General features: G+C 67.5%; 208 protein-coding genes, 1 tRNA gene and 1 pseudogene (2 of these 210 only partly in view). 94 read left to right on the top strand and 116 right to left on the bottom strand.

The genetic code is table 11. The annotated features are described in order from the left end of the window. A protein-coding gene (locus T8K17_RS10610) for a MaoC family dehydratase (RefSeq protein WP_322334479.1) crosses the window boundary here: on the top strand, positions 1-113 show its 3' portion. It extends 340 nt beyond the left edge of the window; only the last 113 of its 453 coding nucleotides appear in the window; its start codon lies off the left edge, out of view; the stop codon is at positions 111-113. Between the two features lie 147 nt (positions 114-260). Here the strand turns inward: T8K17_RS10610 and T8K17_RS10605 are convergent, their stop codons facing one another. The 3 genes from T8K17_RS10605 to acdA all read right to left on the bottom strand — a co-directional run bounded on the left by T8K17_RS10605 (position 261) and on the right by acdA (position 3,995). Then, positions 261-986: a class I SAM-dependent methyltransferase gene (locus T8K17_RS10605; protein WP_322334478.1), complete on the bottom strand. Its 726-nt coding sequence runs from the start codon at positions 984-986 to the stop codon at positions 261-263. A gap of 108 nt (positions 987-1,094) precedes the next feature. Next, positions 1,095-2,720 carry a thiamine pyrophosphate-binding protein gene (locus T8K17_RS10600; RefSeq protein WP_322334477.1) on the bottom strand — a complete coding sequence of 542 codons (1,626 nt, stop codon included), beginning with the start codon at positions 2,718-2,720 and terminating at the stop codon, positions 1,095-1,097. Positions 2,721-2,744: 24 nt separating this feature from the next. After that, a complete protein-coding gene (gene acdA, locus T8K17_RS10595) occupies positions 2,745-3,995 on the bottom strand; it encodes a 3-sulfinopropanoyl-CoA desulfinase (protein WP_322334476.1) in 1,251 nt (416 codons plus the stop codon). A 102-nt stretch (positions 3,996-4,097) separates the two neighbouring features. Here acdA and T8K17_RS10590 point away from each other — a divergent pair, with 102 nt between their 5' ends. Beyond that, positions 4,098-4,961: a LysR family transcriptional regulator gene (locus T8K17_RS10590; RefSeq protein ID WP_322334475.1), complete on the top strand. Its 864-nt coding sequence runs from the start codon at positions 4,098-4,100 to the stop codon at positions 4,959-4,961. A 117-nt stretch (positions 4,962-5,078) separates the two neighbouring features. On the opposite strand, the gene T8K17_RS10585 is transcribed toward T8K17_RS10590, so the two are convergent. Next, complete coding sequence (locus T8K17_RS10585) at positions 5,079-6,752, bottom strand: formate--tetrahydrofolate ligase (protein ID WP_416153178.1); 1,674 nt, start codon at positions 6,750-6,752, stop codon at positions 5,079-5,081. 167 nt (positions 6,753-6,919) lie between these two features. Here T8K17_RS10585 and T8K17_RS10580 point away from each other — a divergent pair, with 167 nt between their 5' ends. Continuing rightward, a complete protein-coding gene (locus tag T8K17_RS10580; RefSeq protein ID WP_322334474.1) occupies positions 6,920-7,648 on the top strand; it encodes a VIT1/CCC1 transporter family protein in 729 nt (242 codons plus the stop codon). On the opposite strand, the gene T8K17_RS10575 is transcribed toward T8K17_RS10580, so the two are convergent. Continuing rightward, complete coding sequence (locus tag T8K17_RS10575; protein WP_322334473.1) at positions 7,645-8,292, bottom strand: ferredoxin; 648 nt, start codon at positions 8,290-8,292, stop codon at positions 7,645-7,647. The genes T8K17_RS10580 and T8K17_RS10575 overlap by 4 nt on opposite strands. Positions 8,293-8,576: 284 nt before the next feature. On the opposite strand from T8K17_RS10575, the gene T8K17_RS10570 reads away from it, so the two are divergent. Both T8K17_RS10570 and T8K17_RS10565 read left to right on the top strand, forming a co-directional pair. Further along, positions 8,577-9,605: a GlxA family transcriptional regulator gene (locus T8K17_RS10570; protein ID WP_322334472.1), complete on the top strand. Its 1,029-nt coding sequence runs from the start codon at positions 8,577-8,579 to the stop codon at positions 9,603-9,605. Positions 9,606-9,741: 136 nt separating this feature from the next. Continuing rightward, on the top strand, positions 9,742-11,004 hold the full coding sequence (locus T8K17_RS10565) for an Hsp70 family protein (protein ID WP_322334471.1): 1,263 nt from the start codon (positions 9,742-9,744) through the stop codon (positions 11,002-11,004). Between the two features lie 144 nt (positions 11,005-11,148). Here T8K17_RS10565 and T8K17_RS10560 read toward each other — a convergent pair whose 3' ends face one another. Continuing rightward, complete coding sequence (locus T8K17_RS10560; protein WP_322334470.1) at positions 11,149-11,892, bottom strand: DUF1045 domain-containing protein; 744 nt, start codon at positions 11,890-11,892, stop codon at positions 11,149-11,151. Positions 11,893-11,982: 90 nt separating this feature from the next. On the opposite strand from T8K17_RS10560, the gene T8K17_RS10555 reads away from it, so the two are divergent. After that, positions 11,983-13,161, top strand: coding sequence for an alpha-D-ribose 1-methylphosphonate 5-triphosphate diphosphatase (locus T8K17_RS10555; protein WP_416153198.1), 1,179 nt, complete (start codon positions 11,983-11,985; stop codon positions 13,159-13,161). Positions 13,162-13,344: 183 nt separating this feature from the next. Here the strand turns inward: T8K17_RS10555 and T8K17_RS10550 are convergent, their stop codons facing one another. Continuing rightward, a complete protein-coding gene (locus T8K17_RS10550) occupies positions 13,345-15,222 on the bottom strand; it encodes a monovalent cation:proton antiporter-2 (CPA2) family protein (RefSeq protein ID WP_322334468.1) in 1,878 nt (625 codons plus the stop codon). Positions 15,223-15,402: 180 nt separating this feature from the next. Here T8K17_RS10550 and T8K17_RS10545 point away from each other — a divergent pair, with 180 nt between their 5' ends. Next, positions 15,403-16,572, top strand: a complete 1,170-nt coding sequence (locus T8K17_RS10545; protein ID WP_322334467.1) for an iron-containing alcohol dehydrogenase — start codon at positions 15,403-15,405, stop codon at positions 16,570-16,572. Positions 16,573-16,609: 37 nt separating this feature from the next. Here the strand turns inward: T8K17_RS10545 and T8K17_RS10540 are convergent, their stop codons facing one another. Next, positions 16,610-17,095 (bottom strand): thioesterase family protein, encoded by a 486-nt coding sequence (locus T8K17_RS10540; RefSeq protein WP_322334466.1) that lies wholly within the window; start codon positions 17,093-17,095, stop codon positions 16,610-16,612. A gap of 48 nt (positions 17,096-17,143) precedes the next feature. Here T8K17_RS10540 and T8K17_RS10535 point away from each other — a divergent pair, with 48 nt between their 5' ends. From T8K17_RS10535 to T8K17_RS10520, 4 genes are all read left to right on the top strand, one after another. After that, on the top strand, positions 17,144-18,076 hold the full coding sequence (locus tag T8K17_RS10535; RefSeq protein ID WP_322334465.1) for a hypothetical protein: 933 nt from the start codon (positions 17,144-17,146) through the stop codon (positions 18,074-18,076). 158 nt (positions 18,077-18,234) lie between these two features. After that, positions 18,235-19,983: a tetratricopeptide repeat protein gene (locus T8K17_RS10530; RefSeq protein WP_322334464.1), complete on the top strand. Its 1,749-nt coding sequence runs from the start codon at positions 18,235-18,237 to the stop codon at positions 19,981-19,983. A 245-nt stretch (positions 19,984-20,228) separates the two neighbouring features. Then, positions 20,229-20,996: a VacJ family lipoprotein gene (locus T8K17_RS10525; RefSeq protein WP_322334463.1), complete on the top strand. Its 768-nt coding sequence runs from the start codon at positions 20,229-20,231 to the stop codon at positions 20,994-20,996. A gap of 146 nt (positions 20,997-21,142) precedes the next feature. Continuing rightward, a complete protein-coding gene (locus T8K17_RS10520) occupies positions 21,143-21,703 on the top strand; it encodes an ABC transporter substrate-binding protein (RefSeq protein WP_322334462.1) in 561 nt (186 codons plus the stop codon). A 241-nt stretch (positions 21,704-21,944) separates the two neighbouring features. Here T8K17_RS10520 and ettA read toward each other — a convergent pair whose 3' ends face one another. After that, positions 21,945-23,627 (bottom strand): energy-dependent translational throttle protein EttA, encoded by a 1,683-nt coding sequence (ettA, locus tag T8K17_RS10515; RefSeq protein WP_322334461.1) that lies wholly within the window; start codon positions 23,625-23,627, stop codon positions 21,945-21,947. A 268-nt stretch (positions 23,628-23,895) separates the two neighbouring features. Here ettA and T8K17_RS10510 point away from each other — a divergent pair, with 268 nt between their 5' ends. The 4 genes from T8K17_RS10510 (at position 23,896) to T8K17_RS10495 (ending at position 28,085) form a co-directional block, all read left to right on the top strand. After that, complete coding sequence (locus T8K17_RS10510) at positions 23,896-25,464, top strand: ABC transporter substrate-binding protein (RefSeq protein ID WP_322334460.1); 1,569 nt, start codon at positions 23,896-23,898, stop codon at positions 25,462-25,464. Between the two features lie 197 nt (positions 25,465-25,661). Further along, entirely contained in the window at positions 25,662-26,048 is a 387-nt protein-coding gene (locus T8K17_RS10505; protein WP_322334459.1) for a hypothetical protein, read from the top strand. Between the two features lie 129 nt (positions 26,049-26,177). Beyond that, positions 26,178-27,392 carry a DUF3419 family protein gene (locus tag T8K17_RS10500; RefSeq protein WP_322334458.1) on the top strand — a complete coding sequence of 405 codons (1,215 nt, stop codon included), beginning with the start codon at positions 26,178-26,180 and terminating at the stop codon, positions 27,390-27,392. Positions 27,393-27,395: 3 nt separating this feature from the next. After that, positions 27,396-28,085, top strand: a complete 690-nt coding sequence (locus T8K17_RS10495) for a class I SAM-dependent methyltransferase (RefSeq protein ID WP_322334457.1) — start codon at positions 27,396-27,398, stop codon at positions 28,083-28,085. Positions 28,086-28,088: 3 nt separating this feature from the next. Here T8K17_RS10495 and T8K17_RS10490 read toward each other — a convergent pair whose 3' ends face one another. Continuing rightward, the gene (locus tag T8K17_RS10490; protein ID WP_322334456.1) at positions 28,089-29,285 is read right to left on the bottom strand and encodes an MFS transporter; all 1,197 of its coding nucleotides are present in this window, start codon (positions 29,283-29,285) and stop codon (positions 28,089-28,091) included. 542 nt (positions 29,286-29,827) lie between these two features. Between T8K17_RS10490 and T8K17_RS10485 the strand changes: the two genes are divergently transcribed. After that, complete coding sequence (locus T8K17_RS10485; protein ID WP_322334455.1) at positions 29,828-30,802, top strand: class I SAM-dependent DNA methyltransferase; 975 nt, start codon at positions 29,828-29,830, stop codon at positions 30,800-30,802. 98 nt (positions 30,803-30,900) lie between these two features. After that, a complete protein-coding gene (locus T8K17_RS10480; protein ID WP_322334454.1) occupies positions 30,901-31,257 on the top strand; it encodes a DMT family protein in 357 nt (118 codons plus the stop codon). Between the two features lie 37 nt (positions 31,258-31,294). Here the strand turns inward: T8K17_RS10480 and T8K17_RS10475 are convergent, their stop codons facing one another. The 14 genes from T8K17_RS10475 to T8K17_RS10410 all read right to left on the bottom strand — a co-directional run bounded on the left by T8K17_RS10475 (position 31,295) and on the right by T8K17_RS10410 (position 43,092). Next, positions 31,295-32,191, bottom strand: coding sequence for a CoA ester lyase (locus tag T8K17_RS10475; protein ID WP_322334453.1), 897 nt, complete (start codon positions 32,189-32,191; stop codon positions 31,295-31,297). Further along, the gene (locus T8K17_RS10470) at positions 32,191-33,399 is read right to left on the bottom strand and encodes a CoA transferase (protein ID WP_322334452.1); all 1,209 of its coding nucleotides are present in this window, start codon (positions 33,397-33,399) and stop codon (positions 32,191-32,193) included. The genes T8K17_RS10475 and T8K17_RS10470 overlap by 1 nt, the downstream gene beginning before the upstream one ends. A gap of 88 nt (positions 33,400-33,487) precedes the next feature. After that, positions 33,488-34,582 (bottom strand): mandelate racemase/muconate lactonizing enzyme family protein, encoded by a 1,095-nt coding sequence (locus T8K17_RS10465; protein WP_322334451.1) that lies wholly within the window; start codon positions 34,580-34,582, stop codon positions 33,488-33,490. An 11-nt stretch (positions 34,583-34,593) separates the two neighbouring features. Beyond that, entirely contained in the window at positions 34,594-35,313 is a 720-nt protein-coding gene (locus tag T8K17_RS10460; protein ID WP_322334450.1) for an SDR family oxidoreductase, read from the bottom strand. Then, positions 35,310-35,849, bottom strand: a complete 540-nt coding sequence (locus T8K17_RS10455) for a hypothetical protein (RefSeq protein ID WP_322334449.1) — start codon at positions 35,847-35,849, stop codon at positions 35,310-35,312. The genes T8K17_RS10460 and T8K17_RS10455 overlap by 4 nt, the downstream gene beginning before the upstream one ends. Positions 35,850-35,912: 63 nt before the next feature. Continuing rightward, positions 35,913-36,581 (bottom strand): dienelactone hydrolase family protein, encoded by a 669-nt coding sequence (locus tag T8K17_RS10450; RefSeq protein WP_322334448.1) that lies wholly within the window; start codon positions 36,579-36,581, stop codon positions 35,913-35,915. Between the two features lie 24 nt (positions 36,582-36,605). After that, entirely contained in the window at positions 36,606-37,709 is a 1,104-nt protein-coding gene (gene ychF / locus T8K17_RS10445; protein ID WP_322334447.1) for a redox-regulated ATPase YchF, read from the bottom strand. A 4-nt stretch (positions 37,710-37,713) separates the two neighbouring features. Continuing rightward, on the bottom strand, positions 37,714-38,364 hold the full coding sequence (pth, locus tag T8K17_RS10440; protein ID WP_322334446.1) for an aminoacyl-tRNA hydrolase: 651 nt from the start codon (positions 38,362-38,364) through the stop codon (positions 37,714-37,716). 122 nt (positions 38,365-38,486) lie between these two features. After that, positions 38,487-39,164: a 50S ribosomal protein L25/general stress protein Ctc gene (locus T8K17_RS10435; RefSeq protein WP_322334445.1), complete on the bottom strand. Its 678-nt coding sequence runs from the start codon at positions 39,162-39,164 to the stop codon at positions 38,487-38,489. Between the two features lie 116 nt (positions 39,165-39,280). After that, positions 39,281-40,228 (bottom strand): ribose-phosphate pyrophosphokinase, encoded by a 948-nt coding sequence (locus T8K17_RS10430; protein WP_322334444.1) that lies wholly within the window; start codon positions 40,226-40,228, stop codon positions 39,281-39,283. 102 nt (positions 40,229-40,330) lie between these two features. After that, on the bottom strand, positions 40,331-40,957 hold the full coding sequence (locus T8K17_RS10425; RefSeq protein ID WP_322334443.1) for a hypothetical protein: 627 nt from the start codon (positions 40,955-40,957) through the stop codon (positions 40,331-40,333). 84 nt (positions 40,958-41,041) lie between these two features. Then, complete coding sequence (gene proC / locus T8K17_RS10420; RefSeq protein ID WP_322334442.1) at positions 41,042-41,860, bottom strand: pyrroline-5-carboxylate reductase; 819 nt, start codon at positions 41,858-41,860, stop codon at positions 41,042-41,044. 42 nt (positions 41,861-41,902) lie between these two features. Then, entirely contained in the window at positions 41,903-42,406 is a 504-nt protein-coding gene (locus T8K17_RS10415) for a YbjN domain-containing protein (RefSeq protein WP_322334441.1), read from the bottom strand. Positions 42,407-42,717: 311 nt separating this feature from the next. Further along, positions 42,718-43,092 carry an accessory factor UbiK family protein gene (locus tag T8K17_RS10410; protein WP_322334440.1) on the bottom strand — a complete coding sequence of 125 codons (375 nt, stop codon included), beginning with the start codon at positions 43,090-43,092 and terminating at the stop codon, positions 42,718-42,720. 301 nt (positions 43,093-43,393) lie between these two features. On the opposite strand from T8K17_RS10410, the gene rfaD reads away from it, so the two are divergent. The 3 genes from rfaD (at position 43,394) to T8K17_RS10395 (ending at position 46,468) form a co-directional block, all read left to right on the top strand. Further along, the gene (gene rfaD, locus T8K17_RS10405; protein ID WP_322334439.1) at positions 43,394-44,377 is read left to right on the top strand and encodes an ADP-glyceromanno-heptose 6-epimerase; all 984 of its coding nucleotides are present in this window, start codon (positions 43,394-43,396) and stop codon (positions 44,375-44,377) included. An 18-nt stretch (positions 44,378-44,395) separates the two neighbouring features. Next, positions 44,396-45,220, top strand: coding sequence for a metallophosphoesterase (locus tag T8K17_RS10400; protein ID WP_322334438.1), 825 nt, complete (start codon positions 44,396-44,398; stop codon positions 45,218-45,220). A 111-nt stretch (positions 45,221-45,331) separates the two neighbouring features. Continuing rightward, positions 45,332-46,468 (top strand): zinc-dependent alcohol dehydrogenase family protein, encoded by a 1,137-nt coding sequence (locus T8K17_RS10395; RefSeq protein ID WP_322334437.1) that lies wholly within the window; start codon positions 45,332-45,334, stop codon positions 46,466-46,468. 58 nt (positions 46,469-46,526) lie between these two features. Here T8K17_RS10395 and T8K17_RS10390 read toward each other — a convergent pair whose 3' ends face one another. The 8 genes from T8K17_RS10390 to T8K17_RS10355 all read right to left on the bottom strand — a co-directional run bounded on the left by T8K17_RS10390 (position 46,527) and on the right by T8K17_RS10355 (position 56,719). Next, complete coding sequence (locus T8K17_RS10390; RefSeq protein WP_322334436.1) at positions 46,527-47,081, bottom strand: PAS domain-containing protein; 555 nt, start codon at positions 47,079-47,081, stop codon at positions 46,527-46,529. Between the two features lie 289 nt (positions 47,082-47,370). Beyond that, positions 47,371-49,449 (bottom strand): TonB-dependent receptor family protein, encoded by a 2,079-nt coding sequence (locus tag T8K17_RS10385; protein WP_322334435.1) that lies wholly within the window; start codon positions 49,447-49,449, stop codon positions 47,371-47,373. A 123-nt stretch (positions 49,450-49,572) separates the two neighbouring features. Then, positions 49,573-49,953 carry a hypothetical protein gene (locus T8K17_RS10380; RefSeq protein WP_322334434.1) on the bottom strand — a complete coding sequence of 127 codons (381 nt, stop codon included), beginning with the start codon at positions 49,951-49,953 and terminating at the stop codon, positions 49,573-49,575. 132 nt (positions 49,954-50,085) lie between these two features. Beyond that, positions 50,086-51,207, bottom strand: a complete 1,122-nt coding sequence (locus tag T8K17_RS10375; protein WP_322334433.1) for an FAD-dependent monooxygenase — start codon at positions 51,205-51,207, stop codon at positions 50,086-50,088. A gap of 380 nt (positions 51,208-51,587) precedes the next feature. Further along, positions 51,588-52,478, bottom strand: a complete 891-nt coding sequence (locus tag T8K17_RS10370; protein ID WP_322334432.1) for a LysR family transcriptional regulator — start codon at positions 52,476-52,478, stop codon at positions 51,588-51,590. A 73-nt stretch (positions 52,479-52,551) separates the two neighbouring features. Next, positions 52,552-53,523, bottom strand: a complete 972-nt coding sequence (gene trxB, locus T8K17_RS10365; protein WP_322334431.1) for a thioredoxin-disulfide reductase — start codon at positions 53,521-53,523, stop codon at positions 52,552-52,554. Positions 53,524-53,677: 154 nt separating this feature from the next. After that, entirely contained in the window at positions 53,678-55,600 is a 1,923-nt protein-coding gene (locus T8K17_RS10360) for a hypothetical protein (RefSeq protein WP_322334430.1), read from the bottom strand. A 138-nt stretch (positions 55,601-55,738) separates the two neighbouring features. Then, on the bottom strand, positions 55,739-56,719 hold the full coding sequence (locus tag T8K17_RS10355) for a mitochondrial fission ELM1 family protein (RefSeq protein WP_322334429.1): 981 nt from the start codon (positions 56,717-56,719) through the stop codon (positions 55,739-55,741). A 129-nt stretch (positions 56,720-56,848) separates the two neighbouring features. Between T8K17_RS10355 and T8K17_RS10350 the strand changes: the two genes are divergently transcribed. Next, positions 56,849-57,358 carry an Lrp/AsnC family transcriptional regulator gene (locus T8K17_RS10350; protein ID WP_322334428.1) on the top strand — a complete coding sequence of 170 codons (510 nt, stop codon included), beginning with the start codon at positions 56,849-56,851 and terminating at the stop codon, positions 57,356-57,358. An 89-nt stretch (positions 57,359-57,447) separates the two neighbouring features. Here the strand turns inward: T8K17_RS10350 and T8K17_RS10345 are convergent, their stop codons facing one another. The 4 genes from T8K17_RS10345 to carA form a co-directional block, all read right to left on the bottom strand. Further along, the gene (locus T8K17_RS10345; RefSeq protein ID WP_322330493.1) at positions 57,448-58,392 is read right to left on the bottom strand and encodes an IS110 family transposase; all 945 of its coding nucleotides are present in this window, start codon (positions 58,390-58,392) and stop codon (positions 57,448-57,450) included. A 638-nt stretch (positions 58,393-59,030) separates the two neighbouring features. Further along, positions 59,031-59,504, bottom strand: coding sequence for a transcription elongation factor GreA (gene greA / locus T8K17_RS10340; RefSeq protein WP_322334427.1), 474 nt, complete (start codon positions 59,502-59,504; stop codon positions 59,031-59,033). Between the two features lie 105 nt (positions 59,505-59,609). Continuing rightward, positions 59,610-62,867 (bottom strand): carbamoyl-phosphate synthase large subunit, encoded by a 3,258-nt coding sequence (gene carB / locus T8K17_RS10335; protein WP_322334426.1) that lies wholly within the window; start codon positions 62,865-62,867, stop codon positions 59,610-59,612. Further along, positions 62,867-64,033, bottom strand: coding sequence for a glutamine-hydrolyzing carbamoyl-phosphate synthase small subunit (carA, locus tag T8K17_RS10330; protein WP_322334425.1), 1,167 nt, complete (start codon positions 64,031-64,033; stop codon positions 62,867-62,869). The genes carB and carA overlap by 1 nt, the downstream gene beginning before the upstream one ends. A 360-nt stretch (positions 64,034-64,393) precedes the next feature. Here carA and T8K17_RS10325 point away from each other — a divergent pair, with 360 nt between their 5' ends. Beyond that, positions 64,394-64,849, top strand: a complete 456-nt coding sequence (locus tag T8K17_RS10325) for a GatB/YqeY domain-containing protein (RefSeq protein WP_322334424.1) — start codon at positions 64,394-64,396, stop codon at positions 64,847-64,849. A 242-nt stretch (positions 64,850-65,091) separates the two neighbouring features. Further along, a complete protein-coding gene (locus T8K17_RS10320) occupies positions 65,092-66,036 on the top strand; it encodes an IS110 family transposase (protein WP_322333043.1) in 945 nt (314 codons plus the stop codon). A 395-nt stretch (positions 66,037-66,431) separates the two neighbouring features. On the opposite strand, the gene T8K17_RS10315 is transcribed toward T8K17_RS10320, so the two are convergent. The 5 genes from T8K17_RS10315 to T8K17_RS10295 all read right to left on the bottom strand — a co-directional run bounded on the left by T8K17_RS10315 (position 66,432) and on the right by T8K17_RS10295 (position 71,431). Further along, positions 66,432-66,983 (bottom strand): cytidine deaminase, encoded by a 552-nt coding sequence (locus tag T8K17_RS10315; RefSeq protein ID WP_322334423.1) that lies wholly within the window; start codon positions 66,981-66,983, stop codon positions 66,432-66,434. A gap of 2 nt (positions 66,984-66,985) precedes the next feature. Next, the gene (hisI, locus tag T8K17_RS10310; RefSeq protein ID WP_322334422.1) at positions 66,986-67,429 is read right to left on the bottom strand and encodes a phosphoribosyl-AMP cyclohydrolase; all 444 of its coding nucleotides are present in this window, start codon (positions 67,427-67,429) and stop codon (positions 66,986-66,988) included. After that, positions 67,426-68,583: a M20 family metallopeptidase gene (locus tag T8K17_RS10305; RefSeq protein ID WP_322334421.1), complete on the bottom strand. Its 1,158-nt coding sequence runs from the start codon at positions 68,581-68,583 to the stop codon at positions 67,426-67,428. Before T8K17_RS10305 ends, hisI begins: the two co-directional genes overlap by 4 nt. A 147-nt stretch (positions 68,584-68,730) precedes the next feature. Further along, positions 68,731-69,213 (bottom strand): peroxiredoxin, encoded by a 483-nt coding sequence (locus T8K17_RS10300; RefSeq protein ID WP_322334420.1) that lies wholly within the window; start codon positions 69,211-69,213, stop codon positions 68,731-68,733. Between the two features lie 61 nt (positions 69,214-69,274). Next, entirely contained in the window at positions 69,275-71,431 is a 2,157-nt protein-coding gene (locus tag T8K17_RS10295; RefSeq protein ID WP_322334419.1) for a protein-disulfide reductase DsbD family protein, read from the bottom strand. Between the two features lie 116 nt (positions 71,432-71,547). On the opposite strand from T8K17_RS10295, the gene T8K17_RS10290 reads away from it, so the two are divergent. Next, complete coding sequence (locus T8K17_RS10290) at positions 71,548-72,156, top strand: YqgE/AlgH family protein (protein ID WP_322334418.1); 609 nt, start codon at positions 71,548-71,550, stop codon at positions 72,154-72,156. Positions 72,157-72,181: 25 nt separating this feature from the next. Here the strand turns inward: T8K17_RS10290 and T8K17_RS10285 are convergent, their stop codons facing one another. Together T8K17_RS10285 and T8K17_RS10280 are read right to left on the bottom strand one after the other, a co-directional pair. Next, positions 72,182-72,670: an SRPBCC domain-containing protein gene (locus T8K17_RS10285; protein ID WP_322334417.1), complete on the bottom strand. Its 489-nt coding sequence runs from the start codon at positions 72,668-72,670 to the stop codon at positions 72,182-72,184. Continuing rightward, the gene (locus tag T8K17_RS10280; protein WP_322334416.1) at positions 72,667-72,981 is read right to left on the bottom strand and encodes a metalloregulator ArsR/SmtB family transcription factor; all 315 of its coding nucleotides are present in this window, start codon (positions 72,979-72,981) and stop codon (positions 72,667-72,669) included. Before T8K17_RS10280 ends, T8K17_RS10285 begins: the two co-directional genes overlap by 4 nt. Positions 72,982-73,075: 94 nt before the next feature. Here T8K17_RS10280 and T8K17_RS10275 point away from each other — a divergent pair, with 94 nt between their 5' ends. Both T8K17_RS10275 and T8K17_RS10270 read left to right on the top strand, forming a co-directional pair. Continuing rightward, complete coding sequence (locus T8K17_RS10275) at positions 73,076-73,687, top strand: glutathione S-transferase family protein (RefSeq protein WP_322334415.1); 612 nt, start codon at positions 73,076-73,078, stop codon at positions 73,685-73,687. A 3-nt stretch (positions 73,688-73,690) separates the two neighbouring features. Then, positions 73,691-74,035 (top strand): TfoX/Sxy family protein, encoded by a 345-nt coding sequence (locus T8K17_RS10270; protein ID WP_322334414.1) that lies wholly within the window; start codon positions 73,691-73,693, stop codon positions 74,033-74,035. Here the strand turns inward: T8K17_RS10270 and T8K17_RS10265 are convergent. Beyond that, a complete protein-coding gene (locus tag T8K17_RS10265) occupies positions 74,032-74,835 on the bottom strand; it encodes a class II aldolase/adducin family protein (protein WP_322334413.1) in 804 nt (267 codons plus the stop codon). The two genes, T8K17_RS10270 and T8K17_RS10265, sit on opposite strands and share 4 nt — an antisense overlap. 39 nt (positions 74,836-74,874) lie before the next feature. Further along, positions 74,875-75,798 (bottom strand): LysR family transcriptional regulator, encoded by a 924-nt coding sequence (locus T8K17_RS10260; protein ID WP_322334412.1) that lies wholly within the window; start codon positions 75,796-75,798, stop codon positions 74,875-74,877. 147 nt (positions 75,799-75,945) lie between these two features. On the opposite strand from T8K17_RS10260, the gene T8K17_RS10255 reads away from it, so the two are divergent. The 3 genes from T8K17_RS10255 to T8K17_RS10245 all read left to right on the top strand — a co-directional run bounded on the left by T8K17_RS10255 (position 75,946) and on the right by T8K17_RS10245 (position 78,010). Further along, positions 75,946-76,377 (top strand): DoxX family protein, encoded by a 432-nt coding sequence (locus tag T8K17_RS10255; protein WP_322334411.1) that lies wholly within the window; start codon positions 75,946-75,948, stop codon positions 76,375-76,377. Between the two features lie 76 nt (positions 76,378-76,453). Further along, positions 76,454-77,236 carry a class III extradiol ring-cleavage dioxygenase gene (locus T8K17_RS10250; protein WP_322334410.1) on the top strand — a complete coding sequence of 261 codons (783 nt, stop codon included), beginning with the start codon at positions 76,454-76,456 and terminating at the stop codon, positions 77,234-77,236. Between the two features lie 18 nt (positions 77,237-77,254). Then, the gene (locus tag T8K17_RS10245) at positions 77,255-78,010 is read left to right on the top strand and encodes an SDR family NAD(P)-dependent oxidoreductase (RefSeq protein ID WP_322334409.1); all 756 of its coding nucleotides are present in this window, start codon (positions 77,255-77,257) and stop codon (positions 78,008-78,010) included. A gap of 3 nt (positions 78,011-78,013) precedes the next feature. Here T8K17_RS10245 and upp read toward each other — a convergent pair whose 3' ends face one another. The 3 genes from upp to T8K17_RS10230 form a co-directional block, all read right to left on the bottom strand. Then, positions 78,014-78,667: a uracil phosphoribosyltransferase gene (gene upp / locus T8K17_RS10240; protein ID WP_322334408.1), complete on the bottom strand. Its 654-nt coding sequence runs from the start codon at positions 78,665-78,667 to the stop codon at positions 78,014-78,016. Positions 78,668-78,821: 154 nt separating this feature from the next. Then, complete coding sequence (gene rpmB / locus T8K17_RS10235) at positions 78,822-79,115, bottom strand: 50S ribosomal protein L28 (protein ID WP_322334407.1); 294 nt, start codon at positions 79,113-79,115, stop codon at positions 78,822-78,824. Between the two features lie 162 nt (positions 79,116-79,277). After that, a complete protein-coding gene (locus tag T8K17_RS10230) occupies positions 79,278-79,790 on the bottom strand; it encodes an Lrp/AsnC family transcriptional regulator (protein ID WP_322334406.1) in 513 nt (170 codons plus the stop codon). Between the two features lie 363 nt (positions 79,791-80,153). Between T8K17_RS10230 and T8K17_RS10225 the strand changes: the two genes are divergently transcribed. Next, positions 80,154-80,513, top strand: coding sequence for a ribbon-helix-helix domain-containing protein (locus T8K17_RS10225; RefSeq protein ID WP_322334405.1), 360 nt, complete (start codon positions 80,154-80,156; stop codon positions 80,511-80,513). Between the two features lie 44 nt (positions 80,514-80,557). On the opposite strand, the gene T8K17_RS10220 is transcribed toward T8K17_RS10225, so the two are convergent. The 3 genes from T8K17_RS10220 to T8K17_RS10210 form a co-directional block, all read right to left on the bottom strand. Then, positions 80,558-81,433: a TIGR01459 family HAD-type hydrolase gene (locus tag T8K17_RS10220; RefSeq protein ID WP_322334404.1), complete on the bottom strand. Its 876-nt coding sequence runs from the start codon at positions 81,431-81,433 to the stop codon at positions 80,558-80,560. Positions 81,434-81,458: 25 nt separating this feature from the next. Continuing rightward, a complete protein-coding gene (locus T8K17_RS10215; protein WP_322334403.1) occupies positions 81,459-82,553 on the bottom strand; it encodes an EAL domain-containing protein in 1,095 nt (364 codons plus the stop codon). A 138-nt stretch (positions 82,554-82,691) separates the two neighbouring features. Then, a complete protein-coding gene (locus T8K17_RS10210) occupies positions 82,692-83,765 on the bottom strand; it encodes a quinone-dependent dihydroorotate dehydrogenase (RefSeq protein ID WP_322334402.1) in 1,074 nt (357 codons plus the stop codon). A 140-nt stretch (positions 83,766-83,905) separates the two neighbouring features. Here T8K17_RS10210 and T8K17_RS10205 point away from each other — a divergent pair, with 140 nt between their 5' ends. Genes T8K17_RS10205 through T8K17_RS10195 form a run of 3 tightly spaced genes read left to right on the top strand, consistent with a single transcriptional unit; the run spans position 83,906 to position 85,801 of the window. Then, the gene (locus tag T8K17_RS10205) at positions 83,906-84,763 is read left to right on the top strand and encodes a branched-chain amino acid aminotransferase (protein ID WP_322334401.1); all 858 of its coding nucleotides are present in this window, start codon (positions 83,906-83,908) and stop codon (positions 84,761-84,763) included. 52 nt (positions 84,764-84,815) lie between these two features. Beyond that, complete coding sequence (locus tag T8K17_RS10200) at positions 84,816-85,496, top strand: DUF1028 domain-containing protein (protein ID WP_322334400.1); 681 nt, start codon at positions 84,816-84,818, stop codon at positions 85,494-85,496. After that, positions 85,493-85,801, top strand: a complete 309-nt coding sequence (locus tag T8K17_RS10195) for a hypothetical protein (protein WP_322334399.1) — start codon at positions 85,493-85,495, stop codon at positions 85,799-85,801. The genes T8K17_RS10200 and T8K17_RS10195 overlap by 4 nt, the downstream gene beginning before the upstream one ends. 387 nt (positions 85,802-86,188) lie before the next feature. Here the strand turns inward: T8K17_RS10195 and T8K17_RS10190 are convergent, their stop codons facing one another. From T8K17_RS10190 to T8K17_RS10175, 4 genes are all read right to left on the bottom strand, one after another. Next, positions 86,189-87,784: a lysine--tRNA ligase gene (locus T8K17_RS10190; protein WP_322334398.1), complete on the bottom strand. Its 1,596-nt coding sequence runs from the start codon at positions 87,782-87,784 to the stop codon at positions 86,189-86,191. Positions 87,785-87,902: 118 nt separating this feature from the next. After that, a complete protein-coding gene (locus T8K17_RS10185) occupies positions 87,903-88,325 on the bottom strand; it encodes a MarR family transcriptional regulator (RefSeq protein ID WP_322334397.1) in 423 nt (140 codons plus the stop codon). A gap of 7 nt (positions 88,326-88,332) precedes the next feature. Then, positions 88,333-90,117, bottom strand: coding sequence for an aspartate--tRNA ligase (aspS, locus tag T8K17_RS10180; protein WP_322334396.1), 1,785 nt, complete (start codon positions 90,115-90,117; stop codon positions 88,333-88,335). A 143-nt stretch (positions 90,118-90,260) separates the two neighbouring features. After that, positions 90,261-91,694, bottom strand: a complete 1,434-nt coding sequence (locus T8K17_RS10175) for a hypothetical protein (protein ID WP_322334395.1) — start codon at positions 91,692-91,694, stop codon at positions 90,261-90,263. A gap of 558 nt (positions 91,695-92,252) precedes the next feature. On the opposite strand from T8K17_RS10175, the gene T8K17_RS10170 reads away from it, so the two are divergent. From T8K17_RS10170 to pcaG, 6 genes are all read left to right on the top strand, one after another. Then, the gene (locus tag T8K17_RS10170; RefSeq protein WP_322334394.1) at positions 92,253-93,350 is read left to right on the top strand and encodes a TRAP transporter substrate-binding protein; all 1,098 of its coding nucleotides are present in this window, start codon (positions 92,253-92,255) and stop codon (positions 93,348-93,350) included. Positions 93,351-93,467: 117 nt separating this feature from the next. Then, positions 93,468-94,496, top strand: a complete 1,029-nt coding sequence (locus tag T8K17_RS10165) for a TRAP transporter small permease subunit (protein ID WP_322334393.1) — start codon at positions 93,468-93,470, stop codon at positions 94,494-94,496. Positions 94,497-94,574: 78 nt separating this feature from the next. Further along, positions 94,575-97,247 (top strand): TRAP transporter large permease subunit, encoded by a 2,673-nt coding sequence (locus T8K17_RS10160; RefSeq protein WP_322334392.1) that lies wholly within the window; start codon positions 94,575-94,577, stop codon positions 97,245-97,247. A 167-nt stretch (positions 97,248-97,414) separates the two neighbouring features. Further along, positions 97,415-98,215 (top strand): 3-oxoadipate enol-lactonase, encoded by an 801-nt coding sequence (gene pcaD, locus T8K17_RS10155; protein ID WP_322334391.1) that lies wholly within the window; start codon positions 97,415-97,417, stop codon positions 98,213-98,215. Further along, a complete protein-coding gene (gene pcaH / locus T8K17_RS10150) occupies positions 98,208-98,921 on the top strand; it encodes a protocatechuate 3,4-dioxygenase subunit beta (protein WP_322334390.1) in 714 nt (237 codons plus the stop codon). The genes pcaD and pcaH overlap by 8 nt, the downstream gene beginning before the upstream one ends. Beyond that, positions 98,918-99,499 carry a protocatechuate 3,4-dioxygenase subunit alpha gene (gene pcaG / locus T8K17_RS10145; protein WP_322334389.1) on the top strand — a complete coding sequence of 194 codons (582 nt, stop codon included), beginning with the start codon at positions 98,918-98,920 and terminating at the stop codon, positions 99,497-99,499. The genes pcaH and pcaG overlap by 4 nt, the downstream gene beginning before the upstream one ends. Before the next feature lie 169 nt (positions 99,500-99,668). On the opposite strand, the gene T8K17_RS10140 is transcribed toward pcaG, so the two are convergent. Both T8K17_RS10140 and T8K17_RS10135 read right to left on the bottom strand, forming a co-directional pair. Next, positions 99,669-99,878 (bottom strand): cold-shock protein, encoded by a 210-nt coding sequence (locus T8K17_RS10140; protein WP_322334388.1) that lies wholly within the window; start codon positions 99,876-99,878, stop codon positions 99,669-99,671. A 48-nt stretch (positions 99,879-99,926) separates the two neighbouring features. Then, positions 99,927-101,468, bottom strand: a complete 1,542-nt coding sequence (locus T8K17_RS10135; RefSeq protein WP_322334387.1) for a DEAD/DEAH box helicase — start codon at positions 101,466-101,468, stop codon at positions 99,927-99,929. Between the two features lie 368 nt (positions 101,469-101,836). Here T8K17_RS10135 and T8K17_RS10130 point away from each other — a divergent pair, with 368 nt between their 5' ends. The 5 genes from T8K17_RS10130 to T8K17_RS10110 all read left to right on the top strand — a co-directional run bounded on the left by T8K17_RS10130 (position 101,837) and on the right by T8K17_RS10110 (position 107,791). Beyond that, positions 101,837-102,013, top strand: a complete 177-nt coding sequence (locus tag T8K17_RS10130) for a hypothetical protein (protein WP_322334386.1) — start codon at positions 101,837-101,839, stop codon at positions 102,011-102,013. Further along, positions 102,010-102,993, top strand: coding sequence for a glucokinase (gene glk / locus T8K17_RS10125; protein WP_322334385.1), 984 nt, complete (start codon positions 102,010-102,012; stop codon positions 102,991-102,993). Before T8K17_RS10130 ends, glk begins: the two co-directional genes overlap by 4 nt. A 62-nt stretch (positions 102,994-103,055) precedes the next feature. Beyond that, complete coding sequence (locus tag T8K17_RS10120; protein WP_322334384.1) at positions 103,056-105,476, top strand: FAD-dependent oxidoreductase; 2,421 nt, start codon at positions 103,056-103,058, stop codon at positions 105,474-105,476. A 352-nt stretch (positions 105,477-105,828) separates the two neighbouring features. After that, positions 105,829-107,133, top strand: coding sequence for an FAD-binding oxidoreductase (locus T8K17_RS10115; RefSeq protein ID WP_322334383.1), 1,305 nt, complete (start codon positions 105,829-105,831; stop codon positions 107,131-107,133). 10 nt (positions 107,134-107,143) lie between these two features. Next, positions 107,144-107,791 (top strand): TetR/AcrR family transcriptional regulator, encoded by a 648-nt coding sequence (locus T8K17_RS10110; RefSeq protein WP_322334382.1) that lies wholly within the window; start codon positions 107,144-107,146, stop codon positions 107,789-107,791. Here T8K17_RS10110 and T8K17_RS10105 read toward each other — a convergent pair. From T8K17_RS10105 to T8K17_RS10085, 5 genes are all read right to left on the bottom strand, one after another. Then, positions 107,788-108,324 carry a hypothetical protein gene (locus T8K17_RS10105; RefSeq protein WP_322334381.1) on the bottom strand — a complete coding sequence of 179 codons (537 nt, stop codon included), beginning with the start codon at positions 108,322-108,324 and terminating at the stop codon, positions 107,788-107,790. The two genes, T8K17_RS10110 and T8K17_RS10105, sit on opposite strands and share 4 nt — an antisense overlap. Before the next feature lie 367 nt (positions 108,325-108,691). Continuing rightward, entirely contained in the window at positions 108,692-109,072 is a 381-nt protein-coding gene (locus T8K17_RS10100) for a nuclear transport factor 2 family protein (RefSeq protein ID WP_322334380.1), read from the bottom strand. A 33-nt stretch (positions 109,073-109,105) separates the two neighbouring features. Beyond that, positions 109,106-110,026 (bottom strand): homoserine O-acetyltransferase/O-succinyltransferase family protein, encoded by a 921-nt coding sequence (locus tag T8K17_RS10095; RefSeq protein ID WP_322334379.1) that lies wholly within the window; start codon positions 110,024-110,026, stop codon positions 109,106-109,108. Between the two features lie 56 nt (positions 110,027-110,082). Then, positions 110,083-111,315 (bottom strand): PLP-dependent aminotransferase family protein, encoded by a 1,233-nt coding sequence (locus T8K17_RS10090; protein WP_322334378.1) that lies wholly within the window; start codon positions 111,313-111,315, stop codon positions 110,083-110,085. Between the two features lie 57 nt (positions 111,316-111,372). Next, the gene (locus T8K17_RS10085) at positions 111,373-112,161 is read right to left on the bottom strand and encodes a short-chain dehydrogenase/reductase (protein ID WP_322334377.1); all 789 of its coding nucleotides are present in this window, start codon (positions 112,159-112,161) and stop codon (positions 111,373-111,375) included. 207 nt (positions 112,162-112,368) lie between these two features. Here T8K17_RS10085 and blaOXA point away from each other — a divergent pair, with 207 nt between their 5' ends. After that, positions 112,369-113,196, top strand: coding sequence for a class D beta-lactamase (blaOXA, locus tag T8K17_RS10080; RefSeq protein WP_322334376.1), 828 nt, complete (start codon positions 112,369-112,371; stop codon positions 113,194-113,196). Positions 113,197-113,401: 205 nt separating this feature from the next. Here blaOXA and T8K17_RS10075 read toward each other — a convergent pair whose 3' ends face one another. Both T8K17_RS10075 and T8K17_RS10070 read right to left on the bottom strand, forming a co-directional pair. Then, entirely contained in the window at positions 113,402-113,905 is a 504-nt protein-coding gene (locus tag T8K17_RS10075; RefSeq protein ID WP_322334375.1) for a hypothetical protein, read from the bottom strand. A 106-nt stretch (positions 113,906-114,011) separates the two neighbouring features. Beyond that, positions 114,012-114,659 (bottom strand): hypothetical protein, encoded by a 648-nt coding sequence (locus T8K17_RS10070; protein WP_322334374.1) that lies wholly within the window; start codon positions 114,657-114,659, stop codon positions 114,012-114,014. A gap of 89 nt (positions 114,660-114,748) precedes the next feature. On the opposite strand from T8K17_RS10070, the gene T8K17_RS10065 reads away from it, so the two are divergent. Further along, on the top strand, positions 114,749-116,122 hold the full coding sequence (locus tag T8K17_RS10065; RefSeq protein ID WP_322334373.1) for a glutamine synthetase: 1,374 nt from the start codon (positions 114,749-114,751) through the stop codon (positions 116,120-116,122). Positions 116,123-116,432: 310 nt separating this feature from the next. Here the strand turns inward: T8K17_RS10065 and T8K17_RS10060 are convergent, their stop codons facing one another. From T8K17_RS10060 to T8K17_RS10050, 3 genes are all read right to left on the bottom strand, one after another. Next, positions 116,433-117,545: a serine hydrolase gene (locus T8K17_RS10060; RefSeq protein WP_322334372.1), complete on the bottom strand. Its 1,113-nt coding sequence runs from the start codon at positions 117,543-117,545 to the stop codon at positions 116,433-116,435. A 184-nt stretch (positions 117,546-117,729) separates the two neighbouring features. Next, positions 117,730-118,914, bottom strand: coding sequence for a pyridoxal-phosphate-dependent aminotransferase family protein (locus T8K17_RS10055; RefSeq protein WP_322334371.1), 1,185 nt, complete (start codon positions 118,912-118,914; stop codon positions 117,730-117,732). Positions 118,915-118,929: 15 nt separating this feature from the next. Beyond that, on the bottom strand, positions 118,930-119,223 hold the full coding sequence (locus T8K17_RS10050) for a DUF1330 domain-containing protein (RefSeq protein WP_322334370.1): 294 nt from the start codon (positions 119,221-119,223) through the stop codon (positions 118,930-118,932). 158 nt (positions 119,224-119,381) lie between these two features. Between T8K17_RS10050 and T8K17_RS10045 the strand changes: the two genes are divergently transcribed. After that, the gene (locus T8K17_RS10045; protein WP_322334369.1) at positions 119,382-119,735 is read left to right on the top strand and encodes a hypothetical protein; all 354 of its coding nucleotides are present in this window, start codon (positions 119,382-119,384) and stop codon (positions 119,733-119,735) included. Between the two features lie 147 nt (positions 119,736-119,882). Here T8K17_RS10045 and T8K17_RS10040 read toward each other — a convergent pair whose 3' ends face one another. Beyond that, positions 119,883-120,626, bottom strand: coding sequence for a dienelactone hydrolase family protein (locus T8K17_RS10040; protein ID WP_322334368.1), 744 nt, complete (start codon positions 120,624-120,626; stop codon positions 119,883-119,885). Positions 120,627-120,920: 294 nt separating this feature from the next. On the opposite strand from T8K17_RS10040, the gene T8K17_RS10035 reads away from it, so the two are divergent. Continuing rightward, entirely contained in the window at positions 120,921-121,949 is a 1,029-nt protein-coding gene (locus T8K17_RS10035; RefSeq protein ID WP_322334367.1) for a class I SAM-dependent methyltransferase, read from the top strand. Positions 121,950-122,110: 161 nt separating this feature from the next. Here the strand turns inward: T8K17_RS10035 and pyk are convergent, their stop codons facing one another. Beyond that, the gene (pyk, locus tag T8K17_RS10030; protein WP_322334366.1) at positions 122,111-123,526 is read right to left on the bottom strand and encodes a pyruvate kinase; all 1,416 of its coding nucleotides are present in this window, start codon (positions 123,524-123,526) and stop codon (positions 122,111-122,113) included. A 142-nt stretch (positions 123,527-123,668) separates the two neighbouring features. On the opposite strand from pyk, the gene T8K17_RS10025 reads away from it, so the two are divergent. Continuing rightward, a complete protein-coding gene (locus tag T8K17_RS10025) occupies positions 123,669-124,670 on the top strand; it encodes a DMT family transporter (RefSeq protein WP_322334365.1) in 1,002 nt (333 codons plus the stop codon). Positions 124,671-124,701: 31 nt separating this feature from the next. Here the strand turns inward: T8K17_RS10025 and T8K17_RS10020 are convergent, their stop codons facing one another. Continuing rightward, positions 124,702-125,118 carry a response regulator gene (locus T8K17_RS10020; protein WP_322334364.1) on the bottom strand — a complete coding sequence of 139 codons (417 nt, stop codon included), beginning with the start codon at positions 125,116-125,118 and terminating at the stop codon, positions 124,702-124,704. 3 nt (positions 125,119-125,121) lie between these two features. Further along, a complete protein-coding gene (locus T8K17_RS10015) occupies positions 125,122-127,752 on the bottom strand; it encodes an ATP-binding protein (RefSeq protein WP_322334363.1) in 2,631 nt (876 codons plus the stop codon). Between the two features lie 262 nt (positions 127,753-128,014). Here T8K17_RS10015 and T8K17_RS10010 point away from each other — a divergent pair, with 262 nt between their 5' ends. Next, on the top strand, positions 128,015-129,202 hold the full coding sequence (locus T8K17_RS10010; protein WP_322334362.1) for a thiolase family protein: 1,188 nt from the start codon (positions 128,015-128,017) through the stop codon (positions 129,200-129,202). Positions 129,203-129,324: 122 nt separating this feature from the next. Continuing rightward, positions 129,325-129,813 carry a PAS domain-containing protein gene (locus T8K17_RS10005; RefSeq protein ID WP_322334361.1) on the top strand — a complete coding sequence of 163 codons (489 nt, stop codon included), beginning with the start codon at positions 129,325-129,327 and terminating at the stop codon, positions 129,811-129,813. Between the two features lie 135 nt (positions 129,814-129,948). On the opposite strand, the gene T8K17_RS10000 is transcribed toward T8K17_RS10005, so the two are convergent. The 6 genes from T8K17_RS10000 to amrS all read right to left on the bottom strand — a co-directional run bounded on the left by T8K17_RS10000 (position 129,949) and on the right by amrS (position 135,015). Next, positions 129,949-131,253, bottom strand: coding sequence for a glycerate kinase (locus T8K17_RS10000; protein WP_322334360.1), 1,305 nt, complete (start codon positions 131,251-131,253; stop codon positions 129,949-129,951). Beyond that, positions 131,253-131,978 carry a ribonuclease activity regulator RraA gene (locus T8K17_RS09995; RefSeq protein ID WP_322334359.1) on the bottom strand — a complete coding sequence of 242 codons (726 nt, stop codon included), beginning with the start codon at positions 131,976-131,978 and terminating at the stop codon, positions 131,253-131,255. The genes T8K17_RS10000 and T8K17_RS09995 overlap by 1 nt, the downstream gene beginning before the upstream one ends. A gap of 63 nt (positions 131,979-132,041) precedes the next feature. Further along, entirely contained in the window at positions 132,042-132,359 is a 318-nt protein-coding gene (locus T8K17_RS09990; RefSeq protein WP_322334358.1) for a virulence factor, read from the bottom strand. Between the two features lie 7 nt (positions 132,360-132,366). Further along, positions 132,367-133,008: a DUF1638 domain-containing protein gene (locus T8K17_RS09985; protein ID WP_322334357.1), complete on the bottom strand. Its 642-nt coding sequence runs from the start codon at positions 133,006-133,008 to the stop codon at positions 132,367-132,369. A gap of 32 nt (positions 133,009-133,040) precedes the next feature. Further along, positions 133,041-133,757, bottom strand: coding sequence for a B12-binding domain-containing protein (locus tag T8K17_RS09980; RefSeq protein WP_322334356.1), 717 nt, complete (start codon positions 133,755-133,757; stop codon positions 133,041-133,043). 133 nt (positions 133,758-133,890) lie between these two features. After that, positions 133,891-135,015, bottom strand: a complete 1,125-nt coding sequence (gene amrS, locus T8K17_RS09975; RefSeq protein ID WP_322334355.1) for an AmmeMemoRadiSam system radical SAM enzyme — start codon at positions 135,013-135,015, stop codon at positions 133,891-133,893. A gap of 104 nt (positions 135,016-135,119) precedes the next feature. On the opposite strand from amrS, the gene amrB reads away from it, so the two are divergent. After that, positions 135,120-136,532 carry an AmmeMemoRadiSam system protein B gene (gene amrB, locus T8K17_RS09970; protein WP_416153177.1) on the top strand — a complete coding sequence of 471 codons (1,413 nt, stop codon included), beginning with the start codon at positions 135,120-135,122 and terminating at the stop codon, positions 136,530-136,532. Between the two features lie 18 nt (positions 136,533-136,550). Then, positions 136,551-137,123 carry a hypothetical protein gene (locus T8K17_RS09965; RefSeq protein ID WP_322334353.1) on the top strand — a complete coding sequence of 191 codons (573 nt, stop codon included), beginning with the start codon at positions 136,551-136,553 and terminating at the stop codon, positions 137,121-137,123. A gap of 33 nt (positions 137,124-137,156) precedes the next feature. On the opposite strand, the gene T8K17_RS09960 is transcribed toward T8K17_RS09965, so the two are convergent. Beyond that, the gene (locus T8K17_RS09960) at positions 137,157-138,728 is read right to left on the bottom strand and encodes a gamma-glutamyltransferase (RefSeq protein WP_322334352.1); all 1,572 of its coding nucleotides are present in this window, start codon (positions 138,726-138,728) and stop codon (positions 137,157-137,159) included. Between the two features lie 234 nt (positions 138,729-138,962). Between T8K17_RS09960 and T8K17_RS09955 the strand changes: the two genes are divergently transcribed. Next, positions 138,963-139,565: a hypothetical protein gene (locus tag T8K17_RS09955; RefSeq protein WP_322334351.1), complete on the top strand. Its 603-nt coding sequence runs from the start codon at positions 138,963-138,965 to the stop codon at positions 139,563-139,565. Positions 139,566-139,727: 162 nt separating this feature from the next. On the opposite strand, the gene T8K17_RS09950 is transcribed toward T8K17_RS09955, so the two are convergent. Continuing rightward, positions 139,728-141,041: an NAD(P)/FAD-dependent oxidoreductase gene (locus T8K17_RS09950; RefSeq protein ID WP_322334350.1), complete on the bottom strand. Its 1,314-nt coding sequence runs from the start codon at positions 141,039-141,041 to the stop codon at positions 139,728-139,730. 167 nt (positions 141,042-141,208) lie between these two features. On the opposite strand from T8K17_RS09950, the gene T8K17_RS09945 reads away from it, so the two are divergent. Beyond that, on the top strand, positions 141,209-142,843 hold the full coding sequence (locus T8K17_RS09945) for an iron ABC transporter permease (protein ID WP_322334349.1): 1,635 nt from the start codon (positions 141,209-141,211) through the stop codon (positions 142,841-142,843). Between the two features lie 176 nt (positions 142,844-143,019). Here T8K17_RS09945 and lepA read toward each other — a convergent pair whose 3' ends face one another. Beyond that, on the bottom strand, positions 143,020-144,822 hold the full coding sequence (lepA, locus tag T8K17_RS09940) for a translation elongation factor 4 (RefSeq protein ID WP_322334348.1): 1,803 nt from the start codon (positions 144,820-144,822) through the stop codon (positions 143,020-143,022). Positions 144,823-145,002: 180 nt separating this feature from the next. Between lepA and T8K17_RS09935 the strand changes: the two genes are divergently transcribed. Together T8K17_RS09935 and T8K17_RS09930 are read left to right on the top strand one after the other, a co-directional pair. Beyond that, positions 145,003-145,824: a phytanoyl-CoA dioxygenase family protein gene (locus tag T8K17_RS09935; protein WP_322334347.1), complete on the top strand. Its 822-nt coding sequence runs from the start codon at positions 145,003-145,005 to the stop codon at positions 145,822-145,824. A gap of 13 nt (positions 145,825-145,837) precedes the next feature. Further along, positions 145,838-146,611: an aldolase gene (locus T8K17_RS09930; protein ID WP_322334346.1), complete on the top strand. Its 774-nt coding sequence runs from the start codon at positions 145,838-145,840 to the stop codon at positions 146,609-146,611. Positions 146,612-146,634: 23 nt separating this feature from the next. Here the strand turns inward: T8K17_RS09930 and T8K17_RS09925 are convergent, their stop codons facing one another. The 8 genes from T8K17_RS09925 to T8K17_RS09890 form a co-directional block, all read right to left on the bottom strand. Next, complete coding sequence (locus tag T8K17_RS09925) at positions 146,635-147,186, bottom strand: methyl-accepting chemotaxis protein (protein ID WP_322334345.1); 552 nt, start codon at positions 147,184-147,186, stop codon at positions 146,635-146,637. A 54-nt stretch (positions 147,187-147,240) separates the two neighbouring features. Next, on the bottom strand, positions 147,241-148,113 hold the full coding sequence (gene istB / locus T8K17_RS09920) for an IS21-like element helper ATPase IstB (RefSeq protein ID WP_028793182.1): 873 nt from the start codon (positions 148,111-148,113) through the stop codon (positions 147,241-147,243). Then, positions 148,110-149,378: an IS21 family transposase gene (gene istA, locus T8K17_RS09915; protein ID WP_028793183.1), complete on the bottom strand. Its 1,269-nt coding sequence runs from the start codon at positions 149,376-149,378 to the stop codon at positions 148,110-148,112. The genes istB and istA overlap by 4 nt, the downstream gene beginning before the upstream one ends. Before the next feature lie 137 nt (positions 149,379-149,515). Further along, on the bottom strand, positions 149,516-150,328 hold the full coding sequence (locus tag T8K17_RS09910; protein ID WP_322334344.1) for a protoglobin domain-containing protein: 813 nt from the start codon (positions 150,326-150,328) through the stop codon (positions 149,516-149,518). A gap of 340 nt (positions 150,329-150,668) precedes the next feature. Beyond that, positions 150,669-151,649 (bottom strand): VOC family protein, encoded by a 981-nt coding sequence (locus T8K17_RS09905; protein WP_322334343.1) that lies wholly within the window; start codon positions 151,647-151,649, stop codon positions 150,669-150,671. After that, positions 151,646-152,281 (bottom strand): TetR/AcrR family transcriptional regulator, encoded by a 636-nt coding sequence (locus T8K17_RS09900; protein ID WP_322334342.1) that lies wholly within the window; start codon positions 152,279-152,281, stop codon positions 151,646-151,648. The genes T8K17_RS09905 and T8K17_RS09900 overlap by 4 nt, the downstream gene beginning before the upstream one ends. Before the next feature lie 142 nt (positions 152,282-152,423). After that, the gene (locus T8K17_RS09895) at positions 152,424-154,490 is read right to left on the bottom strand and encodes a catalase (protein WP_322334341.1); all 2,067 of its coding nucleotides are present in this window, start codon (positions 154,488-154,490) and stop codon (positions 152,424-152,426) included. A 198-nt stretch (positions 154,491-154,688) separates the two neighbouring features. Continuing rightward, the gene (locus T8K17_RS09890) at positions 154,689-155,687 is read right to left on the bottom strand and encodes a GNAT family N-acetyltransferase (RefSeq protein ID WP_322334340.1); all 999 of its coding nucleotides are present in this window, start codon (positions 155,685-155,687) and stop codon (positions 154,689-154,691) included. Between the two features lie 41 nt (positions 155,688-155,728). On the opposite strand from T8K17_RS09890, the gene T8K17_RS09885 reads away from it, so the two are divergent. Both T8K17_RS09885 and T8K17_RS09880 read left to right on the top strand, forming a co-directional pair. Next, positions 155,729-155,935: a hypothetical protein gene (locus T8K17_RS09885; RefSeq protein ID WP_322334339.1), complete on the top strand. Its 207-nt coding sequence runs from the start codon at positions 155,729-155,731 to the stop codon at positions 155,933-155,935. 37 nt (positions 155,936-155,972) lie between these two features. Further along, positions 155,973-156,125 carry a hypothetical protein gene (locus T8K17_RS09880; protein WP_322334338.1) on the top strand — a complete coding sequence of 51 codons (153 nt, stop codon included), beginning with the start codon at positions 155,973-155,975 and terminating at the stop codon, positions 156,123-156,125. Positions 156,126-156,132: 7 nt separating this feature from the next. Here the strand turns inward: T8K17_RS09880 and ltnD are convergent, their stop codons facing one another. Together ltnD and T8K17_RS09870 are read right to left on the bottom strand one after the other, a co-directional pair. Continuing rightward, complete coding sequence (gene ltnD, locus T8K17_RS09875; protein ID WP_322334337.1) at positions 156,133-157,044, bottom strand: L-threonate dehydrogenase; 912 nt, start codon at positions 157,042-157,044, stop codon at positions 156,133-156,135. A gap of 64 nt (positions 157,045-157,108) precedes the next feature. After that, entirely contained in the window at positions 157,109-157,951 is an 843-nt protein-coding gene (locus T8K17_RS09870) for a sulfite exporter TauE/SafE family protein (protein WP_322334336.1), read from the bottom strand. A gap of 184 nt (positions 157,952-158,135) precedes the next feature. Between T8K17_RS09870 and T8K17_RS09865 the strand changes: the two genes are divergently transcribed. Next, the gene (locus tag T8K17_RS09865; RefSeq protein ID WP_322334335.1) at positions 158,136-158,594 is read left to right on the top strand and encodes a DUF302 domain-containing protein; all 459 of its coding nucleotides are present in this window, start codon (positions 158,136-158,138) and stop codon (positions 158,592-158,594) included. A 221-nt stretch (positions 158,595-158,815) separates the two neighbouring features. After that, positions 158,816-161,104, top strand: coding sequence for an ATP-binding protein (locus T8K17_RS09860; protein WP_322334334.1), 2,289 nt, complete (start codon positions 158,816-158,818; stop codon positions 161,102-161,104). Here the strand turns inward: T8K17_RS09860 and T8K17_RS09855 are convergent. The 8 genes from T8K17_RS09855 to T8K17_RS09820 all read right to left on the bottom strand — a co-directional run bounded on the left by T8K17_RS09855 (position 161,088) and on the right by T8K17_RS09820 (position 168,384). Next, a complete protein-coding gene (locus tag T8K17_RS09855; RefSeq protein WP_322334333.1) occupies positions 161,088-161,906 on the bottom strand; it encodes a sulfotransferase in 819 nt (272 codons plus the stop codon). The two genes, T8K17_RS09860 and T8K17_RS09855, sit on opposite strands and share 17 nt — an antisense overlap. Positions 161,907-161,995: 89 nt before the next feature. After that, positions 161,996-162,289 (bottom strand): DUF1330 domain-containing protein, encoded by a 294-nt coding sequence (locus T8K17_RS09850; RefSeq protein ID WP_322334332.1) that lies wholly within the window; start codon positions 162,287-162,289, stop codon positions 161,996-161,998. Between the two features lie 77 nt (positions 162,290-162,366). Next, on the bottom strand, positions 162,367-163,599 hold the full coding sequence (locus T8K17_RS09845; protein WP_322334331.1) for an MFS transporter: 1,233 nt from the start codon (positions 163,597-163,599) through the stop codon (positions 162,367-162,369). Further along, entirely contained in the window at positions 163,596-164,879 is a 1,284-nt protein-coding gene (locus T8K17_RS09840; protein WP_322334330.1) for an adenylate/guanylate cyclase domain-containing protein, read from the bottom strand. Before T8K17_RS09840 ends, T8K17_RS09845 begins: the two co-directional genes overlap by 4 nt. 7 nt (positions 164,880-164,886) lie before the next feature. Beyond that, positions 164,887-165,930, bottom strand: a complete 1,044-nt coding sequence (locus T8K17_RS09835) for an aromatic ring-hydroxylating dioxygenase subunit alpha (protein WP_322334329.1) — start codon at positions 165,928-165,930, stop codon at positions 164,887-164,889. 60 nt (positions 165,931-165,990) lie between these two features. Beyond that, positions 165,991-166,353 carry a TraR/DksA C4-type zinc finger protein gene (locus T8K17_RS09830; RefSeq protein ID WP_322334328.1) on the bottom strand — a complete coding sequence of 121 codons (363 nt, stop codon included), beginning with the start codon at positions 166,351-166,353 and terminating at the stop codon, positions 165,991-165,993. 63 nt (positions 166,354-166,416) lie between these two features. Then, complete coding sequence (gene fliG, locus T8K17_RS09825) at positions 166,417-167,433, bottom strand: flagellar motor switch protein FliG (protein ID WP_322334327.1); 1,017 nt, start codon at positions 167,431-167,433, stop codon at positions 166,417-166,419. A gap of 126 nt (positions 167,434-167,559) precedes the next feature. Beyond that, positions 167,560-168,384: a DUF547 domain-containing protein gene (locus tag T8K17_RS09820; protein ID WP_322334326.1), complete on the bottom strand. Its 825-nt coding sequence runs from the start codon at positions 168,382-168,384 to the stop codon at positions 167,560-167,562. A 71-nt stretch (positions 168,385-168,455) separates the two neighbouring features. Here T8K17_RS09820 and T8K17_RS09815 point away from each other — a divergent pair, with 71 nt between their 5' ends. From T8K17_RS09815 to T8K17_RS09800, 4 genes are all read left to right on the top strand, one after another. Then, positions 168,456-169,403, top strand: coding sequence for an AEC family transporter (locus T8K17_RS09815; RefSeq protein WP_322334325.1), 948 nt, complete (start codon positions 168,456-168,458; stop codon positions 169,401-169,403). Positions 169,404-169,405: 2 nt separating this feature from the next. Next, complete coding sequence (locus T8K17_RS09810; protein WP_322334324.1) at positions 169,406-170,083, top strand: DUF1524 domain-containing protein; 678 nt, start codon at positions 169,406-169,408, stop codon at positions 170,081-170,083. Positions 170,084-170,134: 51 nt separating this feature from the next. Beyond that, the gene (locus T8K17_RS09805; protein WP_322334323.1) at positions 170,135-170,788 is read left to right on the top strand and encodes a glutathione S-transferase family protein; all 654 of its coding nucleotides are present in this window, start codon (positions 170,135-170,137) and stop codon (positions 170,786-170,788) included. A gap of 89 nt (positions 170,789-170,877) precedes the next feature. After that, positions 170,878-172,092, top strand: coding sequence for a MalY/PatB family protein (locus T8K17_RS09800; RefSeq protein WP_322334322.1), 1,215 nt, complete (start codon positions 170,878-170,880; stop codon positions 172,090-172,092). Between the two features lie 71 nt (positions 172,093-172,163). On the opposite strand, the gene T8K17_RS09795 is transcribed toward T8K17_RS09800, so the two are convergent. Further along, complete coding sequence (locus tag T8K17_RS09795) at positions 172,164-172,595, bottom strand: CBS domain-containing protein (RefSeq protein ID WP_322334321.1); 432 nt, start codon at positions 172,593-172,595, stop codon at positions 172,164-172,166. A 230-nt stretch (positions 172,596-172,825) separates the two neighbouring features. Here T8K17_RS09795 and T8K17_RS09790 point away from each other — a divergent pair. The 7 genes from T8K17_RS09790 to T8K17_RS09760 all read left to right on the top strand — a co-directional run bounded on the left by T8K17_RS09790 (position 172,826) and on the right by T8K17_RS09760 (position 184,019). After that, positions 172,826-172,902 (top strand) — tRNA-Arg (locus tag T8K17_RS09790). Between the two features lie 191 nt (positions 172,903-173,093). Next, on the top strand, positions 173,094-173,801 hold the full coding sequence (locus T8K17_RS09785; RefSeq protein WP_322334320.1) for a GntR family transcriptional regulator: 708 nt from the start codon (positions 173,094-173,096) through the stop codon (positions 173,799-173,801). Positions 173,802-173,849: 48 nt separating this feature from the next. Beyond that, entirely contained in the window at positions 173,850-174,650 is an 801-nt protein-coding gene (locus tag T8K17_RS09780; protein ID WP_322334319.1) for a phytanoyl-CoA dioxygenase family protein, read from the top strand. A 6-nt stretch (positions 174,651-174,656) separates the two neighbouring features. Beyond that, complete coding sequence (locus T8K17_RS09775) at positions 174,657-175,979, top strand: NAD(P)H-dependent oxidoreductase (RefSeq protein ID WP_322334318.1); 1,323 nt, start codon at positions 174,657-174,659, stop codon at positions 175,977-175,979. 97 nt (positions 175,980-176,076) lie between these two features. Next, positions 176,077-177,015: an AEC family transporter gene (locus T8K17_RS09770; RefSeq protein WP_322334317.1), complete on the top strand. Its 939-nt coding sequence runs from the start codon at positions 176,077-176,079 to the stop codon at positions 177,013-177,015. Between the two features lie 133 nt (positions 177,016-177,148). Beyond that, positions 177,149-177,862, top strand: coding sequence for a phage tail protein (locus tag T8K17_RS09765; RefSeq protein ID WP_322334316.1), 714 nt, complete (start codon positions 177,149-177,151; stop codon positions 177,860-177,862). Positions 177,863-178,280: 418 nt separating this feature from the next. Further along, positions 178,281-184,019 carry a DUF4347 domain-containing protein gene (locus tag T8K17_RS09760; RefSeq protein ID WP_322334315.1) on the top strand — a complete coding sequence of 1,913 codons (5,739 nt, stop codon included), beginning with the start codon at positions 178,281-178,283 and terminating at the stop codon, positions 184,017-184,019. Between the two features lie 41 nt (positions 184,020-184,060). On the opposite strand, the gene T8K17_RS09755 is transcribed toward T8K17_RS09760, so the two are convergent. Then, entirely contained in the window at positions 184,061-184,930 is an 870-nt protein-coding gene (locus T8K17_RS09755; protein WP_322334314.1) for a DUF1206 domain-containing protein, read from the bottom strand. Positions 184,931-185,217: 287 nt separating this feature from the next. Between T8K17_RS09755 and T8K17_RS09750 the strand changes: the two genes are divergently transcribed. Beyond that, the gene (locus tag T8K17_RS09750; RefSeq protein ID WP_322334313.1) at positions 185,218-185,844 is read left to right on the top strand and encodes a PAS domain-containing protein; all 627 of its coding nucleotides are present in this window, start codon (positions 185,218-185,220) and stop codon (positions 185,842-185,844) included. 119 nt (positions 185,845-185,963) lie between these two features. Further along, positions 185,964-186,575: a PAS domain-containing protein gene (locus T8K17_RS09745; RefSeq protein WP_322334312.1), complete on the top strand. Its 612-nt coding sequence runs from the start codon at positions 185,964-185,966 to the stop codon at positions 186,573-186,575. Between the two features lie 36 nt (positions 186,576-186,611). Here T8K17_RS09745 and T8K17_RS09740 read toward each other — a convergent pair whose 3' ends face one another. Further along, on the bottom strand, positions 186,612-187,802 hold the full coding sequence (locus T8K17_RS09740) for a class I SAM-dependent rRNA methyltransferase (protein WP_322334311.1): 1,191 nt from the start codon (positions 187,800-187,802) through the stop codon (positions 186,612-186,614). Positions 187,803-187,895: 93 nt separating this feature from the next. Between T8K17_RS09740 and T8K17_RS09735 the strand changes: the two genes are divergently transcribed. The 4 genes and pseudogenes from T8K17_RS09735 to T8K17_RS09720 all read left to right on the top strand — a co-directional run bounded on the left by T8K17_RS09735 (position 187,896) and on the right by T8K17_RS09720 (position 191,917). Beyond that, positions 187,896-188,549, top strand: coding sequence for a hypothetical protein (locus tag T8K17_RS09735; protein ID WP_322334310.1), 654 nt, complete (start codon positions 187,896-187,898; stop codon positions 188,547-188,549). Between the two features lie 199 nt (positions 188,550-188,748). Next, positions 188,749-189,951 (top strand): annotated as a pseudogene (locus T8K17_RS09730) (Re/Si-specific NAD(P)(+) transhydrogenase subunit alpha); the annotation flags it as partial. Between the two features lie 105 nt (positions 189,952-190,056). Further along, a complete protein-coding gene (locus T8K17_RS09725) occupies positions 190,057-190,506 on the top strand; it encodes an NAD(P) transhydrogenase subunit alpha (RefSeq protein WP_322334308.1) in 450 nt (149 codons plus the stop codon). Between the two features lie 16 nt (positions 190,507-190,522). Beyond that, complete coding sequence (locus T8K17_RS09720; protein WP_322334307.1) at positions 190,523-191,917, top strand: NAD(P)(+) transhydrogenase (Re/Si-specific) subunit beta; 1,395 nt, start codon at positions 190,523-190,525, stop codon at positions 191,915-191,917. Between the two features lie 198 nt (positions 191,918-192,115). Here the strand turns inward: T8K17_RS09720 and T8K17_RS09715 are convergent, their stop codons facing one another. Next, a complete protein-coding gene (locus T8K17_RS09715) occupies positions 192,116-193,540 on the bottom strand; it encodes an amidase (RefSeq protein ID WP_322334306.1) in 1,425 nt (474 codons plus the stop codon). Positions 193,541-193,600: 60 nt separating this feature from the next. On the opposite strand from T8K17_RS09715, the gene T8K17_RS09710 reads away from it, so the two are divergent. Further along, positions 193,601-193,792, top strand: coding sequence for a hypothetical protein (locus T8K17_RS09710; protein ID WP_322334305.1), 192 nt, complete (start codon positions 193,601-193,603; stop codon positions 193,790-193,792). A gap of 154 nt (positions 193,793-193,946) precedes the next feature. After that, a complete protein-coding gene (locus tag T8K17_RS09705) occupies positions 193,947-194,672 on the top strand; it encodes a Crp/Fnr family transcriptional regulator (protein WP_322334304.1) in 726 nt (241 codons plus the stop codon). Here T8K17_RS09705 and T8K17_RS09700 read toward each other — a convergent pair. Next, positions 194,664-195,197, bottom strand: coding sequence for a hemerythrin domain-containing protein (locus tag T8K17_RS09700; protein WP_322334303.1), 534 nt, complete (start codon positions 195,195-195,197; stop codon positions 194,664-194,666). The two genes, T8K17_RS09705 and T8K17_RS09700, sit on opposite strands and share 9 nt — an antisense overlap. 340 nt (positions 195,198-195,537) lie before the next feature. On the opposite strand from T8K17_RS09700, the gene ccoN reads away from it, so the two are divergent. Genes ccoN through ccoS form a run of 8 tightly spaced genes read left to right on the top strand, consistent with a single transcriptional unit; the run spans position 195,538 to position 203,303 of the window. Beyond that, positions 195,538-196,947 (top strand): cytochrome-c oxidase, cbb3-type subunit I, encoded by a 1,410-nt coding sequence (gene ccoN, locus T8K17_RS09695; protein ID WP_322334945.1) that lies wholly within the window; start codon positions 195,538-195,540, stop codon positions 196,945-196,947. Positions 196,948-196,959: 12 nt separating this feature from the next. After that, positions 196,960-197,691 carry a cytochrome-c oxidase, cbb3-type subunit II gene (gene ccoO / locus T8K17_RS09690; protein ID WP_322334302.1) on the top strand — a complete coding sequence of 244 codons (732 nt, stop codon included), beginning with the start codon at positions 196,960-196,962 and terminating at the stop codon, positions 197,689-197,691. Between the two features lie 11 nt (positions 197,692-197,702). Further along, entirely contained in the window at positions 197,703-197,852 is a 150-nt protein-coding gene (locus T8K17_RS09685; protein WP_322334301.1) for a cbb3-type cytochrome c oxidase subunit 3, read from the top strand. A gap of 3 nt (positions 197,853-197,855) precedes the next feature. Further along, positions 197,856-198,725, top strand: coding sequence for a cytochrome-c oxidase, cbb3-type subunit III (gene ccoP, locus T8K17_RS09680; RefSeq protein ID WP_322334300.1), 870 nt, complete (start codon positions 197,856-197,858; stop codon positions 198,723-198,725). Between the two features lie 46 nt (positions 198,726-198,771). Next, positions 198,772-200,346 (top strand): cytochrome c oxidase accessory protein CcoG, encoded by a 1,575-nt coding sequence (gene ccoG, locus T8K17_RS09675; RefSeq protein ID WP_322334299.1) that lies wholly within the window; start codon positions 198,772-198,774, stop codon positions 200,344-200,346. Beyond that, complete coding sequence (locus T8K17_RS09670) at positions 200,343-200,840, top strand: FixH family protein (protein WP_322334298.1); 498 nt, start codon at positions 200,343-200,345, stop codon at positions 200,838-200,840. Before ccoG ends, T8K17_RS09670 begins: the two co-directional genes overlap by 4 nt. A gap of 1 nt (position 200,841) precedes the next feature. Further along, a complete protein-coding gene (locus T8K17_RS09665; protein WP_322334297.1) occupies positions 200,842-203,133 on the top strand; it encodes a heavy metal translocating P-type ATPase in 2,292 nt (763 codons plus the stop codon). After that, positions 203,130-203,303, top strand: a complete 174-nt coding sequence (gene ccoS, locus T8K17_RS09660; protein ID WP_322334296.1) for a cbb3-type cytochrome oxidase assembly protein CcoS — start codon at positions 203,130-203,132, stop codon at positions 203,301-203,303. Before T8K17_RS09665 ends, ccoS begins: the two co-directional genes overlap by 4 nt. A 6-nt stretch (positions 203,304-203,309) precedes the next feature. Here ccoS and T8K17_RS09655 read toward each other — a convergent pair whose 3' ends face one another. Both T8K17_RS09655 and T8K17_RS09650 read right to left on the bottom strand, forming a co-directional pair. Beyond that, positions 203,310-203,789 (bottom strand): GFA family protein, encoded by a 480-nt coding sequence (locus T8K17_RS09655; RefSeq protein WP_322334295.1) that lies wholly within the window; start codon positions 203,787-203,789, stop codon positions 203,310-203,312. Between the two features lie 2 nt (positions 203,790-203,791). Then, the gene (locus T8K17_RS09650; RefSeq protein WP_322334294.1) at positions 203,792-205,129 is read right to left on the bottom strand and encodes a dihydroorotase; all 1,338 of its coding nucleotides are present in this window, start codon (positions 205,127-205,129) and stop codon (positions 203,792-203,794) included. Between the two features lie 185 nt (positions 205,130-205,314). Between T8K17_RS09650 and T8K17_RS09645 the strand changes: the two genes are divergently transcribed. Together T8K17_RS09645 and T8K17_RS09640 are read left to right on the top strand one after the other, a co-directional pair. Beyond that, positions 205,315-206,436, top strand: coding sequence for a DUF898 family protein (locus T8K17_RS09645; protein WP_322334293.1), 1,122 nt, complete (start codon positions 205,315-205,317; stop codon positions 206,434-206,436). A 1-nt stretch (position 206,437) separates the two neighbouring features. Next, a complete protein-coding gene (locus tag T8K17_RS09640) occupies positions 206,438-207,541 on the top strand; it encodes a M48 family metallopeptidase (protein ID WP_322334292.1) in 1,104 nt (367 codons plus the stop codon). Positions 207,542-207,548: 7 nt separating this feature from the next. On the opposite strand, the gene T8K17_RS09635 is transcribed toward T8K17_RS09640, so the two are convergent. After that, positions 207,549-208,091 carry a tetratricopeptide repeat protein gene (locus T8K17_RS09635; RefSeq protein WP_322334291.1) on the bottom strand — a complete coding sequence of 181 codons (543 nt, stop codon included), beginning with the start codon at positions 208,089-208,091 and terminating at the stop codon, positions 207,549-207,551. Positions 208,092-208,342: 251 nt separating this feature from the next. On the opposite strand from T8K17_RS09635, the gene T8K17_RS09630 reads away from it, so the two are divergent. Further along, positions 208,343-210,868, top strand: coding sequence for a methyl-accepting chemotaxis protein (locus tag T8K17_RS09630; RefSeq protein ID WP_322334290.1), 2,526 nt, complete (start codon positions 208,343-208,345; stop codon positions 210,866-210,868). A gap of 288 nt (positions 210,869-211,156) precedes the next feature. Here the strand turns inward: T8K17_RS09630 and T8K17_RS09625 are convergent, their stop codons facing one another. The 3 genes from T8K17_RS09625 to T8K17_RS09615 form a co-directional block, all read right to left on the bottom strand. After that, positions 211,157-212,350 carry a cystathionine gamma-synthase gene (locus T8K17_RS09625; RefSeq protein WP_322334289.1) on the bottom strand — a complete coding sequence of 398 codons (1,194 nt, stop codon included), beginning with the start codon at positions 212,348-212,350 and terminating at the stop codon, positions 211,157-211,159. 15 nt (positions 212,351-212,365) lie between these two features. Further along, positions 212,366-213,736 (bottom strand): cystathionine beta-synthase, encoded by a 1,371-nt coding sequence (locus T8K17_RS09620; protein ID WP_322334288.1) that lies wholly within the window; start codon positions 213,734-213,736, stop codon positions 212,366-212,368. 277 nt (positions 213,737-214,013) lie between these two features. Next, positions 214,014-215,150, bottom strand: coding sequence for a hypothetical protein (locus T8K17_RS09615; RefSeq protein ID WP_322334287.1), 1,137 nt, complete (start codon positions 215,148-215,150; stop codon positions 214,014-214,016). 152 nt (positions 215,151-215,302) lie between these two features. Between T8K17_RS09615 and T8K17_RS09610 the strand changes: the two genes are divergently transcribed. Further along, positions 215,303-216,586 carry a M20 family metallopeptidase gene (locus T8K17_RS09610; RefSeq protein ID WP_322334286.1) on the top strand — a complete coding sequence of 428 codons (1,284 nt, stop codon included), beginning with the start codon at positions 215,303-215,305 and terminating at the stop codon, positions 216,584-216,586. Between the two features lie 281 nt (positions 216,587-216,867). Here the strand turns inward: T8K17_RS09610 and T8K17_RS09605 are convergent, their stop codons facing one another. Continuing rightward, positions 216,868-218,430: an acetolactate synthase large subunit gene (locus T8K17_RS09605; protein WP_322334285.1), complete on the bottom strand. Its 1,563-nt coding sequence runs from the start codon at positions 218,428-218,430 to the stop codon at positions 216,868-216,870. Between the two features lie 405 nt (positions 218,431-218,835). Between T8K17_RS09605 and T8K17_RS09600 the strand changes: the two genes are divergently transcribed. Then, positions 218,836-219,030, top strand: coding sequence for a hypothetical protein (locus tag T8K17_RS09600; RefSeq protein WP_322334284.1), 195 nt, complete (start codon positions 218,836-218,838; stop codon positions 219,028-219,030). Positions 219,031-219,069: 39 nt separating this feature from the next. Here the strand turns inward: T8K17_RS09600 and T8K17_RS09595 are convergent, their stop codons facing one another. Further along, the gene (locus T8K17_RS09595) at positions 219,070-220,134 is read right to left on the bottom strand and encodes a putative zinc-binding peptidase (protein ID WP_322334283.1); all 1,065 of its coding nucleotides are present in this window, start codon (positions 220,132-220,134) and stop codon (positions 219,070-219,072) included. Between the two features lie 111 nt (positions 220,135-220,245). On the opposite strand from T8K17_RS09595, the gene T8K17_RS09590 reads away from it, so the two are divergent. Continuing rightward, positions 220,246-221,310 (top strand): P1 family peptidase, encoded by a 1,065-nt coding sequence (locus T8K17_RS09590; protein ID WP_322334282.1) that lies wholly within the window; start codon positions 220,246-220,248, stop codon positions 221,308-221,310. 115 nt (positions 221,311-221,425) lie between these two features. Here T8K17_RS09590 and T8K17_RS09585 read toward each other — a convergent pair whose 3' ends face one another. The 5 genes from T8K17_RS09585 to T8K17_RS09565 all read right to left on the bottom strand — a co-directional run. Next, positions 221,426-222,643, bottom strand: coding sequence for a CoA transferase (locus T8K17_RS09585; protein ID WP_322334281.1), 1,218 nt, complete (start codon positions 222,641-222,643; stop codon positions 221,426-221,428). A gap of 97 nt (positions 222,644-222,740) precedes the next feature. Further along, on the bottom strand, positions 222,741-224,417 hold the full coding sequence (locus tag T8K17_RS09580) for a glycosyltransferase family 39 protein (protein ID WP_322334280.1): 1,677 nt from the start codon (positions 224,415-224,417) through the stop codon (positions 222,741-222,743). Beyond that, positions 224,417-225,184 carry a glycosyltransferase family 2 protein gene (locus T8K17_RS09575; RefSeq protein WP_322334279.1) on the bottom strand — a complete coding sequence of 256 codons (768 nt, stop codon included), beginning with the start codon at positions 225,182-225,184 and terminating at the stop codon, positions 224,417-224,419. The genes T8K17_RS09580 and T8K17_RS09575 overlap by 1 nt, the downstream gene beginning before the upstream one ends. Positions 225,185-225,261: 77 nt before the next feature. Beyond that, a complete protein-coding gene (locus T8K17_RS09570) occupies positions 225,262-226,293 on the bottom strand; it encodes a glycosyltransferase (protein WP_322334278.1) in 1,032 nt (343 codons plus the stop codon). A 34-nt stretch (positions 226,294-226,327) separates the two neighbouring features. After that, a protein-coding gene (locus tag T8K17_RS09565; RefSeq protein ID WP_322334277.1) for a YbfB/YjiJ family MFS transporter crosses the window boundary here: on the bottom strand, positions 226,328-226,415 show its end. It continues 1,094 nt past the right edge of the window; the window shows 88 of its 1,182 coding nt (coding positions 1,095-1,182); its start codon lies beyond the right edge, outside the window; the stop codon is at positions 226,328-226,330.

The raw sequence follows: 226,415 nt of genomic DNA, 5'->3' as shown, positions 1-226,415 counted from the left end.
CCTCACGCCCGTTCGGTCGGGTGCGTCTAGCCTATACGACGAAGAACCAGAACGACGAGGTGGTGATGACCTGCGAGATGCATCACCTGGTGGCCAAGCGGCCGGACCAATAACGCCCCTCCATCGTCATCCCGGACAAGACCGGACTAGCTCCGGGCTTGGACCGGGACCCAGCTTTCCCCCACCGGGGTCCCGGCCGAGCTCCGGGCCCCACCCGGAGTTCGCCGGGATGACAAGGTGGAGGATGTTGAAACCGCACCTTACCCCCGCACCCCACTCATGATCACGTGGCCGGCCTTCATCCAGTGCAGGTCCACGCCGTCGAACCCGGCCGCCCGCAGCCAGTCCAGCAGGTCCGTCACGCTCGACGGCTTGTCCAGCGGGTCGGGGCCCGGCAGGCGGTAGTAGTTCCAGTCCTCCGCCACGAACCGTTCGTAGCCCTCCAGCGTGCCGTCGATGTCCAGCGCGCGGCGCCGGGTCTCTTCGTCCCACGCATCCGCCGCCACGGCCCGGCCGACCGCCGTTGCCGGCTCCACCAGGTCGGCCATGACGAAGACCCCGCCCGGCCTCAGCGCGGCATGGATGTCGGCGAAGAGCCGCTGCTTCTGCAGACCGTCCAGGTGATGGATCGCCAGCGACGACACAACCGCATGCAGCGGCTCCGGCGGCCTGCGCCAGCCGGTCTCGGCGATGTCGATGAGCGCGGTGTCCAGCCGTGCCGCATGACCGCCAGCCGCCGCACGCGTCGCCTTCAGCATGCTGGGCGAGCCGTCTAGGGCCAGAACCCGCAGATCCGCTAACCGCTCCAGCATCGCCGCCGTCAAGCCGCCCGCCCCGCAGCAGATCTCCATCGCCAAGGCGGCACCCTCGGGCTGCGGAATGAGCGACAGGATCGTCTCCACCTGCAACTCACGCTCGGGCACGGCGTAATGGGCGAGGTCGCGGAAGGCGGCGCTGGTATCTTCGGTCCAGAGGGGCTCTGCCAAGGCGATCTCCATTGCTAGGGGGCGAGGGGTTCAGCCTCTCGCCTGCAATCGCCATCGACAAGCGCCGCCTGGCGCCATTGCCGTAGCGCCAAACAGTCCGCCGGACGGTCAGATCCGGCCGTCGTAGCTCTTGCGGTCGATCCGGCAGGCGCAGACGGTGAAGGTGTCGGCGCTCAGTCCGTCGCTCACAGCCTTCTCCAGGCTCTCGCGATCCTCGCAGACCACGCCTCGGCCGCCGAGCGCCTTGGCGATGGCGGCGAAGTCGGTCTCCGGGAAATCCACCCCGGCATTGGCGTAGGTCATCGAGCGCTGTTTCAGCTCGATCAGCGCCAGGGACGCGTCCACGAATACCACGACCACCACCGGGATCTTGGCGTCGCGCAGGGTGACCAGCTCGCCCAGGATCATCTCCAGCCCGGCATCGCCGGTGAAGGCCACGACACCGCGCTCGGGGGCCGCCATCTTGGCGCCGATGGCCAGCGGCAGGGCGCAGCCCATGGTGCAGAGCCCCGTAGACTGCAGCACCGCATGGGGCACGAAGCTCTCCCAGACCTGGCTCGCCAGGATGCGGTGAGCGCCGCTGTCCACGGTGATGACGCCGTCGCGCGGCAAGGCCTTGCGCACCGTGGTCACGATCGCCGCCGGTCCCCAGGCCTCGTTCTGGCCATAGGCGCCGGCCAGCACCTGACGCGCCGCCGCCGGCTCGCCGCCGGGCCAGCGGGTGGTCCTGGCTTCAACGCCCTCGCCGATCACCGACAGGGTCTTGCCCACATGGCCGACGAAGGCGAGGGAGGCCTGATGCATATAGGCGGTGTTCGGGGCGGCGGTGATGTCGATCACCCGCTGTTCGGCCGGATCCCAGACGTCGCGCCAGCCGACCCGCATCTCGATCGGGTCGTAGCCCGCCAGCAGGATCAGGTCGGCCTCCTTCAGCAGAGGCAGAATCTGCTTGTCCGCCACCGGAGAGAGCCCAGCGCCGCCCAGCGACAGTGGGCTGTCGTCCGGCACCACGCCCTTGGCCTTGTAGGTCGCGACCGTGGGGATGGCGAAGCGCTCGGCGAAGGCGCGGACCTCCTCGGCGCAATCCTGGGTCACCACATCGAGGCCGACCACCAGGATCGGCTTCTCCGCTTCGGCCAGCCATGTCCGTGCGGTGTCGAGATCGGGGCCTGGCGCGGGCACGGCGGCCATGTCCGGCACCCGGCGGGTCGGGCGGGCCGGCACCGGAACCTCGGCGGCGGCCACCGAGATCGGCAGGTCGAGATGCACCGGGCCGGGGCGCTGATCCAGGGCGATGGACACCGCCTTGTCGGCCAGGGCGTCGACCGCGCCGGCGCTGACACGGAAGCTCGCCTTTACGATCGGGCGGAACACCTGCTGGTGGTCGAAGACCTGGTGGTTGTAGGTCACCGCCTCGTCCTCGTCGACACAGCCGGTGATGACGATCAGCGGCACCCGGTCCTGCTCGGCATTGGCGGCGACGTTGACGGCGTTGGCGGCCCCCGGCCCGACGGTGCAGACCAAAATCCCGGGCGCGCCGGTCATGTGATAGACGCCCTCGGCCATGAAACCGGCGGCATTCTCGTGCTTGGCGAGGCGGAACTCGATCCCGGCCTTCTCCAGCGCATCGACGATCGTCAGCACCTCGCCGCCCGGAATGCCGAAGGCAAGCCGGCATCCGGCCTCGTAGAGACGCCGCGCGAGCAGGTCGGCGGCACGCACCGTCTCGGTCATGGAATCCTCGCTTATGCTGGGCGCTTACTCGGCGGCCTGGGTGGTGCCCGAAGAGCGGGGGAGCTTACCGGCAGCCTCCAGCGCGGCAAAGCCGTCGCGGGTCTGCGGCAGCTTGCGCTCCAGCAGGCGCGAGGCGACGACCGTGCGCAGGATCTGCGCGGTGCCGCCGCCGATGGTGAACATCCGGGCGTCGCGCTGGATGCGCTCCATCGGGTAGTTCCGGGAATAGCCGCGCGCGCCGAACACCTGCAGGGCGTCGGTCGTCACCTTGATCGCCATTTCGGAGGCGAAGATCTTCGACTGTGCCGCCGCCAGGCTGTCCGGGAACGGGCTGCCCTTCGTGCCCTCGGTCGCCGCCGCCCGCCAGATCAGGGCGCGGCCCGCCTCGATCTGCACGCTCATGTCGGCCAGCATCCATTGCAGGCCCTGGAATTCGGCGATCGGACGGCCGAACTGCTCGCGCTCCTTGGAGAAGGCGAGCGCGCGGCGATACGCACCCTCGGCGAGGCCGAGCGCCACCGTTCCCGCCCCGACGCGCTGGGCGTTGTAGGCGTTCATCAGGTCGGCGAAACCGCGCTTCAGCCCGCTCGGCGGCATGACCAGCCGGTCGGCGGAGAGCTCCAGATCCTGGAAGAGCACTTCGGTCTCGGGAATGCCGCGCAGGCCCATGGTCGGCTCGCGGGTGCCGATGACCAGCCCCTTATCCTCGTCGCGAAAGGCGATGAAGCCGCCGATGCCGAGCTCCTCGCCGCTCTCGTCGAACACCCGGGCGAAGATCAGGTGCAGCTTCGACACGCCGCCGCCGGTGATCCAGTGCTTCTTGCCGTTCAGGACGTAAGTGTCGCCCTTCCTGTCGGCGCGGGTCGTCATCTGGGTGGCGGCGGAGCCGGCATCCGGCTCGGTGATGCAGATCGCCAGCTTGTCGCCGGAGAGCACATGCTCGGCGGCGATCTTGCGCTGCCACTCGCTGCCGTATTGCAGCAGGGCCGAGATCGCGCCCATGTTGCCTTCCACCACGATGCGGCCGGTCACGCCGCACTGGGCCGCCATCTCCTCGATGACCAGCACCACGTCGAGGAAGCTGTGGCCCTTGCCGCCCAGCTCCTTCGGCACGGTCATGCCCATGAAGCCCGCCTCGGTCAGCGCCTTCACGTTGTCCCAGGGATATTGCTCGCTGCGGTCGACCTCGGCGGCGCGCGGCGCGATCACGGTCTCGGCCAGATCGCGGGCCTTGGCGCGCAATTCTTCCTGCGCGGCGGTCAGGGCAAAGCTCATCATTTCCTCCCTCACGAAAGCGTGAGCCATCCTCGCGCCGCGCCCGACTTCAAACAAGCGAATAATCTTGATCATCATCTTCAGTTTTTCTTACTTTATGCCATGAACATCCGCCATCTCGAGACCCTGCTCGCCATCGCCGACAGCGGCAGTTTCGCGGCCGCCGCCGAGCGGGTCGGCGTAACCCAGTCGGCCGTGTCCATGCAGATGAAGACCTTGGAGGAGGAGTTGGGGGCCGCCCTGTTCGACCGGGCCCGGCGCCCGCCGGTGCTGAACGATACCGCCGACGGTTTGCTGCCCCGGGTGCGCGAGTTGGTGCGGCTGTCGGAGGATATCCGGGCGGTGGCGGCGGGCACGAGTGCCAGGGGCCGGCTGCGACTGGGGATCATCCCGACATCGGCGACCGGGCTGGTGCCGGCGGCTCTGGCCCGGCTGGCGGTGCGCGCGCCGGAGCTGCGGATCCGGGTAGAGTCCGGCCTGTCCGCCGACCTGCTGCGCCGGGTGGCTCAGGGGGCGCTGGACGCCGCCGTGGTCACCGAGACGCCGCGGCTGGAGCGCGGGCTGGTGCTGAACCCGATCCACGAGGAGCCGCTGGTGGTCGCCGCGCCGATCGGTGCCGCCGGCCGCAGCGACCGTGACCTGCTGCGCACCCTGCCCTTCGTGCGGTTCAATCGGCGCACGGGCGTGGGTCGGGTGATCGACACCGCCCTGCGCCAGCGCCGGATCGTGGTGTCGGAGGCAATGGAGCTGGACTCGATCGAGGCGATCCTGGCGATGGTCTCCCGCGGCCTCGGCGTGGCGGTGGCGCCGGCGGAGTCGGTCACCGAAGAGCTGCGGGCGACGGTGCGCACGGTGCCGTTCGGCAACCCAGCCGTGGTGCGCCGGGTGGCGCTGGTGGAACGCGAACGCGGCGACGTGAAGGCGGCAACGGCCCTGCTGCTGGAGGAGCTGCGGGCGGGGCCTTAACCTCACCCCCTCCCCGACATTCTGATGCCAATCAGGACCTGCGGTGCATCGGCGCCAATACCATGGTCCTGACGTGCGTCAGGACGACGGGGATGGGACGCCGGCGCCGACGCCCGGTCAGAACAGTCCCTCGATCTGCCCCGCCGCGTTCAGGGTGATCTTGTTCGCCGCCGGCACCCGAGGGAGGCCCGGCATGGTCATGATCTCGCCGCAGACCGCGACCACGAACTCCGCCCCGTTGGACAGCCGTACCTCGCGCACCGGCAGGGTGTGGCCGGTCGGCGCCCCCTTGGCGTTCGGGTCGGTGGAGAAGCTGTACTGGGTCTTGGCGATGCAGACCGGATAGGAGCCGCCGCCGTTCTTCTCGATATCGGCGATGGCGGTGGCCGCCTTGCCCTCGAAGACCACGTCGTCGGCCCGGTAGATCTCCTTGGCGATGGTGCGGATCTTATCCTTCAGGCTCAGCTCGTCGGCATAGAGCGGCTTGAACGCCGCCGTGCCGCCTTCCACCAGGCCGACCACGTGATGGGCCAGCGCCTCGGTGCCGGCGGAGCCGTCGGCCCAGTGGGTGCACTCGATGGCCTCCACGCCCAGGCTCGCCAGCTCCTTGCGCACCGCCTCGATCTCGGCGTCGGTATCGGTGATGAAGCGGTTCAGGGCGACCGCCACCGGCACGCCGAACTTCTGGGTGTTCTCCACGTGGCGGGCGATGTTGGACACGCCCTTGCGCACCGCCTCGATGTTCTCGTGGCCGAGATCCTCCTTGGCCACCCCGCCATGCATCTTCAGCGCGCGCACGGTGCCGACCACGACGGCGGCGGCCGGCGACAGCCCGGCCTTGCGGCACTTGATGTCGAAGAACTTCTCCGCCCCCAGATCGGCGCCGAACCCGGCCTCGGTCACCACATAGTCGGCGAGCTTGAGGGCGGTCTGGGTCGCCATCACCGAGTTGCAGCCATGGGCGATGTTGGCGAACGGGCCGCCATGGATGAAGGCCGGGTTGTTCTCCAGGGTCTGCACCAGGTTCGGCGACAGGGCGTCCTTCAGCAGCACGGTCATCGCGCCGTCCGCCTCAAGCTGGCGGGCGAAGATCTGCTCGCGCTCGCGGGTCTGGCCGACCACGATCTGGCCGAGCCGGCGCTTCAGGTCGTCCAGCGAGGTCGACAGGCAGAGGATCGCCATGATCTCCGATGCGACGACGATGTCGAACCCGTCCTCGCGCGGGAAGCCGTTGGCCACCCCGCCGAGCGAGTTGACGATCGAGCGCAGCGCCCGGTCGTTCATGTCCACCGCCCGGCGCCAGCCGATGCGCCGCGGGTCGAGCCCGACCGCGTTGCCCCAGTAGACATGGTTGTCGATCAGCGCCGCCAGCAGGTTGTTGGCCGCCGCGATGGCGTGGAAGTCGCCGGTGAAGTGGAGGTTGATGTCCTCCATCGGCACCACCTGGGCATAGCCGCCGCCGGCCGCCCCGCCCTTGACCCCGAAGCAGGGGCCGAGCGACGGCTCGCGCAGGCACATGGCGGCCTTCTTGCCGATCCGGTTCAGCGCGTCGCCGAGGCCGACCGTGGTGGTGGTCTTGCCTTCACCGGCCGCGGTCGGGTTGATGCCGGTGACCAGGATCAGCTTGCCGTCGGGATTGGAGGCCAGGCTCTCGATATAGCCGAGATCGATCTTCGCCTTGGTATGGCCGTAGGGCATGAGGTGCTCGGGCGCGATGCCGAGCTTTGCGCCGATCTCCATGATCGGCTGCATCTTGGCCTCGCGGGCGATCTCGATATCGGACTTCACCATGGCCGGCCCCTCCCTTCGGGCGTTCCCCATCGGGCTTGTCGATGGGTCGATTGACGCTACGGGCCGGAGACTAGCGGCAACCTGGGCGGATGTGGTTGCCGAATTGCGACACTCACGGGCTTAGGGACGCCGTGTCGCAGAACACGCAACGCGCTACACTCCCGCCCATGCCGCTTGAACATGCCCATGACCCCGCCTCCATCCGCGCCCGCATCGCCGGGCGGCCGGAGGCGATGTATCTGCGGGACTGGATCTATGGCGGCATCGACGGGGCCGTCACCACCTTCGCCATCGTCGCCGGGGTGGCGGGGGCCGAACTCTCGGTGGGCGTGATCCTGATCCTCGGATTCGCCAACCTGATCGCCGACGGGTTCTCCATGGCCGCCGCCAACTATTCCGGCACCAAGGCGGAGAAGGACGACGCCGCCCGGGTGCTCGCCATGGAACACCGGCACATCGCCGCCGAGCCGGACGGCGAGCGCGAGGAGATCCGGCAGATCTTCGCCGCCAAGGGGTTCGAGGGGCGCGCGCTGGAGCGGGCCGTCGACACCATCACCGCCGACGAGGACCGCTGGGCCCAGACCATGCTGGTGGAGGAGCACCACCTCGCCCCGGTCGCCCGCTCGCCCTGGACCGCCGCCATCGTCACCTTCTCCGCCTTCGTGGTCTGCGGGCTGGTGCCGCTGATCCCCTACATGGCCGGCGGCGGGCTGATCGTGTCGACGGCGGTGACGGCCGCCGTATTCTTCGCCATCGGCTCGGTCAAGGCGCGGTGGTCGCTGGCGCCCTGGTGGCGGTCGGGGCTGGAAACGCTGGCCATCGGGCTGGCCGCCGCCGGGCTCGCCTATGCGGTCGGGCATCTTCTGCGCGGGCTGGTCGGGGATGTCGGCCTCTAAGGGAGGAACGCCGCCATGTGGAACGCCTGCTGCGCGTTGCCATAGGCATGGTCCCGGCCGACCGGACAGGCATGACGGGCGAGGCAGCCGCCGTCCCGGCACTCCCCTCCGTAAGGTCCGCCGGCATGGGTGCGACAGGCGGCGACGTCGTAGCGGGTGCCGTCGAACGCCCCGACCGGGCAGGAGGACAGGCACGGACGCTCGGCGCAGCTGTCGCAGGGACTGGCCGCTTCAGCACGATCAGGCAGCTCCATCTGCTCACCGAACAGCAGCGCCGCGCGATAGGCATGCCACAGCCCGTAAAGCGGATGGATCAGCAGCCCCAGCGGCGTCGGACGCACCGCCTCGGCCCGCATGGCCCAGCGCTGGAACGGTCGATAGGGCGGGCCGTCATTCGGCATCGCCACCCGCGCGCCCAGCCGTGCCGCGACCGGCTCCAGCGACCGCCGAACCCAGGCATCCATCGGATCGGGCTCGTCCCGCCGCCCCGCCGAGAAGGCCGGCCACAGGTCCGGGCCCGCATTGCCAACCATCAACACCATCGAAACACCGTCCAACCCGTCCTCCGGCACAACCCGGAACCCGCCGCGCGGGATCAGGCCCAGCGGGGACAGCTCACGGGTAAGGTCGGCATAGGCGGTCATGATCGCTCCTGAACTCCGTCCCAATCGTCAGCGTTCTTGCCCGGACTCGACAGGCAACCCGCCGCTGTCGGCAATCCGTCACGGTCGCCCCCAGGCCCATTGCACGATCCGGCTTGCCGCCTTCCCTGGTAAGTGTATACGCAATTAACCCTTTTTCGGGAGCTGAGACGATTTTGTGAATGCGTGTCATCGGGGAATCGCAGTAGTCTGCGCGCGACACCTGATGCTCACGCACCCGGGCCGTCAAAGCGTCCAATGAGGCTAGCTGGGAGTGCGGTCTCGCGATGTTTGATGATCCAAACGAAATTCCGACGCGCATCGGGTTTCTGCTTGTCCATAATTTCTCGATGATGGCCTTCGCCTCGGCGGTGGAGCCTTTGCGCTCCGCCAACCGCATGGCGAACGAGACCCTGTATGAGTGGCGGGTCTACAGCGTCGACGGCAGCCCGGTCTCGGCCAGCAACGGCATCGAGGTGGTGCCGGACGGGCCGATGTCGCAGCTCGACCGCGAGAAGATCGTCGCCGTGGTCGCCGGCATCGACGTGCAGAAGTTCGAGGACGAGCGGGTGCTGGGCTTCCTGCGCCGCGCCTCGCGCCAGGGCCGGGCCGTCGGCGCGCTGTGCACCGGCAGCCACGTGCTCGCCAAGGCCGGGCTGCTGGACGACCGGCGCTGCACCATCCATTGGGAGAACCTGGGCGGCTTCACCGAGGAATTCCCGGAGATCGAGGTCTCCTCCGACCTGTACGAGATCGACCGCGACCGCTTCACCTGTTCCGGCGGCACCGCCTCGCTGGACATGATGCTGCACCTTATCGGGCGGCAGCACGGTCAGACCCTGGCCAATCAGGTGTCGGAGCAGTTCATCCACGACCGCATCCGCGAGCCGCACGACCATCAGCGCATGGAACTGCGCGCCCGAATCGGCGTCAGCCACCCCAAGCTGATCTCCGTCATCACCGAGATGGAAGCCAACCTGGAAGAGCCGCTAACCCAGACCGACCTGGCCGAGCGGGCTGGCCTGTCGACCCGGCAGTTGGAGCGGCTGTTCCGCAAGTACCTGAACGCCACGCCGACCCGCTACTACCTCACCCTGCGGCTGCAGCGGGCCCGGCAGCTGCTGACCCAGACGTCCATGTCGATCCTGTCGGTCGCCCTGGCCTGCGGCTTCGTCTCGGCCAGCCACTTCTCCAAGTGCTACCGCGAATGCTTCGGCCGAACGCCGCGGGCGGAGCGGGCGATCGGCGGCGTCACCGGCAGCGCACGCATCCAGCTCGTGACCGACGAAACGCCGCTGATGGTGGGACAGGCGTGAGCCGCGACGCTTCCAAGTGACAGCGCGGCGGCAAATCGCTTAGGGTCCGCCTCCATTTTTGGGAACACCACACGGGCCCCTGCCGGCGCAGGGGCCCTTTTATGCGTTGGCGCGGCATCGGGCGGGAGACGGTTTCATGGGGACGCACGCACTGGCGGCGGGACTGGATTTCGGCACCTCGAATTCGGCCATCGGCTTCGTACGCGACGGGGAGCCGGTGCTGCACCGCTTCGAGGACGGCCGCACGGTCGTGCCGAGCGCCCTGTTCTACAGCGAGGACGACCGGGAGCTGCTGTTCGGAACCCAGGCGGAAGCCTGCTTCCTCGCCGAGGATGACGGCCGCTACCTGCGGGCGCTGAAGAGCATCCTGGGGACCAGCCTGACGGAGGAGCGCACGATCCTCGGCGGCCGCCCCTGGCCGTTCCGCGAACTGCTCAAGCGCTTCGTGTCGTTCCTGAAGGACGACCTGGAGACGCGGGAGGGCGTCGCCCTGTCGACCTTGGTCGCCGGCCGGCCGGTCCGGTTCAACGACGACCCCGCGCGCGACGCCGAGGCCGAGGCCTATCTGCACGGCATCTTCCAGGAGGCCGGGTTCGGCCAGGTTCGCTTCGTCTACGAACCGGTGGCCGCGATGATCGACGCCGGCGACCTGATGGAGGATCCGTGGCTGGTCATGGTCGCCGATATCGGCGGCGGCACCTCCGACTTCTCGGTCGCCCGCTGGCATCCCGACGGTTCGGGCAAGGGGGCCGACCGGTTCGAGATCCTGGCGAATTTCGGCGTGCGGATCGGCGGCACGGATCTCGACCGGCGGATCTCGCTGGACACGGCGATGCCGCTGCTCGGCCTCGGCTCGCAGACCCGCAGCCTGACGTCGAAGGAGATCCTGCCGGTGCCGGCGTCGTATTTCGGCGACCTCGCCACCTGGCACAAGATCCACCTGTTCTACTCCGCCAAGAACCGCAGCGAGATCGTCGACATCCAGCGCCTGGCCCTGGAACCGGAGAAAATCGACCGGCTGCTGCATGTGATGGACCACCGCCTCGGCCACCGCCTGGCGGCCCGGGTGGAGGAGCTGAAGATCCGTCTGGGCTCCGGCGGGGAGGCGGCGCTGATTCTGCCGGACCTGGAAGATGTCTCCGCCCCCAGAGTCGACGCGGCCCGTCTGCGTCACGCCATCCGGCACGAGTTGGACAGCCTGCGCCACGCGGTGACGCACACGCTTGAACTGGCCGGCGTGGATGCGCGGGATGTGGATCACATGGTGCTGACCGGCGGCACGACCCTGCTGCCGGTGGTGCGCGAGACCCTCGCCGCCGGCCTGCCCGGGGCGACGCTGGTGTCGTCGGACCCGTTCTGCGGGGTGGTCAACGGGCTGGCCAAGGCGGCGGCCGCCTGATGCCCACCCCCGTCATCCCGGCGAGCGCCGGGCTTGACCCGGTGGTCGGCCGGGACCGAGTTGCAGACAGCAGACGCTGGGTCCCGGCCCACCCCCGGATTAAATCCGGGGCTTTCCGGGATGACGATGAGGGGTGAGTTGGAGCTACCCCCCGAACCCGAACCGCTCGACCTGGATGAAATCCGAGCCCTTGCGGCTCTGCTTGAACAGCGCGAGGGCGTCCACCCGGAACGGCTCGGCGGTCACCGCCTCGGCGCGCGGGGCGAGTGCCGCGACCATCGCGTCGCGCTCCGGCCCATCGGCCAAGCGGGCCGACAGGGTCATGTGGAAGCGGAACTCGCCCATGACATAGGGATAGCCCCACTGCTGCAGCAGGGTCTCCTGCTGGGCCGACAGGCCCGACTCGCGGCGGCGGGCCAGTTCCGCCTCGCTCGGCAGCGCGCGGAACGGGTCGAGGTCGCGCACCGCATCGGCGGCCAGCGCGCTCATCCGGTGATCCGGCGGGGACATCATCAGCGCCAGGAAACCGCCGAGCGAGCGCAGCCCGAGCCGCACCTCGAACGGCTCCCGCCCCTTGGCGAACGCCGCGAAGGCGTCCAGCAACCCGGCCTCGCTGCGCCCCTCGCGCAGATAGAACGGCGGCTTGATCGTGGCGTGGAAGCCGTAGCCCCGCGCGCTCTCGGTCAGCTCGGCCAGCCGCTCGGCGCTCAGCCCGGGCACCGTGGGCTGCTGCCGCACCTCGCCGGTCGCGCAATCGCGCCCCAGCCAGTCCGCCCCGAACTCCGCCAGCGGCGAGCCCGGTTCCGGCGCCACGTACAGCGCGTAGCGCGGCAAGTCCGGGTCCGGTTCGGCGGCGGCGCCGTCGGGAAAGCTGGGAAAATCGACCATTGTGACACTCCGATGAAATTCGCTCGGGGATATGGCGTGAACCGGCTGGAAACGGCTATCTAGAAGCACCTACCTTTCGGCGTGCCGGTTATGGCATGCGCGCCCAAACAGGAGAAGTCGGGGATGAAACGAGGGATCGCGAGCCGGCGTGTGCTTCTGGCCGATGGAACGGTCGCGGATACCGTCGTCACCGTTGAGGACGGGGTGATCTCCGCCATCGGCGCCGAAAGCTCCGGCGAGGTCTGGGACGCGGGCGACGCCTGGGTGCTGCCCGGCGTGATCGACCTGCACGGCGACGCCTTCGAGCGCCAGATCATGCCGCGGCCAGGCGTGCACTTCCCCATGGACCTGGCCCTGCAGGACACCGACGCCCAGTTGCTCGCGAACGGCATCTCCACCGCCTATCACGGCGTCACCTATTCCTGGGAGCCGGGGTTGCGCGGACGGGAGTCGACCCTGAAGGTCAAGGCAGCCATCGAGGCGGCCAAGCCGCGTCTCGGCTGCGACACCCGCTTCCACCTGCGCCACGAGACCCACAACCTGGAGGCCGAGGCCGAAGTGCTCGGCTGGCTCGCCGACGGCACCGTGGACCTGCTGGCCTTCAACGACCACAGCCATGTGAGCCTGCGCGAGATCGAGCAGAACGGGAAGTCGACCGCCACCTATACCGGCCGCACCGGACTCAGCCACGACCAGTTCATGGACCTGATCCGCTCGGTCTGCCGACGCCAGCCGGACGTGCCCGCCTCCATCGAACGGCTGGCCAAGGCCGCCATCGAGCATGGCGTGGCGATGGCCAGCCATGACGACGACGATCCCGACCTGCGGAGCTGGTTCAACGGTCTGGGCTGCCGCATCGCCGAGTTCCCGATGAACACGCCGACGGCGGAGAAGGCGGTGGCGCTGGGCGATCCGGTGATCTGCGGCGCGCCGAACATCATCCGCGGCGGCAGCCACATGGGTACCCGCGGCGTGCGGGCGGCGACCGAGGTCAAGGAAGGCCGCTGCACCATCCTTGTGTCGGACTACTACTACCCGGCCCTGGTGCAGGCGCCGTTCCGGCTTGTGCAGGACGGCGACTGCGATTTCGCCACCGCCTGGGGACTGGTCTCAACCAACCCGGCCAAGGCGGCGGGGCTGGTCGACCGGGGCACGGTGGAAGCCGGCAAGCGGGCCGATCTGGTGGTGCTGGATCAACGCGACGGGACGCCGGCGAAGGTGCTGGCCACGGTGGTCTCCGGCCGGGACGCGTATCGCACGGCAGCGTAGTCGACTTCTCCGAAGATAATCGTCATCCCGGACGCGCCCGTCCCGGATTTAATCCGGGATTGATCCGGGAGCGGGCCGGGACCCCGCAGTAAGAGCCTCGGTCCCGGCCTCACCCCGGGGCAAGCCCGGGGATGATCCGGGATGACGAAAGAATGGAAGCAGAGCTAACTGCGCCTTGTGCCGTCACTCCGCCGCCGTCTGGCGGGGCCGCTCAGTCGGCCGGGACTCGCCGGCGGCCTTGGCCGCTTCCTCTTCCTCCTGCTCGGCCACTTCCTGGTCGTGCTCGAACAGGCTGGCGAGATGGGCGGCGGCTTCCTTCTGGGTGCGGATCATCTCCGCCTCGTCGCGGTGGATGGCGTATTGCTCGCGCAGGAGCTGTTCGTCGTATTCCTTGAAGCGCTTCACCATCTGGTCGGCCTTGCGCCCCGGCACGCCGAGTTCGCGGAACACCCGGCCCGCCATGTCGAGGCTGCTGTCGAAATACTCGCGCACCACCTGATCGACGCCGAGTTCCATCAGCCGGTAGACGTGGAACCGGTCATGAGCCCGGGCGAAGAGCTTAAGGTTGGGGAAATGCATCCCGGCCACCCGGGCGACCGCATCGGCGCGTTCGGGATCGTCCACCGCGATGACCAGCAGCTTGGCCCGGCCGGCCCCCGCCGCTTCCAGAATCTGCAGGCGCGAGGCATCGCCGAAATAGGCGTCGTTGCCGAAGCGCCGGGCAATGGCGATGCGGTCGTGGTCGCTGTCCAGGGCCACGAACTTGATCCGGCGCATGTTCAACATGCGCCCGATCATCTGCCCGAACCGTCCGAACCCGGCGATGATCACCTGGGCGTCGTTGTCCTCCAGCTCCTCGGTGGTCGCGGGCGCGGCGACCCGTCGCGAGAACCGGGTGCGGACCTGGTCGGCGAGTTGCACCGCGAAGGGCGTCATCGCCATAGAGATCGCCACCACCAGGATCAGGAAGTCCGCCGTCGACCGGTCGACCGCCCCCACGTTGATCGCCTCGCCGAACAGCACGAAGGCGAACTCGCCGCCCTGGGGCAGCACGGCGGCCAAGGCCAGCGCCGCCTCCCATTTCATCCGCACCGCCCGGGCTATCAGGAAGATCGCCAGCCCCTTCAGCGCCACCAGACCCAATGCCGCGCCGAACGTCTTGAACGGGGCGTTGAAGAAATGGTCGAGGTCGATCGACATGCCGACGGCGATGAAGAACAGGCCGAGCAGCAGGCCCTTGAACGGCTCGATATCCGCTTCCAGCCGGTGCCGGTACTCGCTGTCCGCCAGCAGCACGCCGGCCAGGAAGGCGCCGAGCGCCATGGACAGGCCGATCTGCTCCATCGCCAGCGCCATGCCCAGCACCACCAGCAGGGCGGCGGCGGTGAACAGCTCCTGCACCCCGGTGTTCGACACCACCCGAAGCAGCGGCCGCAGGACCTTGCGGCCGATCACGATGATCAGTGCGACGGTGACGATGGAATAGGCGATGGAGAGATAATCGGTATCCCGCAGCACGGCTTCGGTCGCCCCGTCCTTCACCAGGCTCGGCGCCTGCGCGATCCACGGTAGCACCGCCAGGAGCGGGATCACCGCCAGATCCTGGAACAGCAGGATCGAGAAGGCGGCACGGCCCTGCTGGGTGCGCAGCTCGCCCCGATCGGCAAGGGTCTGCACCGCGAAGGCGGTCGAGGACAGGGCCAGCACCAGCCCGACCACGATGGCCGTCTGCACCCCGTAGCCGAGGGCATAGGACGCGACGCCGATCAGGGCGGCGCTGATCGCCACCTGGGCGGTGCCGAGGCCGAAGATCGGCCGCCGCAGGGCCCAGAGACGGGCCGGCATCAGCTCCAGCCCGATGATGAACAGCAGCAGCACCACCCCGAATTCGGCGAAGTGCAGAATCGCATCGACGTCGTCGATCAGACCGAGAACCGAGGGGCCGATGGCGATGCCGGCGCCCAGATATCCCAGCAGCGCGCCCAGACCGGCCTTGCGGAACACGGGCACGGCGATCACCGCCGCCGTCAGAAAGACCACCGTGTCCTGGATGCCAGCCATGCGCGTTCCCGTTCAATCGTCGATGTCAGGCGAAATTGTTGCCCTGCGGGATCATCTTAACATGGTTGGCGGCAGACACTGTGGGAGACCTCTCACCGGCGCTTGCGGCATTTTCCATGCCTCGCGTATCGTGCGCGCCACACCGAACCAAATCATCAAATCGAAAACGGGGGATGCGTCATGAGCGCCACGATCTTTGGGCCGAGAATCATGCTGATCGGCGGCGGCTCGATCGGCCGGGTCGGCGAGGTGCTGCAGAAATTGCGGGTCAGCCGACCGCTGATCGTCACCGACCCGTACATGGTGTCCTCCGGCATGATCGCCCAGCTTACGGATCCCCTGTCGAAGGCCGGCATCGCCTATGACGTGTTCTCCGACACCGTGCCGGATCCGACCACCACGGTGGTCTCGGCCGGCACCGACCGCCTGCGCTCCGGCGGGTTCGACGGGCTGATCGGCTTCGGCGGCGGCTCTCCGATGGACACCGCCAAGGCGATGAACATCCTGGCCGCCCATGGCGGGCAGATGCGCGACTACAAGGTACCGAACGGCGTCGATACCGCCGCCGTCCCTCTCCTCTGCATCCCGACCACCGCCGGCACCGGCTCGGAGGTCACCCGCGGCACGGTCATCACCGATGTGGAGACCGACGAGAAGATGCTGGTCATGTGCCTGGCCGGCCAGGCGGACGCGGCCATCGTCGACTACGAGCTGACCATGAAGAAGCCGTTCCGCCTGACCGCGGATACCGGCATCGACAGCTTCACCCACGCGCTGGAGGCCTTCGTCAGCCAGAAGCGGAACCCCTATTCCGACAGCATGGCCATCGCCGCGATGCAGCGGATCGGTGCCAACCTGAAGACCGCCTGCTTCGAGCCGGACAACCGCGAGGCGCGCGAGCAGATGATGCTGGGCGCGACCCAGGCCGGCCTCGCCTTCTCCAACGCCTCGGTCGCCCTGGTGCATGGGATGAGCCGGCCGATCGGCGCGCATTTCCACGTGCCGCACGGCCTGTCCAACGCCATGCTGCTGCCGGCGGTGACCAAGTTCTCGCTGACTTCGGCCCTGGACCGTTACGCCCAGGCCGGCCGTCTGATCGGCGCCGCCGACGCCAAGGACAGCGACGAGACTGCCGCCAACAAGCTGCTCGACTGGCTGTACCAGACCAACGAGGAGCTGCAGGTCCCGACCCCGCCGGCCTACGGCATCGAGGAAGCCAAGTGGACCGGGCTGATGGAGACCATGGCCTCCCAGTGCATCGCGTCCGGCTCCCACGCCAACAATCCGCGCATCCCGGAGCACGGCGAGATCGTCGAGCTGTACAAGCAGGTCTGGGCCGCCAACCGCTGAGCGGCTGGAGGGAGGGCGGCTGCCGCCCTCCCCGCGATCAGCTCTTGCGGCGGATCCCTATCTTGCGGCCGATGCCGTCGAGATCGCCCGCCGCCAGATGCTGGGCGTACAGGGCCTCGACCTTGGCCTGGGACTCCGCCGGCATCGGCGCCGAGCGTTTGGTCGTCAGGTCCATATGCATGCACATCAGCTCGTTGGTCGCCGCCAGGAAACCTTCCTCGGCGTGGTACATGTGATGGATCAGATGGAAGCGCTTGGCGTCGTGATCGACGATCCGCGAGCGGAAGGCCAGGGGCGCGCCCTCGACCACCTCGCGGTCATAGGTGACATGCGCCTCCAGAACGAATATCGACGCGTCCTTGGCCCGACGGTAGGCTTCGCCTATCCCCAGGTAAACGCAGACCTCTTCGGTCGCGATGTCGAACGCGACGAGATAGTACCCGACGTTCATGTGGCCATTGTAGTCGATCCAATCCGGGCGCACTTTGGCCGCCCCCGAGTCGAACCATCCCGCGTCATTCATGCCTTGCTCCAATAGTCTCGTTTTGAACCTTCGTGCGTGCGGCCGATCATGACGGCCCTTTCCTGGATGGGCAAACATGCCACGGCGCTGCTCGCCGCCGGCGTGTTCGTCGGCCTCGCCCTGCCGGATCTCGCCGCCCTGGCGCGACCGCTGCTGGTGCCGAGCATCCTGGTCATGCTGGTCTTCTCGCTGCTGCGCCTGAAGCCCGCCGCCATCCTGGCGGCCGCCAAGTCGCCCGGCCTGGTCCTGCCGGTGGTCGGCTTCGTGCTGTTGGTCTCGCCGGCGATCGGCCAGGCCGGGGTGACGCTGTTCGGTGTGGAGGAAATGTTCGGCCCCGGCATCGCGGTCGCCGTCGTGATCTGGACCGCCTCCCCGCCTCTCGTGTCGGTGACGGCAATCGCGGCGATCCTGCGCCTGGACGGAGCGCTGACGCTGATCGTGATGACGCTCGGCGGCCTGCTGATGCCGCTGACCATGCCGCCCCTGATCCTGCTGCTGATCGGCCTCGACCTGGATATCGGCGTGGCGGAGCTGATGCTGCGGCTGGCGGGCCTGGTCGCGCTGGCGGGCGTGCTCGCCGCCGGCATCCGAGCGGTGGCCGGGCCGAGCCGGATCGAGCGCTATTCCGACACGCTGGACGGCGCCTTCGTGCTGGTCATGCTGATCTTCGCGGTGGCGGTCATGGACGGCGTGACCGAGGCGGCGATCGCCGATCCGGTCAAGCTCGCCGGCATGATCGCCCTGGTCTTCGCCGTGAGCCTGATCCTGCAGGCCATCGGCTTCCTACTGTTCCTGCCCGCCGGCCGCGCGACGGCGACGACGGTGGCGCTGATTTCGGGCAACCGGAACATGGCCTTCGTGTTGGGTGCCGCACCGGCCGCATTCCATCCCGACGCCTTCCTGTACCTGGCCATCCTGCAGTTTCCGATCTATCTGCTGCCGGCCCTGCTGCGGCCGGTCTACCGACGCCTGGCGAGCTGAACCAATCGCATCCTCCCCGGCCGGTTGCGGTTGGAGGGGGACCGAGAATCGGCGATACTATCCGGTAGCGGGAAGGATCGGTCTCGACCGTTGTCCTGCACCGCCGGCTCCCCGACACCCGGCCGAGACTCAACGCTCAAACAAAGGGATACCGAACGGTGAGAGCCATCAACAGCGCCCGCAGACGCGGGAACCTGGGAGCTCTCCGTCGCCGTCTGCTGCTGTTCGTGCTGTCGGTGCTGGCCGCGGGGGCGAGCTACGTCTTCACCGCGGACAGCCAGATCAACTTCCAGCACATGGCGGCGGCCACCGTCATGCTGATCGGCCTGTTCGTGATCGCCATCGACTGGTGGATCGGGCGGGACATCCGACGCGCCGGCGGCGTTCAGGCCATGCGCTCCGGCGGGGTCCTGTCGACCGGACCCGGCGCCACCGCCGGAAGGCTCTGGGCCCAGGGCGAAGGCTTTCGGATCAGCGGCCTGACCGACGACGCCCGCAAGAACTTCTCCGAGGCCGGGAACCTGTTCCGGGAGGTCAAGGATCGTGCGGGCGAACTCCTGGTCACGCTCAGCCAGGCCGACCTCGCGCTGGAGCTGGGCGAATACGACGTCGCGGAAAGCCAGTACCGCGCCGCCGAGAACAGCGCGAAGGACAGCAAGGACATCCGCAGCGAAGGCCGGGCGCTGGTCGGCCTGGCGACACTGAACCTGCAGCGCCGCAGCTACGAGGCGGCACGCCAGCAGTTCGAGGACGCCCGGCGGGCCTTCTCCGCCGACATCGACCGGTTCGGCGAGGCCGGCGCGCTGATCGGTCTCGGCGAGGCCTGCCTGCGGCTGTCGAAGAACGAGGAAGGCGGCAGCCATCTCGACCAGGCCCGCTTCCTGTTCAGCCAGGTGGGCGACCGGATCGGCGAGGCCCATGCGCTCTACGCCCGCGGCGAGGTGTTCCGCCTCGACCGCAATCAGCCGGAGGCGCAGAACCGCTTCGAACGCGCGCTGTCGCTCTACCGGCGCACCGGCGACTATGTGGGCGAAGGCATGGTGCGGCTATGCCTGTCGGACGGCTATCGCAAGATGCAGCGGGGCAACGATGCCCGCGAGACCGCCCTGGAGGCCTGTGCCCGCTTCAAGCAGGCGGGACAGCGGGTCGGCAACAGCGAACTGATCGCCGGCCGGGGCGATACCCGCCGGGCCCGCATCCGATTCGAATGGGCCCGCAGCAACGGCACCTCCGCCCGCAACCTGTTCGTGGAAACCGGGGAACGGGACCACGAGAGCCGGGTGATGATCGGCATGGGCGAGCTGGAGCGCATGGCCGGGAACCTGGAAGACGCCCGCAACCTGTTCGACCGGGTCATCGCGCAATCCAAGACCTCGAACGATTTGCTGATCCTGGCCGACGCCCAGAAGGGTCGCGGCCATGTGGACATCGCCCGCGACCAGAAGCGCTCCGCCCGAGAGGTGCTGAAGGAAGCCTATGGGCATTATCAGAATGCCGGCGGCGCCCGCGATGCCGCCCAGGCGCTGATGGATCTCGGCCAGCTCGACATGCTGATGGAGAACTACGACCGCGCCCGAGTCGACTACGCCCAGGTGCGCGGGATGTACCACAAGCTCGGCGACCCGCACGGCGAAGGCACCGCGGTGCGGGCCATCGGCGACCTGGAAGCGGCCCAGGGCCGTCTGCAGCAGGCCCAGGACGCCTATGCGGAGGCCCGTATCCTTTTCCAGAGCGTCGGCGACCGGTTGTCCGAAGCGGATGCCGCCCTGCAGATCGGACTGCTTGCCGTCAACCGCGACAACGCCACCGCCGCGGCACTTCTGGTGCAGGCCGGTCGACTTTATCGAGCGGTGGGTGCAGTGGAATGGCAACGGAAAGCCCACGGCCTTGCCCGCCGCGTGAGGTAAACCACAATTGCCTGCGGAAATAGCGACATTTCTGCAACACCACCGCCCAAGCCACAGCGTCGGCTTGCCTCAGACTGGCCAACGAATTCACCTTGTGATACTCGGATTGAACGTTGCTGGATGCTGTCGGCGTCGAAATCGACGGTAACGGCATTGGTTCGTTTGCAGTTTAAATGAAGCGCGGTTTGCGCCGCGCGGTTGGAAAGGGCCAGGCCTCGATGCGTCGGGTAACGTTTGGAACCTCATTGGCGCTGTTTTTGCTCGCCGGTTGCGCTTCGCAGGGCGACGTCGAGAACGGGGCTGTCTACGACCCGATCGAGCCGGCGAACCGTCTCGTCTTTGCGGTGAACGACGCGGTCGATACCGTCGTCCTTCAGCCGACCGCCTTCGTCTACAAGGAGGTCGTCCCGGCTCCGATCCGCGAGGTCGTGCGCAACTTCCTCGACTGGCTGAGCTCGCCGATCTACATCGCGAACAGCGCCCTGCAGGGCGACCTGGAAGGGCTGGAGCACAACGCCGCCCGTTTCGTGGCCAATTCCCCGATGTTCGGCCTGGTCGACAACGCCACGGGCCTCGGCCTGGAGCGCCGTCCAGAAGATTTCGGCCAGACGCTCGCCGTCTGGGGTGCGGAGGACGGCCCCTATCTGGTGCTGCCGCTGCTCGGCCCGTCGAACCTGCGCGACACCGGCGGCATGGTCGCCGACTATTTCATGGACCCGATCAACTATATCGGCGACGAGGACACGGTCTTCCGTCTGCAGATCGCCCGCCGCGTGGTCGGCGCTGTCGACTTCCGGGCGCAGAACTACCAGCAGATCAACGATCTGAAGGCCACCTCGGTGGATTATTACGCCCGCGTCCGCACGATCTACAAGCAGCGTCGCGAAGCGTTGATCCGCAACAACACGCCCCCGCCGATGGCGGCGACCGGGAGTTCGTCTTCCGGCGAGTTCGAGCAGTTCCAGCCGTCCAACGCGCCGATCGAGCAGAGCGGCAGCCGGGCCAAGGACTGACGGTAACGGGCGACCCGTCCTTCTCGCGACGCGCCTCAGACCTTTGCAGCACTGATGCCGTAACGGTAACTCGATTGACACGCGAGGATCTGTAAATGGGCAGTATTCTTAGGGCTTTTGTCCTTATTCTTCTTATCGCCGGCCCGGTGACCCAGGCACGCGCGGCGTCGGACGCGGGCGCTTTCGTCGGCGAATTCGCCGAGAAGGCGATCGCGCTGGTGTCCGAGTCCAACCTGAGCACGGCCGAGCGCCGTGACGAGTTCGGCGATCTCGTGCGGACCTATTTCGACATGCCGGGCATCGGCCGCTTCCTTCTGGGCCGCTACTGGCGGACCGCGACGGAGGCCGAGCAGGAGGCCTACCTGAAGGCCTTCACCGACAACATGGTCTACACCTACTCGCGCCGGTTCGACGAATACGGCGGCCAGAAGCTGGTGATTGACGGCACCCGCGAGGACGGCCGGTTCGACATCGTCTCCAGCCGGATCGTCTCGCCGAGCAGCAGCGAAGAGTTCCGTCTGGAATGGCGGGTGATCGAGGACGGCAGCAGCTTCAAGATCGTCGACATCGTCATCGAGGGCGTGAGCATGAGCGTGACCCAGCGCCAGGAATACGCCTCGGTGATCCAGAACAACGGCGGCAAGGTCCAGGCGCTGATTGACGCGCTGACCCGCCAGATGGCCGGGGTGAGATCCTCCGGCGGCTGACGCTTTCACCCTGCCCCCACCACGAAAGAGCCGGTCCAGGCGCAAGCCCGGATCGGCTCTTTGCTTTTGACGGCCCTCTCCATCTACCTGAATGCCCCCCGCCCACCTGCACTCCGCCGATTCAGTCCGGGGAGTGAGGTAAGGAGGGTCGGGTAGCATCACCCGCCCCGGAACCCGCCCCAAACGGAAACGGGCGGCCCCGAAGGCCCGCCCGCTCGCGATACGATAGGTCCGATGCCGATCAGGCGCGCACCACCGGCTTGTAGCGGATGCGGTGCGGCTGCAGGGAATCCTCGCCCAGCCGGCGCTTCTTGTCGGCCTCGTAGGCCTCGAAGTTGCCCTCGAACCACTCCACATGGCTGTCGCCCTCGAAGGCGAGGATGTGGGTGGCCACTCGGTCCAGGAACCAGCGATCGTGGCTGATCACCACCGCGCAGCCGGCGAATTCCAGCAGGCCCTCTTCCAGCGCGCGCAGGGTATCGACGTCCAGGTCGTTGGTCGGTTCGTCAAGCATCAGCACGTTGGCACCGGATTTCAGCATCTTGGCGAGGTGCACGCGGTTGCGCTCACCGCCGGAGAGCTGGCCGACCTTCTTCTGCTGGTCGCCGCCGCGGAAGTTGAACTGGCCGCAATAGGCGCGGCTCTGGATCTTGCGCCGGCCGAGATCGATCTCGTCGAGGCCGTCGGAGATCTCCTCCCAGACCGTCTTGTTCGGATCCAGGCTGTCGCGGCTCTGATCGACATAGCCGAGCTTCACCGTGTCGCCGATGCGGATCACGCCGTCATCCGGCGTCTCCTGCTCGGTGATCATCCGGAACAGGGTGGTCTTGCCGGCGCCGTTCGGACCGATCACGCCGACGATGCCGCCCGGGGGCAGCTTGAAGGTCAGGTTCTCGATCAGCAGCCGGTCGCCGAACGCCTTGTCCAGCCCCTCGGCCTCGATCACCACGTCGCCCAGGCGCGGTCCCGCCGGGATGACGATCTGCGCGGTGTCGGGTGCCTTCTCCTTGCTCTGAGCCAGCAGCTCCTCATAGGCCTGCACGCGCGCCTTGGACTTCGCCTGGCGGGCCTTCGCCCCCTGCTGGATCCACTCCAGCTCGTTGCTGAGGGTGCGCATCCGGGCCTCTTCCTGACGGCCCTCCTGCTCCAGGCGCTTCTGCTTCTGCTTCAGCCAGCCGGAATAGTTGCCCTCGTAGGGAATGCCCCGGCCGCGGTCGAGCTCCAGGATCCAGCCCGCCACCTCGTCCAGGAAGTAGCGATCGTGAGTCACGGTGACGACGGTGCCGGCATAGTCGGCAAGCATGCGCTGCAGCCAGGCGACGGACTCGGCGTCCAGGTGGTTGGTCGGCTCGTCGAGCAGCAGAATGTCCGGTTGCGACAGCAGCAGCCGGGCCAGGGCCACGCGGCGGCGCTCACCGCCCGACAGCTTGGTCACGTCGGCGTCGCCCGGCGGGCAGCGCAGCGCGTCCATGGCGATGTTGACCTTGCGCTCCAGATCCCAGGCGTCGGCCGCGTCGATCTGCTCCTGCAGCTCGGCCTGCTCGGCCAGCAGGGCATTCATCTCGTCGTCGGTCATCTCCTCGGCGAAACGGGCGCTGACCTCGTTGAAGCGGTCGACCAGATCCTTGATCGGGCCGAGGCCGCGCATGACGTTGCCTTGGACGTCCGTGTCGGTGTCGAGCTGCGGCTCCTGCGGCAGGTAGCCGACCTTGACGCCGTCGGCGGCCCAGGCCTCGCCATTATACTCGGTGTCCACGCCGGCCATGATCTTCAGCAGGGTCGACTTACCGGCGCCGTTGACGCCGAGCACGCCGATCTTGGCGCCGGGCAGGAAGGACAGACGGATGTCCTTCAGTACCTCGCGCCCTCCCGGATAGACCTTGGAGAGTCCGTTCATGACGTAGATGTACTGGTAGGAGGCCATGCGGCACGATCCTTTGACGGGGCAAGTGTGTGAACCGGGCCGTTTCTAGCCCATCGCCCTGGGGCGCGGCAATGCGGCTGTGTGACGTCGGTTCCCGGACCCACTCAACACCCGCCGATCCCTATCCTGATACTCGACTATGCTGACATCTGCTTGAACAGCTGACATTCTCTCCATACGGTAACTTTGGCGGCGCAGATCGCCCATTGAGCAGGGGACGCAGGAGATAACCACTATGCAATCTAAATCCCGATTTTCCCGATACCTTATGGCCGGTCTCGGGGCCGGCCTGATCATGCTCGGCGCCTCCTTCGCCGAAGCCAAGACGTTCAAATGGGCGTTCCAGGGCGATGCCCAGTCCCTCGACCCCTATTCGCTGAACGAGACCTTCACCCTCGGTCTGCTGGGCAACATCTACGAGGGTCTCATTCGCCGCTCGCCGTCGCTGGAGATCGAGCCGGCGCTGGCCGAGCGCTGGGAGATCCTGGAGCCGACCAAGTGGCGCTTCCACCTGCGCAAGGGTGTGAAGTTTCATAACGGCAACGACTTCACCGCCGACGACGTGCTGTTCTCCGCCGAGCGGGTCCGCAAGGACGGTTCGGACCTGAAGACCCGCCTCGCCGGCGTAGCCGAGGTGATCAAGGTCGACGACTACACGGTCGACTTCGTCACCGAGACGCCGAACCCGATCCTCCATTACGAATGGGCCACCTGGGCCATCATGGACAAGGAGTGGGCCGAGGCGAACGGGGCCGAGGCGCCGACCGACGTCACCGGCGGCAAGGAGAACTTCTCCACCCGGAACGCCAACGGCACCGGGCCGTTCAAGGTCCAGTCTCGCGAGACCGACGTGAAGACGGTTCTGGTCGAGAACGAGAACTGGTGGGACAAGGCCAACAAGACCCACAACCTCACCGAGATCATCTTCACCCCGATCGGCTCCGACTCCACCCGCGTGGCCGCGCTGCTCTCGGGCGAGATCGACATGATGTATCCGGTCCCGGTTCAGGACATGGAGCGCATCGACGGCGATCCGAACGCCGAGGTTCTCGCCGGTCCGGAGCTGCGCACGATCTTCCTGGGCATGGACCAGGAGCGCGACGAGCTCCTGTATTCCAACATCAAGGGCAAGAACCCGTTCAAGGACGTCCGCGTCCGTGAGGCGTTCTACCGCGCGATCGACGTCGAACTGATCCAGAAGAAGGTCATGCGCGGCCTCTCGGCCCCGACGGCCCTGATGATCTCGCCGTTCCTGTTCACCCATTCGGACGAGTTCACCCGACTGGAAACCGACACGGCCATGGCCAAGAAGCTGATGGCCGACGCCGGCTATGCGGACGGTTTCGAGGTCACCATGGACTGCCCGAACAACCGCTACGTCAACGACGAGGCGATCTGTCAGGCGGTCGTGGCGATGCTCGCCCGGATCAACGTCAAGGTGAACCTGCTGGCCCAGCCGAAGGCCCAGTACTTCGCCAAGATCCTGGCGCCGAAGCGGGACACCAGCTTCTATCTGCTGGGCTGGACGCCCGGCTCCTTCGACAGCTGGAACGTGATGTACAACATCATTGCCACGCCGGACGACAGCGGCCGCGGCAAGTTCAACATCGGCGGCTACTCCAACGCGGAATTCGATAGGCTGACCGACGAGGTCCTGTCGGAGACCGATGCGGAGAAGCGCGATGCGATGATCCGCGACGCCTTCACGATCCTGCACAACGAGCGGGGCTACATCCCGCTGCACCAGCAGGGGCTGGCCTGGGGCAAGCGCTCCAACGTCACGCTCGAGCAGCGTGCCGACAACCAGTTCGACATGCGCCACGTGAAGATCGACTGACCGCGGCGGCGTCCGCGCCGCCGTCCGACCGCCTTCCGCACCGACGTCTCTCCCGGGACGTCGGTGCTTTTCTTTTCGGCTTCCTCTGGTCCTGCCGGCCCGCCTTTCGAGAGATTTTCCCCTCTGCGTTATGGGGACGTTAACGTTTGGACCCGTAAACCTTTAATCAAATACCTGCCCCAGACGCGAGCCGCGCCATGCCCGCCGAATTCCGCTTCATCGTCTTCACGCCCCACGAGGCCGCCCAGGCCCTGGTGAAATTCTGCCAGAAGAGCGGCCGGCGTCTCCCGATGGGCACCGTGGTGCGGGCGGAACCCGTGGGCGGCGTGGCCGGCGAACAGCCACCCACCGGGCTGCTGCGTCTGCTCCCCGACAGCGGGGAGGAGGTGAAGGTCAAGTTCGAGCCCCAGGAGGTCGTCAGCGCGCTGCTGTTGTTCGCGCTGGACCGCAAGATCCCGATGCCGCGGGACAGCGAGAAGGTGCTGGAGTCGATCCGCAATCGATTCGCGCTCAGAATAGGGTACTATCCCCTGGAAGACGGTGCCGCCGGGAAGACCGCAATCGCGAAAGCGACCGGCAAATAGCCTGAAAACGGCGGTCTTCCGTAGTGCCATGGCGACGGCCATGAAGATTTGATGAAATCGCCAATCGATCGGACGCCACCGCCGCGTGTCTCGGCTAGTGTGTGCCGTCGATCCCTGGAGACGCGAGAAATGAAGAAGAACCCGCTGCTGTCGGACGCCGTGACCCCTCACCGCCGCTTCACCAAGCGCGGGATCCTGGACCGTGCCTTCATCGTCATGTTCCACGGCCTGGTCTACCCGCAGATCTGGGAAGATCCGGAGGTCGATCTCAAGGCCCTGCGCCTGACCCCGGAGAGCCGGATCCTCACCATCGCCTCGGGCGGCTGCAACGTCCTCAACTACCTGACCGAGAACCCGGAAAACGTCACCGCGGTCGACCTCAACCCGCACCACATCGCGCTCTGCCATCTCAAGGTCGCCGCGCTCAAGCACCTGCCGAGCTACGAGTCCTTCTTCCGCCTGTTCGGCCATGCCGACGAGAAGGGCAACGTCCGCGCCTTCCACAAGCACCTGCGCGACCATCTCGACCCCGAGACCCATGCCTACTGGATGCGCCGCGGCCTGACCGGCCGGCGGATCAACCTGTTCGCCCGCAACATCTACAAGCACGGGGTGCTCGGCCGCTTCATCGGCCTGCTGCATCTGGTCGCCCGGCTGAGCGGCAAGAACCCCAAGCGGCTGCTGACGGCCCGCAATCTGGAAGAGCAGCGCTGGCTGTTCGAGACCCTGATCGAGCCGATCTTCGAGACGGCGGTGATGAAGGCGATCTGCCGTCTGCCGGTGAGCTATTTCGGTCTCGGCATCCCGCCGGCACAGTTCCAGGAGCTGTCGGCCTCCTCGGGCGGCAACATGGCGGGCCTCATGCGCTCCCGGCTGGAGCGGCTGGCCTGCGACTTCCCGTTCGCCGACAACTACTTCGCCTGGCAGGCCTTCGGCCGCGGCTACGACAAGATCGACCGCATCGCCGTGCCCCGCTACCTGCAGGAGCGGTATTACCAGGAACTGCAGACCAAGCTGGACCGGGTGGCGTTCAAGCAGACCTCGGTGACCTCTTACCTGCAGACACAGGCCGACCAGTCGCTGGACCGCTATGTCCTGCTGGACGCCCAGGACTGGATGACCACCGAGCAGCTCACCGAACTGTGGGGCGAGATCCTGCGTACCGCCAAGCCGGGCACGCGGGTGATCTTCCGCACCGCCGGCGAGGACAGCATCCTGCCCGGCCGCATCCCCAACGAGATGCTCGACCGCTTCCAGTACCACGAGGCCGAGAGCAAGCTGCACACCGCCGCCGACCGCTCGTCCATCTATGGCGGCTTCCACCTATACACCCTCAAGGACTGAGCCATGGCGGACGGTGTCCGCGGCCAGGATGACGCGGGCAGCGATACCAGTGTCGTCCATCGCAAGATGGACGACATGTATCGGCTGCAACGGCACATCTACGACCTGAGCCGCGCCTATTACCTGCTGGGCCGCGACCAGCTCATCGCCGAGCTGGATCTGCAGCCGGGCGAGACGGTGTGCGAAATCGGCTGCGGCACCGGCCGCAATCTGGTGCTCATGGCCCGGCGCTACCCCCAGGCCCACCTGATGGGCCTGGACGCCTCCACGGAGATGCTGCGCTCCGCCCAGGCCAAGGTCGACCGCGCGGGCCTGACGGACCGCCTGCCGCTGGTGCACGGCTTCGCCGAGCAGTTCGACCCGGCCTCCGCCTTCGGCCTGTCCGAGCCGCTGGACCGGATCGTGTTCTCCTATTCCCTGTCGATGATCCCGCCCTGGCGGGAATCGATCGAGCATGCCGTCGCCTCGCTGAAGCCCGGCGGCCGCGTGCATATCGTCGATTTCGGCGACCAGGCCGGCCTGCCCGGCTGGTTCCGCGGCATGCTGTTCGGGTGGCTCGACCTGTTCGGCGTGCATGTGCGCCCGGAGCTGATCGGCTACCTGCGCGAGCTGAAGGCCTCCGGCCGGGCCGAGGTCGAGATCCGCCCGATCTTCCGCGGCTACGCCTTCCGCGCGGACCTGCGCCGGCCCTGATCCTCAGCCGTCGCTCCGCCTCTCCAGCACCATGGCCGCCAGCGTCGCCAACAATGCGGCGACGGACACTGCCAGCATCAGGACGAGCAGCAGCAGCGGCGACGGCCGGTCGGCCAGGAGCGCGCCGGTGCCCGAGGTCAGCAGCGCGCCGACAGCGAGGTTGGTGGCGCCGGTGATCCCGGCAGCAGAGCCCGCCAGGCGGGGGACGACCGACATTGCCCCGGCATTGCTGGTCGGCGTGGTCAGTCCGTTGCCGACGCCGACGAGGATCGTGCTCCCGAAATAAAGGACGGGCACGACGAGGCCGCTCTCCAGCACGGCGATCCCCGCCAGCAGCCCGCCGCAGGCCACGATCCGCCCCAGCAGCATCACCCGCGTCGACGCCCAGCTGCGCGACAGCCGACCGGCAAGAAAACTGCCGGTCATGAACCCGCCCGTGATACTGCCGACATAGAGTCCCAGTTCGGCCGTGGTGACGCCGAAGACCGAGGTGGCGATCAACGGAGAGCCCGAGATGAAGATGTAGAACGCGCCGCCGGAGAAGGTCGTGCACAGCGCATAGCTCCAGAACAGCGGGCGTCGAAACAGGGAGGCGGCACCCGGTATCACGGCCCCTGCCATCTCTTCCCGCCCACGAACGGTCTCGCCCAGGTCGGTCCACACAAGACACAGCAGCGCCGCGCCGACGGTGCCGTAGAGCACGAAGATCGCCCGCCATCCGAGGGCCGCGTCCAACAGGCTGCCGACCATCGGGGCCAGCATCGGCGCCAGCGCCATCGACATGGCGATGCGGCTGACCAGCCGGGGCACGTCCGGCCCGTCATGGGTGTCGCGGACGATCGCAAGCGACAGCACATAGCCGGAGATCACGGCGGCCTGGATCATTCGCGCGCCGAGGAACATCCACACATCCTGGGCCGCGGCGCCGATCGCGGACGCGACGGTGAACACCGCCAGGGCGGTCAGCAACACCGGCCGCCGGCCGATCCGGTCGGACAGCGGGCCGACGCCGAGCTGAACCAGGGCCGTCACCGCCAGATAGCCGCCTAGCGCCAGGCTGACCACACCGTAATCGGAGTTGAGGTCGCGGGCGATGTTGGCCAGCGACGGGACGATCAGGTTGAGCGTCATCGTCGAGGTGGCGGCCAGCAGCACGAGAGTGGTGAAGTGGGGCGGCGAACTGGCTCGAAAGGGGATCATAGGAGGCCTCGAAACAGAAAACCCCCGAACGAAGTTCGGGGGCGCATGGCAGGCGGCTCAGGGTTCCGCTAAGGGTCCATGCGCCTCATGCCTACGATGGTAACGGTGGTTCGGGTCATCGATATCTCCTGGCAACAACGTTAGCCGGGAGGGCGCCAGGCGGCAAGCGCCGGCGGCCCTGATCCATCCCCCGCGGTCGGGCGGCCTCATGCAGGTCGCCATCCCTCCCCCACTCGACTTCCTGGACGGCCTGCAGGGCCGATCCAGGACCCTGGGACAGGCGACCGGTCACGGTCCTGGATCGATCCTGCGGATCGTCCAGGAAGTCGGAGATGGGGTTAAGTGTGTGAGCCGGCTCCATGAGCCAACCCCATGCGCCAGCCCCATACCCGGGACCCATGCGCCGGACGCGGAGCGGTATGGCGGTGAAGCCTCTTCCGGCGGGCCGCGGGTCGGAGTAAACGATCCCTCATCTTAGGCTTTTCGGAGGGTCGGGCAGCCCCGGCGCGCTGAGCGCGCTCCAAGGTTCCGTCGCTCATACCATGACATCCAGAGATCCCCGGGCCGACCGCCGCGTCGGCTATGCGTGCGCACTGATCGACCAGGGCGACCTCGTCGGCGCGTTGTCCCTGCTCGACCAGACGCTGGAACTCGCGCCGGACTGGGGCGACCTCCTGGTTCTCACCGGCGAGACCCAGGCCAAGCTCGGCCTGCGCGACGAGGCCGTGGCCAGCTTCCGACGCTATCTCGACCTGCACGACGAGGACCGGCACGGCGCCATGCTGCATCTCGCCCTGCTCGGCGCCGCCCCGCCGCCGGACGCGACCCAGACACCCTATGTCAAAGCGCTGTTCGACGACTTTTCCGACCGGTTCGACCGCTCGCTGCTGCAGGACCTGGAGTATCAGGGGCCCGCGCTGATCGCCGAGCTCGTCGGCACCGGCGGGCCGGACGGGCTGGGCTCGGTACTCGATCTCGGCTGCGGCACTGGCCTGATCGGCGAACGGCTGCGCCGCCACTGCGCCTGGCTCGACGGGGTCGACCTGTCGGACGGCATGCTGGAGAAGGCCAGGGCCAAGAAGATCTACGACGGTCTGCACCAGGGCGATATCGCCGCCTTCCTGTCCACGCCGCCGCGGCTGTACGACCTGATCGTCGCCGGCGACGTGCTGAACTACGTGGGTGCCCTCGACCGGGTCCTGAGCGGAATCGGCCAGGCGCTGCGGCCCGGCGGCCGGGCGGTGTTCACGGTGGAAGCGCTCGATCCGACCGGCGGGGCGGAGAGCGAGGTGATGCGCCTGCTGCCGACCCTGCGCTACGGCCATTCCGCCGACTACGTGCGCGCGGCCTCGGCCGACGCCCGGCTGACGGTGCTCGACCAGCGCACCGAGGTCCTGCGGCGCGAGGCGGGCAAGCCGCTGGCGGGCTATGTCTTCACCGTGCAGCGGCCGGCCGACGGCGCGATCCTGGCGGCCGGGTCGGGCGAGCTGGAGCCGGAACCCCGGATCCGGTCCTGACGGCCCGGGGATCCGCGTCGAAATCGATCGGCGGCGTGGAGTAGACTGCGGGGTCCCATTCGGCCGAAGGCGGCCGCCACGATCCCCGGAGAGCCCGCGTGACCCCGACCATGAGCTATCTGCTGCCGCCGCTGATGCTGGCGGCGTCCAACGTGTTCATGACCTTCGCCTGGTACGGCCACCTGAAGTTCAAGGCGACGCCGCTGATCGTGGTGATCCTGGTGAGCTGGGGCATCGCGCTGGCGGAATACTGCCTAGCGGTGCCGGCCAACCGGATCGGCCACGGCGTCTACAGCGCCGCCCAGCTCAAGACGATCCAGGAAGTGATCACCATCGCGGTCTTCGTGGCCTTCTCGTTCCTGTACCTGAAGGAGAGCATCGCCCCGAGCCAGCTCTTCGGCCTGGGCATGATCGCGGTCGGGGCGGCGCTGGTGTTCTTCAAGCCCTGGGGGTGAAGGGGTAGAGGAAAAGCTCCCCCTTACCCCCTACCCCCTACCGCTTCAGCCGCGAGGCCACCGCCATGACCCGCTCGGCGCGGTCGACGATCGGCTTGTCGATCATCTTGCCCTTATAGGCCACCGCCCCCTTGCCCTGGGCCAGCGCGTCCTTGAACGCGGCGAGCAGGCCTTCGGCATGGGCGATCTCCTCGTCGCTCGGGGTGAAGGCGGCGTTCAGCACCGGAATCTGCGCCGGGTGGATGCCCATCCCGCCTTCCGAGCCGTTGCGCCGCCCCTGCTCCGCGCCGCGGCGGAAGGCGTCGAGATCGGAGAACTCGGCAATCGAGCCGGGATAGCCGAGCGGGATGATCCCCGCCTCCCGCGCCGCCAGCCGCACCAGCGCGTCATAGGGATCGAGCACGGCGGGGTCCGGTTCCGGGAGACCCAGGTCGGCGGCCATGTCCTCGCCGCCCAGGGTGATCGCCGCCACCCGTGGGCTGGCCTTGGCAATGGCCCTTGCCTCGTGCACGCCCTTGGCGGTCTCCACCAGCACGGCGTAACGCACATGGCCGGCCGGCAGGCCGCGCTCGGCTTCCAGCTCGCCCACCACCTCGTCGATGGCGCGGATGTGGTCGGCGCTGTCCACCTTGGGCAGGCAGAGCGCGTCCAGGCCCGGGATCACCGCGGCCTCCAGATCGGCGATGGCGAGGCGCCAGGGCCGGTTGATGCGGACCATGACCTCCACGGTGCCGGCCTTCGCCACGGTCGCGATGGAGCCCGGCAGGGCGGCCCGCGCCTCCTCCTTGCGGTCCGGCGGGATCGAGTCCTCGACGTCGAGGATCACCACGTCAGCGCCGCGCTCGCCTGCCTTGGCCACGAACCGCTCGGCATTGGCCGGGACGTAAAGCAGCGAGCGCCACAGGGGCGCGGGACGGGAGGTATCGAGGGTCATCAGATCAGTCCTTTCGCCCGCAGGGCGTCGGTGTCATGGCCCAGGGCCGGCCAGATCTCCTCGTTGTGCTCGCCCAGCTCGGGGGCGGGCATGCGGAGCTGGGCCGGGCTGCCGGACATGCGCGGGATCACGTTGTGCATCGCCATGCGGCCGATATCGGCGTCGGGCATGGAGACGATGGCCTCGCGATCCAGCGGATAGGGATGCACGGCAAGCTCGCTCACATCGGGTACCGCGCCGACGGTGACGCCCGCCTCCTCGAAGATCGCCAGGTTCTCTTCCTGGGTCCGCTCGGCCATGAAGGCGGCGACGATCGGATCGAGCTCGTGACGGTTGGCGACCCGGTCGGTGTTGGTGCGGAACTTCGGATTGTCCACGAGGTCGCCGCGACCGATGGTGCGCAGCAGCCGGTGCGCCATCGCCTGCATGGACGCGCTGAGCGCCACGTACTTGCCGTCCTTGCACTGGTAGACGTTGCGCGGGGCCGACTGGTTGGACAGGGAGCCGGTGCGCTCCGGCACCGTCTGGGTGAGATCGTAATTGGCGACGATCGGCCCCAGCACCGAGTGGATCGGCTCGAACAGCGACAGGTCGATCACCTGCCCCGGCCCGTTCTTCACCTCGATCTCGCGGATCGCCACCATGGCGGAGAACGCGCCGTAGAGGCCGGCGATCATGTCGGCCAGCGCCAGCGGCGGCAGCACCGGCGGCCGGTCGGCGAAACCGTTCATGGCGGCGAACCCGCTCATCGCCTCCACAAGGCTGCCGAAGCCCGGGCGGTGCGACCACATCCCGTCCTGGCCCCAGCCGGAGATCCGGATGATGATCAGGTTCGGATTGCGCTTCAGCAGCACGTCCGGCCCGATCCCCATCTTCTCCAGCGTGCCCGGCTTGAAGTTCTCCACCAGAACCCGCGCCGAGGCGACCAGGTCCAGCATCAGGTCGATGGCCCCTTCCTGGCGGAAGTTCAGGGTGACGCTCTTCTTGTTGCGGCAGATCACCTTCCAGTGGGTCGTGACCCCTTCCGTGTTCCAGGCGCGCAGGTCGTCGCCGCCGTCCGGCTTCTCGATCTTGATGACCTCGGCCCCGTGATCGGCCAGCAGATGGGTCACCGCGTTGCCGGCGACCAGACGCGACATGTCCAGGACACGCACGCCATGCAGGGCGCCGGGAATGTCTCCGACCCACTCTTTTTCGACGCCACTCATGCGTCCGTTTCCTCCAGATTCCGGATAATCGTGCCGACGGCGACCCCGCCGGCTCAACTCATGTTGATTGGATGCATGTTGTCGAACTCTAGCCCCGGCGGTCTAGTGCATACCGTTCCACCGCGTCCGGATCGAACCGGAAGCCCATGCCGGGAACGTCGGGGATCAGCAGGTCGCCGTCCACCATCTCGATCTGCTCGGCGAACAGCGGGCGGAACCAGGGCATGTGTTCGGCATAGGTGAGGTTGGACACCGCACCGCAGAGCTGCAGGCAGTGCTCGGTGAACAGGTGCGGGCTGACCGGCACATCGTAGGCGGCGGCCATGTTGGCGACCCGCATCCACTCGGTGATGCCGCCGACCCGCTCCAGATCCGGCATCAGTACGTCGGCCGACTTGCGCTCCAGCATGTCGCGGAAGCCGTAGCGGCCGTACTCGGTCTCGCCGCTGGCGATCGGCGTGTCGATCTCCGCGGCCACCCGGGCGGAGCCCTCCAGGTCGTAGGCCTGCACCGGCTCCTCGAACCAGACGAGGTTGAACGCCTCCAGCCGCCGGCCAAGGCGGATCGCGTGCGGGACCGTGAGGCCCTGGTTCGCGTCGGCCATCAGCTCGACCTTCGGGCCGATCGCCTCGCGCACGGCGGCGACCCGCTCGATATCCTCGCCGATATCCGGCTTGCCGATGCGCATCTTCATCGCCTTGAAGCCCTGGCCGAGGAAGTCGCGGGCCTGAGCCTGCAGCTCCTCGACGGTCATGGAGGCCCACAGGCCGCCCGAGGCGTAGGCCCGCACCCGGTCGCGCCGTCGGCCCAGGAGGCGGGAGACGGAGGCGCCCAGGGACTGCCCCAGGATATCCCAGCAGGCCCAGTCGATGGCCGCGATGCCGAACAGCGACACGCCCTTATGGCCGAGGAAGTTGATCTCGCCCCACATCTCGTCGAACCGGGCGGCGGTGTCGCGCGGGTCCCGGCCTATCATCCGCTCGCCCAGCATCCGGGTGATGGCGTCCAGCACCGGCAGGCGGTGAGCGCCGATGGCCCAGAGGTAGCTTTCGCCGGTGATGCCCTCCTCGGTGTCGAGCCAGACCAGCAGCCCGGCCACGCCCTCGATGCGGTGGATGGCGGTGCCGATGGGTTTGTCGAACGGAATCTCGATGGCGCGGGTGCGCAGGCCGGTGATCTTCATGACGGGTTTCCTCAGACGTTCTGGCCGGACGGCAGGACCATGATCCGCGGGATCAGCACGGAAGCCGGCTGCTCAACCGCGAAGACTACCGCCCGGGCGACGTCGGCGGGGGTCAGCGGCTGCGGCACGCTCTGGCTGACTTCAGGCCGCACCTCGTAGTCGCGGTGCAGGTCGGTGCGCACCAGCCCCGGCTCGACCACCGCGACCCGCACGCCGGATCCGGCAAGCTCCATGCGCAGGGATTCCGCCAGCGCCTCGATCGCGTATTTGGTCGCCGCATAGGCGCCGGCATTCGGCCGGGTCTTGGTGCCCAGCACCGAGCCGGTGAACAGCATGTCGCCGCCGCCCGCCTTCTTCATGTGGCGCAGGACCGTGTAGGCGAACCGGAAGGTGGCGTCGATATTGACCCGCAGCATGTCGGACATCGCGTCCAGATCGATATCGTCGACCGGCCCGCTGGCGATCAGGCCGGCATTGGCGAAGGCGATGTCGAGCCGGCCGAAGCTCTTCATCGTCAGATCGACCAGGGCGTCGGGGGTCGCCGGATCGGCGATGTCGCCGGCCAGCACCACGCAGTTGGGCAGCCGGGCGGCGTGCGCCTCCAGGATCTCGCCTCGGCGGCCGTGGAGCACGAGCTTCACCCCGCGCGCCGACAACGCCTCGGCGGCGGCGAGGCCGATGCCGCTGGTGGCGCCGGTGATGACGGCAACCTTGCCTTCAAGACCGCTCATGGTCCCTCCCTGGATTTCGTTTGTTCTTTGAGCGGTGCCAGAATGGCCGAGATCAAGGCCTCGTGCCAACGCATGAACTGCGCGGTGCCGGCATCGATCTCCACCCGGCCGGTCCGGCGGAACGCTTCGGCCACCGGGTCGAGGCGGTTGGCGACCGCGCTTGCCTCCGCCGAGCCCTCCCGGCGCAAGGCCGCGATCAGCATCCGGAGTCGGGCGAGATCGCGGAAGCCGGCAAGATGACCTGCGGCGCCGGCGACCATCTGCGGCGTCCAGGGTCCCCACTCGGACCGCATCCGTGCGCTGACCACCGGGCCGGCCCCGAAACAGTCATAGGCCCGGCAGATGGGAAAGCCGGCCGCCTCCAACGTGTCGAACTGGGTGCAGCGGAAGGTGTCGGAGAGGTGGACGCACGGCGTATCGGGAGCCTTGACGGCCGGAAACCCGGCCGCCGGCTGATGCGCCAGCGCGATGCAGCACAGACCGAAGCACTTGGCGCAGTCGGTCGGCCATCCGCCGTCCTCGGCACCTCTCCCCATGGTGCAATCGTAGGCCGCATCGTCGGAGAGAGGAACCGGTATCGGGCGCCGCGGCGCCGGGCGTCAGCCCAGATGCTGCTTGAAGAACTCCAGGGTGCGCTCGCGGGCGATCTCCGCGCTCTTGGGCTCGTAGCTGCCGCGCTCGTCGCAGTTGAAGCCGTGACCGGCCGGATAGACATGGACCGGCAGGTCCGGATGGGCCTGGCGGATCTTGTCGACCTCGGCCATCGGGATCGCATGATCCTGCTCGCCGAAATGGAAGATCACCGGGCATTTCGGTTGCAGCTCGGCCAGACCGCCGATGCCGCCGCCATAGTAGCTGGAGGCGACGGCGAAGCCCTCGAGCTTGGTGGCCGACAGCCAGGTCAGGGTCCCGCCCCAGCAGTAGCCGACGACGCCGACCTTGCCGGCCGAGCGCACCGCGTCGGCGGCGGCGGCGATGTCCAGCAGCGGATCGTCGTTGCCGACCTTGGCGCGGATCTCGCGGCCCTCGGTCACGTCGTCCTCGTCATAGCCGAGCTCGATGCCCGGCTTGTAGCGGTCGTACAGGGCCGGGCAGATCGCCAGATAGCCGTCCTCGGCATAGGCGTCGGCCACCTTCTTCATGTGGCTGTTCACGCCGAAGATCTCCTGAATGACCACCAGGCCGCCCCGGGGCTTGCCGGAGGGCTGGGCGAGATAGGCGTCGAAGGCGTGCCCGTCGGACGCCTTCAGCTTGAGCGTGTCGGCCATGGTGAGTCCCTCGGCTGTCAGTGATCAGACGTTGAAGCGGAAATGGAAGACGTCGCCATCCTGCACCACGTATTCGGAGCCTTCCACCCGCATCTTGCCGGCGTCCTTGGCCCCCTGCTCGCCGCCGGTGGCGACGTAATCGGTGTAGGAGATGGTCTCCGCCCGGATGAAGCCGCGCTGGAAGTCGGTATGGATCTCGCCGGCGGCCTCCGGCGCCTTCGCACCCCGGCGCACGGTCCAGGCGCGTGCCTCCTTCGGGCCGACGGTGAAGAAGGTCAGCAGGTCGAGCAGCTTGTAGCCGGCGCGGATCAGCTTGGTCAGGCCAGGCTCGTCCAGCTCCAGGCTGTCCAGGAACTCCCGCTTCTCCTCGGGATCGGTGAGCTGGGCAATCTCGGCCTCGATGGCGGCGGAGATCACCACGGCCTCGGCCCCGTCAGCCGCCGCCTTCTCCGCCACCTTGGCGGACAGGGCATTGCCGGAGCCGGCATTCTCTTCCTCGACGTTGCACACGTAGAGGACCGGCTTGGCGGAGAGGAGCTGCATCTGCTTGAACAGCCGGGTCTCCTCGGCATCCAGATCGGCCAGCATGACCCGGGCCGGCTTACCGTCGCGCAGCAGCTCGACCGCCTTCTGCGCCAGCGGCATCAGCGCCTTGGCTTCCTTGTCCTGGCCGCGCACCCGCTTCTCCAGCGCCACGATGCGCTTCTCCAGGCTTTCCAGATCGGCCAGCATCAGCTCGGTCTCGACCGTCTCGGCGTCGCGGATCGGATCGACCGAGCCGTCCACATGGGTCACGTCGCCCTCGAAGCAGCGCAGCACATGGACGATGGCGTGGGTCTCGCGGATGTTGGCGAGGAACTGGTTGCCGAGCCCTTCGCCCTTGCTGGCACCCTTCACCAGGCCGGCGATGTCCACGAACTCGATCTGGGTCGGCAGGATCTTGGCCGACTTGGCGATGCGCGCCAGGTCGTCGAGACGCGGATCCGGTACCGCCACCCTGCCGGTATTCGGCTCGATGGTGCAGAACGGGTAGTTCGCCGCCTCGGCCGCCGCGGTGGCGGTCAGCGCGTTGAAAAGCGTCGACTTGCCGACGTTCGGCAGGCCGACGATGCCGCAGTTGAAGCCCATGGGCTCACGCTCCGTCGCTGGCTGGAGAGTCTTTCGGTGTATCGCTCGTGTTGTCCGGCGCGGGTTTAGCCGGTTTCGGCGGCGGGGGGAACACGGCATGGGCCACGCGGCTCATGAAGCGCGCCTCGTCGCCACGCGCCAGGGCCTCCACCTCGCGGGCCACCGCGTCGATCAGCGGCTCCAGCCAGGCCTTCTGCTCCGCCTTGGAGAAGTCGGAAAGCACGTAGCTGTGGACCTTGTTCTTGTCGCCCGGATGGCCGATTCCGAGCCGGACCCGGCGGTAGTTCTTGTCGATATGCCGGTCGATGTCGCGGATGCCGTTATGGCCGCCGGAGCCGCCGCCCTGCTTCAGCCGCATCTTGCCGGGGGTGAGGTCCAGTTCGTCGTAAAATACCGAGACGGCGTTGACCGGCAGCTTGAAGAACCGGACCGCCTCACCGACCGAGCGGCCACTTTCGTTCATGAAGGTCATCGGCTTCAGCACCATGACCTTCTCGCCGGCGATCACGCCCTCGCTGGCCAGGCCCTGGAATCGCGCGCGCCAGGGACCGAAACTGTAGCGGCGGGCGATCTCCTCGACCGCCATGAAGCCGATATTGTGCCGGTTGCCTTCGTATTTCGGACCTGGATTGCCGAGGCCGACGAACAGCAGCATGGGGGAACCTCGCGCGTCTCAGAAGTCGGGCAGGTGATGCCATCCACAGGCCGAAAATGCCAGCGCCCGCGATCCGGGGTCTGGATCGCGGGCGCCGAAGATCGTGCGAAAGGACGCGGAGATCAGTTCTCCTCGCCGTCCTCCTCGCCTTCGCCCTCGCCCTCGTCCTCGGCTTCTTCTTCAGCCTTGGACTCCTCGGCGGCGGCGGTCTCTTCGGCATCGGCCTCGGCGACGACAGTCGGCGACGCGATCGTGGCGACGGTGAAGTCGCGATCGTCGATGACCGGGGTCGCACCTTCCGGCAGCGTGATGGCGGAGATGTGCACGGAGTCGCCGATGGCGAGCCCGGTCAGATCGACGACCAGCTTTTCCGGAATGTTGTCGGCGCGGCAGTTCATCTCGACGGTGTGGCGCACGACGTTCAGCACGCCGCCACGCTTCAGGCCCGGGGCCTTGTCTTCGTTGATGAACTCGACCGGAACGTCGACGGTCAGCTCGCTGGTGGCCGACACGCGCAGGAAGTCGACATGCCAGGCGAAGTCGCTGACCGGGTGCTGCTGCAGATCGCGCGGCAGGACGCGGTGGCTCTCACCGGCGACCTTCAGGTCGATCAGGTGCGAGAAGAATCCCGGCTTGTTCAGCAGCTTGTCGAGTTCCCGCTTCTCGATCTGAATCGGCAGCGGATCTTTCTTATCGCCGTAGATAACGGCGGGAACGAACCCCTCGCGACGCGCAGCCCGGGCGGACCCCTTACCGACCCGATCGCGCACGCTGGCGTTCAACGTGGCAACGTCAGCCATGCTTATCTCCTGTGAAAAGCCCGGCCTCCAGGGGTGCCGGGCGGATAGGGCGCGGCGTATACCGCGAATCCTGGCGCGGCGCCACCCAAAAGCGGCGCCGCCCTCGTCTCAGCCACTCAGTTGAACAGGCTGGAGACCGAACGCTCTTCGCTGATCCGCTGGATCGCCTCGCCCAGCAGCGGGGCGACGGTCAGCTTGCGGATGTTGTGCGCCACCCGCACCGCCTCGGTCGCCTGGATCGAATCCGTGGTGACCAGGGAGGTCAGCGGCGACGAGGTCACGCGGGCCACGGCGCCGCCGGACAGCACGCCGTGGGTGATATAGGCGTCGGCGGAGATCGCACCGGCCTGGATCAGCGCCTCGGCGGCGTTGCACAGCGTGCCGCCGCTGTCGACGATGTCGTCCACCAGCACGCAGCGCCGGCCGTCCACGTCGCCGATGATGTTCATCACCTCCGACACGCCGGCGCGCTCGCGCCGCTTGTCGATGATGGCGAGGTCGGCATGGATGCGGCTGGCGACCGCGCGGGCACGGACCACGCCGCCGACATCCGGAGAGACCACGACCAGCTTCTCGTCGCCGTAGCGCGCCTTGATGTCGTCGATGAACACCGGGGCGGCGAACAGATTGTCGGTCGGGATGTCGAAGAAGCCCTGGATCTGACCGGCATGCAGGTCGATCGTCAGGACGCGGTCGGCGCCAGCCTTGGTGATCAGGTTGGCGACCAGCTTGGCGGAGATCGGCGTGCGCGGGCCGGACTTACGGTCCTGGCGGGCATAGCCGTAGTACGGGATGACCGCGGTGATGCGGCGGGCCGAGCTGCGGCGCAGGGCGTCCAGCGTGACCAGCAGTTCCATCAGGTTGTCGTTCGCCGGATAGCTCGTTGACTGCACCACGAACACGTCCTCGCCGCGGATGTTCTCCTGGATCTCGACGAAGACCTCCATGTCGGAGAACCGTCGGATATCCGCCTTGGTCAGCGGCAGGTTCAGATAGGCGGAAATGGCCTCGGCCAGGGGCCTGTTGGAATTGCAGGCCAGGATCTTCGGGGCGCGTGTCGACATGAACCAACCGGCGATGTAGCGGGCGGGGCGGAAAGGCTCCCGGGAAAAGAGGCGCGACCTTACCCAGCGTCATCCCGGCCCGCAAGTTAGAAGTCGGTTCGATTACATCGGCTGATCGGCGGCGGCCGGCGCGTTAACCACGCGGGCCCCCGGTATGAAGGTATTTGCCATCTCCTCGGCCCGGGAGAGATAGGTGTCCAGCGCCTTCATCGTCACGGCCATGTCGGGGCTGTCGTCGGTGCGCCAAACGCGCAAAGTCGCCATCCAGACCACGGCGAGACCCTTCACCTTCAGCGGGCCGAAGGGCGGACGAGTGCGTTCGCCGACCGCCTCCAGGGTGCGGGCCATCGACCGGCCGAGGCTCGGCAGGCTGGCAAGAGCGGTGCCCGGATCGCGCGGCAGGCCGTCGAGGATCGACAGGAACGCCTCCCGGTTCGCCGCGACCACGTCGAGCCGCGCCATCAGCGCCTCGAACAGGCGGTCCCGTACGGGAATCGCCGGATCGGTGGCGTCCTCGTCCAGGGCGGCCATCATCCCGGCATCGACCCGGCCGGAGATCGCCGCCAGCAGCCCCGCCTTGCAGCGCAGGGTCCGGCGCGCCGTCAGCGGGTCGAGACCAGCCCGCGCCGCCGCACCGGCCAGAGTCACCGACCGCCAGCTCTCGGTGGCGGCCATCTCAAGGGCCGCGTCGACCAGCAGGTCGGTGGCCGTCGCGGGTTCGCCCGCCATGTCGCTTGCGTCCGTCATACCGATGGATATGCCCCCTCGCGCCCCATCATCAAGACGGCCGCATCAAGAAGCCGGCCGGCGGGATCAGCCGGCGAGCTCCTTCGACCGCGCGGTGGCGGCGGCGATGGCCTTGTCGAAGATCGGCTGGATACCGGTGCCCTCGGCCATCAGCACCTTGAGCGCCTCGGCCGTGGTGCCGCCGGGGCTGGTCACGTTGATCCGGAGCTGGGAGGCCTCCTCCGAGGACCGCCGGGCAAGTTCGCCCGATCCCGACACCGTCGCCCGAGCCAGGCGCATGGCCATCTCTTCGGGCAGGCCCGCCTTCACGCCGGCGGCCGCCAGGGTCTCGATCAGCAGGAAGACATAGGCCGGCCCGCCACCGGACAGGGCGGTCACCGCGTCGATCTGGTCCTCGGTCTCGGCCTCGACCGCCTCGCCGACCGCTTCCAGCAGCCGGTGGGCCTGGGCCTTCTGCGCCTCGCTCACATGGTCGTTGGCAACATAGGCGGTGATGCCCCGCCCGACCGCCGCCGGGGTGTTCGGCATGGCGCGCACGATCGGCGCGGCGGCGCCCAGCTTGTTCTCGAAATAGCCGATTGTCTTGCCCGCGGCGATCGACAGGAAATAGGCGCCCGAGCCGCCGAGTTTCGCCAGCGGCACCAGGGCGTCGTCCATCATCTGCGGCTTCACCGCCAGGATCACCACGCTGGGGGTCAGGTCGCCGGGCAGGTCTTCGGCCGCCGCATAGACGGTCACCCCGTCGCGCTTGGCCAGATCGCCCATGGCCTCGGCATGGGGTTCGACGACATGCACGCCGCCGGCCGCTTCTCCGCTCTCCAGCCAGCCGGCCAGCATCGCTCCGCCCATCTTGCCGCAGCCGATGAGCACCAGGGGTTTGGTCATTTCCTCAGCCTTTTCTTGTCAGCCTCCGCTTCGGAGAGGCTGTCAGGCTTCTCCGGCGACGTCGAGCATGGAGGCGGCGACCGCCTCCTCCGCCGTCTTACCGCCCCAGATCACGAACTGGAAGGCCGGGAAGAACCGCTCGGCCTCGCTGAGGGCGACCTCGACCAGATCCTCCATCTGCTCCACCGACACGCCGCCGGTCCCGCGCACGAGCAGCGTATGCCGGTACATCGGCACGCCGTCGTCGGAGCCGAGGTCGAAATGGCCGAGCCAGAGCTTCTCGTTCAGCAGGGTGAGCAGCACGCAGACCTCGCGCCGCTTCTCCGCCGGGACCTTGCTTTCCAGCAGGCAGGAGAAGTGCAGCGCGCCGAGATCCTCCTGCCACAGGAAGTACAGTCGGTAGTCGCACCAGCGGCCGGAGATCTCCACGGCCATTTCGTCGGAGCCGGCCCGGTCGAAGGCCCATTCGTTGGCCCCGACCAGTTCCTCGAGCAGATCTAGCGGATTTTGATGGACGACGGTGGAATCGACATAGGTGACCGACATGTCGGGATGTTCCCCCTTTGGCGCGCTGACCGGCGCGTCGGGGCGGCCCGGGGTCGGGAGAGATCGACCGACAATCTGCTCAGGTCGGCCACATCATGTGGTGTGGGCCGCCGAATCACCACAAGGAATAGCCTCACAAACTGGTGACGCCCATTCAACACAAGATTTTGCGTCAGCGAGATGCTTCACACGCGATATTCAGCGCCTGTCGGAAGTCATTGAAATCGGGGACTTCCCTGCCGGGAGTTCTGAAACGCCGCACGGGGGCCGGTTTCCCGCAGGTGCGAAAGCCCCGTCGGGAGTTGGCCGAATCACTCGTCTTTGGGCGGTGTCTCGTCGGTCTTTGTCTTCCGCGTCGCCGTGCGCCGGGTGGCCGTGGTGGTGGTCGCCCGCCGGCGGTCGCCGCTCGCCGCCTTGCGCTTCGTGGCGGTCTTCTTGGCCTCGCCGAGCTTGGCTTCGAGGTCGGCGATGCGCGCCTGCAGGTCGGCCTGCTCGCGCCGCGCTTTGAGGGCCATCGCCTCGACCGCCTCGAACTCCTCGCGGGTGACGAGATCGCGGTCGGCCAGGAAGCGCTCGAACTGCTGATGGACGAGCTGCTCGATTTCGGCGCGGACGCCGGCGGCGGCGCTGAGCGCCCCGTTGGCCACACGGGCCAGATCGTCGAACAAACGGCTGCGGGTCTGCATGGCTCACCTCCTGGACCATGTGGATATGTCATCGCTGCGGCGCGGGATCAAGGATGGGGTTGTTCGGTGTCCGCCGTCCTCGCTCTTTCACGTCATCCCGGACGGCCCCGGGCTCGACCCGGGGGCGGGCCGGGACCGTGCCTCGCCCCATGGGTCCCGGCCCGAGCCCGGATCGGGTCCGGTCTCGTCCGGGATGACGGAATAAGAGGGTATAGAGAGGGTGCAAACCGTTGGGTCGCGGGAACGCTTCGTGTAGCTTGGGGCCGATTCAGATCCGTCCGTTCGGGAGCCCATCCAAGCCATGATCATCGTCACCGGCGGCGCCGGTTTCATCGGGTCCAACCTCGTCGCCGGCCTTGAGGAGGCGGTGGGCGGGGACATCGTCGTGGTCGACCGCCTAGGCACCGACGACAAGTGGCGCAACATCGCCAAGCGCGACCTGGCCGCCATCGTGCCGCCGGAAGATTTCTTCGACTTCCTCAACGACCATCGCGGCGACGTGGAGGCGATCTTCCACCTGGGCGCCATCTCGGCGACCACCGAGCGCGACGCCGACCTGATCGTGCGCGAGAACATCACCCTGCCGACCCGGCTCTGGCATTGGTGCGCGGAGACCCGCACCCGGCTGATCTACGCCTCCTCGGCCGCTACCTATGGGGACGGCGCCGCCGGGTTCGAAGATGACGACAGCCCGGAAGGCCTTTCCACCCTGCGGCCGATGAACGCCTATGGCTGGTCCAAGCACGCCTTCGACCGGCAGGCGGTGAAGATGGCGGCGGCCGGGGTGCACCCGCCGCAATGGGTCGGGCTCAAGTTCTTCAACGTCTACGGCCCGAACGAGTACCACAAGGGGACGATGAAGAGCGTGATCGCCCAGATCACCCCGAAGATCGCCGCCGGCGAGAGCGCCAAGCTCTTCACCTCCCACAACCCGGACTATCCCGACGGCGGGCAGCTCCGCGACTTCGTCTATGTGGACGACTGCGTGCGGGTGATGCTGTGGCTGCTGGAGACGCCGCATGTGAATGGCATCTTCAACCTAGGCACCGGCTCGGCCCGCAGCTTCGCCGACCTCGCCCGCGCGGTGTTCTCGGCCCTCGGTCAGGAGGAGCGGATCGAGTTCATCGAGATGCCCGAGGCGATCCGCGACCGCTACCAATACTTCACCCAGGCGCGCATGGACCGGCTGCGCGAGGCCGGCTATCCGGAGCAGTTCACCTCCCTGGAGGAAGGCGTGCGGCGCTACGTGAAGGGCTTCCTCACCTCCGACGACCCGTACCGCTGAGCGCCGGGGAGCGGGCGGATGCGGCTGCTGGCGATCTCCGACCTGCATCTGGCGGGGACGGTCAACCGCGAGGCGCTGGACGCCCTGCCGCCGCATCGCGACGACTGGCTGATCGTCGCCGGCGACGTGGCCGAGCGGATCGACATGGTGGCCGACGCCCTGGCGCTGCTGGCCGACCGGTTCGCCCAGGTGATCTGGGTGCCCGGCAATCACGAGCTGTGGTCGCGGCCGAGCTCCGACGAGCCCGTCGGGGTGGCGCGCTACGAGGCGCTGGTCGCCCGCGCCCGGTCGCTCGGCGTGCTCACCCCGGAGGACCCCTACCCGCTGTGGCCCGGTCCGGTCCCGCGCGGGGTCGGCCGGCTGGCCATCGCGCCGATGTTCCTGCTCTACGACTACAGCTTCCGGCCGGCGGACGTACCGCTCGAGTCGGTGGTCGAATGGGCGGAGGAGACCCACAACGTCTGCAGCGACGAGATCCTGCTGTCGCCGCTCCCCTATGACAGCCGCATCGCCTGGTGCCACGCACGGCTCGCCGAGACCGAGCGGCGCCTGCGGGCGGAAATCCCCGCCGGCACCCGCCCCGTGCTGGTGAACCACTGGCCGCTGCGCCACGACCTGGTGCGCATCCCGCGGGTGCCGCGCTTCACCCCCTGGTGCGGCACTGTCCTGACCGAGGACTGGCACACCCGCTTCGACGCCTATGCGGTCGTCACCGGCCATCTGCACACGAGGCGCACCGACATGCGCGGCGACACCCGCTTCGAGGAGGTGTCGCTCGGCTATCCCCGGCAGTGGGACCACAGCCGCGGCATCGAGCCCTACCTGCGCACGATCGTCGGCTGACACGGGGCCCGGCGTTTCCGTGGCTTGGCGGGACGCAGGTGCCCGCGATAGGCTCGGACACAAACCCACCAAAGATCGACGTCCAATCGAGACGCCCGGAGGAAAAGTCAGATGAAGATGCGTGCCTGCGTCCTGCGCGAGATCGGGGCACCGATGCCCTATGCCAAGAGCGTTCCCCTCGCCATCGAGGAGGTGGAACTGGATCCGCCGGGTTCGGGCGAGCTGCTGGTCAAGATCATCGGCGCCGGTCTCTGCCATTCGGACCTGTCCGTGATGAACGGATCGCGCCCCCGCCCGCTGCCGGTCGTGCTCGGCCACGAGGGCGCCGGCGAAGTGGTCGAAGTCGGCCCGGGCATCCGCGACATCAAGGTCGGCGACCCGGTCGTCTTCCAGTTCTCCGCCTCCTGCGGCCGCTGCATCCGCTGCCAGGAAGGCCGGCCGCAGATCTGCGAGACCCACGCCATCGCCCGCGCCAAGGGCGACCTGATGGGCGGCGGCAAGCGCCTGAAGGATTCCAAGGGCAACCCGATCAATCACCAGACCGGCGTGTCCTGCTTCGCCGAATACGCCGTGGTCGACCGGGGATCGGTGGTGAAGATCGACAGCGACATCCCGCTGGAGACCGCCGCCATCTTCGGCTGCGCGGTGATGACCGGCGTCGGGGCCGCCCTGAACGCCGCCCGCGTCGCACCGGGCGACAAGGTCGCCGTGATCGGCCTCGGCGGTGTCGGCTTCTCCGCCATGCTCGGCGCCATTCTCGGCGGCGCGGCGCAGGTGATCGCGGTGGACATCAACCCGGCCAAGCTCGGCCTCGCCCGCCAGCTCGGCGCCCATCACACCATCGACGCCCGCGAGCCCGACCATGTCCAGCAGATCAAGGACCTGACCGGCGGCGGCGTGGACGTCTCGCTGGAAGGGGCCGGCGTGATTCCGGCGCTGAAGACCGGCTACGACATCCTGAAGACCGGCGGCCAGCTCGTGACGGTTGGCCTGTCGCCCCAGGGCGAGGACTTCCCGATCCCGGCGGCCGATCTGGTCAGCCGCGAGATCGCGGTGCGCGGCAGCTACATGGGCTCCTGCGTGCCGGTGCGCGACATCCCGAAATATCTGGAGGCCTTCCGCCAGGGCCGCCTGCCCGTGGATCAGCTCATCGGCGAGCATGTGGGCTTCGACGGGGTGAATGCCGGCTTCGACAAGCTGGTGTCCGGCGAAGCGGTGCGCCAGATCCTCACACCCCATGCCGGCTGACGGCTGAACTAGGGCCGGGCCGGGTCGGAAGGATCCGGCTCGGCCGTCCCACCGACTGTCAGCGCTGGACGCTCGGCACGTTGCCCACCAGCAGCCGGTCGACCACGCCCTCGTCGTTCACGAAGGGCAGGATCAGCCGTTGCCACTGGGCGTAGAACTGGTCGAGGCGGGCGCGGTGGAACGAAAACAGCGGCTCGCGCCGGATGCAGACCGCCCGATACGTCGCCACGAAATACGCCGCGACCGACGGCGAGGGCACGTCCCAGACCCGCTTCCCGGTCATCTCGAACCGCGAATAGTCGACGATGCGGGAGCCGTAGACCCGGTACAGGAAGTCCGTCTCCCCGTCCTGCGGTTCCATCAGCATGAGGTAGCCGAGCGCCGGCTTCAGATCCAGGGCGTCGATCTCCCGGGAGCGAGGCAGGTCGTCTCCGCGCTTCCGGTCGAGCCAGTATCGCCGGAGGAAGATCAGCACCTCGTCCGCAAGCTGCTCCTCGCTCGGGGACCAGAGCAGGGCCGGCGGTTCGGTATGGATGCCCTCGAACAGCCGCTCGAGCGGCGCGAAGTCGGCCGCCACCAGCCCGTCCGCCACGAGAACGGCTTCGCGGCGCATGTCCAACGCCGGCCGGTCTCCAACGAACGCGCCGGGCCAACTGTCCCGCAACGCCTGGATTGAATTCTGCTCTCGAAACGCCACCGCTCTACCTGCTCAAGCCGCGACACTTGGCGATGCCTGCGCCGTCCCTCTGCGCCAACTCCACCCAATCCCGCTCTCATCGAATGTCTAGAATTTTATGTATGTTGATCTACATTTTTGAAAGTTAATACCGATTGATGAAGAAACCGTTAGCCCCGTCTTCGCGATCGGCCGACGGCGCTGGAAACGCCGCCGGCCGTCCGGATCACCAGGTCAGACGCAGCCCCGCATAGACCGCGCGGCCGACACCCGGCTCGTACAGGGCCGACGTGTCACTGGCCGTCGCCGCCACGCTGGTGGTCGCGATGTATTTCTCATCGGTCAGGTTGCGGGCATCGACGAAGAACGACAGGTGCTCCGAATACGCGTACCCGGCCTTGAAGCCGAGCAGCGCATAGGCCTCGGTATCCCGGGAGTTCTCGTTGTCGACGTAATAGGCCTGCGGCACCCATTCCACGTTCGGGCCGGCATAGAAGCCGTGCGGGCTCTTGTAGAGCAGCTCCGCCCGCAGGAAATGCCGCGGCGCGCCGGGCAGGTCGTTGTCGCCGTAGGTTGGATCACCGTCGAAGCGGAAATCGCTGAACGTGTACGCCGTGTTGATCCACAACCGGTCCGGGTTCGGCCCGTCGGTGAACAGCCCCTTGACCGGGGCCCAACCGACCGCCGCCTCGATGCCCTGGTGGATCGTCTCGTCGGCATTCACCACCCGGTAGTTGCCGCCGCCCAGATCGAAGTACTGGTACTCGTTCTCCAGATGCGAACGGTATACCGCCAGGTCCCAGGTGAAATCCTCCCGCTCACCGCGGGTGCCGATCTCGAAGGTCGTGGCGTATTGCGGCTTGATGTCCAGCAGGGTGGTGCCGGAGGCGAAGCTCACCTCGCTGAAGGTCGGCGCCTCGCCGCTGCGCGACACATTGGTGAAGACCTGCCAGTCCGGATCGACCTGCCACAGCAGGCCGATCTTCGGGTTGAGGAAGGTGTAGTCCGCCTCGCCGGAGGTATCGGTGGCGTCGTCGACCTCGTCGACCCGCTCCCGGTTGGCATGGACGAGCTGGACGCCGGTCACCAGGGTCAGCCCGGTGGTCACCTCGAACCCGTTCTCCGCATAGCCGGTCACGTTCAGCGACCGATCCTCGGAGCCGGAAAGCAGCGCGCCCTTGCTGCCGCGGTTGTTCACATATTGCCGGTTGTCGAGCCAGCCGCCGAACGCGTTCACCCCGAAGGTCAGAGTGTTTCCATGACCGAACAGGGTGTGCTCGTTGGTCGCCCGGGCGAAGGCGCCGACATCGTTATAGGTGTAGTCGAGATACTGGTAGATCGGATGGACGAGCTGCTTGTTGATCGCATAGCCGCCGAACTCGGCCACCACATCGTCAAACTCCACCGTCGTCTTGTTGGCGAAGCGCACCGATTCCATGTTGCGCTGATAATCCAGCCGCAGGTTCCCTGCCGCGGCCGTCTTCGGATCGGTCAGTGCGGCGTGCTTGGTCACCGATCCCGGGATGTCCTGCTGGATATCGGTGACGTTCAGATAGAAGCGCGTCTCCGCACTGTCGCTCAGCCGCCAGCCGAAATTGCCCGACGCCCGCTTCGACTCGCCGCCGCTATGGTCGCGATAGCCGTCCTGGGTCAGGAACCCGCCGCTGACATAGCCGTCCACGTCGCCTTCGGCAGCACCGCTGCTGAGCTGCAGCCGGCGGAAGCCGAAGCTACCCACATCCAGGCGCCCGTCGGCCAAGCTGGCGTCATGGCCGCTGGGCGTGACGAAATTGACGGCCCCGCCCAGGGCATTGGCGCCATAGCGCAGCGCGTTGCCGCCCTTGTAGACCTCGACATAGCGATAGGCGGTCGGGTCGAGTTCCTGGAAGTCGGCGCTGCCGTCGGCGGCGTTCATCGGGATGCCGTCCTGGTAGAGATGGATGCCGCGCATGTGGAAGTTCCGCGACAGGCCGGAGCCGCGGATCGAGAGGCGGGAATCCTCACCCCATTTCGGCTGGATCAGGACGCCGGGCGTATAGTCCAGCATGTCCTTCAGGGTGGTGGCGGCGGTATCGCGCCAGGCGGTGTCTGGCACCACCTCGACGGCTCCCGGGATCTGTTCGATCCGGCGGGTGGCTTCCTTGGTGGAAGGGACGGTCAGGGACGGCTCGGCCGTGCCGGTGACGGTGATCCGCAGCATCTCAACCGGCTGGCTGGACTGCGCGAAAGCGGGGACGGCAACGGTGCACAGCAGGGCAGCGCACAACGCCGTCCGCATGCCCGGACGGGCAAGGGAGTACGACATGAATGTCTCCGAAAGGCTCGGAGCCCGGCGGCCGGGCGACGCGTCGCCGGCATGCCGCTCGGGCATCGGAAGAGAGATCGACCGGGCGTCGCGGAACGGCGCCAAACGGTCGACGGAACAGCCTTACACGGAGCGGGCGGGCGGAGCGCGGGGACCGAGCGGCGGGCCGAGAAGCAGCGCCTCGGGCGCCACACCTGCCCGCGCAACGGCGACGGGCCGCGAGACCGGTATCCAGCGCAGGGGAACCCCGAGCTGGTCCGGCAGCACCATCGCCTTGGCGATGACGGTCTGGAACGGGCAGTCGGGCGCGGTCGGGCCGTCGGCGGCGCCGTCCTCGGTTCCGGCAGGCCCCGCCTTTTCGGGTAGGACCGTGACGGTCTTGAGCCCCGTGGGGGTACAGACGACGATCTCGAACCGGCCGTCCTGCAGGGCCGCCGGGTCCGGCATATAGCCGACGGGGATGATCGCCCGCAGGGCGAACAGCACCAGCAGCAGGTGGGACAATGCCCCACCCGCTCGCAGCCAACCCCTTGAGTTGGCGTGACGACTCTGCCCAAGCCCCCGCTTCATGGGGGATGTACACCACGGGGTCGCCCCGGTGTCCATGGTCACGAACGTCGCGGCCGGCGGTCTGCCTCAGGCAAGACCCCGACGCATCAGGCCGTGCTTGATCGGCGACACCCGCGACAGCACGCCGAGCCCGAGCTGACGGGCCAGCCGGCCCCGCAGGGTGCCGTCCGTCGCCACGCCGGCGAGCAGCCCCACCGCGCCCAGCCGTCCCGGCAGCTCGAAGCGCCGGCGGCGGGTGTAGCGGGACAGGGCCTCGCTGCCGCCGATATCGCCGCCCGTCCGCACGGTCCCCGCCAGCACGTCGGCCAGGGCCATGATGTCGCGCACCGCCAGGTTCCAGCCCTGGGCGCCGATGGGCGGCACCACATGGGCGGCATCTCCGACCGCGACCACCCGCCGGCGCGCCGGCGACGGCGCCCAGCCGATCGACACCGGGAACACCACCGGGGACGCCGTGAGCCGGATCGCGCCATAGGCCGGCTGCCGCCCGCGCGCGGAAGCCTCGATCGCGGCGATCCCGGCACCCGCCAGCCGCTCGACCTCGGCGGTCGGGGCGATGGAGATCAGCGAGCCGTCGCGGCTGCCGACCGGAATGACCGTGATGGAGCCGGTGTCGTCGTAGCGCTCGATGCACAGGCCGTCATGGGGGGCGGCCAGTTCCACCGGCGCGCACAGGGCGCTCAGTCCGAGGGGTTGGCGCCACATACGGATGCGGGCGGCCTCGCGGGTCGGCGAGGCCTTGCCGTCGGCGGCGATCGCCAGCCGGGCTCTCACGCGGGTCCCGCCTTCGGTGACGACGGTGACAAGGCCGGTGCCGTGGACGATGCCGACGACCCTGTCCTCCAACCGGCGCTCCACCGGCATGAGTGCGGAGAGATCGCCGATCGGCAGGTTGAGCGCCAGATAGGGCGCATCGACCTCCGAGGCGCGGAAGCGCTCGGCCGTCAGTCCGAACGGGCCGAGGGTTTCGATCACCATGTCGGGCAGCGCGGTCGCCCTCGGCCGCACGTCGACGCCGAGCCTGTCCAGGTCGTCCACGCTCGACGGCAGCAGCGCCGTGGTCCGCGGATCCGCACCGGGCGGGCTTGCCGGCGCGACGACCACCGTCTCCAGCCCCAGCTGCCTGAGCGCCCGGTCGGCCAGCCGGCCCGTGGGGCCGTCTCCGACGATGACTGCATCGACCTGCATGCTTATGCCCATGTTCCCGCGTTGCACCTACGGCTAGAGGGCGATCGGTTCAGATCGCGCACTAGGCATATGGGTCCGGGAGGCACGGGCGAAAGGGCAGTTGGGAGAATGGGTGGCGGCCGGCCGGCGATGGCGGCCCGGAACCCTGTCGCACATAAAAAAACTGCCGGGAACGCTAGGTTCCCGGCAAGTTGAACAGGGAGGCTTCACGTCTGGGAGACGTGGGATCCCGAAGGACCCCGCTCCGAGCGGGGGGCTCGGAGGCGATGCTGCAACGCAACATCGCGATGACCATGAAATAGGCATTCGCTGCCTCTGAGACCACCTCAAAATGGTCACTTCCGCTATGCGGTTTTTGCATGGCTTGGCTTGCGAATTTTTCAGAATTGCGACTTAGCAACTTCCTGGATGAGGAAATCCCTCAACACCATGATGCGCTTGGAGTGCCTCAGTTCCTCGGGATAGACGAAATAGGTCGGCACCTGGGGACCTTCCAGGTCCGGGATTACCCGGATCATCCCGACATCCTCGCGGGCCATGTAGTCGGGCAATGCTGCAATGCCGAGACCGGTTTGCACCGCACGGTACATTGCAAAATAATTGTTCAGCCGGACCACGTTCACATGCCGTCCGCGATGGCCGACGGCGGTGTCCAGCAGCCAGTTCACGTTCGGGAACGGCGGATGCGAGGTCTCGCCGTAGATCACCAACCGATGCGCCGCCAGATCGGCCGGCGTCTTCGGCAGCCCATGCTTCGTCAGATAGTCCGGCGAGGCGTAGAGGTGGAACTTGATGGTCTTCAGGTGCCGCTGGATCAGGTCGGGCTGGCGCGGCGGCGTCAGGCGGATCGCCACGTCGGCCTGGCGCATCGACAGGTCGAGCTCGCTGTCGTTCAGGATGACCGTCAGCCCGATCTCCGGATACAGCTCCAGGAACCCGGCCAGACGCGGCGCCAGCCAGTTGGAGCCGAGCGCCACCGTGGTGGTCAGGCGCAGCGGCCCCTTGGGGCTGTCCTTGCCCTCCGACAGCAGGGCCTCGGTGGTGGCCAGCTTGGCGAAGACGTCGCGGGCGGTCTGGTACAGCACCTCGCCCTGTTCGGTCAGGATCAGCCCGCGGGCATGGCGGTGGAACAGCGGCAGCTTGAGGCTTTCCTCGAGCGCGCTGATCTGGCGGCTGACCGCCGATTGGCTGAGATTCAGCGCCTCGCCGGCATGCGTGAAGCTGCCCGCTTCGGCGACGGCATGAAATACCCTGAGCTTGTCCCAGTCCATTGCCCGACCGCCATTCGACCCAAATCTCGTTCCTGTCTACACGATCCGACGCGAAGAAGGAACGCGAAGGGGTCTACTCCGCTGCCGCCACATGGGCCGCATCTTCAAGTGCCGCCACATATTTCTCGGATTCCAGGGCCGCCATGCAGCCCATGCCGGCCGCGGTGACCGCCTGACGGTAGACCTTGTCCACGCAGTCGCCGGCGGCGAACACACCGGGAATCGACGTCCGGGTCGAGCCGGGTTCGGTGATCAGATAGCCCTCCTCGTCGAGCGGCAGCGCGCCCTGGAACGGCTTGGTCGCCGGATCATGGCCGATGGCGACGAACAGGCCATGGGCGGCGATGTCGGTGGTTTCGCCGGTCTTCACGTGCTTCACGCGAACCGCCTCGACCCCGTCCATCGGACCGGAGCCGCCCAGCACCTCGTCCACCACGCTGTCCCAGACCATCGTCACCTTGGGATGGCGGAACAGGCGGTCCTGCATGATCTTCTCGGCACGCAGGCTGTCGCGGCGGTGCACCAGGGTGACGGTGCGGCAGATATTCGCCAGGTAAAGCGCCTCCTCCACGGCGGTGTTGCCGCCGCCGACCACGACCACATCCTTGTCGCGGTAGAAGAACCCGTCGCAGGTGGCGCAGGCCGACACGCCGCGGCCGTTGAAATGCTGCTCGCTCGGCAGGCCCAGCCAGCGGGCCTGGGCGCCGGTGGCGATGATCACGCTGTCGGCGAGATAGGTGTCGCCCTGATCGGTCATGCAGCGCAGCGGCCGTGAATTGAAATCGACCGAGGTGACGATGTCGTAGGCGATCTTGGTGCCGACATGCTCGGCCTGCTTCTGCATCTGCTCCATCAGCCAGGGACCCTGGATGACGTCGGCGAAGCCGGGATAGTTCTCCACCTCGGAGGTGATGGTCATCTGGCCGCCCGGCTGCAGCCCGGCGAGCAGCACCGGCGACAGGTTCGCGCGCGCGGTATAGATGCCCGCGGTCAGACCCGCGGCACCCGCGCCCACGATCAGAACCTTCACCCGATGCTCGGCCATGCCATCCTCCTTGTCTCGATGCAGGCAAGATAGGCGGGCCGGCCCCCGGTCTCAACCGGCGTGGCGGTCAATTCGCCGGGACCGGAGGTTACCGGTCCCTGAATCCGGTCCAGCGTCCGGAGATCCGCCCGTGCCGGGGACGCGACTCCGATGCTCAGAAGCCGAACATGTGGTCCAACGAGAAGGACACACCGTCGCGGATCAGGCCGTGATAGCCGAACAGCCGGCAGGTCGTGTCGCGGATCAGCACGTAGCCGCCGTCGCCGGCTTTCTGCAGATCGGCGGCAGAGAACATCTCGCTCGCCCGCCACAGGCGCGAGCCGCCGCAGGGGATCTCCAGCGCGGCGCGGGCAACCTCCGACCCGTCGGCGCCGGTCAGGATCAGCTCGGTGTGCGACGCCGGATGCCAGGGGTTGGAAGCGGCATAGATCAGGTGGCACATCGAGTCCACGCCGCCGCCGGCCATGCAGTTGCCCAGACGCAAAAACAGCCGCGTGGACAGGCCCGGCGGTGGGCCGCCATAGCTCTGCGGCTCCCCTCTGTAGGTCATGACCGTGTTGAACACATGGGCGCCGAAGCTGGTGTCGGCCGCGTGGCCGCTCTCGGTGTCCTCGTAGCGGAACAGCCCGTGCAGCCAGCCGTCGGCCGCGTCCTCGCCGCCCTGGGAGAAGTCGTAGATGAATTCCAGGTGGCCGTAGCCGGTCGGCAGAGTGGCGCCGTTCATCAGGTCGGCCGCCTCCAGCGCCACGCTGTCGGAGCGCTCCAGCACGCCGAGGGAGCGCCGGGCGATCTCGGTACCGTCGGCATCGATCAGCAGGGCGGCGATCGGCTGCTTCTCCTGCCCCCGGGTCATCGGCGTCGGCAGGGCGAAGGTGCGGTAGCGGTCCACCGGCAGGACCGGGGCGGGCAGGATGTAGGCCTTGCCCAGATGCTTCATGGCGCCCGGGATGTTCGGGTCGCCCTTCAGGTCCGTGCGCTCCACGTTCACATGGGCGATGCGGTTGCGGCGGTTACCGGCGACGATCTCGTAACGCGGCCGCACCACGTGCTTGCCCGCCCACAGCTCGAACTGAGCCGGCCAGACGGCATCGGGGAACAGCTCGGCCGGATCGACCGAGATCGTTCCGAAGCCCGGCACCGGCCGGTCGATGGGGCGGACGTCGTCGCGGCCCATCAGGTTCAGGGCCATGGACCCGGCGGGGGCGGTATTCGGATGGGCGTTCTGCAGCCACAGCACGATGCGCTCGCCCGGCTTGGCGGCCGGCAGCCCGGCGTAGTAATCGGCCGGCCAGGCATTGGCGTCATGGGTGCAGGACAACTCCTCCGGCGCGTCGCCATAGGTGTCGACCGCGTATTTCACCACGTCATGGCCGCGCGCGCCGATCGCGTGGATGAACAGAGTGCCGGCGAACTCGCCCAGGCCGAAGCGCGCTCGGATCGCAGCACTGTCGAGGACGATGCCGGCCGGACCGTCTGGCAGGTCCTGTTCCCAGGTGGCCAGCACCGTGCCCTCGACGTCGAACAGGCGCAGCCACAGCCGCATGTCCTTCGCGCCGTAGCCGCTCCAGTAGTTCGCGGTGACAAGCCGGGTGTGCCGCCCGCCGCCGTCGCGCAGAAAGCCGTGGTTTGTCGCGAAGTTCAGCGGGTCCAGATACTTCCGCGGGTTCGACAGCATGGCATCGGGCAGTCGGGCGTCGTCCAGGGTGACGACCCGCATGCCCTGGGGCAGCAGGTGGCGGATGTGATCGACCAGCCGGCGGCTGTCGAAGGCCGGGATCAGGAGGACCGAGGCCGTGCTGGCGCCGATCTCGGCGATCGGCTTGGGCGTGCGGCCGAAGACCTCGGTGCCGAGCCGTTCGATCGCCTGCACGTAGACCGCGTCCACCGTCAGGCCGGAGAGGTCGTGCAGTTCGTCGAAGGTCTCCAGATGACCCAGCGGGTCATAGAGGGCGACCGGTTCGCCGGCGATATCGGCCAGCAGGGCCGTGATCTTCTCTGCGGTGAGAGGATGGCCGACCGCCTTGAAGAAGCTGAACCCGCCGACCTGGTTGGAGAAGGTATCGATCTTGAGCGCCATGGCTCCACGCCGTCGCTGTTTGCAGGGTCCCCGACTGCCCGAGGACATAACCGAACCGCCCCGGCTCGGCAATGCGGCACACTCTATCGGTGCGATAGGCCCGGGGGCGATAGGCCTGGGGCGATTGCCCCGTGCGCCTCACCGGTCGGCCGACCGTGCCGCCAGCCGTTCCGCCAGGAGGGCGCCGACCCGCATCGTCTCGCGCAGCGGCTCGTAGGTCCAGCGCTCCAGCGTACCGTCGAAGGGCCGGGTATAGCCCTCGGCCCGCAGCCGCGCGTGGAAGGCGGCCAGCCGCCCGGTTTCCGGCTCGACGGTGGCGACATGGACCGGCTTGCCGGTGGCCAGCGCCTCCGACGCCATGTTCACCGAGTCGGAGGTGACCACCAGCGCGTCGCAGAGATGCAGAAAGGCGAGATAGGGGTTCTCGCCCAGGCCCGTCCAGACGACGCCCTGAACGTCCGCCAGCCCTTCGGCGAGGGCGGCGCGGGTGGCGTCGTCGGTCCGGCGGGAGCAGGCGACCAGCAGCGAGCCGCCGCTGGTCTGCGACAGCCGCCGCAGGTCGGCGACGAAGCGGGCCACCGCCTCGGGGGAAAACTCGTAACGCTTGTTCGACCCGCCCACATTCACCGCGATCAGCGGCCGCGGCATGTCGGCGACCTCGGTCAGCCAGGGCTTGGCCGCCTCCGCCAGCTTCTCCGGCGCCTGCGGGTTGAGCGCGCCCAGGGTGGTGACGACGTTGGGCCCGCGCGCCGGGTCGTGCTCGGGGACGATCAGCATGTCGAAATGCCGAGGGTCGATCCGCGGATCCTGGATATGCGCCAGGAACGGATGCCCGCCGCCCAGCCGCCGGACCGCGAGCGCCGCTCCGGCCGTCCGCCGTCCGCAGGAGATCACCACGTCGGGCCAGGGCTCCGCGATCGGATCGCCGCCGGCGGTCGCCGGCACGCCCGGCAGCCGTCCGGCCACCGGGAGCGCGCGCAGCAGCCAGCTCGGATGGATCCGCTTGATCACCGGCGTCAGTCCGGCGGCATCGGCCAGACCGAGACACTGGATGCGCATGCCGACGGTGCCGTCGGTTAGGATCCAGCACAGTGTCTGTGTATCGGAACCGACGCTCATGTCGTCAGATATCGAAAGAAAATGTCATAATCACGCAATGATCTTGCTTGCCCTATTCGAATCGGATATAGGCTCGGCAACGTTTCTACGCTGACCGTCACACATTTTAATCGTTCCCCCGGAGCCCACATGCGACGTGTGAAACTTGATCGCATCGACCGCCGTATTCTGCGCGACCTTCAGGACAATGGTCGGATGACCAATGTCGAACTGGCCAATCGCGCCGGCATCTCGGCGCCGCCCTGTCTGCGACGGGTGCGGGCTCTCGAGGAAGCGGGTTTCATCCGGGGATACCATGCCGAGGTGGCGCCTGAACACCTCGGTTTCACGGTGACGATCTACGCCCATGTCGGCCTGACCAGTCAGGCGGAGGCGGATCTGGCCCGGTTCGAGCAGATGGTCGGTCAGTGGCCGGAGGTCCGCGAGTGCCACATGCTGATGGGCGAGGCGGACTTCCTGCTGAAGATCGTGGCCAAGGACTGGGACGCCTTCCAGCGCTTCCTGACCTCCAAGCTGACCCCGGCACCGCTGGTCTCCAACGTCAAGACCGCGCTGGTAATCCGCACCCGCAAGCGCCTCCCCGGCGTGCCGATCGAAGAAATGCCGGAAGACGACGAGGACGAGGGCGACGAGGAGTAGGCAGCCGTCGGCCTGAATTCAATTCAGGACCGACGCACGGCTGCCGGTGCACCGCAGGTCCTGACTTTCGTCAGCGACTGTGATCTTGGTCAAGCGACTTGCCATGGCTTTTGATCTCTGACGATGGCGTTGAGGATGGTAAGCAGCTTTCTGGCGACGGCGATGAGGGCGACCATCTTGGGCTTTCCTGCAGCGATCAGTCTGGCGTGGAAGGCCTTGAGGGTAGGGTTGTAGCGCGCGCCGACCATGGCTGCGACGAACAGGGCGGTGCGTACGCTCGCGCGTCCGCCGCCGATGAAGGCTTTGCCGCGCCAAGTTCCCGATTGGCGCGTCCACGGTGCCAGCCCCGCCAGGGAGGCGATCTGGCGCCGGTCCAGTCGGCCGAGTTCGGGCAGATCGGCGAGCAGGGTGCGGGCGGTGGCCGGACCGATGCCGGGCACGCTGCGCAGCAGATCCTCCTGTGCCTGCCAGACCGGCGAGCCGCGGACCTGGTCGTCGATCTCGCGGTCGACCTCGTTCAGTTCCTTCTCCAGGGCCGTGATCAGACGCAGGATCGAGCGCCGCACCCGCGGTTCCGTGAGGCGGCTCTGACGCTGGCGCTCGGCGGCGATCATCGACACGATCTGCCGTCGCCGGGCCACCAGATCGGCCAGCAGGCGGCCGGACGCATCGGGCAATGCGCGCGGCTCAGGCCGGGTCGCCGCCAGGAACCGGGCGATCATCTCCGCATCGATCGGATCGGTCTTCGCCCGACGTCCCAGCGCCTGGGCGAAGGCCCGGATCTGGCGCGGATTGACCACGACGACCGGCAAGCCCGCCCCGGCCAGACCCGCCGCCACCACCGTCTCGAAGCCGCCCGTCGCCTCGACCCCCACCAGCGTTGCTCCCAGCGCTCCAAGACGCTCGGCCAACGCTGCAATCCCAGCGCCGTCACGCGGCACCGCCTCACATTCGCCCGGCCCTTGCGCGCCGAGCAGGATATGAACATCCAGACGGCTCTTGGAGACGTCGATACCCACGATCACCTGGTCCATCGCTACCCTGCCTTGCCTAAACGGGCTCGCCATATGGCGGCCCCGGCGACTGTTCGGGTTCGAGGGATGAACGGTGGATGGGCAACCTTGCTGACGTTCGGGCTCGCACGCTCCAGGACGACTCGGCGTCCCATCCACCACCGCTTCCGAAACTCTACCAGAAGCGGAAGACGATAAGTTACAAGGATGACGGGTGATGGGTAGGGCAGATCCCCCTCCCTTCCCCCGACCTCGCCCTGAGCAGCCCGTAGGGCATGTCGAAGGGCGGCGCTCCGCACGTGTGCCTTACCGCCCCCGTCATCCTGAACTCGTTTCAGGATCTGTGGTGCACAAACGCCGGATGCTTGGTCCTGACGTGCGGCAGGAGGACGGGGAGATGGGTAGGGCAGATCCCCCTTCCCCCGACCTCGCCCTGAGCAGCCCGTAGGGCGTGTCGAAGGGCGGCGCTCCGCGCCTGCGCCTTACCACCCCCGTCATCCTGAACTCGTTTCAGGATCTGCGGTGCATAAGCGCCGGATGCTTGGTTCTGACGTGCGTCAGGACGACGGGTGAATTGATCGCCCCAACGCAAAATGCCCCAAGCGGAGCCTGGGGCATTGCGTCTGGCCTAAACGGCCGAAATTACTGGATCGCGCCGGTCACTGGATCGCGATGGAGAGGATCTCCAGGCTCTTCGAGCCCTTCGGCGTCGAGACCTCGACGGAATCCCCGACCCGCTTGCCGATCAGGGCGCGGGCGATTGGCGAAGAGGTGGAGATGAAGCCGCGCGAGATGTCGGCCTCGTACGGCCCGACGATCGTGTACGCAGTCTCCTCGTCCGTCTCCTCGTCCGCGACCTCGACGGTCACGCCAAAGGTCACGGTCTCGCCCTTGAGCTTCTTGGGATCGATCACCTCGCAGCGGCTGATCACATCCTCCAGCTCGGCGACCCGGCCCTCTATGAAGCTCTGACGTTCGCGCGCGGCATGGTACTCGGCGTTCTCGGAGAGATCGCCGTGTTCCCGCGCCTCGGCGATCGCCTTGATCACCGCTGGACGCTCCACGGACTTCAAGTTCTTCAGTTCATCCGTCAGACGGGCATGCCCCTCTGCGGTCATCGGCACCTTTTCCATGGGCTCGTCGCCTGCTCAAACCTATCCTATCACCCGTTCCGGACGCCACGCGGGGCTCACTCTGGATCGGAAACCACGACCGGTTCCAGACCCGCCCCGTGGACGTCAGAACGATCCGGTGAGGTAGGTCTGGAGCGGGGTCACTTCAAGGTGTCCGTCCCGCATCGCTGCGATTGCCCGGACAGCGGCACGCGCCCCCTCCACAGTCGTATAGTAGGGAATGTTGTGCGTTAGAGCCGTGTGACGCAAGCTGAAACTGTCCCGAATGGCCTGTGCGCCCTCGGTGGTATTTATCACCAAATCCACATGGCCCGAGAGCATGTTATCGACAATGTGCGGCCGTCCCTCGAGCACTTTCTTTACCCGGTGACTGTCGATCCCGGCGTCTTTCAGTACGTCCGCCGTGCCCGTGGTGGCCATGATACTGAAGCCGAGATCGTTCAGCGCCTTCGAGATCTGGACGATCGCGCCCTTGTCGGCATCCTTGACCGAGATGAAGACGACACCGCCGTCCGGCAGCACCGTGCCGGCGGCGAGCTGCGACTTGGCGAAGGCGCGGGCGAAGCTCTTGTCGATGCCCATGACCTCGCCGGTCGACTTCATCTCCGGACCGAGGATGATGTCGGTGCCCGGGAAACGGGCGAAGGGGAACACCGCCTCCTTCACGGCCACGTGCTCGGGATCCTTGGTCGGCAAGGTGAAGGCGCTCAGCTTCTCGCCGGCCATCACCCGGCTGGCGATTTTGGCGATCGGCACGCCGGTCGCCTTGGCGACGAACGGCACCGTACGCGAGGCGCGCGGGTTGACCTCCAGGATGAACACCTCGCCTTCGCGCACGGCGAACTGGATGTTCATCAGGCCGACCACGTTGAGGCCCTTGGCCAGCATCACCGCCTGGCGCTTGACCTCCTCGATCACCGCCTTGTCGAGGGACACCGGGGGCAGCGAGCAGGCGCTGTCGCCCGAATGGATGCCCGCTTCCTCGATATGCTCCATCACGCCGGCGATGAACACGTCGGTGCCATCGGACACCGCGTCCACGTCGATCTCGGTGGCGTTGCGCAGGAAGCTGTCGATCAGCACCGGGTTCTTGCCCGACACGACCACGGCATTGCGCATGTAGCGGCGCAGGCCTTCCGGCTCGTGCACGATCTCCATGGCCCGGCCGCCCAGGACGTAGGACGGGCGGATGACCACCGGGTAGCCGATCTGGTCGGCGATCTTCTCCGCCTGCTCGGTGGAGGTCGCCGTGCCGTTGGCCGGCTGCTTCAGCTCCAGGCGCTGCAGCAGCTTCTGGAAGCGGTCGCGGTCCTCGGCCAGGTCGATCGCGTCCGGCGAGGTGCCCAGGATCGGGATCTGCGCCTTCTCCAGCGCAGCCGCCAGCTTCAGCGGGGTCTGGCCGCCGAACTGGACGATGCACCCCATGACCTGCCCGTTCGACTGCTCGCCATGGACCAGCTCGATCACGTCCTCGGCGGTCAGCGGCTCGAAATACAGCCGGTCGGAAGTGTCGTAGTCGGTGGAGACGGTCTCCGGGTTGCAGTTGACCATGATGGTCTCGAACCCGGCATCCGACAGGGCGTAGGCCGCGTGGACGCAGCAATAGTCGAACTCGATGCCCTGGCCGATCCGGTTCGGGCCGCCGCCGAGGATGATGATCTTCCTGGCGTCGGTCGGCTCCGCCTCGTTCTCCGGTGCTCCGCCGCCGATGCCGATCTCGTAGGTCGAGTACATGTACGGCGTGGAGGACGGGATCTCGGCCGCGCAGGTGTCGATGCGCTTGAACACCGGCCGCACGCCCATGCCGCGGCGGCGGGCGGCGACGACCTCTTCCTCATGGCCGGAAAGCTGGCCGAGCCGGGCATCGGAGAAGCCCATGGACTTGATCTTCTGCCAGCCGGCCGCGTCGGACGGCAGGCCGTCGGCCTCCACGCCCTTCTCGGCGGCGATGATCTCGGCCATGCGCTCCAGGAACCACGGATCGATGTGGCAGGCGCGGTGCACCTCCTCCACCGACAGGCCGACGCGCAGCGCCTGGGCCACCTTCAGCAGCCGGTCGGCGGTCGCCACGGAAAGTTCCGCGGTGATCGCCTGGCGATCAATGTCGCCGTCCTCGGTGCCCTTGAGCTCGATCGGGTCGAGGCCGACCAGGCCGGTCTCCAGCCCGCGCAGGGCCTTCTGCAGGCTCTCGTGGAAGGTCCGGCCGATGGCCATGACCTCGCCCACCGACTTCATCGAGGTGGTCAGCCGGGCGTCGGCGCCCGGGAACTTCTCGAAGGTGAAGCGCGGAATCTTGGTGACCACGTAGTCGATGGTCGGCTCGAAGCTCGCCGGCGTATTGCCGGTGATGTCGTTGTCCAGCTCGTCCAGGGTGTAGCCGACGGCCAGCTTGGCGGCGATCTTGGCGATCGGGAAGCCGGTGGCCTTCGACGCGAGCGCCGAAGACCGCGACACCCGCGGGTTCATCTCGATGACGATCTGCCGGCCGGTGGCCGGGTCGATGGCGAACTGCACGTTGGAGCCGCCGGTCTCCACCCCGATCTCGCGCAGCACCGCGATGGAGGCGTTGCGCATGCGCTGGTATTCCTTGTCGGTCAGCGTCAGCGCCGGGGCGACGGTGATGCTGTCGCCGGTATGCACGCCCATCGGATCGACGTTCTCGATGGAGCAGATGATGATGCAGTTGTCCGCCTTGTCGCGGACCACCTCCATCTCGAACTCCTTCCAGCCCAGCACGCTCTCCTCGATCAGCACCTCGTTGGAGGGCGAGAGGCGGATGCCGTTGCGGACGATCTGCTCGAATTCCTCGCGGTTATAGGCGATGCCGCCTCCCTGGCCGCCGAGCGTGTAGGACGGGCGGATGATCGCCGGCAGTCCGACATGCTCCAGCGCCTCGTCGGCGTCGTCGAAAGTGTTGATCAGCCGCGAGCGCGGGGTGTCGAGGCCGATGGCGGTCATCGCCTCGCGGAACTGCTGGCGGTCCTCAGCCTTCTCGATGGCGGCGAGGTCGGCGCCGATCAGCTCGACCCCGAATTTTTCCAAAGTGCCGTCATGGGACAGGGCGCGGGCGGTGTTCAGCGCGGTCTGGCCGCCCATGGTCGGCAGCAGGGCGTCGGGACGCTCGCGCTCGATGACCTTGGCGACCATCTCCGGGGTGATCGGCTCGATATAGGTGGCATCGGCCGTGCCCGGATCGGTCATGATCGTGGCCGGGTTCGAGTTCACCAGGATGACCCGGTAGCCCTCGTCCTTCAGCGCCTTGCACGCCTGGGTCCCGGAGTAATCGAACTCGCAGGCCTGACCGATGACGATCGGCCCGGCGCCGATGATGAGAATGGAGGAGATGTCTGTACGTTTGGGCATTAGCCGAGGAGCTCCCGGAACCGGGCGAAGAGGTAATGGCTGTCCATCGGGCCCGGCGAGGCTTCCGGATGGTACTGCACGCTGAAGATCGGCTTGCCGTCGACCTTGATGCCTTCCACCGAGCCGTCGAACAGCGAGCGGTGGGTGACGGTCACGCCGTCCGGCAGGCTGGCCTCCATGACAACGAAGCCGTGGTTCTGGCTGGTGATTTCGACCTTGCCGGTCTCGAGATCCTTGACCGGGTGGTTGGCACCCCGGTGGCCCATATGCATCTTCTCGGTCTTCGCACCGAGCGCCAGGGCCAGCATCTGGTGGCCGAGGCAGATGCCGAAGATCGGCTTGCCGCTGTCGATCAGCTTCTTCAGCTCCGGCACCGCATAGATTCCGGTGGCCGCCGGGTCGCCCGGGCCGTTGGCCAGGAAGATGCCGTCGGGACCGTGGCCGAGGATCTCGTCCGCCGTCGCACTGGCCGGCACCACCGTCACCTTGCAGCCCTGGGCCGCCAGGTTGCGCAGGATGTTGCGCTTGGCCCCGTAATCGACCGCGACCACGTGCTTGGTCGGCTCGGTCATCGTGCCGTAGCCGTCGCTGCGGCCGTCATCGGCGAAGCCCCAGAGCGTGGTGTCCCAGGTATAGGTCTGGGTGCAGGACACCTGCTTGGCGAGGTCCATGCCTTCCAGGCCCGGCCAGTCGGCCGCCAGCTTCTTCAGGGCGTCCAGGTCGAACTTCCCATCGGGGGAGACGCAGAGGGCGCCGTGCGGGGCGCCGATGTCGCGGATCCGCCGGGTCAGCCGCCGTGTGTCGACGCCGGCGATGCCGGGCAGGTCGTGCGACTTCAGCCAGTCGTCGAGGCCGCGCTCGGAGCGGTAGTTCGACGGGTCCGTGATATCGGCGCGCAGGACGCAGCCCAGGGCTGCGGGCGACACCGTCTCGTGGTCATTGACGTTGGCGCCCACGTTGCCCACATGGGGGAACGTGAAAGTGATGATCTGGCCGGCGTAAGACGGATCGGTCAGGATCTCCTGGTACCCGGTCATCGAGGTGTTGAAGACCACCTCGCCGACCTTGGTGACAGCGGCGCCGAAGCCGCGACCGAAGATCGCCGTCCCGTCCGCCAGAACCAGAACCGCCGTTGCGTCTTGAGGGATGGCGGCAGGATCGGTCATGCGGTGTCTCCGGGTCAGGCGGTTACCGGGCGGCGGGCGTCATCCGTCGCGCCGCGGGAGTATATCCCAAACGGCGGGCACGGAGAGGCGGCCAAGCGGTAAATTGGCCGGGTGATACGCGAGGAACGGCGGAAGGTCAAGCTGTAACATATGGAAAACTCCGTTGTTTTTCAATCAGTTAGAAAATCATCTCGGCATTGCAACATGAAACCGGATCGTATATTGTCGCCGCTTCCGTACAGATCGGCCGGCGGGACCCGGCACGCGATGGTGCGGCTAATGGGCGACGACGGCCGGCACGGCCCCCGCCAGTTCCTGGGCCAAAGTGCCGGACTTACTCGGTTTCTGGGGAGAAACTGAATGTTGCGCGAACAGCTTAAGAGTGCCTTGAAGGATGCCATGCTCGCGAAAGATCAGCGGGCTGTTTCCACCGTGCGTCTGATCCTCGCGGCCCTGAAGGACCGCGACATCGCCGCGCGGGAGAAGGGCAACCTCGACGGAATCGACGACGCGGAAGTTCTGGCGATGCTCAGCACGATGGTGAAGCAGCGTCAGGAATCGATCCGGCTCTACGAGGAAGGCGGGCGCTGCGAGCTCGCCACCCAGGAGCAGGAGGAAATCGACGTGATCCGCCGGTTCATGCCCACGCAGTTGGAGGGCAAGGAGCTGGTCTCGACGATCGACAGCACGATCAAGGAGATCGGTGCTGCGGATCTGAAGGACATGGGCCGGATCATGTCCACCCTGAAGCAGCGCTATCCGGGCCGCATGGACTTCTCCAAGGCGTCGGGGCTCGTCCGCCAGCAGCTCGTCTGAGCCTGCGGCCAATCCGATCGGCGGCGGAGCGCCCGCTCCGCCCGCCTACCCGTCGTCCTTGTAACTTATCGTCTTCCGCTTCTGGTAGAGTTTCGGAAGCGGTGGTGGATGGGACGCCGAGTCGTCCTGGAGCGTGCGAGCCCGAACGTCAGCAAGGTTGCCCATCCACCGTTCATCCCTCGAACCCGAACAGTCGCCGGGGCCGCCATATGGCGAGCCCGTTTAGGCAAGGCAGGGTAGCGATGGACCAGGTGATCGTGGGTATCGACGTCTCCAAGAGCCGTCTGGATGTTCATATCCTGCTCGGCGCGCAAGGGCCGGGCGAATGTGAGGCGGTGCCGCGTGACGGCGCTGGGATTGCAGCGTTGGCCGAGCGTCTTGGAGCGCTGGGAGCAACGCTGGTGGGGGTCGAGGCGACGGGCGGCTTCGAGACGGTGGTGGCGGCGGGTCTGGCCGGGGCGGGCTTGCCGGTCGTCGTGGTCAATCCGCGCCAGATCCGGGCCTTCGCCCAGGCGCTGGGACGTCGGGCGAAGACCGATCCGATCGATGCGGAGATGATCGCCCGGTTCCTGGCGGCGACCCGGCCTGAGCCGCGCGCATTGCCCGATGCGTCCGGCCGCCTGCTGGCCGATCTGGTGGCCCGGCGACGGCAGATCGTGTCGATGATCGCCGCCGAGCGCCAGCGTCAGAGCCGCCTCACGGAACCGCGGGTGCGGCGCTCGATCCTGCGTCTGATCACGGCCCTGGAGAAGGAACTGAACGAGGTCGACCGCGAGATCGACGACCAGGTCCGCGGCTCGCCGATCTGGCAGGCACAGGAGGATCTGCTGCGCAGCGTGCCCGGCATCGGTCCGGCCACCGCCCGCACCCTGCTCGCCGATCTGCCCGAACTCGGCCGACTGGACCGGCGCCAGATCGCCTCCCTGGCGGGGCTGGCACCGTGGACGCGCCAATCGGGAACTTGGCGCGGCAAAGCCTTCATCGGCGGCGGACGCGCGAGCGTACGCACCGCCCTGTTCGTCGCAGCCATGGTCGGCGCGCGCTACAACCCTACCCTCAAGGCCTTCCACGCCAGACTGATCGCTGCAGGAAAGCCCAAGATGGTCGCCCTCATCGCCGTCGCCAGAAAGCTGCTTACCATCCTCAACGCCATCGTCAGAGATCAAAAGCCATGGCAAGTCGCTTGACCAAGATCACAGTCGCTGACGCAAGTCAGGACCAGGCCACAGACGCCAGCGCCCTGCAACCGCCGGTGCACCGCAGATCCTGATTTGCATCAGGATGACGGTAACCGTTGGAGCGCGTTCTTTCCTCCTTTGACCTCGCCCTGAGCAGGAGCGGAGCGACGTGTCGAAGGGCCGGATTTAATCCGGGATTGATCCGGAGGCTGCTCCGCCTCCGGCTGCCGGTGCGCCGAAGATCCTGGTTTGCATCAGGATGACCGTGACGGTTGGGGCTCATTCTTTTCCCCTTTGACCTCGCCCTGAGCAGGAGCGGAGCGACGTGTCGAAGGGCCGGATTAAATCCGGGACAGGGGGCTGCTCAGGGCGAGGTCAAAGGGGTGGACGAGAGAGGGGTCCGGTTATCCCTGCCCCAGGCTGAACCCGTAGGGCAGCAGCCGGTCCAGGTCGAACACGTCGCCCAGCGCGCCCTCGCCGCCGCCATCGACGATCACCAGGGTCTCCGGCGCGCGGCTCCCGAACTCGTGGATCACCTGGCGGCAGATGCCGCAGGGCGACCGGTCGGCCACCGGCGCGTCCAGGGTCGCCACGCAGCTCACCACCAGCAGCTCCAGCCTGCGGAACCCGAGCGAGGCCGCCTGGGTCAGGGCCGTGCGCTCGGCGCAGATGGTTCCGCCGTAGCTGGCATTCTCCACATTGGCGCCGGCGATCACCCGGCGCTGCGCATCGTCCGCCATGATCAGCGCCGCGCCGACCCGGAACCGGGAGTACGGCGCATGGGCCCGCGTCGCCACGTCGCGCGCGGCATCGCGCAGCCGGGCGATCTCGTCCGGGTCCACCGACACGGTTTTCTGCGGGATCGCCCGCCCCGGCACGGTGAGCCGGCCGAGCGGGGTCGGCGTGGTCGCGTCGGGCCGGTCCACCGCCGGCAGCACCAACTCGACGCGGCCCACCCTCAGTGCTCCCCGTAGACCGCGTGCGGGTCGTAGGTCTTGTCGCCGGTGACCTCCAGGGCCACCCCGTCGCCGGATTTCACCACCTTGCGGTAGAAGCAGCTCTCGTAGCCCACGTGGCAGGCGCCCGGGCCGACCTGCTCGACCAGCAGCAGCACCGTGTCCTGGTCGCAGTCGAGCCGGATCTCCTTCACCCGCTGGACATGGCCGCTGCTCTCGCCCTTGCGCCACATCTTGGCCCGGGAGCGCGAGTAGTAATGCGCCTCGCCGGTCTCGATGGTGGCGGACAGAGCGGTGGCGTCCATCCAGGCCATCATCAGGACCGTGCCGGTCGCCGCATCGGCGGCGACGGCCGGGATCAGCCCGTCCGCCCCGAATTTCGGGGCGAGCGCGCTGCCTTCCTCGATCGCGTGGCTGTCGCCGCGTTCGGAGAATTCGACCGTCATGTCAGCCCTTCCAGCAGCCGGACCCACATCTTCGCCCGCGGCACGAGCGAGGAGATGTAGACCTGTTCGTGCAGAGTATGCGCCCCCTCCCCGTCGGCGCCCAGGCCGTCCAGGGTCGGCACGCCGAGCGCGGCGGTGAAGTTGCCGTCGGACCCGCCGCCGGTCAGGGCGGTGCTCTCCAGCACCAGGCCGCTCTCGGCCACGACCTCCTTGGCCAGCTCGAACAGACCCCAGTTGGCATCGGTCAGCTCGAACGGCGGCCGGTTCATGCCGCCGGTGATCTCGATGGTGACGTCGGGATCGCGCGGCTTGCGGTCGAGGATCTTGGCGCTGATCTCCTCGCCATCGGCGGCGGTGACCACCCGCAGGTCGATCTCGGCCGTTGCGACCCGCGGCACCACGTTGACGCCGGTGCCGGCACTGACCAGCCCGACATTGGTGGTCACGCCGCGCGCGTAGTCGGTGAGCCCCTCGATCTCCAGGATGTGGTGGGCGAGCTCCTTCACCGCGCTGCGACCGTCCTCGTGCTTGGCGCCGGAATGGGCCGGGCGGCCGGTGATGGTCATGGCGAAGCGGCCCACGCCCTTACGGGCGGTGACCAGCTTGCCGCCGTCGCGGGCCGGCTCGGTAACCAGCACGTATTTCGCCTTCTTCGCCTCGGCCTCGATCACCGCACGGCTGGTCGGGCTGCCGACCTCCTCCTCGGCGACGAACAGGAAGGTCACCGGCATGCCGGTGCCCGCCCCCATGCGGCGCAGGTGGCGGTAGGCGTAGTACGGCAGATAAGCGCCGGCCTTCATGTCGTAAATGCCCGGGCCGTAGAGGCTGTCGCCCTCGCGGCGGATCTTGTTGCTGTCGTCCTTGGTGCCGACCGGGTGGACGGTGTCCATATGGCTCAGCACCAGGATGCTCGGCGCGTCCTCGGTCCAGTCCGGGGTGCGCACGATCAGGTGGTCGCCGAAGCCGTCCTTGCCCGGGACCCGCTCCACGGAGCAGCCGGTGCCTTCCCACTGGGTCTGGATCTTGTCGGCCAGTTTGTTGAGCCGGACCGCATCGTAGGTCGGCGTCTCCATCTCGACCCACTCGAGGATGCCATCGATGATCTCCTCCTGATCGATGACGGGCTCGTTGTCGCGGGGGGAAGCGGTATCCATGGTAGCTCCGAAAGGCAGGTGACTAGAAGCGTCCACATCTGCCGGACCGAGGCTACGAAGGCAATGCGCAAACCGCCCGCGCCGCCTCGGAACGCAAAAGGGCGGCCCGAAGGCCGCCCCGCGTCATGCGATCCGGAAGGTCGCGGATCAGAGATGCTTCAGCACGTTCTCGGCGCTGGAGACTTCATAGGCGCCGGCATCCTCGACGAAGAGCTGGGTCACCGTGCCGTCCTCGACCACCATGGCGTAGCGCTGGGAGCGCACGCCCAGGCCGCGCTCGGTCAGGTCGAGCTCGAGGCCGAGCGCCTTGGTGAACTTGGCGGAGCCGTCGGCCAGCATCATGACCTTTCCGTCGGAGGCCTGGTCCTTGCCCCACACGCCCATGACGAACGGGTCGTTCACGGAGACACAGGCCACGGTGTCCACGCCCTTGGCCTTCAGCGCGTCGATGTTCTGCACGAAACTCGGCACATGCTTGGCCGAGCAGGTCGGGGTGAAGGCGCCCGGCACCGCGAACAGCACCACCTTCTTGCCCGCGAAGAGGGCGGCATTGTCCAGCGTGTCGATACCCTCGGCCGTCTTATGCTGCAGGCCGACCTCGGGAAGCTTGTCACCAACCTTGATGGTCATACCGTCTCTCCCTGTAAGGAACGAGGCCGGTCGAACCCGGCCCCTTTGAAATCATCGCTCCCTACATAGGGCGGTTCGCCGACGAGTCCAAGCGTGCGGTTGAGTCGGCCCCCGCCGCCGTGCCGATCGCCTCGGTCACCGCCTCGGCCGACAGCAGTTCGGGCAGGGCGATGCCGTCAGGCGCTCCCGGCCCGTAGACCGCGTTGAACGGAATGCCGTACCGGCCGAACGAGGCGAGATAGTCGGAGATCGCCGGGTCCGGGTTGGTCCAGTCGGCCTGCATCGGCGTGACCGAGCCGCCGGTCAGCAGAGCGGAGACCGGCTCCACCTCGAGCACGAGCCGCTTATTGACCTTGCAGGTGATGCACCAGTCGGCGCTCACGTCGACGAACACCACCTCCCCGTCGGCCACCCGGCGGTCGATCGCCGCCCGGTCGAAGCCGGTCCAGACGACGGACTGCCCGCCCGCACTCTCGGCCACGTAGCCCGGTCCCTCCGGCGCCGGCATCAGCCCGGCCACGGCGAGCACCGTCACCAGCAGCGCCGCGCCGGTCAGCCCCGCCCCGCCGCGGCCGCGGCGGTGCAGCAGGGCGAGGACGACAGCGCTGGCAAGGAACAACGCGCCGAGGACCAGCGCGCCGGTCTGACCGATCTGCGCCGCCAGCACGGTCAGCAGCCACACGCCGGTGGCGAGCAGGGCCAGGGCGAGAACCCGTTTGAAGGCGATCATCCAGCCGCCAGGCCGCGGCAGGGCGCGGGCGATGGACGGCATGGCCGCCACCGCCAGATACGGCAGGGCAAGGCCGATCCCCATCACCGCGAAGACGGCGACGATCTCCGCCGAGCCCCGCGCCATGGCGAAGCCCACGGCGGTGCCGAGGAAGGGCGCGGAGCACGGAGTCGCCAGCAGGGCGGCGAAGGCGCCGGTCAGGAAGTGCCCCACCAGGCCCCTGCCTCGGGCACCGCCTTCAGCGGGAAGCCGGCCGCCCAGATCGGCCAGGGCGCGCGGCAGCGCGACCTCGAACCAGCCCCACAGGTTGGCGGCGAACAGCAGGACGATGGTCGCCATGGCGGCGAGGAACAGCGGCTGCTGGAACTGGATGCCCCAGCCCACGGCGACCCCGGCGGTTTTCAGTCCGGCCAGAATTCCGGCGAGCAGGAGGAAGGAGGCGACGATGCCCGCCGCCGAGGCCAGAAAGCCGTGCCGGATCGCCCCGCGTTCGGCCCCGCCATACTCCAGCACCGAGACGAGCTTCAGCGACAGGACGGGCAGCACGCAGGGCATCAGGTTGAGGATCAACCCGCCGAGCAGCGCGAAGCCCAGCACCAACCACAGATCGGTCGAGCCCGCCGGCGCGGCACCGGCGGTCACGGTCACCGGCCGCTCCACGAAACGCGCGCCGTCGACCAGGGTCAGCCGCAGGTCGGCGCCGTCGAGCCGGGCGTCGCCCCGCGCGCCCACCGGCACCCGGACGGTCGCCGAGCGGCCGCTGTCGGACAGGGTAATCTCCGGTTTGCCGTAGGACAGTCCCTGCGGCCCTTCCGGGAACACGTCGAGGGCGCCGATCGGGTCGGAGGCGGCGACCGTCAGCACCAGGGTCGGGCTTGCCGGGTCGCCACTGGCCCGGGCGGCGACCACGTCCAGGCCCACCCCGGGCAGGTCGCGCGGCACCTGCGCCGTCCACCGGTTCAGCAACTGGGTATAGGCGGTCGGCTCGGCCGGACCGGCCGGCAGGTCGAGGGACAGGGTGGCGTCGAGGGGCACGCAGATCTCGCTGCAGGCCAGGGCGTTCACCTGGGCGGTGATCCGCAGCGGCTCGCCCGGCCGCGCCAGCCCGGCGGTGATCGGATAGACCACCTGGTCCTTGTAGCCGAAGGTCTCCAGCCCGAAGAGGGAGAAGCGGTGCGGCACCGGATAGAGCGTCTCGGCGCCGGCCAGGTTCTGCGAGCCGTCCCACGTCACCTGCGGCGGATAGCCGGCATCGCCGGCCGACCGCCAGTAGACCTTCCAGCCTTCCGCCAGCCGGAACTCCAGGCCGAGCGGCACGTCCGTGCGTCCCTGGGTCCCGCCGACCGCCGAGACCAGCCGCAGATCGGCGAATTCCGTGCGGGTCCAGTCCGATGCCGGCTTGGCCGCCGCCGGCAGGGCCGACAGGCACACCAGAAGGGCCGCCGCCAGGGCGAGCGCGATGTGCAACTGGCCGATCCGAATTTTCACCACGGGTCTATCCGGCTCACTTTGAAGTCACTGTTGCGCCCCAATATAGTAGGAGACAGCGACGGGGAACGTCACAACCGCGGGACCAATGGTCGCGCGGGCCGTGGAGGATAGGAATGGACCCGGACGATTTCGGCCACTCAGACAGCAGTAAGGGCGGCGGCGAGGGCTACCTCACAGGTCAGCTTCTGATCGCCATGCCGTCCATGCGCGACCCCCGGTTCACGCGCACGGTGATCTATATGTGCGTCCACAACGACCAGGGGGCCATGGGTCTGGTGATCAACCGCTTGGTCGGGTCGATCAAGTTCGCCGACCTGCTGGAGGAACTGGACCTGAAGAGCGAGCCCGTGGCGGCCGACCGGTTCCCGACCATCCATTTCGGCGGCCCGGTGGAAACCGGGCGCGGCTTCGTGCTGCACAGCGACGACTACCTGGGCGGCGACACCATGCCGCTGGAAGACGGCCTCGCCATGACCGCGACCATCGACGTGCTGCGCGACATCGCCCTGGGCTCGGGTCCGGACAAGGCGATCCTGGCGCTCGGCTATGCCGGCTGGGGGCCGGGTCAGCTCGACGGCGAGCTGCAGGAGAATTCCTGGCTGTCGGTGGAGAGCGACCCGGACCTGCTGTTCGGACGCGACCTGGACGACAAGTGGGAGAAGGCACTGGCCAAGCTCGGCATCAGCGCCTCCCTGCTGTCCACCGACGCCGGGCACGCCTGACAAGCAGGCGAGCGCCGTTGCCCAGCTAGGCCGCCTCCTCCTGTTCGAGCAGAGCCTGGATCGAGCCGAAGCTGGCGGCCCAGCCGGAGCCGACCCCCTTGCGGGCGTCCTCCTTGCGGATCCCGGAATGGGTCAGGCGCACGAAGGTCCCCTGCTCCGCCGGCTCGAAAGTCACCGTCACTTCGGAATCCGGGGTGACCTCGACCCGGCCGTCGGCGAATTCGCGCTCGTGGCACCAGGTGAAGACCAGCTTGCGGTCCGGCTCCACCGTCACATAGGTGCCGCGCAGGGCGTCGCGGGAGGTCTCGGTCGGCGGCATGGAGAACTTCCAGGCCCCGCCCTCCCGCAGGTCGATCTCGATCGCCGACATGCTGTGCGGCGCCTGGCCGAACCAGGCCTTCACCTCCGCCGGATCGGTCCAGGCGCGGAACACCCGCGCCGGCGGGGCCTTGAACGTGTTCTCCACGACCACGGGGTCGCTGCCGTGGGGCGATGTCAGGAACGGCAGGTTCATGGATTCTCCTCCAGGTACCGGGCGAGGGCGTCGAACTGGCCTTCCCAGAACTTCTGGTAGGTCTCCAGCCATTCCGCCGCCTGTTTCATGGGCGCCGCCTCCAGGCGGCAGTACCGGGTGCGCCCGCGCTTGCTGACGCGGACCAGGCCGGCCTCCGACAGCACCCGGACATGCTTGGACACCGCGGTCTGCGACATCTCGAAGGGCTCGGCGATCTCGGACAGGGCCGCCTCGCCCTGGGTCAGTCTGGCGAGGATCGCGCGCCTTGTGCCGTCGCCGAGCGCGGCGAAGGTCTGGTCGAGCTGGGTCATCGGGTCGGCCCTTAACAGTCAACTTATTGGTTGACTATAGCCTGAAATCGACAATAGTCAACTGATCAGTTCACTTTACTCATGGAGGCTTCCCATGAAGCTGTACTCGCATCCGATGGCTCCGAACGCGCTGCGTACCCTCGTGTTCCTGGCGGAAAAGGGGATCGAGGTGCCGATCGAGCCGGTGGACATCATGGTGGCGGAGACCCGGACCCCGGCGTTTCTGAAGAAGAACTCTCTGGGCGAGATCCCGGTGCTGGAACTGGATGACGGCACCCTGATCACCGAGAGCGTGGCCATCTGCCGGTATTTCGAGGAGCTCCAGCCGGAACCGTCGCTGATGGGCGCCACGCCGGTGGAAGCGGCCCAGGTGGAGATGTGGAGCCGGCGCATGGAGCAGCAGATCCTCGGCCCTATCGCCCAGTACGGACTGCACACCGAGAAGTTCTTCGTCGACAAGGTCGAACAGGTGCCGGCCTATGCCGAGACCCAGGTCCGGCTGATGCCGAAGCGGTGGGCGTGGCTGGATGCGGAGCTGTCGGACGGCCGCACCTATGTGTGCAACGACCGGTTCTCCATCGCCGACATCACCGGCATGGCGACCCTGCACCTCTGCGACTTCTTCAAGCATCCGGTCCCCGAGGACCTGCCGAATGTGAAGCGCTGGGAAGCGGCCCTGCGCGCCCGGCCGAGCTGGAAGCGCTGATCCATGGCCGTCGATCCCGAACTCAACGGCAGGTTCCGTGCCGCGCTCGACGGCATTCCCTGCATTTCCGAAAAGCCGATGATGGGAGCGACCTGCTTCTTCCATCACGGCAACATGCTGGGCGGCGCCGACCGGGCGAAGACCGGAGAGCGCCGCTTCCTGTTCCGGGTCGGACCGGACGGTGCCGAAGAGGCGCTGTCCCGGCCCGGCGCACGGCCGGCGGAACTCGGCACCCGGACCATGCGCGGTTTGGTCTTCGTCGAGGCGGAGGCCTGCGATGCCGACGCCCTACGGGACTGGGTGGACCTCGCGATGGACTATGTCTGGGCGCTGCCGGCTAAGCGCTAATCGGCGAAGCCGGGGTCCTTGCGCTCCATCATCCGGACCAGGGCCGGCCATTCGATCGGATCGACCGTGCCAATATTGGCCGCCCCCGTCTCCCATTGCCGGGCCGTGTGCTCGGCAACATGGGCCGACGGACGCGCCGGCTTCATGCCGGACGCCATCACCTCCATCTGCAGCCGGCAGGCCCGCTCCAGGTAATAGATTCGCCGGAACGCCTCGGGCACCGTGCGGCCGCAGGTCAGCAGGCCGTGATTGCGCAGGATCATCGCGTTCTTGTCGCCGAGATCGGCGACCAGCCTCTCCCGCTCGTTCAGGTCCGTCGCCATGCCCTCGAGCTCGTGATAGGCGATCCGATCGTGGAACTGCAGCGACTGCTGATCCAGCGGGATCAGGCCCTCCTGGGTGGCCGCCACCGCGCAGCCGGCCCGGCTGTGGGTGTGGATGATGCAGCGCACGTCGGGCCGCGCCCCATGTACGGCCGAATGGATCACATAGCCGGGGCCGTTCACCGGGTACTCGTCCTCGTCCAGGGGCGTGCCGTCGATATCGACCCGCAAGAGGTTGGAGGCGGTGATCTCGGTGTAGTGCCGCCCGAACCCGTTGATCAGGAACACTTCCTTGCCATCGACCTTGTAGGGCAGCTTGGCGGTGATGTGATTGAAGACGAGATCGGCCATGTCGAAATGCTCGACCAGCCGGTAGCAGCAGGCGAGGTCGACCCGCAGCTTCCACTCCTCCTCGGAGACGGCGCCGCGACGGCGGTCGGCTGAAAGAGATTGGGCGGACAGGGCGGTGACGGACATGGCGGGCCTCCCGGATCGGTTCTTGCTGTTCCGCCCAGTCTACCGAGGGGGCTGAGCGCCGTCGATCCGCCACGGCGGCACCCGCCAGACGTCCGCCAGAAAGTCGATGAACACCCGGATCTTGGCCGACACGTGCCGGCTCTGGTGATGCACCGCATGGACGGCGATGTCCGGCGAGCGCCAGTTGGTGAGGAGCGGCACCAGGGAGCCGTCGGCGAAATGCGGAGCGAGGACGAAATCCGGTTGCAGCACGATGCCGGCCCCGGCCACCGCCGCCTCGGTCAGCACATCGCCGTTATTGGCCGACATCGGGCCGCGCGGCCGGACGGTGGCGTCCTCGCCGGCGGGATTGCTGAACCGCCAGGACGCCCCCTCCGCCGAATAGGCGTAGGCCAGGCAGGCATGATCGACCAGGTCGGCGGGATGCCCCGGCACGCCACGCTGCGCCAGATACTCCGGAGATGCGGCCAGATGCAGGCCGACCGGCGCCAGCCGCCGGGCGACCAGGGTGGAATCGGTCAGCCGGCCGATCCGCACGGCGACGTCGTACCCCTCCTCCAACAGGTCCACCACCCGGTCGTTCACCGTCAGGTCCACGGACAGGTCCGGATAGCGCCGCAGGAACGGAGCGATGGTGGCGGCCAGATGGCTGCGGGAGAAGGAGACCGGCCCGTTGATCCGCAGCAGCCCTGCCGGGGCCAGCCGCTCGCCCCGCGCCTCCGTTTCCGCCACTTCGAAATCGTGCAGCAGGCGCCGGGCCCGTTCCAGGTAGCGTCGGCCGGCATCGGTCAGCCGCACCCGCCGGGTGGTACGCTCCAGCAGCTTCACGCCGAGCCTGTCCTCCAGCGCCTGAACGTGCTTGCTGGCCATCGCCCGCGACAGGTCGAGCCTGTCCGCCGCCTCGGAGAAGCTCTCGGCCTCAGCGACGGCAATGAAAGTGGAGAGGAGCGCGAACCGGTCCATTGTCAATTACAGTGAGACAATCATTTTCAAACTGCACCCATTATTTTCGCCGTTAACCATCGTATCTCTGTCGCATGAAACACGGAGGGGGCCCGCCGCCCCACGACCCCAACACCCGGGGCCGATACATCAGCGATGGAGAACACCATGTACGATACGATCGACACCCGCACGGCGCCCTATGCCGCCCTGCTCCTGCGCGTCACTCTCGGCATCGCCTTCCTGGCCCATGCCGGCCTGAAGGTCTTCGTCTTCACCATTCCCGGCACCGTCGGCTATTTCGAGAGCATCGGCTTTCCGGGCTTCTTCGCCTATCTGGTCATCCTGGCCGAGGTCGGCGGCGGTGTCGCCCTGATCGCCGGCGCCTACACCCGGCTGATTTCGCTCCTGCTGGTCCCGGTGATGATCGGCGCCCTGCTGCAGCACACCGGCAACGGCTGGCTGTTCACCGCCGAAGGCGGCGGCTGGGAGTTCCCGGCCATGTGGCTCGCCCTGCTGTTCGTGCAGGCCGGTCTCGGCGACGGCGCCTATGCGGTGAAGCTGCCGCGCCCGGCGATCCTCGGCACCAACGCCGCCTGACCGGTCCCCTCACCGTTTACCCGACAGGGGCTCGGCTGCTCGACGGCCGGGCCCCTTTTGTTTAGGAGAGAACCTCATGTCACCGCTTCCCGCGATCTTCGTCAGCCACGGATCCCCGACCCTCGTCCTGGACGACGTTCCGGCCCGGGACTTCCTGCGCGGCCTCGGCGCCGAGCTGCCGCGCCCGCGCGCCATCGTGGTCGTCAGCGCCCATTACGACGCCCGCGGCGTGCGCGTGAACACCGCCGCCCGGCCGCGGACGATCCACGACTTCTACGGCTTTCCGAAGCCGCTGTACGACATGCGCTACGACGCCCCCGGCGACCCGGCCCTGGCCACCGACATCCTCGCCCGGCTGCACTGGGCCGGATTGGAGGCCGAGGGCGACGAGAGCTGGGGCTTCGACCACGGCACCTGGGTGCCGCTGATCCTGATGTATCCCGACGCCGATATCCCGGTCGTGGCCGTCTCCATCGATTCCGAGGCCGGGCCGGAGCATCACCGCCGCCTCGGCGCCGCCCTGGCGCCCTTGCGGGAGGACGGCGTGCTGATCCTGGGATCCGGCGCCTTCACCCATAACCTGGGCGAGATCCGACGGGGCGGCTGGGCCGAGCTGGACGCCCCCGACTGGGTCACCCGCTTCGTCGACTGGACGGCGGCCGCCATCGCGGAGGGCCGTACCGACGACCTGGTGCATTACCGCGACCGGGCGCCGGACGCCGTGCGCAACCACCCGACGGACGAGCACTTCCTGCCCCTCTTCGCAGCACTCGGTGCGGGTGGTACCGGTAAGGGCCGGCGGCTGCATGCCAGCACCGCCTTCACCGTCCTGGCCATGGATGCCTACGCTTTCGGCTGACGAAAGGAACCGACCCCGATGACCGAGATCACCCGTCGCGTCCTCATCACCGGTGCAGCCTCCGGAATCGGCGCCGCTACCGCGCGGCGGCTGGCCGGCCCGGGAACGGCGCTGCTGCTGCACACCCGCGGCAATGCCGACCGGCTCGAGGCGGTGGCCGGGGAACTTCGGGACAAGGGATCGGTGGTGGAAACCATGCTCGGCGATCTGGCCGACGCAGCGCTTCCCGGGGCGCTGGTCGGCCGGACGGCGGAGGCCTTCGGCGGGCTGGACGCCCTGGTGGCCAATGCCGGCTGGGCCCGCAATGTCCCGCTGCTTGAGTCGACGATGGAGCATCTGGAGGCGCCGGTCGACGCCATCGCCCGCGGCTTCGCCCTGATGGCCCAGGCGGCGGCCCCGCATCTGAAGGCCAGCGCCTGCGGCCGGGTGGTCGCGGTCTCCGCCTTCGGCCCGCATGTCTACCGGCCCGGGGTGATGACCTTCCCGGGGACCGCGGCCGCCAAGGCGGCGCTGGAAACCCATGTCCGCTCCCTCGCCTTCGAGCTGGCGGCGGACGGGGTGACGGCCAACGCCGTCGTGCCGGGTTTCATCCAGAAGGATCCCGGCACCAGCCGGGCGGTCACGGTCGACAAGGCGGCCCAGGTCACCGCCCAGATCCCCATGGGACGGCTCGGGTCGCCCGACGAGGTGGCGGCGGTGATCGTCTTCCTGCTGTCGCCGGAGGCGGGCTACGTCACCGGCCAATGCATCCACGTGAACGGCGGGCTGGTCTGACCTCTATTCGGTCGTGCCGAACAGCCGGTCGCCGGCATCGCCCAGGCCCGGCACGATATAGGCCTTCTCGTTCAGCTTCTCGTCCAGGGCGGCCACATAAATCGGCACATCGGGGTGATCCTGGTGGAACCGGCGCACGCCCTCCGGCGCGGCGACCAGGGCCATGAAGCGGATCCGGCTGTCCGGCACCCCGTGCTTGTTCAGCACGTCGGCAGCGTGGCTCGCGGAATTACCGGTCGCCAGCATCGGGTCGACCAGCACGAAGACCCGCTCCTCGGCCGCCGGCAGCTTCACCAGATATTCCACCGGCTCGTGGGTCTCGTGGTCGCGGTACAGGCCGACATGGCCCTCATAGGCGGTCGGGATCAGTTCACGCAGCCCGTCCACCATGCCGAGGCCGGCGCGCAGCACGCCGACCATCACCAGCCGCGGCTCGGCCAGAGTCGGCGCCTGCATGGTCGCCACCGGCGTCTCGATCTCGCGGGTTGTCGATTCCAGCGTGCGCGTGACCTCGTAGCCGAGGAACAGGGCGATTTCCTTCAGCAGCACCCGGAACTTGGAGGTGGACGTCTCCTTCTCGCGCATGATGGTCAGCTTGTGCTGCACCAGCGGGTGGTCGACGACGAACAGGTTCGGGAAGGCGGGATCGGTCTTCATGGCACGGACTCTCGGCTCGGCAGTTCCATCGGGGCGGTGCATCGGGCGGCGCGGATCGGGAGCATAACTGCCGAGGTCCGATTAGGCGACCGCACACGAAAACGCCCGCCTTTTCAGGCGGGCGCGGTAGGCGACTGGGACACCCCAGAAAAGATCAGGCGGCGGTCTTCGCCTCGGCGGCGAGGATCCGCTTCTTCAGGCGACGCGCCTCCTGCGACAGCTCGGACGCCCGGGCGGTCTTCAGGAAGGCGTCCAGGCCGCCGCGATGCTCGACGGTGCGCAGGGCACCGGTCGACAGGCGCAGGCGGACCATCTGGCCCAGCGCGTCGGACAGCAGCGAGGTGTCCTGAAGGTTCGGCAGAAACCGGCGACGGGTGCGGTTGTTCGCGTGGCTGACATTGTTTCCGGTCAGCACACCCTTGCCAGTAAGATCGCAGCGACGGGCCATGACTCGTTCCTCGACTTCTTTCCTGGCCCCGCCCCGGCATTACCCTGCGGCGATCGGCCTACATAAAACAGCGGCGTCGCCGGACGTAAGGCGACGCGAGGCGCGGGATATACGTGAGGCCGGCAGAGGCGTCAAGCGCCGAGACTCCCCTCCGGCCCGGTTTCAGGCGGTTTCTTCGTAAGCCATCGGCGGCAGCATCGGGCCGGTGCGCACGCTCGGTCCGGCCAGCACCATCTTCGACTTCACCGGCGAAGACAGCACGATGGAGGTCGTGGTCTCGCCGTAGGTCCGAAGCTGGGCGATCACATGCTCCAGGTGGGTCATCGAGGAGACGATGACCTTGATCATGTAACTGTCCTGCCCGGTGATGTGGTGGCACTCCTGCACTTCGGAGAGCGTATGCGCCACCGTGGCGATACGGCCGTGATTCTCGCCGATGGTCTTCAGGTGGACGAAGGCCGTGGTGGGATAGCCGAGCTTGGAGGCGTCGACCATGGCCCGGTAGCCGGTGATGACCCCGGTATCCTCCATCCGCCGAACCCGCTCGGCGATGGCGGGAGACGACAAGCCTACCCGTCGGCCAAGCTCGCTATACGACAGGCGTGCATCCTCCTGCAGAACGCGCAGAAGCTGCCACCCTACCTTGTCCAATTGGGCATCAACGTCACCGGCCATCAGCGTTTCTCACTGTTTTGTCTTGTCGGCGGAGATGTGTCGGCATCCGACACGAGAAATTCAGCAAGTTTTTGATGAATTTCAATTTGTTGCGAAGATACGACAATCTCCGGCACGCGGCAAGCGCGGGCGCCGCCCGCAAACGCCCGTCGGATCGGGGATTTTCGGCAGGAAACCCCCATGGCGCGTATTTCAAAAAGCGTGTTGCACCCCTGGTGGCATCATGCAATCGTGTGCAACTTGCATGCGGTAGTGTGCATATTCGTATGTGTCGTGTCGGTATGACACGGCGTATGCAGTCGATCCGCTGGCGGTCATTTCCGTCTGCCAGCACTTCCCGAGATTAGCAAAGAGACAGCGGACGTGACGAAGGAGTTGAGCCGGAACCGGCAACGCAGAAACGTCACCCTGGGCTCCCGGCGGACGAGCGTCAGCCTGGAAGAGCAGGTGTGGGACGGGCTCACCGAGATTTGCCGACGGGAAGAGGTCGGCCTGGACGAATTGTGCACGGCCGTCGAGATCCGGAGGGTAGATTCCTCCATGTCCTCGGCGCTGCGGGTGTTTCTGCTGACCTATTTCCGCCACGCCGCCGAAAACCTCGAATCGCCGTCCGGCGGCCAGCCGGGTCTGGCCGAGCGTCCCCAGGCGGCCTTCCCCGGCCTGCTGGATGCCGCGATGGAACGCTTCCACGCCGAACAGAAGAGCGCCGCCGGCAAGGCGTGACCGCGGCTGCGCGTCCGGCTCCGTCCTCCCTGGCGGCCCTCGCGCTACCAGGAGAGGCGGGCCGCCACGTGGGTGGGCGCGGCCCCCGGCTCCGCCAGGAACGCCGCCAGCCCGGCGCGGTCCAGATCGCCGTCGCGCAGCAGCCGCTCGTGATGGATGCCGTCGGCCAGCAGCAGCGAGCCCATGCCGGCCGCCTCGGCCCCGGCAATGTCCGTGTTCCGGTTGTCACCGACCATGATCAGCCGGCCGCCCGGCGCGCCCAGCAGCTCGGCGGCGCGCAGGAACACCGGCGCATGCGGCTTTCCGTGGTAGTGGACGCTGCCGCCCAGCGCCTCGTAGCGGGCGGCCATGGAGCCCGCGTGCATCTTCAGCCGGCCCTGGTCGAAGACCGCCAGGTCCGGGTTGGCGCAGATCATCGGCAGGCCGAGCCCGGCCGCCTCCGCCAGACGCTCCTCGTACAGCTCGACCTGATCGAACTCGCCGGCCGGTCCGGCGTTCAGGATCCAGTCCGCGTCGGCCAGCCGCTCCACCAGGGTGAAGCGGGTGCCGGGCAGGATGTCCCCGAACCGCGCTGCCGCGAAGGTGTAGACCCGGTCGCCTAGGCCGGCATGGAAGTCGTCCAGCCCCTCGGTCAGATAGCGCCGGGCCTCGCCGCCGGAGGTGATGACCACCTTGTAGAGGTCCCGCGCCACGCCGAGACCGGTCAGCCGCTCCTCCACCACCGAGGTGAGGCGCGGCGAGTTCGACATCACCGCCACCGGCACGCCGCGCGCCGCCAGATTCTCCAGCACGTCGCGCGCCCCGGGGAACACGGCACCGCCGTCGTAGATCGTTCCCCAAACATCGAAGATCCAGCCGTCATATCGGTCGGCCAGGGCGGACACGCCGTCGACCAGGATCTCGGCCGCGTTCTGGGTCATCGGGGCACTCTCTTGCTTAGGTTCGCTATTGCTTGTCGACGAGCGGGCGGGGCTCGCCGAAGAGGTATCCCTGCCCGAAATCGACTTTCAACTCCAGCAGGTCGAGCAGCATGTCCTCGCTTTCGATCTTCTCCACGATGAGATCCATCGCGTGGCGGTCGAGGGCGCCCTTGAACGAGCGCATGTCAAGCACCGGGTCGTCGCCGCGCGCCATCTCGTGCAGCAGATGGGCGTTTACCTTCACGTAGCGGAAGCCCTGGCGCGACAGCTCCTCGAGGTCGAGGTCCAGATCGTGGACCTGATCGAGGGAGAACCGGTAGCCGACTCCGCGCAGGCGCTGCAGGTTCATCCGGGTGATGTAGTCCCCGGCGGCGATGCTGGCATTGTCGAACTCGAAGACCAGGGTCTCGGCGAGCTGCCGGTTTTCCGCCATGAAGGTGATGAAGTCCTGGAAGAAATCGACGTCGGTCAGCGAGGCGTTGGAGATGTTGCAGAAGAAGCCGACATCCAGGTGATCGCGCCGCGCGCGCCGCACGAGCTGGACACAGCGCACCAGCAGCAGGTTGTCGATCGCCGCCACCAGACCGGCCTGTTCGGCCACCGGGATGTACTGCTCCGGGGTGATGACCGAGCCGTTCGGCAGCACGATGCGCGAGAAGCACTCGTAGAACCGCCGCTTGCGCTGGGGCAGGCTGACCACCGGCTGCAGGTACAGCTCGACCGCCTCGTCCCGCAGCGCCTGTTCGATGGCGCCGAGCAGCTCTTCGCTCTCCATCATGACGACCTGAGCGCCCCGCGGGCCCGTCGGCACGGCGACGACCGTGTCGGCCTTGCCTTTGGCGGCGATGGCGCCGGTGGCATCGGCCGGCTGCTCCTTGCGCGTGGCGAGCTGTTTCAGCAGTCCCTGGAGCACCTTGAGCTCACCGGAAAGCCGCTCGGCGTCCGGCATGTCGTCCAGCCGGTTGCGCAGAGTATCGACCTCGGCGCGGGCGAGTTCCGCCTCCTCCTGGAGGACGGCGACCCGGCGCACCACCTCGCGCAGGCGCCGTTCGGCCCGGCCGGCGGCCCGGCGTCCGGCGATCGCGATGTGCCAGGAAATGAAGATGCCGGCCAGCAGCACGAAGACCACCGGTCCGGACGCGAGCAGATAGGTCTCGGCCGCCCAGGCGGCGGCAACCGCGGCACCGAGATAGACCAGGGCGATCAGGATGTGACCGAAAATGCTCCGCTCCCTCGGCTAGCGCTGCGCGCGTCGTCCTCAGCCCTCGGCCAGAGCGGCCGCATCGACCCCGACCGCCTCGCCGATGGATGCGTATCCCTCGGCCGCCATGCGGACGGCCAGATCGTCCCGGATGCGCCGGAACAACCCCGGACCGTTATACACCAGAGCCGAGTAGAGCTGCACGAGCGAGGCGCCGGCCCGGATCTTGGCATAGGCGGTCTCGCCGCTCTCCACCCCGCCGACGCCGACCAGAACCAGCCGGTCCCCGGCCAGAAGCCGGGCCCGCGCCAGCACCCGGGTCGAGGGGCCGAACAACGGCCGGCCGGACAGCCCGCCGGTCTCGCCCCGCGCCGCCGACCGTAGCGACTCGGGACGGGCGATCGTCGTGTTGGAGATGATCAGGCCGGCCACGCCGGCGCGCACGGCGGTCTCGACGATGGCCTCCAGCTGCCCCTCGGCCAGGTCCGGCGCGATCTTCAGCAGGACCGGCGGGCCGTGCGGACCGCAGGCGGTCGACCGCGCCTCCATCACCGTGTCGAGCAGGCGGCCCAGCGCCCCCTCCCCCTGCAGGTCGCGCAGGCCGGGGGTGTTCGGCGACGAGACGTTGATGGTCAGGTAATCGGCCAGCGGCGCCAGCATCCGCACGCCGTAATCGTAGTCGTCCACCGGATCCGGCGTGTCCTTGTTGGCGCCGACATTGATGCCGAGGATCCCGGCATGGCGGGCATGGCGCGCCAGCCGGCCGGCGGCGGCGTCCAGGCCGTCATTGTTGAAGCCGTTGCGGTTGATCACCGCCGAGTCCTCCGGCAGGCGGAACAGCCGGGGACGCGGATTGCCGGCCTGGGGCCGCGGGGTGATGGTGCCGACCTCCACCGCGCCGACCCCCATGTTGAGCAGGGCGTGCCAGCACTCCGCACTCTTGTCGAAGCCGGCGGCGAGGCAGACCGGATGCGGGAAATCGAGCCCCATCAGCCGCTGGGACAGACCGGCGGGCGGGGCGGAGCGGTCCACGGGGCCGACACCCGCGGCCAGCGCGCGCACGGTGGCACGGTGGGCGGTTTCCGGATCGAGGCGGCGCAGGAACGGAAGGGCGAGATCGAATATCGACATGGCGCGAGACGGTAGTCGGTGCTCCGAGCGCTCACAAGCTTTCGAATACGAAACCGCGCAGATGACGGTGGCGCGTTGGCAAGCCCGCATCCGGCGGGCTAAGGTCGGCTCAATCAAAGACATCATCGACGGAGCTTCCGATGGCCACGCCTCCCAAGGCCTTTACCTACGTGGACCAGGACCAGAGCTGGCACGAGGGCAACCCCATGGTCATGGGTCCGATGACCCAGTCCACCTGGCTCGGCTCGCTGATCTTCGACGGCGCCCGCTGGTTCGAAGGCACCATGCCGGACCTGGACCAGCACTGCGAGCGCGCCTGCCGCAGCGCCCGCAACATGCTGCTGGAGCCGAAGATCCGTCCGGAGGAGATCGTCGAGCTGGTCAAGGAAGGCGTGTCCAAGTTCGACGGCAGCACCGCGCTCTACATCAAGCCTATGTTCTGGGCCGATGGCGGCTGGATCTATCCCGATCCCAACACCACCCGCTTCATGCTGACGATCTACGAGAGCCCGCTGCCGCAGGACACCGGTTTCAGCGTGAACATCTCCGACAAGATCCGGCCGATGCCGACCGCGGCGCCGACCGACGCCAAGGCCGCCTGCCTCTACGCCAATGCCGGCCGCGCCCTGAAGCTCGCCCACGAGGCCGGCTACGACAACTGCGTCGTGCTCGACCCGATCGGCAACGTCGCCGAGCTGGCAACCGCCAACCTGTTCTACGCCAAGGACGGCGAGGTCCACACGCCGATCCCGAACGGAACCTTCCTGAACGGCATCACCCGCCAGCGCGTCATCAAGCTGCTGACCAAGGCAGGCGTGAAGGTCCACGAGCGGGTGGTGACGACCGGCGAACTGATGGAAGCCGACGAGATCTTCTCCTGCGGCAACCACGGCAAGGTGATGTCGATCACCAAGATCGTCGACCGGCAGCTTCAGCCGGGACCGATCACCGCCAAGGCGCGCGAGCTGTACTGGGCCTATGCCCATGGCGACGCCTAACATCGACGCCTAACATCGACGCTGGGGCGTCAGGTCTGATCAGGGAACCACGATGACCTTCACCGTTGGCGGAGTCTGCCGCCGCACCGGACAGTTCGGCACCGCGCTGTCCACCTCCTCCATCGGTGCGGGCGGACGCTGCCCGCACGCCGTTCCGGGCCTCGGCCTCGTGGTCACCCAGGCGCGCACCGATCCGCGCCTGGGGCCGCTCGGCCTCGACCTGCTGCGGGCCGGCCGGACCGCGGAGGAGACGGTGGCGTCCATCGTCGCCTCCACCCCGCACAGCGCCTGGCGCCAGCTCGGCGTGCTGACCGCCGACGGAGACACCGCCGTCTTCACCGGCGAGAGCTGTGCGCGGCCGGCCGACGGTCTGGTGCTCGCCGACGGCTTCGTCATTGGCAACTGGGTGAAGAGCGAGGCGGTGCTGGCCGGCATCGCCGCCGGGTTCGAGACCGACCCCATGGCGGAGCTGGCCGACCGGCTGATCCAGGGGCTGGAAGGCGGCGAGGCGGAAGGCGGCGAGCTCGACCCGCTGCAATCGGCCGCCCTTGTCGTCTGCGATCCCGCCTATACCTTCCCTATCGTCGATCTGCGCATCGACAACTCGCCGACTCCGATCGCCGACCTGCGCCGCACGTGGGAGCGCTGGCGGGAGATCATGGACGGCTATCTGCTGCGCGCCGTGGACCCGGCCGCCGCCCCCGACACCCGCAGCCTGGAAGGCCACGCATGATCCGCCCCCTCATCCTCTCCGTCGCCCTGCTCGCGCTGACCGCCTGCGGCGGCCTCGAGAAGGCCCGCCAGATGCCCCAGGACGAGATCGCGGCGATGACCGACGACGAGGTCTGCGGCTATCTCTCGACCTTCGCCTACAAGGGCCGCCTGCCCGAAGCCTGGGAGAACGAGGCGGTGCGCCGCGGCCTGACCCGCTGCATCGACGAGGGCATCAAGAAGCGCTCGGTCGACAACAAGATCGACCGCAGCAAGCCGATCCTCTGCCCGCAGGGACAGACGACGCAGGATTCGCGCTGCTGGTAGGGTGAGCGTTGAGCCCTTCGACACGCCCCGGCCACGACCGGGTCTGCTCAGGGCGCGGTCGCATTGGGTGAGGTCGCATTTGAAACCCCTCACCTTTCCTGATCCGTCATCCCGAACTTGTTTCGGGACCTCACGGCGGTCGGCCGGATTTAGGTCCCGAAACAAGTTCGGGATGACGATGCTGATATTTACGACCTCGCCCTGAGCAGGAGCCCGCAGGGCGACTTGTCGAAGGGTTGTCCAACTGGGCCGTTCACCCCTCGCCACTCTCCGACCTTGGGCCGGGCCCCTACGTCTCAGGGCGCGCGCCCGCTCCCGGCGTTGCCCCGGAATAAATCCGGGGAGTGCGCGCGGGTGAAGGTGAAGTGCACATGACGACCGACCGCCTTACGCCGCCATGTCCTCGCCCTTCAGCGCCTTGTCGATCAGCGCCACGGTCTCCGCCACGCCGTAGAGCGCGATGAAGGAGCCGAAGCGCGGGCCCTGGGACTGGCCGAGCAGGGTCTCGTACAGCGCCTTGAACCAGTCGCGCAGGTTCTCGAAGGCATGGCGCTTGCCGACCTCGTAGACCTCGGTCTGCAGATCCTCCGCCGATGCTCCGGGCGCCATGCCCTCCAGCACGGACTTCAGATCCTCAAGCGCCGCCCGCTCGACATCGGTCGGGGCCCGGTACTGCTTCTCCGGCCGCACGAAGTCCTGGTAGTAGCGCACGGCATAGCCGACCAGGGTGTCGAGCAGCGGGTTGGCTTCCGGCGAGGCGTCCGGCGCGTAGCGGCTGACATAGCCCCAGACCACGCTCTTCTCCTCGGCGTGACAGACGCTGGCCAGGTTCAGCAGCAGCGAGAAGGACAGGCCCGAGCTCTCCGGCGCCGGCGGCTGGCCGTGATGGATGTGCCAGACCGGGTTTTCCAGACGCTTCTCGGCATCCTCCTCCGGGAACTTGGAGAGGAAGGTGAGATAGTCGTCGACGTTCTTCGGGATCACGTCGAAATACAGACGCTTCGCCCGGCGGGGCTGCTGGTACATGTACAGAGAGAGGCTGTCCGGCGGACCGTAGGTCAGCCACTCCTCCACCGACAGGCCATTGCCCTTGGACTTGGAGATCTTCTGACCGTCGGCGTCGAGGAACAGCTCGTAGTTGAAGCCCTCCGGCGCGGGGCGGCCGAGGATCTTGGTGATCTGCGAGGACAGCTTGACCGAGTCGATCAGGTCCTTGCCGGCCATCTCGTAATCGACGCCCAGCGCGTACCAGCGCATCGCCCAGTCGCACTTCCACTGCAGCTTGCAGTGTCCGCCCGTGACCGGAACGGTCATCCGCTCGCCGGTCTCCGGGTCGTCGTAGGAGACCGTGCCGGCCTCCACGTCGCGCTCGACGATCGGCACCTGCAGCACATGGCCGGTGCGCGGGCAGACCGGCAGGAACGGCGAATAGGTCGCCCGCCGGTCCGGACCCAGCGTCGGCAGCACCACGTTGGTGACCGCGTCGTAGTTCCGCAGCACCGCCATCAGGGCTTGGTCGAAGCGGCCCGAGGTGTAGCACTCGGTCGCCGAGTAGAACTCGTACTCGAAGCCGAAACTGTCGAGGAAGCCGCGCAGCCGGGCGTTGTTGTGGTGGCCGAAGCTCTCATGGGTCCCGAACGGATCCGGCACCCGGGTAAGCGGCATGTTCAGGAAGGGGACCATCGCCTCCTGATTGGGGATGTTGGTCGGCACCTTGCGCAGGCCGTCCATGTCGTCGGAGAAGGCGACGAGCTTGGTCGGAATGTCGCTCATCATCTCGAAGGCGCGGCGCACCATGGTGGTGCGGGCGACCTCGCCGAAGGTGCCGATATGCGGTAGGCCGGACGGGCCGTAGCCGGTCTCCAGCAGAACGTAGCCTTTTTCCGGCGGGGCGTCCTTGTAGCGCTCGACCAGTTTGCGCGCTTCCTCGAACGGCCAGGCGCGGGCGTTCGTGGCGAGTGTGCGCATCGGGTCGGCGGACATTGGATCGGCTCCTCACGGAAGGATGTGGAAAAAACGCGCGGAAGCTACGGCGCACGGGAGCCGGGGTCAATGAAGAGGTGTCCGGGAAGAGGAGCGGGAAGCAGTGGCTTGCGGCGGGTCAGGAGAGCTTCGCCAGCATCTCCAGGAATTTCCGCCGGTCTTCGGGATCGATCGGCGCCAGCGTCCGCTCGGTCACGCGCGTGCCCAGCGACGTGACCTCGTGCACCAGCGCCTCGCCCTCTTCCGACAGGCGCAGCTTGGTGCGGCGCTTGTCGTCGGGGTCGGGTTCGCGGGTGATCAGGCCGCGCTCCTCCAGGCGGCGGATCACGCCCTGGATGGTGGCCGGGTCCATCGCCGTCATGCGGCCGAGCGCGTTCTGGCTGGCCGCCCCCTCCTCCGCCAGCATGGCCAGCGCCGCCCACTGGGTGGGGGTCAGGCCGGCCTGCTCGAAGGTTTCCAGGAAGATCTGGGTGGCGCGCTGGTGAGCCCGGCGCAGCAGGTGGCCGATCTGGTCCTGCAGGACGTAGGAACGACCGGCCACCGGAAGCTTAGCCCTCGGTCTTCGGCGCCGCCTTGGGCGGCAGGGCGAGCTTGATGTGCAGGTCGCGGAGCTGTTCCGGACGCACGTCGCTCGGCGCGTTCATCATCAGATCCTCGGCCTTCTGGTTCAGCGGGAACAGGATGACCTCGCGGATGTACTGTTCGCCGGCCAGCAGCATGACGATGCGGTCGATGCCGGGGGCCATGCCGCCGTGCGGCGGGGCGCCGAACTTGAAGGCGTTGATCATGCCGGCGAACTTGTCGTCCACGACCTCCGGGCCGTAGCCGGCGATCTCGAACGCCTTGTACATGATCTCCGGGCGATGGTTCCGGATCGCGCCCGAGGACAGTTCCACGCCGTTGCACACGATGTCGTACTGGTAGGCGAGGATATCCAGCGGATCCTTCGTCTCCAGCGCCTCCAGCCCGCCCTGGGGCATGGAGAACGGGTTGTGCGAGAAGTCGATGGCGCCGGTGGTCTCGTCCGCCTCGTACATCGGGAAATCGACGATCCAGCACAGCTTGAAGACGCCCTTCTCGACGATGTCGAGATCGGCGCCCAGCTTCAGGCGGGCCTGGCCGGCGAGCTTGGCGGCCTCCAGCTCCTTGCCGGCGGCGAAGAAGATGGCGTCGCCGTCGCCCATGCCGGTGAGCTGCTTCAGCTCGGCGATCTTCTCGGCCGACAGGCGGTTGGCGATCGGCCCGCGGGCCTCGCCGTCGCCGAAGATCATGTAGCCCATGCCCGGCGCGCCCTGGCCCTGAGCCCAGGAGTTCATGCGGTCGCAGATCGCCCGGCTGCCGCATTTCGGCCCCGGGATCGCGCGGACCACGCCGCCGCCCTCGACCAACTTGGCGAAGATGGCGAAGTCGGAGCCGCGGAAGATCTCGCTGACGTCGCTGATCTCGATCGGGATGCGCAGGTCCGGCTTGTCGGAGCCGTATTTCAGCATCGACTCACGATAGGGGATGCGTGGGAACGGATCCGGCACCGTCCAGTCGGAGAACTCCCGGAAGATGCCCGCCAGCACCGGCTCGGTGGCGGTGAACACGTCTTCCTGCTCGACGAAGCTCATCTCCAGGTCGAGCTGGTAGAATTCGCCCGGCGAGCGGTCGGCGCGGCTGTCCTCGTCGCGGAAGCACGGCGCGATTTGGAAGTAGCGGTCGAAGCCGGCCACCATGATGAGCTGCTTGAACTGCTGCGGCGCCTGGGGTAGCGCGTAGAACTTGCCCGGATGCAGACGCGACGGCACCAGGAAGTCGCGCGCACCTTCCGGCGAGGACGCGGTCAGGATCGGCGTCTGGAACTCCATGAAGCCCTGCTCCACCATCCGGCGGCGGATGGAGGCGATGACCTGGGAGCGCAGGATGATGTTGTTGTGCACCCGCTCGCGACGCAGGTCGAGGTAGCGGTAGCGCAGGCGCATTTCCTCGCCGGCATCCTCATCGGAGTTGACCTGCAGCGGCACCTGATCGGCGGCGGACAGCACCTCGAACTCGTCGATCCGGACCTCGATCTGGCCGGTCGGCAGCTTCGAATTGATCGTCTCGTCGCTGCGCTTCACCACGCGGCCGGTGATGCACACCACGCTTTCCAGCCGGTACTTCTCGACCTGCTGGAAGGCCGGGTCCTCAACGTCGGTGACGCATTGGGTGATGCCGTAATGATCGCGCAGATCCAGGAACACCAACTGTCCATGGTCGCGGCGGCGATGGATCCAGCCCGACAGCCGGACGGTCTCGCCGACATGGGTGTCGCGCAGGTCGGAGCAGGTGTGGGTACGATAGCGGTGCATGGCGTCAACGGTGCGTAGCGGGAAACGGCCGCCACGTTGCACGCACCGTCACCAAGGTCAAGTGAAACGCCGCGTCAGAGCGTGCCGAGGGCCGTCCGAACAAGGCGATCACGGACGCCCCGTCGCGCGCTCGCCGCGGTCCGTCATCCGCCGAGCGGCATCAGCATATCCGTGGCCAGGCGGATGGCGAGGCGGCGACCGTCGCCCTGCCCGTCCGTTGCGAGCACGGACCAACGGGCCGGATTCCCCGACAGGGCCCGCCGGGCGGCGTCGAGCAGGCGCACCGCCGCCAGCGGTGCCGCATCGGCGATGGCGTCGATCGCATCCGCGTCGAGCCGCCGGACGCCCCAGGGATCGATCCAATCGACGTCCACCGTCAGCCACAGGACGCTCCCCTCCAACCGATGGCAAAGCAGCACCTGGCCGGTCTCGGCATGAAACGCGAGCGCCGCCGTCGTCATCGCCGCACAGGCATCGGGCGTCAGGGTGGCCGGGGCCCGAGCCGAAAGGGTCCGGGCGCTGGCGCGCATCGACAGGCGGGCCGCCTCGAGCCGACGGTCGACCAGCACGACCGCCGTCCCGCCGATCACCCGCAGCCTCAGGCCGGCGACGCCCGCCTGCATCCTCAGGGTCGACCAATCCGGCGATCCGACGGTCAGCGTGGCGAACGCCGCCGCCTCGCCGTCCCAGCGGGCCGGCGCTCCGCGCAGCCGTCTTTCGACGTGGCGGCGGGGCGCCGGCGGCAGATGCGCGCACCGCCAGCGGGCGACGGCCCGGAACAGGGCGCCGTCGGCCACCGGATAGATCGGGATCCCGCGGCGCGGAATGGCCGCCCCGCCGAGCCGCTGCGGCGCGCCCATCCCTGCCGAGATCATCCGCAGGAAGAGCCGGGCGAGAACCACCGCCTCCGCCCGATTGTCGCCTCCCGGTCCGACGCTGGTTCGCCGGAGCTGCGATTCCGGGGTCGAGAGTGCCACGACCGACAGTGCCGGAGCGCTATACCCCGTCGCGATTTCCGGACTGTCCGCGGCGCCGGTGAGTTCAGCCAGGAGGCGGGCGATCTCCGGCGCGGTGGCGACCACGGCCTGTACCGCCGCTGGCGGCAGGGCCGCGAGCCGGCAGAGCTGCTCCAGATCCCGCTGCACAGCTGGCCCGCCGAACCGACGGGACTCGCGATCCGGCACCGCCCCGCCAGCGTCGATCGCCTGGAACAACGCCGACACCGACGCCAGCGCTGGCAGGGCCGGCCAGGGTGGGTCCGATCCTTCGGAGACGGGCACCGACAATCCGCACCGCCCCGCCACCACCGCCAGGGCGAGGCCGATGAAGTCCGAGGCGGCCGGACGACCCTCCGCAGTCGTGTCGGCGGCCCGGACGGACTCGTGGCAGATCGACCGCAGCCGCGCGGCGTCCATCAGCGCATCCACCAACCGGCGCCGGGCCCGAGGGACCAAACCAGCTCCGCCGTCGGCACCCGACTCCACCGACAGGTCGCGGGAACAGGGTGTCACGCGCGGTCCGAGGTCGGCGGCGGGGCCGGATTTCAAGGCGGTATCGGACGCTGCGCGTGCTGCCATCTCACCCTCCTGATTTTGCAGGATTGTATGATAAACACGCTTTGATAGTCAATATCGTATTTTTCCAAAGGAACATAGGAGAAACTTGACCCATGCCGCGACGCACAATTATTAGGCAATCCTCTCGACGTCGATTCTAACGAGTCGGCCTGCGAGTCAGGGAAGCGGCTGTTTGAAGCAAAACCTAGGGCTCCCGCCGATTGGCGCGTATGGAAGCACCTCCTGCCCGGCGCACCGGGCGACGCAGCCAGATCGGTGATTTCCAATTCTGGCGCTATTTCAGTCTATGGATCGAGAACCCGAAAACCGACGCATGAGGTCATTCAAACTCGTTATCGCAACCTCTATGGCAATCGTGTTAAGGAGCTTTCCAACAAGAAGCCACGATGCCGGGGGACGCGGCTCGCGTGGACGTTGATCAGGTCATGGCGCAGCGCACACTTGGGCTTTACCAAAGGTGGCCGCCGGGTATGATCGCCCCTGGAAAGCTTAAGTGGGGCAAACGCTTTCAGTTGACGACCAGTCCCAGAAACGACCTTAAGCAGGGAGCAGACAACCATGAAACGTCGTGAATTTATCAAGAACGCAGGCATTGCTGCGGTCGGCGGCGCTGCCGCGACGACCACTCTGGCGGCGCCGGCGATCGCTCAGCAGCGCATCGAGATGGTCATCGTCTCGACTTGGCCGCGCGACTTCCCGGGTCTCGGCACCGGCGCCCAGCGTCTGTCGCAGCGCATCCAGGACGTCTCCGACGGCCGCATCCAGACCCAGTACTTCGCCGCCGGCGAGCGGGTCGGCGCGTTCGACGTGTTCGACGAAGTCGCCTCGGGCAACGCCCAGGCCTACCACGCTGCCGACTACTACTGGAAAGGCAAGCATCCGGGCTTCGCGTACTTCACCTCGGTTCCGTTCGGTCTGACCGAGAACGAGATGGGCGCCTGGATCAACTTCATGGGCGGCCAGGAGCTCTGGGACGAGCTGTCGGCCGAGTTCGGCCTGAAGGCCTATGCCGCCGGCAACACCGGCGTGCAGATGGGCGGCTGGTTCAACAAGGAGATCAACTCCGCCGAAGACTTCAAGGGCCTGAAGATCCGTATGCCGGGTCTGGGCGGCGACGTCATGGCGAAGCTCGGTGCCTCCCCGGTCTCGCTGCCGGGCGGCCAGATCTACGAAAACCTGGTCTCCGGCGCCATCGACGCCACCGAGTGGGTCGGTCCGTGGAACGACTACTTCCTGAAGTTCTACGAGGCCGCGAAGTACTACTACTGGCCGGGCATGCACGAGCCGGGCGGATACGACGCCTTCGGCATGAACAAGACCTGGTTCGACAACCTGACCAAGTCCGACCAGGCTCTGATCCAGGCCTGCTGCCTCATGGAAAACGACATGATGATGGCGGAGTTCAACGCCAACAACGGTCGCTATCTGTCGAAGCTGATCAACGAGCATGGTGTCGCCCTTCGCGAGTTCAACGACGACGTCTACGACGCGTTCGGTGAAGCCGCCGAGGAGGTCTTCTCCGAGGCTCGGGCGCACTCCGATCTGGCCAACCGGATCCACGAGAGCTTCGCCGCCGCGCGGGCCGATGTCGGTGGCTGGATGAAGCTGTCCGAAGGCGCCTACTACCGGCAGCGCAACCGGGTGCTCGGCCTCTAAGGCCGACACACTGGATGTTTCCGGGGCAGACGGAGCGCAAGCTCCGTCTGCTTCCCTGTTTCGGCCGACGGGAATGTCCCGCGGCCTGATCGGACCGGTCCTTCTCAAGGGTTAGACATGAGCACGGCAACTGACGGCGCCTACGCGGACGCCATGGGCGCAGACGTATACCGACCCGGAACCGCGGTGATCCGCACCTTCGGCTGGATATCCGTCGCGATGGCCTTCGCCTACGTCATCAACAACTTCCTGTGCTTCTGGCTCGAATGGCCGGGAGTCTTCGCCCTGATCGCCGAACCGCGGCCGGCCGGAACCGGCATGGTTCTGGCGCTGGTGCAGACCGCCCTGTTCGTGCTGGGCATCCTCCTCGCGATCCTCTTCGTCGCCCGGTCGCCGTCGCGCAACCTGCGCGCCGAGGCCATGGCCATGGCCGCCATCGCCAATTACATCGTGCGCTTCGCCTTCTGGAGCGTGCTGCTGATCGGCCTGATCGACGCGGTGATCTCCTTCCTGCGCGTCGAGGCGCTGGCCGACCAGATCCTCGGCCCGGAGCTGGCCACAGAGCTCGGCCGGTCCCGCTTCCGCGGCCCCTATGTGCACGCGCCGATGCTGGTCATCGCCCTGGTGATCGCCGCCCGCACCCGGTCGCTGGGCTTCCACTGGCTGGCCCTTCTGGTGGTCCTGGCCGAGCTGGGCATCGTGCTCAGCCGCTTCGTCTTCTCCTACGAGCAGGCCTTCCAGGGCGACCTGGTGCGTTTCTGGTACGGCGCGCTGTTCCTGTTCGCCAGCGCCTACACCCTGTTCGAGGACGGGCATGTGCGCGTGGACGTGCTGTATGCCGGGTTCAGCGAGAAGACCAAGGGCCTGATCAATGCCCTGGGCTCCGTGTTCCTCGGCCTGGTCCTGTGCTGGACGATCATGATCCTCGGCATGTGGAACCAGTCGAGCATCATCAACAGCCCGCTGCTCGCCTACGAGGTCTCGCAGTCTGGCTTTGGCATGTACGTGAAGTATTGGATGGCCGGGTTCCTCGCGGTCTTCGCGGTGACCATGAGCATCCAGTTCACCAGTTTCACCCTGGAGAGCATCGCCAACTTCCGTCAGGAACCGGGCGCGCGGGAAACCACGCCCAGCTCCGCAACCTAACCGACCGCTCTCAGCTCGACCGACCGCGGTCTCGACCACGGTTACGGAACGCCCCGGACTCAGGAAAGCCAACGCGTCATGGAAGTCCTTTTCGTCGTCATTCTGGTGCTGCTCATGGCCGGGGCTCTCGCCTCGGGCTTCCCGGTCGCCTTCGCGCTTCCGGGCTCGGCCATCATCAGCATCGTGCTCGCGGCCGCCGCCGGCTTGCTTGCGACCGGAAATCCGGACGCCTTCTTCGCCCAGGGCGGGCCGACCAACTGGCTCAGCGCCGGCGTCACCAACTTCCGAGGAATATACTGGGAGGTTGAACGCGACACGCTCATAGCGATCCCGCTCTTCGTGTTCATGGGGATCATGCTGCAGCGCTCGAAGATCGCCGAAGATCTGCTGGTCTCCATGGCGCAGCTCTTCGGTCCGATCCGCGGCGGCCTCGGCATCTCGGTGGTGTTCGTGGGCGCGCTGCTGGCGGCGACGACCGGCATCCTGGGCGCCACCGTGGTGGCGATGGGCCTGATCTCCCTGCCGGCGATGATGCGGAACAACTACGCCAACTGGCTGTCCACCGGCACCATCGCCGCCTCGGGCACCCTGGGGCAGATCATCCCGCCGTCCATCGTCCTCATCATCCTGGCCGACCAGCTCTCCAACGCCGTCGACCAGGCGAGCAGCCTGCGCACCAACCTCTACAAGGCCGCGACCGGCGAATTCTCGATGCCGAGCGAGTTCGCGGTGACTTCCACCAGCGCCGGCGACATGTTCATGGGCGCGCTGATCCCGGGCCTGGTCCTGGTCGGCCTGTACATGCTGTTCATCTTCGTGGTGGCCTTTATCCGCCGCGACATCGCCCCGCCGGTGCCGTTCGAGGGGTCGTACGACCGTAACTTCGCCATCCGCGTCACCCTCGCCCTGGTGCCGCCGCTGACCCTGATCTTCGTGGTGCTGGGCTCGATCATCACCGGCATCGCGACGGTGAACCAGGCCGGTGCCATCGGTGCCGTCGGCGCCACGGTGATGGCCGGCTACCGTCTGTACGAAGGCAAGTCCCGCGCCTACTGGCCGGCGATCCTGGCCGGCGGTTCGGTGATCGCCATCCTGGTCATCACCAGCGTGTGGGAAGTCAACATCCGCGCGATCCACGGCCCGTCCGAGCAGCTCGCCGTCACCCTGGCGATCGTCGCCACCGTGGTGTTCCTGATCGGCGTGGTCTGGAGCCTGAAGCGGACGTATCAGACCCAGGAGACCCTCCAGGGGGTCATGATGGAGACTGCGAAGACGACCTCGCTGGTGTTCATCATCCTGCTCGGTGCCGCCATGCTGACCTCCGCCTTCCGCGGCTTCGGCGGCGAGGAGCTGGTCAAGGAGTTCCTGCTGGGCATGCCGGGCGGATTCTGGGCCCAGTTCATCATCGTCATGGCGGTGATCTTCGTCCTCGGCTTCTTCCTCGACTTCATCGAGATCGCCGTGGTGGTGGTCCCGATCGTGGCGCCGATCCTCCTGGCCGACCCGTCCGCCAACATCACCGCCGTCTGGCTCGGCGTGATGATCGGGCTGAACATCCAGACCTCGTTCCTCACCCCGCCCTTCGGCTTCGCCCTGTTCTACCTGCGCGGTGTCGCTCCGGCGGCGGTGAAGACCCTCGACATGTACAAGGGCGTGGTGCCGTTCATCACCCTGCAGCTCATCGCGCTGCTGATCGTCGGCGCCAATCCGCCGCTGGTGAACTACCTGCCGACCCGCCTGTCGCTGTTGGGCGAGACGGCGCCGCCGCCGCAGAACCCGCGCCTGCAGGCCTGCATCGAGGACTACATCCACCAGGCGTTCCAGGAGGACGGCAACGAGATCCGCGCCGCGATCCAGACGGCCAAGGGCTGGGATCTCACCGGCGTTCCGAGGCCGATCGCCAGCGAGGTGACAAAGGCGGTCACAACGGCCGAGGGGGCGTTCCAGGCGCTCGACGAGGCCCGCGCAACCACCGCGGCGATCGATGCCGCCGCCGGTGACTACGATCCGATCCGGACCGAGGTGCGCCGGATCGAGGCCGATCTTCGTCGCAATGCTGAGGAACTGGAAGCCACGACGCGGCGTGTCGGCCAGCTTCAGCGCCAGTCGCCCGACGACGTCAAGGTCATCGAGCGTCTGCAGAAGCGGGCCGAGGAGCTGAGCGCGGAGAAAGCGGTCCTGGAGGCCGAAATGCCGGAGGCCTGGGACTCGGCCCATGACGAGTTCAAGAAGCTGCTCGCCGCGGAGAAACGCGCCTATCTGAACTACCGCCGCGTGGTGGACAGCTCCTACGAGCCGATCCTGGTCTTCATGCGGACCCTGCGCGGCGCCGACGACCTCGTTGCCCTGCAGGACGACATCAAGGGCCTCGGCGAGATCATCCGCACCAGCGACCCGGAAAAGGCGATGGAGGAGATCCAGGCCGTCGAGGGTCGGGCCGGCGACATCGAGGGTGCGGGCGATATCCGCTCCGCCCTGTCCAAGGCCCGCCGCGAGCTGCGCAGCACGAATACGCGGCAGCCGGACGTGGCCAAGGCCCTGGAAGAGCATGCCGAGGCGGTCGCCGCCCTGGAGGCCGACATCGCCTGGCGGGTCAAGGCCGCCGACGCGCTGCTGCCCCAGGTCGAGGCCTACGAGGACGCGATCGACGACACCATCGGTCTGCGCCAGCAGCCGAGGCTGCCCCGCGAGGCCGCACTCTTCGTCGCCTCGTGCAGCGCGGCGCACCGCAACATCTCGCTGAACTTCTGACGACGGAGGCCGGGCGGGTCCGTCCCGCCCGAGCCCTCCCAGCCACCAAGACAGATGCCCCGGTCGGATCCGACCGGGGCATTTTGCTGTCCGCCGGCAGCACTCTCGACGTCCCAACTCCTTGGGGGCAGGATAGGCGTAACAAAACGCGCTTCCGGGGAGGAACGATGGCATCGACATTCGTCGAGGTGGACGGCTGTGTCCTGCATGTGCGGGAGGACGGCCCGAAGAACGGCCCGGTTCTGCTGTTCTCGAACTCGCTCGGCACCGACCTGCGGATCTGGGATGCGGTGGTCGATGCCCTGAGCGACCGCTGGCGCTGCATCCGCATGGACAAGCGCGGCCACGGCCTGTCGGCCCTCGGCTCCGCCCCCGTCACCCTCGAGCGCTATGCCGCCGACGCACTGGGCGTGATGGACGCCCTCGGGGTCGACCGCGCCGTGATGGTGGGCGTGTCCATCGGCGGCCTGATCGCCCAGGCCACCTATGCCGCGAGGCCCGACGCCTTCGCCGGCCTGATGCTGTGCGATACCGCGGCGAAGATCGGGGCCGCCGACCTCTGGCAGCAGCGCATCGACATGGTGCGGACCGACGGGCTGGAGGCGATGGCGGACACGGTCCTGCAACGCTGGTTCGCCCCGGCCTTCCACCGCGACCGCGCGGTCGACCTCGGCGGTTATCGCCAGATGCTGACCCGCACCCCGGCCGAGGGCTATGCCGCCGCCTGCGCCGCCCTGCGCGACGCCGACTACACCGCGAAGGCCGCCGCGATCGCCGTGCCCTGCGTCGTGATCTGCGGGGCGGAGGATGGCGCGACCACCCCGGAGGTGGTCTCCGCCTTCGCCGCCACCGTGCCGACCGCCCGATATGTCGAACTGCCGGATGTCGGGCATCTGCCGAGCATCGAGGCGCCCGATACGGTCGTGTCCCATCTCAAAGCCCTGCTGAAGGAGGTGAACCATGGGTGACGCAACGCTCATCACCCCACGCGACTGGACGGCCCATCCGCCGCTGATCCACCCGGACTACAAGTCGACGGTGAAGCGCGGACCGACGAAGCCCCTGGTGCCGATCAAACAGTCCCTGTCGGAGCTGACCGGCCCGGTCTACGGCCATGAGTCCCTGGCGCCGCTGGACAACGACCTGACCAAGAACGGGGCGAAGAACGGCGAGGCGCTGGGGGAGCGGATCGTCGTCACGGGCCGGGTGCTCGACGAGCTCGGCCGTCCCCAGCCCAACGCGCTGATCGAGATCTGGCAGGCCAATGCCGCCGGCCGCTACATCCACAAGGCCGACCAGCACGACGCGCCGATCGACCCGAACTTCTTCGGCGGCGGCCGGACGGTCACCGACGCCGAGGGGCGCTACACCTTCCTCACCATCAAGCCCGGGGCCTATCCCTGGCCGAACCACGCCAACGCCTGGCGGCCGAACCACATCCACCTGTCGCTGTTCGGCCCGACCTTCGCCAGCCGGCTGGTGACCCAGATGTACTTCCCCGGCGACCCGCTGCTGGCGCTCGACCCGATCTTCCTCGGCACGCCGGAGAGCGCGCGCGACCGGCTGGTCGCCGACTTCTCCCTCGACGTGACCCAGGAGGGCTTCGCGCTCGGATACGTCTTCGACATCGTGCTGCGCGGCCCGAAGGAAACGCCGATGGAGGCCGGCCGATGAGCGATCTGAAACAGACCCCGTCCCAGACCGTCGGCCCGTATTTCGCCTACGGCCTGACGGCGCGGCAGTACCACTACCCGCAGACCTCGGTCGCCGACGGGACGATGGCCGGCGAGGATGTGGCGGGGGAGCGCATCCGCGTGGAGGGCCGCGTGTTCGACGGCGACGGCGCGACCGTGCCCGACGCCATGATCGAGATCTGGCAGGCCGACGCCCAGGGCCGCTTCGCCCATCCGGCCGATCCGCGCAACTCCAACACCGGTTTCAGCGGCTTCGGGCGTTTCGGAACCGGAACCGATCCGCAGCATCGTTTCATCTTCGATACGATCAAGCCGGGGGCGGCGGCCGAGGGCGAGGCCCCGCACCTGAACGTCATCGTGTTCATGCGCGGGCTGTTGACCCACGTCTACACGCGGATCTACTTCGCCGACGAGGCCGAGGCGAATGCCGCCGACCCGGTTCTGTCGGCCGTCCCGAAGGATCGCCGCGGGACGCTGATCGCGCAGCGCGAGGGCAATACCTACCGGCTCGACATCCACATGCAGGGCGACCGGGAGACGGTGTTCTTCGAGGTTTGACGGGGCTGTCGGGGTATCCACCCAGCTCCGTCATCCTGACGCCCGTCAGGATCTGCGGTGCACCGGCGCTAGAACCATGATCCTGATTTGCATCAGGATGACGGTAAGAAAGAAGCCCCGCCGGTCTCCCGGCGGGGCTTCGATGTTATGTTCCGAAGCTCTGGAGAGCTTAGGAAGCCGACAGATTGCCGGCGAAGACCTTGTTGCGGCGCGGGTCGGACTGCAGCTCGTACGAGATCTTCTGGCCCTCGTTCAGGCTGTGCATGCCGGACTGCTCAACGGCGCTGATGTGCACGAACACGTCCGCACCGCCATCGTCCGGCTGAATGAACCCATAACCCTTGGTGGTGTTGAACCACTTAACCGTACCGGTGGCCATAACGTCGCTCCTTTCATATTGACGTTGATTGGTATTCCGTCCGCTGGCTCAGGCGCGCACTGGCACCGGAGAGCGGAATTCCTTGTCCTTGCGGACGCGGGGCGTGCCGCCGGCGATCCGGGCGACGCCGGCGTCCAGCGCCTCGCCGCTCGACCGCTTCGGACGGGCGTCGCCGCCGTTCGGCTGCTGCTTGCCGCGCGTATCGCCCTTGGGCGCCTGCTTGGGGCGGTTGTCGGCCTTGGCAGCCTGCTTCGGGCGACCCTCGCCAGCACTCTGGCTCGAGCGGCCATCGCCGTTCGCCTGCTTCGCGCGACCGTCGGCGTTGCTCTGCTTCGGGCGGCCTTCGCCGCCGGACGCCTGCTGCGGACGGCCGGAGCCGGCCGTGCGGGTCGCGCCGCCCCGGCGTCGGCTGCGCTTCGCCTTCGGCTGGCCCGAACCGGCGGAGCGCGGCTTAGGCGCATCCCGGTCGATGGGCTCGCCGGTGGTCAGGGACCGGCCGATCAGCCGCTCGATATCGGTGAGCAGCTCCTGCTCCTCCGCATCGACCAGTGACACGGCCACGCCCTCGGCGCCGGCCCGCGCGGTGCGGCCGATCCGGTGGACGTAGCTTTCCGGCACGTTCGGCAGTTCGTAGTTCACCACATGAGTCACGCCGTCGACATCGATACCGCGGGCGGCGATGTCGGTGGCGACCAGGATGTTCGACTTGCCGGTCTTGAAGGCGTCCAGCGCCCGCTCGCGCTGACCCTGGCTCTTGTCGCCATGGATCGCCTCGCTGGGCAGGCCCGCATTCACCAGATGGCGCGCCACCCGGTCGGCGCCGCGCTTGGTGCGGGTGAAGACGATGGCGCGGCCGACGGCCGCATCGCCCAGGATCTTCGCCAGCGCATTGCGCTTCTCGGATCGCTCGACCCGCACGATGCTCTGCTGGATCCGCTCGATCGGGGTCGAGGCCGGGGTCACCGCGATCTCCACCGGATCGGCGAGGAAGTCTTCGGCCAGGGCCCGGATCTGGGTCGGCATGGTGGCCGAGAACAGAACGGTCTGGCGGGTCTTCGGCGTCATCGCCAGGATGCGGCGCACCGCCGGCATGAAGCCGAGGTCCAGCATCTGGTCGGCCTCGTCCAGCACCACCACGGCGGTGTCGGTCAGCTTGATCGCGCCGGAGGCGATATGGTCGAGCAGACGGCCAGGCGTCGCCACCAGGAAGTCCAGACCCTGCGCACAGGCGCGGATCTGCGGTCCCGGCTTGGCGCCGCCGACGACCACCGTCGAGCGCGGCCGCACGTTCTTGCCGTAAACCCGGACCGCGTCATGGATCTGGGCCGCCAGCTCGCGGGTCGGCGACAGCACCAGGACACGGGTGCCCTTCGGCTTCGCCGTACCGCCGAGAGCCGCCAGGCGGCTCAGCAGCGGCAGCACGAACGCCGCGGTCTTGCCGGTACCCGTCTGGGCGATGCCGACGACGTCGCGGCCTTCGAGAACCAGGGGGATGGCTTTGGCTTGAATGGGAGTGGGAGTGTCGTAGCCTTCGGCCACAACGGCCCGAAGGACGGTCTCGGCAAGGCCGAGGGTCTTGAAGTCTGTCAAAATAAGTCTTTCGTTCTAACCGATCGGACTAAGCCGCTCGGCTATCAATTCCTGTAAGCAAGCATGCGCGGAACAGCCGGCCGATGATGCGCCTTCAGACCGAAGGAGCGAGGTGATGGCCATTCCGCTTAACGTAGTCATAAGGGCGTCCATCCGACTGTGCCAACATTGCGGATTTCCGTCACGTCCACGCTTGGCACCGTCTCTTGCATCGCAACATGGGCATTGCCGTGGGGAATGCAAGAAAATTCTTAAAAGCCGCGGAAATCGGCCGCGCCGCCCTGCGGTGCCGGCCCAAGGCGCCTTGAAATTCGGCGCGAAATCGCTCCAGGCTCGTATAGGCAGAAAATTACTGGGGAAACGCGGAATTGTCGGGCGAGACGGGCGGTCATTATGTTTTCCTGAACGAAGCAAACGATCTCGGGCGGCGCGAGGTGCCGGAGATCTGCCTCGATCCGCCCGACGCAGACCGACGGGCGATCCATGACCGGGCCGCCGGTTTCGCCGATACGCATTTCCGCAGCACCCTGGAGGCAGCCGAATGACCGGCCCCATCCTCGCCCCGATCCTGATAGCCGATCTCGGCGGCACCCATCTCCGCTTCGCCCTCACCGACGGGCAGACCACGCGGGAGGAATCGTCGATGGAGGGCAACCGGTTCGCCACCCTGGAGGATGCCGTCGGCGCCTATCTCGCCAAGATCGGCCCTGGAATCCGACCCGATAGGGCGATCTTCGCCGTGGCCGGACCGTCCGATGCCGAGACCATGGTGTTCACCAACCGCGACTGGACCGTCCCCGTCGCCCCGCTGCGCGACCGGTTCGAGCTGACCCAGCTCGCTGTGGTCAACGACTTCGCCGCTGTCGCCTATGCCCTGCCCCAACTGACGGAAGCCGACTACCGCACGGTCGGCGCCGACCGGCCGGCGCGTCCCGGTCCCATGGTCGCCATCGGTCCTGGCACCGGCCTGGGCGTCGGCCTCGTCGTGCCCGACGGGGCAGGGATCCGGGTGATTCCCGGCGAAGGCGGCCACGCCACCCTGCCGGCACAGAACGGGCTGGAGGAGCGGGTCATCGGCTATCTGCGCAACCTGCACGGCCATGTCTCCGCCGAGCGCGCCCTCTCCGGCGCCGGCCTGGCGGACCTGCATGACGCCGTCTGCGCGGTGGAGGACCTGCCGGCCCGCCGGCTCGACGCCGCCGCCATCGTCGCCGACGGGGCGACCGATCCCGGCTGCCGCGAGGCCATCGGCCTGTTCACCGACTTCCTCGCCACCGTCGCCGGCGACCTGGCCCTGACCGCGGCGGCCAGCGGCGGAGTCTATATCGCCGGCGGCATGGTGCCGAAGCTCGGCGACCTGTTCGACGGCGGTCGCTTCCGGCGCCGCTTCACCGCCAAGGGGCGCCTCGCCGGCTATCTCGACCCGATCCCCGTGCGGCTGATCACCCACCATGAGCCGGCGCTGCTCGGCCTCAGCCGCTCGGCGGAGAGCATCCTGACACGCGATCTGGACACTTCTGTCTAGACACAGATCCGCACGCGCGATTAGCCTTCCCCGGTCCGCTACCAGTCCGGGAGGGTCCGCCCATGAAATCCCAATATCGCGCGGTGATCATCGGCGGGGGCGTGGTCGGCGCCAGCGTGCTCTACCACCTCACCAAATTCGGCTGGACCGACATCGCGCTGATCGAGCGCGCCGAGCTGACCGCCGGCTCCACCTGGCATGCGGCGGCCGGCTTCCACCCGCTGAACGCCGACCCGAACATCGCCGCCCTGCAGGCCTACACGATCAAACTCTACAAAGAGATCGAGGAGGAGAGCGGCCAGGCGGTCGGCGTGCACATGACCGGCGGGGTCAGCATCGCCTCCAAGCCCGAGCGCTGGGAGTGGCTGAAATCGGCCTGGGCGGTGTTCCAGACCATGGGCGTGGACGAGGCCCGGCTGCTGACGCCGGAGGAGATCCGCGAACTAAATCCCATCGCCGACCTCTCCGACGTGATCGGCGGCCTCTACGACCCGCATGAAGGCCATCTCGACCCCTACGGCACCACCCATGCCTATGCCGGGGCGGCGAAGAAGCGCGGTGCCGACGTCATCCTGCGCAACCGGGTGATCGAGCTGAACCCGCGACCTGACGGTAGCTGGGACGTGGTGACCGAGCAGGGCACCATCATCGCCGAGCATGTGGTCAACGCCGCCGGCCTCTGGGCCAAGCAGGTCGGGCTGATGGCCGGGGTCGACCTGCCGGTCACGCCGATGGAGCATCACTACCTGGTCACCGAGCCGATCCCGGAGCTGGAAGGCCGGGACCGCGAGATGTGCATGCTCACCGACCTGGAGGGCTTCACCTATTCGCGCCAGGAGCGCGGCGGGCTGCTGGTCGGGGTCTACGAGCTGACGCCGAAGCACTGGAACATGGAAGGTGCGCCCTGGGATTACGGCATCGAGCTGATCCCGGAGGATATCGACCGCATCGCTCCGGAGCTCGCCAAGGGGTTCGAGCGCTATCCGGTGCTGAACGACACCGGCATCCGCAAGTGGGTGAACGGCGCCTTCACCTTCGCGCCGGACGGCAACCCGCTGGTCGGGCCGGTGCCGGGCGTCCCGAACTACTGGCTCGCCTGCGGGGTGATGGCCGGGTTCAGCCAGGGCGGCGGCGTCGGCAAGTCGCTGGCCGAATGGATGATCCATGGCGAGCCGGAGGCCGACGTCTTCGGCATGGACATCGCCCGCTTCGGCAAATGGGCCTCCAACCGCGAATACCTGCGCCAGACGACGGGCCAGTTCTACTCGCGCCGCTTCGTCATGGCCTACCCCAACGAGCAACTTCCCGCCGGCCGTCCCCTGCGGGTGTCGCCGAGCCACGACGCCCATGTGGCGGCCAACGCCCGGTTCGGCGTGAGCTGGGGATTGGAGGTGCCGCTGTTCTTTGCGCCGTCGACGGAGTTCGAGGAGACGCCGACCCTGAAGCGCTCCAACGCCTTCGACATCGTCGCCGCCGAGACCAGGGTAGTGCGCGAGGGGGTGGGGCTGCTCGATACCTCGGGCTATTCCCGCTACGAGATCAGCGGGCCGGGAGCGGCCACGTGGCTGGACCGGATGCTGGCCTGCCGCCTGCCCGCCATCGGCCGGGCGAAGCTGGCGCCGATGCTGTCGCCCACCGGCCGGCTGATGGGCGACCTCACCGTGTTCAACTGGGACGGCGAGACCTTCTGGCTGATGGGCTCCTACTACCTGCGCCAATGGCACATGCGCTGGTTCGACAGCCATGCGGAAGCGGGGGTCAGCGTCCGCGACATTTCCGACGCCTGGACCGGCTGGCTGGTCTCCGGCCCGAACGCCCGCGCGCTGATGGAACGGGTGGTGGTCAACGACAGCGTCGCCGCCGACGACTTCCGCTTCATGGCCTGCCGCGAGATGGATATCGGCCTGACCCGGGCGAAGGTCGGCCGGCTCTCGGTGCTGGGAGAGCTGGGCTACGAGATCAACGTGCCGGCACCGGAACACCGGATGCTACGCGACACCCTGGTGGTGGCCGGCGAGGGACTGGGCCTGGCGCCAGTCGGCGGATACGCGGCCAACGCCATGCGGCTGGAGAAGAGCTACGGCGTGTGGTCGAGCGAGTTCACCCAGGCCTATACGCCGGGCATGACGGGGCTCGATCGCTGGATCGCCTTCGACAAGCCGGGTTTCGTCGGTCGCGACGCCGCGCTGAGGGAGAACGAGGCGGGGATGCTAGGCCAGCCGCTGGTGACCCTGGCGGTGGAGTCCGACGGCGCCGACGCGCGCGGCTTCGAGCCGGTCTGGACCGATGGCCGGCGGGTCGGGTTCGTGACCTCCGGCGGCTACGGGCATTCGGTGGGCATGAGCCTCGCCATGGCGCTGGTGGACAGCGACGTGGCGGTCGAGGGCGCCGCGGTGGATGTGCACGTCGTCGGCGAGAAGCGCCCGGCCCGGGTCATCGCCGACAGTCCGTACGACCCCAGCGGCGCCAGGCTTCGGGGGTAGCCGGGATGGGCACGGTCACGCCTGCAAGCGGGTCCCGGCCTGACTCCGGGACCTGGGAACCGTCCGCATCCCCCTATCTCACATTCCCCGGACTTGTTCCGGGGCAATCCTTGAGGCGTGACGGAGCGGTGAACACCTCGCCGCGGTCGAGAGGATCCGGTCCTGCTCCACAGGACAAGCGGCATGTGTCCCGTCACGCTGCGCCGATTGCCCCGGAACAGGTCCGGGGAGTGTTTCGGGTTAGCAATCCTCACTCACTCCCTGTCACGGATTTAATCCGGGATTGTGCCACGGCCCATCGTGACCGCCGCCGGAATCTCAAACGAGCCGTACCGATGAAAGGACCGCCCCCATGACCAGAACTGCAGATGCCGTCATCATCGGTGCCGGGGTGATCGGCGCCGCCATTGCCTTCGAACTCGCCAAGAAAGGCTGGAAGACCCTTACCGTCGACCGCAACGCCCAGGCCGGCCACGGCTCTACCAGCGGATCCTGCGCCATCATCCGCACCTACTACTCCACCCTCGACGGCACCGCCTTCGCCTGGGAGGGCTACCACTACTGGCGCGACTGGGCCGACTACCTAGAGGCGGCCCCAAAAGACCTCGCCCGCTTCCGGGAATGCGGCGCGCTGGTCATGAAGACCCAGGGCAACGACTTCATGGCCCGGCATATGGAAAACGCCGACATCCTCGGGGTGCCCTACGAGGACTGGAGCCCGGAGCAGATCCAGGCCCGCCTGCCGGGCACCAGCATGGCGCAGTTTCACCCGGCAAAGGCGGGCACCGATCCCGAGTTCGGCCAGCCCACCGGCAGCGACCTGCGCGGGGCGGTGTTCTGGCCCAAGGCCGGCTATGTCACCGACCCGGCGCTGGCCGCCCAGAACCTCGCCGACGCGGCCAAGGCCAAGGGTGCCGACTTCCTCTACGGCGCCATCGTCACCGAGATCCTGAACCATGAAGGCAAGGTAACCGGCGTCCGGCTCGCCGACGGCTCGGAGATCCACGCCCCCGTCGTGATCAACGTCGCCGGCCCCGCCTCCTCGCGGATCAACGCGCTGGCCGGCGTTACCGGGGAGATGACCATCACCACCCGCGCCCTGCGCCAGGAGGTGGTCCACGTCCCCGCCCCCGCCGGGCTCGATTTCGAGCGCGACGGCATGGTGCTGTCGGACAGCGACATCGCCGTCTACTGCCGGCCGGAACACGGCAACAACATTCTCATCGGCAGCGAGGACCCGCCCTGCGACGCACCTGTCTGGGTCGAGGACGACACCGACTACGACCGCGAGTTCTCGGAGCAGTGGCGGGTGCAGGCCCTGCGCTACGCCCAGCGCCTGCCGAGTCTCGGCATCCCCAGCCGGATGAAGGGCGTGGTCGACCTCTACGACGTCACCGAGGACTGGATCCCGATCTACGACAGGACCTCGCTGGGCGGCTACTACATGGCCTGCGGCACCAGCGGCAATCAGTTCAAGAACGCCCCGGTCGCCGGAAAAATGATGGCGGCCCTTGTCGAATACGGCGCAGCCGGACACGATCACGACACCGCCCCGCTCTCCTTCCGCCTGCCGTATCTCGGCCGCGACATCGATGTCGGCTTCTATTCCCGCAAGCGCAGCATCAACCAGGAGAGCAGCTTCTCGGTCCTGGGATGAGGATTTCGCAGTGAATAACGCCGGCCCGCCCCCGAACCCGCGACTGACCCATACCAAGGCGACGCGGGAGGACTGGATCCGGGCCGCCCTCGACACCCTGATCAGCGACGGGGTGGACAGCGTGAAGGTGCTGACCCTGGCCGACCGGCTGGGTGTGTCGCGCTCCAGCTTCTACTGGTATTTCCGCAACCGCGACCGGCTGCTGGACGCCCTGCTGGCCCATTGGCAGGACACCAATACCCGCGCCGTGGTCGAGCAGGCGGCCCTGCCGTCCACCTCGATCGTCCAGGGGGTGACCCATATCTTCCGCTGTTGGGTGGATGAGAGCCTGTTCGATCCGCGCCTGGATTTCGCGGTGCGAGACTGGGCGCGGCGGTCGGAGGCGGTGCGCGCCGTGCTGGACAAGGCCGACGAGACCCGCGTCGCCGCCATCGCCGGCCTGTTCCGCCGCCACGGCTGGGCGGAAGGCGAGGCCTTCGTGCGCTCCCGCGTGCTGTATTTCATGCAGATCGGCTATTACGCCCTGGACCTCGGCGAGACCCTGGAGCAGCGCAAGGCCGTGACCGCCCACTACCTGAAGGCCTTCACCGGCCAGGACCCGACCCCGGAAGAACTGGACCCGTACCTCGCGTGGATGGACGAGATGGCTGCGCGTTAGGCGCAGAGCTCCAACTCGTAGCGCTCGGCATGTTCCCGAAGCAGACGGCCGATCCGGACCTCTCCCCGCTGCACAGCGATATTCGCCTGCCGGATCAGCTCGGCCTCGATCGCCTCCGCCATCGAGAGCGTTCCCCGCCGAGCGAGCCACCGCGCGACATCCGCCCAGTCCCAGAACGGGCTGTCGGAGGTAATGCGGGCGATCGGTGCCGGAAAGGCCTCGCCCCGCTGGCCCCGGTGGTAGTTGGAGATCGCGGCCCGGGTCATGCCCGCGCGCTTGGCGATATCGGAGATGCTGACGAGCGGGTCCGGTTCGATCCGCTCCACCCGGGCGCCCGTCGACGCCACGCTTTCTACGGCCGAGGCCAGGGCCCGGTCCAAGCTCTCGGCCTCCCGCGTGAAATCGACAACCACATGGCCGTTCTGGAAGGACACCAGCGCATCGTCGCAGCCGCCCTCGTAAAACCGCGCCTCGAATTCCTCCGCCTGCGGGTCGAGGCCGGAGGCAATCACGCTGAACTCAAACGCCGTCATCGGAGCCTCCGTCGGGTCGATGGGGACACCGCGCCACGGCCCGCAGGATCTGCCGGGCATGGACATCGGCACTCCTGGGCGTTCCGTTGACCCCGATCTGGCATCCCCGCTGGTCGTGCAGGGGACAATAGAGCCGCCCCCAATGTCCCTGGCGTCGGCATGTCCACCCGAGGTCTTCGGCATGCCGGATGGCCGCCTCGACTTCCTTGTTCGGATGCCGCGATCGCACCATCACCGGCCACCAGAATGAGCAGATCGTTGACAAATGTCAACACTCGACAACTGGCAGCAATCCGGCATCGCCACCTCCGCAGAACACCCCTGCGGAAGCCATGGAAGGATTAGCGGCGGATCGGCGCGACCCGGACTACCGGATGATTTTCCAGTAGGTGTCCTTCTTGGTCACCTTGCCGCCCTCGAACTCCCAGAGGTCGCAGCCGAGATAGGCGAAGGGCTCGCCGCCTTCGGGCGTGCCCTTGACCACCCATTCGGAGATCGCCTTGCTGTCGTCGACGATCCAGTGGCGGATGTCCTCCCAGCGCATGTCGGGGATCTGCTTGTAGCGCTCGCTCAGCACCTGGCCGATCTCCGCCTTGCCGTGACAGACCCGGCCCTCCGGCGGCGTCGGGCCGCTGGCCATGACCCACACGCAGTCCTCCACGAAATGCGACAGGATCCCGTCGACGTCGTGGCGGTTGAATCCGTCCTGGATCTCGTCCAGCAAGGCGATGGTGATCACTGCGGCCATGGGTCCCTCTCCTTTGGCGTTGAATGCTGCGGGTCAGCGCTGTCCGATATCCTTCAGATCGAAAGGCGTGGTCTGGTAGATCTCGTTGATCCAGTTGCAGAACAGCAGGTAGGCCTGACTGCGCCACCGGTTCTCCGGCGGCAGCGACGGATCGTTGTTCGGGAAGTAGTCGTGCGGCACGTCGATCGGCTTGCCGCTCTCCACGTCTCGGAAATACTCCTCGCCGAGCGACAGCGAGTCGTATTCGATGTGGTTGAACATGTGCAGCGACCGGCATTTCGGGTCGTCCAGCAGGCACAGCCCGGTGTCCTTCGACTCCACCAGCACCTCCATCCCGCTATCGGCCGGAATGTCCTCGGAGCGGACCTCGGTCCAGCGCGACACCGGGATCACGAAATTGTCGGAGAAGCCGCGCAGGTAGCGCGAGGTGCTGTCCAGCGCCTGATGCCGGAACACGCCGAACGCCTTCTTCGGCAGGTCGTATTTCGGCATGCCGTGGAAATGGTGGACGGCGGCCTGGGCCCCCCAGCAGATATTGAGGCAGCCGTGCACGTTGGTCTGGGTCCAGTCGAAGATGCGGCGCAACTCGTCCCAGTAGGTGACCTCCTCGTACTCGAGCTGCTCGATCGGCGCACCGGTGATGATGAACCCGTCGAACCGCTGGTCCCGGATGTCCTCCCAGTTCTGGTAGAACGAGATGATGTGGTCGCTGGAGGTGTTGCGGGCGACGTGATTGGTGATCTTCACCAGCGTCAGCTCGACCTGCAGCGGCGTCGCACCGAGCAGCCGGGCGAACTGGGTTTCCGTGCGGATCTTGTTCGGCATCAGGTTCAGCAGGCCGATCCGCATCGGGCGGATGTCCTGGCGAATGGCGGTGGCCTCGTCCATGACCGCCACCCCCTCAGCCTCGAGCTGGGCGCGGGCGGGGAGATCGTCGGGGATCTTGATCGGCATCAGCGGCCCCCGCTCTCAGCGAGGGCCGACGCAGTCGATGACGATTGGGTCAATTTCTAACTCCGTTCCACATTGCGGCCGCGCGCCGGGACACCGAATTCGCGGTGACAGATCTCGGCGAGCCTGGCCATTCCTTCCTTGATCGTCTCCGCCGAGGGATGGGCGAAGCAGATGCGGATACGTCGCTTACCGGATTCCGGGTCCGCCGACCACTCCGCACCGGGGTTTACCGCAACGCCCTCGGCCGCGGCGACCTGGGCGAGGCGGGTGGTGTCGACCTCCGCCGGCAGGGTGACCCACAGGAAGATACCACCGGTCGGCCGCGTAAACTCGGCCGCCGTGCCGAACTCAGCCTCCAGCGCCTCGACCAGGGCGTCGGCCTTGCCCTTCAGGATCTTGTTCAGCGACCCGACATGGGCGTCGAAATCCTTTGCGAACTCGGCCAGCAGGAGCTGTTCCACCGCCCCGGTGCCGCCATCCGACTTCTGCGCCAGGATGCGGCTCAGCACCGGCCAGTCGGCGACCACATAGCCGACCCGGAGAGCGGGGGCGATCGACTTGGAGAAGGAGCCGCAGTAGACCACCCGCCCGCTGTCATCGAGCGCGCGGATCGCCGGCGGACGCTGGTCCGCATAGGGGCCGTCGAAGATCAGGTCGCAGTAGCAGTCGTCCTCAAAGATGGCGATGCCGTGCTTCTCGGCCAGCTTCAGCATCTCGTGGCGGCGCGGCAGCGACAGGACGGTGCCGGTCGGGTTCTGCACGGTCGGGATCGTGTAGATGAACTTCACCCGCTTGCCCGCCGCCTTCAGGCTGTCGAGCGTCTCGGCCAGCACGTCCATGCGCATGCCGTCGCCGTCGACCGGCACGCCGACCCAGTCGACGCCGAGCTTCTTCAGCTTGGTCATCGCCCCGCCGTAGCAGGCCTCCTCGATGATCACCGTGTCCCCCGGTTCCAGCAGGGCGTTGTTGACCAGGTCCATGGCCTGCAGCGAGCCGCCGGTGATCAGCACCTCGTCCGGATCGGTCTTCATCCCGGCTCGGCGCTCCAGGATCTGCGCCACCGCCTCACGCAGGGGACGATAGCCCTGCGGCCCGCTCTGCATCCCGTAGGTCGCCAGCGCATTGCCCTCCCGCAACAGCGCCCGGCTGACCGCGTCGGCCAGGACCTGCACCGGGATGCTGTCCCCGTCATTGTGGCCGCCGACGAAGTTGTACTTCGGGAACCCGCCGAACTTCCCGGCGGCGGGGGGCAGCTTGGGATTGAGCAGCGGGGCGAAATCGAAAGGCATCGGGTTTCCTCCGGGATGGTCTCGTTCGGACCGTTTCTTGGTTGTGGGTGCCGTTGGTTATTTGTTCGCGAAGCTGCCGCCGCGCGAGCCCATGCCGCCATCGACGGTCACGACCTGGCCGGTGAAGTAACTGGCCCGCTCGCTGACCAAGAAGGCGACGGTGTCGGCGACCTCGGGCACCGTGGCGGCGCGCTGGATCGGCATGCCGGACATGTAGCTCTGCCAGTTGTCCTCGCTGCCGCCGTCCTGCACCGCGCGGGTCTTCAGCAGGCCGATCAGGCGCTCGGTCTGGACCGGGCCGGGGCTGACGGCGAAGACGCGCACGCCGTATTCCAGGCTCACCCCGCCGACCGCCTTGGTGAAGGCGTTCAGCCCCGCGTTGCCGGTGGTGCCGGCCACGTAGTTGAAGTCGGTCTTGTCGGCCGCCAATCCGGTGACGTTGCAGATCACGCCATGGCCGCGCTGCTTCATGGCGGAGAAGAACTTGCGGGTCATGTTGATGTAGCCGAAGACCTTCAGTTCCCAGGCGTCGCGCCAGCGCTCCTCGACCATCGCCTCGATATCGCCAGCCGGGATGGCACCGGCATTGTTCACCAGAATGTCCGGGATTCCGCCGGCGGCCAGCTCGTCGATCACGCCGGGCGCGGTGATGTCGCAGGCATGGACCGCGACCGTGACCCCGTAGGCGTCGCGGAGCTCGGCGGCGGCTTGCTCCAGCATGTCGCCCGACCGCGCGGCCAGGCGCAGGTTGCAGCCCTCGGCCGCCAGGCTGTCGGCCACGCCGCGGCCGATCCCCTTCGACGCGCCGGTGATCAGCGCGGTCTTCCCCTTCACTCCCAGGTCCATGCAGGCCTCCCCGTCGGATTGCTTGTTGATTGGTCGGCAAGAATGGCAAAGCCCGGCGCCGCTGATAAGCGCCTATCCGCGGCGGGGCTTGTGGCGATCCGGCCACGGGTCGAATGGCGACGGTATTGCGGCGGCCGGCGCCATCATGCAGACCTGTTCGCACGCCCTACTGACGACCGGTTCCACCACCCCAAGGAAAGGCCCCCGATGCGTCGACTGCTGCTCTCCCTGCTCTTCGCCCAGATCCTTCTCGCCGGGCCGGCGGCGGCCGAAAGCCGGATCGTCTGCACCCTGATCGAGGAAGTGACCGCTCCCGGCGCCGAAGCGCCCCGAACGCTGGTCTCCGACGGCGACTGCGACACCCGATACTCCCCCGCCTCCACTTTCAAGATCGCGATCGCCCTGATGGGGTTCGACGCCGGCATCCTGACCTCGCCGAGCGAGCCGGAGATGCCGTTCCGCAAGGGCTATGTGGACTGGCGCGAGGCCTGGAAGCAGCCGACCGACCCGACCCGCTGGATGCAGGAATCCGTCGTCTGGTATTCCCAGCAGGTCACCAGCCGCCTCGGGCTGGAGCGGTTCCGGTCCTATGTGGACGGTTTCGACTACGGCAACCAAGACCTGAGCGGAGAACGGGGCGAGGATAACGGGCTGACCGACGCCTGGCTGAGCGCCTCCCTGAAGATCTCGCCGGCCGAGCAGGTGGCCTTCCTGCAGCGGATGCTGGCCGGCGAGCTGCCGGTGTCCCAGGCGGCGGTGGAGAACACGGCGGCGATCACCGATTACGGCGTGCGGCCGGGCGGCTGGCACGTCCACGGCAAGACCGGCTCCGGCCTGCCCCGCGACGACAAGGGAAGCCTGATGTGGGGCGAGCCGTTCGGCTGGTTCGTCGGCTGGGCCGAGCGCGACGGCCGCCGGGTGGTCTTCGCCCGGCTGGTGCAGGAAACCGAGAAGCCGGAGAAACCGGCGGGACCGAAAACCCGGGACGGGCTGTTCGCGGCCTATTTCGACCGGGCCGAGGCGATGCCGAAGTGAGGGGCGCTTCCGCGGAACCGCCCCCTCTCGCACTCCCCGGATTTATTCCGGGGCGAGGCCAGAGCCTGCGCGTCAGAGGTCGATCACATGGAAACCTTGCCCCGGAATAAATCCGGGGAATGCAGATGTACCGGCTTCAGGGTCTCATCTCGCGCTCCCTGGACTGGTTCCGGGAGTGAGAGAGGGAAAAGATCCGGGCGAACCCCTACTCACGCTTCTCCGCATAGCGCCGGGCGAAATTGTCGACCAGTTCCACCGTCAAGGTCCCGATCGCGCGGTCGAGCACGTGGTGGGAGACCAGCAGCCGTTCCTGGTCATACAGGCTGGTCACCCGGAAACTGCGATCCTCCGAAACCTCCAGAGAGCTGACCCGGACCTGAAGCACGCCGACACAGGACAGGTCCTTGCGATACTGTCCCGTCGCCGAGGGGGAGCCGATCGCGAAGAGCACGAGATTGAGCGGTGCCCGGTCGTCGACGGTGATGCCGTAGCCTGTCAGCGTCCCGGCGATGTGGTCGACGGTTCCCTCCCGGTCCGCCCAGCAGCCGCCGCTGACATTGTCCTCCACCGCGATGGAGAGAGACAGTTTGTCCTTGGGACCGCCGAACCACAGGAAGTCGGCGAACGCCGGCCGCGCGCCCAGGCCGACGAGCGCCGCGGCGAGAACCCCTGCGCCGAGAATTACCGCCAGGATGTGAGATATGCGCATGCCGTCAGGTCCTCCCCTGCCGGTTGCCCCGCTTTCCCGTCGTCCGGAGGACAGTGTAGCGGACCCGCCGCCGCCGCTCCAGACGCCGGTATTCCCGGGCTGCGCCTCAGAACTTGCCGAACTTCAGGTAGGCCTGCTCCGGATCCATGCCCTCCAGAATCGCCTTGCGCATGTCGCCCTCGGTGGAGACCACCTTCTCGGTCTCGGCCACCACCTCCTCGGCGATTTCGCCCGGGATGATCACCACCCCGTCCCGGTCGCCGATCAGCCAGTCGCCGGAGCGTACCGTCACCGTCCCGATGGTGATCGGCTCGCCCAGGGCGTCATAGGTCCAGCGCTCCACGATATCGGCCGGGGTGTTGAGTTCGCAGAACACCGGGAAGCCCATGTCGAGGATAAAGTCGGTGTCCCGGCAATGGCCGTCCACCACATAGCCGCGGGTGTCCTTCACCGTCAGCGCCTGGGCCGACAGCTCCCCCATCAGCGCCACCGCCTTGGTGTTGGGCTGGCAGACCAGAACCTTGCCGCCCGGCACCCGCGACAGCACGCGGGACCAGCGCAGCAGCGTCTCGTGCCGGCTCAGAGTCTGATCGATATGACCGGAGATGGTGTAGATCTCGCCCGCCACCCGCTTGGTCGGATCGAGCGCCCTGATGGTCGGCGGCAGAACCTGGTTGCCGTACCCCATCACCCGCAGCACATCGTGCACGGCGCTGGCGTAACAGCCGAGCAGCCGATCGGCGAGATCCGCCATCTTCCTCTCCCTCGCACAGGCGGCTTTCAGTCCGCCATTGGTTGTCTTTAGAGTAGCCGCGTCGAACAACGCGAACAGGAGTGTGGCGCATGGAGCCGAGCGACGTCAAAACCGCAGAGGACGTTCTGGCATTGGTGGACGAACGGGCGCTCACCCATGTGAAGGTCGGCGTTTTCGACATCGACGGGATCTTCCGCGCCAAGTGGATGGCGCGCGACAAATTCGCCAGCGCGTTGAAGGGCGGGTTCGGTTTCTGCGACGTGGTGCTCGGCTGGGACAGCAACGACCAGCTCTACGAGGACCCGGCGGTGGACGTCACGGGCTGGCATACCGGCTATCCGGACGCCGAGGTGCGTCTGCTGCCGGACACCGCCCGCGACGTGGCCTTCGAGCCGGATATGGTCATGGTGCTGGGCGAGTTCGCCGGCAAGTGGGAGGGGGTCTGCCCGCGCGGCACCCTGCGCCGGGTGCTGAAGAAGGCCGACGACATGGGCTTCGCCGTCAAGGCGGCGGCCGAGTACGAGTTCTTCCTGTTCGACGAGACGCCCCATTCGGTGCGTGAGAAGGGCTACCGGGACCTCAAGCCGCTGACCCCCGGCTTCTTCGGCTATTCCGGCATCCGCTCGTCGGTGCATGCCGACCTGCACCTGATGTTCCTGGAGATGTGCGAACTGATGGACTTCCCCGTGGAGGGGCTGCACACGGAGACCGGCCCGGGGGTGATGGAGGCAGCGATCAAGGTGGACGACGCCCTGGTCGCCGCCGACCGGGCCGCCCTGTTCAAGACCTTCACCAAGGTGTTCTTCCAGCGCCACGACATCATGGCCAGCTTCATGGCCAAGTGGTCGATGGACTATCCGGGCCAGTCCGGCCACATCCACACCTCCCTGACGACCAAGGACGGCGCCCCAGTCTTCCACGACCCCAAGAGCACCTACAGCATGTCCGACACCATGCGCTGGTTCGTCGGCGGCCAGCAGGCGCTGATGCCGGAGCTGCTGTCGATGACCGCGTCGACGATCAACTCCTACACCCGGCTGATCCCCGGCTTCTGGGCGCCGACCCATGCCAATTGGGCGGCCGACAACCGCACCACCTCGCTGCGGGTGATCGAGGGCTCGCCCAAGTCGCAGCGGGTGGAGTACCGGGTGGCGGCGGCCGACGCGAACCCGTATCTGGCGATGGCGGCGGCGATCGGCTCCGGCCTGTGGGGCATCGAGAACAAAGTCGAGCCCGGCGAGGGCGTGACCGGCAACGCCTACGCCAAGAAGTTCCCGGCCAAGGCCGCCCTGCCCGGCTCTCTGGGCGAGGCGGCGGCCCGGCTGAAGCGGTCGAAAGCGGCACGGGACCTGTTCGGCGACGCTTTCGTCGACCACTTCTCCGCCAGCCGGATGTGGGAGGAGCGCGAGTACCGCCGGCACGTGACCGACTGGGAGTTGGCGCGGTATTTCGAGATTATCTGAGGCGGGGGCACGCGCCCTCCGGTAATGGCTGGGAACGGCCCTTCGACACAGCCCCCGGACCTTCGTCCGGGGTCCTGCTCAGGGCGAGGTCTTTCTTGCTGGCGGGGTCTTTATTGCTGGCGAGGCCTTTATTGCTAATGAATGACCTCGCCCTGAGCAGCCCCGCCAGGGGCGTGTCGAAGGGCCAGCCGCCGGCTCGACCTCCGTCATCCTGTCACTGATGAAATCCAAGATCGTTTCAGGACCTCATCTCGGCCGATCGCCGCGAGGTCCCGAAACAAGTTCGGGATGACGTCCTTTAAGTGAAGGGCTACCCCAGCGCCTTCATCAGCCGCTTGGCGAAACCATCGAGCGAGGCCTTGTCGATCCAGCGCAGCACGCAGACCAGATCCAGCTCCGGGTCGATCCAGATCACGTTGGAGCCCACGCCCATGGCGAAGTAGCTGGTCCGAGGGGCGCTCGGCACATGGCGGCCGTCGCCGTTCAGCCACCACAGATAGCCGTAGCTCGGGTTGAGCTCGCAGGGCGTCGTGCAGGCGTCGATCCAGTCCGGCGAGAGCAGCGGCACCCCGCCCCACATGCCCCGGCGCTGCATCAGCAGGCCGACCCGGGCGTGGTCGCGGGCGGAGATGAACAACCCGCCGCCCCAATGGGCGCCGCCGGAGACCGACTGCATGGGCTGGCCGTCGACCTCGACCCAGGAGTTAATGTAGCCGTTCCAGCTCCAGGTATCCGACGCACCGATCGGATCCATGATCCGGGTCTTCAGCACCTTGGGCAGCGGCTTCTTGTGGACCTGCAGCAGCGACAGGGACAGCCGGTTCACCCGCACGTCGTTGTATTCCCAGAACGCGCCGGGGGCGGCCAGGTCGCGGTGGGTGCCCTTCTTCGACGGGGTGCCCGGCGGCAGGGACAGGTCGCGGTTGCGGTCCACCAGATCGGGCTTGGAGAACAGGGTGCCCTCCCATTCCGAGGTGTTCTGCAGGAAGTGCTTCCAGGTACAGGTTTTGTTCTGGGCGGCGTCGAAGCCGCCGTCCTCGACCAGCGCGCCGACCGGGTCGTCGACGTCGGGAATCAGTCCGTCATCGACCGCCAGACCGGCAACGATCGAGAGATACGACTTGGTGCAGGAAAAGGTGATGTCGGCGCGGTCGGTGGGGCCCCATTCGGCCAGGATCCTGCCGCCCTTCAGCACCAGGCCGGCGGCCGGGCCGCGCGGGGCGGTGGGGCCGATGATATCGCCCAGGGGAGGCGGCTCGGAGAAGTGACCACCCTCCAGCGCCTTGGCGATGTCGCGGTTCATCTTCGACTCGTGGTCGACGGCGAAGGTCACCGCCTCCTGCAGCGCGGCCGCATCGGCCCCCGCCTCGTCGGCCTCGATCCGGGCCCAGTCGTCGCCGGCACCCGGCACGTAGTCGGTCATGCGATCTCTCCCAATGGGTTCGGCCGCGATGCTACCGATCTTTGGCGCCGCGCCAAGCCATGGAATTGGGTTGGGCGATCGATGGGAACATGAATGATCGTCATCCCGAACCCGTTTCGGGACCTCGCGGCGGGTGGCCGATTTGAGGTCCCGAAACGAGTTCGGGATGACGGGAAAGATGGCGCTAACGCGTCTCCGCCAGATAGGCGACCGCCGCGTCGACGCCGCCCTCGCCATGGGGGATGCCCTGCCGCTTGAGCTGCATCTCCACCGTGGCGAGGCAGCCGAGAATCATCGGCTCGTTCAGGTCGCCCAGGTGGCCGATGCGGAAGACGCTGCCCGACAGCCGCGCCAGCCCGCCGCCCAACGCCACATTGCTCTCCGACAGCACCTTGCCCCGGAACACGTCGGCGTTGAACCCGTCGGGCATGCGCACCGCCGTCACCGAATTGGACAGGGAGGCGTCGTCCCGGCCGTACAGGGTCGGACCGTTGCCGCGCCCCCAGGCCCGCACCGCGCTGCGGGTCGCCTCGGCCAGCCGGGCGTGGCGCGCGAAGACGTTGTCCAGCCCCTCCTCCAGCAGCATCTTCAGACCCTCGCGCATGGCGAAGAACAGGTGGCTCGGCGCGGTGCCGGCAAAGCGCAGACGGCCGTTCTCCAGCGCCTTGATGCCGTCCCAGTCGAAATACTTGCGCGGCAGCTTGGCGCTCTCGCTCGCCGCCATCGCCTTTGCGCTGACCCCGGAAATGCCGAGCCCGACCGGCAGCATCAGCCCCTTCTGCGAGCCGGCCACGGCGACATCCACCCCCCACTCGTCCATGCGGAAATCCATGGAGGCGAGCGAGGAGATGGTGTCGACCATGAACAGGGCCGGATGCCCGGACGCCTTGATGGCCTTGCCGATGGTCTCGACGTCGTGGGCGATGCCGGTGGAGGTCTCGTTATGGACCACGCAGACCGCCTTGATTGCATGGTCCTTGTCGTCGGCCAGCGCCTCCGCCACCCGGTCGGGGTCGAAGGCCCGGTCCCAGTCGTTGGCGAGGGTCACGATCTTCAGCCCCATGGCCTCGGCCATGTCGGCCCAGGATTCCGAGAACCGGCCGGTCTCGCACATCAGGATCGTGTCGCCCGGCGAGCAGGTATTGGTCATCGCCGCTTCCCACGACCCGTGGCCCGAGGCGGCATAGACCATAATCTCGCCCTCGGTCTTCAGGATCTTGGCCAGGTTCTCCTTGCACTCGACCTGGACCTCCCAGAATTCCGGGGTCATGAAATCCAGGGCGGGGCGGTGCATCGCCTGAAGCACCCGGTCCGGAATGTTGGTCGGACCGGGGATGTTCAGAAACTGGCGGCCGGGCTGTCGCGACATGCGTCTACTCCAAGGTTAATCAACGCCTTCCACGAGAATCGCATTGGCCACGCTGCAGGACTGGCGCAGATCCTTGGGGCCTTTGTATTCCTCGCTGTGGTACCAGGCCTTCGCCTGCTCGTAGCTCGGGAACTTCAGGGCGACCATACGGCCGAGGGGCTCCGCCCCTTCCAGCTTCTCGAATTTGCCGCCGCGGACCAGATACTCGCCGCCATACTGCGCAATGGTGGCCGGCACCTGGGCGCGATAGGCCTCGAAGGTCTCCTGATCCTTCACGTCGACCTGCACGATCACGTATCCGAAAGCCATGTCCTGTTCCTCCTCGCTGAGTTTCATGTTGGCGCATTCGCGGACGCCGCGCGCGCAAGACAATCTCATAGACCCATGAGCTGGATTTGTCCGTAGTCCAGCCGCGCATGCTATCGTCGCGGGAGGGAAACCTTATAGCGGCAAGGATGGAGGGAGACGTGACATCCAAGATGGGGGCATCGGAGGTCGGCGCACCCGCCGGCGAGGGGGAGATCCTGCTGACGGTCATGCTGAAGCATCAGAAGGACAAGAACCTGGCCGAGATCAACGCCAAGCTCGACGCCGCCGGGTTCTGGAAGAAGTTCCCGCCCGAGGGGATCGAGGTGGTGTCCTGGTACGTGATGATGGGCATCGGCCAGGTGGTGACCCTCAAGGTCCCCGGCCACCGGCTGCGCGAGGTCAACCTGGCGATCGAGCAGAGCGCCTGGGGCGGCTTCGACACCGAGTTCTACCCGACCTACGACTTCCGCCCCGTGTGGGAGGGGATCAAGGCGAAGCAAAACCTAGGATAAAGCGACAGCCGCCCTCAATACCGTCATCCCGGGAGACCCCGGGCTTGATCCGGGGGCTGCCCGGGACCGCGTCCGAACGCCGCCACTCGGTCCCGGCCGGGTCCCGGATCACGTCCGGTCCCCGCCGGGATGACGACTAGCGCACAATCACTCGCTCACCAGATTCGCCGCCAGGAAGTCTTTGAACGCGTCCCAGGACTGCGTGTCCGCCACTTCGCGGTAGCGGTCGCTGTCGAACACCGTGAAGGCGTGGGGCGCACCCGAATAGACCTGGATCTCGTACATCACGCCGGCCTTCTCCAGCTCCTCCGACAGGGTCGCGACCTGGCTCATCGGGATGGCGGTGTCCGCACCGCCATGGGCGACCAGGATCGGCGAGGTGTCGGCCGGATAGCTCTGCCCCTCCGGCGTGGCCAGCCCGCCATGGAAGGTCGTATAGCCGACGATATTCGCCGCCTTGCCCGAACGGGCCAGCTCCAGCACCGCCGCCCCGCCGAAGCAGTAGCCCATCACCACCGTCTTGCCGTCCCGCTCCTTCCGCGCCTCGGCGAGGCCGCCCAGGATCAGGGTCCGCATCCGCTCGCGGTCCTTATAGAGCTTGCCGGTCTCTTCCTTCTTGGCCCCGGTCTCCACCGGTCGGTTGCCCTTGCCGTAGAGATCGACGGCGAAGGCGTCGTAGCCCAGTTCGGCGAGCATCTCCGCCCGCTTTTCCTCATAGGCGGTCAGCCCGTCCCAATCGTGGATGATCAGCACAAGTCCCTTCGACTCCCCGGCCGCCTCGGCCCGGTAGCCGGTGAAACTCTCGCCGTTCACCGTGTAGTCCACCGGCTCGCCGGCATAGGCGGAGAAGGGCAGCAGGGCGGCAAGCGCCGCAGTGGCCAGAAGTCGCATGGAATAGATCTCCCTGTAGCACAGTCGATTACAGGGAACCCGGATGGTCACATTGAGAACTAAATGAGCGTCCGGTCCGGTTTCTCAAGCAGCCGACGGGCGATTGCCCGAGCGAGACGGAAAAGGCCAGACGGGTAAGAGACTTAGATTGTTCTATCAGCGACGATTATATCTAAGAATGTCGCTTTTGACACATTCAGGGTTTGGTCTGGGACGCGCATCGGTTAAGGTTCTGCTGCGCTGCAACACGCGCATTTCCGAAAGTCCCATCAACGACCCAGGAGGAACATTCCCGTGAAACCGATCGAATCCGCCGAGGACATTTCCGAGCTCGCCTTCGGGTTCATGGCGTCGAAGGCACTGTTCGCGGCCCTGCATGTGGACGTGTTCGGAGCGCTGTCGGACGGCCCGAAATCGATCAAGGATCTGGCGGCGGCGACGAAGGTGCCCGCCCAGCGCATGCAGACGCTGGTGACGGCCCTGGTCTCGGTCGGCCTGCTCACCCGCAATGACGGCAAGATCGCCAACGCACCGGCCAGCGAGGCCTATCTGGTGCGCGACAACACCAACTATTTCGGCGATTACCTGCGCTTCCAGATCGATCGCCAGATGTATCCGTTCATGGAAAACCTGGACAAGGTCCTGCTCGGCGACACCGACGACATCGAATATCCGGACTACGCGTCCTGGATGGCCGACCGGCACCATGCCGAGCTGTTCAGCCGCTCGCAGCATTCCGGCTCGCTCGGCCCGGGCGCGGTGCTGGCCAAGCGCCTGCTCAAGGAAGGTGCCGTCTCCGAAGATGTCGGCTCCATGCTGGATGTCGGCGGCGGTTCCGGCGCCTTCTCCATCATGTTCTGCAAGCGTTTCCCCAAGCTGCACGCCACGGTGCTCGACTTCCCCAATGTGATCGAGGTCGGCAAGACCTTCGTCGCCGAGGAGGAGATGTCGGACCGGATCGACTTCGTCGCCGGCGACGGCACCAACGCGAACTGGCCGAACGACCAGGACATCGTGCTGATGAGCTACCTGTTCTCCGGCGTGCCGGAGGAAGCCATCGACAAGCTCTGCTCCGACGCGTTCCGGGTGCTGAAGCCGGGCGGGCTGATCGCGATCCACGACTTCATGGTGACCGACGACCGCAAGGGCCCGGCGCTGGCCGCGCTCTGGCAGCTCCAGCACATGGTCTACACCCCGGACGGCGTCGGCATGACGCCGGGCTTCGTGGAGAAGCACCTGAAGAAGGCCGGTTTCGAGATCGAGATCGACGACGACCTCATCCCCGGCATGACCCGGGTGATGACCGCCCGCAAGCCGGACTGAGGCGCACCTGCGGCCTTGCCCTTCGACACGCGCCCCGGAGTAGATCCGGGGCGCTGCTCAGGGCGAGGTCATTTTCAGAGCTGATTTTTCGACCTCTTCAAAGCTGATTTTTCGACCTCGCCCTGAGCAGCTCCGCAGGAGCGTGTCGAAGGGCCGGCGCCTTACGGAATCCGTTCCACCCGCAGCACGTTGGTCGATCCCGGCTTGCCCATGGGCACGCCGGCGGTGATGACCACCTTGTCGCCCGTGCCGGCAAAACCCTCGCTTTTCGCCACCTCGGTGGCGCGCTGGACGATGGCGGAGAACCGCTCTTCCTGGGCGATGGCGACCGCGTGCACGCCCCAGGCCATGGCCAGGCGCCGGGCGGTCTTCATCGACGAGGTGATGCACAGGATCGGCACCGTCGGCCGCTCGCGCGAGGCGCGGATCGTGGTCGAGCCCGAGGTGGTGTAGGTGACGATGCAGCCCGCGTCGATCGCCTCGGCCACCTCGCGCGCCGCCAGGGTCATCGCGTCGGACACGGTGCGGTCCGGCACCGGCTGGTCCGCGTGGGCGGCGGCAAGATAGTAGTCGTCGCTCTCCACCGTGCGGATGATCTGGTTCATCATCGTCACGGCCTCGATCGGATATTTGCCCGCCGCCGTCTCGGCCGAGAGCATCACCGCATCCGCATTGTCGTACACCGCCGTCGCCACGTCCGAGGCCTCTGCCCGGGTCGGGGACGGCGCGTTGACCATGCTGTCCAGCATCTGGGTGGCGACGATCACCGGCTTGCCGAGGGAGCGGCACAGCCGGACGATCCGCTTCTGGATCGGCGGCACCTGCTCCGGCGGAAGCTCGACGCCCAGATCGCCGCGCGCGACCATCACCGCATCGGAGATTTCGACGATCTGGTCGAGCTGTTCGATGGCGGCCGGCTTCTCCAGCTTGACCAGCACCGCGGCCCGGCCCGCGATCAGCTTGCGCGCCTCGGCCACGTCCTCCGGACGCTGCACGAAGGACAGGGCGATCCAGTCCGCCCCCATGTCCAGGGCGAAGCGCATGTCGTCCTGGTCCTTCGGCGTCAGCGCCGAGAGCGGCACGACGACGCCGGGCACGTTCACGCCCTTGCGGTCGGACAGCGGACCGCCGGTGATCACCTCGGTATCGGCCGACTTGCCGTCGCATTTCAGCACCCGCAGGCGCACCTTGCCGTCATCCAGCAGCAGGTCGGTTCCCGCCTCCAGGGCGGCGAAGATCTCAGGATGCGGCAAGGTCACCCGCTTCGCGGTCCCCGGCCCCTCCTTCAGCTCCAGGCGGAACTTGTCGCCCGTCTTCAGCTCGATCGGACCGTCGGGGAAGGTGCCGATGCGCAGCTTGGGTCCCTGCAGGTCCGCCATGATGGCGATCGGCCGGCCCGACTCCGCCTCGAGCGCGCGCACCACATCGCAGCGCTTCTGATGGTCCTCGTGGCTACCGTGGGAGAAGTTAAAGCGGAAGACATCCACTCCTGCCTCGAACAGGTGGCGGATCATGTCGGCGTCGGAGCTTGCGGGCCCCAGCGTCGCGACGATCTTGGTGCTTCTGAAGCGTCTCATGGGCAAAGACATCGCATGATTTTATGACGAACGTAAGCATAACGAGCCTGCCACGTCGGCCCAAAGGACTATCAACGCGGGTCTTTCCAGATCGTAGCCCATCCAATAGTCTGCTAGGCAACCAATAAGCCGGAGGAAACGCATGGCCCCGAATGACGGCGCGGCGAACGGAAACCCGGCAGGTGCCGGCCCCGCCCGGTCCCTGGCTCTGCTCGCCTATCTCGCCGCTTTCGCCGGGGTATGCGGTCATGCGTCGAGCGAGTTCGTCGTCAAACTGACCCAGCTCCAGGGGGCCGAGGTCACCGTCTGGCGCTTCATGCTCGGCGGGGCGGCGCTGGTGCTGGTCTCCCTTGCCCGGCCGCAGACCCGAGACCTGATCACGCCGCTGCGGGAAAATTTCGTTCAGGTGGTCGGTCTGTCGATCTTCGGTATGGCCTTCGCGCAGTTCCTGTTCCACTGGGCGCTGGACTACGCCAGCGTCGTGCAGGTGGCGACCATGGTGACCACCATGCCGATCTTCGTGGTCTTCGTGCTGCGGATCGTGGACGGGACCAAGATCACCGCCCCCAAGCTGGTCAGCGGCATCGGCGCCTTCCTGGGATGCCTGTTCCTGCTGACCGACGGCGTGCTCGACCGGCTCGACGGCGGCGAGAGCTCGCTGCCCGGGATCCTGCTGGCCGTCGGCTGCGCCATCGTCGGCGCGATCTATCTCGTGCTGGTCCGGCCGCTGATCAAGCAGTACGGCGCGATCCGGATGACTACCTACACCTTCGCTCTCGGCGCGATTCCCATGTGGTTCGTCGCCGGCTTCCTGTGGGGCGTTTGGGTGGATCCGACCACCCTGTTCGACCGCCCGTCCGATCAGGCGGCGGCGCTGATCACCCTGGGGATGTGGAACACCTGCATCGGCTTCATCCTGTGGCTTTGGGGGCTCGGCAACGTGCCCGACCCGGCACGCGGCAACTATCTGTTCTTCCTCAAGCCGGTGCTGGCGGCCCTGCTCGCCTATTTCATCCTCGGCGACACCATCACCGTGCCGCAGCTCCTGGCGATCCTGGCGATCACCGGCTTCGTCCTGGGCGAAATCTTCTTCGACGACATTCGCGCCGCCCTCGGCCGGGCTCGGGAGGAGAAGGCGCCGTAATCCGGCTCCAGACTGCGCTCCAGGCCGAGGTTCAGCGCTCCGGCAGTGCCGCGAGGATCGCCTCGATCCGGCCGACCAGCTTGGCCGCGGTGAACGGCTTCACCAGATAGCCGTCGATCTGCCGCTGGGCGGCCGCCTTGACGGTCTGCGCATCGGTGTGGGCCGTGGTGATGATGACCGGGATCGAGGCCATCGCCTCGTTCTCGTTGTCCCGCAGCTTCTTCAGAAATTCCAGGCCGTCCATCTGATCCATCTCCACATCGCAGAGGATCAGGTTCGGAAGCTGCTGTTCCGGCACGTCGAGCAGTTCGGAGAACGCATGGCGCCCGTTCACCGCCTCGGTGACGCTGCGGACACCCGCCAGGCGGAGCATTTGGGTCAGCGTCTTTCTGACGAAGGCTTCGTCGTCGACGATCAGCACGTCGACGGCCGACAGGGATGCGACCATCGCCTATCTTTCCTTGTGGTGATGACCGGGTGACCCGGTCGTCCAAGTCGCGGCGAATTCCAATGCGGCTTGTATGGTTTCTTCCGACAACCGGAGGAGTTCATCAACCCCGGAATTCAGAGTGGCTGCGTCATCCGCCCGCGCAGCGTCTCCCAGGCGGCGGGCCAAAGCGCCCAGTTGGGCCGCGCCGGCGGAGCCCGACACCCCCTTCAGGGCGTGCAGGATCGGAAATGCCGCACCGGTGGGAACCGGCCCCGTGATCCTCAAAGCCCGCAGCGTGGCCGTCTTCTCGCGCACCGTGTCGACGAAGTCGCTGATCCAGGCCTTCCCAGCCTCCGGTTCGGCGCCGAACAGCTCCACCGCCGTCGACGGATCGAAAAGGTCGGTCCGGTGGGCCGCCTCCGAGGGCGGGACCGCCACCGGCCTGCCGGCCAGGAGCTGGGCGATGGCGCGGCCGATGGTCGCCTGCTCCACCGGCTTGGTCAGGACCGCGTCCATGCCCGCCGAAAGACAGCGTTGGACGGCGTCCTCGAACGCGTTGGCGGTCAACCCCAGGATCGGCGTGCGCGCCCCGGTCTGGCGGTCGATCTCCCGGATCGCGCGGGTCAGTTCGACCCCGTCCATCTCCGGCATCAGGTAGTCGGTCACCACCACGTCGAACCGGTTCGCCCGGAACGCCGCCAGCGCCTCCGCCCCGTCGTTGCGCATGTCGGCGACGAGGCCGAGCCGGGCAAGTTGCCGGCTGAGCAGCCAGCGGTTGGTGGAATGATCCTCCGCCACCAGCACCCGGCGACCCGTGAATTCGGCGATCGCCGGTTGCTCGGCCGTCGCACCGGCGGCCGGGGCGGGCAGCGCCTCCTCGGCGGCCAGCGGCAGGATCAGGCTGAAGGTGCTGCCTTCGCCGTCGACGCTGCTGGCGGTGATGCTGCCGCCCAGGATCTGGGCCAGTCGGCGGCTGATCGCCAGGCCCAGTCCGGAGCCGCCGAAGCGCCGGGTGGTGGAGGTGTCGGCCTGCACGAAGGGCTGGAACAGAAGCGGCAGGACCGACTGCGGAATGCCGATGCCGGTGTCCTGCACCGCGATCTCCAGCCGGCGCCCGCCGGCCGAGTCTCCGTCTGTGTCCACCGTGCGCAGGATCACGCGGATCCAGCCCCGGTCGGTGAACTTGATGGCGTTGTTGATCAGGTTCACCAGGATCTGGCGCAGCCGCATCCCGTCCGTGTCGATCTGCGCCGGGGTTCCCGGCCGGGTTTCGACGTAGAGCGCCAAGCCCTTGCTCTCCGCCGCCGGCGAGATCTCGGCGATCAGCGCATCCACCAGCGGCAGCAGGGCCACCGGCTCGCGCTCCACCTCCATCCGGCCGGCCTCGATCCGCGACATGTCGAGCACGTCGTTGACGATGGCGAGCAGGGAGCGGGCGGATTCGTTGATGGTCTGGGCGATGCGCCGCTGTTCGGCGTCGAGCCTGGTGTCGAGCAGGAATTCCGAGGTCCCCAGCACACCGTTCATCGGCGTGCGGATCTCGTGGCTGATCGTGGCGAGGAAGCTGGTCTTGGCCTGCGCCGCGTCCTCCGCACGTCCCAGGGCGTCGAGCAGTTCGGCGTTCTTGCGGGCAATCTCCGCCGCCATCGTGTTGAACGCCTCGGCCAGGTCCACGGCTTCGCGCGGCTGCAGGCCGCCCTCCAGGGTCACCCGGGCCTGCAGATCGCCGCCGCTCATCTGTCGGCTGGCGGTCACCACGGCGCTGAGCGGGCGGGTGAAATATCCGGCCAGGAACCAGCTCAGGATTGCCGCCGCCGCCAGCCCCGCCAGCCCGATCATCAGCGCGTAGAACGCGGCCTCATCGGCATGGCGCCTGATCTCGGTCAGCGGCTGGGGGATCATGACGCCCCATCCGGTCGTCGGCACGAAGGAATAGCCGGCCACCATGTCCGCCCCGAGCGCCGGCGAATGGAAGACCGTCGTCCCGGTCTCCCGCCGCAGCATCCGCGCGACCGGCTCAAGCTGGGCGATCTGCCTCATCTCCGCGACCCAAGACGGAAGGGGATGGGCGAGCACGCGGCCGGTCTGATCGACGATGGCGGCATGCCCCTTCTCACCGAAGGCGATCGCCTTACCGCGTTCGATGATGTAGCGGGTCGAGACCGCGCCGACCGCGAGAATGTCGCCGTACCGCCGCAGCACATAGAGGGTCGGCGCTCCGTTCTCCCGCGGCATCACGCCGGAGAAGGTGGCGCCGTCCGATCGGGCGATGTCGAGGAAGACCTGCAGCCGATCCGGCTCGACCGCATCGGGGCACGGATACTCGCTCGATATCAGGCTGCGCGCGACTTGGCCGTCCTCCGCCCGGACCAGGCAGAGATGCAGCAGGTTCAGATCCTGCATCAGATCCGCGACCTTCCCCGACGGGTCTCCGCCGAGGGCCGCCTCCGCGGCGAGGTCGAACACCGAGATCACATCGCGGGCGTACCGCTCCAGCGCGCCGCCCACGTTCCGCGCGAGCAGCAGATGGGTGTCGTCTACGATCTGTATCTCACGGTCATGCGCGCGCAGATACACCCACCCGGCCAGCGCCAGGACAGGCAGAACGGCTACCCCCGATAGGGTCAGGAACAGGAGGTTCCGCAGGCGCATGGGCGAGGATCAGGCTCCGGGGCCGCGACAAGGATCGGTGGACAACCCTTAGGTTATCAACATTTCAGTTAAAATGGAGGCATCTGAGTTCTAACCGGCACCCTTGGAGCAAATCTACCCCCGCCTCCGGGGAGCGTTAACACCGGAGCTGTGCCAAGTTGTGACCGGAACGCGCTCTGGCGGTCGCGCCGGCGCGTTCCTCGGCTTGTTCTCCCGCCCCCGCCGCGCCACTGTTCGCGAAATCGGCTGACGGAGGACACCCATGCCCGCACAAGAAATCGTCATCGCCGGCGGCAAACGCACGCCGTTCGGCGACTTCGGCAAATCGCTGAAGGACATTCCGCTTTCCACCCTTGCCACCCACGCGGCCAAGGCCTGCGTCGAGGCGGCCGAGCTGAACCCGGAGAAGATCGACCACGCGGTCTGGGGCAACGTGCTGCCGGTCGATCCGGACGGGTATTACGTCGGCCGGGTCGCGGCCCTGAACATCGGCATGCCGGACAGCAGCTGCGCCCTGGGCGTGAACCGGGCCTGCGGCTCGGGCACCCAGGCGATCCTGACCGCTGCCCAGCAGATCATGTCGGGCCATTCCTCGATCGCCATCGCCGGCGGCGGCGAGAACTTCTCGCGCGGCTCCTACGCCCAGACCGGCATGCGCTGGGGCGTGACCCGCGGCCAGCAGACCCTGGAGGACACGGTCGAGTGGGCCTATTCAGACCCCTTCGGCCATGGCCTCATGGGGGCGACGGCGGAGAACCTGACGGAAGACTTCCAGTACCGGCGCGAGGACATGGACGCCTGGGGCGTGATGTCCCAGCAGCGGGCCGGGGCGGCGATGGAGAGCGGGTTCCTCGCCAGGCAGATCGCGCCGATCGAGGTGCCGGAGGGCCGCAAGGGCACCCGGCTGATGGAGATGGACGAGTTTCCCCGCCCCTCGGTCACGGTCGAGAAGCTCGGCGCGCTGAAGCCGGTGTTCCGCAAGGGCGGTCAGGTGACGCCGGGCAATTCGTCGGGGGTGACCGACGGCGCCGCCTGGGTTGTGGTCGGTGATCGTGCGAAGCTCGAAGCGGAAGGCGTGAAGCCGCGCGCCCGGCTGGTCGACTGGGCCATCGTCGGCGTGCCGCCGCGGATCATGGGCTGCGGCCCGGTCCCGGCGATCCGCGCCCTGTGGGAGAAGCGGGGACTGAAGGCGTCCGACGTCGACTACTACGAGATCAACGAAGCCTTCGCGGTGGTGAACCTGCATGCCGAGAAGGAGCTCGGCGTGCCGCGCGACGTGACCAATCTCTATGGCGGCGGCATCTCCATCGGCCACCCGCCGGGAGCCACCGGCGTGCGCATGGCGCTGGTGGCGATGCAGCACCTGGAGGATACCGGGCAGCGCTATGCTATCCTGTCCATGTGCATGGGTGCCGGCCAGGGTATGGCGGTTCTGCTGGAGCGGATCTGATCCCAGCGGCTCGGGCGCCCGGCGCCCGAGCCCTATTTCCGGTGCAGGAGGCAGCGATCGCGGGATCCCCGCACCCCCAGGACGCCGAGCCGTCGCGGGTACCGGACACCGATCCGGGTCCGATGTCTTCGGCCGATCTCGGAAGCGATCGCATCGGCCGCTTCGGCCGCTACTGGCTTTCGCTCAGGGACAGCGCGGGCGCCGTGCCGGACCGGGTCGATTTCGATCCCACGGCCCTCGCCGACATGCTGCCCAACCTCATCGTGGTCGAGCATCTGGCCGGCGACGAGTTCCGCTACCGTCTGCTCGGCACCGGCGTCGACGCCTTTACCCGACGCTCCTACACCGGGAAGAAGACCTCGGAGATCGACGGCCACGGTCCGGGCAACCGGATCCACACCCTGTACGTGGAGACCCTGCGACGGGGCGGCATGGTCGGCTGCGCCCTGCCCTATGTGGGCCGCAGCAGCATCTGCAAATCCGTGCGCCAGATCGCCGTACCTTTCCGCACGGCGGAGGGCGGCGGTCAGGTGATCTCGCTGATCGAGTTCGAACTGATGACCGGCGCCGAGGTGAAGAGCCTGCCCCAGTCGAGGCGCTGGGTGCTGTGACCGTTTCACCACGCCCCAACGCCGACTTCCTGGAAGCGCCGTAGGCGCTGTCCAGGATCGTAACTCCGGCCTCGACCACAAGGTCCTGGATAGCGCCGCTGGCGCTTCCAGGAAGTCGGTTGATTTATTGGTTCGTTAAAGAATGAGCACCGCCCTGAAATCGTTCACGTTGGTCAGCGTCGGCCCGGTCACGATCAGCCGGTCCAGGGCGGAGAAGGCACCGTAGCCATCGTTGTTTTCCAGGTGCGCCACCAGATCGATGCCCGTCGCGTCGGCCCGCTCAAGATCGCCCGGCACGAACAGGGCCCCGGCATTGTCTTCCGTGCCGTCGATCCCGTCGGTGTCGCAGGCGAGGGCTGCGATCTGGCCCCCCAGTTCCGGCATCCGCCGCTTCACGGTCACCGCGAAGGCGCAGAGGAACTCGGCATTGCGTCCGCCGCAGCCGTCGCCACGCACGGTCACCGTGGTCTCCCCGCCCGACAGCAGCACGCAGGGGGCCGGTGCCGGCTGACCGTGGCGGGCCACCTGGGCGGCGATGCCGGCCATCACCGTCGCCACGTCGCGGGACTCGCCCTCGATGGCGTCGCCCAGGATCACCGGCGTCACCCCGGCGGCTCGGGCGATCTCCGCCGCCGCCTCCAGCGAGGCCTGCGGGCGGGCGGCCATGACCGTCTCGGCCTTGCCCAGCACCGCATCGCCCGGCTTGGGTGTCTCGTGCGCCGGGTCGTCCAGGGCCTTGGCGACGCTGTCCGGCGGGGTGATGCCGTATTTCCTCAGCACCGCCTTCGCATCCGCCAGGGTGCTGGTATCGGCCACGGTCGGTCCCGAGGCGATCACGTCCGGGTCGTCGCCCGGCACGTCGGAAATCAGAAACGCATGCAGCGAAGCCGGGGCTGCGGCGGCAGCGAGACGACCGCCCTTGATCGCCGACAGGTGCTTCCGCACGGCATTCATCTCGTGGATCGTCGCGCCGGACTTCAGCAGGTCGCGGTTGACCGCCTGCTTGTCCTCCAGGCTCACGCCCTCGGCCGGCAGGGTCAGCAGGGCCGACCCGCCGCCGGAGATCAGTGCGATCACCCGGTCCTCCGCCCCCAGACCCGAGACCAGGTCCAGGATCCGCCTAGCGGCATCGCGGCCGGCGGCGTCGGGCACCGGATGGGACGCCTCCACCACCTCGATCCGTTCGGTCGGGCAGCCATGGCCGTAGCGGGTGACCACCAGCCCCTCCAGCTCACAATCCGGCGCCTCGGCGGCGAACAGGGTCTCCACCGCGGCCGCCATGGAGGCGGCCGCCTTGCCGGCGCCGATCACCAATGTGCGGCCCTTGTGCTCGGCGCGGGCGAGCGGCAGGAGATGCGGCGGCAGGCAATGGGCCGGATCGGCGGCGGCGATCGCCGCGTCCATCATCCGGCGCAGCAGGTCGGTCGGATCGATGCTCATCACTGGCCGCCAGACGCCTTCCAGGCCTCATATTCGGCCTTGGTCTCCGCATTGGGCGGATAGAGGCCGATGGTCGGCCGCCCCTCTTCCACCCGCGCCTGGACCCAGCGCTCGAACCGGTCCTGTTCCACCGCGTCCTCGGCCACCTCGGCGGCGAGCTTGGCCGGGATCACCACCGCCCCGTCGCCGTCGCAGACGATCACGTCGCCCGGAAACACAGTGACGTCGCCGCAGGCGACCGGGATCTCCACGTCGCCGCCGGAGAGCTGGGTGATGCTGGCCGGCGGGGCGGCCCCCAGGCACCAGACGTCGAAGCCGGTCGCCGACACCCCGGCACCGTCGCGTACCGCGCCGTCGACCACCATGCCGGCAACCCCGCGCTTGGCGAGACGGGCGGTGAGAATGTCCCCGATGGTGCCGGTGGTAGCGATGCCGCGCGCCTCCACCACCAGGATCGCACCCTCCGGGCAGGCCTCGATCGCGACCCGCGGGCCGTAGCCGGGCGCGCCGAGCACCGCCGGGTCGGACAGATCCTCGCGCAGGGGCAGGAAGCGCAGGGTATAGGCCGGGCCGACCACGCAGCCCTGATCCGGGCGCAGCGGCTTCACGCCGTTGATCGAGACATGGCGCAGGCCGCGCTTGAGAAGCTGCATGGAGACGGTGGCCGTGCCCACGGCACGCAGCTTGTCGAGCGTGTCCTGTGACGGGGCGGGGATGGAGGACATCGGAGGATCCGCACTGAGGAAGGGGCGCACAGTCTGCCGCGCCCGTCCCGCCGCCGCAATCGGTCAGCCGGCCTCTTTGCCCCCATTGGCGATCAGGCCGCGCAGCCGCTCCGCCGGATAGGCGGCCTCAATCTCCGCCGCCTTGGCATTGGCAGTGGCCTCCATGCCGTCGTCGGACACCTCCACGGGCTCGGAGCGCACCCAGTCGTCCAGATACGCGTCCGCACTCTCGGCCCCGTCCTTCATGGCGGCGGCGTCGATGGCGGCGATGAAGCGCTGAGGCAGTTCGACCTTGGCACTCTCGCGCCGGCGGCCGCGCCCTTTCTCGACAATGACCTGGGCCGGGATGTCGCGCCAGGAGACGATGATCAGATGCGCCATGGCGGCCCTACTCCGCGGCCTGGGCGGGAGCGGCGGCCGCGGCAACGAAATTGCCGATCTCGCCATAGCCCACGTGCCGGTACTCGAAGGCGAGGCCCAGCCGCTCGGCCGCCTTTGCCGCCTTGTCGCGCAGCCGGGAGTCGGCGGTCTGGGCGAGGTAGACCAGGGTCGTGTAGTGCCCGAAATAATCGGGCAGCAGCTGGGGATAGCGATCCAGACCCAGCCCCTTGATGATCAGCCGGTCGAAATGCCGGACCAGATAGTCGGTCAGGTAGAACTGTCCCGGGTCGCGCTCGGCCATCTCGGTGAAGGCGTCGGTGCCGGCGAACATCTGGTAGCAGTGCGGGCCGGGGATCCGCTCGAGCCCCTCGGCCTCCAGCATCCGGTCGAGTTCGCCGCCGGTGCCGCAATCGCCATACAGCACATAGACCCGGTCGTACCGGTTGCCGGCCGCGCGGATCTTGCGCAGCACCGCCGGGGCGATCTTCTGCGGCGTGTTGTGCCAATGGGCCGGCAGGCAGGTGACGGTCAGCTCCGCCCAGCCGGTCATCCGCTTCAGGTCGACCAGCTCGCGGGCCAGCGCCCCGCAGGCGATGAACAGCGCTTGCGGACGAGCCCGGGTCAAGCCGTCGATGGACCAATCCGCCATGGCGTTTCCGCTCCCATGGGTCCGGGCCGCCGTTACTGGCCGGCGGCCTCCGAGTTCGAGCGCCGGCGTTCGGCGATGAGCTGCTTGGCGGTCTCCACCGCCACCGCCGCGTCGCGGCAATAGGCGTCGGCGCCGACATTTTCGGCGAAGGCCTCGTTCAGCGGCGCGCCGCCGACCAACACGATGTAGTCGTCGCGCATTCCCTTCTCCTTCAGGGTGTCGATGACGACCTTCATGTAGGGCATGGTCGTGGTCAGCAGGGCCGACATGCCGAGGATGTCCGGCTGGTGCTCCTCGATGGCGGCGAGGTAGTTCTCCACCGGGTTGTTGATCCCGATATCGATCACCTCGAAGCCGGCGCCCTCCATCATCATGGAGACCAGGTTCTTGCCGATGTCGTGGATGTCGCCCTTGACCGTGCCGATCACCATCTTGCCGACGCGCGGGGCGCCGGTCTCGATCAGCAGCGGACGCAGGATGAACATGCCCGCCTTCATGGCGTTGGCGGCCATCAGCACTTCCGGCACGAACAGGATGCCGTCGCGGAAGTCGATGCCGACGATCCGCATACCCTCCACCAGGGCCTTGGTCAGGACGTCGTACGGGGTCCAGCCGCGTTCGAGCAGGATGTTCACACCCTCCTCGATCTCCTCCTTCATCCCGTCATAGAGATCGTCATGCATCTGCTGGACGAGGTCGTCGTCGTCGAGCTCGGAGAGAACGATATCCTCGCCATCATCTTCGGCCATGGCCGTCTGCCTCCAACACGTTCGCTGTGCAGGCCGATTCCCTCGGCTCCTGACTACGCAAAAGACATGGATCGGCAAGGTCGCGCTGCCATCCCCGCGACCGGTCGTGTCGGATGGGCGACAGGTGGGGCGGTCAGCCGATGGAAACCGGCAGCCGCTTGCGGCCCCACACACCCGGCGGACCGTCGAACACCCCCGGCAGCCGGGTGCCGCAACCGGTGCAGGCGCCGGCCGCGTCCAGCTTCCAGGCGCCGAGTTCGTACCAGTCGCGCTCGATCACCCGGTCGCCGCAGGTATGGCAGTAGCTCGACTGCCGGCTGACGTCGTGGACATTGCCGGTATAGGCGTGCCGCACCCCGTTCTTGCGGGCGATCCGCCGGGCCATGGCCAGGGTCGCGAACGGCGTGCGCTGCTTGTCCAGCATGCGGTAGTCGGGATGGAAGGCGGAGAAATGCATCGGCACGTCCGGGCCGAGCCGGTCGACCACCCACTGGGTCATCGCCTCAAGCTCCGCCTCGCCGTCGTTCTCGCCGGGGATGAGGAGATTGGTGATCTCGACCCAGACATCGGTCTCGTGGACCAGGTACTCGAGCGTCTCCAGGACCACGGCCAACTCGCTCTTGGTGACGTCGCGGTAGAATCGCTCGGTGAAGGCTTTCAGGTCCACATTGGCGGCATCCACGTGGCGGAAGAAATCCGCGCGCGCCCGCTCGGTGATGTAACCGGCCGTCACCGCGACGTTCTTGATTCCGCGTTCGTGGCAGGCCTGGGCTACGTCCTCGGCGTATTCGTGGAAGATGACCGGGTCGTTATAGGTGAAGGCCACCGACCGGCAGCCTAGCCGCGCGGCGGTGGCGGCCAGCGCCTCCGGCTGCGCCTCGGCCTGCATAGCGTCCATCTCCCGGCTCTTGGAGATGTCGTGGTTCTGACAGAAGTTGCAGGCGAGGTTGCAGCCCGCCGTGCCGAAGGACAGCACCGGCGTGCCCGGCAGGAAGTGGTTGAGCGGCTTCTTCTCGATCGGGTCGATGCAGAACCCGCTGGACCGGCCGTAGGTGGTGAGCACGACGGCGTCGCCCTGCCGCGCCCGCACGAAACACAGGCCGCGCGCGCCTTCCTTCAGCTTGCAGTAGCGCGGGCACATCTCGCACTGAACCCGGCCGTCACCGAGCATCCGCCAATGGGTGGTGGGGACGATGGGCCCCTTGCCGCTGAGCGCCGGCGGTCGGGTTTCGGACAGGGTCGGGGTGGTGTGGGTCACGACGGCGAGTCCTCGGAAGTTTCAGGCGGCCATCCTATCGATCGAAGGTCATCATATCACCCGTCGGTGTGGAGACCGTCCTCCCGCTGTGCTACGAATTAACCATGGCTGAACTAGCGAATACGGCGGTAATCCGCGCCCCTGAAGTCGCGGGCATGTTCTATCCAGACGGGCATAACGCGCTGGCCGATACGGTGGAGCGCTGCCTGGCCGCTGCCAGACCCGATGGCGGGGTGAAGCCCAAGGTGCTGGTCGCCCCCCATGCCGGCTACCGGTTCTCCGGAGAGATCGCCGGCACCGCCTATACCGGGCTGCGCAGCCGGGGCGAGGAGATCACCCGGATCGTCCTGCTCGGTCCCGCCCATCGGGTCGCGTTCCAGGGCATCGCCACCACCAGCGCCGACGCCTGGGCCACGCCGCTCGGCACCGTGCCGGTGGACTGGGGGGCGTTGCGCGCCGTCCTGCACCTGCCAGGCGTGATCGTGCGCGATGCCGCCTTCGCCCAGGAACACAGCCTGGAGGTTCATGTCCCCTTCATCCAGCGGGTGTTCGAGCGCGCCGCCATCGTGCCGCTGCTGGTCGGCGACGCGCCCGCATCCCTCGTCTCCCAGGTCGTGGAGGCGCTGTGGGGCGGGCCGGAGACGCTGGTCGTCGTCTCCTCCGACCTGTCGCATTTCCACGACTACGACACCGCCCGGAAGCTCGACGGGGCGACGGCGGCGAATATCGAGTTGCTGCGCCCGGACCGGATCGACGGCCTGCGCGCCTGCGGCCACCGGGCGCTGGCCGGGGTGCTGGATCAGGCCCGCCGGCGCGACCTGCGGGCGACGGCGCTGGACGTGCGCAATTCGGGCGATACTGCCGGCGGCAGGGACCGGGTCGTCGGCTACGGCGCCTTCGGCCTGGAATACGCAGAGTCCGCCCGGATCGGCGAGGCCGACCGCCGCCAGCTCGTGGAGGCCGCGCGGTTCGGCGTGACCTTCGGCCTGCAGCACGGCCGCGCGCCCAGCGTCGGGATCGCCCCCGGCCTGTCCCCCGCCCTCTCGGCCCAGCGCGCGTCCTTCGTGACCCTCATGCTGGACGGCCAGTTGCGGGGCTGCATCGGCTCGGTCATCGCCCACCAGCCGCTGATCGCCGACGTGGCGGCCAACGCCTACAAGGCGGCCTTCGCCGATCCCCGCTTCCCCCGGCTCACGCAAGAGGAGGCGGAGCGCATGGAGGTGTCCGTGTCGGTCCTCTCCACCCCGCGGCCGATGACCTTCGCCCACGAGGCCGACCTGGTGCGCCAGACCCGGCCGGATACCGACGGTCTGATCCTGAGCGACCGGGTCGACGGCCGCGACCATCGCGGGCTGTTCCTGCCCAGCGTGTGGTCGTCGATTCCCAAGCCCGAGGATTTCGTGCGCCGGCTGAAGAACAAGGCGGGGCTTCCGATGGAGCATTGGTCGGACGGGCTGGCGGTCCAGCGCTATACTACGGAGAGTTTCGGCGGCTCGTTCCGGCAGACCGCCGGCTGAGCAAGAGGCAGGACGGATATGCCCGCATCCCAGACGGCGTTAAGGGCCGACCCGGCGACGGCAGTCGATATCGACATGCCGCGGCCGTACGCGTTCGCGCCCGCGCCGGGACGGCGATGGACTGCGTCCGTTGACCTGGCAGAGGTCAATATCCGCGCGCTGACCGCCCTGTGGGAGAGCCGCCGGCCGTCGCGGCATGGCCTGCCCGCCCTCGCTCAGTTCGATCCGCTGGCGCTGCAGCCCTGGACGGAGCATCTCATCGTGCTGGAGGCCGAGCCGTTGGTCTTCGGCGGCCGCTCCTACCTTTATCGGACGGTCGGCGCCGCCGCCGCCGGTGTGGAAGGCGGCAATTTCCAGGGGTTGTTCCTGAGCGATGCGCTGTCTCCGGCCCAGTCCATTCCGCGCATCCGGCTCTACGACCTCGCGATGGACGCCCGGGCTTCGATGCGGGTTCGTCAGGAGATCGCCCTGGAGCGGGCCGGGAAGCGGGTCGGCCGGGCGCGCTGGGACGCGCTGGCGCTGCCCCTGGCACGGGACGGCCGCCGTCCCGATCACCTGATGATGCTCGCCTATGTGGAGGCGCTGGGCTAGGGCGGTCCCCGACCAACGCCTCCCCCACAGACCTTAGGCCGGCACCGCCGCGTTCAGCGGCCCGAACACATGGGCCGCGGCGATCGGGCCTTCCGGCGTGACCATCACGCCGCAAGGGATCGCCCAGGAGCCCGGGAAGGCGCTGGTGCTGGCCTGTTCCACCGGGACCACGCTCTCCAGCGCCTTGACCACCTCCGGACCCACCCGGTCGTCGGCGACGATCCTGTCCATCAGACTGATGTCGATGCGCGGCTGCATGAAGGCGGCTTCCAGGTCCATCCCGAAATCGTTGATGAACGAAGTGAGCTGGAAGATCGCCGGCATGATCTTGCGCCCGCCCGACGCGCCCAGGCCGAAGGCGGCCTTGCCGTCGCGGGTGGCGAGCATCGGGCACATGTTGGACAGCGCCTTCTGACCCGGCGCCAGCGAGTTCGGCTGGCCGGGGCGCGGATCGAACCAGTTGATGCCGTTGTTCATCAGCACGCCGGTCTTCGGCAGCACCACCCGCGAGCCGAAGCGCGACAGCAGGGTGGTGGTCATCACCACCATGTTGCCCTCGGCGTCGAGCACGGAGAGGTGGGTGGTGCAGCTCCGGTCGCCCACGTCGCCGGCATGGCCCATGGTCGACAGACGGACCTTGTAGGACTCGATCAGCGCCTCGGCATGGGCCTTGTAGGCGGCGGCGTCGATCTTGCCGCTGAACTCCGGCAGGCGCGACAGAGCACCGGCGAAGGTCGGCCCGGCGGTATAGCCCGGCGCCAGATTGTACTCGGTGCCCTTGCGGGTGCGCTTGATCGGCTCCAGCAGTTTGGCCTCGTAGCTGGCCATATCCTCCGCCGTGATCCGCGAGCCGCCGGCCTGCAGGTCGGCGACCAGCGCCTTGGCGATCTCGCCGGTGTAGAAATCCTCCGGCCCGGCATCGCGCAGACGCTTCAGGGTGTCGGCGAAGTTGCCCATGGGCATGCCGCGGTTGGTGTGATCGGAGATCACCGGCGCCTCGCCGCCCGGCAGCCAGACCGAGGCCGAAGTCTCGTACTGCCGCAGCCAGGAGATTTCCGAGGCCACGTTCAGGGTGGTCCACCAGGTCAGCCGGTGGCCGCGCTCGGCCATGGTCACGGCCGGCGAGATCGCGTCGGCCCAGGACCAGGACCCGAACTCCGACAGCAGCTTGGCGTAGCCGGCGCAGGAACCCGGCAGGGCGATGGAGTGGTAGCCCTGGAGGTTGCGGTCCTCCACGACGGCCGGCCAGCCGAACATGTCCGGCGTGCCCTCGGTTTCGCTGACCAGCCCGTAATCGGCCGGGTCGAGCTTGCTGCCGGACTGCATGCCGAAATCGATGCAGCGGGTGGTACCGGACTTGGCGTCGTAGACGATGGCATAGCCGCCGCCGCCCAACCCGCTCATCCACGGCTCGGCCACGGTCAGCGCCAGCGCGGTCGCGACGGCCGCATCGGCGGCATTGCCGCCCGCCGCCAGCACGGCGGCGCCGACTTCGGAGGCCTGGACGTTCTGGGACGCCACGACGCCCTTGGTCCCGCGCACGGGCGGCTTGGACTGGGTCCAGGTCTCGATGGGTGAGGTTTCGGGAAGCGAGATCGCGGGCATGCCGCCCTCCTGATTGTGTGCGGGGTCCACCGTCGCATCCGCTGTCATGGGGGTGCTTGACCGTCGAAGCGGCGCTCAGCACATGGTAAGACGGCGGGCGGGACCGAAAGGAGCGGATACGGTATGGCGGTCGGGAATCTGTTGTCCAGCCTTCGCCTTGCATCGGGTGCCCGGTGGGGTCGATGGCGGGCCGAATGCCTCGTGCGGATCGGAACGGCGCTCGCGGCGGGCCCCTTGCTGATAGGCCTGCTGCTGCCCGAACCCGCCTTCGCCCAGGCACAGGCCCCCGCGCCCGGGGCCGCCGGGGCCAATCGGGGAGCGCCCAAGAACCCCGACTGCGCCAAGCTTCCCGGCGGCAATGCGCCGGTGCAGCGCATGGCCCGGCTTCAGGGCGGCATGTCGGTGCGCAACCTGGAACTGACCTATTTCGGCAAGCCGCTCTACGCCCTGTCGGATGCCGACATCGCCTATCTGAGCACCCTGTGGCCGGAATGCGGAACCTTCGAAGCGCCGGTGGCCGAGGAGATCGCCTCCAAGCTGCGCACCCTGATCAGCGACGCCAAGGGCGCACGGCAGGACTCTCTCGACTGGATCAAGTCGGTGGAGAACGACATCGCCAAGCTGGAGCCGAACGACCAGTCGATCCGCAAGATCCACGACCTCTGGCAGGACATGCTGAACCGGGAATACGAGATGCTGCCGGGCGACCTGCAGTATCTGGCCAAGAAGCTCTCCGAGAAGCGCGACGCGCTCTACACCGGCCAGCAGCAGCGCCAGCGTACCCTGGTCAACCCGTTCGACCCGGGCGCGCCGGACACAAGGAGCATCCGGGAGTAGGGGATCCGGCTTCTCCTCACACACTTCCCGACCCTGTGCCGGGACCCACCCGTCGGGCGCACAGCCGCTTGGGGCCCATCTCCGACCTTGAAGCCGCCCCACCGTGGGCCCCGGCACAAGGCCGGGGAGTTCACGGTGGGGGGAATTGGGTAGCGCCGGAGACTACGCCGCCCGCCGGTCCATCCAGTCGCGGAACTTGTACCAGGCGCCCACCGTCGGCAGGAACCAGGGCACGCCGGTGTAGAACGGTCGGGTCTCGAAGGGCAGGCCGTCGAAGGCGCTCGGCCGGTTGGTCTTGCCCAGGATCTTCAGCGCGGTGCGGTGGCCGAGATGGCTCATCATCACCACGCCGCTGCCGTTGCAGCCCATGGCGTAGTGCACCCCGTTCTCCACCCCCATATGCGGCACCCGGTCGAAGGTGAAGGCGACGTTGCCGTTCCAGGCATGGGTGATTTTCACCCCCGCGAGCTGCGGGAAGATGCCCAGCATGTACTGGTACAGCACCGGCGCGGTCTCCAGCGCGGTGCGGGCCTGGAAGCTCGCCCGGCCGCCGAAGACCACCCGCGTACCGTCCGGCGACGGGCGGAAGTAGTAGAGCACCCGCTTGGTGTCGGCGATCATCCGGCCGTCCGGGAACAGCTCGCTCACCCGCTCCTTGCCGAGCGGCTCGGTGGCGATGATGTAGCTGGCGATCGGGATCACCCGGCGGCGGTGCCAGGGGGTCGCCTTGCCGGTATAGCCGTTGGTGCCGAGCACGACCTCCTTCGCCCGCACCGGTCCGCGGGAGGTGCGCACGGTCAGATCGCCGGCCGTGCCGTCGATGCCTTCCACCCTTGTGTGGGCCGACAGATGGACGCCGGCGGCCCGGCAGGCCTGCCGCAGACCCTTGTGGTAGAGCGAGGGATGCACCCCGCCGGCCCGGTCCACGGTCATGCCGCCGTGATAGTACTGGGTGTTGACGTGATCGACCTGGCGCTCCCTGGACACCAGGGCGGCCCCCGCTTCGGCGTAGGTGTTCAGGTCGTCGGCCTTGGCTTTCATCGCCTTGAAAGCGGCGGGCGTATGGGCGCCGACGAAGCGGCCGGTGCGGGCGTAGAAGCAGTCGATGTTCTCGCGGCGGATCACCTCCTCCACGTGGTCGTAGCTGTCACGCGCCTCCGACAGCATGTCGTCGACCCGCTGACGGCCGAACTGCTTCTCGATATCGCCGCCTTTGCCGACATTCACGCCGCCGGACATCATGCCGCCGCTGCGGGTGCTCGCCCCCTCGCCGAAGCGCTCCGCCTCCAGGATCACCACCTTCACGCCGTTACGCGCCAGTTCCAGCGCCGCCGACATGCCGGTATAGCCGCTGCCGACGATGGCCACGTCGACCTGCTCCGGCGGCGGAGCGTCGCCCTCGTCGTCCGGCGGGGCGGCATCCCACCAGTAGGGATCGGTCTTGAATCCGTCGGCAAAGATATCCATCGGCGTCATCGCCATCTCCGGTGCCAGTTTTAACCGAGCTTAAGCGGTCCGTCGGGCGGCGAGAAGTTGACACTTTCGAGACCGGTTGCCATAAGGCGGAACCGTCTTTTGCGAACGTCTCGCAAATACCCTGACAGGCTTCGGGGTAAAGGACAGTTCCGCGCCACGGGAACCGCATGCCCTTTCGCGACCGCTTCTTTCTGGCCCCCGCGGTGATCTGCGCGCTGGTCGTCACGCCGATCCTGGCGGTGGCCCTGAACGGGCTGGCCCACACGGACCTGATCGACCACCTGGTCCATACGGTGCTGCCGACCTATGTCGCCAATACCGCGCTGCTGGCACTGGGCGTGACAATCGGCACCGGGGTGATCGGCGTCGGTACCGCCTGGCTGGTGACCATGTGCCGGTTCCCGGGCCGTCGGGTGCTGGAATGGGCGCTGGTGCTGCCGCTGGCCGCCCCGGCCTATGTGCTGGCCTACACCTACACCAACTTCCTGGAACATGCCGGACCCGTGCAGGAGTTGCTGCGCCAGACCTTCGACCTCGGGCCGCGGGCGTACTGGTTCCCGGAAGTCCGGTCGCTGGGCGGCGCCATCGTCATGCTGACGGCGACCATGTTCCCTTATGTCTACCTGCTGTCCCGCGCCGCCTTCATCGAGCAGTCGGTCTGCGTGCTCGAGGTCAGCCGGACCCTGGGCCAGTCGCCGGCCCGCGCCTTCCTGCGGGTTGCCCTGCCGCTGGCCCGGCCGGCCATCGTCGCCGGCGTCGCCCTGGCGCTGATGGAGACCCTGGCCGATTACGGAACCGTCTCCTATTTCGGCGTGCAGACCTTCACCACCGGCATCTACAGGGCGATCTTCTCCTTCGGCGACCGGGTGGCCGCCGCCCAGCTTGCCACCGGCCTGCTGGCCTTCGTCATTCTGGTGATCGCGCTGGAGCGGATCTCCCGTGGCCGCCGCCGGTTCGACCACACGACAAACACCCACCGGGCCCTGCCCGGCTTCCGGCTGACCGGCTGGAAGGCGGCCGGCGCGATCCTGGCCTGCGGCCTGCCGGTCTTCGTCGGCTTCCTGCTTCCGGCGATCCTGCTGATCCACATGACGGCGACCGGCGGTCACACGATGTTCGGCGCCCGCTACCTCACCCTGACGCTGAACAGCGTGACCCTGGCCGGGATCACCGCCCTGCTGGCGGTGCTGGTCTCGCTGCTGCTGGCCTATGCCAACCGGCTGTCGAAAGACAGGGCGACCCATATCCTCACCCGTCTCGCGGCGCTCGGCTATGCGGTGCCCGGTTCGGTCATCGCCATCGGTATCCTGATCCCGTTTTCCGTGGTCGACCGCAGCGTCGACGATGCGGCGCGCAGCCTGTTCGGCCTGTCCACCGGGCTGCTGGTGACCGGGACGATCGTGGCGCTGGTCTATGCCTATCTGGTGCGGTTCCTGGCGGTGTCGCTGCAAACGGCGGAAGCCGGGCTGACCAAGATCACCCCCAGCATGGACCAGGCCGCCCGGGTCCTCGGCCATGCGCCGCGGGCGACCCTGAAGCGGGTGCATTTCCCGATGCTGCGCAGCAGCCTGCTGACCGCCGGGCTGATCGTGTTCGTGGACGTGATGAAGGAACTGCCGGCGACGATGATCCTGCGGCCGTTCAATTTCGACACGCTGGCGGTTCAGGCACACAACCTGGCGGCCGACGAGCGGCTGACCCAGGCATCCACCCCGGCGCTGACCATCGTCGCGGTCGGGCTGCTGCCGGTGATCCTGCTCAGCCGGCAGATCGCCAAGTCGCGGGCGGGGCATCGGGGATAGCGGCCTCTCACCCCTCACCGTCATCCCGCCTCCCTGTCATCCCGGACCTGATCCGGGATCGGGTCGGGACCGTGCCCCAACGCCGGCAGCCGGGTCCCGGCCGGCCCCCGGATCAGGTCCGGGGTCCACCGGGATGACGGATTTGGGAGTTGTCGGCTACTCAGATGGACGCCCGGTCAGGCGTCCATCTTCAGGGCGGCGATGAAGGCGGATTGCGGGATTTCGACCTGGCCGAACTGCCGCATCTTCTTCTTGCCTTCCTTCTGCTTCTCCAGAAGCTTCTTCTTACGGGTGATGTCGCCGCCGTAGCATTTCGCGGTGACGTCCTTGCGCATCGCGCTGACGGTCTCGCGGGCGATGACCTTGCCGCCGATCGCCGCCTGGATGGCGATCTTGAAGAGCTGCCGGGGGATCAGTTCCTTCAGCCGCGCGCACATGGCCCGGCCGCGGGGATCCGCCTGGGAGCGGTGCACGATCATCGACAGGGCGTCCACCGGTTCGGCGTTCACCATGATCGACAGCTTCACCAGATCGCTCTCGGAGTAGCTGTCCATCTGGTAGTCGAAGCTGGCATAGCCGCGGCTGATCGATTTCAGGCGGTCGTAGAAGTCGAACACCACCTCGTTCAGCGGCAGGCGGTAGACCACCATCGCCCGGTTGCCGGCATAGGTCAGCTCGATCTGCTCGCCGCGCCGCTCGGTGCACAGCGCCAGGATCGGGCCGAGATAGTCGTCCGGCACGAAGATCGTCGCCTTGATCCACGGCTCTTCGATGTGATCGATCTTCATCACCTCCGGCATGTCGGCCGGATTGTGCAGCTCGATCATCGTGCGATCGGTCTTGTGGATCTTGTAGATCACGCTCGGCGCGGTGGTGATCAGGTCGAGGTCGAACTCGCGCTCCAGCCGCTCCTGGATGATTTCCAGATGCAGCAGGCCGAGGAATCCGCAGCGGAAGCCGAAGCCCAGCGCGGCGGAGGTCTCCGCCTCGAACTGGAAACTGGCGTCGTTCAGCCGGAGCTTCTCCAGGCTGTCGCGCAGATCCTCGAAATCGGCGGCGTCGACCGGATACATGCCGCAGAACACCACCGGCACGCTCGGCTTGAAGCCCGGCAGCGCCTTGGCGGTCGGCCGCTTCTCCTCGGTGATCGTGTCGCCGACATTGGTGTCGGCCACGGTCTTGATCGAGGCGTTGATGAAGCCGACCTCTCCCGGGCCCAGCTCGTCGACGGCGAGACCCTTGGGCGTCAGCACGCCGACCCGCTCGACCATGTGCAGGGCACCGGCCTGCATCATCTTGATGCGCTGGCCCTTCTTCAGGGCGCCGTCATGCACGCGCACCAGACAGGTGACGCCGAGATAGCTGTCGTACCAGCTGTCGACCAGCATCGCCTTCAGCGGCGCCTCGCGGTCGCCCTTGGGCGGCGGCAGGCGCTCGATGATCGCTTCCAGCAGCTCGTCCACGCCGAGGCCGGTCTTGGCCGAGATCATGATCGCGTTGGAGGCGTCCAGCCCGATCACGTCCTCGATCTGCTCCTTCACCCGGTCCGGCTCGGCGGCGGGGAGGTCGACCTTGTTCAGGACGGGGATGATCTCGTGATTGACCTCGATCGCCTGATAGACGTTGGCCAGCGTCTGCGCCTCCACCCCCTGGGCCGCGTCGACCACGAGGATCGAGCCCTCGCAGGCCGCGAGCGACCGGCTGACCTCATACGCGAAGTCGACGTGACCCGGCGTGTCGATCAGGTTCAGGGTGTAGCGCTTGCCGTCCTTGGCATCGTAGATCAGCCGGACCGTCTGCGCCTTGATGGTGATGCCGCGTTCCCGCTCGATATCCATCGAGTCGAGAACCTGCTGCTTCATCTCGCGATCGGTCAGGCCGCCACACATCTGAATCAGCCGATCGGCAAGCGTCGACTTGCCGTGGTCGATATGGGCGATGATCGCAAAGTTGCGGATATGGGAGAGATCACTCGTCATAGCGCGGGGTTATGCCCGAAATCGTGGGGGTTGGGTAGTGGCGTCACCATAGCAAAAATCGCTCTGTTTTGCGGCGCGGCAATAGCGTCACCGCCACGGCACGATTCAAGGCGATGTCGTCAGCCTCTTCACCCGGTCGGGTTGCGGGCCTAGCATGGCAAAAAAAGAGGAAACGCTGCCATGAACGTCCAGGCTTCCGCCTCGCACCTGCTGTCCGACGCCGAGGTCGCGCAGTATCACGACCAGGGCTTCGTCATCCCCAACTGGCGTCTGCCGCCGGCCACCCTGGACCGGATGCGCGCCGATTTCGAGGCGCTGAAGGCCGCGAATCCCGGCGTCGGCTCCGACAACATGATCTGTCCGCATATCCCCTCGGGCGGGGTGCAGGGGCTGAAGGGCTCCGGCGTGTGGCTGGACCATGCCCGCATCCCGGAGGTGCTGGACATGGTCGAGCAGCTCATCGGGCCGGACATCGCCCTGTGGGGCACCACGGTGTTCGGCAAGCCGCCGGGGACCGGCAAGCGGGTGCCGTGGCACCAGGACGGCGAGTACTGGCCGATCCGGCCGCTCGCCACCTGCTCCGCCTGGATCGCGCTGGACGACGCCACGCCGGAGAACGGGTGCCTGCGCGTCATTCCCGGCTCCCACAAGCAGCAGCGTCTGCGTGCACACGCCCAGGACGACAGCGACGAGCTGGCCCTGAACCAGGTCCTCTCGCCCGACGAATACGACGAGGCAGACGCGGTCGATTTCGTGCTGGAGGCCGGTCAGCTGTCCCTGCACGACGTCTATCTGGTGCACGGGTCCGAGCCGAACCGGTCGGACAAGCGCCGCGCCGGCTATGTCTGCCGATACATGCCCACCACCTCCCAATTCGACCGGGAGATCGGACGGGAGCTTCAGGCCAAGGGCAATCTGGTCGATTTCACCACCCGGCCGCTCTGGCTGCTGCGCGGCAAGGACGCCTGTGGCCGGAACGATTTCCGGGTCGGACACGGATAAGGGAGGAAACAAGATGAACGAGATGAGCACACCCGCCTCGTACGCGGACACCGTCCAGCAGCTTCGCGTCGATCTCGCCTGCGCCCTGCGCTGGGCTGCGCGCATGGGCCTGAACGAAGGGGTCGACAACCACTTCTCGGCCGCCGTGCCGGAGCCGGACGGCAGCATCAAGGGCGATAAGTTCCTGATCAACCCGTTCGGCTGGCACTGGTCGGAGATCACCGCCTCGTCCCTGGTCCTGTGCGACGTGGACGGCACGGTGCTGGAGGGCCGCGAGACGGTGGAAGCGACGGCCTTCTGCATCCACTCGCGCATCCACATCAACCACCCGAACGCCGCGGTGGTCCTGCACACCCACCAGCCCTACGCCACGGCGCTGACCCTGCTGGAAGGCGGGCGGCTGGAGATGGTGGAGCAGAACGCGCTGATGTTCGACGACCGCATCGCCTATGACGACGATTACGAAGGTCTGGCGCTGGCGACCGAGGAAGGCGACAGGATGGCCGCGCAGATGGACGGCAAGCCGATCCTGATGCTGGCCTCCCACGGCGTCATGGTCAGCGGGCCGACCGTCGCCGACGCCTTCAACGACCTGTACTACCTGGAGCGCGCCTGCATGTTTCAGGTGCACGCCAAGTCGACCGGCGGCACCCTCCGGAAGATCGGCGACAATGTCAGGGCCCGGGTGATGGGTCAGATGGAGACCGAGCGCAAGGCGGTGGCGGATCGCCACTTCACAGCGCTGCGCCGGATGCTGGACCGCGAGGAGCCCGGCTACAGGGCGTAAGATCGCCCCGTAGCCGGAGGGGGTCAGTTCATCGCGCTGATCTTGCCGACGAAGGCGGACGACTGCTCGGTCAGCGACTTGATGTCGGCCATCAGTCCGTCGGCGGCGCTGGTCACGGAGGCGGCGGCATCCGAGGTGCGGTCGGCGGTGTTCTGGACGTCCTCGGCAAGCCGGGAGACTTCCTGGGTGCCCTGGGTCGCCTGGGCGACGTTCTGGGTGATCTCGCCCGTCGCCGCGTTCTGCTGCTCGACGGCGCCGGCGATGGCCTGGGCCATCTCCTCCATCCGGCCGATGGTCTCGGAGATCGAGGCGACGATCTCGCAGCTCTGGCCGGAGGCCTGCTGGATGCGGTCGACCAGGGAGGTGATCTCCACCGTCGCGTCGCCGGTCTGCTTGGCAAGGCTCTTCACTTCGCCGGCGACCACCGCGAAGCCCTTGCCGGCATCCCCCGCCCGCGCCGCTTCGATCGTCGCGTTCAGCGCCAGCAGATTGGTCTGGTCGGCGATGTCGCGGATCAGGCTCAGGACATTGGAAATCTCGGTGGTGACGGTGGCGAGATCGCCGACGGTTGTCAATGCCGCCCGTAATTTCCCCAGAAGCGCCGAAGTAAATTTCCCCAGTTTCGCCGGTCAGGTTGTCGCGGTGATGTGGTCGTTTTTGGGCGGCCGTCCCCTTGGCCGTCGTAGCGGTGCTGGGGTCGGCGGTGTGATGGTAGCCTTGGAGCGGACGTGCTCGGGCATGAGGTCGGCGTGCTGGCGCAACCGGTAGCTGGAGCCTTCGATCTGGATGACCAGAGCATGATGCAGCAGGCGGTCGAGGAGTGCGGTGGCGACGACCGGGTCTCCGAACACCTCGCCCCATTCGGCAAAGCCGCGGTTGGAGGTCAGGACCATCGCACCACGCTCGTATCGGGCGTTGACCAGCTGGAAGAACAGGTTGCCACCCCCAGGAACGACGGGCAGGTAGCCGATCTCGTCAACGATCAGCAGAGCCGGTCGACAGAAGAAGCGTATGCGTTCCGTCAGCCGTCCCTCGCGCTCGGCGCGGGCGAGTTGCCCGAGCAGGTCGGCGAGTGTGCAAAAGTAGACACTGCGCCCTGCCTTCACCGCCTCGACGCCGAGGGCGATGGCCAGATGGCTCTTGCCGGTGCCGGGCGGGCCGAGGAAGTGGACGACCTCGCAGCGACCGATAAAGCCGAGTTGTGCGAGGGTGAGGATACGATCGCGGTCGAGCGACGGCTGGAAGGAGAAGTCGAACCCTGAGAGCGTCTTGATGGTCGCCAGTCGGCCCATGCGCAGGGCCGTCTTGATGCGGCTGTTCTCGCGCAGGGTCAGTTCCTCGGCGAGCAGCATGTCGATGGCCTCCAGAGCACCGATCTCCCCGTGCTCGAGGCGGCGCACGACCTGATCGAGGGCTTCCAGGGCGCGTGGCATTTTCAGACCGACCAGATCGTGGCGGATCCGCTCCAGGGTCGACGGGGTCAGATCACCTGGAGCGCTCATGACCGGCACTCCCGGGCAAGACGGCGAGCGACAGCGTCGTAGAACTCCAGGGAGCGCTGAGCGACCACGTCGCCGGTTCGGCTGACGACCACATCTCCGTCGGCTCCACGTCTTCGTCCTGTGGAGCCCCCTCCTTTTCGGTGTCCAGGAGCCACCCGGCGCTGGTGGCGGCCTTCCAGGACCGGATGGGTCGCGATCAACGTGCCGTCCTCGAAGATCCTGATCTCCTGGGCGAGCGTGTGCACCTCGACCGTGCGCCGCCGGGTGGCATCCGGAACGCTGTAGAAGTTGCCACCGACGCTTACCATCCCTTCCCGGGAGATCCGTCGCTCCAGACGTAGTACGGAGCGGAACGGCGCCAGAGGCAGAACCAGCAGGTGCGGCTTCTCCTCGGCGAACGCCTCGTTCACGACCCGCCGGGTTGTGGCATGCACCCTGGGATTGGCGACACTGTCCAGCCAGCGCCGCAGCTGCTCGTTCAGATCGTCCAGGTTGCGGAACGAACGGGCCAAGAAGAAGTCCTCGCGGATGTATCGGAACGGCCGCTCGACCTTGCCCTTGGTCTTGGCCCGGTAGGGCTGGCACGCGCGCGGGTGGAAGCCATAGTGGCGGGCCAGATCCACAAGGGCCCTGTTGTAGACGATGCCGCGCGGCTCCCCGTCAGCAGCTTCGCCGATCACCGCCGTCTTCATGCGGTCGTAGAGAAGCTCGCGTGGCACGCCGCCGATCGCGTCGAAGGCGGCGACGTGGCAGCGCAGCACTGTCGCTAGGTCCTGATGGGCGACGAACCGTGCCCAGATCAGGCGGCTATGCCCCAGGACCAGCGAGAACAGCCACACGATCCGCGGCTGTTCCGGCTCATCGGTGAACACCACCTGGAACTGAGCAAAGTCGACCTGTCCTTGCTGACCGGGAGGTGTCTCGAAGCGGATCTCATAACCCGGTGTCGGCGCGGGACGGATATCACGCAGATAATCCGTCACCGCCGTATAGCCGCCGCTATAGCCGAGGTCCCGCAATTCTCGCAGCAGCCGGGCGCCGGTCAGGCCAGGCCACGTCATCACGCGTTCGCGCAGATAGGGGGTGTACGGATCCAGCAGACGTGACCGTGGCCTGCGTGGGCCATAGCTCGGTGGCTCCAGGCCGCGCTCGATGTAGCGACGAACGGTCTTGCGGTCGAACCCGCTCTCCCGTGCGATCGCCGATATAGACAGCCCCTGCCGATGCAGTTCCAAGATCATGAGCATCTCTCCCAGTTTGATCACCGCCGAACTCCTCTCGCCGACCGAGAGGAGCATCGGCAACTCGCCGCCGCCGGTCATCCGGGGCGCGCCCCGGATGACCGGCGACACGCCAACTGGGGAATTTTCAAACGGCGGTTCTGGGGAGATTCACTCCGGTATCAACAGACGGTGTCGGTCGCGTTCGAGGCCAGTTCCGACGCGCCGCGCATTTCCCTTACGGCACCGTTCGCCTGCTGGGAGATTTCGGCGATGGTGGCGCTCATCTCCTCCATGGCACTGGAGATCGTCTGAACGTTGACGCTCATGTCGGAGGCGCGGGAGACGGCCATCGACGATGCGTTGCGGGTGGCATCGGCCTCTCCGGTCAGTCCGGCCGCAGTCCGGCCCATGGCCTCCGCCGCCGAGGACAGCGACTGGGTGAGCTTGCCGATGGAGTCGTCGAACTGGGTGGAGAGCTGGGACAGCCGCTTGCGGTGATCCCGCTCCTTGGCCTCCAGATACACGCCGATCACCAGGTTGATGTCCAGCAGGATCACCTTGTCCAAAGCCGCGACCAGGTTGCCCGCGCGCTCCCCGGCCGCCTTCATGGAGAAGCCGGTCAGGGAATGGGTGATCGCCAGTCGGTGGAGTTCCGCCGTGATACGGGTATACCCGTCGATGTACCAGGAGGTCTCCAGGCCGAGCGTGTTGTGAACCTCGCCGATCCGCTGAACCGAGTCGAAATAGTCCTGGTTGTCGCCGGCGGTGAACATGCGCTTCCAATGCGACGCCTGGGCCGTGGCGGCATGCTTCTGCCGAGCGGCGGAGTCGAACATGGCCGACAGATGGGGAATGCCGCCGAGCTTTTCGTAGAAGCGGGTGAGAATTCCCGGAAGGTGCTGTTCGACCACAGGAAAGAACTCTGCCAGGAGCTTTCTCTCACCAGATGACAGCTCGATAAAGTCAACATGGGCCCGTAGATCAGCGCTCATAGCTTCCCCCATGATCCAAAGCGGTGGTTCCGACGTAGGAGATAATTGGGGGTTACTGATTAAAATACCTTTAATGTTATAATTAATTGCTTGTTAACCATGCTCTCTAGTATCGGATCCGAGAAGTCATCGCGAAAACTCGAGAAATTATCTTTTGTGATAGGGACTTACATCTTTGACCGCGTGTAATTCGTGAGCGTTTCTCCCGCGGAGAAGGGCCAACCGGCGCCTGGAGCAGCCGGTTCTTGCCACTTGCTTCAACGACACATGTTAAGGCGCACCGGGAAATTTTTCGCAAATTCCGTATGACGCCCCGTAGCGCAAGGAGACCGGCCCCCGCTCAACCGGCCGCGCGGTGCCCCAGGAACGCGACCTGCAACCCGGCCACGTCGATCTTGCCCATACCCATCAACGCCTCCATTACGCGGCCCGCCGCCTCGGGGTCTGCGGCATGCATCAGCCGGGGCAGCGCCTTCGGCACGATCTGCCAGTGGATCCCGAACCTATCGACGATCCAGCCACACTGGCCGCCCTCCCCGCCATCCGCCGACAGCGCGGCCCAGAGCCGGTCGGTCTCGGCCTGATCCTCGGTCAGGACGGAGATCGACACCGCATGGGACGGCGTGGTCGCCGGACAGCCGTTCATCGTCATGTAAGGCGTGCCGCCGAGGGTGAACTCGACCACCAGCGGCGGCCCGTTGGGATCGGGCCGATAGACCTGCTCGATCCGGCTGTCCGGCAGCAGGGAGATGTAGAACTCCGCAGCCTCCAACGCGCCTTCGGGCAGAAACAGGCAGGTGCGCGCCTTGGAGGTGAACAGCAGGTCGGCACCGATCGGCACGGGCAGCGATGCGGCCAGCGCCTCGAGCTGGTCGGCTGCCGCGTTCCAGCCCGCCTCGAATCCCATCTCCAGATGCTGCTGCACAGTCTCGACCGAGGAATGGCGGGCGCCCCAGATCATGCGCGTCCGGCCTCCCTCCGCTTCCTCCAGGGTCAGAAAGCCCGTCATGAAATGTTTGCCCGAGGGCACGAAGCCTTCGGTATAGGCGTCGGTGAAGGTGAGATGGCGGCCCGGTTCGACCTTCAGGAACGAGCCCACATTGTCGAACCGCTCGCCGTCCGGTCCTTCCATCACCGTGTTGAACCGGCCGCCCGGGTACAGATCCATCTCGGCGGCGGTGACCTGCCAGGGCTTGGGGCAATACCACTGCATCATCAGGTCCGGCTCGCTCCAGCAACGCCAGACGGCCGAGCGGGGGGCGTCGAGGACGCGGTCGATGACGAGGGTGAGGTCGTCGGGCTTCTGAACAGGCACGGTCATGTCCTCGGTTCCTTGTTCCCGGAGGCTCCGAACAGGAGCGTGATGTAGCGATAGAGGTGGTCGACCTGCTCGACAGCGACGCCGCCGCCGCCGCCGGCCTTGGCCAGGATGAAGGCGCCCTGGAGCACCGCCTGGGTATGCAGGGCGAGGCTTGCGGCGGTCCAATCGGTCCCGGCGACACCCCGGTCGGCCATCGCCGCGGCGATATCGCTCTCCAGGGTGCGGGCGTGAGAGAAGATGCTGCGTCCGCAGGCGGCCGCGATGTCGGGATGAGCGTCGTAGGCTTCCTGCACCATCGTGCCGACAAGGCAGGTGAACTCGCTGACCTCGCCGGCGATCAGCGCCCGGCGGAACCGGAGGTAGCCGAGGACCCGGTCCAGCGGATCCGCATGGTCATGATAGGCGGCGGAGGCGAACAGGTCGCCGGTCACCTCGGACCAGTGCTCGGCCGCGGCGACCGCCAGCCCGTCCTTGCTCTTGAAGTGATGGAAGAAGGCGCCCTTCGTTACGCCGGCCTCGGCGCAGAGTTCGTCGACGCTCGTGGCCGAATAGCCCTTGGCGCGGATCACCGACAGGGCGGCGTCGAGCAGCTTGTCGCGGGCACTCGGCGTTCCGGCGGTGGGCCTGGGCATGCGCGTCTCCTTCGTTGCAATGAAACATACCGACTGGTTGGTATGTTTGTAAAGTGGCAAGAAAGAGCCGGCGATGTGCGAGACACCGCCGGCTTGAGGGAGCCGGGAGGAACCGGCCGTCAGAACACAGGGAGCGGAAGGGTCAACTCATGCGGTCCCAGAAGCGCAGCGCGCCGCAGGTCTCGATGAAGCCGGCCGCGTCGGCCTTGCCGGACAGGACGACCATGCCGTCGTCGCGATCGGTGACCCCCGCCGCGTCCAGCAGATCGGCCGCCTCCTCGCTCATCGCGATGTATTTCGCGTGGGCATAGGCGTCGGCCGCGAAGCTCTTGGCCGGGTGCATGGACTTCAGGCGATCGACGCCGTCCTTCGACACGATGATCGCCACCGCGTCGTAGAGGACGGAGGGGCCGCCGTCGATCTTCTGCTGGGCCTCCAGCGTCTTGCCGTCCGACAGCTTGACGCCATAGACCTGCGGGGCCACGACCTCGACCATGCCGCCGGCCTTCTTCGCGGCGTCCATGAGCCCGTTGACCAGGCCGGCGTCGGCGCCGTCGGTCACCAGCAGCCCCAGCTTGCGGCCCTCGAACCGGCCGGGGCCGTTCTTCAGGATCGACAGCTTGTCGGAGACCGGCAGGTCGATCGGCTCCCGCGCCGGCTCGGCCGCCTTCGGCATCTTCGTCAGGCCGAGGCCTTCGGCCACATCCTGGGCGAGACCGTCGTTGATGTTGAGCAGATGGGAGACGACCCGCTCGCGGATCGCCGGCACCTCGACCTTGGACAGCTCGAACACCAGGGCGTTGGCGATGTGGCCCTGCTCGATCTCGGTCTGGCTCAGATAGAACTGGCGCGCCTGGCTGTAGTGATCGGCAAAGGTTTCCGACCGCACCCGTCGCTTGTCGCCCTGCACCCGATCGGCGATCGACTGGAACCCCTGCTTGGGATGGGCGCGCGGCCCGCCCTGTGCCCAGGAGTTGGGCTCGTAGTTCGCCCGGCCCTTGGGATTGTGCATCGCCATGTGCCCGTCCTGCTGGAAGTGATGGAACGGGCATTTCGGCGCGTTGATCGGGATATGGGTGAAGTTCGGGCCTCCCAGGCGCTTGGTCTGGGTGTCCAAGTAGGAGAAGTTCCGGCCCTGGAGGAGCGGATCGTTGGTGAAATCGATGCCCGGGACGATGTTCTGGGTGCAGAACGCCACCTGCTCCGTCTCGGCGAAGAAGTTGTCGACCACCCGGTCCAGCACCAGCCGGCCGACGATGCGCACCGGCACCTGCTCCTCGGGGATCAGCTTGGTCGCGTCGAGCACGTCGAACTCGAACGAGTCGGCGAAGTCGTCGTCGAACACCTGGACGCCGAGTTCCCATTCCGGGAAATCACCGGCCTGGATCGCGTTCCACAAGTCGCGGCGATGGAAATCCGGGTCGGCGCCGTTGATGGTCACCGCCTCGTCCCAGGCCACCGACTGCATGCCCAGCTTCGGCTTCCAGTGGAACTTGACGAAGGTGCCCTTGCCCTCGGCGTTGACGAACTGGAAGGTGTGGACGCCGAAACCCTCCATGAAGCGCAGGGAGCGTGGAATGGCGCGGTCGGACATGGCCCACATGACCATGTGCATGGATTCCGGCATCAACGAGACGAAGTCCCAGAAATTGTCGTGGGCGGACTGCGCCTGCGGGAAGCCGCGATCCGGTTCCGGCTTCACCGAATGGATCAGGTCGGGGAACTTCATGGCGTCCTGGATGAAGAACACCGGGATATTGTTGCCGACGATGTCCCAGTTGCCCTCCTCGGTGTAGAGCTTCACGGCGAAGCCGCGCACGTCGCGGGCCAGGTCCGGCGAGCCCTTGCTGCCGGCGACGGTGGAGAAGCGGACGAAGGCCGGAACCCGGTTGCCGGCCTTCTGGAACAGGCCGGCCGACGTCAGCTCGGGGATCGCCTCGGTGACCTCCAGATAGCCGTGCGCGCCGTAGCCGCGGGCATGCACCACGCGCTCGGGAATGCGCTCGTGGTCGAAGTGGAACATCTTCTCGCGGAAGTGCAGGTCCTCCATCAGGGTCGGACCGCGCGCGCCGGCCTTCAGGCTGTTCTGGTCGTCGGAAACCGGCGTGCCCTGAGCCGTCGTCATCCGCTGGGTATCGCCCTTGGGAGTCTGGTGCAGTTCACCGCCCTGACCCCGCTCCGCCGGATGGTCCGCGGTCTCGTTGGACATCTGGCAGTCGCTTGTCGGGCGATACAACGGCTCGTCTTGCATGGGGATACCCTCGGGGTTTCTGGATCGGTTCGCAGGGAAGAGCGGCGCTGTCGGAGCGCGCGCGTTCTTCTGTTTTGAACAGTTCCAGAAACGGAAAGTTCCGAGGCTTCGGAGCCATCACTGACACAAGTGACGGTTCCAGGGCGGCGCCCGTCGTTACATCCAGGTCCCGGCCAGGGTCACCGGCATGGCGCCGGTGCCGAGCTTGAAGCGGGACACGCCCGCCATGGAGGCGTCGATTCCGCCCAGGTCGAGCCAGCGCACTCCCTCGGCGGCCAATCGCTGCATGCCCTCCCACACCAGCAGCCGATTGGCATTCGCGGCCCGTCCGGCCTCGCTCGTGTAGGCGATCTGATAGGTGGCGGAGACGCCGTGGCGCAGGAACAGCACGCCCGCCAGCGGTTCCGAGCCGCGCTCCGCCTGGAGCAGCAGCACATCTTTCGGCCGGGGCGCATAGAGGGCCAGCGCGGCGGCAAAGGTGCCGCTGGCCGCCCGGAACCGCTTGCGCTTTCGATCGGCATCGTACCGGGCCAGCAACCAGTTCAGGGCCTGTCCGGAATGGGCGTCGCGGATGCGCAGCTTCTCGCCTTCCGCCGCCACGAGCTGATTGCGCCATTTCTGGTGCAGCCCCGCCCGCAGCCGCTCGGCGCCCAGGGAGAGATCGAGCCAGGCGGTGGAATACCCGGTCACCGTCTGCTTCAGCTTCAGGCCGCCCATCACAGAGCGGGCGAAGTCGCCATCGACCATCTCTGGTGTGAAGAGAAACCAGTTCAGCCGCGGCATCGGCCAGCGTTCGGCGATGAGCTGGTGGACGGCAATGCACTCCTCCTCGGTCACCTCCCCGAGGAACAGCGGGCCGCGCACCACCTTGGCCAGCCTGGCGATGCGGCCGACGGACCATTCCAGCGCCTGCACGATCGCCACCGGCTGGCCGGCGCGGGTGACCACCCCCCGGGTCGGCCGGTAAGGCGACCCGGCGGCGATGGCCTCGCCATACATCCAGGTCTGTTCCAACGGCGCCATGACCACCGCGCCGTGCAGGTCCATCCAGCGACGCTTGTCCACCCCGTCCCATGTCAGCATCAGCCCGGCACGCTCGCCGCCCGCCGTACCGGCCGGAGACGCCGCTCGTCTTTTGCTTCGGGCTACCGCCATGGTGGTTCCGTCTCCGCCGCTCCGAGGCTACTCTTGCGCCCATGGTAGGCATTAAAAACAAGCCCGTAACCGTCCTTGGTCACGAGGTCCAGCGCCGGCACTATACGTGGTGGGCGATCATCTATGTGCTGATCTTCGTCGGCCTGCCGGTCACATTGCTCATGGCCCTGCTCGATCTGGCGGCCTGGGCCCTGACGGTTCACGTCTTCGGCGCCGAGTGCTACGGCATCGCCTGTCTCTTCAAGTGAGATCGCGCCGATCGGCGTCTATGTCCGGGTTGAGGACGTGGACGCCCACCACGCCCGCGCCAAGGCCGCCGGTGCCGACAGCGTCAGCGGACCGGCGGACAAGGAAGACGGCGCGCCCGGCTATTCGGTGCGCAACCTGGAGGGCAGGCTTTGGTCCTTCGGGAACTACGACCCGTTCGCCGAGGAATGAGGGCGGCTCAGCCGTCCTTGGACTCGGGCAGCTCGATCCCGGAGAGCTTCTGGTAGACCTTGATCACCGCGCTGTCGTCCTCGCGGCCGAGGCCGGCAGCGGCGGCGGCCAGGAACTGCTGGTGGGCGGCGGCGGTCAGCGGCAGCGGGAAGGTGTGCCGCTTGCCGGTCTCCAGCACGATGCCGAGATCCTTCACGAAGATGTCGACCGCGCTCTTCGGCGCGTAGTCGCCGTCGAGGATGTGCGGCACCCGGTTGTTGAACATCCAGGAGGCGCCGGCCGAGTTGGAGATCACCTCAAACAGGGTGTGCGGATCGACGCCGGCGCGCACGCCCAGCGCCATGGCTTCGCAGGCGGCGGCGATATGCACCCCGGCGAGAAGCTGGTTGATGGTCTTCACCGAGGAGCCCACGCCATGGGCCGCCCCCAGCCGGTAGACCTTCTTGGCGATCGCCTCGAGCACCGGCTCGGCCAGGTCGAAGGCGATGTCGGGCCCGGAGGCCATGATCGAGAGCTCGCCCGCATTGGCGCCGACCGCGCCGCCGGAGACCGGCCCGTCGATCATATGGATGCCGCGTTCCGCCAGATCCTGGCCGATGGCGACAGCCTCTGACGCCGGGACGGTGGCGCTGGCGATGACGACGGAGTCCGCCGCCATGGCCTCCGCGGCACCGGCATCGGCGAACAGAACGCTGCGGGTCTGCTCGGCGTTGACCACCAGGACGATGGCGACGTCGACATTCTTGCCGAGCTCCCACGGGCTGGACGCCCAGTGGCCGCCGATCTCTTCCAGTTCGGCCCGGCGCGTATCGACCACGTCGCAGCCCCAGGTCTCGATGCCGGCGCGCCGCAGCGACCGCGCCACACCCATGCCCATGGAGCCGAGGCCGATCACCCCCGCACTGATAGTCTCGCTCATGCCATCCTCCCGTTCGCCGGCGTGCGGCGCTTCTGCATTGGAGACGGGAGAGTGTCCAGCGCGCTTATGCGAAGACTTCGTAGAGCCGCAGGAACATCCGCACCGCCGTCACCCCCAAGAATAGCGCGAAGGCGCGCCGGAGCCAGACCCGGTTCAGCTTGTGCGCAATGGCCGCGCCATACGGGGCCATCAGGGACGACAGCGGGAAGATCAGTAGGAAGCCGACGATGTTGATGAAACCGATCGACAGCGGCGGCCGGTTCTCGACGCCCCAGCCGGCGATGGCGAAGCCGATCACGCCGGGAATGGCGATCGGCAGACCAAGGGCGGCGGCGGTGCCGACGGCCCGGTGAATCGGGAAATTGAAGGCCGACAGGGTCGGCACCGACAGGGTCCCGCCGCCGATGCCCATGGTGACGGAGAAGCCGCCGATGAAGAACGACATGATGGCGTTCTTCACCTTGGAGACCGGCAGGGTATCGGCGACCTTCAGCCCGTCGCGGCTGGCCATGTTGATGGCGACCAGGGACGCGACGACGGCGAAGATCGCGGTCAGCATCCAGCTCTTGAACTGGCCGGCGAGGATGGTGCCGATGGTGGCGCCGACGAAGGCCCAGACCGCCCAGACCTTCAGAAGGTCGACATCGACGTTGCCCTTCTTCCAATGCGCCCGCATCGACACGATCGAGGTCGGGATGATCGTCGCCAGCGAGGTGGCCACGGCCACGTGCATCGCCCATTCCGGCGGCAGGTGCAGCACGCCGAACATGTTGAACAGCACCGGCACGATGACGATGCCGCCACCCACGCCGAGCAGGCCGGCGAGCAGCCCCGCGACGGCGCCGGTGAACATCAGGACGAGGATGGACGGAAGGTAGCCGACGAAATCGCCGCCGAATTCTGCCATGAGGGGGTACTCCGGAAAGGAAGGCCGGTGTTCCTACACCGGGACCGGCGGGGAATAAAGACGTCAAGACGAAGCACCCGCCGGCATTGCGAGCGCATTGCGGCCCCGCGCTCCTCACGAAATGGTGTGTTCGCCGGCTTCGCGGCCTCGACTAGGAAAGGTGCATCCGCCCGTGGAGGCCGTCATGCGTTCCCTGTTCGTCGTCCTTCTCCTCGTCCTTGCGACGCCGGCGCTCGCCGAGTCCCGGGATGACCGTGTCACCCAGCAGACCGGCAAACCCTTCGGCTCGTATGTCGAGGCGCTGACCCGGGCGATCACCGCGAACGGCTTCAACATCGTCGGCATCGCCTGCGCCACCTGCGCCATTCAGAACACGTTCAACGAGACGGTACCCGGGAACCGGGTGTTCCTGTTCTTCCGGCCCGACTATGCCCGCCGCATGCTCCGGGCCGGCACGGAAGCCGGGATCGAGGCGCCGATCCGGCTCTATGTCACCGAAGCCGGAGACGGCACCGCCCATGTTTCCTACCGGCTGCCGAGCGCGATTTTCGGTGCCTACGGCTCCGACGCGCTGAAAGCGCTGGGCACCGAGCTCGATGCCGACGTCTCGCTGATCCTGAGGACAGCCGAAACAGGCGGCTGACCGGCTCCGACGCCCGCGATTCCACAAGCACAAGGTCGGTCCCGGCGGGAGCGCGCCCGTGGCAGTGATTGGCAGAAAATTGCAGCTTGTCGCAGGCGCTTCAACAGGCGGTCGAACACTTCGACCAGGCCAGCAGATTCACAGCTTAATTATAATGTTTCCGGCCATTTTAGGCCTTACGGTTCGGGTTCCGCGTGGCCAGGTCAGGGTACGATTGACTGATGACAAAAGATGGGCGTGAGCCGGACCAGAGCGTTGAGGTTTCCGGCCGCACAAGCAGCGCCCCCGGAGTTCTCACCCTCCCCGATACGGATCCCCGACTGCTACCGTCCCTGCGCTATCTGCTGCGCGAGGGAGCCCGAACCGCTGTGCCGGGCGACGATCTCGGCGACGCGGAACGAGTGCTGGCCTTGCTGTCCGAATTGCCCGCCCTCGCCTCGACCCTGCTGGAGACCGTTCCGTCGACGCTGTCGGAGGACCAACGGCGGTTCGACCTGCTGCCGCCGGATGACGGCCCGCCTCCCTTCGTCATTGCAACGTTCCATTCCGCGAGCCTGGCAAGCGAACTCGAGGATCCGATCCGGCACACGCTGGCGCTGATCCGGGCGTCCCGCCCCCCGGGGCTGGAACCCGTGCCCACGCCGGCGGACCTGCGGGCCTGGCGCAAGGAGCGGGCGCTCGCCCATATGCGCCGGGCGGTGATCATCACCGACCGCGACCAGCGTATCCTGTGGGTCAATCCGGCCTTCGAGCGGATAACCGGCTTCCGGCGGACCGACGCGGTGGGCGCCGTCTGCGACGACCTGCTCAGATACAAGGAGCTGAATCCGGCCGTCGTCTCCCTCCTGGCCTCCCATCAGGTCGAGCGGCAGCCGTTCGACCATGAGATCAGGATCCTCAACGCCTGGGGCGCGCCGCTGACGGTGAACCTGGAGCGGCATCCCGACGTGGACCCGACCGGCAGGCTGGTCTGGCTGTCCTTGCTGACCGAGACGTCGGAAACGGCCGAGCGCGACCGGGCGGATGCGGAGAAGCGCTCGCTGGCAATCGCCGAACTCCACGGCCAGTGGTATTTCGAGACCGATGCCGAGGACCGCTTCGTGCGGGTCTGGGGGGCCCCGGCGGTTGCCCAGGGTCGACGGATCGGCGCCCGGCGGGAAGACGTGTCGGCGGAGGACACCACGACCCAGAAATGGGACCAGTACCGCAAGGCCCTCGAGCGGCGGGAGCCCTATCGCGACTTCATCTACCGGGTGAAGGCGACACCGGTCGACCGCCTCGTCTTGGTCTCCGGCACCCCGCGCTTCGATCCGCAGGGGACCTTTCTCGGGTACGAGGGCGTGTCGCGGGACGTCACCGATATCGAGCGCAACCGGGTCAACTCCATGCTCGTCGGCGCCGCCCTGGAAGGCATCCAGGAGCTGATCGCCCTGTTCGACGACATGGGCACCGTGCTGTTCATGAACCAGGCCTTCCTGCAGACCTTCGGCATCGACCCCAAATCCGTCCACCTGCGCGAGACGACGATCGAGGACCTGACCCGCGAGATCATCCAGCGCGGCGATCCGACCCTCGACGCCGAAACCCGCGAGATGGCCGTGGTCGACCGGCTGCAGCGCTACTGGGCGGCGACCGGCTCCCACGAGTATCGTTTCGGCGACCGCTGGATCCGCATCCACGACCGTCCGACCTCCGACGGCGGGCGTCTGGTCGTCGGCTTCGACAACTCCCAGGCCCGGGCCAGCAACGAGGCCATGACCGTCGCCCTGGAGAAGGCCGAAGCCTCGGCCCGGGCGGCCGACGCCTTTCTGGCGCGCATGAGCCACGAGCTGCGCACACCGCTCAACGCCATCATCGGCCTGTCGGAACTCATGACGGCCGATCAGCTCTCGCTGGCTCCCGACAAGCTCAAGGAATATGCCTGGGACATCAACCGATCGGGCCGCCATCTTCTGGAGCTGATCCAGGACATCCTGGAGTTCTCCTCCATCCGCTCCCGCGACCGCACCCTGGCCGAGGACGCAGTCGACGTCACCGCCGTGGCCGCCGAGGCCGAAGCGATCGTCCGCTCCATCCTGTCCCGCCGGCAGCAGACCCTGAGCGTCGCCAACCGGCTCTCGCCGGAGGACAGGATCAAGGGCGACGCGCGGGCGGTGAAGCAGATCATGATCAATCTGCTGACCAACGCGTCGAAATACGGCAGCAAGAGCGGAGGTATCTGGTTGGAGCTGGAGCGCCGGGACGACCGGATCTCCATCACCGTGATCGACGACGGGCCGGGGATATCGCCGCGCGATCTGCCGCACGTCTTCGATCCGTTCTATCGCGGGATGAATCCGATGAACGCCAGCGTGGATTCAGAGGATGTCGACGGGACCGGCCTCGGACTGGCGATCGTGAAGACCATGGCCGAGCGCATGGACGGCGAGGTGTCGCTGGACAGTTCGGCCAAGACCGGAACCCGGGTGAAGATCGATCTGCCCGCGATCGTCTCTATGGGGCCCGGGTAGGATCGACCGGCCATCCGGTGTCGCGGCAGAACGCGAGCTGCTCCGGCGTGAACACCGACAGATCGCGCTCGCGCCACCGTCCGATCGACGACGGCACGATGACGTGGCCGACCGCCTCGGCGAGGGCGGAAGGCGCCGGGTGCAGCCCCAGCCGCTGCGCCAGCGCCCCCATATGGGCCACCGGATCGAGCGCGAAGGCATCGAAGTTCAGAGGATAGATGCGGCCGGGATACCGCTTGAGCAGGTCGTCGAGGCGGCGCTGGGTGCGGATCCAATACTCGAGCTGCGCGGACTCGGGCGTGTCGTAGGCCGCCGGATCCAGGTCGAACAGCCAACTCCAATTGCCCAACTGCCCCTTGTTGTCGCTATAGGCCATGTCGAGCGGATGGCGCGTGACGTAGACGAACAGGGCATAGGGCCAGCGGTCGAGGATCGTCTCGGCGAACAGATGGCAGTTCGGCTCCTTGGTCATCCAGCCGACGGCCTGTGGCGCGCCGGCAAGCCCGCGTCCCTGCCCGGCCCGGAACTTCAGCAGCCCCGGCCAGCGCAGGCAGGACATCGCCCCCACCCCCTTGCGCATCACCTGCTCGAACAGTGCCAGCCGCCGGTCGATCGCCTTCGGCGTCGCCCCGTCGCGGACCCAGTCGGGGCGCTTGAACAGTTCGGTGAAGATCAGGTTGTCGTTGGCGCCGTTCAGGCAGCCGCCCGCGTAGTAGCCGAGCGCCATCATGGTGCCGGCAACCGCTCGGGTCCCGGAGCCGCCAAGGCCGCCGATGAACAGAATGGGTGCGTCAGAAGTCACGGAGCGCCGGATAGCCGACGGAGCCGGACCCGTCAATGGCGGCAACCGCCGCAGGACGGGCCCGGAGGGTCGGTACCGCGGGGGTCGCGTTACTCCGCACCCTCGACGATCCGCATGTCGCGCTCGGCGCCGTCGCCCAGCGCGTCCAACGCTTCCTTGTAGGCCGGGCTGTCATGGGTGGCGACAGCCGCCTCGACGCTGGGGAACTCGATCAGGACCGTGCGTTCGGCCAGACCGGCCTCGTAGGTCTTGGCCGGCATGCCGCGGGCCAGGAAGGTGCCGCCGCCGGCGGTGATCGCCGGGCCGGCCAGCTTGGCATAGGCGGCGAGCTTGTCGGCGTCCTTCACCTTGCGATACGCGGAAATCCAGTAGGCCTTCGCCATGTCATCCTCCGAAACAGAAAAGAGCCGGGATGAGAGCGGCTCGGGGGTCGGTTTGGCAATGGGATATCTGCCGGAGTCTATCGGCCGGAGGCGATCCCGCGGCGGGTGAACAGCACCCAGAGGACGCCGATGCCCAGGACCACGTAGACGGCGCAAGCCAGGGCGATCGCGTCGATGGCGATCCCCGCATCTAGGCCCCAGCCCATGAGCGCCGGCGACAGGGCGCTGGAGACCACCGAGCAGGCCGTCACCAGCGCGCGGATCGCCCCCAGATGCCGAACGCCGTAGATCTCCGCCCACAAGGTGCCGAGCAGGGTCGAGGACGCACCCGACGTCGCCCCGCACATGGCGAGAAAGATCAGGCCGGACCAGACCGTGTCCGACACGCCGAGCAGCACCAGCCCGATCACCATGGGCGCCAGATAGACCCGGGCCACGCGGCGGGCGCCGATCCGGTCGATGGCCGGACCGGTGACCAGGGCGACGGCGATCTGACAGGCGGCGTAGGCGACGTAGCCGGTCGCGAAGACCGACAGATCCCACCCCTTGGTTTCCGTCAGATGGACCTGGTGGAACAGGATGCCGGTGACGATGAAGGAGGGCGCCAGCACCGCCGTCAGCGACCACAGGAATGTGGGATCGCGCATCACCTCCCCGCGGGTCCATTGACGCAGCCCGCCATCGGTCCCGTCGTCGACCGTCTTCGCCATCAGGTCGGCGTGGCGCCGTCCGTGGGTCGCCAGCAGGACCATGGCGACCGGCAGGAACACCAGCAGCGCCAGAAGCCCGGCCGCGCCATAGGTCCAGCGCCAGCCGATCAGCGCGATCAGCGCGACCGCCGCGGTCGGCCAGATCGCCTCGCCGACCGGAAAGCCGAGCGCGGCGAGGCTGACCGACCGGCCGCGCACCCCGGGCTCCGCATACCGGGCGACGGCTGTGACCGCCGTGTGGCTCGCCAGCCCCTGGCCGAAGAATCGCAGCAGAAAGAGCACGACCACCAGGGTCGCCGGCCCGGCCGTCGCCGAGGCGAAGGCGGAGGCCGCGGCGATGCCGACCAGCACGAAAGCGCCGAACAGCCGCAGGTCGAACCGGTCGATCAGCCCTCCTGCCCAGAGCAGCAGGATCCCGCTGGTCAGCGTCGCCGCCGAATAGAGGCTGCCGAACCCACCATGGGTGAGGTCGAACGCCTCCCGGAATTCGGCGGAGAACAGGGAGATGAAGTAGGTCTGTCCGAAGCTGGAGGAGAACGACATCAGAAAGCCGAACGCCAACAGCCGCCAATCCAGGGCGATCAGGCGCAGGGACGTCATGCGGTCTCCCGGTCGGCCGGAGGCGTCAGGGCGAAGAGCTCCGGCGGCGTCTCGACGCCGGGAAGCGGCACGCACCCGCGGGACGTCCCCGTCACGTCGGGACAGGCCTCCAGCACGGCGCGCGACAGCAGCACCGCATCGCCGGTCTGCTTGCAGGCCTGCTCGATCCGGTTCGTCAGATTGACCACGTCGCCGATCACCGTGAACTCAAGTCGGTCCTCGCTGCCGACATTGCCGACCATCGCCTCGCCGGCGTGCACGCCGATGCGGTGGGTGACCGGCGGCTCGCCGGCGGCGGCGCGGTCGGCGTTCAGGTCGTGCAGCGCCGCCATCATTCCCTGGGCGGTGGCGACTGCGCGCTCGCAGGGCGAGGGCATCGTCCCGGTGGCCCCGAAGGTGGCGAGGATGCCGTCGCCGATGAACTTGTCGACCGAGCCGCCGTTACGGAAGATCACCTCGGTCATCCGCTTCTGGTAGTCGGCCAGAAACCGCATGGTCGCGTCCGGCCCGATTGAGGCGGACAGAGCGGTGAAGCCGCCGATATCGGACACCAGCACCGCGACGAAGCGCAGGCTGCCGCCCGGACGCAGGAAGTCGGGATCGGCCGTCGCCACGCGCTCCGCCACCTCCGGCGAGAAGTACCGGCTGAGTTGCCCCGCCGCCTGTTCCAGACGGGCGGCGGACATGACCGTGCGCCGGGCGATCCAGGTGGAGAAGGTGACGATCGCGCCGGTGGCCAGCAGGAAGGCCATCTCGTTCGCCGTCCGGCCTAGATGCAGGGCCGGTCCCATCACATGCTCCTGCCAGGTGGCGAGAGTCGCAAGCACGGTGCTCGGATCGTCCAGAGCGAGACCGATCAGGAGCCCGTGGAACAGCGCCAGCAGAACCGTGACGATGGCGGGATAGATCGGCTGGAGGGTCGTGGCGGTCAGAACCAGCAGGATCAGGCCCATGGGATAACCGGTCTTCGCCAGATAGGCGGCGGCGGTTCCGGTTCCCTCCCACTCCAGAAACACGAACGGCCCGGTGGCGAGGATCGACACCAGGACGGCCACCAGACCGGCCCGGGTCACCCACCGCCGACGGCGTACCCGAAACAGAAGCCCGGCCAGCACGAGAATGCCCGGCAGCGAGACCGCCAGCACCGACAGCGGCATGGCCCGGGACACGAACAGCAGGATGCCGGCGGTGAGGGCGGCGAGGCCGACGATCTCCAGGGTGATGAACAGGGCGACGCCCTTCGCCTCGCGGTCGCGCAGGACCTCGGCGGTCGTGCTCACGTTCCGGTCAGCTCCGCCAGCGCAGCGTGGTTTCCCGCACCGGGTTCTCGAACGCGCCCTCGGTCCAGCCGGCGTAGGATTTCTTCAGGCGGTAGTACCACTTGGCCTGCATGTCCGCGTCGTTGATGAGCATCAGGTTCGGGTCGTATTTCAGCCCGCGCTGCTGCTTGACCACCACGTCGCGGTCCTGGCCCAGGAACTTGCGGGCGAAGACCCGCAGAATCGGCTTCAGCGCCCCGGCCCAGCCGACGTTCCAGTACATCATGTGATGGATTTCGGTCGTCTGCCGGTCGATCGGGGTGACCGTGGTCAGGTTGCAGACCCGCTTGTCGCCGACCTCGATATCCTCGATCCGGATGCCCGGCAGGCGGAAGCGGATCTCCGTGGTCGGGGTGCCGCCCAGCAGCTTGTAGGCGGCGGAGTTGCTCGACGGCTGGTGGCGCAGCATGGCGAAGCCGTACTCGGCCGGCCCGAAGCGCTTGGCCTTCTCGTGGATCGAGCGCTTGCTGCGCCACCACCAGCTCTGGTGCACGAAGGGTCCGTGCGCCGGGTCCATCAGGCCGATGACCGCATGGTCGATATGGCTGGGGAAGATCATCCGCTCGGTCAGGCCGGGGCCGAGGGCGGTGACCTCCGGCAGATCGGGCGGGGCCACCTTCGGCTCGGTGCGGCCTCGCGGGTCGGAGGACATGTAGACCCAGATCCCGCCGCCGCGTTCCTCAACCGGATAGGGCCGCACGCGGATCGCGTCCACGTCCATCTCCTGGTCGTCGGTCAGCGACGGGATGCAGGTGCAGTGGCCGTTCGGGGCGAAGCGCCAGCCGTGATAGCAGCACTCCACCTCCTTGCCGTCGAACCAGCCGTCCGACAGGGGGATGCCCCGGTGCGGGCAGATGTCGCGCAGGGCGAACACCGCGCCCTCGGACGTCCGCGCGAAGACCAGCGGCTCCTCGAGCAGGGTCTTGTCGCACATCTCACCCGGCTTCAGCGCCGCCGAAGGCATCGCGAAGTACCAGATGTCGCGGAGAAATTCGTTGCCGTCTATCGCCATGACGGGACACTGCCACCGCGGTCGGACAGAGGCAACGCGGTTGATGACCGCAGCGCGGGATCAGCTGTCGGCGCAGTCCATGCAGATCGTGGCGGCGGGATCGCTGCCGAGCCGGGCGGCCTCGATTTCCTCGCCGCAGCGCACGCAACTTCCGTACTCGCCGGCGGCGAGACGCTTGAGGGCCGAGCCGATGCGCTGAAGTTCCAGGGTCCGCCGGCGGTCGGTCTCCAGCGCCATGGCCTGGTCCTGGATCGCGTCCATGCGCGACAGGCGTCCGACCCGGCTCTGATCGAGCTCCACCGCCCCGCGCGCCTCCTTGGATCCGGCCATCAGGGCTTCGATCTCGGCGCGGCGTTCAGTCAGCACGTGACGAACAGCGTCGTCGTCATCCGTGTCGAACTGCAGTTCTTGCATGGGGCTCATGCGGCGATGATGCACCCGATGGCCCGATTGTCCTAACGATTCCCCCGCTTGGACCCAAGCGGATCAGTAGACCAGTTGGTCGTCCCCGCCGGACCCGCCCAGCACGATCTCGCCGCGGTCGGCCAGATCCTTGGCCGACTGCACCATGGCGGTCTGGGCGTCCTCCACGTCCTTGAGCCGGATCGGCCCCATCGCCTGCATGTCCTCGCGCAGCAGCTTGCCGGCGCGTTCCGACATGTTGGAGAAGAACAGGTCGCGCAGCTCCTCCGACGCACCCTTGAGCGCGATCGTCATCTTGTCCTTGTCCACCGCCCGCAGCAGGGTCTGGACGCCCGCCGGGTCGAGGCGGCTCAAATCCTCGAAGGTGAACATCAGCGAGCGGATCTTCTCCGCGCTGTCCTTGTTGCGCTCTTCCAGAGCGGACAGGAACCGGCTCTCGGTGGCGCGGTCCAGGCTGTTGAAGATCTCCGCCATCATCTCGTGGCTGTCGCGCCGGTTGGTGCGCGCCAGGTTGGACATGAACTCGGTGCGCAGCACCCGCTCCACGTCGCGCTCGATTTCCTTGTTCACCGCCTCCATGCGCAGCATGCGCATGACGACTTCCATGGCGAAGTTCTCCGGCAGGGTCGCCAGCACCTTGGCGGCGTGCGCCTGGCTGATCTTGCCGAGAATGACGGCGACGGTCTGCGGGTACTCGTTCTTCAGATAGTTCGCCAGAACGTTCTCGTTCACGTTGGCGAGCTTGTCCCACATGGTGCGACCCGCCGGGCCGCGGATCTCCTCCATGATGTCGGCGACGCGATCCTCGCCGAGTACCTTGGTCAGCAGACGCTCGGTACTGTCCAGCGAGCCGACCAGCGAGCCGGTGGAGGACACCTGCTCGGCGAATTCGACGAACAACCTTTCGACGATATTTGAAGAGACTGTCCCGAGGCCGGCCATCACCTGGGAGATCTCCTTGATCTCCTCGTCGTCCATCTGGGCGAACAGGGCGGCAGCCTGATGCTCGCCGAGTGACATCAGCAGGATGGCGGCCTTTTCCGGGCCGTTGATGCTGCGGTAATCCTCACGAACGCGCATGATCCCTCCGGCCCCTGCCGCGGCTTCCGTTCGAAATCGGGTTCATTTCGATGCTCCTAGAGTAAAACCCTAGTGGCGACGGGTACATATACCAAATTAACCTTGACTGTCGACGCAGGACGCCCGCTAGACTTGAAAATTGTTCAGTCGCCGGTCGTCCATCCAGACCACCTCCGGACGGCGCGCGAGAACGGCTCTCAGGCTGGCCTCCGCATACAGGTCGATGCTGGCGAAGACGGCCTGAAGCGACCCGCCGAAATCCGCCATGTGGCGCCGCCAGAGAGCGTTCAGGCGGACCACCCCGGGGCGATCCGCCGGCACGTCCACCGCCCGCGGGTGCGCGATATAGTCGATGGCCGCATCCTCCAGCCGCCGGTCCACATCGGCGCCGACGAAGGCCCCGCGCTGCAGGCTCGGCGCGCCGAGGGTCCCGTCGCACAGGCCGTAATGCCAGCGCGGGTCGTGAAAGACCGGGGCCAGAACCTCCCGCCGGATCCCCGCGAGCGAGACCTCCCGCCCCTCCACCCGGGTCAGCGGCACATCCCAGGGGCCCCGGCTGAACAGGCCGCCGGTCTCGATCTCGTCCGGACTGCCGACGATCAGATGGTCGAGGACCAGCCGCACCACCAGGGCGTTGTGCATGTTCAGCCAGAACGCAAGCTGCTCGCGCCGGGCGAGCGAGGCCACCGGCAGGGCCGACTGCTCGCGGATATACGCCTCCAGCAGTTCGCGATCGGCGGTCGACACCCGGGCATAGTCGACCCTGGTGATTCCGTCCGGCCAGTCCCGGGTGTTGCGGTCTAGGAAGACCTGCCAGACCCGATGGTCGACCACCCGCAGCGACAGCGGATCGTGACGCCGCCAGATCTCCGGTCCCGGCCCGCCGGCGCAGGCGGCGGGAAGACCGGCTAGGGCGGCAATCAGCGTTCGACGGGTGACGACACTCGGCATGGGCACAGTCTACGCGTTGACGCGCCCGCGCCACCATCGCTAGATGGCGCGTCTTCCCCGGGAGCCGACGCTTGGATGCCATCCTCAACGCCGTCGTCCCTCTGTTCGCCGTGATCTTCGCCGGCTTCATCGCCGGCAAGACCCGCGTGCTTGCGGAGGAATGGGTACGCGGCCTCAACGCCTTCGTCTTCACCTTCGCCATGCCGCCCATGCTGTTCCGGCTGATGGCGAAGACCGATGTCACGTCGATCGGCGAATGGTCCTTCGTGGCCGGCTTCTTCTACAGCGAGGTGCTGGTCTTCACCGCCAGTGCGGTGCTCGGCGGATTGCTGTTCCGCCAGCGCTTCGCCGAGATGACCATGCAGGGCTTCGGGTCCTGCTTCTCGAACGGGGTGCTGCTCGCCCTGCCGCTGTTGTTCGGCCTGTTCGGTGAGAAGGGCGCCACCGCGGCCGTGCTGCTGTTCACTCTCGACGTGCTGCTGTTCAGCATCGTCACCATGATGCTGGAAATCGCCCGAGGCAGCGACCGGCCGGGCGGCGGATGGCGGGCGGTGCGCCTGTCGCTGCGGGCCATGCTGAAGAATCCGATCCTGATGTCGACCCTGATCGGCATCCTGTGGGGCATCGCCGGCCTGCCGGTGCCCGACCTGATCGACAAGAGCTTCGGCTTTATCGGCCAGGCGGGACCGCCCTCCGCCCTGTTCGCGCTGGGCGCCACCCTGGCCTATCGCCGCGTCGCCGGCAGCGTCGGACCGGCGGCGATGATGGTGCTGTTCAAGCTGTTCGTGCACCCGGCGCTCACCTTCGTGATCCTCGCCTATGTGGTCGGCGCCGATCCGTTCTGGGTGCAAGCCGCGGTGATCTTCGCCGCCTGCCCGGTGGGCGCGAACGTCTATGTCTTCGCCCAGCACTACGGCATCTCGGTCACCGCCGCCTCGGCTGCCATCCTGGCCGCGACCGGCCTGTCGCTGCTGACGGTGACCGGGCTGCTGATCCTTTATCCGCCCATCGGGGTCTGAGCATGGCCCGCCGGCAGGCTCGCCCCCACTCCCGCAAGGCCGCCAACCACCAGCGCACCGGCTTCTGGAGACGCCGGACAGGCCGGTGGTCGCGCTGGGCCGTGGTGATCGCCGCCCTGGTCGCCGCCACCGCCGGCCTGCGCCAGTCGGAACTGTTCTATCCGGTGGACGAGCCGTTCGACCGAGAGCTCTACCGGCATTGGAACGATGACGACGGCAATTGCCGGGACACCCGCCAGGAAGTGCTGATCGCCGAAAGCCTCGACCGGCCGACCCTGAGCCCCGACGGCTGCAAGGTCGTCGCAGGCCGCTGGTACGACCCGTTCACCGGCGCGACCTTCACCGATCCGGGCGACCTCGACGTCGATCACCGGGTGCCGCTGTCGGAGGCGCACCGCTCCGGCGCGCACCGCTGGGACGCCGCCCGGCGCGTGGCCTATGCCAACGATCTGTCCCACCCGGACACGCTGATCGCCGTCGACCGGAGCGCCAACCGATCGAAGGGCGACGGCGACCCACTGTCCTGGATGCCCCCCGCCCATGGCTACTGGTGTCCCTATGCCGCCCGCTGGCGCGCCACCAAGCAGCGCTGGGAGCTGGAGGAGGATCTACTGGAGGGCTGGTGGATTGACGCGGTGCTGAACACCTGCAGACTGCTGGGCAAGCCCATCGGTCCGTAAACCGACACATCCGCAGAAATGGGCGCCCCATCAGGGAAGGAACGATCGGACATGGGCGACCTGATCCTCACGACGTTCGACTGGGTTCCCGAGCCGCCGCGCGGCTTCGTGCGGGACCTGCGCGTTCGCTGGGCGCTGGAGGAGGCCGGGCTGTCCTATCGGGTCGCGACCGTGCCGTTCGAGGATCGCCGGCCCGAGCACTTCGCCCATCAGCCCTTCGGACAGGTTCCCTGGCTCACCGACGGCCAGCTCTCGATCTTCGAGACCGGGGCCATCCTGCTGCACCTGGGCGGGTTGAGTGACACGCTCCTGCCGAACGACCCCGACGCCCGCAGCACGACCGTCCAATGGGTGTTCGCCGCCCTCAACTCGGTCGAGGCGGCCGTCCAGCCCTGGATTCTCTACAAGTTCACCGGCGATACGACGCAAACGCCGGGCCGCCAGCTCATGGACACGTTCATCGCCGGGCGCCTGAAGCACATGGAGACCGTGCTGGGCGATCGGGAATGGCTGGGGCGCAGTTTTTCCGTCGCCGATATCCTGATGGCCGATGTGCTGCGTGTGACCGATATGTTCGACGGCTTGGCCGAGCATCCGGTCTGCCGCGCCTACGTCGCCCGGGCCACCACCCGGCCCTCGTTCATCAAGGCCCATGGCGACCAGCTCGCCCATTTCGCCGCCGCCGACGCCGCCCGGGCGCGATAAGCCGTCTCGGTCGCCATTGGTCGCTTCAGTTCGGCGGAGGAGTATGGTCCTCTACCGTCCAGATCCGACCTGCCCCGAGGACGCCCCGCATGCCGTTCGACTTCGACGAGATCATCGACCGCGAGAACACCCATTCGGTCAAATGGGACTACCACAACCACGGCGGCTTCGCGGCCTGGGACAAGACGTACCGGCATCACGGCGACGACCGGGTGCTGCCGATGTGGGTGGCCGACATGGATTTCCGCTGCCCGCCGGCGGTGACCAAGGCGCTGGGCGACCTCGCCGCCCACGGCATCTTCGGCTATTCGGCCAAGACCGACGATTATGTGGACGCGGTCTGCGGCTGGTTCCGCACCCGGCAGGGCTGGGACGCCCAGGGCGACTGGCTGATCACCGCGCCCGGTGTGGTGCCGACCCTGAACGTGGTGGTCCGCGCCTTCACCCAGCCCGGCGACAAGGTCATCGTCCAGCGGCCAGTCTATTATCCGTTCTTCCGGGTGACCACCAACAACGGCTGCGAGGTGGTCTCCAACTCGCTGATCCTGGAGGACGGCGCCTATCGCATGGACCTGGAGGACCTGGAGGCGAAGGCCAAGGACCCGAAGGCGAAGCTGCTGATCCTGTGCTCGCCGCACAACCCGATCGGCCGGGTCTGGACCGCCGAGGAACTCACCGCCGTCGCCGAGATCTGCGCCCGAAACGGCGTGATCGTGGTCGCCGACGAGATTCATGGCGACCTGATGCTGCCGGGCGAGACCTTCACGCCCTTCGCCACCCTGGGCGACGTGGCGGCCCAGAACACCATCGTCTGCACCGCGCCGTCCAAGACCTTCAATCTCGCCGGGCTGCACACCTCCAACATCTTCATTCCCAACCCGGCCCTGCGCGAGACATTCGCCGAGACCTACGCGATCCACACCCTGCCGGGCATGAACCCGTTCGGCATCGCCGCGACCATCGCCGCCTATCGCGGAGCGTCCGACTGGCTCGACGGGGTGATGGCCTATGTCGCCGGCAACGCCGACCGGCTGATCGCCTTCTTCGGTCAGGAAGTGCCGCAGATCCGCGCGATCCGGCCCCAGGGCACCTATCTGCAGTGGTTCGACTGTCGGGCGCTCGGCCTGGACAAGGATGCGCTGGAGGACCTGATGCTGAACGAGGCCAAGGTCTATTTCGACGAGGGCTACATCTTCGGCGCGGAGGGCGAAGGCTTCGAGCGCATCAACCTCGCCTGCCCGCGCAGCACCCTGGACGAGGCCCTCGTCCGCATCCGCGACGCGGTCCGCGCCCGCGGTCTCTGACGCCGGAGCGCACCAGCGCACGACCGTCCGGCGGAGGCCGCCGGACGGTCTGTATCTGAGCGTCGAAACCCTCAGCCGCCGGCGACGTAGGCGGCGAGTTGGCGGACCTCCTCCTCGGTTTCCTCCAGGCGGAACTTGACCACGTCGCCGATCGACACCATTCCGGCCAGCCGTCCGTCCTCCAGCACGGGGACGTGCCGGAACCGGCCCTTGGTCATCATCTCCATGACGTCGGCGATGGTCTGGGTCGGCGCGCAGGTGATCACCTTGGCGGTCATCAGCGCGCTGACCGGCTCATCGAGCACGTCGCCGCCCTGCTGGGCCAGCACCCGCACCACGTCGCGTTCCGACAGGATGCCAGCGAGCGCACCGCCGTCGGTGGTGACGACGATGCAGCCGATCCGCATCTCGGCGAGCGTGGCGACGGCCGCACCCACCGGGGTATCCGGCGCGACCGTGACCACATTGTTGCCCTTGGTCTTCAGGATATCGGAAACAAGCATTTCAACCTCCCGCTTGGCGAAGCGGGCGGGCCGGTCCGGCGGCCTTGCGGAACGTCGGGTCGTCCTGGTCAATGCTCGGCCGCGCCCGTTCCGAGGCGGCTAGAACGGCCCGATCCCGTCGCATGTGCCCTTAGGCCGGGCCTTGATCCCATGATCCGCCCGATTGCCGCCTCTGGCAAGCGCCTCGACGGTGGAACCGCCGGCCGGCCTGGGGTAGAAGAACACCGGCTGTCCTCGTAGCTCAGCTGGATAGAGCACCAGATTCCTAATCTGGGGGTCACAGGTTCGAATCCTGTCGGGGACACCATTCCAACCTCCGCGCACCGTACCGGGCCGAAATGACGGTGTCCGGCCCCATGCGGAGAGCGGTTGGCGACGATCCCATCCTGTTCCAGCCCCCAACCAATGCCTGCCGGCGACGGCAGCGGAGTGGGATTGACATTCGGTTCGTGCTGTCGTTCCGTGTTCTGAATTCAGAACACAATTAATGGCTCCCCCATGGACGCTCTGGCGAGCAAGCCCGATCTCACCGCCCAGGCGCATCACGCCATCCGCGAAGCCATCATGGCGATGGATCTGGCGCCGGGAACGCCGCTGGCCCAGGAGGATCTGGCCGAGCGGCTCGGGGTGAGCCGCCAGCCGGTCAGCCATGCCCTGGTGCTGCTGCGGCGCGAGGGGCTGGTGGTCGACCGCGGCCGCAAGGGCCAGATGGTGGCGCCGATCGATCCGGACCGGCTGCTCGCCCTGTACCAGGTGCGCGGCGCCATCGACCGGCTCGCCGCCCGGCTGGCGACGGCCAGACTAGCGACGGACAGACTGGCGACGGACAGACTGGCGACGGCCGGGCGCGACCCGGTGGAAAATCCCGCCAAGCGTTTCGAGCGGCTGATCGAGGACGGCCGGGAGGCCTGCGCCGGCGGCGAGATCGACGCCCTGGTGAAGGCCGATCTCGCCTTCCACCAGGCGATCCACGCGCTCTCCGGCAACGACGAGATCGAACGCACCGCCGCCGGTTTCTGGCCGCATATGGTCCGTTCCATGCGCGTGGTGCTGGAGGACAGCAAGGGGCGCGACGCGATCTGGGACGAGCACGCGGCGATCGCCGAGGCGATCCTCAGCGGCGATCCGGCCAAGGCCGGCAGCCTCGCCGCCGACCATGCCGAACGCACCGGCGAGCTGACCCATCAACGACTGAGCCGGCCCTAAGACCGGCGAACCGCCAAGAACCAAAAAGCCAGCAAGGAAGGAAACGTCATGAAACTGAGCACCGAAGACCTCAAGACATTCGACGAAGAGGGCTACCTGTTCTTCCCCGGCAAGTTCACGCCGCAGGAAGCCGCGCTGATGAAGCAGGAGGCCGACAAGATCTACGCGATGGACCGCAAGGAGGTCTGGCGCGAGAAATCCGGCGTCGCCCGCACCGCCTTCGCCGCCCATACCTATAACGAGACGTTCCGTCGTCTCGGCTCCCATCCCCGCCTAGTCGAGCCCGTGCAGCAGATCCTCGACGGATCGGTCTACATGCATCAGTTCAAGATCAACGCGAAGGCCGCCTTCGACGGCGATGTCTGGCAATGGCACCAGGATTACGGCACCTGGGCGCGCGACGACGAGATGCCGGAGCCGCGGGCGATGAACATCGCGGTGTTCCTGGACGACGTCACCGCCGCCAACGGCCCGCTGCTGTTCATTCCGGGCAGCCACAAGCAGGGCGTGGTCGAGGCCGGGCACGACCTGGAAACCACCTCCTACCCGCTTTGGACCCTGGACCGCGCCACCGTATCGGCCCTGGCGGAAAAGGGCGGCTGCGTTGCGCCGACCGGTCCCGCCGGCAGCGTGCTGCTGTTCTCCTCGCTGCTGGTGCATGCGAGCCCGCCGAACATCTCGCCGCTCGGCCGCACCATCGTCTACCTGTCGCTGTGCCACGTGGACAACCACATCCGCGCCTTCAAGCGCGACGAGTGGATCGCCCATCGCGACTTCACGCCGATCACCGCGCTGGAGGACGACTGCTTCGACGAGCTGGTCGCCGGCCAGCTCCAGGCGGCGGAATAAGCGACGATGTACATCTATCAGGACCTCCTGGCCCGCGCCCAGGCCGGCACGCCCGTGCGTGTCGGCCTGATCGGTGCCGGCAAGTTCGGCTCCATGTTCCTATCCCAGGTCCCGACCACCCCGGGGCTCGAGGTCGTCTGGATCGCCGACCTGTCGCCCGACCGGGCCCGGGCCGCCTGCCGCGCGGTCGGCTGGCCCGACGATCTCATCGCCAAGACGACCTTCGAGGACGATGCCCGCACGCTGATCGCGTCGGGCACCGCCGAGGTGGTCGTGGAAGCCACCGGCGTGCCGTCGGTCGGCCTGGTCCACGCCCGCGAGGCGATCCGCAACGGTGTCCATATCGTGATGGTCAATGTGGAGGCGGACGTGCTGGCGGGGCCGCTCCTGGCCGAGGAGGCGCGCCAGGCCGGCGTGGTCTATTCCATGGCCTATGGCGACCAGCCTGCCCTCACCTGCGAGATGGTCGAGTGGGCGCGCTCCACCGGCTTCGAGGTGATCGCCGCCGGCAAGGGCACCAAGTTCCTGCCGTCCTACCACGCCTCCACCCCCGACACGGTCTGGGACCATTACGGGCTGACCGGCGAGCAGGCCAAGGCCGCGGGCATGAACAGCCAGATGTTCAACAGCTTCCTCGACGGCACCAAATCGGCGCTGGAGATGGCGGCGATCGCCAATGCGACCGGCCTTACCCCGCCACCGGACGGGCTGATGTTCCCACCGGCCGGGATGGATGACCTCGCTCATGTGCTCCGCCCCATATCTGAGGGCGGCCAGCTCGCCGCCAAGGGGCAGGTGGAGGTGGTCTCCTCCCTGGAGCGGGACGGCCGGCCGGTGTTCAAGGACCTGCGCTGGGGCGTCTACGTGGTGATCGAGGCGCCGAACGACTATGCCGCCGCCTGCTTCCGGCAATACGGCATGAACACCGACGCCAGCGGCCGCTATTCGGCGATGTACAAGCCGTTCCACCTGATCGGGCTGGAGCTCAACGTGTCGATCCTGTCGGCGGCGATCCTGAAGCGGCCGACCGGTGCGACACAAGGGTTCCGCGGCGATGTGGTGGCAACGGCCAAGCGCCCGCTGAAGGCCGGCGAGATGCTGGACGGCGAGGGCGGCTTCACCGTCTGGGGCAAGCTCTATCCGGCGGAGACCTCGCTGAAGATCGGCGGCCTGCCCATCGGCCTCGCCCATAACGTCAGACTGAAGAACGACATCGGTAGCGGCCAGCCCATCCGCTGGTCGGACGTCGAGACGGATGCGGACAGCGACGCGATCCGCATCCGCCGCGACATGGAACGCCGGTTCGGTCTGGAGGGAATGGCGGCATAGGCGCCGCCTGACCCTTCACGCCAGAGCCTGTATCCGCATGAGGGTTGGGGCGAGGCATATCGATATTCCGCCCCAACCCACCAACGGATCCAGGCTCGTGAATTCCATCGTCAACGTCGTCCTCCCGGTCTTCGGACTGATCCTGACCGGCTATCTGGCCGGCTGGCGCAAGCTCCTCGGCCGCGACAGCAGCGAAGCGCTGAACGGCTTCGTGTTCTATTTCGCCCTACCGGTGCTGCTGTTCATCGCCATGGCGAAGATCGATACCGCCACCGTGCTGAACGGCCCGTTCCTGGCGGCCTACCTGCTCGGCCAGATCAGCACCCTTCTCATCGGCTTCGTGGTCGCCAAGACCTTCTTCAAAGTATCGCTCTCCGAGGCGGCGACCCATGGCACGGTCGGGATCTACGGCAATGTCGGCTATATGGGCATCCCGCTGGTGCTCACCGCCTATGGCGAGGCCGCCCTGCCGCCGGCCATCATCGCCACCATCGTCAACGCCGCCCTGAACATCGCCGTGCTGACCGCGGTGATCGAGACCGACCGGCACAGCGGCTCGGGCCTCGCAGCGCTGCGCAAGGTCGCGGGTGCCGTGTGCAAGAGTCCGATCCTGGTCGCCCCGGTCGTCGGGTTCCTATGGGCGCTCGCGGGGCTGCCGGTTCCGACGTCGGTGCAGACCTACGGCAACATCCTCGGCGCGGCGGCGGGACCCTGCGCGCTGTTCGCCATCGGCCTGTCGCTGGTCGGCCTGCCGCTGAGCGAAGGCCGCGCGGAAGTTGCCTCGATGACGGTCCTCAAGCTCCTGGTCCACCCGGCCCTGACCTGGATCTTCGCCACCTGGCTGCTGAGCGACCAGCCGAGGGTCTTCATGATCTGCGTCCTCATGGCCGCCCTGCCGACGGGCGCCAATCTCTTCGTGCTGGTGCAGCGCTACCGGATCTATGTGGCCCGGACCTCGACCGGAATTCTCGTCACGACGACCCTGAGCCTCCTGACGCTCTCCGCCCTGTTCTACATAGCGGGGGATTTGTCCTGATCCTTCCAGACCTCAATGCAACCTCGCTGGATACGTATTTTTAATGGTAATATTTTTTAAAAAACACTTTTTAGTAGTTACGTTGCGTTGAATAACATAATATTCGTCCCGTCACACAGTTCGGGAGATCCCTATGACACTGAAACACTTTTCTGGGCGGATCAGAGAAACCCTGGCCGTCTGCTGCGTTGCCGTAGCAGCGGCGTTCCCCAACGAGGCCAAAGCTTCATGCGGTCCCGGCGACTCGGTCTATATCGGCTCCGTGTGCATAACGGCGGCATCGTTCTGTCCCCGCGGCTATGCGAGCATGGAAGGGCAACTGATCGCGATTTCGGAGAACAGCGCCCTCTTCTCGCTGCTCGGCTGCACTTGGGGTGGTGACTGCCGCACCTCGTTCGCATATCCGGATATGCGGGGCCGTGCGCCGATCGGGGTCGGAACGGGTCCGGGACTAACTTCCATTCAGCTGGGGCAATGGCGTGGGGCTGAAACTCATACGCTGACAGGTGAGGAGCTTGCTCAGCATGATCACGCTGCGGAATTCACCGCCGAGGCAGGAACCGGCGCGACGGGTACCCTCATGGCCTACACCGCCAGAGCCAGCACGGACACTCCGGCGACGGGAAGCTTCATTTCGGGCGGCGGCGGCACCTCGATATTCGGCACCGGCGGCCTGGGCGCGCAACTGGTTGAGCTCGGCGGCCTGACCATTGAGGGCGGCGAAAGCGCTGGGGGAACCGTTGATATAGGCGACACCGGCAGTTCCGAACCGTTCAATATCCAGGGCCCGGTTATGGGGCTGAAATTCTGCATCGCCACGGAAGGAATCTATCCGCCGCGCACCTAAGCCAGGGGGGGGAGAAGGCCGCTTCGTCGAACTGCGAGGCGGCCGCTCCGTCGTCGCGGCCACGGACCTGACTTTTCCAGATCGAGATCAACCATGAAACCAGCGATCAAAGCGGTCAAGCGCACCAATTTGATCGGTGACCCCACTCCAGCATCCGATTGGCATCGGAATATCCAGTTATGATTGCATGATTAACTTTAATTTCTTAAATTATGAACTCCAGATTGCAATTTTTCTTAATTTATTTTGGTAACCAGGTTCATGAAATTGAATGCTTTATAAGAATACAACTATACTCTGCTTAATTGATTGACACGCGCTCGTTAGGTCGCACTATAAACTTTAGATAGCATCCATCTCTTAGCACTTCCCTTGAGCGATCCGGGGTCAGACATTGATTCGCAAGCAGAATACGATCGTGTTCATCGATCGGCGGATAGACCGCGCTGAAATTCTGTTATCCGGCCTGCGTCCAGACGATACATGTCACCTGCTGCGCGGCATCGGCGATCCGCTTTGGGAAATTGCGTCAATCCTCTCGAGCAGACGCAATGTGGAGCGTCTCGTCGTTCTGGCGCACGGTTCGCCGGGAGTCATAGAACTCTCAGGCAAGCGCCTCGACCGCGCCGCCCTGCGCGACAGCGAAGAGGCCCTCGCAAGCATCAGGGCGGCGCTAACACCGGACGCCGACCTCGTTCTGGCCTCGTGTGCGACAGGAGCGGGCCCGGACGGCGCAGAATTCGTGGATACTCTCGAGACGGCTCTGGGCGTGACGGTCTCCGCAGCCTCCGCTGACCTTGGCGGCACCGCGGGGTGGGACGGCCTGCCGGTTCTTGCATCGGTGTTCAGAGCCGAAGCACTCGACTCCTACCCATATCGGCTTGCGGTCTTCGATTTTGAATCGGTAACGGGATCGGGAACCGCGACCCTGACGCAGACGGTCAGCGGCGTCACCCTGACCGCGACCCGCTCGGACGGCGGGAACCTGTCGACAAGCAGCACCGGCGGCGTATCCGGCAATTTCCTGGACAGCACCACCGTCGTGAACGGCACGATGACACTGACCTTCAGTGCACCGGTGACCGTAACGGCTTTGGCCTATTGGGAGGCCAGCAATCCCGCCAACACAGGCGGAAACTATGTCCTCACGCCCTCTGCGGGTACCCCCGCTCAGGTGCTTGAGACAAGCGTTTCAAACTTTCACACGGACCTCAGCCCCGCCGATTGGACCGGCATCACCACGATCACGGTGTCCTATTCCGGGGGCGGGAACTACTTTGCCGGGGTCGATCAGATCACCTTCACCGTCGCCAATGTCAACGCGACGACGAATGCGGCCGGGTTCAACACCACGAACGGCACCAACCTGACACCAGCCTCCACCTTTGGCAGTGCCGACGACACCCTGACGGTTGCCGATGCCAGCCATATCACCAGCACGTCCGTGGCGAACGGCGGCGGCGGCACGGACACGCTCATCCTGGCCAACGGCAGCGACCTCTCCACCGCTGGCTTCACCCTGACCTCGTTCGAAACGCTGACGCTGGCTGCCAACGCCACCGCGACGATGTCGGAGACCCAGTACGAGGCGTTCACGACCGTCAACGGCAATACCGGGACGGAGACGATCGTCCTGTCTTCGGCAAATGGCGACGGGACGGTGATCGGCAGTGCCAATATCGAGTCCTTCACCCTCAACGGGGCGTTCACGTTCTCGATCGGAACGGCCGGCCAGAACGTGACCGGGAGCGATGCTGCCGATCAGACCGTGAGGGTCGGCAGCGGCATCAGCGCTCTGAGCGGCATCTTGAATGGCGGTGCGGGAGGTAGCGACAGACTGCTGCTGAACACCAACGTGAACATCGCCGATGCCACGGTCAGCAATTTCGAGATTCTAAGCCTCACCAACAGCCCCTCCGTCACCATGACGGTGGCCCAGCACGACGGCTTCTCCAGCATGACGGGGGGAGGAGGCGCCGACCAGATCACCTTCTCGGCGACTGGCGGCGACACGAGCACAACCGGCAACGCGGCAGTCGAGACCTACGTCCTCAATGCCGCCGGGATCGCCTTCACCCTGGGCGCCGCCAGCCAGAACGTCACCGGCAGCACCGGGGCCGACACAGTCAATGTCGGAACCCTCACCGCGACCGGTACCCTGAGCGGCGGCACCGGCACCGATATCCTTCAGCTCGGCACCGGTGCCAACATCGCCGGCGCCACCGTGAGCGGTTTCGAGACCCTGACGCTCACCGGCGGTGCGTCGGTGACCATGACGGAAGCGCAGCACGATGCGTTCTCCTCGGTCACCGCGACGGGCAACGATACCATCACGATCTCGGCATACACCAACGGCTTCCAGACGCAGACGGCGGTGGAGAACTATGTCCTGGGAGTCGCCAACGCGGTCACGGTCGCCGGCGGCGCGCAGAACATCACCGGCTCGACCGGCAACGACACCATCACCTTCCAGGGCCTGACCTATACCGGGACGCTCTCGGGCGGTGCCGGCACCGATGTCATCCAGGCGACCACCGGAACCAACTTCTCCGGTGCCGCCATATCGGGGGTCGAGAACCTGACATTGGCCGGCAATGCGTCGGTGACGATGAGCCTGTCGCAGTTCAACACTTTCGCCGCCGGAATAATCACCGCCGGAGGCAGCGAGACGGTGACGCTGTCGGGCGACGGCACTCTCTCCACGGCCAGTGCCATCGAGAACTACACAGTCGGCGACGACAGCACCAACACCCGTACCGTCACGGTGAACAGTGCGGGCCACAGCGTCAGCGCCACCTCGACCAGCGATGCGGTGACATTCGATACCGGAACCCTGACCCTCGCCGGCACGCTGACCGGCGAGGGTACGGTCAACGACATCCTGTCGCTCGGCAGCGGCGCCAATATCTCCGGCGCGACGATCACCAATATCGAGGACCTGACCCTCGCCAGCGGTGCGTCCGTCACCATGACGGCGGGTCAACTGAACGGCTTCAGCGGCACCGTCACCGGCGCCGGCTCCGAGACGGTGATCCTGAGCGCCACCGGAACCATCAGCGGCTCCAACCTCGGCGCCATCGAAACCCTCTCCACCGCCAGCGGTGGGTCGGAGACCATCACGCTCGCCGCCTCGATCGCCGCCGGCAAGACGCTGACCGCGGCGGATACCGGCAACGACCATTTCGTCGTCACCGGCGCGACCGGCGCCCAGAGCGTCACGGGCAGCGCCGGAACCGACACGCTGGACGGCGGCGCCGGTGCGGACACGCTCGGCGGCGGCGCCGGCGCGGACAGACTGACCGGCGGCGACGACGCCGATGTCTTCACCGGCAGCGTCAGCGATCTAAACGGGGACACGGTCACCGACCTGACCACATCGGATTCCATCCTGCTCACCGGCGTCACCGGCCTGTCGACGTCCAATGTCCGGTTCAACGGCACCAATCTGGAAATCGACACCAACGCCACAACCTTCGCCTCGCCGGAGGTCAGCATTGGAACGGTGTCCAATCTGACCAGCACCTTGACGATTTCCTCCGTCGCGGATTCCAACGGCAACACGCTGATCACCTTCGCCAGCCCCAGCGTTTCGGCGACCACGACGGCTGCCGGGTTCAATACGACCAACGGGACCAGTCTCAACCCGGCCTCGACCTTCGGCGCCACCGACGACACGCTGACCATCGCCAGCGCGAGCCACATCAGCAGCACTTCCGTGGCGAATGGCGGGAACGGAACGGACACCGTCATTCTGGCTGACGGCAGCGACCTGACCACGACCGGCTTCACGCTGACCTCGTTCGAGACCGTCACCCTGTCGGCAAACGCGACCGCCACGATGTCGGAGAGCCAGCACGACGGCTTCACGACCATCAACGGCAACAGCGGGACGGAAGGAATTACGCTAAACGCGGCCAACGGCGACGGCACCGTCACCGGCGATGCGGATATCGAGACCTATACCCTCGACGCCGCCTTCACGTTCACACTTGGGGCCGCGGGGCAGAACGTGACCGGCAGTGCCGGCGCGAACCAGACGGTACAGTCGAGCACGTCGATCGACACGCTGACCGGCACGTTGAACGGCGGAGCCGGGGGCTCCGATACACTGATCCTCGATACCGGCGACAACCTCTCCGGCGCGACGGTCAGCAATTTCGAAAACCTGACGCTCGACAACGACGCGTCCGTCACAATGACGGCGGCGCAACTCAACGGCTTCACCGGCACCACGACGGCGGCCGCGACCGAGACGGTGACCCTGTCAGCAACGGGATCGATCACCACCGCAAACATCACCCCCATCGAGACCTTGGCGACCGCGGCGGATGCCGGTGCGCAGACGATCACCCTGACGGCTGCCCAGGCCGCCGGCAAAACCCTGACCGCCGGCGACAGCGGGCAAGATCACTTCGTGGTGACGGGCTCCACCGGCAGTCAGTCTGTCTCCGGAAGTGCCGGGGGCGACACCCTCGACGGCGGTGCCGGCGACGACACGGTGATCGGCGCGGGCGGCGCGGACGCCGTAAGCGGCGGCGCCGGGAACGACATAGTCAGCGGCGGAAGCGGGTTCGACACGCTTGCCGGCGGCGACGGGACCGATACCTTCTCCGGAAGTGCGGCCGATTTCAACGGCGACACGATCTCCGACTTCGCGGCGGGCGACAGCATCGTGGTCACCGGCAAGGATCTGTCGGCTCTGAACGGCACGACCGCAAGCGGCACGATCGACATCAGCGGCAGCGTCGAGACCACGCTCACCGGCATAACGTCGGCGAGCGGCACGTTCAACGCGGTTTTCGCAGCCGGCAATACCACGATCACGCTGATCGCCCCCTCATCTGGTGGCGGTGGAGACACCGGCAGCGGTACGCCGACCATCGTCGTCGCGCCTAGTACGCCCACGGTCCAGCCAGGCGGCGGTGCGACGTCGACAGCCCAAACCATCACGAACAACGGCACAGCCTCGGGCTCGGCCGCGATCGTTCAGAACACCAATAACAACGGCAATGTGGTTACCGCCACCCTGCCGCCGCAGACGACGATCACCTCGGAAGGGCCGACCACCGCCCAGACCCCGCAGAATGCGCTGACGACCCTGGTGACCTCGATCCAGGCCCGCGGATCGACGGCTGAGACGGGGCTGGTATCGGGTGCGCAGACGTTCCTGACCAGGCTGTCAGAGACCACCACCCTGGACGTGCGGACGATCGTGCCGACCACCACATCGTCCTCCCTCAGCAGTCCGATCGTCATCACCGGCACCAGCGGCGGCAGCCAGTCGGAGGCCTTCGTCATCGACCTGCGCTCCCTGCCGTCCGGGTCCACCCTGCAGCTCGACAATATTGAGTTCGCCTCCGTCATGGGCTCGTCCACGGTAACCGGCGGGGCCGGCGACAACTACGTGACCGGCGACGACAACAGTCAGTTCATCTCGCTCGGCGTCGGCGACGACACCCTGTTCGGCGGCGCCGGCGCGGACACGATCGGGTCCGGCAGCGGCCGGGACTTCCTGTACGGCAATGAAGGTAACGACAGGGTTCTCGGCGGAACCGAGAACGACGCGGTCTATGGCGGGCAGAACGACGACGTCGTCTACGGCAACCAGGCCAATGACGTGGTCTACGGCAACCGGGGCGCCGACACCCTGTATGGCGGCCAGGACGCTGACAGCCTCTATGGCGGCCAGCAGGCGGATCTGGTTCACGGCAACCAGGGGGACGATCTGCTCTACGGCAACAAGGGGGCCGACACCCTGATCGGCGGCGACGGCAACGACACGCTGTATGGCGGTCTGTCGAGCGAGCAGGGCGGCGACGGGACGTCGATCGACGTACTCGGCGGCGGCGCCGGCGACGACGCATTCTACGGCGGCGAAGGGGTCGACTGGATCTATACCGGCAGCGGCGCGGACAAGATCTACATCGATAACGGCAACGGCTTCGACGTGGTGGCCGATTTCGACGTGGCGGCCGGCGACATGCTGATGATCCGCACCCATGTCAACGGCCAGGCGATCTCCTCGGCCGCCGATCTAATCGCGCGGGCGACCGACAATGCGGAAGGCGACGCGGTGATCGATCTCGGCGGCCAGCATGTTCGCCTCATCGGCATCCATACCGCCGACCTGACGGAAAACTATTTCGGGTTCTTCTAGACTCCGACCGCGGTCGGCGGCAGGCGCGCCAGGCGGCTGTCTCAGTGGCCGGTGGCCTGATCGCGGAGACGGTTGATGACGTTCTCGTCGGCGATCCGCCGATAGGCCGCTTCAACGAAGCTCGACAGACCGAACAGGACGAAGCCGACCGCCACGACGCCGAGCAGCCAGGGCCCGTAGGGCTGCTGCTGGAGCTCCCGCAGCGCGTCGGCCAGCCCGCCGGCCTTGCTCGCGTCGACGTTCCAGCCGGCGCTCACCAGGAAGACCGCGACCAGGGCGAAAGCGAAAGCCCGGGCCGCCCGCCCGGCGCAACCGACGACCTTCGCCGTCTTTCGCTTATCGCCGGAGATCGAGAGATCGTCCATGAAATCCGCAGACCACGCGGATTTGGCCTGAAACACCGCGACCCCGAATACGATCGCGCCGGCGGCCATCACCATCCAGGGACCGTAGGGTTGCTGCATCAGCCACGCCGTCCAGCCCTTCATGCCACCGCCCGACATGGTCATGCCGATCGCCAGCGCGGCGGCATACCCGGCGAGACCGATATGGATCAGCGCGCTGACGATCCGGCCCAGGCGGGCCAGCATGCCCCGGGCATCGCGGCCATGGTCGTTCAGGTCGAGCAGGGCCTCCACCAGACGGAAGAGCGCATAGCTCAACAGACCGAGCGCCATGGCGCCGAGCATCGCCCAGCCGAAAGGACCGCCGACAAGGCTGTGCAGCGCCCCCTTGGTGTCCGTGGGACTACCGAGCCCCATCGCGGATCGGACTGCAAACCAGCCGACCAGCAGGTACACGATTCCGTGGGCGGCAAATCCTATGCGCCCGAAAGTCTCCAATCGGTAGACCCGGTCCATAGGGTTCTCCATGCCATGGTTCAGCAAGGAGAACGCATGAGCGGCCGTCACGGTTGCCGCTCCCATGCCATTTCGTCCGGCCGGCGAAGCGGCCTGCCCCGCGGGCGGCGGCGCAGGCCCCGTTACCGGCATGTTAAGGATATGTTTACCCTGACACCTTCAGGTTGACAGCATCAGCGGTAACCTGCCGGTCTGCCCCATGGACGCGTTCTCGCCCTCAAACGGTAAGGCTCGGGAAGACTTACTTTCCGCCCGGCCATCCTCTCGGCCGACACTCGGCGCCGATGGCCGGGACCATCAGGCCGCCCATCGCCGGCAGGCATGCTTCGGGGGCCGGCATGGGCGCCCCTGACGGTCCCGACACGGCCGGGCCGGAGGGCCTTTGCGGCCAGATCTTCGAGCACTGGCAGTCCCTCGCACGCGCCGGCGAGGCCTCCCTCGGAATTCCGGTCCGCGACCAGATCGACCTGCTCACCCTGCCCAAGTCCGTCGCCGGAAACTTTTTCCTGATCGAGCGCCGCGGCAACCGCTACTTCGTCCGGCTGGCCGCCACCGCCCTGGTCGACAACATGGGCACTGAAACCACCGGTAAGTATCTCGACCAACTTATGCGTCCGGAGAAATATCCCGCCCGCAAAAAACTGTTTGAATTGTGTACAGACCGAGGATGTCCAGTCTACTATGGCGCGACTCTCGCCGCCGAGCGGCGGGACCACATCGCCTTTCGAAGGATCCTACTTCCCCTGCGCAGCGCGCCCCGTGGCGAAATCGACCTCGTCTGTGGCGCAATGGAATTTATTACCTCCCAGGAATTAAGCGATGGATCGCTCCCTGCCCCTTCATCCGGCATGCAGCCCCCCGATACCGGCAACGGATTGGTGTTCCAGCGCATTTTCGTCTCCGGCCACTGGGACGACTGGACCGGGCAGCCGCTGGCCGTCGCCGCCCCTCCACAATCGCGTTAAGGAGTCGTTAACTTTTCTAGCGAAGGATACCGACGGAGCTGGGGACACCCTGCTCCAACACCTTCCAGTAGACCGAGACGCAGTCTCTCCCATCAGTTGTGATTTCATGGAGCGGGTCGTTGTCAGAAACCGGCTTCCCCGGTGAACTAAAGAGCGCCGGGATCGCACCGGATGGGCTTTGCGCCGATCTGTTCGACCATTGGCTCGAACTTTGCGCCAGTTCCTCGGCCGCCGACCGCATCCCGGTGCGCGCGCAGATCGACATGCTCACCCTGCCGACGCAGGTCCTGCCTTGGTTCTTCCTGCAGGAATGGCGCGACGGCCGCTACAGGAGCGTGATCGCCGGAACCCGGCTCACCGACGAGTTCGGCTTCGAGCCCAAGGGCCGCTTCATGGACGAGCTGCTGTCCAACGCCGTCTATCACGCGCGGCGACGGATGTTCGACACCTGCCTGGAACTCGGCCTGCCGTTCTATTACCGCGGCAGCCTGTCAAAGCCGGCCGACCGCTACGTGGCTTTCCAACGGCTGCTGCTGCCGCTGCGGCCGACCGAGGACGGATCCATCAGCATGCTGTTCGGCGTCCTGCGGTTCTATGAACGGGCGGCGCTGACCGACCGCGAACAGCGTCTGGTCGAACTCGATGCCGGCAGCCTGTTCCACTGCAGCACCTACGAGGACGGCCACTGGGTGAATTGGCCGCCGGCCGACGGCGGACACAGGACACGCTAGGGCGGGAAGACCGCCCCGCCGCCTCCCGCAAACCGCTCAGTCCAAGGCGAAGACCATGGCCTTCAGATAGGCGCTCTCCGGCAGATGGGCATGGACCGGGTGATCCGGTCCGGCACCCGCCGACCGCAGCAGCCGACCCTGGCGCTCCGCATCGCCGAGGCCGCGCGCGTTCTGCTGGGCAAAGGAGACCGGATCCATGTGGTGCGAGCACGAGGCCAGCACGAGAACGCCGCCCGGCGCGGTGATCTGCGCGGTCATGCGGGCGAGCTTGCGGTAGGCCTTGGCGGCCGGTCCCACATCCTTCTTGGAGCGGGCGAAGGCCGGCGGATCGCAGACCACGATGTCATACTGTTCGCCGGTCTTGACCAGATGCTCCAGGGCGGCGAAGGCATCGGCCTTGCGGGTGGTGACTCGGTCGGCCACCCCGCTCAGTTCCGCCGCCTTCTCTGCCTGCGCCAGAGCCGGCCCGGCCCGGTCGATCAGGTCGACGGACGCCGCACCGGCGACCGCCGCCTGGACACCGAACCCGCCGGTATGGGCATAGAGGTCGAGCACCCGCGCCCCACCGGCCAGCCGGGCGACGAAGGCGCGGTTGTCGCGGTGGTCGTAGAACCAGCCGGTCTTCTGGCCGCCCATCGGGTCGAGCGGGAAGAGCGCGCCGCCCTCCGAGACCAGGGCCGGGTCCGGCACCACGCCGTCGACCAGCCGGACCTCCTCGCCCAGCCCCTCTAGCTTGCGAACCGGACTGTCGTTGCGCAGCACGATGGCCGCCGGCGACAGGACCTGCCGCACGGCCTCGGCGACCATCGGCACCATCCGGTCCATCCCGGCGGAGTTCGCCTGGATGACGACGACATCGCCGTAGCGGTCGACGACCAGGCCGGGCAGGCCGTCGGCCTCGGCATGGACGACCCGGTAGAAGGGGGTGTCGAACAGCCGCTCGCGCCAGGCCAAGGCCGATGCCAGGCGCCCGGCGACCCAGGCGGCATCGATCGCCGTGCCGGGGTCGCGGTCCAGCATCCGCAGGGCGATCAGGCTGTGCGGGTTCATATGGGCGGGACCGACCGCGTCGCCGGCATGGGTCTCCACCATGACCACCGTGCCCGGCGGCAGCGCCTTGGCCTCGGCCGTCATCGCGATCTCGTTCGAAAAGCCCCAGGGATGGCCGCGCAACAGGCGCGCGCCTCCGCCCTTGTTGAGTCGAACGATGGGGGTCTTGTCGGACATGGGGGTCTCCGCGACGGACGGCGCGCAGGGGGCGGCACCGATTGTGGGGTGCGGGTTATGGCACGACATGCCGGCCTCGCGGTACCATAAGCTATGATTCGCTCATTTCCCGCTCTCGCCCTGATCGCCGCCCTGGCCGGATGCGCTCTGCCGCAGTCGACGGCGAAGCCTCCCGCGATCCCCGTGCCGCAGCTTACCATCGTAGAAGCCGTACCGCCGGATGCCCGCTGCCGGGCGGTGGGACGGATCGGACGCCGCGACATGCAGGCCGCGCCGATGAGCATCGAACCGCGCAAGCTCGGCTTTCCCGTGGAGGTGACCTGCGAGGCGCCGGGCTATCTGACGACGACGGAGACCCTGTACCCCCGGCCGCTGCCGGATGTTCTGAGCACCGCGAAGGATCGTCTGCCCATTTCCCCCATGGCGGATCTCGCCCCGGCCGCCGGGGCCCCGGCCACCAGCCAGGTTCCCTACCGGCTGATCGTGCCGCTGCGCGGCGCGCTGTTCGCGACCGCCGCCGACCGGACGGCTTTCTACGACGCGCTGATCGGCGACCGTCTGGCCCGGTGGACGGCCCTTCAGCATCAGGCCGAGGCCGAGTGCTCCAACCCGGCCGTGTCGCGGGCGGGCTCCAGTTCCACGTCGCCGCCGGAACTCTGTCGGCGGGCCTATAACTGGCTGCGCGAACTGAGGGACGTGGATCTGCGCAAGCTGGAAATCGACCGACGGCGGGCGACCTTCCGATAGCGGAAGGAGGGGATATCTTTCGGATTCCGACGGATCGGAAGATTTTTAGAATTATCCCATTGCCCATCACGCGCTTGTCGCTGGTACAGTCCGCCACAGTTGTCTACGTGCGGGCACGGCGTGCGCTACCGCCTTGCGCATGCGGCGCCCGGCCCGGCATAACTGATCTACGAAAAAGGGAATCCAGCGGGGACCCAAGATGAAAATCGGCATCGTCAAGGAACGCCGAGAGGGCGAGAAACGCGTCGCAGCCTCTGCGGACACGGTTAAGAAGTATATCCAGCTCGGCGCGGAAGTCGCGATCGAGTCCGGCGCGGGCCTGTCCGCCGCCGTGACCGACGACGCCTATGCCGCCGCGGGCGCGAAGATCGTGAAGACCGCCAAGGAGGCGATCGGCGATGCCGATGTCGTCCTGAAAGTGCGAAAACCGACCCAGGACGAGATCCCGCTGCTCAAGAAGGGCGCGCTGCTGATCTCCCTGATGGAGCCGCACAAGGATAAGGCGATCGTCGAGGCCATCGCCAAGCAGGGCGTGCGCACCTTCGCCCTGGAACTGGTCCCGCGGATCACCCGCGCCCAGTCCATGGACGTGCTGTCGTCGCAGTCGAACCTGGCCGGCTACAAGGCGGTGCTGGATGCCGCCGCCGTCTTCGGCCGGGCCTTCCCGATGATGATGACCGCCGCCGGCACCGTTCCGCCGGCCCGCGTCCTTGTCATGGGCGCCGGTGTCGCCGGTCTGCAGGCCATCGCCACGGCGCGGCGTCTCGGCGCCATCGTGTCCGCCACCGACGTCCGGCCGGCCGCCAAAGAGCAGGTCGAAAGCCTGGGCGGAACCTTCGTCGCCGTCGAGGACGAGGAGTTCAAGCAGGCCGAGACCGCCGGCGGCTACGCCAAGGAAATGAGCGACGAGTACAAGAAGAAGCAGGCGGCCCTGATCGCCGAGACCATCGCCAAGCAGGACATCGTCATCACCACGGCCCTGATCCCCGGCCGTCCGGCCCCGGTGCTGGTCACCGAGGAGATGGTGAAGACCATGAAGCCGGGCTCGGTAATCGTCGATCTGGCGGTCGAGCAGGGCGGCAACTGTCCGCTGTCCAAGCCGGGCGAGGTCGTCGAGGCCCATGGCGTGACCCTGGTCGGCCACATGAACGTGCCGAGCCGGGTGGCGGTCGACGCCAGCGCGCTCTACGCCAAGAACCTGCTGAACTTCCTCACGCCGCTGGTCGACAAGGAGAGCAAATCGATCAAGGTCGACGAGGAAGATGAGATCATCAAGGCGTCGACCATCACCAAGGACGGCGAGATCACGAACGAGCGGATCAAGGAACTGAAGGACGAGCCGGCCGCAGCACCCGCGGCGAAGCCGGCCGCCAAACCGGCGGCCAAGAAGGCTCCGGCCAAGAAACCGGCCGCCTCCAAGTCAGCGGACAAGACGGAAACCAAGCCGGACGCGGCGCCGGAGTCTGACGGCTCCAGCGGCGACGCGAAGGCGTAAGGAGGGACCCCGATGTCGGACAATTCCATCGCAGACAAGCTCAAGGACCTCGCCGAGGAAGCCCGGGAGCTGGCTTCCCAGGCCGCGGACCTCGCCTCGCAGGCCGGCACCTCGGCCCTGGACAGCACGGTCGCGATCACCGCGCCGGGCGCGCCGGCGGCTGCCGTCGTCCATGGCGGGCTCGACCCGACCGTGGTCGGCCTGACCGTCTTCGTGCTCGCCTGCTTCGTCGGCTATTACGTGGTGTGGCGGGTCACCCCCGCGCTGCACTCGCCGCTGATGGCGGTCACCAACGCGATCTCCTCGGTGATCATCGTCGGTGCCCTGATCGCCGCCGGGCCGGACAGCATGAACTTCTCATCGATCATGGGCTTCTTCGCCGTGGTGCTGGCCAGCGTGAACATCGCCGGTGGCTTCCTGGTGACGGAACGCATGCTCGCCATGTTCAAGAAGAAGAAGTGAGGGAAGGACCCGTATCATGAGTGGCACCATCTCTTCGCTTCTGTATCTGGTCTCCGGCGTCTGCTTCATCATGGCGCTGCGCGGCCTGTCGCACCCGTCGACCTCGCGGGCGGGCAACTACTACGGCATGGCCGGCATGGCGCTCGCCATCGGCACCACCCTGACCCTGCCGGTGGTGCAGTCCTACGAGATCATCATCGTCGGCCTGCTGATCGGCGGCGCCATCGGCGCGGTGATCGCCCGCAAGATCCAGATGACCGCCCTGCCCCAGCTCGTGGCGGCGTTCCACAGCCTGGTCGGTCTCGCCGCCTGTTTCGTGGCGGCGGCCGCCTTCTACCGGCCGGACGCCTACGGTATCGGCGAGATCGGCGCGATCAAGGTCGGCTCGCTGATCGAAATGGCGCTGGGCCTGGCCATCGGCGCGATCACCTTCACCGGCTCGATCATCGCCTTCGGCAAGCTCCAGGGCCTGGTCACCGGCAGGCCGCTGGTGTTCAAGGGCCAGCATCCGCTGAACGCCGTCCTCGGCATCGCCCTGGTGGCCCTGATCGTCTGGCTCTGCGCCAGCCAGGACCCGACCGCCTTCTGGCTGATCTTCATCGTCGCCCTCGCGCTGGGCTTCCTGCTGATCCTGCCGATCGGCGGCGCCGACATGCCGGTCGTGGTGTCGATGCTGAACTCGTATTCGGGTTGGGCGGCGGCCGGTATCGGCTTCACGCTCGGCAACCACCTGCTGATCATCACCGGCGCGCTGGTGGGCTCCTCGGGCGCGATCCTGTCCTACATCATGTGCAAGGGCATGAACCGCTCGTTCATCAGCGTCATTCTCGGCGGCTTCGGCGGCGAGAGCGAGGCGGCGGCGGCCGGCGGGCCGGGCGGCGACCGGTCGGTCAAGTCCGGCAGCGCCGAGGATGCGGCCTTCATCATGGAGAGCGCCTCCTCGGTGATCATCGTGCCGGGCTACGGCATGGCGGTGGCCCAGGCCCAGCACGCCCTGCGCGAGATGGCCGACACGCTGAAGGCCAAGGGTGTGAAGGTGCGCTACGCCATCCACCCGGTGGCGGGCCGCATGCCGGGCCACATGAACGTGCTGCTGGCCGAGGCCAATGTGCCCTATGACGAGGTGCTGGAGCTGGAGGAGATCAACCGCGACTTCTCCCAGACCGACGTGGCCTTCGTGATCGGCGCCAACGACGTGACCAACCCGGCGGCCAAGACCGACCCGGCGAGCCCGATCTACGGCATGCCGATCCTGGACGTGGAGAACGCAAAGACGGTGCTGTTCGTGAAGCGCTCCATGGCGTCCGGCTATGCCGGCGTGGAGAACGAGGTGTTCTTCCGCGACAACACCATGATGCTGTTCGGCGACGCCAAGAAGATGTGCGAGGAGATCGTCCAGTCCCTCGACTGAGGATCCGTTTGCTGCGAACGACGAAAGGCGCCGGGGAGCAATCTCCGGCGCCTTTTTTGATGGGTGCGGGCCGCCCTTCGACACGCTCCCTGCGGTCGCTGCTCAGGGCGAGGTCAGGAATTTGAAAACTTAAGACCTCGCCCTGAGCAGGCCCCCGGCCTTCAGCCGGGGGACGTGTCGAAGGGCCGACTCAACTCCCTACCCGATCACCGGTTCCACGGTGTCCTTGACCCAGCGGGCCATGGCGCCGGTGCGCCAGTCCTCGTTGTGGCGGCCGATGACCTGTACCCCGACCGGCATGCCGTCGACCGACAGCATCGGCACGGTCACGCAGGGGCAGCCGATCGCCGAGGTCCAGGCGTTGTAGGCCGGCAGGCCGGTGGTGTGGATCAGCCCCGGCTCGCCCTCCTGAGTGGCGGAATCCACGAATTTCGGCGCCGGTCCGGTGGAGGACAGCGTGATCATCGCATCTGCCGTCGCCGCGACCGCCCGGAACCGGGCCCGCATCGCCTCGCGCTTGACCAGGGCCGCCCGGTAGTCGTCGATCGACATCTCCGAGGCCATGGACAGCCGCTGCCGCATGCTGTCGCTCAGCTTGGTGACGTCCTTTTCCGCCAGGTTGCGCAGGGTCCAGAGCATCTCCCAGCCGCAGATGTCGCGGCACAGCAGCAGGCTCTCGGCGATCTCCACCTCGAACGCGTCGAGATCGCCATGCCCGGCGCGGCGGACAATCTCCACGCCCGAGGCCGCGATCCGGTCGATCAGGGTCTCGAAGGCCGTCTTGGTCGCATCGTCGGTCTGATGCCAACCCTCGCTCTCGACCACGATCAGCCGTTGCGGCTTGCTCGCGACGGGGGTCGCCTGGGAGCCGAACAGGCCCGGGCTGCCCGGATCGCCGCCGACGAAATGGGAGATCGCGTGGGTCACCGCCCACATATCGGCGATCGACCCGGCATGGACGCCGAGATGGCTGTGGCTCATGCCCTGACGCTCGCCGCGATGCAGGGCGCCCAGGGTCGGCTTGATCGCGGTATTCGCGCAGAAGCCGGCCGGCCGGATGATCGACCCGACGACCTGGCTGCCAAGGGCCGCCGGCACCATGCCGGCGCCGATCACGGCGGCGGAACCGGAGGACGAGCCGCCGGGCGTGCGCTCGGGATCGAACGGGTTGGTCGTCGGTCCCGGATGGGAAAAGCCGAGTTCGGTGGTCACCGTCTTGCCGAGCACCACGGCACCCGCCAGCCGCAGGGCCTGGACCGGGGCGGAATCCTCGCCGGTCATGCGTCCGGCATAGAGCGGCGAGCCCATCTGGGTCGGCATGTCCTTGGTCATGTAGAGGTCCTTGACCCCGATCGGCATGCCGTCGATCGGCGACAGCGGGTTGCCCGCCTTCCAGCGCTTGGTGGAGGCGTCGGCCTGCTCCTTCGCTCCGCTCTCGTTCAGGGTGACCCAGGCCTTGACGGTCCCTTCCCGCGCGGAGATCACGTCCAGGCAGCGCTCAAAGTAGGCGCTCGGGCTGTCCTTGCCGCTGGCGAAATCCCCCGTGCCCTCCACATAGGTCAACGGCTCAAAGGTGGACGGATCGTAGGAAACCGCCTTGTCGCCACCCGATAAGTCATTCATCAAAACTCTCCTTTGTCACGCGGGTTGCCCCCCATGCCCTTGTCCACAACGCTGATAATCATGGCTGTCAGTCTGACGTTGGCTGCCCTAGCGTGGCACATGCAGCGCCGGCCGCGCGAGACCCTGGATCCGCCTCTGCCGATCCCGTGGACGTTTTTGCAGATCCTCGGCGTCGTCGTCGCCCTGGCCGCCGCCGCCCACCTGATCTCCCTGGCGACGGGCCATCCGTTCAAAGGACGCTTCGGGTTCTAGAGCACCGCAGGTAGGATCGGGGCGGATCGGGCCCCGACTGCATTCCGGCAGACCAGCGACCTAAAGCCACGCGGGGTTTCGTTCGCCGCTCCCTTTGATAGGATGCGGCCTTGTAAGCGCCGCGCTCGACGGCAGATCGGCGACGAGGGGTTCCATGTCGGACCGGCAGGACATTCACAATTCGGACGTTCCGGTCGTTTGCCGGGCCTGCGAAGCCCGCCACAAGGGCATCTGTGGGGCCCTGTCGGGCGACGAGCTGCAGCGGCTGAGCAAGCACACCACCAAGCGCGTGGCCAACCGCAAGCAGGAGCTGATCCACGAGGAGGATCAGGTCCACACCTATTCGAACATCCTGTCGGGGGCGGTGAAGCTGACCAAGCTCATGCCCGACGGCCGCCAGCAGATCGTCGGCCTCCAGTTCGCGCCCGATTTCCTCGGGCGCCCGTTCATGAGCGAGAGCAATTTCGGGGCGGAAGTCGCCGTCGACGTCCGGCTGTGCACCTTCCCCAAGGACGTGCTGGAATCGATGCTGGGCGAGAACCCGGAGCTGGAGAACCGACTGCTCCGCCAGGTGCTCAAGGAGCTCGACGAGGCGCGGCAGTGGATGCTGGTGCTCGGACGGATGACCGCCAAGGAAAAGGTCGCCAGCTTCCTCAGCCTGATCGCCGACCACATCGATCCGGAGCATGACGGCGACAGGGTGACCTTCGAACTCCCGCTCTCGCGGGCGGAGATCGCCGACTATCTCGGCCTGACGATCGAAACGGTGAGCCGCCAGTTCACCGCCTTGCGCAAGGAAGGTCTGATCGAGATCGAGGGCAACCGGCACATCGTCGTGCCGGACCGCGAGGCCCTGAAGGACGCGACCGGATCAACCTGAGGCCAGACGACGCCCGGCCGGACCGATGAGCTGGTCGCGTTCCCGGGCGGTATGCCGGCGCAGATTGTCGAACAGCCCGCGCAGCATATAGCCCAGCGTGGCGGCGTCGTGATGGCGTTCTCCGGCGGTCCATTCCATCAGGACCTCGGCCACCTCCTCGGCGAACGCCTCGTCTGTCCGGTGTTCCTCGGTCAGGGTCGCGACGCTGTCCTTGACCGCCTCCTCGCCGAGGGCGGCGGCCAGGATCGGCAGAATTTCCTGTTCCTCCAGCGCGTGGGCCTCGCGCAGCAGCCCTCCCACGCGGCGTGCGAGTCGCAGATGGCTCCCGTTGGTCGGCAGGGCCGGCAGACCGTCGGCCAACTGCTCCAGCTCCTCGCAGACGCCGAGGATCCGCGCATGGTTGCCTTCGAACTTGCGGATCGCCTCCTCGAGGCAAGGCCGGCAGGCGTCGCCGATTTTGCCGACCGTCGGTCCGGCGCCCTCACCCCATACCGGTCCCGACCGTGCTCCGTCGCCACCCCGCATCGCCAAGATCCCGTTCGCCGCGACTGCCCGACGGCAGCCCTGAATGGTGTTAGGATGACGCGGGGGCGCGGGGCCGGTCGTTGATCGAGATCAAGGAAACCAAGTCTCGGAAACGACACCTTCCGCGCCGTGTCAATCACACGCTGCGGGAACCCGGATCATGTCTAAAGCGATCGAACTTTCCCTCGCGTCCTTCGCCGGTCTGCTCGCCTTGTTCATGGCGGCCGGAGCGCAGGACGCGGTTTATGAGTTTCACGCCTATCTGTTCTTAATCGTCGCGGTGCTGGTCGTCTTCTGGCTGATCGGCCGCGATTCCACCCCTGCCGACCCTGACAGCTACATGGACGGACCGGTGCGCATCGGCGTGCTGGCGACCGTGTTCTGGGGGGTCGTCGGCTTTCTTGTCGGCGTCGTCGCCGCCTCCCAGCTCGCCTGGCCCGACCTGAACATCGAGCCCTGGTTCAATTTCGGACGTGTCCGCCCGCTGCATACCTCGGCCGTGGTCTTCGCCTTCGGCGGCAACGCGCTGCTGTGCACGAGCTTCTACGTGGTCCAGCGGACCTGCCGCGCCCGCCTGTTCGGCGGCGACCTGGCTTGGTTCGTGTTCTGGGGCTACCAGTTCTTCATCGTGCTGGCCGCCACCGGCTACCTGCTGGGCAACAGCACGTCGAAGGAATACGCCGAGCCCGAGTGGTACATCGACCTGTGGCTGACCATCGTGTGGGTCGCCTATCTGATCGTGTTCCTGGGCACCATCCTGAAGCGCAAAGAGCCGCATATCTACGTGGCGAACTGGTTCTACCTGTCGTTCATCGTCACGGTGGCCATGCTGCACGTGGTGAACGGGCTGGCGATCCCGGTCTCCCTGACCGGCTCGAAGAGCTACTCGCTGTTCTCGGGCGTGCAGGACGCGCTGACCCAGTGGTGGTACGGCCATAACGCGGTCGGCTTCTTCCTGACCGCCGGCTTCCTGGGCATGATGTACTACTTCGTGCCGAAGCAGGCCGAGCGGCCGGTCTACTCCTACCGGCTGTCGATCGTGCACTTCTGGTCGCTGATCTTCCTCTACATCTGGGCCGGTCCGCACCACCTGCACTACACCGCCCTGCCCGACTGGGCGCAGACCCTCGGCATGGTGTTCTCGATCATGCTGTGGATGCCCTCCTGGGGCGGCATGATCAACGGCCTGATGACCCTCTCGGGGGCCTGGGACAAGATCCGCACCGATCCGATCATCCGCATGATGGTCATGGCGCTGGCGTTCTACGGCATGTCGACCTTCGAAGGCCCGATGATGTCGGTGAAGAGCGTGAACGCGCTGAGCCACTATACCGACTGGACCATCGGCCACGTGCATTCCGGTGCGCTCGGCTGGGTCGGGATGATCTCCTTCGGGGCGATCTACTTCCTGACGCCACGTCTGTTCGGCCGCGAGAAGCTGTACTCGCTGCGCATGGTGAACTGGCACTTCTGGCTCGCCACCCTCGGCATCGCCGCCTATGCCGGCGTGATGTGGGTGAGCGGGATCATGCAGGGCCTGATGTGGCGCGAGTACGACGCGGAAGGCTTCCTGGTCTACTCCTTCGCCGAGACCGTCGATGCCATGCATCCGTTCTACGTCGCCCGCGCCTTCGCCGGGGTCCTCTACCTCGCTGGCGGTCTGGTCATGGCCTACAACGTCGCCATGACGATCAAGGGCCGCGAACGCAACGAGCAGCCCATCGTCACCGCCGCGGCACAACCCGCCTGATCGGAGGAAACCATGTCGATCCTCGATAAACACAATCGGATCGAGACCAACGCCACGCTGCTGTTGGTTCTCTCCTTCCTCGTGGTCACCATCGGCGGCATCGTCGAGATCGCGCCCCTGTTCTACCTGCAGAACACCATCGAGAAGGTGGAGGGGATGCGTCCCTACTCGCCGCTCGAGCTCAAGGGGCGCGAGATCTACCAGCGCGAGGGTTGCTACGTCTGCCACAGCCAGATGATCCGACCCTTCCGCGACGAGGTTGAGCGCTACGGCCACTACTCGCTGGCGGCGGAAAGCATGTACGACCACCCGTTCCAGTGGGGCTCCAAGCGCACCGGTCCGGACCTGGCCCGTATCGGCGACCGCTACTCCAACGAGTGGCACGTCCAGCACCTGATCGAGCCGCGCTCGGTCGTGCCGGAATCGGTGATGCCGTCCTACGCGTTCCTGGCGGATACCGATCTCGACACCACCAACATCGCCGGTCACCTGAAGACCAACCGGATGCTCGGCGTCCCCTATGACGACGAAATGATCGGGAACGCCCTGGCCGACATGCGGAACCAGGCGGACCCGGATGCCGATTGGGACGGGCTCCTGGCCCGCTATCCCAAGGCCAAGACCGGCGATTTCGACGGCAACCCGAACCGTCTGACGGAGATGGATGCGGTGATCGCCTACCTGCAGATGCTCGGCACGCTGGTCGACTTCTCGACCTTCGACCCCGAAGCCAATGCCCGCTGAGGAGAGGAGCCATGACCTACGAAAGCCTGAGACAGGCCGCCGACAGTTGGGGGCTGCTCTACATGCTGATCATCTTCCTCGGGGTGATCGCCTACACGTTCAGACCGGGTGGTCGCAAATCGGCCGATGACGCCGCTGCCATCCCGCTTAAGGAGGACTGAGCCATGAGCGAGAAGGAGATCGACAGCGTCACCAATGTCGAGACCACCGGCCACGAGTGGGACGGCATCAAGGAACTGAACAATCCGCTCCCGCGCTGGTGGCTGTACACGTTCTACGCCTGCATCGTCTTCGCGATCGGCTACGCGGTGTACTACCCGGCCATCCCGCTGATCGAGGGAGCCACGCAGGGCATCTCGGGTACGACCACCCGCGGCGAGCTGCACCAGGAGATGGCGGAGGTCGAAGCCGGCCGCGCCGACATGCTGGAGCAGATCCGCGGCATGGACGTGGGCGAGATCCAGGCCAATCCGGAACTGGCGCGCTTCGCGGCGGCCGGCGGGGCGTCGGCCTTCAAGGTCTACTGCTCCCAGTGCCACGGTTCCGGCGCGCAGGGTGCGGCGGGTTACCCGAACCTGAACGACGACGACTGGCTGTGGGGCGGCTCGATCGACCAGATCGCGGCGACCATCCGCCACGGCGTCCGCTACGAGGCCGACGGCGACACCCGGTATTCCGAAATGCCGGCCTTCGGCCGCGACCAGCTCCTCCCCCGCGAGGACATCCTGGCGGTCGCCCATTACGTCCGCTCGCTCTCCGGCCTGGAGCACGACCAGGGGGCGATGGACGTGGGTGCCCGGGTCTTCGCCGAGAACTGCGCCGCCTGTCACGGCGAGCAGGGCCTCGGCAACACCGAGCTGGGGGCCCCGAACCTGGCCGATGCCCTCTGGCTGTATGGCAACACGCAGCAGGAGATCGTGTCCCAGGTCAACAATCCCAAGCACGGCGTCATGCCGGCCTGGGGCGAGCGTCTGGGCGACGCGGTGGTGAAGCAGCTCGCCGTGTATGTGCACGGACTGGGCGGCGGCGAATAAGCGCCGCAACGGCTGAATGCCAGCGGCTGATGAACGGAGACTTCCGATGACGACGGTTGACCAGAACGGTGCGACAGGGAACGGCCTCGAGCAATTCGATGTCGAGCCGGTCAACCGTCGCGACAAGCAGCAGCCGCTTTACGCCGCCCGCAAGAAGATCCACCCGAAGCGCGCGGAAGGTGTCTTCCGCCGCTTCAAGTGGCTGGTGATGCTGATCACCCTCGGCATCTACTACATCACCCCGTGGATCCGCTGGGACCGGGGCGAATTCGCCCCGGACCAGGCGGTCCTCATCGACCTGTACCACCGCCGTTTCTACTTCTTCTGGATCGAGATCTGGCCGCAGGAATTCTACTACGTGGCCGGGCTGCTGCTGATGGCGGCGCTCGGACTGTTCCTGGTCACCTCCTCGGTCGGCCGCGCCTGGTGCGGCTATACCTGCCCGCAGACCGTCTGGGTCGACCTGTTCCTGGTGGTCGAGCGGTTCATAGAGGGCGACCGCAACAAGCGCATCCGTCTCGACAAGGAGCCGATGAGCGCGTCGAAGGCCGCCAAGCGGGTCAGCAAGCACACGATCTGGCTGCTGATCGCCGTGGCCACGGGCGGCGCCTGGATCTTCTATTTCGCCGACGCCCCGACCCTGTTCATGGAGGTGCTGACCGGCACCGCGCCCACGGTGGCCTACGGCACCATCGCGGTGCTGACCTTCACCACCTACGCCCTGGGCGGGCTGATGCGCGAGCAGGTCTGCACCTACATGTGCCCCTGGCCGCGCATCCAGGCGGCGATGCTCGACGAGCATTCGCTGACCGTGACCTACAACGCCTGGCGCGGCGAGCCGCGCTCGCGGCACCGCAAGGTCCAGGAAGCCGCCGGCGCCTCGGTCGGCGACTGCATCGACTGCAACGCCTGCGTCGCGGTCTGCCCCATGGGCATCGACATCCGCGACGGCCAGCAGCTCGAGTGCATCACCTGCGCCCTGTGCATCGACGCCTGCGACGGGGTGATGGACAAGATCGGCAAGCCGAAGGGGCTGATCTCCTACTCCACCCTGGCGACCTACAATCACAACATGTCGCTGGCGCAGCTCGCCGACGGCAAGATCGAGCCGGCCCGGGTGCACACGCCCGACGGCGGCATCGCCCCGGAGGTCGAGCACACCACCCTGCGCTCGATCCTGCGGCCGCGCACGATCGTCTATTTCACCATCTGGGCGCTGATCGGCCTCGGCATGCTCGCCATGCTGACCACGCGCGACCGGCTGGAAATCAACGTTCTGCACGACCGCAACCCGGTCTCCGTGCGGCTGTCCGACGGTACGATCCGCAACGGCTACACCGTGAAGATCCTCAACATGATGCCGGAGAAGCGGACGGTTCTGCTGACCATCGAGGACTTCCCCCAGGGGGCGATGATCATGCCGCTGGAGAAGGACGACCCGCGCCAGGCGATCTTCCTGGACGTCGATCCCGACAGCCTGCGGGCCCAGCGGATCTTCGTGATCGCGGGCCCCGAGGGGCTGGAGGGCCAGCAGACCCAGTTCCGCTTCCGGATCCGCGACAGTGCGGGCTCGGAGCGGGCGGAGTACGATGCGATCTTCGACAATGGAGCGGCACGATGAGCGACACCCCTCGGACCGACGGATCCTTCCGGCTCACCGGCCGGCACGTCTTCCTCATCCTCCTGTCCTTCTTCGGCCTGATCATCGCGGTCAACGTGACCATGGCGACCCTGGCCTCGGGCACCTGGCCGGGCCTCGTCGTCGCCAATTCCTATGTCGAGAGCCAGCGATTCAACGAACGCGTCGCCGCCGCCCGCGAGCAGCAGGCGCTGGGTTACGCGCTCTCCTTCGAGCAGGCCGACGACCGCCTCACCCTGTCGTTGCGCGATGCCGCGGGCCGGGGCGTGGAGATCCTGGGCGGCACGGTCCGCATCGGCCGCCCGGTCACCCGGACCGAGGATCGGCTGATCGACATTCCGGCGGCCGCGAACGGCACCGTCAGCATGCCCGACGTTCTCGCCTCGGGCCTGTGGGTGGCGGACGTCGCCCTCAAGCTGTCGGGCGGGCGCACCTGGCGGTACGAGACCCGGTTCTCCGTGGGCAAGGGCGGTTGACATGTCCTGCTGCGCCGCCTCCGCCTCGCTATCGGTGCCGGGCCAGGCCCAGCGGCCTGACCGGCGCGAGCTGCTCGAGGCGTCCCACGATATCGGCGACGGGCTGGTCGCCACCCGCCTCGCCGTGCCCGACGCCCATTGCGCCGCCTGCATCTCGACCATCGAGAAGGCGGTCGGCGCGGTCGAGGCGGTGACGGATGCCCGGGTCAACCTTGCGGGGCGGTTCGTCACGGTGAAATGGCCGCGCGACGCCGTCGATCCGGAGGCGGTCTTCGCCGCGCTCGATCATGCCGGCTATCGCGCCGGGCTGCTGGACGAGGCGGAGAGCGGACCGGACCCGATCCTGCGCCGGCTTTTCGTCGCTCTCGCCGTCGCCGGCTTCGCCGCCGGCAACGTGATGCTGCTGTCGGTCTCGATCTGGTCGGGGGCCGATGACGCGACCCGGGATCTGTTCCACTGGATCTCCGCCGCCATCGCCATCCCCGCCGTCGCCGTTGCCGGGCGCCCGTTCTTCGCCCCGGCCCTGCATGCCCTGAAGGCCGGCCGGCTGAACATGGACGTGCCGATCTCCCTGGCGGTCCTGCTGGCGGTCGGATTGTCGGTGCACGAGACCCTGACTGGCGGGGCCCATGCCTATTTCGACGCCTCCGTCACCCTGCTGTTCTTCCTGCTGATCGGCCGCACCCTCGACCATGTGATGCGCTCGCGCGCCGGGGCGGCCCTGAAGACCCTAGACCGGACCACGCCGCGCGGCGCCGTGGTCGTCGCCGCCGACGGAACCACCTCCTGGATACCGGTCGGCCAGGTGACGCCGGGCACGACGGTCCTGGTCGCCTCCGGGGACCGGGTGCCCGTCGACGGCACCGTGACCGGCAACGGGGTCCGGGTCGACCTCTCCGTCGTCACCGGCGAGAGCGAGGCGGTCGCGCTGGCCGCGGGCGACACGGTGGTGGCGGGCGCCATGGTCATTGAGGGCCCGCTCACCCTCACCGCCACCCGCATCGGACATGCCTCCTTCCTCGGCGAGATGCGCTCCATGCTGGAAGCGGCGGAAACGGCGCGCCCGGCGCTGAGCCTGCTGGCCGACCGGATGGCCGCGATCTACGCCCCGGCGGTGCATCTCGTCTCAGCGGCCACCTTCCTCGGCTGGTGGGCGGCCGGGGGCGGGCTGCACCATGCCCTGACCACCGCCATCGCCGTACTGATCATCACCTGCCCCTGCGCCCTGGGTCTCGCCGCCCCGATCGTGCAGGTCGTCGCCGCCGGACGGCTGCTGAAGCACCGCATCCTGCTGCGCGACGGGGGCGCGCTGGAGACCCTGGCTACCATCGACCGGGTGGTGCTGGACAAGACCGGCACCCTGACCACCCCGACGGTCGATCCGCGGGCGCTGGACCGCCTGTCCGACGGCACCCTGACGGTCGCCGCCGCCCTGGCCCGGCACAGCCGGCACCCGGTGGCCCAGGCGATCGCGGCGGCGGCCCCCACGGCACCGGTCGCACCGGACCGTGTCGCCGAACATGCGGGCCACGGCATCGAGGGCGTGATCGACGGACGGACCTGGCGCCTGGGCCGGCCGGACTGGGCGCTCTCCGCCGAGTCCTTCGCCGAGCTTTCCCACGACCGCCGCGGCGTCCCGGTGCTGTCCTGCGACGGCACCCTGACGGCGGCCTTCGACCTGCTCGACCGGCCGCGTCCGGGTGCGGACGGCGCGGTCGCGACCCTGATCCGGCTCGGCCTGACTCCGGCCCTGCTGTCGGGCGACGGCGACGGCAAGGTGGCGGAGACCGCCGCCCGGCTCGGCCTGGAGACCTGGACCGCCCGCGCCACCCCGGCCGACAAGATCGCGACCATCCAGGCGCTGCAGGCCGACGGCCACCGGGTGCTGATGATCGGCGACGGGCTGAACGACGCCCCGGCCCTGGCCGCCGCCGACGTCTCCATGGCGCCGAGTGCCGCCTCCGATGTCAGCCGCACCGCCGCCGGCATCGTCTTCCTGAGCGAGGATATGGGGGCGATCCCGACCGCCATCGCCGTCGCCCGAAAGGCGCGGCGGCTGATCCTGCAGAATTTCGGGCTGGCGATCGTCTACAACGCCATCGCCATTCCGCTGGCCATCGCCGGTTACGCGACCCCGCTCTTCGCGGCGATCGCCATGTCGGCCTCTTCCATCGTCGTGGTGGCCAACGCCCTGCGTCTCGCCCTGCCCGACCGACGGTCGGGGGTTGCGTCGACAGTGGCCGGGGACGATGTCAGGACTCCCCTCACCCCGGCGATGGGAGCACGCGCATGACCATCCTGTCGATCCTGATCCCCGCCGCCCTGGCGCTCGGCCTCATCGGCCTCGTCGCCTTTCTCTGGGCGCTGCGGTCGGGGCAGTTCGAGGATCTGGACGGCGCGGCCGAACGGATCCTCATGCCGGAAGACGACAAGCCGAAGAAATCGGCCGGCCCGAAGAAGTAGCGAGGCCTATCCCTGACGGGTCGCCTTCAACCGGGCGAAGCTCTCCTCCGGCCAGTGCTCCCGGTAGGAGTAGAACTCCTCCATCGCCAGCGCGCCGTCCGGTAGCCGCACCCAGGGCAGCTTGGAGCGGGTGAAGATGTGGATGTCAGGCGGGCACTTCGCCGGCTCGTCCAGGGTCCCCACCCGCACGAAGGCCACTTTGGGGCCCGCCCCGGCATAGTGGCTGTACATGGTCGCCCGGCAGGTCGGGCAGCGCATGAAGAGCTGGCCCTTCCCGCTCTCGGTCGGCGTATCGACCGCCTCCAGGGTCCCGGACAGCAGTTCCACCTCCGCCGCCTCGATCAGCGCATTCAAGGCGAAGGCGGTACCACTGTCGCGCTGGCACCAGGTGCAGTGGCAGCAATGCACGAACATCGGCTTGCGCTTGAGCCGGTAGCGCACCGACCGGCAGGTGCAACCGCCCTCGGCGAAAGTTTCGTCGGTCATGCTCATCCCCGCTGCAGGCTCGACCAGAAGCGCACCGGCTCGCCGACCGCCTCGCCGATCAGGTCGTCGTCGCGCATGACCACATTGCCGCGCACCAGGGTGGCGATCGGCCAGCCGGTGACGGTCTTGCCGTCGAACGGGGTCCAGCCGCACTTGCTGGCGATCCACTTGTTGGTGATCTCGCGCTTGGCCTTCAGATCGACCAGGGTCAGGTCGGCGTCCCAGCCCTTGGCGATGCGGCCCTTGCCGGCGATGCCGTAGATCCGGTGCGGGCCGGCCGAGGTCAGGTCGACCAGCCGGGCCAGGGTCAGGCGGCCGGCGTTCATGTGGTCGAGCAGCAGCGGCAGCAGGGTCTGCACGCCGGGCATGCCGGACGGGCTCGAGGGATAGGGACGCTGCTTCTCCTCCAGCGTATGCGGCGCATGGTCGGAGCCGATCACGTCCACGGTGCCGTCGGCGATCGCCCGCCACAGGGCGTCCTGGTGGTGCTGTTCGCGCACCGGCGGGTTCATCTGCGCCAGCGAGCCGAGCCGCTCGTAACACTCGGGCGCCGCCATGGTCAGGTGGTTCAGGGTCGTCTCGACGGTGGCGACGTCCTTGTTCTCGGCCAGGAACGCCATCTCCTCGGCGGAGGTGATGTGCAGCACATGGACCGGGCGACCGGCGGCGCGGCCCAGGCGGACGATCCGCTGGGTCGCCTTCAGGGCGCATTCCGGCGAGCGCCAGACCGGATGGGCGCGCGGGTGGCCCTCCTCCTTGGCGATATGCTGGCGCTCGCGCAGCATGTCCTCGTCCTCGGCATGGACGGCGACCCGGCGGCGGCCGGCGGCCAGGACCTTGGCCAGCAGCTCGTCCTTCTCCACCAGCAGCGAGCCGGTGGACGAGCCCATGAACACTTTCACCCCGGCGCAGCCGGGGGCCAGTTCCAGCTCTTCCAGCAGGTGGACGTTCTCCTCCGCCGCCCCGACGAAATAGGCGTGGTCGCACCAGGCGCGCCCCTTGGACCGGGCGAGCTTGTCGTTCAGCTCGACCTCGGTGAGGGTCAGCGGCGAGGTGTTCGGCATCTCGAAGATTGACGTCACCCCGCCCTTGGCGGCGGCGCGGGTGCCGTGGTGGATGTCTTCCTTATGTTCCAGGCCGGGCTCGCGGAAATGCACCTGGGTGTCGATCACGCCGGGCAGCACGGTCAGACCGGCAGCATCGACCACCTCGCCGGCCTCGGCCGTCGCCAGGTCGCCGATGGCGGTGATCTTTCCGCCGGTAACCCCGAGATCCACCCGTTCAACTCCCGACGGGGTGAACACCTCGCCGCCCCGCACCACCAGATCGTATCGCGCCATGCCTGCCTCCATTCGTGACCGGCGCCAGCATAGCCGCGCCGCGCCGGGCGGCAACCGTCGAACCGGGACGGGCAGCCGTTCCCCTGTGGCAAATCCCACCCTGGAGACACCGGGCGTCGACTGCGATAGTCCCAGCGGGAGAGTCACACCGACACGCAGACCGCCGAACAGGAATCCTTCTGCCCATGTCCCATGCCGACGACGCCTCTATGGCGACCCAGACGCCCGCCGTGTCGCGGATCACCTATACCGAGGGCGGTACGTGGCGCCTGGTGCGCCGCCATCTCCTCAATGTCGGCCTGATGATTCTGACGCTCGGCATCTACCGGTTCTGGGCGATCACCCTCATGCGGCAGATCCTCTGGCGGCGGATCCGGTTCGACGGCCAGCCGCTGGAGTATACCGGCAACGGGCTGGAGATCTTTCTCGGCTTCGTGCGGGTGTTCCTGATCATCCTGCTGCCGCTGGGCATCATCTACACGCTGGTCGAGCTGATTCTGGAGCGCAGCGGACAGGGCGCCGACCTGAATACGATCGAGACCGTGGATTTCATCTATGCGGTCGTCGTCTTCGGTCTGTGGGAGATGGGCCGGTTCCTGAGCTGGCGCTACCGGATCTCGCGCACCCGCTGGCGCGGAATCCGAGGCCGGATCGAACTGGAGGCCACGAAATACCTGCAGGTCGCCGTCGCGTCGGCGCTGATGGTCGTCCTCTCGGGCTGGCTGCTGAAGCCGATCGTCGATCTGTACCGTGCCCGGATGGTGATCAATGCCCTGAATGTCGGCGGCCTGCATGGCCGCTATATCGGCGGCATCTACCGGCTGCTCGGACTCTGGTTGGGGATCTGGCTGGTGTACGGGCTCGTGGGCGTGGGTGCGGTGGCCTATTTCTTCTTCAAGACGGCAACCATCGGCCTGTCGACCGCCTCGGCGCAGATGGCGGAGGCCGAGATCGTCCTGACCGGGATGACGTTCGTCTTCGCGGTCGTCGTGTTCGGGATCTATCTGATGTGCGTCTACCGGGTCGCCTTCTGGCGCTGGATCTGCACGGTATCGAATGTCGGCCCGGTGCGCGCGACGTTCCACGGAACAGCACTGGGCTACACATGGCTTACCCTCGGCAACTGGCTGATCCTGATCTTTTCGATCGGCCTGCTCGCCCCGATCACCTGGGAGCGCAAGATCCGCTACCTTGCCGCCAACGTGACGATGACCGGTGTGCCGGATCCGGCGGGACTGCGCCAGGTCGAGGCGGACGACAATGCATTCGGCGGAGAGGGGCTGGCCGGTGACTTCGACATCGCCTGACATGGCGGGGTCGACGGGCCCGCGCGGCAACGCCCACCTGCTGGACGGCGTCACCGGCGCCGACCATCGGGTGGCGATCGTCCCGGACCGATCCGGCCTGCGCCTGCTGCCGACCGACGAGCGCGCCGCGCAGCCGCAATGCCCGCTGCTGTGGCGGTGGGAGCGGATCTACCGCCCGGAATCGGCGGGAGAGGACGCCGTGTTTTCGCTCCTGGACGCCGAGGACGCCCGTCTGGTGCCCGACGATCCCGCCCTGGCGGCGGCGATCCGGTCCCGCGCCACCGGCGATGCGCGACAGGCGGGCACGCAGGTTCTGGGGCTGAAACGACGCCCGACCGCGGCCATGGCGATCGGCGCCACCGCCATCGCCCTCGTCCTGGTCCTGCTGGCGCTGGCGCCGCTGAGCGGGATGGCGGCCCGTCTGCTGCCTCCGGACACGGGCTCGACCTCGGCGGACAACGCGATACGGTCCCTCACCGCCGCCCATAAGCGATGCACCGGCCCGGACGGCTACACCGCCCTGCAGGCCTTGGCCGGACGGCTGGCGGGGGCTGCCGACATTCCGCCGCCCCAAATCACCGTGCTCAACTGGGATCTGGTCAACGCCTTCGCCCTGCCTGGCGGCCGGATCGTCCTGACCAGCGGGTTGATCAAGGAAAGCCGGGAGGGCTCGGAACTGGCCGCCGTCCTGGCCCATGAGATCGCCCATGTGGTCCATCGCGACCCGATGACGGCCTGGATCCGGCGGGAGGGCGTGAGCCTCGTCCTCGCCCTGCTGTTCGGCCAGGAGGCCGGCGGCTCCGTCGCGTCCACGCTGACCGGCGCGGTGCTGGACGCGAACTACACCCGCGACCAGGAGGAGCGCGCCGACCACACGGCACTGGCGCTGCTCCGGGACAACGATATCTCCTCCGACGGCGGCCGGGCGTTCTTCGAACGGCTGCAGGACGACGAGATCGGCGGCACGCTCGGCTCGCTGCTGACCCTGGTCCAGAGCCACCCCGGATCGGCCGATCGCGCCGCCCTGTTCGCCGCGGCCGAGACCGGCACCCAGCCCGGCATCGACTCCGCGCAGCTCGCCGCGCTCAAACGGATGTGCTCCTAAAACCCGGTCAGATCTTCTCGCCAGCCACCGCCTCGCGCAGGGCCTCGATCTCATGGCGGACCGGCAGGAACGGGTGCAGCTCGAGCGCCGCCTCGAACGCGGCGAGGGCGTCGCTTTTGCGGTCGAGTTTGAGGTTGATCAGGCCGAGGCCGGACAGTGCGCCGAAATGTCGCGGCTCGAGGACCAGCGTCTGCCGCACATCGGCGATCGACGCCGCGTAGTCGCCCATCAGGTAGTAGATCGTCGCCCGCTTGTTCCAGGCCTCGGCGAAGTCCGGTGCGCGTCTGACGGCCTCGTCGAACGCCGTCAAAGCGTCTGCGAGGCGAGATTCGCGCATTGCCTGTAGGCCGTCTTCCATGATTTCCGCGACTTCGGGGATGTCCGGCGGCTGATGCCAGATGATCCAGATCTGCTGTTCCGTTGCATGGGCGATAGAGAAAACCTCGGAAATCCGAAGCTTCTCGAACAAGGCGTCCAGTCTCGGATCGGTCTGATCTGCCTGAGAAGGGACGCCGGAAGCGAGAAGCATCGCCACCACAGCGGCGACCAAACTACATTTCACTAAAATACCATTCATTATTGCACTCCCCTTGCCGCCCCGTAATCCTTTATTAACCCTTCACATCTACGGTCTATCGGTGTTTTGACCCCATCAGGAGTTGATTTATGTCCGTTACGCGAACGGCACAGCTCGGCAGTGAAGATTCCTCCGGGTCCGGGGAGTCGCTGTCGACCGCGACCGGCAAGACCGGAGGCTTCGGCATTGCCGGCCGGTTGGGGACAGCATTCGCCGCGACAACGATGCTTACCGTTCTGACCGCCGGCGTGGCGTGGTTCGCCTTCTCGAACGTCGAGGACACGCTGACCACCGTGACCGACGACGCGATGCCGGCGGTGACCAGCAGCCTGCAGCTTGCCGCGAACAGCTCGGCAGTCGCCGCCGCCGCCCCAAGCCTGGTCTCCGCGAAGTCGGGCGCCGAACGTCAGACGATCCGCGACGAACTCGCCACCAAGCAGGGCGAACTGGCCGAGCGTCTTCAGGAGCTGAAAGCGACGGGAACCGACGTCTCGACGCTGACGGAGCTGGCGGACACCCTGTCCCAGGCCATGGCCGATCTGGATTCCGCGGTCACGCGGCGGGTCGATGCACAGGCCAAGCTTGGTCAGGCGATCCAGGCGGTGTCCGAGGTCAACACCCAGTTCCAGAACGACGTCCAGCCGATGATCGTCGATGCCAGCGAGCGCATGGTGAAGACCGGCGAAGAGGCGATCGAGGCGACCACCTCGACGGTGGGCGAACTGCTCGGCACCCATATGACGGCGTTGAAGGACATCCTGACGCTCGCCGGCAACGGCCAGAAGATGCTTGGCATGCTGGCGCGCGTGGCCGGCACGGTGGACCTTGAGCTGCTGGCCCGCGAAGAGGCCGCGTTCAAGGACATGGCGACCGAGATGCAGTACTCGGTCACCACCGCGCCCGATACCGAGGACGGCAACCGCTTCCGCAACGCCGCCCTGGAGCTGATCCGCCGGGGCACCGGCGAGAATTCGGCCTTCGAGATCCGCCGTAAGGAAATCAACTGGGTCGAGCTGACGCCCGAGCAGTTCGACGCCACCCAGCGCCAGCGCGAGGAACTCGACGCCGCGCTGCCGCAGATCGCCGCGGACTTCGAGAAATCCGTCAATCCGCTGGTGTCGGAAGCGCAGCGGAACATGGCTTTCGCCGGCCGCGATCTGGCCATTGGCGCCCGCAAGACCATCGGCGGCCTCGTGCAGGACGACGTCCGTGAATTCCGGCTGATGCTGGAATCGGCGGCCACCGCCAACCTCATCATCGGCACGCTGAACGCCGCCGCCGGCGCCGAGTCGGAGCGCCATCTGGAGAGCATCGGCCTCGAATTCTCCATGGCCATGTCGATGCTGGAAGACATCCAAAAGCAGGTGTCCGAGATCCCGCGTCTGGCCAGCCTGCTCCCGAGCCTGGGCAACATCCTGGAGCTCGGCTCCGGCGAGGGCGGCGTGTTCGACCGGCGCAAGGCCGTGCTCTCCGCCGAATCCGACGCCGATTCCGCCCTGGCCCGCGCCCGCGACGTGTCCGGCGCCTTCGGCACCGCCGTCGCCGACATGGTCGAGACCGCCACCCAAAGCGCCAACGCCACGGCAGACGCCGCGAAGCAGACCATCGACGAAAGCCGGATGATGATCCTGGGCCTCGCCGTGGCCAGCGTCCTGGCGGCAATCCTGATCGGTCTCCTGGTCGTCTGGCGGGGCGTCGTGCTTCGACTGACGAACCTGGCGGACGTCATGCGCCGGCTGGCCGGCGGGGACCTGAACGTCGAGGTCGACACGTCCGGCTCCGATGAGATCAGCACCATGGCCGGCACGGTCCAGGTGTTCCGCGACAGCGCCCAGGAAGTGGAGCGTCTGCGGTCCGACCAGATCGAGTCGGAGCGCCGGGCTTCGGAGGAGCGTCAGCGTCAGCGCGTGGAGCTGGCCGACGCCTTCGAAAGCCGGGTGAATGGCATCGTCGACCGCCTCGGCACCGCCTCGCGCGGCATGGCCGAGACGGCGAAGAAGATGGCGGCCGGCGCGGGCGATGTGCGCGAGCGCTCGACCGCCGGCGTCGGGGCCGCCCAGCAGACCTCGTCCAACGTGCAGACCGTCGCCGCGGCGGCGGAAGAGCTCTCGGCGTCGATCGTCGAGATCTCCAACAAGGTCAGCGAAAGCTCGGCCCGTGCCCGGGTGGCGGCGGACCAGGCGGATGCGACCAATCGCACGGTGGAGACGCTGGAACAGTCGACCAACCGCATCGGCACCGTCGTCACCCTGATCCAGGACATCGCCGAGCAGACCAACCTTCTGGCCCTGAACGCCACCATCGAGGCGGCGCGGGCCGGCGAGGCCGGCAAGGGCTTCGCCGTGGTGGCGTCGGAGGTGAAGTCGCTGGCCAGCCAGACCGGAAAGGCGACCGAGGAGATCACCATCCAGATCAAGTCGGTGCAGGACGGCGTCGCCGCCGCGGTCACCGCGATCCGGGAGGTGTCCGAGGCGATCCGGGAGATCGACGGCCACGTCACCGCCATCGCCGGGGCGGTCGAGGAGCAGGGCGCCTCCACCCAGGAGATCGCCCGGTCCAGCCAGGAAGCGGCGACCGGCACCGACGACGTGACCCGGACCATCGAGATGGTCTCCACCGTGGCCAACGACACCGGCCACCAGGCGGAGGAGGTCCTGACCTCGGCCAATCTGCTGGCGGAGGATTCCGGCGTCCTCGACCGCGAAGTGGAGGACTTCCTGCGCCAGGTCCGCGGCGGCGGCAACAGCTGACCCGAAGCGTCATATCCGACACGCGAAAGGGCGGGAGAAATCCCGCCCTTTTCTATGATGACACCCCCTTATCCGTCATCCCGGCGAGCTCCGGGTTCGACCCGGAGGTCGGCCGGGACCCAGACGGAGCAGAGACCCCGGGTCCCGGCCCGCCCCCGGATCAGGTCCGGGGAGCGTCCGGGATGACGAGCAGAGCGATATGACTGGCAACTGAGACGCCCCCCTGAGCAGCCCCTCGACTTGATCCAGGGGGTGTGTCTACGGGCCGGGTGCGTTGCACACCCACCGTTACCCCAGCGCCCGCTCCAGTTCCGCGATCAGGTCGTCGCATTCCTCGATACCGACTGACAGCCGGACCAAACCGTCCGAGATCCCGAGCGCCTCGCGGATCTCCTTGGGCACGCTCGCATGGGTCATGATCGCCGGATGCTCGATCAGGCTCTCCACCCCGCCGAGGCTCTCCGCCAGCGCGAACAGCTCGCAGCGCTCCAGGAAGGTGCGGGCGTCGTCCAGCCCGCCCTTCAGCACCGCCGTCACCATGCCACCGAACCGGGTCATCTGGCGCTTGGCGAGCTCGTGCTGCGGATGGCTGGCAAGGCCGGGGTAGTAGACCTTCTCGACCTTGGGATGGGCCTCAAGAAATGCGGCGATCCGCTCGGCATTGTCGCAGTGCCGCTCCATGCGGACCGGCAGGGTCTTCAGCGCGCGCAGCACCAGGAAGCTGTCGAACGGGCTCGCCACCGATCCCACCGCGTTCTGCAGGAAACCGAGCTTGTCGCGCAGGTTCTCGCGACCCTCGGCCACCACGGCAACGCCGCCGACCACGTCGGAATGGCCGTTCAGGTATTTGGTGGTGGAGTGCATGACGATGTCGATGCCGAGATCCAGCGGCCGCTGCACATAGGGCGAGCTGAAGGTGTTGTCGCAGACCGTGATCAGGTCGTGCTTCTTGGCGAACGCCGCGATGGCGGCGAGGTCGACCAGCTTCAGCAGCGGGTTGGTCGGGGTCTCCACCCAGATCATCTTGGTGTTCTCGGTGACCGCCGCCTCCAGCGCCGACAGATCGGAGAGGTCGACGAAACTGAACTCCAGCCCGGCCGAACGCCGGCGTACGTTCTCGAACAGCCGGTAGCTCCCGCCGTACAGGTCGTCCATGGCGATCACATGGTCGCCGCTGTTCAGCAGCTCCAGCAGCGTGCCGATGGTCGCCAGGCCCGAGGCGAAGGCGAAGCCCTTCTCGCCGTTCTCCAGATCGGCGATGCAGGCCTCCAGGGCGAAGCGGGTCGGATTCTGGCTGCGCGAATACTCGAAGCCCTTATGGACGCCGGGACTCTCCTGCACATAAGTGGAGGTCGCGTAGATCGGGGTCATGATCGCGCCGGTCGTCGGGTCCGGGCTCTGCCCCGCATGGATGGCGCGGGTGGCGAAACCCGGGCGGTTGCGGCCCGTCCTGTTGCCGCCGGCTGTCTTGGGATCGGTCATGGAAAGCTCCGTTCGTCAGCCGACGGATCGGCGAATGTGATTGATCAGGTCGACCTTGGTGATCATGCCGAGGAAGGTGTCCCCGTCCATCACCATCGCGACCTCGTTGCGGCGGAACAGGTCGAGCACATCGTCCACCGGCCGGTTGACGGCGATGACGTCGAGCTGACCGGTCATGTGCTTGGAGACCGGTTCCCGGAACACCTCCGGCTTGTCGAAGACGGCGAGCAGGATGTCCTCCTCGTCCAGGATGCCGACGGCGCGGCCGTCCTGCATCACCGGGACCTGACTGACCTCGTTGGCCCGCATGCGGTTATAGGCGGTGTTCACCGTGTCCTGCGGCCCGACGGAGACCACCCGGCCCTGATCCGCCCGGTACATGATCAGGTCGCGCAGGTCCCCGGCGGCCTGGCGCTTCACCAGCCCCTGCTCGACCAGCCAGGCCTGGTCGAAGGCCTTGGACAGATATTTGTTGCCGGTGTCGCAGACGAAGGTGACCACGTTCTTCGGCTCGGTCTGGGCGCGGCACCATTTCAGCGCACCGGCCAGCAGGGTGCCGGTCGAGCTGCCGCCCAGGATGCCCTCGCTGCGCAGCAGGTCGTTCACCGCGGCGAAGGCCTCGGCGTCGCTCACCACCACGCCGTCGTCGATCACCGACAGGTCCAGGTTCGGCGGGATGAAGTCCTCGCCGATACCCTCCACCAGCCAGGACCCGCCGGCGTAGTTCACCTCGCCGGTCTCCACCGCCGGGGCGACGACCGAGCCTTCGGGGTCGGCGACCACGACCGTCAGGGCCGGGTTCTTCGACTTCAGGAACCGGCCGGTGCCGGAGATCGTGCCGCCGGAGCCGACCCCGGCGACCAGCGCGTCCACCTTGCCGTCGAGCTGCGCCCAGATTTCCGGGCCTGTGGTGGTCTCGTGGGCCGCCGGGTTGGCCGGGTTGTCGAACTGGCTCGCCCAGAACGCGCCGGGCGTCTCCTTCACGATCCGCTCGGCCATGTCCTGGTAGTATTCCGGATGGCCCTTCGGTACGTCGGAGCGGGTCAGCCGCACCTCGGCGCCGAGCGCGCGCAGGTGGCGGATCTTGTCGGCGCTCATCTTGTCGGGGATGACCAGGATCAGCCGGTAGCCCTTCTGCGCCGCGACCAGGGCGAGGCCGAGGCCGGTATTGCCCGCCGTCGCCTCGACGATGGTGCCGCCCGGCTTCAGGGAGCCGTCGCGCTCGGCGGCTTCGACGATGGACAGGCCGATCCGGTCCTTGATGGACCCTGCTGGATTCTGGTTCTCCAGCTTGACGAACAGCCGGCAGGGGCCGGTGTCCAGGTGGGTGAGTTCCAGCATCGGGGTGTTGCCGATCATCGACAGCACCGACGTCGCGGGCGCCATTGGGGTCTCCCTAGCCGCGTTTCTCGTAGCGGCCCATATGGGGGTGACCTCTCAACAGCGAAAGCGCCTGCAATGCGCGAGATCCGTTCCCGGGGATCATGAGCGCCCGTTCCTTTCCCAAACAAACCCGACTTCCTGGACGACCGCCAGGTCGATCCAGGATCGTGGCACGGACCCGGGAGCGGCACGGTCCTGGATCGCCCCGGCTCAGCGCCGGCGCGTCCAGGAAGTCGGATGGAGTTGGAAGTCGGATTTGTTGGAGTTCGAAGAGACGCGACTAATCCAAAATCCGGTAGATCAGCGACAGCAGGTCGTGCAGCGGGTCGTATTTCAGCCGGCCGCCGAAATGCCGGTCGGTGATGATCCGCCGCACCTCCGAGGCGTGATCGAGGCGGGACAGCTCGTCGCCCAGCTCGTTGAAGATGTCGGACGCGTGGCCCAGGAAGGCGATGAACGGGCCGGGGCTGCGCTTTTCGACGAACAGGGCGGTATAGGCGTCGTTGTATTCCAGCAGCCGGCTGCGGGCGCGCTGCCAGCGGTCGCGCACCTTGTGACGCACACCGTCGCGGATCTCCTCGAGGATCTTGCGGTTGCCCGAGGGGACCATGTCGGTCGGCGTGGCCGACTGGGTCAGCCAGGTCGCCAGATCGCGGACCCGGCCCTCGAGCTTCGACATGCGGTAGTCGTAGTAGATGACGCCCTTCCAGGCATGCAGCGCCTTGGGCGCTTCCTGGGTGGAGAGTTCCATGGCATCGAGGATCGGCTTCAGCCCCTCCATGTCCTTGGCTTCCCAGATCTTCTGCACCAGCGACCGCAGCCGCGCCTGGGTCTTGGTGGCGTCGGCGCCGCCGAAGGCGAATTCGACGATCGGGCGGAAGCGGCGCATGACGTGCTCGCGGATCTGCCGCCACTCCTCCTCCTCGATCTCGAAATACCCGGGATGGACGCTCATCCCCTCCGCCTCCAGCCGGTCGCGCATCAGGAACGGGTCAAGGGAGGGCAGGCTGTCCAGGATCTGGATGATGTCCCGGTCGCGGATGTAGTCGGCCATCTTGCGGCTGCGGTCGAAGCCGAGCTGGAACGCCATCGCCTCGTCGAACTGCGGATCGCCGGCGAAGATCGACTTGCCGCCCTCGAAGGCGTTGTCCTCGTTGAACGCGAAGTAGAGCTTGGTGCCGATCCGGTTGTGCCGGTCCTTCTGATAGTCCGGATCGATCAGCGCCTGCTTGATGAAGATGATCCGGTGCAGCTCGGGATGGCGGAACAGCTGTTCGTCCCGCGGCGCCCCCTCGGTCATGATCGCACGGTGCAGCCGATCGACGTTGAAGACCCGGGTCGATCCGGAGTTCAGCTCGTTCGCCAGGTAGGAGGCGGCGAGCTTGTCGCTGTCGACGAGTTTGGATGAGTCCAGCATTCACCGATTATCCTTCAACCCCGGGGCCAGGACTATAAGCGCGGTTGGCGGCGTTCCGCCAGTTTGAGCGGATGGTCCGTATCGGGTGCCTTGCCGGACGGTCGCGCGGCGTCGTTAGATGGTCTCCCGCCGCCACGTCCCCGGACCGCACCATGCCGACGCAACCCGCCGCCGATACCGTTTCGGACACCATGAAGGCCGAAATCACCCGGGAGATCGACGCCCGGCGGGACGAGTTCATCGCCCTGCTGCGCGCCTTCCTGCGCATCCGCAGCGTCAACCCGCCGGGCGACATGCGGGAGGCGGCCGATTTCGTGCGCGGTATCCTCGACCGGTTCGGCGTCCCCCACCGCACGCTCGCGGCGCGCGAGGACATGCCGAACATCGTCGGACGCTGGGACGCCGCCTCCGCCGGCCGGCACCTGATCCTGAACGGCCATATGGACGTGTTCCCGGCCAGCGGCGAGACACTGTGGGCGGCCGAAATCGACGGCGACCGGATCGTCGCCCGCGGTGCCTCGGACATGAAGACCGGCACGCTGGCGTCCATCCTGGCCTACGGCCTGCTCCATCCCTATCGCGACAGGCTCCACGGTGCGCTGACCCTCACGGTCGTCTCGGACGAACAGTCGGGCGGCCGCTACGGCACCAAGTACCTGTTCGACGCGCACGAAGACGTGGTGACCGGCGACTGCTGCCTGAACGGCGAGCCGACCGGGCTCGACACGCTGCGCTTCATGGAGAAGGGCACGCTGCGATTCTCACTGGCCGCGACGTCGATCGGCGGCCATGGCGGCTACCCGCACCGCGCGCCCAACCCGATCCAGCAGGTCACCGGCGCGATCCATGAGATCTACCGGCGCTTTCACCGCAAGCTCGCCGACCTGCCGCCGGAGATCGACACCATCCTGACCTCGCCGGAGAGCATCGCCGCCGCGGATCGCAGCCTCGGCAACGGTGCCGCCGACAACGCCCGGCGTATCACGGTGAATGCCGGGATCATCCAGGGCGGCCAGAAGGCGACCCAGATCCCGACCGAGTGCACCGCCCATCTGGACATGCGCTTTCCCGTCGGCGTCGACCGGGACGCGATCCGCTGCGAGCTTGAGGCCCTGGCCGCCGAGTTCCAGGTCACGCTCTCTGTGAATGAGGACCACAGCTACCCGGCCAGCAGCACCGATCCCTATGGCGAGATGGCCACCATCCTGCGGAACAGCCTGAAGGCCCTGACGGGCAACGACGCCCCGCCGGTCTGCAGCCTCGGCGGCACCGACGGCCGCTACTGGCGCTGGCGCGGCATTCCGACGGTGATCTGCGGCCCGTCGAACCTGTCCATGGGCAGCGACAGCGAGCACGTAACCCTGGACGAGGCGATCGCGGTGATGAAGCTCCACGCGCTATGCGCGGCGGAGTATCTCAGCCGGCCGGCCGGGTGAGGGATTATCTCTCTCTCTTACGCCCACGACCTTTCCCGCACTCCCCGGCCTTGTGCCGGGGCAATCGGTTGAGCTGACGTTAACGCCGCCGATTTGATCGACCGCTATCGGGACAGCGGACGCGTTGCCCCGGAATAAATCCGGGGAGTGATCAGAGGGGGCGAGGGGATCCACCACGAACACCAAAACGAAAAAGGGTGAGATCCGACAGGACCTCACCCTCATCCCCGGTCTCAATCCGGGCCGTGTCGACGGGTCGGGCCACCGCCCGACCCGCTCTGTCACATCACCGCTTCGATCAGGTGCGGTCCCGGCTCCGCGATGGCGCGGGCCAGCGCCTTGTTGAAGCCGTCGGCATCGTCGACCCGCACGCCGTTCACGCCCATGCCCTTGGCCAGCGCCACCCAGTCCAGGGCCGGCCGGTCGAGGGTCAGCATGTCGATCGCCTTGCGGCCCGGGTTCAGCGCGCCGACATTCGTCAGCTCGTGCCGCAGGATCGCGTAGGACCGGTTGGCGAAGATCACGTTCACCACGTCGCAGCCCTCGCGCGCCTGGGTCCACAGGGCCTGCAGGGTGTACATGCCGGAGCCGTCGCCCTCGGTGCAGATCACCTTGCGGTCCGGACAGGCGATCGCCGCACCGGTCGCATACGGCATGCCGATGCCGATAGAGCCGCCGGTCAGGGCCAGCCAGTCATGCGGCGGCGCGCCCTCGGTATACGGCATGAAGCCGCGGCCGGAGGTGACGCTCTCGTCGGCGATGATGGCGTTCTCCGGCATGTAGTGGCCGAGCGCAGCGGCCACCGAATCCGGGGTGATGGCGCCGCCGGAGATCAGGCCCGGCTTCTTGGCCGCCTGAATCTTCGGCTCGCAGCCCCAGGCGTCGAGCTCGTCGCACAGGGCGGTCAGCACGGCCTTGTGGTCGGCCGCGATGTCGGCCAGCTCGACCACGTTGCAGCCGTCCGGGATCAGCACGCTCGGCTTGTCCGGATAGGCGAAGAACGCGACCGGCACCTTGGCGCCGAGCAGGACGAGGTTGCTGACGCTCTCGAGCTGCTTCAGGGCGATGTCGACCGGATACTGGATGCGCTCGATCGACACCCGGCCGGCACCGCGCTGCCAGCGGCCGTTGGAGGTCATGCAGGACAGGCGGCAGCCGGTCTTGGCCTGGATCCGGCCGGCGATCTCCAGCAGGTCGGCGCGCAGGGCGTCGCCGGTCATGTGGATCAGCGTCTCCTTGCCGGACATCAGCGCCTCGGCGGCGGCCTTCACCGCCTGCGCGTCGGGGCCGGAGCGGGGGCCGGGCGCCACCGGTGCGGCCGGGCCGTCGGACTCGTCCCAGGCGGTGTTCGCCGGCAGGATCAGCGTGGCGATCTGACCCGGAGGGCCCATGGAGGCGGCGACGGCGGCGGCACCGTCGGCGGCGACGTCCTTGGCCGAGCGCGAGGTCTTCACCCAGCCGGAGACCGGACGGGCGATGCCCTCGATATCGGCGGTCAGCGGCGCGTCGTATTCGATGTGATAGGTGGCGTGCTCACCGACGATGTTGACGATCGGGGTGAACGCCTTCTTGGCGTTGTGCAGGTTGGCGACGCCGTTGCCGAGGCCCGGGCCCAGATGCAGCAGCGTGGAGGCGGGCTTGTCCGCCATGCGTCCGTAGCCGTCGGCCATGCCCGTCACCACGCCTTCGAACAGGCCGAGGACGCAGCGCATGCCCTCCACATGGTCGAGGGCGGCGACGAAGTGCATCTCCGAGGTGCCGGGGTTGGTGAAGCAGACTTCCACGCCGGATGCCACCAGCGTGCGGACAAGCGATTCCGCGCCGTTCATCTTAGGGCCGTTCATTGAATTCCGTCCTCGACGGGTGACGATAAAGAGCGGCGATCATGGCCGTGCAGGGGCAGTGGGGCAAGGGGTCGGACGCATTGCCGCAGCATCCCCGTCACACCGCAGGCCGCCGCGGTCTTGCGGGACGCAACGGGGCGGCGGACGCGTCGAATTCGCCCGCCCGATCAGAAATAAAATTTCTCGTCATAAAAATCGAATATAGTATTTTTTCAATCTCGCCCCATATCTCTGCGGCTGCCCCTTGATTTCCGGATCGGCGCATCTTTCGCTCCGGAAAACTTCCTCCCCCCGGTGCTGTATGGCGCCGGGTCGTTCTTTCGTCTGTTTCGCAGGCAGCCAAACCGGAACCGTGATCAGCCGACGGTTCGACTCCGCAGGTCTTCAAGAAGAGAGGATGTCTCTATGAGCTCCGTTTCCGCCCTCGACGATCAGCTCGACGCGCCCGTTACCGCCCCGCCCAGGACCCGCTCCTGCCTGCGCTGCCAGTCGGATTTCCAGAGCGAGTGGGCCGGCGAGCGAATCTGCAAACGCTGCAAGGGAACGGCGGCGTGGCGCGAAGGCGGCCCGGCCATGACGCCCTCGGGCGCCGCGATCTGATCGCGGCCCCGGCTCCGCCCCTCTCACCTCGCCGGGACTCTATCCGATCGGCGCATCCCCGCGCACCAGGTTGTGAATGAAGCGCAGCTTCCCGATCACATCCGACGCCAGCACGAACGGATAGAGATCCGGCTGCCCCATGCTGGCATTGAGGCTGTTGACGGCCGCCGTCAGCGGAACCCAGGCCTCCACCAGCATGTCGAAATCGGCGACCCGGTAGGGATCGAACTCGATCTCCATGGACAGGATGGGATCGGTCCCGGCCCGGCTGCGGATCGTCAGGCCGAAGGACTGGGCGGTCTCCAGCGTATCGACGATATGCAGGTAGTGGGCCCAGCTCTCGGCGAAATCCTCCCAGGAATGCGAGGCGGCATAGGCGCTGATATAGCTGTTCCGCCAGTCCGGGCTCGGCCCGGTCTCGTAGTGCCGCTTGAGCGCCTCGGCATAGTCCTCTCGGTCGTCGCCAAACAGCTGGCGATACGGCTCCAGCCAGCCCGACGGCGCTACCAGCAGCGCCCAGTAGTAATGGCCGATCTCGTGGCGGAAATGACCGAGGAGCGTCCGGTACGACTCGGTCATGTCGGTGCGCATCCGCTCGCGCGCCACCGGGTCGGCCTCGGCCAGGTCGATGGTGATCACCCCGTCAGCATGGCCGGTCATCACCGGCTCCTCCGAATCCTCCGCCGACAGGAAATCGAAGGCGAGACCCGTGTCGGGATCGTCCTCCTTGCTCTGCACCGGCAGGCCGAGGCGCAGCAGACTGTAGATCAGCCGCCGCTTGGCCGCCTCCAGCGGCCGCCACAGCTCCAACCGCTCCGGATGGCTCAGATTGGGCACCGTCCGGTTCAGCCGGCAGGCCCGGCAATAGGCCTCGTCGCTCTCCGCCGGGACCATCCAGTTGCAGGCCCCATGCTCCGCATTTGCGCAGGCCCGGTACAGGTGATCGGTGTCGCCCAGAGCCTGAAACCGTCCATCGCCGCTCGGCTCCAGGGCGCTGAGCTGGGCCTGGCCGGCCAGGTAGCCGAGCGCGTGGCCGCAGCGCACGCAGACGGTATTCTCAAAATAGAGCAGCTGGCCGCAGCTCTGGCATTCGAACAGTTTCATGCTTTTTCGGTCCCCGGTCAGCGCATGCCGCGCTCACGGCGTGGGCGGACATTGTGTATATGGGGTCTGCCCCCTGCCGGTTCCGCCCTACTCACAAAGAAAGCCCGTCGCATGGCCTCTCCGACCCTCACACCGCGCAGCCTCGGGATCGTGGTCGGCGAGATGCCGGCCGGCCCGGCCAACCGGATCACCGACGTTCCCGGCGTCGCCGTCGGCCATGTCACCCTGTCCGACGGGCCGGTCCAGACCGGCGTGACGGCGGTGCGGTTCCACGACGGCAACGCCTTCCGCGAAAAGCTGCCGGCCGCCGCCCATGTGCTGAACGGGTTCGGCAAGAGCATCGGCCTGGTCCAGGTCGAGGAACTGGGCACCCTGGAGACCGCGGTGGTGCTGACCAACACCCTGTCGGTCGGCACCGCCGCCACCGCTTTGGTGCGCCACATGCTGGAGACCACGCCGGAGATCGGCGACACCACAGGCACCGTGAACCCCGTGGTCATGGAATGCAACGACGGCGCCTGGCTGAACGACATCCGCGGCCTGCACGTGCAGGAGAGCCATGTGCGCGCCGCCCTCGACGCGGTCGCCCCCGCGTTCGAGCAGGGCAATGTGGGCGCCGGGACCGGGATGAGCTGCTACGGCCTGGCCGGCGGGATCGGCAGCGCCTCGCGGATCGTGCGGGTCAGCAAGCGGGATTACACGCTGGGGGTGCTCACCCTGTGCAACATGGGTCGGCTGGAGGATCTGCGGATCGACGGCCGGCCGGTCGGCCCGGCGATTGCCGAGCGGATCGCAGAGGAGAGTGCCGGGGCGGAAAAGGGCTCGATCATCGTCCTGATCGCCACCGACGCGCCGCTCGACGCCCGCCAGCTCCGCCGCGTCGCCACTAGGGCGGGGGCGGGCATCGTGCGCACGGGCTCGCATCTGGGATCGGGCAGCGGCGACATCGCGCTCGCCGTCTCCACCGCAGAGCCGATCCCGCACGCGCCGAAGAACAACAAGGTCATGACCCGCAGCGTGCTGCACGAGGACGCGATCGACCGGTTCTTCCGCGCCGCCATCGAGGCGACGGAGGAGGCGATCCTCAGCGCACTGCTGGCCGCCCAGCCGCGAACGGGCAAGCAGGGTCGGGTCCGGCGGGCGCTGGGAGAGTTTGTGGAGGTGCTGGTCCCGTAATTACGCCCACCCACAGCCGTCATCCTGGACTTGATCCAGGATCATGCCGCGAACCCGTCCGTATATTGATCCTGGATCAAGTCCAGGATGACGGGAGGTGTAGGAGGAACGGAGTCTACGCCGCCGGACCCGCCACGATCCCATCGTCGTGCAGCTTGCCGATGGCGCCGCTGTCCAGGCCCAGGACCTCGGCCAGCACCTGGTCGGTGTGCTGCCCCAGCGCCGGGGCCGGGGCCACGGGAAGGCGCTCCAGGCTGCGGAAATCGATCGGCGAGCCGGGGGTGAGCACCTCGCCCACCTCCGGATGATTGACCGTCTGGAACAGCGGGTTCTTCTCCGAGGCGCGCCAGTCGTCGGCCAGCATCTGCCCCACCGTCTGATACGGCCCCCAGGTCACGCCGGCTTCCGTCAGCGCTGCGCCGACCGCATCCAGGCTGTGCGACCCGCACCACTTCTCGATCAGTGCGAACAGCACCTTGCGCCACTCGAAGCGCTGGCCTTCGTCGCTGAAGTCCGCCGCCAGGGCGGTCTCCAGCCCGGCAACGGTCTGCTCGATCCCGGCGACCCGGCACAGGCCCTTCCACTGCTTGACGGTGATGGCCGAGATCATCACCCGGCGGCCATCGGATGTACCGAAATCCCGGCCGAAGGCGCCGTACAGGTCGTTGCCGATCGGGCCGCGGTCGACGCCGTTACGCTGCACCTCGCCGATCTGGCCCATATTGCCGACCATGGCCATGGCGATGTCGCTCAGCGCCACCTCGGCCCGCCCGCCCTTGCCGGTGCGCTTGCGCCGGTCGACCGAGGCGACGATGGCCAGGGCCGCGTGCAGACCGCAGCCCACGTCCCAGGCCGGCAGCACATTGTTCACCGGCGTGGTGTCCGGCCCGGTCAGGTGCGGGTAGCCGACGGCGCAGTTGATCGTGTAGTCCACGGCGGGGGAGCCGTCCGGGCTGCCCTTGACCGCGACGGAGATGGCGTCGGCCCGCTTCTCCTCCAGCACCTCCTGGGACAGCCAGGGAAGGCCGGCGAAATTGGTCAGCAGGATGCCGGTATCCTCGCCCGGGCGGGTCGCCAGCGTCTGCACCAGCTCGCGGCCACGTGGATCGCGCAGGTTGACCGCCACCGACTTCTTGCCCTTGTTCAGCCCGGCCCAGTACAGGCTGCGGCCGGTCTCCTTCGACAGCGGCCAGCGGTTGTAGTCGAGCCCGCCGCCGATCATGTCGACCCGGATCACCTCCGCTCCGAGCTGTGCCAGGGTCATGGCGGCAAGCGGGGCGGCGACGAAGGCGGATGCCTCGACGATGCTGAGGCGGTCGAGAAGGTCGTACACGGAAGCTCTCCGGGTGGGGGACGGAACGGACGGCCGTGACCTTACGGAAGGACAGGCCGTGGTGTCATCACCCCAACGCCGGTCCGTCGCGCCCGCCCTATCGCGGGGCCACCCGATACAGGGTGATATCGATCTCCTTGCCGCGGGAATAGTTCAGGCCCTGCACCTGCCCCGCCGGCTCGACCTTGAGACCGCGGGCGGCGGCGGTGGCCAGGAACTCGTCCTGCTGACGGCGTTCGACGACCGCCAAGGCGCAGGTCGGCTGATCCTCCAGCACATCGACCGCGCCGACCGCATCGCTCAGCCGGGTCTTGGTGCCGTGAACGAAGACCATACTCGGCTCGGAGAAGCCGGCGGTGACCAGCGGTCCGGTCTCGCAGGTCGCCGCCGTGGCGACCACCGGCTGCAGCGACCGGGCGATCCAGAGCCGGTCGAGGGACGGTGCGACCACCGCGAAGGTCAGGAAGTAGAAGACGCAGACACCGGCGGCGAGCGGCACCAGCCGGGCCAGCGACAGGTCCATCAGGAACCGGACCATGAGGGCGACGACCACGAGGCCGACGCCGCTGGCGGCGATGGCGGCCGGCGTGACCGTGCCGGAAAGATGGATCACCGCGCCCACAGGCACCGCGGCAACCAGCAGGCTCACCAGCACCGCGATGACGCCCAGCACCCGCTGCGCGATCCGGCCCTTGCCGCCGGCGACGAGGTCGGTGCCGGTGGCCAGGAACAGCCCCGCGAGCACGGCCATCGCCGGATAGGTGGGATAGGTGTAGTGCGGCAGCTTGGTCGCCACCGCCTCGAACACGACGACCGTCGGCACGATCCAGCAGATCAGGAAGCGGATGTCGGGGGAGATTCTGCGGGTCCAGGCCAGCATGGCGCCGCCGGCCGCCAGCGCGGTGCCCGGCCAGAACACCAGCAGGAAGAACAGGCTGTGATAGCCCGGCGGGGCGCCGTGGGAATCGTCGCCGCGCGCCACCTTGCCCAGCAGCGCGTGGCCGATGGATTCCTGCAGAAAGCCCGGCCCCACCTTCATGGTGATCGCGATCACCCAGGGGGCGACAACGGCCAGGGTCAGCGCCACGCCCGGCAGCCAGTACAGCCGCCGCAGCAGTTCCCGGTCCCGGTTCCACAGGCACCAGGCGGCGATGGTCGTGCCCGCCACCAGGGTGACGATCGGACCCTTTATCAGCAGCCCGATCCCATGGAACAGCCAGAAGGCGGCCGGCGAGCGCAGGCCGCCGCCGAAGAAGCCGTCGGGCCGGTCCGGGTGTGTGGCGATGCGGTGCAGCGCGATCTGCGCCGCCAGGATCGCGGCGACCAGCAGGGCGTCGGTCTTGGCCGTCCGCGCCTCCACGCCGGTGATCAGCGCCAGGGCCATGACGATCCCCGCCGCCACGCCGGCCGTCGCCCCGCCGAGCCTCGCGGCCAACCAGGCGGTCATGGCGACGATGCCGAGCGCCGCCAGCAGGGATGGCATGCGGTACGCCCAGATCCCTGCCTGCGGTCCGCCGCCAAGAATCTCCGCACTGGCCGCCTGCAGCCAGTAGGTGCCCACCGGCTTCACATGGCGCGGCACGTCCTGAAAGCGGATATCGACCAGATCGCCGCTCTCCAGCATCTGGCGCGACGCCTGGGCATAGCGTGCCTCGTCGCGGTCCATGGCCGGGATCTGGAAGATGCCGGGCATCAGCGCCGCCACGGCGATCACCAGGATCAGAAGCCATTGGCGGGCCGACAGACTGTCCGGCGCCTGAGGCATAACGGGCATCATGGGGTGCGATCCGCTTCCGCAACGGGGTTGGCGCCGACGGTCGTGCGGCGCAGGAGCCAGACCACGCCCAGCAGGTCGACAATGCCGACCAGGGCGCGGCCGATATTGGTGTATTTCGACTGCCCAGCCATGCGCGGCCGGTCGTCGACCGAGACGTGCAGCGTGTCGTAGCCGTAGCGCTTGGTCAGCGCCGGCAGGTAGCGGTGCAGGCTGTCGAAATAGGGGAAGGCCAGGAACAGCGGGCGCGGCAGGACCTTGAGGCCGCAGGCGGTGTCCGGACAGTCGTCGCGCAGCAGGAAGCGGCGCACCCCGTTGCCGATGCGCGAGGCGATCAGCCGCCGGATACCCGCCGTGCGCCGCCGCCGGATGCCGGCGACCAGGCCGACCCGGCCCACGGTGGTGGCGTCGATCTGCGAGGCCATGGCGACCACGTCGGCCGGATCGTTTTCGCCGTCGCCGTCGATCGTCGCCATCCAGAGCGAGGTCGCGGCCATGGCACCGGTGCGCAGCGCGGCACTCTTGCCGGAGCGCGCCGTGTGGCGGATCAGGGTGATGCGGGGATCCTTTGCCGACAGGTCGGCGACGATGCCGTCGGTGCCGTCCCGGCTGCCGTCGTCGACGACGATCACCTCCACCCGATAGGCGATGCCCACCTTGTCGAGGATCTCCTGGAGCAGCGAGGCGATGGCGCCGGCCTCGTCGCAGACCGGGACGATGACGCTGAGCGCGGGCTGGGACGGATTGGCGGGCTGGGTATCGGACATCGGCCGGGCGCAAGGACAGGGTGTGGCGCCTCTCCTAGCAGATCCGCCAGGACAAGGCGATGATGAAGCCCGGCTCCTCAGGCACCCATGCCGCGAAGCCGCCGGAACAGCGCCCTGTAATTGGCGACGCAGGCGGCCTGTGTGAAGTCCGCCGCGTGCCGCGCCGTGCCGGCATCGACAAGTTTCTGTGCCAGCCCCGGCTCCTCCATCACCCGGCGCAGGGCGTCGTGTAGCGGAGCCGCCTCGCCCTTCGGCACGATGAGCCCGTCCTGGCCGTCGCGCACGAACTCGGCCGGGCCGTCCGCGTCGGTGGTGACCAGCGGCTTGCCATAGGCCCAGGCCTCCAGCGTCACCGTGCCGAACGGCTCGTGGCGCGAGGGGAAGGCGACGATGTCGCAGCTCCGGAAGAACGCGCCGGTGTCGCGCCGCCATCCGAGGAACGTCACCCGGTCGGCGATGCCGAGCTCGCCGGCAAGCGCTTTCAGAGCCGCCTCCTCCGGGCCGCTGCCGGCGATCCACAGATGGACGGTCGGAAGGTCTACCGCCGCCTGCATCAGCACGTCGAAGCCCTTCACCTTATGCAGGCGCGACGGGGTGAAGACCACGGTCGCCCCCTGCGGCACGCCCAGGGCGGCGCGGTCGGCGGCCGGGCTGTCGTCGCGCTCGGCGAAGTTGGCGATCACGCTGCAGCGATCCTGGGGCCAGCCGTGCTCGATCACGTGGCGGCGGATGCCCTCGGTGATGCAGGCCAGGTGGTCGCAGTTGCGGAAGTATTTCAGGTCGTAGAAGCCGCCGAGGCGGGCGACCTTGGCGTGGTCGCCGTCGGGCATGAAGGAACTGGCCCGGCTCATGTAGGACAGCACGACCTCGGGCCGGAACTCCGACACCACGCGGCGCAGGGCGGGCTTGGTGCGGAAGTCGAGCCAGGACCCGAACGGCGCTTCGGACACCGGCACGCCGCCCGCCTCCAGATCGGCCCGGCGCGGCGGGTTCGGACGGATGACGGCGCGGGAGTCCTCCCCCGCCTCGGCCAGGGCCTTGGTCAGGGTGACGAAGAAGGTCTCGGCCCCGCCATTGGCGGCACCGGCGAGGATCGAGAGAATGCGCACGGGCCCGGTCCGTGTGGGTGTCGGTCGGGCCGCACTATGGCGTCGGGCGGCGCACCCACACAAGGTCGATCGCCAGGGCCAGGGCCATCAGCCCGGCGGCGAGCGCGAAGATCAGCGGATAG

It is taken from the genome of Thalassobaculum sp. OXR-137, from assembly GCF_034377285.1.
GTDB lineage: Bacteria > Pseudomonadota > Alphaproteobacteria > Thalassobaculales > Thalassobaculaceae > Thalassobaculum.
The sequence above is the reverse complement of the archived record's forward strand: the minus strand, read 5'-3'. Positions and strand labels throughout refer to the sequence as shown.

Excerpts from the sequence above, each read along its gene's own strand:
- T8K17_RS10345 (WP_322330493.1), bottom strand. The coding sequence starts at position 58,392 with ATGGACCAGGTGATCGTGGGTATCGACGTCTCCAAGAGCCGTCTGGAT.
- ccoP (WP_322334300.1), top strand. The coding sequence starts at position 197,856 with ATGAGCGAGAAGGAGATCGACAGCGTCACCAATGTCGAGACCACCGGC.
- T8K17_RS10385 (WP_322334435.1), bottom strand. The coding sequence starts at position 49,449 with ATGTCGTACTCCCTTGCCCGTCCGGGCATGCGGACGGCGTTGTGCGCT.
- T8K17_RS10255 (WP_322334411.1), top strand. The coding sequence starts at position 75,946 with ATGTACGATACGATCGACACCCGCACGGCGCCCTATGCCGCCCTGCTC.
- fliG (WP_322334327.1), bottom strand. The coding sequence starts at position 167,433 with ATGCGCGTTCGTGAGGATTACCGCAGCATCAACGGCCCGGAAAAGGCC.
- T8K17_RS09910 (WP_322334344.1), bottom strand. The coding sequence starts at position 150,328 with ATGAGCGCTGATCTACGGGCCCATGTTGACTTTATCGAGCTGTCATCT.
- T8K17_RS10170 (WP_322334394.1), top strand. The coding sequence starts at position 92,253 with ATGAAACGTCGTGAATTTATCAAGAACGCAGGCATTGCTGCGGTCGGC.
- T8K17_RS09625 (WP_322334289.1), bottom strand. The coding sequence starts at position 212,350 with ATGACCGATCCCAAGACAGCCGGCGGCAACAGGACGGGCCGCAACCGC.
- T8K17_RS10050 (WP_322334370.1), bottom strand. The coding sequence starts at position 119,223 with ATGGCTTTCGGATACGTGATCGTGCAGGTCGACGTGAAGGATCAGGAG.
- T8K17_RS10350 (WP_322334428.1), top strand. The coding sequence starts at position 56,849 with ATGCGACGTGTGAAACTTGATCGCATCGACCGCCGTATTCTGCGCGAC.
- T8K17_RS09830 (WP_322334328.1), bottom strand. The coding sequence starts at position 166,353 with ATGAGCCCCATGCAAGAACTGCAGTTCGACACGGATGACGACGACGCT.
- T8K17_RS09985 (WP_322334357.1), bottom strand. The coding sequence starts at position 133,008 with ATGGCGGATTGGTCCATCGACGGCTTGACCCGGGCTCGTCCGCAAGCG.
- T8K17_RS09590 (WP_322334282.1), top strand. The coding sequence starts at position 220,246 with ATGGCCTCTCCGACCCTCACACCGCGCAGCCTCGGGATCGTGGTCGGC.
- T8K17_RS10040 (WP_322334368.1), bottom strand. The coding sequence starts at position 120,626 with ATGCGACTTCTGGCCACTGCGGCGCTTGCCGCCCTGCTGCCCTTCTCC.
- T8K17_RS10485 (WP_322334455.1), top strand. The coding sequence starts at position 29,828 with ATGACATCCAGAGATCCCCGGGCCGACCGCCGCGTCGGCTATGCGTGC.
- T8K17_RS09710 (WP_322334305.1), top strand. The coding sequence starts at position 193,601 with ATGGCTGTCAGTCTGACGTTGGCTGCCCTAGCGTGGCACATGCAGCGC.
- T8K17_RS09850 (WP_322334332.1), bottom strand. The coding sequence starts at position 162,289 with ATGGCGAAGGCCTACTGGATTTCCGCGTATCGCAAGGTGAAGGACGCC.
- pcaH (WP_322334390.1), top strand. The coding sequence starts at position 98,208 with ATGGGTGACGCAACGCTCATCACCCCACGCGACTGGACGGCCCATCCG.
- T8K17_RS10075 (WP_322334375.1), bottom strand. The coding sequence starts at position 113,905 with ATGCGCATATCTCACATCCTGGCGGTAATTCTCGGCGCAGGGGTTCTC.
- T8K17_RS09950 (WP_322334350.1), bottom strand. The coding sequence starts at position 141,041 with ATGACGCCGATGGATATCTTTGCCGACGGATTCAAGACCGATCCCTAC.
- T8K17_RS09810 (WP_322334324.1), top strand. The coding sequence starts at position 169,406 with ATGGCCCGCCGGCAGGCTCGCCCCCACTCCCGCAAGGCCGCCAACCAC.
- glk (WP_322334385.1), top strand. The coding sequence starts at position 102,010 with ATGACCGGCCCCATCCTCGCCCCGATCCTGATAGCCGATCTCGGCGGC.
- T8K17_RS10410 (WP_322334440.1), bottom strand. The coding sequence starts at position 43,092 with ATGCAGACCCGCAGCCGTTTGTTCGACGATCTGGCCCGTGTGGCCAAC.
- T8K17_RS10065 (WP_322334373.1), top strand. The coding sequence starts at position 114,749 with ATGGAGCCGAGCGACGTCAAAACCGCAGAGGACGTTCTGGCATTGGTG.
- T8K17_RS09630 (WP_322334290.1), top strand. The coding sequence starts at position 208,343 with ATGCTTACCGTTCTGACCGCCGGCGTGGCGTGGTTCGCCTTCTCGAAC.
- T8K17_RS09715 (WP_322334306.1), bottom strand. The coding sequence starts at position 193,540 with ATGAATGACTTATCGGGTGGCGACAAGGCGGTTTCCTACGATCCGTCC.
- T8K17_RS10290 (WP_322334418.1), top strand. The coding sequence starts at position 71,548 with ATGGACCCGGACGATTTCGGCCACTCAGACAGCAGTAAGGGCGGCGGC.
- T8K17_RS10195 (WP_322334399.1), top strand. The coding sequence starts at position 85,493 with ATGATCCGCCCCCTCATCCTCTCCGTCGCCCTGCTCGCGCTGACCGCC.
- T8K17_RS09765 (WP_322334316.1), top strand. The coding sequence starts at position 177,149 with ATGACACTGAAACACTTTTCTGGGCGGATCAGAGAAACCCTGGCCGTC.
- T8K17_RS10565 (WP_322334471.1), top strand. The coding sequence starts at position 9,742 with ATGGGGACGCACGCACTGGCGGCGGGACTGGATTTCGGCACCTCGAAT.
- lepA (WP_322334348.1), bottom strand. The coding sequence starts at position 144,822 with ATGACGAGTGATCTCTCCCATATCCGCAACTTTGCGATCATCGCCCAT.
- T8K17_RS10020 (WP_322334364.1), bottom strand. The coding sequence starts at position 125,118 with ATGGTCGCATCCCTGTCGGCCGTCGACGTGCTGATCGTCGACGACGAA.
- carA (WP_322334425.1), bottom strand. The coding sequence starts at position 64,033 with ATGACCGATCCTGCCGCCATCCCTCAAGACGCAACGGCGGTTCTGGTT.
- T8K17_RS10060 (WP_322334372.1), bottom strand. The coding sequence starts at position 117,545 with ATGACCGACTACGTGCCGGGTGCCGGCGACGACTGGGCCCGGATCGAG.
- T8K17_RS09930 (WP_322334346.1), top strand. The coding sequence starts at position 145,838 with ATGAACGAGATGAGCACACCCGCCTCGTACGCGGACACCGTCCAGCAG.
- amrB (WP_416153177.1), top strand. The coding sequence starts at position 135,120 with ATGGCTGAACTAGCGAATACGGCGGTAATCCGCGCCCCTGAAGTCGCG.
- T8K17_RS09845 (WP_322334331.1), bottom strand. The coding sequence starts at position 163,599 with ATGACGTCCCTGCGCCTGATCGCCCTGGATTGGCGGCTGTTGGCGTTC.
- T8K17_RS10320 (WP_322333043.1), top strand. The coding sequence starts at position 65,092 with ATGGACCAGGTGATCGTGGGTATCGACGTCTCCAAGAGCCGTCTGGAT.
- upp (WP_322334408.1), bottom strand. The coding sequence starts at position 78,667 with ATGAAGACCGATCCCGCCTTCCCGAACCTGTTCGTCGTCGACCACCCG.
- T8K17_RS10455 (WP_322334449.1), bottom strand. The coding sequence starts at position 35,849 with ATGGGGAGAGGTGCCGAGGACGGCGGATGGCCGACCGACTGCGCCAAG.
- T8K17_RS09980 (WP_322334356.1), bottom strand. The coding sequence starts at position 133,757 with ATGGCCGAAGATGATGGCGAGGATATCGTTCTCTCCGAGCTCGACGAC.
- T8K17_RS09960 (WP_322334352.1), bottom strand. The coding sequence starts at position 138,728 with ATGCCCGCGATCTCGCTTCCCGAAACCTCACCCATCGAGACCTGGACC.
- T8K17_RS10055 (WP_322334371.1), bottom strand. The coding sequence starts at position 118,914 with ATGTCGCGACAGCCCGGCCGCCAGTTTCTGAACATCCCCGGTCCGACC.
- T8K17_RS10375 (WP_322334433.1), bottom strand. The coding sequence starts at position 51,207 with ATGCAGGTCGATGCAGTCATCGTCGGAGACGGCCCCACGGGCCGGCTG.
- T8K17_RS10500 (WP_322334458.1), top strand. The coding sequence starts at position 26,178 with ATGAAGAAGAACCCGCTGCTGTCGGACGCCGTGACCCCTCACCGCCGC.
- T8K17_RS10200 (WP_322334400.1), top strand. The coding sequence starts at position 84,816 with ATGACCTTCACCGTTGGCGGAGTCTGCCGCCGCACCGGACAGTTCGGC.
- T8K17_RS10105 (WP_322334381.1), bottom strand. The coding sequence starts at position 108,324 with ATGACGGCGTTTGAGTTCAGCGTGATTGCCTCCGGCCTCGACCCGCAG.
- carB (WP_322334426.1), bottom strand. The coding sequence starts at position 62,867 with ATGCCCAAACGTACAGACATCTCCTCCATTCTCATCATCGGCGCCGGG.
- T8K17_RS10095 (WP_322334379.1), bottom strand. The coding sequence starts at position 110,026 with ATGCCGATCAAGATCCCCGACGATCTCCCCGCCCGCGCCCAGCTCGAG.
- T8K17_RS10435 (WP_322334445.1), bottom strand. The coding sequence starts at position 39,164 with ATGGCTGACGTTGCCACGTTGAACGCCAGCGTGCGCGATCGGGTCGGT.
- T8K17_RS09990 (WP_322334358.1), bottom strand. The coding sequence starts at position 132,359 with ATGGCGCATCTGATCATCGTCTCCTGGCGCGACATCCCGGCCCAGGTC.
- ccoO (WP_322334302.1), top strand. The coding sequence starts at position 196,960 with ATGTCGATCCTCGATAAACACAATCGGATCGAGACCAACGCCACGCTG.
- T8K17_RS09735 (WP_322334310.1), top strand. The coding sequence starts at position 187,896 with ATGATTCGCTCATTTCCCGCTCTCGCCCTGATCGCCGCCCTGGCCGGA.
- T8K17_RS10370 (WP_322334432.1), bottom strand. The coding sequence starts at position 52,478 with ATGGACTGGGACAAGCTCAGGGTATTTCATGCCGTCGCCGAAGCGGGC.
- T8K17_RS09965 (WP_322334353.1), top strand. The coding sequence starts at position 136,551 with ATGCCCGCATCCCAGACGGCGTTAAGGGCCGACCCGGCGACGGCAGTC.
- rfaD (WP_322334439.1), top strand. The coding sequence starts at position 43,394 with ATGATCATCGTCACCGGCGGCGCCGGTTTCATCGGGTCCAACCTCGTC.
- T8K17_RS10305 (WP_322334421.1), bottom strand. The coding sequence starts at position 68,583 with ATGGATACCGCTTCCCCCCGCGACAACGAGCCCGTCATCGATCAGGAG.
- T8K17_RS10415 (WP_322334441.1), bottom strand. The coding sequence starts at position 42,406 with ATGTCGGTCACCTATGTCGATTCCACCGTCGTCCATCAAAATCCGCTA.
- T8K17_RS10085 (WP_322334377.1), bottom strand. The coding sequence starts at position 112,161 with ATGGACCTGGGAGTGAAGGGGAAGACCGCGCTGATCACCGGCGCGTCG.
- T8K17_RS10015 (WP_322334363.1), bottom strand. The coding sequence starts at position 127,752 with ATGCGCCTGCGGAACCTCCTGTTCCTGACCCTATCGGGGGTAGCCGTT.
- ltnD (WP_322334337.1), bottom strand. The coding sequence starts at position 157,044 with ATGAGCGAGACTATCAGTGCGGGGGTGATCGGCCTCGGCTCCATGGGC.
- T8K17_RS10025 (WP_322334365.1), top strand. The coding sequence starts at position 123,669 with ATGGCCCCGAATGACGGCGCGGCGAACGGAAACCCGGCAGGTGCCGGC.
- T8K17_RS10470 (WP_322334452.1), bottom strand. The coding sequence starts at position 33,399 with ATGAGTGGCGTCGAAAAAGAGTGGGTCGGAGACATTCCCGGCGCCCTG.
- T8K17_RS10210 (WP_322334402.1), bottom strand. The coding sequence starts at position 83,765 with ATGTCGATATTCGATCTCGCCCTTCCGTTCCTGCGCCGCCTCGATCCG.
- T8K17_RS09740 (WP_322334311.1), bottom strand. The coding sequence starts at position 187,802 with ATGTCCGACAAGACCCCCATCGTTCGACTCAACAAGGGCGGAGGCGCG.
- T8K17_RS10430 (WP_322334444.1), bottom strand. The coding sequence starts at position 40,228 with ATGTCGACACGCGCCCCGAAGATCCTGGCCTGCAATTCCAACAGGCCC.
- T8K17_RS09900 (WP_322334342.1), bottom strand. The coding sequence starts at position 152,281 with ATGCCCAGGCCCACCGCCGGAACGCCGAGTGCCCGCGACAAGCTGCTC.
- aspS (WP_322334396.1), bottom strand. The coding sequence starts at position 90,117 with ATGCACCGCTATCGTACCCACACCTGCTCCGACCTGCGCGACACCCAT.
- T8K17_RS10600 (WP_322334477.1), bottom strand. The coding sequence starts at position 2,720 with ATGACCGAGACGGTGCGTGCCGCCGACCTGCTCGCGCGGCGTCTCTAC.
- T8K17_RS10090 (WP_322334378.1), bottom strand. The coding sequence starts at position 111,315 with ATGCCTTTCGATTTCGCCCCGCTGCTCAATCCCAAGCTGCCCCCCGCC.
- T8K17_RS10070 (WP_322334374.1), bottom strand. The coding sequence starts at position 114,659 with ATGGCGGATCTCGCCGATCGGCTGCTCGGCTGTTACGCCAGCGCCGTG.
- T8K17_RS09885 (WP_322334339.1), top strand. The coding sequence starts at position 155,729 with ATGGTAGGCATTAAAAACAAGCCCGTAACCGTCCTTGGTCACGAGGTC.
- T8K17_RS10245 (WP_322334409.1), top strand. The coding sequence starts at position 77,255 with ATGACCGAGATCACCCGTCGCGTCCTCATCACCGGTGCAGCCTCCGGA.
- greA (WP_322334427.1), bottom strand. The coding sequence starts at position 59,504 with ATGGAAAAGGTGCCGATGACCGCAGAGGGGCATGCCCGTCTGACGGAT.
- T8K17_RS10475 (WP_322334453.1), bottom strand. The coding sequence starts at position 32,191 with ATGACCCTCGATACCTCCCGTCCCGCGCCCCTGTGGCGCTCGCTGCTT.
- T8K17_RS10540 (WP_322334466.1), bottom strand. The coding sequence starts at position 17,095 with ATGAATGACGCGGGATGGTTCGACTCGGGGGCGGCCAAAGTGCGCCCG.
- T8K17_RS10360 (WP_322334430.1), bottom strand. The coding sequence starts at position 55,600 with ATGGCGCTCAAGATCGATACCTTCTCCAACCAGGTCGGCGGGTTCAGC.
- T8K17_RS10010 (WP_322334362.1), top strand. The coding sequence starts at position 128,015 with ATGCCCGCACAAGAAATCGTCATCGCCGGCGGCAAACGCACGCCGTTC.
- T8K17_RS09575 (WP_322334279.1), bottom strand. The coding sequence starts at position 225,184 with ATGTCCGATACCCAGCCCGCCAATCCGTCCCAGCCCGCGCTCAGCGTC.
- T8K17_RS09780 (WP_322334319.1), top strand. The coding sequence starts at position 173,850 with ATGAAACTGAGCACCGAAGACCTCAAGACATTCGACGAAGAGGGCTAC.
- ccoN (WP_322334945.1), top strand. The coding sequence starts at position 195,538 with ATGGACGGACCGGTGCGCATCGGCGTGCTGGCGACCGTGTTCTGGGGG.
- T8K17_RS10550 (WP_322334468.1), bottom strand. The coding sequence starts at position 15,222 with ATGGCTGGCATCCAGGACACGGTGGTCTTTCTGACGGCGGCGGTGATC.
- T8K17_RS10175 (WP_322334395.1), bottom strand. The coding sequence starts at position 91,694 with ATGGCAGCACGCGCAGCGTCCGATACCGCCTTGAAATCCGGCCCCGCC.
- T8K17_RS10250 (WP_322334410.1), top strand. The coding sequence starts at position 76,454 with ATGTCACCGCTTCCCGCGATCTTCGTCAGCCACGGATCCCCGACCCTC.
- T8K17_RS10450 (WP_322334448.1), bottom strand. The coding sequence starts at position 36,581 with ATGGCCGACACGCTCAAGCTGAAGGCGTCCGACGGGCACGCCTTCGAC.
- T8K17_RS10545 (WP_322334467.1), top strand. The coding sequence starts at position 15,403 with ATGAGCGCCACGATCTTTGGGCCGAGAATCATGCTGATCGGCGGCGGC.
- T8K17_RS10140 (WP_322334388.1), bottom strand. The coding sequence starts at position 99,878 with ATGGCCACCGGTACGGTTAAGTGGTTCAACACCACCAAGGGTTATGGG.
- T8K17_RS10100 (WP_322334380.1), bottom strand. The coding sequence starts at position 109,072 with ATGGCCGCAGTGATCACCATCGCCTTGCTGGACGAGATCCAGGACGGA.
- istB (WP_028793182.1), bottom strand. The coding sequence starts at position 148,113 with ATGAGCGCTCCAGGTGATCTGACCCCGTCGACCCTGGAGCGGATCCGC.
- T8K17_RS10115 (WP_322334383.1), top strand. The coding sequence starts at position 105,829 with ATGACCAGAACTGCAGATGCCGTCATCATCGGTGCCGGGGTGATCGGC.
- T8K17_RS09905 (WP_322334343.1), bottom strand. The coding sequence starts at position 151,649 with ATGACCGTGCCTGTTCAGAAGCCCGACGACCTCACCCTCGTCATCGAC.
- T8K17_RS10270 (WP_322334414.1), top strand. The coding sequence starts at position 73,691 with ATGGCCGTCGATCCCGAACTCAACGGCAGGTTCCGTGCCGCGCTCGAC.
- ychF (WP_322334447.1), bottom strand. The coding sequence starts at position 37,709 with ATGGGCTTCAACTGCGGCATCGTCGGCCTGCCGAACGTCGGCAAGTCG.
- T8K17_RS09800 (WP_322334322.1), top strand. The coding sequence starts at position 170,878 with ATGCCGTTCGACTTCGACGAGATCATCGACCGCGAGAACACCCATTCG.
- trxB (WP_322334431.1), bottom strand. The coding sequence starts at position 53,523 with ATGGCCGAGCATCGGGTGAAGGTTCTGATCGTGGGCGCGGGTGCCGCG.
- T8K17_RS09785 (WP_322334320.1), top strand. The coding sequence starts at position 173,094 with ATGGACGCTCTGGCGAGCAAGCCCGATCTCACCGCCCAGGCGCATCAC.
- T8K17_RS10580 (WP_322334474.1), top strand. The coding sequence starts at position 6,920 with ATGCCGCTTGAACATGCCCATGACCCCGCCTCCATCCGCGCCCGCATC.
- T8K17_RS09995 (WP_322334359.1), bottom strand. The coding sequence starts at position 131,978 with ATGTCCTCCATCCCCGCCCCGTCACAGGACACGCTCGACAAGCTGCGT.
- T8K17_RS10490 (WP_322334456.1), bottom strand. The coding sequence starts at position 29,285 with ATGATCCCCTTTCGAGCCAGTTCGCCGCCCCACTTCACCACTCTCGTG.
- T8K17_RS10120 (WP_322334384.1), top strand. The coding sequence starts at position 103,056 with ATGAAATCCCAATATCGCGCGGTGATCATCGGCGGGGGCGTGGTCGGC.
- T8K17_RS09620 (WP_322334288.1), bottom strand. The coding sequence starts at position 213,736 with ATGGCGCCCGCGACGTCGGTGCTGTCGATGATCGGCAACACCCCGATG.
- ccoS (WP_322334296.1), top strand. The coding sequence starts at position 203,130 with ATGACCATCCTGTCGATCCTGATCCCCGCCGCCCTGGCGCTCGGCCTC.
- T8K17_RS10560 (WP_322334470.1), bottom strand. The coding sequence starts at position 11,892 with ATGGTCGATTTTCCCAGCTTTCCCGACGGCGCCGCCGCCGAACCGGAC.
- T8K17_RS10585 (WP_416153178.1), bottom strand. The coding sequence starts at position 6,752 with ATGGTGAAGTCCGATATCGAGATCGCCCGCGAGGCCAAGATGCAGCCG.
- T8K17_RS09795 (WP_322334321.1), bottom strand. The coding sequence starts at position 172,595 with ATGCTTGTTTCCGATATCCTGAAGACCAAGGGCAACAATGTGGTCACG.
- T8K17_RS09890 (WP_322334340.1), bottom strand. The coding sequence starts at position 155,687 with ATGGCGGTAGCCCGAAGCAAAAGACGAGCGGCGTCTCCGGCCGGTACG.
- blaOXA (WP_322334376.1), top strand. The coding sequence starts at position 112,369 with ATGCGTCGACTGCTGCTCTCCCTGCTCTTCGCCCAGATCCTTCTCGCC.
- T8K17_RS09750 (WP_322334313.1), top strand. The coding sequence starts at position 185,218 with ATGGGCGCCCCTGACGGTCCCGACACGGCCGGGCCGGAGGGCCTTTGC.
- T8K17_RS09805 (WP_322334323.1), top strand. The coding sequence starts at position 170,135 with ATGGGCGACCTGATCCTCACGACGTTCGACTGGGTTCCCGAGCCGCCG.
- T8K17_RS09640 (WP_322334292.1), top strand. The coding sequence starts at position 206,438 with ATGGCGGGGTCGACGGGCCCGCGCGGCAACGCCCACCTGCTGGACGGC.
- ccoG (WP_322334299.1), top strand. The coding sequence starts at position 198,772 with ATGACGACGGTTGACCAGAACGGTGCGACAGGGAACGGCCTCGAGCAA.
- T8K17_RS10160 (WP_322334392.1), top strand. The coding sequence starts at position 94,575 with ATGGAAGTCCTTTTCGTCGTCATTCTGGTGCTGCTCATGGCCGGGGCT.
- T8K17_RS10495 (WP_322334457.1), top strand. The coding sequence starts at position 27,396 with ATGGCGGACGGTGTCCGCGGCCAGGATGACGCGGGCAGCGATACCAGT.
- T8K17_RS10590 (WP_322334475.1), top strand. The coding sequence starts at position 4,098 with ATGAACATCCGCCATCTCGAGACCCTGCTCGCCATCGCCGACAGCGGC.
- T8K17_RS10005 (WP_322334361.1), top strand. The coding sequence starts at position 129,325 with ATGTCTTCGGCCGATCTCGGAAGCGATCGCATCGGCCGCTTCGGCCGC.
- T8K17_RS09700 (WP_322334303.1), bottom strand. The coding sequence starts at position 195,197 with ATGCGGGGTGGCGACGGAGCACGGTCGGGACCGGTATGGGGTGAGGGC.
- T8K17_RS09895 (WP_322334341.1), bottom strand. The coding sequence starts at position 154,490 with ATGTCCAACGAGACCGCGGACCATCCGGCGGAGCGGGGTCAGGGCGGT.
- T8K17_RS10230 (WP_322334406.1), bottom strand. The coding sequence starts at position 79,790 with ATGGCCGGTGACGTTGATGCCCAATTGGACAAGGTAGGGTGGCAGCTT.
- T8K17_RS10300 (WP_322334420.1), bottom strand. The coding sequence starts at position 69,213 with ATGACCATCAAGGTTGGTGACAAGCTTCCCGAGGTCGGCCTGCAGCAT.
- T8K17_RS09605 (WP_322334285.1), bottom strand. The coding sequence starts at position 218,430 with ATGAACGGCCCTAAGATGAACGGCGCGGAATCGCTTGTCCGCACGCTG.
- T8K17_RS10275 (WP_322334415.1), top strand. The coding sequence starts at position 73,076 with ATGAAGCTGTACTCGCATCCGATGGCTCCGAACGCGCTGCGTACCCTC.
- pcaG (WP_322334389.1), top strand. The coding sequence starts at position 98,918 with ATGAGCGATCTGAAACAGACCCCGTCCCAGACCGTCGGCCCGTATTTC.
- T8K17_RS10465 (WP_322334451.1), bottom strand. The coding sequence starts at position 34,582 with ATGAAGATCACCGGCCTGCGCACCCGCGCCATCGAGATTCCGTTCGAC.
- T8K17_RS09835 (WP_322334329.1), bottom strand. The coding sequence starts at position 165,930 with ATGGCGATAGACGGCAACGAATTTCTCCGCGACATCTGGTACTTCGCG.
- T8K17_RS09720 (WP_322334307.1), top strand. The coding sequence starts at position 190,523 with ATGAGTGGCACCATCTCTTCGCTTCTGTATCTGGTCTCCGGCGTCTGC.
- T8K17_RS10280 (WP_322334416.1), bottom strand. The coding sequence starts at position 72,981 with ATGACCCAGCTCGACCAGACCTTCGCCGCGCTCGGCGACGGCACAAGG.
- T8K17_RS09945 (WP_322334349.1), top strand. The coding sequence starts at position 141,209 with ATGCCCTTTCGCGACCGCTTCTTTCTGGCCCCCGCGGTGATCTGCGCG.
- pth (WP_322334446.1), bottom strand. The coding sequence starts at position 38,364 with ATGCTGCTGTTCGTCGGCCTCGGCAATCCAGGTCCGAAATACGAAGGC.
- T8K17_RS10390 (WP_322334436.1), bottom strand. The coding sequence starts at position 47,081 with ATGCGCCGCGAAGCCGTTCTCGTGGCGGACGGGCTGGTGGCGGCCGAC.
- hisI (WP_322334422.1), bottom strand. The coding sequence starts at position 67,429 with ATGACGGTCGAATTCTCCGAACGCGGCGACAGCCACGCGATCGAGGAA.
- T8K17_RS10460 (WP_322334450.1), bottom strand. The coding sequence starts at position 35,313 with ATGAGCGGTCTTGAAGGCAAGGTTGCCGTCATCACCGGCGCCACCAGC.
- T8K17_RS09685 (WP_322334301.1), top strand. The coding sequence starts at position 197,703 with ATGACCTACGAAAGCCTGAGACAGGCCGCCGACAGTTGGGGGCTGCTC.
- T8K17_RS10205 (WP_322334401.1), top strand. The coding sequence starts at position 83,906 with ATGGCCACGCCTCCCAAGGCCTTTACCTACGTGGACCAGGACCAGAGC.
- pyk (WP_322334366.1), bottom strand. The coding sequence starts at position 123,526 with ATGAGACGCTTCAGAAGCACCAAGATCGTCGCGACGCTGGGGCCCGCA.
- T8K17_RS10000 (WP_322334360.1), bottom strand. The coding sequence starts at position 131,253 with ATGAGCATCGATCCGACCGACCTGCTGCGCCGGATGATGGACGCGGCG.
- proC (WP_322334442.1), bottom strand. The coding sequence starts at position 41,860 with ATGACCAAACCCCTGGTGCTCATCGGCTGCGGCAAGATGGGCGGAGCG.
- T8K17_RS10395 (WP_322334437.1), top strand. The coding sequence starts at position 45,332 with ATGAAGATGCGTGCCTGCGTCCTGCGCGAGATCGGGGCACCGATGCCC.
- T8K17_RS10165 (WP_322334393.1), top strand. The coding sequence starts at position 93,468 with ATGAGCACGGCAACTGACGGCGCCTACGCGGACGCCATGGGCGCAGAC.
- T8K17_RS09820 (WP_322334326.1), bottom strand. The coding sequence starts at position 168,384 with ATGCCGAGTGTCGTCACCCGTCGAACGCTGATTGCCGCCCTAGCCGGT.
- T8K17_RS10265 (WP_322334413.1), bottom strand. The coding sequence starts at position 74,835 with ATGTCCGTCACCGCCCTGTCCGCCCAATCTCTTTCAGCCGACCGCCGT.
- T8K17_RS09665 (WP_322334297.1), top strand. The coding sequence starts at position 200,842 with ATGTCCTGCTGCGCCGCCTCCGCCTCGCTATCGGTGCCGGGCCAGGCC.
- T8K17_RS10190 (WP_322334398.1), bottom strand. The coding sequence starts at position 87,784 with ATGTCCGCCGACCCGATGCGCACACTCGCCACGAACGCCCGCGCCTGG.
- T8K17_RS09595 (WP_322334283.1), bottom strand. The coding sequence starts at position 220,134 with ATGAAACTGTTCGAATGCCAGAGCTGCGGCCAGCTGCTCTATTTTGAG.
- T8K17_RS10260 (WP_322334412.1), bottom strand. The coding sequence starts at position 75,798 with ATGGACCGGTTCGCGCTCCTCTCCACTTTCATTGCCGTCGCTGAGGCC.
- T8K17_RS09655 (WP_322334295.1), bottom strand. The coding sequence starts at position 203,789 with ATGACCGACGAAACTTTCGCCGAGGGCGGTTGCACCTGCCGGTCGGTG.
- T8K17_RS09870 (WP_322334336.1), bottom strand. The coding sequence starts at position 157,951 with ATGGCAGAATTCGGCGGCGATTTCGTCGGCTACCTTCCGTCCATCCTC.
- T8K17_RS09610 (WP_322334286.1), top strand. The coding sequence starts at position 215,303 with ATGCCGACGCAACCCGCCGCCGATACCGTTTCGGACACCATGAAGGCC.
- ettA (WP_322334461.1), bottom strand. The coding sequence starts at position 23,627 with ATGGCCTCCTACCAGTACATCTACGTCATGAACGGACTCTCCAAGGTC.
- T8K17_RS09615 (WP_322334287.1), bottom strand. The coding sequence starts at position 215,150 with ATGCTGGACTCATCCAAACTCGTCGACAGCGACAAGCTCGCCGCCTCC.
- T8K17_RS09775 (WP_322334318.1), top strand. The coding sequence starts at position 174,657 with ATGTACATCTATCAGGACCTCCTGGCCCGCGCCCAGGCCGGCACGCCC.
- T8K17_RS09725 (WP_322334308.1), top strand. The coding sequence starts at position 190,057 with ATGTCGGACAATTCCATCGCAGACAAGCTCAAGGACCTCGCCGAGGAA.
- T8K17_RS09600 (WP_322334284.1), top strand. The coding sequence starts at position 218,836 with ATGAGCTCCGTTTCCGCCCTCGACGATCAGCTCGACGCGCCCGTTACC.
- T8K17_RS10575 (WP_322334473.1), bottom strand. The coding sequence starts at position 8,292 with ATGACCGCCTATGCCGACCTTACCCGTGAGCTGTCCCCGCTGGGCCTG.
- T8K17_RS09935 (WP_322334347.1), top strand. The coding sequence starts at position 145,003 with ATGAACGTCCAGGCTTCCGCCTCGCACCTGCTGTCCGACGCCGAGGTC.
- T8K17_RS10285 (WP_322334417.1), bottom strand. The coding sequence starts at position 72,670 with ATGAACCTGCCGTTCCTGACATCGCCCCACGGCAGCGACCCCGTGGTC.
- T8K17_RS10325 (WP_322334424.1), top strand. The coding sequence starts at position 64,394 with ATGTTGCGCGAACAGCTTAAGAGTGCCTTGAAGGATGCCATGCTCGCG.
- T8K17_RS09705 (WP_322334304.1), top strand. The coding sequence starts at position 193,947 with ATGTCGGACCGGCAGGACATTCACAATTCGGACGTTCCGGTCGTTTGC.
- T8K17_RS10425 (WP_322334443.1), bottom strand. The coding sequence starts at position 40,957 with ATGGCGGGCGAACCCGCGACGGCCACCGACCTGCTGGTCGACGCGGCC.
- T8K17_RS10355 (WP_322334429.1), bottom strand. The coding sequence starts at position 56,719 with ATGAGCGTCGGTTCCGATACACAGACACTGTGCTGGATCCTAACCGAC.
- T8K17_RS09860 (WP_322334334.1), top strand. The coding sequence starts at position 158,816 with ATGACAAAAGATGGGCGTGAGCCGGACCAGAGCGTTGAGGTTTCCGGC.
- pcaD (WP_322334391.1), top strand. The coding sequence starts at position 97,415 with ATGGCATCGACATTCGTCGAGGTGGACGGCTGTGTCCTGCATGTGCGG.
- rpmB (WP_322334407.1), bottom strand. The coding sequence starts at position 79,115 with ATGGCCCGTCGCTGCGATCTTACTGGCAAGGGTGTGCTGACCGGAAAC.
- T8K17_RS09650 (WP_322334294.1), bottom strand. The coding sequence starts at position 205,129 with ATGGCGCGATACGATCTGGTGGTGCGGGGCGGCGAGGTGTTCACCCCG.
- T8K17_RS10555 (WP_416153198.1), top strand. The coding sequence starts at position 11,983 with ATGGCATGCGCGCCCAAACAGGAGAAGTCGGGGATGAAACGAGGGATC.
- T8K17_RS10220 (WP_322334404.1), bottom strand. The coding sequence starts at position 81,433 with ATGACCCAGAACGCGGCCGAGATCCTGGTCGACGGCGTGTCCGCCCTG.
- T8K17_RS10505 (WP_322334459.1), top strand. The coding sequence starts at position 25,662 with ATGCCCGCCGAATTCCGCTTCATCGTCTTCACGCCCCACGAGGCCGCC.
- T8K17_RS10400 (WP_322334438.1), top strand. The coding sequence starts at position 44,396 with ATGCGGCTGCTGGCGATCTCCGACCTGCATCTGGCGGGGACGGTCAAC.
- T8K17_RS10570 (WP_322334472.1), top strand. The coding sequence starts at position 8,577 with ATGTTTGATGATCCAAACGAAATTCCGACGCGCATCGGGTTTCTGCTT.
- T8K17_RS10535 (WP_322334465.1), top strand. The coding sequence starts at position 17,144 with ATGACGGCCCTTTCCTGGATGGGCAAACATGCCACGGCGCTGCTCGCC.
- T8K17_RS09580 (WP_322334280.1), bottom strand. The coding sequence starts at position 224,417 with ATGCCCGTTATGCCTCAGGCGCCGGACAGTCTGTCGGCCCGCCAATGG.
- T8K17_RS09670 (WP_322334298.1), top strand. The coding sequence starts at position 200,343 with ATGAGCGACACCCCTCGGACCGACGGATCCTTCCGGCTCACCGGCCGG.
- T8K17_RS10510 (WP_322334460.1), top strand. The coding sequence starts at position 23,896 with ATGGCCGGTCTCGGGGCCGGCCTGATCATGCTCGGCGCCTCCTTCGCC.
- T8K17_RS09645 (WP_322334293.1), top strand. The coding sequence starts at position 205,315 with ATGTCCCATGCCGACGACGCCTCTATGGCGACCCAGACGCCCGCCGTG.
- T8K17_RS09865 (WP_322334335.1), top strand. The coding sequence starts at position 158,136 with ATGCGTTCCCTGTTCGTCGTCCTTCTCCTCGTCCTTGCGACGCCGGCG.
- acdA (WP_322334476.1), bottom strand. The coding sequence starts at position 3,995 with ATGAGCTTTGCCCTGACCGCCGCGCAGGAAGAATTGCGCGCCAAGGCC.